Origin of the sequence: Olsenella profusa (genome assembly GCF_016900315.1) — a bacterium.
Classification (GTDB): Bacteria; Actinomycetota; Coriobacteriia; order Coriobacteriales; family Atopobiaceae; genus Thermophilibacter; species Thermophilibacter profusus_A.
This window is the reverse complement of the sequence record NZ_JACSNQ010000002.1, coordinates 55,256-250,817: the sequence shown is the minus strand read 5'-3', so window position 1 is coordinate 250,817 and position 195,562 is coordinate 55,256. Positions and strand designations below refer to the sequence as shown.

Genomic DNA, 195,562 nt, shown 5'->3' with positions numbered 1-195,562 from the left:
TCGGGCATGGTCTACCTCCAGCATGTTTCTTGTCTAGGCAACTCGAATCATACCGGGGCGGGCCGTGCCCTCCTTCCTATCTGGACGCTATGCCGCTGTCAAAGTGCGCAAGAAATTGTACGTTACCCTGCCCCAGAAGGTGGCGATCTTCCCAAACGCCCTTCACGTGGATCTCTACGTGGCCGAGCTCCGGCAGATTGGCGGCCTTGACCCGGTCATGGCGTGGCATGACCCGAAGGGGCTCTTTGACGGGACGTCGCCCAAGCGGGTGGACATGTCAGACGAGGAACTCTGCCGGCACTTCTCGTCTGCGGTGTACTACCTGGTTGAGGCAAGCTCCGCATACGGCCGCGGGAACCACGCGTGGGCGGCAGACGTCATGAGCGCCGCGACGAGCGAGCTTGCCGTGCTCCTACGCTACCCGTATGACAGGCGCTACGCGTTTCTCGCCATGAAGAAGATCAACGAGATAGTCCCAGCCAAGAAGTACCAGCTGCTCGAGAGCATCTATGCCTGCCTGGGGCGCCGCGACAGTCCGGAGGCGGCGCGAATGATACTTGACGCCCTGGACGTCGTTCTCGCCAGCGCCGACGCGAGCCTTGCCGCCAAGCTGGACGCTCGCTTCCTCAGGTGGGCCCAGGCGGGTATGGGAACCGTGCTCTTCGGGGGTGCGGCCCGCTAGGCCCGGCACCGCCCGCACCTAACGCGCAGAACCCGATTAACCTATCCATATCTACAGCTATTTATTCAACAAAACTTCAATTTTGCACGCTAGTGCAGGGCGGGCGCGCATCAGGCGAGAAGAACCTCAACAGCAAGAGGCCCCGGAGGCTTCCTAAGCAAGAGTTCCGCGAAGCGCACTCTTGCGTGGAAGCCTCCGGGGCCTGCTACGGCGTCAGGTTCTTCTCGCCAGGCCTACCCGACGAGCGCCTTGGTGATGCTCGCCGCAGCCGTCTTGCCGGCGCCCATGGCCAGGATGACCGTGGCCGCGCCGGTGACGATGTCGCCGCCGGCCCAGATGCGCGGGTCGGAGGTGCGGCCCTCCTCGTCGGCGATGATGTAGCCCCACTTGTTGAGCTTGATGTCGCCGATCATCTTGGCGAACGGGTTGGCGTTGGTGCCGATGGCGGAGATGGCCACGTCGCAGGGGATCTCCTCGACGGCGCCCTCAATGGGCACCGGGCGGCGACGGCCGGACTCGTCGGGCTCGCCGAGCTTCATCTTCTGGACGCGCACGGCGCAGACGCAGCCGTCCTCGCCCTTGACGAACTCGAGCGGCGCCACGAGCTCGCGCACCTCGACGCCCTCGGCCTTGGCGTGGTGCAGCTCGGCGCGACGGGCGGGCATCTCGGCCTCGGTGCGGCGATAGCAGATGATCGCGTGCTCGGCGCCCAGGCGCTTGGCGGTGCGGACGGCGTCCATGGCCACGTTGCCGCCGCCAAAGACCACGACGCGCTTGCCGTGCTTGGTGGGCGTGTCGTACTCGGGGAACCTGTTCGCCTTCATGAGGTTCACGCGGGTGAGGTACTCGTTGGCGAAGAAGACGTTGGGCAGGTTCTCGCCGGGGACGTTGAGGAACTTGGGCAGGCCGGCGCCCGTGGCGATGTAGATGGCGTCGTAGCCCATCTCGAAGAGCTCGTCGGCATCCGTGATGCGGCCTACGACCGCGTTGTACTCAAACTTGACGCCCAGGTCCATGAGGCCGTCGATCTCGCGCTTCACCACGGCCTTGGGCAGACGGAACTCCGGGATGCCGTAGACGAGCACGCCGCCGCCGGTGAAGAACGCCTCGAAGACGGTGACGTCGAAGCCGTTGCGGGCAAGCTCGCCGGCGCAGGTGATGCCGGAGGGGCCGGAGCCCACCACGGCGACCTTCTTGCCGTTCTTGGGAGCCATCTTGGGCGTGGAGGCCAGCTCGGGCTGGTCGCCGAGGAAGCGCTCCAGCTGGCCGATGGCCACCGGCTCGCCCTTCTTGCCGCGGACGCACTTGCCCTCGCACTGGTTCTCCTGCGGGCATACGCGGCCGCAGATGGCGGGCAGCATCGAGTCCTCGCGGATGACGTCGAGCGCCTCGCCGAACTTCTGCTCGCGGATCTTCTCGATGAACTTGGGGATGTTGATGTTGACCGGGCAGCCCTCGACGCAGAGCGGCTTCTTGCAGTCCATGCAGCGCTCGGCCTCGGCCAGCGCCATCTCCTTGGTGAAGCCCTTGTCAACGGGACGGAAGTCGCACGCGCGCTCGGCGGCCGGCTCCTCGTTGTCCGGCGTGCGCGGGGACTTCATGTCGGGAACAAAGCGACCGTTTACCTGTGGCATGCGCAGTTCGCCTCCTCATAGGCCTTGAGGGCCTGGCCCTCCTCGGTACGATACGCGGCCTGACGCGCGCGCAGGTCGTTCCAGTCGACCTTGGTGGCGTCGAAGTCCGGGCCGTCGACGCAGGCGAACTTCGTCTGCCCGTCGACCTCGACGCGGCAGCAGCCGCACATGCCCGTGCCGTCGACCATGATCGGGTTGAGCGAGGCGATGATCGGCGTGTCGTGCTTCTCGGCGGTGAGGGCGGAGAACTTCATCATCGGCACGGGGCCCACGCAGAAGACGTGGTCGACGGCCTTGTCCTGCAGCAGGCGCTCGAGCGGGGCCGTGACCACGCCCTTCTCGCCGTAGGAGCCGTCGTCGGTGGTGATGTGGATGTGGTCCTCGGGGAGGATGGAGCGGAACTGGTCCTCAAGGAGCAGCAGATCCTTGGTGCGCGCGCCCATGATGGCGTGGACCTCGTGACCGGTGGCCTTGAGCTGGCGCGCGACGGGGAAGGCGATGGCCAGGCCCACGCCGCCGCCGATGACGCACCAGGTCCCGGGGCCCATCTCGGTGGGCTGGCCCAGCGGGCCCGTGACGTCCTGGATGGAATCCCCGGCCTCGTAGGTGGAGAGCATCTCCGTGGTCTTGCCGACCACCATGAAGATGAACTCGACCCAGCCCTCCTCGGCGTTCCAGTCCGCAAAGGTGAACGGCACGCGCTCACCGGTCTCGTTAGCGCGTACCATCAGGAACTGGCCTGCGTGAGCGTGCTTGGCCATCTGGGGCGCCTCGATGCGGAACTTGAACACCTTCTCCGAGAACTGCGTCTTTTCGAGGATCTTGTACATTAACCGCACTCCTCTCCTGCAAGTCTCATTCCTGAGCCGCCGTACCCCTCGCGGCTCAACCAACTCGCAATTGTACCCTAGCGGCCGTACAAGGCCCGCGAGCAGGGGATGGAAGGGCAAGATGCCCGGCGGACGGCATGCGGTGTACGGGCAGCGGGGCGCGCTTCGGGCAAGGCGCCGACAACCCTCTCGACTACGCCCGCGCGCTCTCCGCGAGCACGCGCTCCACGAGGTCTGCCGCGCGCTCCACGGTGAGCTCAAAGTCCGCGAGGAAGTTGCCCTTGAGCTCGCGCAGCACGTAGTCGGCCACCGCCATGCGCCCGGGCGGGCGGCCGATGCCAAACTGCACGCGGGCAAAGTCCCGGCTGCCGAGCTTGTCGGCGATGGAACGCAGACCGTTGTGCGCGTTGAGCCCGCCGCCGAGCTTCACGCGCACCTCGCCGGCCGCCAGGTCGACCTCGTCGTGCACCACGAGGATCTCGGCGGGCCGCACGTGGTGGGCCCGGGCCAGCTTGGAGAGCGGGCCTCCCGACGTGTTCATGTAGCTCATCGGCTTGGCGAGAAGAACCTCTCGCCGCTCCCCGTCCGCACCTGCCACCGTGATGGGGGCGACCTGCGCGCCGGCCTCGGACTTCCAGTAGCGCACGGCGTGGCGCGCCGCGAGCGCGTCGATGACGGCGAAGCCGGCGTTGTGGCGGGTGTGGGCGTACTCGGCGTCCGGGTTGCCGAGTCCGCAGACGATCCTGATGGTGGCGGGCTTGGCCGTGGTTCCGGAGGGCTTTGCGGACATGGGTTCCCCTTCGTGCCGGGTGGGCTGGCTGGTCTGGCGGACGGCGCCCGCGGGCGCCCTGCGACCACGTTACTCTCTTTCCGAGCCGTCGTGTACTTTGGGACGGCGGCGACGGCGCGGGACACCGGGCGCTTACAAAACCGCGGCCGATGCAGTAGCTTGCGCCGGAGGCGCTTACGAAACCGTAGCTGATGCAGCCGGGAGCGCCGTGGGCGCTTACGAAACCGTAGCTGATGCGGCAGGGCGTGCTGGGTGCGCTTACAGAACCGTGGCCGATGCGGTCCCAAGGTTCTTCTCGGCGGTAACGCCCCTCATTCTGTAAGCAGATAGTGGCCTTGGGGGTGCGTCGACCGGCAATACGTAAGCACCTTCCTGCAACGTGGCGAATCGGTCGGCAATATGTAAGTAGGACGGTCGCTCATGCGAGCAACAGGCGGTGTTTTGTAAGCGGGCGAGAGAAGAGCCTAAACAGGCGAGAAGAACCTGTGGAAGCTCCTGACTCCTGCGGTCAGTAACGATGCGCGGGGCCGCCCGAAGACGACCCCGCGCTGCGTGACAATGGGAGCGTAGCCCCGCGGGGCGTGCGGCCCTACATCTCGGCGCCGCCGCCGAAGGTCTCGGAGACGGAGCGGCGCATGTAGACGCTGTTGATGGCCTCGGCAAGCTCGTTGGCAACGGAGACGGTCTTGATCTTGGAGCCGGGCTTGTTGGCGGCTTCGCAGGGGATGATGTCGGTGACCACGCACTCCTCGAGAGGGGCGTCCTGCAGGCGCTGGATGGCCTGGCCGGAGAAGATGCCGTGCGTGGCGGAGACGTAGATGTCCCCGGCGCCCATCTCCTTGAGCTTCTTGACGGAGTTGCAGAGGGTGCCCGCGGTGTCGATCATGTCGTCGTTGACGATGCAGGTCTTGCCCTCGATGTTGCCGATGATGCCCATGACCTCGGCCGCGTTGTGCTTGGGGCGGCTCTTGTGGGCAATCGCGACCTCGCAGCCAAGGTAGTCGGAGAGGCGCTTGGCAACCTTGGCGCGGCCCATGTCCGGCGAGACCACGACGGTGTTGTCCCAGTCGAAGTTCTTGGCCTTGAAGTAGTCGCCGATGAGGTAGAGGGCCGTGAGGTGTGTCACGGGGATGTCAAAGAAGCCCTGGATCTGGCCCTGGTGCAGGTCGATCGTGATGACCTGGTCCACGCCGGCGGCCTCGAGGAGGTTGGCCACCAGGCGGGCGGTGATGGGCTCGCGCGCGGCGGCCTTGCGGTCCTGGCGCGCGTAGCAGTAGTGGGGGAGCACCGCGGTGAACTTGGAGGTGGAGGCGCGCTTGGCCGCGTCGGCCACCACAAGGGTCTCCATCAGCAGGTCGTTCACGCTGGCGCCGGCAAGGGACTGGATGAAGAACACGTCGTCGCCGCGGACGGACTCGTCAAAGCGGGCGTAGATCTCGCCGTTGGCGAACTTCTCGATCTTGAGGCCCTGGAGCTCAAGGTGAAGGATGTCCGCGATCTTCTGGGACAGCGCCGGGTTGCCGGTGCCGGTGTAGAGCTTGATCTCCTTCTTCAGGGGCATGGGCTCGCTTAGGTTCTCGTACATCTAGGCCTCTCTCTTCAGTCGCTCGAGTCGCCGGCTGGCGTACCCCTCTACAATGCGCTGCTCGGCGCGCTCAAGGTAGAGCGCGTCGGCAGGAACGTCCTTGGTGACGCAGGAGCTGGCGCCCACGAGCGCGCCGTCCCCGATGCTGACCGGCGCGACCATCATGGTGTCCGAGCCGACGAAGACGTCGTTGCCGATGGTGGTGCGGTTCTTGTGCACGCCGTCGTAGTTGCAGGTGATGGAGCCGCCGCCGATGTTGACGCCGGAGCCCATCGTGCAGTCGCCGATGTAGGAGAGGTGCGGGACCTTGGAGCCCTCGCCGATGTCGGAGTTCTTGATCTCCACGTGCGTGCCCACGTGGGCGCCGCGCCGGATGCGGGCGCCGCCGCGCAGGTAGCAGCGCGGGCCGCAGGTGACGTCGTCCTCGATGGTGACGTCCACGCCCGCGACCTCCTCCAGGGAGACGTTGCTGCCCACCGTGCAGTCGGTGAGGCGCGTGTTGGGGCCCACCACGCACCCCTCGCCCACGGAGGTGGCGCCCCAGAGCATGGTCATCGGGAGTAGGACGGTGTCGCGCCCCACGGTGACGTCCGGACCCACCCAGGTGGTGGCGGGGTCCAGGATGGTGACGCCGTCGGTCATCAGGCGCTCGTTGATGCGGTCGCGCGCGATGGCGGAGAGCTGCGCGAGCTGCACGCGGCTGTTCACGCCGAGGCCCTCGCGGTAGTCGTCGCAGTGGACGATGGTGGTGGCGTGGCCGTGCGAGCGCAGGATCTCCACCATGTCCGGAAGGTAGTACTCGTGCTGGGCGTTGTTGTTGCCGACCTCGCCGATGTGGGCGGCGAGCAGCGCACCGTCGAACGCGTAGCAGCCGGCGTTGCACTCCAGGATGTCACGGTCCTGTTCGGGCGTGCAGTCCTTCTGCTCGATGATGCGCGCGACGGTGCCATCGTCGGCAAGCTCCACGCGGCCGTAGCCAAACGGGTCAGGTGGCGTCATCGTGAGGATGGCAGCCGCGTGCGTCCGGTCGGCGACGGACTCGGCAAAGGCGCGGACGGTCTTGGGCGAGACGAGCGGCAGGTCGCCGTTGAGGATGACCACCGGGCCCGAGTCGACGCCGGTGGCCTCGAGCGCCACGCGGACGGCGTGGCCGGTCCCCAGGCGCTCGGTCTGCTCCACGCACTCGACGTCCTTCTCATTGGCAAGATGGGCCCGCACCTCGTCCGCACCGCAGCCGACCACCACGACGATCCGCTCGGCTCCGGCCTCGCGCGCGGCGCGCGTGACCCATGAGACGAGCGGTCGGTCGAGCAGCTTGTGCATTACCTTGGGGTGACGGGACTTCATACGCGTTCCCTCGCCGGCGGCGAGGATGATCGCGGTGATGGGCATGGATAAGCCTCCAAGCGACGCGTTTGTCCCTTTACACAGTCATGATAGCGCGAAGGCGGCGGCTGGCAGGGGTAGTAGGATTCGAACCCACATTGATGGCACCAAAAACCACTGTCCTAACCATTGGACGATACCCCTGTGCCGCCAGCGTAGATTGTATCAGGAAACGCGTGCAGGCCCGGCACGGGACGCGGGCGGGCCGTTGGGCCCTCCGCGAAGGCGGGCTGGCGCCCTCCGGCGCGCCGAGGGAGGGCGGGGCGTCCGCGTCCCGTGCGCCACGGGACGCGGACTACACCTCGAGTCCCTCGAAGGCGGTGCAGATGGCGTCAAGCAGCAGCACCGCGAAGGTCTGGGCGTCGCTCATCGTGAAGGCGGCGTTGCCCACCGGCAGCTCGATGCGCGCGGCGCGTGGCGTGGTGGATGAGCTCTGGACGGCGGTGCGCAGGCGCAGGGGCAGCGTGTCGAAGTCGTCCAGGATCACGTTGCCGATGTCAGGCTGGACGTTCTCCGGCATCGGGGAGGTGGACAGCACGATGAGGGCGCGCGTGTCCGGGGAGGCACCCTGCGGGGCGTCCACGAGCTCGAGTGCGCAGTCCTCCACGGTGGCGTGGGCCAGGTTCCAGATGCGGCCGGCCACGTTGCGGGAGATCGGGTCGCTTGCGGTGATGGCGATGCGCGCGTCCTCCAGCACGCTCGCGGCGCGGGCGAAGCCCATGCCGCCCATCGGGTGCGGGCCGTCGGCGGGCTTACCGGCCCAGACGTGGCGCAGGCGCTCGATGGCGTCGAAGGTATCGGGGAAGGCCATGCCGTCGGCCAGCACGCCGATGCTCTCCTGGAAGAGCTTGACCGCGGCCTCGGTGTGCACGCCGAAGGTGCCGTCTGCCGGGCCGCAGGAGAAGCCGAGGATGTTGAGGCGCTCCTGGAGCTGGCGGACGTCGTTGCCGTGGAAGTTGGGGAGGCGCAGGTAGAGGGTGCGGTCGCCGAGCTGGTAGCACTCGTCGACGAGCGCCGCCCACGTGGGGGCGTCGACGGCCTCGCCCAGCGAGAGCCCGTGGTCGAGCCGGAAGCGCGCCACCGCCGTGGCCGTGGAGCGCCCGAAGCGCCTCTCGGCGCGTTCGTCGTCGGCGATCTGGTAGCCGATCGAGCCGAGCCTCTCCTGAATGTCGTCGACGGCCGCTCCCGTCGCTCCCTCGTAAATTGGATCCATCGTGCCTCTCCTCGGTACGTGGGGCGCGGGCGCTAGCCCGCGCGCTCCACGAAGAAGTCTGCCATAGAAACGAGCAGGTCGTGTGCCTCAACTGTGATGTGAGACGCGGCGGCCAGCTCGTCTGCGCGCGCCTTGGCCTCGTCGGCGCGCTCGCGCGCGAGCGTCTGGCAGCGCTCGACGCCGCCGCCCCGCTCGATGAGCTCCACGGCCCGCGCGAGCTCGGCGGGGTCGGTGGTGCCGCTGGCGAGCAGCCCCACGAGCTCCGCGCGGTCCTGCTCGCCCAGGTGCTCGAGCGCCCACACCACGGCGAGCGTGCGCTTGCCCTCGGTGACGTCCGAGCGGAAGTCCTTGCCCTGCGCCTCGGCGTCGCCGACGAGGTTGAGCAGGTCGTCCTGCAGCTGGAAGGCCACGCCGGCCGTGAGGCCGAGCTCCAGGAGCCCGCGCGCGGCCTCCTGGGCGCCACCGCCAGCGAGCGCGCCCACGTAGAGCGGGATCGCGGCGGAGTACCAGGCCGTCTTGCTCGTGACCATGTAGAGGTAGTCCTCGGAGGTGACGTCCCAGCGCCCGTCGCGCACCCAGCCGAGGTCGAGCGCCTGGCCCTCGAGCGTGTGGCGTTCCATCCGCACGAGCTCGGAGAGCACGCGGAGCTTGCGCGCGTCGTCGAGGCGCGCGTCGGCAAGAACCACCTCGAAGACCTGCGTGAGCGCCAGGTCGCCGGCGTTCGTTGCCAGGCCGACGCCCTCCGTGCGGTACAGGCACGGTTCGCCGCGCCTCAGCTCACCCTCGTCGGCGATGTCGTCGTGGATGAGGGCGGCGCTCTGGAAGAGCTCAACGGCCACCGCGCAGGAGAGCGCGTCCTGTGCCTCGCCGCCCACAGCCTCGGCGCCCAGCAGCGCCAGCACGGGGCGCACGCGCTTGCCGCCCGAGGCGGTGAAGCGCGCGAGCGGGCCATAGAGGTAGCGACGCAGGTCCGCCGCGCACCCGCCCTCGGTGAGCGGGGCGTCCGCGGCGTCCGCGAGCGCCTGCTCCACGAGGGGCAGGCGGCGCGTCAGGTAGTCGACGAAGGGCTGGGACATGGTTCTTCTCGCCTTTCCGCGCCTCTAGCCCTCGTAGCCGTTGGGGTTCTTGGACTGCCAGTTCCAGGAGTCGCGGCACATGTCCTCGATGTCGAACTTGGCCTCCCAGCCCATGAGCTCGCGCGCCTTGGTGCAGTCGGCGTAGTTGGCCGTGACGTCGCCGGCGCGGCGCGGCTCGATGACATAGGGGATCTCGTGGCCGCAGGCCTTGGAGAAGGCCTTGATGATCTCCAGCACCGAGGTGCCCTTGCCGGTGCCGAGGTTGAAGACCTCCACGCCGGTGCGGCCGTTCATCCAGGCGAGCGCCGCCGCGTGGCCCGAGGCGAGGTCGCAGACGTGGATGTAGTCGCGCACGCCCGTGCCGTCGGGGGTGTCGTAGTCGTTGCCGAAGACGTGGACGGCGTCGCGCTTGCCGATGGCGGTCTGCGCGACGTAGGGCACGAGGTTGTTGGGGATACCCTTGGGGTCCTCGCCCATGAGGCCCGAGGGGTGCGCGCCGATGGGGTTGAAGTAGCGCAGCAGCACGACGTTCCACTCCGGGTCGGCCGTGTGGAGGTCGGTGAGGATCTGCTCGATCATCCACTTGGTCCAGCCGTAGGGGTTGGTGGCCGGCTTCTTGGGGCTCTCCTCGGTGAGCGGCAGGGAGTCTGGGTCACCGTAGACGGTGGCCGAGCTGGAGAAGATGATAGACTTGCAGCCGTGCTCGCGCATCACGTCCACGAGGGTGAGCGTGTTGCCGATGTTGTTGGAGTAGTACTCGATGGGCTTGGTGACGGACTCGCCCACGGCCTTGAAGCCGGCGAAGTGAATCACGCGGTCCACGTGGTGGGCGTCGAAGATCTTGGTGAGGGCGTCGCGGTCGTTGACATTGGCCTCGTAGAAGGTGAGGTTGGCCGCCGCCGGCTCGCCCACGATGGTCTTGATGCGGTCGCAGACCTTGGGAGAGGCGTTGGAGAGGTCGTCCACGATGACGACCTGGTAGCCCTTCTGAAGGAGCTCGACCACGGTGTGGCTGCCAATGAAGCCGGCGCCGCCGGTGACGAGAACGCAGGTGTCTTGGGGCTCGATCTTCTCGCTCATGAGAGGTCCTTTCGACGGGTGCGCGCGGGTATGCCGTGGCGTGCTGCTTTGAGCTCACATCAGTATACGTCCTGTGGGGGGACGTAGTGACGTGGCCGGCGAGAAGGGCCCCGTAGGCGCGGTGCGCGCGGCATGCCTGCTCTCTGGGACGGGAGGGGGAGGCTGGGGGCTGGCCCCGGCTCCCGTCCCCGGCCCCACTCCCGCTTCCCGTCTCTACCCCCGCGTTCCAAAGTTTTTTCGTCGGGCGAATGGATGGGGGCGGCTGGAACGTATTAGGGGTGAAGGCAAAAGTTCCGAGAAAAGGAGGAGCCATGATTTCGGGAAAGCTCATTGCGTGTGCGGCGGGTGCGGCGTTGGTGGCGTGCCTGGGGACGGCCGGCGTTGCCGGGGCGAGCGGTGTTCAGGGCCAGGGCACGGGTTGGTGCGTTGGTGGGTGCGCTGAGACCACCTGCGCCTATGTGGACGAGAACGCCGACGGCGTCTGCGACAATTGCGGTGCGGTGAACGGGGCGTGCGGCGCGCGTGCCCAGAGCGCGGACGCGGGCAGGGGCGGCTCGGCCGTCTGCTCGCGCTGCGGTCGCGCCGACTGCGACGGCACCTGCGCGGATGGGGAGGGCGGCGCCTGTGGCATCTGCGGTCGCACCGACTGCGACGGCACCTGCGCGGACGGGGACGAGGTCTGCGGCTACTGCGGGAACGCCACCTGCGACGGCACGCACGACCACGCCCGCCTGCGTGCCCACGACGGCACGTGCGTCGGCGGCCAGGCCCATGCCCACGGTCACCATCACAGCGGACGGTAACGGGAACTGGCTGGTGGTATGCGCAGCGACGAGGACATCAGGAGCGCAATGGGGCGCCACGCGGACACCGTGCGGCGCCTCTGCGTGGTCAACCTCAAGAGCTATGCGGACACCGAGGACGTGTTCCAGACCGTCTTTGTGAAGTACGCCCAGCGCGACGAGCCGTTCGAGAGCGCGGAGCACGAGCGTGCCTGGTTCGTCCGCGTGACCATCAACGCGTGCCGCGACCTGCTGCGGAGCCCGTTTCGACGACGCACGGTGCCGCTTGACGAGGTGCTCGAGGTGGTGGATCCGTCAAGCGAGGGCGGCCAGGAGACGCGCGAGGTGCTCGCGGCGGTCCTGGCGCTGCCGCGGAAGTACCGTGACGTGGTCTACCTGCACTACTACGAGGGGTACTCGGCGCCTGAGATCGCACGGCTGCTGGGACGCAACGTCAACACCGTCTACACCAACCTGACGCGCGCGAGGGAGCGCCTGCGGGATGCCCTTGGGGGTGAGCTGGAGTGAACGAGGACAAGATCAGGAGGGCCTTCGACGCCGTCCACGCCGAGGACGCCCTCAAGGAGCGGACGCTTGCCGTGGTCCGGGCGCAGACGGCTGGCGAGAAGAACGCTCGGCTCGTCGCGGCCGGCTCGGCGCGGCCGGCGCGCGTCCTGACGCTTCGGCGGCGCCTGGCGGTGGCCGCGTGCCTGGTGGCGGCGCTGGTGGTTGGCGGCTGGGCATGGTTTACGCCCACGGCGACGATCAGCGTGGACGTGAACCCCTCCGTCGAGCTGGGCATCAACCGGTTTGACCGCGTGGTCTCCGCACGCGGGGTAAACGACGACGGCCGGGCGCTGCTCTCCGAGGTGGACGTCTGGGGCGCCACCTACGACGAGGCGGTGGACCGCCTGCTGGCGAGCGCTGACGTGTCGGCGCTGCTCGCAGACGGCGGACAGGCCGAGGTTACCGTGGTCGACCAGGGCGACTCCGACCAGTGCGAGCGACTGCTCGAGGGGGTCGAGGCCTGCACCTCCGAGCATGAGAACGCGCACTGCCACGGCGTGAGTGAGGACGAGGTCTCCGGGGCCCGCGAGGTCGGGCTCTCCTACGGCAAGTACCGGCTGCTGCTGGAGATTCAGGAGCTCGACCCCAGCGTGACTGCCGACGACGTGCGCGACCTCTCGATGCGCGAGATGGTCGACCTGCTGGAGGGCCTGGGCGGCTCGGACGCGGGCTTGGCGGGGGACGATGCTGGAACCGAGGGCGGCGCCGGGGCTGGCGCGGAGTTCGGCGACGGCCACGACGGTGCGTCTCGGCACGAGGGGCACCACGGCGGCCACAGAGACTGAAGCCGTCGATGGCACGACCCGGGGAGGCTGCGTGGGCACGGACGATGACATGCGCGGGAAGGTGCTTGCAGCGTTGGCGGCGCGCGGGCTTCTCGCCGAGGACGGGGCGACGACCACCTACGGCCAGCCTGCCTGGCGGGACGTGCCGTCAGAGGGCGGCCCGCAGGGGCTCATGGACGCGAACGCCCTGCAGCGACGGCTCGTGGCGTGCGCCCACGCCACGCCCGCGACCGGCCCCGACCAGTGCGCCACCTGGGTGGAGAACGTGCTCGCAAGCGTCGGGACACCGTACGTCTGCGGGAGCGCGCGGGCGATCTACGAGGGGTTCTGTCACGTGACAGACCTGAGCGGGCTGCTCGTTGGGATGGTCGTGGCCGTGGGGCGCCATCCCTTCGATGCGAGCGGCTGGGCGCACGGGCACGTGGGCCTCTACGTGGGGGACGCCTGCGTGATGGACTGCGCGGGCGGCCGCGTGCGCACGGCCCCGCTTGCGGCGTGGCTCTCCGTCTACGGCGTGGCGTCCGAGCCGCGCTGGGGCTGGCTTGGCACCATCTCGCTGGGGTAGGGGCCGGGGCGCGGGTGCGGGTGCGGACGTGCCGGGGCACCGCTTACGAAATCGCGACCAATGCGGCCCCGAGGCGTGTTGGCGCTTACGAAAGCGTGACCGATGCGGTCTCGACGTTCTTCTCGCCTGCAGCGGCCGGCAATCTGTAAGCACTTTCGGCTCCCGGGACGCAACAACTGCGATTTTGTAAGCGGCGCAGCCGTCCGGTGGCGCAACAGCTGTGGTTTCGTAAGCGCCGCCGCATCCCGACGCTGCACCATCCCCCGTTTCGTAAGCATCGGCGAGAAGAACCTCCCGCAGGTTCTTCTCGCCTGCCGTCCGTGCTCGTTGAGCGCATTAGGAATCGCCGCGGTTTTGGTTGTCGGGGACCTAACATGCGCCAGAACCTAACCAAAACCCCCGAAATCCCTCTAAGATGCCGCGAAACCTAACGGGGTAGCTAGGGGCTGTTCGGGGCCGTTATGTGGCCGTGGCAAGGCCGCCACCCGCTCCAGCACGGCCTGTCGGCGTTTCTCGCCGTGGCCCCGTTCGCATGCGGCTAAACTGTTGCGTGGTGTGAATTCTGGCCGGCGGCGGCCGGCCCGCGAGATGGGAGTGAGCCATGGCGGAGGATGCCAAGCAGTACGCGCTGGACAAGCACGAGGAGTGGGGCGGCAAGATCGAGGTGATCAGCCGCGCGCCGATTACCACGCCGGAGGAGCTTGCCGTGGCCTACACGCCGGGCGTCGCCGAGCCGTGCCTCAAGATCCAGGAGAACGTTGAGGACTCCTACAAGTACACGCGTCGCGGCAACCTCGTGGCCGTGGTGACCGACGGCTCCGCGGTGCTGGGCCTCGGCAACATCGGCCCCGAGGCGGGCATGCCGGTCATGGAGGGCAAGTGCGCCCTGTTCAAGACCTTCGCCGACGTCGACGCGTTCCCGCTGTGCGTGCGCTCCAAGGACGTGGACGAGATCGTCCGTACCGTCGAGCTCATCGCCGGCAGCTTCGGCGGCATCAACCTGGAGGACATCTCCGCGCCGCGCTGCTTCGAGATCGAGCGCCGCCTCAAGGAGTCCTGCGACATCCCCGTCTTCCACGACGACCAGCACGGCACGGCCGTGGTGACCTGCGCCGCGCTCATCAACGCGTGCCGCCTCACGGGACGCGAGCTCTCCGACGTGCGCGTGGTCTTCTCCGGCGCCGGCGCCGCGGGCATCTCCATCGCCAAGCTCATGCAGCGCATGGGCGTGAAGGACGTCATCATCTGCGACCGCACGGGCGCCATCTACGAGGGCCGCGAGGGCCTCAACCCCGAGAAGGCCGAGATCGCCACGTGGACCAACCGCGAGGGCGTGAAGGGCAGCCTCGCCGACGCCGTGCGCGGCGCCGACGTCTTCGTGGGCGTGTCGGCCCCGGGCGTGCTCACCCAGGACATGGTCCGCACGATGGCAGCCGACCCGATCGTCTTCGCCTGCGCCAACCCCGTGCCGGAGATCATGCCGGACGAGGCGCTGGCCGCCGGGGCCGCCGTGGCCGCCACGGGCCGCTCCGACTTCCCCAACCAGATCAACAACGTGCTCGCGTTCCCGGGCATCTTCCGCGGCGCCCTCGACGTGCGCGCCTCGGACATCAACGACGACATGATGGAGGCCGCGGCCTACGCGATCGCCGGCCTCGTGGACGACGAGCACCGCGCCGCCGACTACATCATTCCCGGCGCCTTCGACGAGCGCGTGGCGCCCGCCGTCGCCGCCGCCGTGGCCGAGGCCGCCCGCACCTCCGGCGTCGCCCGCCTCTAGTGATTCAAAAGGGGACAGTCCCCTTTTGAATCATCGTGCCGCCCCGACGTTCCTTTGCGAGAAGGACGTCGGGGCGGTCTCGTTTACTCCGTGACCTCGGTGATGGTGTAGAGGTCTGGCCCGTTGGCGTAGAGCCCGTCGGACGCCTCCTGAGCCTCGAGGTATTCCTCGGGCTTGGGCTCGACGTCGCGGTAGTAGCTGAGGACAGCGCCGTTGCGCGCCTGGGAGTCGAGATAGCCCTGATACGTCTCGTCGAAGTCCTCGCTCGGGGAGATGCGATAGCGCTTTGCCTGCTCGCTCCCGTCGGCAAAGGTGACCGTCATCACGAGCGTGGTCTGGGCAAGGATCTCGGCGCTTCTCCGCTCGAGGACAAAGCGAAACCTGTTGAGCGCCTGTTGGCGTGCCACCTCTTCGTCGAGCGAGGTCGCGTCGATCGGCAGTGCGTCCTTGGCGGCGCGCGCCTCGCGAATCTCGTCGTCGGTCGGAAAGCTCGTCCAGACCTGGCGGTTGAAGTTTTCCTCGTCAGCCTGCTGCTCCTCGTAGGAGACGCTGAAGCCCGCGCCCGCCCCTCCGTGGTCGGGGTAGGCCTCGCCCTTGCCCAGCTCGTAGGGCCGGCTGTACAGCGCGTCGAACCACACCGCGTTGCCGGCGAAGCCCTCGTCCGGCTGTCCCTCGGGGCTCACGAACTTCCCCTCGAGTGTGTAGTCGATGCGGTCGATGTTGGCCCCCTCGCAGCGCAGGTCGATGCTGTGGGCGGCGTACCAGCCGGAGCTCTCGCTGCCGCCGAGCGACCCGGCGAGGCTGATGCTGCGCTGGGCCAGGACGGTACTCTCGCCCTGGGAGATGCCGTCGGCGTACGCCTTGAGGACAAACCAGTTGCCCTCCGCCGCCGCGGGGTCGTCTTCTCCGGGGCGCACGATCACGGAGAGGGCGAGAAGTGCGGCGGCGCTGCCCAGGACGGCAAGCCCCGCGCCCACGGCCGCGCGCCGCGTCATGCTCCGCTGCGGCCGTCGCGGCCTGCGCGGGCCGCGGGCGCGCTCGCCCTTCTCGGCCCTGATCTCGTCCAGTACCGACTCGCGCACGTCCTCGGGCAGCGCCACCCTGCGCGCCCGCGTGCGGAACTGCTCAAGCGTGTGCCTGTCCATAGTTCTTCTCCTTTGCAGGGTTTGTTGCGGGGCTCGCGGGGGACTCGAGCGTCTCTCTCATCTGCTTGCGCGCCCGATGCAGGCGCGTGCGCACCGTCGCCGGCGGGCTGCCCACGATGCGGGCAATCTCCTCGGTGGTGTACTCCTCCACGTAGTGGAGCAGCGCCACCACGCGGAGCTTCTCGGGCAGGGCCTGGAGCGCCTGCCAGACCGGGTCCGCGCGCAGCTCCGTGAGGGCCGCGTCCTCGGTGGACGCGCCGGGCGCCGGCAGCTCGCGACCCGCGTCGTCTGCGCTCTCCACCCGCTGGCGCCAGGGCGTCCGGTGGAACTCGTGGCATCGGTTGACGGTCACGCGCAAGAGCCAGGCCTTCAGGTGCTCGTCGCCCGTGAACGCGGTGCCGTCCGTGAGCAGACGGCAGAAGACGTCCTGCGCCACGTCCTGGGCGTCGGCCTCGGAGCGCGTCTGCGCGAGGGCGACGAGATAGACCGAGCTGCCGTGCGCGGCCATCGCGTGCCGCATGAACTTCTCGGTGCGTTGAACTTGCTTGGCGGTCATGCCCCTCACCTCCTCGCCCCTAACATGCGCGAGAGGAGCATATTGTTCCCGTAATGATGAAAAGGGACAGTCCCTTTTCATCATCGGGAGCATGATTCAAAAGGGGACTGTCCCCTTTTGAATCACTCGGCGGACATGAGGGTGCCGGTGAAGACGGGCGTCATCGTGTGCGCGTCGACGATGAGGTAGACGAAGGGCCGGTCCAGGATGACCTCCTTGACCTCGGGCTCCTCCTCAATGGGGGCGGCGGCGCCGTCCATCGTGGTGACCGTTGCCGCCGCAGCGCGCGTGCCCTCCTCGTCGACGTCGATGAACGTCTTGTGCAGCACGCTGCCGATGAACAAGGGGCCTGCGTCGGAGCGGCCCATGCGCGAGAAGTCCGCGGCCTCGGCGTCGAAGGCGTCCGTCATCCCGAGCGCCCGGAGCACGCCTGAGAGCTCGATGTCGTAGCTGCTCGTGAACGTGGGCAGACTCACGAGCACGACGGTGCTTTCCTTCGGCGTGAGCAGCGCGCCCAGGCTCTCCCCGTCGAGGCTCTCCAGCAGCTCCGCCACCGTGACGCCCTCGTTGGGCAGCAGGCCCACGAAGAGGTAGTCGTGGTCCTCGTAGGGTTTGGCAAAGCCGGTGGCGAGGTCGTTCTCGAAATAGGAGCTCTCGGTGGAGTGCATCATGTCCACATCCTGCTCGACGCCGTCCTCGCGGGTGAACGTGTCCGGCGTGACGAGCGCGGAGTCGAAGGGCTCCTCCCACGCGCCCTCGAACGCGAGCGCGTTTGCCAGGAGAAGCTGAGTCTGTTCGGAGAGCCGGCTGAGCATCTCGGGAATCATCTCGTGGGTCTTCTCGCTGATCCAGGCGTTGACATCGGCCACGGTGGAGTCGTCGAAAGGTGCCGAGAAGACCTGCGCGCCGAGCCTGCCGCCGCACGCCTCGAGGAAGGTGTCCTCCACGGACAGGCCGTCGGAGTCGCGCACCCAGACGGAGTTGGCGAGCGAGAGCGGCCCGTCGTATGAGCTCGAGAGCTGCAGATAGGCCTGGAGCGTGTCCGTTAGCTCCTCGACGCTCATCCCGGTGGCGTGCTCCATCTGCGTGAGCGTCTCGCCGTCCGCCCCGTTCTCGGCCATGGCGAGCGCGTAGAGCACCGAGAGCGGGGAGACGAGCGTGTTTTCCGAAGGCGCCTCGGCCGTGCTCCCGCGGAGCAGGTCGAGCGCAAAGTCATAGGTGACCGTTGCGTCGGCCATCTCGACGGAGGCCTCCGAAGCGGGCTTGACGTTGGCGGTGAGGTCGGTCGCCGTGAGCGAGAGCGCCTGGTGGCAGCCAACGAGCCCCAGCGCAAGAAGGCAGGCGAGAAGAACGGGGGCAAGAAGCTGACGCGGGCGTCTCATGGCGCTCCCTCCGCTGCGGGGATACGTGCCCTGAGTATCCCCGCTTCTGAGAGGCGCGAGACGAGGCATTCGGCAAGGGGGGGCGAGTCGGCCAGCGGCGGTGCGTCAGTCCTTCTCCGGGCGGTTCACGATGACGATGCCCAGGCTCACGAGCACGAGCGCCGCCACCGCGACGGCGGGGCTCACGACGTCGGTCTCGCCGAGAAGGACCGCGGAGAGCAGCACGCCGAAGACGGGGTTCATGAAGCCGAAGACCGCCACGCGCGAGACGGGGTTGGCCGCCAACGCGAGCGACCACAGCGAGTAGGCGGCAGCGGAAATAAAGCCTAGGTAGGCGAGAAGCGCGAGCGCCGGGAGCGGGTTGGCCGCATCCGCCGGAGCGACGTGGCCTCCCGCGGCCAGGCCCACGGCGAGCATGATCGCTCCGCCGAGGACGAACTGCCAGCCCGAGAGCAGCACGGGGTCGTGGTCGCGCGAGAAGCGCTTGGCGAGGTTGCTCGAGGTGGCGGCGGCGAGCGTCGACGCGAGCACCATGCCCTCCCCGGCGAGCGTGAAGCTAAAGCCTCCCGACTCGCCCGTCACGTTTACAAGAACCACGCCCGCAAAGCCCACGAGGCATCCGAGCACCTTGCGTCCTGTGAGACGCTCGAAGCGGAAGACCAGCGCGGCCAGGAGCACGCAGAGAAAGGAGTTGCTCGCCTCCAGAATCGAGCTCGTCACTCCGGCGCAGTTGGCGAGGCCCACGTAGAAAAGGACGTACTGCAGCACGGTCTGAAAGAGGGAGAGCGTGCCGATGGCGGGCAGGTCGCGCCGCTCGGGCACGAAGGCGCGCCGCCGGGCCACGCTCATGCCCGCGACGACCATGAGCCCCGCGATGACGAAGCGCGTGCCCGCGAAGGCCAGGATCGACGGCACGTCCGCGGCGTCGACGGCAAACAGCTCGTAGCCGATCTTCACGCACGGAAACGCCGACCCCCACAGAAAGCACGCCGCCAGGCACGCCAGCACCACGCCCGGCAGCGTGGCGATGAAGGGCTTGGATTCGGGATTGCTCACGTGATGACCTCTCGGTTGAAGTTTCTGGACCTGCACGCAGCTGCGCCCGGACTTCTCGGCCGGCGACTTCTGGCGAAGCCAGTGAGCCGGCGAGAAGTCCGGGCGCGGCCAACCTTGCTGTCAGGCTATGCCGTGAAGTACGCCACGCCGCCCTCGATGAGCGGCTGGTACGCGTTGCCCGGCACGTTCTTGTAGAGCCCGGCGCCGGAGCGCTCGGTGTGGCCCATCTTGCCGAGCACGCGGCCGTCCGGGCTGGTGATGCCCTCGATGGCCAGTACGGAGCCGTTGGGGTTGACGTCGAGCGCCATCGACGGCACTCCGTCCTCGCCCACGTACTGGGTTGCCACCTGGCCGGCGGCCACGAGCTGGGCCAGCAGCTCGTCGGAGGCCACGAAGCGGCCCTCGCCGTGCGAGATCGCCACGTTGTGGACGTCGCCCACCGCGCACTTGGAGAGCCACGGGGAGAGCGTGGACGCCACGCGCGTGCGCACCAGACGGCTCTGGTGGCGACCGATGGTGTTGAACGTGAGCGTGGGGCAGGCCTCGTCCATCGGGCGGATGTCACCGTACGGCACGAGGCCCAGCTTCACGAGCGCCTGGAAGCCGTTGCAGATGCCGAGCATGAGGCCGTCGCGCGCCTGCAGGAGGTCGCGCACGGCGTCGGTGACCTCGGGCGCGCGGAAGAAGGCCGTGATGAACTTGGCCGATCCGTCGGGCTCGTCGCCGCCGGAGAAGCCGCCGGGGATCATGACGATCTGGCTCTGGCGGATGCGGCGTGCGAGCTCGGCCGTGCTCTCGGCCACGGCCTCGGGCGTGAGGTTGTTGATCACAAAGACGTCGGCCACGGCGCCGGCGCGCTCGAAGGCGTGCGCGGTGTCGTACTCGCAGTTGGTGCCCGGGAAGACGGGGATGACGACGCGCGGGCGCGCCACGTGGACGGCCGGGGCGGGGCGAGAAGAGCCCGCCGCAGCGGCGTCAAAGGACACCGCCTGGACCTTCTCGCCGTCGGCGCGGTAGGGGAACACGCCCTCGAGTGCGCCCTCCCAGGCCTCCTGGAGCACGGAGAGGTCGATCTTCTCGCCGTCTGCGGAGAGCTCGTAGGCCTCGGTGGTGGTGCCGAAGAGCGAGACGGTCACGCCGGAGGGGACCTCCGGGAGCTCGGCGCCGTCGGCGAGCTCCACGAGGAAGCTGCCGTAGGACGGGCAGAAGAGGGCGTCGGCGCCAAAGGCCGGCGCCACGTCCAGGCCGATGCGGTTGCCGACGCACATCTTGAAGGCCGCCTCGGCCGCCCCGCCGTAGCCCGGCGTGGAGACGGCGAGCGCGGCGCCCTGGCCAACGAGCCCCTCGACCAGCGAGAACGCGGAGAGCAGCGCCGTGGTGTCGGGCGTGAGGCCGTCGTCGGCGTAGTCCGGGACCACCACGAGCACGCGGTGGCCGGCGCCCTTGAACTCGGGCGAGGTCACGCGGCCCACGGTGCCGAGGCCCGTGGCAAACGAGACGAGCGTGGGCGGCACGTCGAGGTCCTCGAAGCTGCCGGACATGGAGTCCTTGCCGCCGATGGAGGCGATCCCCAGGTCCACCTGGGCCATGAGGGCACCGAGCAGGGCGGCGGTGGGCTTGCCCCAGCGGGAGGGCACGTCGCGGAGCTTCTCGAAGTACTCCTGGAAGGTGAGGTAGAGGTCCTTGTGCTCAAAGCCGGCGGCCACCATGCGGCTCACGGACTCGACCACGGAAAGGTAGGCGCCCGTGTACTGGTTGGCGCTCATCAGGTAGGGGTTGAAGCCCCAGGCCATGCCCGAGCACGTGGTGGTCTCGCCGTCCACGGGGAGCTTGGCGACCATGGCCATGCTCGGCGTGAGCTGCGTGCGGCCGCCGAAGGGCATGAGTACCGTGGCGGCGCCGATGGTGGAGTCGAAGCGCTCGGAGAGGCCCTTGTTGGAGGCAACGTTGAGGTCGGTCACCAGGGCGTGCATCTTCTGGGCCAGGGTGTCGCCGGCCCAGGTGTGCTCGAACTCCTGCGGCGCCTCCACGCGCACGGAGGTGGACTTGGGCGCGCCGTTGGAGGAGAGGAACTCGCGGCTCACGTCCACGATGGTCTTCCCGCGCCAGCTCATGCGCAGGCGGGGCTCCTCGGTGACGGTGGCAACGACCGTCGCCTCGAGGTTCTCCTCGTGGGCGTAGCGCAGGAACTCGTCCACGTCCTCCGGGGCCAGGGCCACGGCCATGCGCTCCTGGCTCTCCGAGATGGCGAGCTCGGTGCCGTCGAGGCCCTCGTACTTCTTGGGTACGAGGTCGAGGTTGATGTCCAGGCCGTCGGCCAGCTCGCCGATGGCCACGGAGACGCCGCCGGCGCCGAAGTCGTTGCAGCGCTTGATGAGGCGGCACGCGTCCTCGCGGCGGAAGAGGCGCTGGAGCTTGCGCTCGATGGGGGCGTTGCCCTTCTGGACCTCAGCGCCGTCCTTCTCGAGGGACTCGACGTTGTGGGCCTTGGAGGAGCCGGTGGCGCCGCCGATGCCGTCACGGCCGGTGCGGCCGCCGAGAAGCACGATCACGTCGCCGGGGGCGGGGCACTCGCGGCGCACGTGGCTGGCCGGCGTGGCGCCCACGACGGCGCCAATCTCCATGCGCTTGGCCACATATCCCGGGTGGTAGAGCTCGCTGACCTGGCCGGTTGCCAGGCCGATCTGGTTGCCGTAGCTGGAGTAGCCGGCTGCGGCGGTGGTGACGAGCTTGCGCTGCGGGAGCTTGCCGGCCATGGTCTCGGACACGGGGACCGTGGGGTCGGCCGCACCGGTCACGCGCATGGCCTGGTAGACATAGCTGCGGCCGGAGAGCGGGTCGCGGATGGCGCCGCCGATGCAGGTGGCCGCGCCGCCGAAGGGCTCGATCTCGGTGGGGTGGTTGTGGGTCTCGTTCTTGAAGAGGAACAGCCAGTCCTCATCCTGCCCGTTGACGTCCACCTTGACCTTGACGGTGCAGGCGTTGATCTCCTCGGACTCGTCGAGGTTCCTGAGCTGGCCGGTATGCTTGAGCCACTTGGCGCCGATGGTGCCCATGTCCATGAGGCAGACGGGCTTGTCGTCGCGCCCGAGCTCGTGGCGCATCTGCATGTAGCGGTCGAACGCGGCGGCCACCACCTTGTCGTCGAACTGCAGGTGCTCGAGGGCCGTGCCGAAGGTTGTGTGGCGGCAGTGGTCGGACCAGTAGGTGTCGATCATGCGGATCTCGGTGATGGTGGGGGTGCGACCCTCGCTGGCAAAGTAGCTCTGGCAGAAGGTAATGTCCGCGAGGTCCATGGCCAGGCCGCGCTCGTCGATGAAGGCTTGGAGCTCGTCTGAGGTGAGGTCCAGGAAGCCGTCGAGCACCTCCACGTCGGCGGGCTCGGGGTAGTCCTGGCGCAGCGTCTCGCGCGGCTCGAGCGAGGCCTCGCGCGCCTCGACCGGGTTGATTACGTAGTGCTTGACGGCCGCGACGTCGGCCTCGGAGAGCGCGCCCTCCAGCACGTAGAGCTTCGCGGAGCGTACGATGGGCCGCTCGCCCTGGCTGATGAGCTGGATGCACTCGCTCGCGGAGTCCGCGCGCTGGTCGAACTGCCCGGGCAAAAACTCCACGGCAAAGACCACGGACCCCGGCGCGACCTCCGGCATCTCGGCGGTGGCGACGTCGGACTGCGGCTCGGAGAAGACCGTGGGGACGCAGCGCTCGAACAGCTCGGGCGTGATGCCCTCCACGTCGTAGCGGTTGATGATCCTGAGACCGGTGAGGGCGTCGATGCCGAGGAGCGCCTTGAGCTCCCGCTCGAGGCCGCGGGCCTCGCCGTCAAAGCCAGGTTTCTTCTCCACGTAGATGCGAGAGACCATGCGCTGCTACCTCCTGAGGTGCCTAGGAAGCCGATTAGTATTCACCATTCTACGACAAAACCCCACCGTTCACCGAACAAGCGGCGGGACGTGACGTGGTGGACCGATTCGGCCTTGGCGAGAGGGGCGCGGGCGGCCGGTGGCTTCTCGGGCTACAGCCCTAGGACGGCGAGAAGAACCACGAGCCCCGCCGTCACCACGACAGCCACGGCCTCGCGCCGGCCGAGGTGCGGCTCGTGGAGGTGGGTGCGCCCGGCGCCGCCCTCGTAGCAGCGGGCATCGAGCGCGCGGGAGAGGCCGTCCGCATGGCGCAGGCCGCTCGCGAGCAGGGCCACCACCACGGGGACGATGGCGCGCACGCGGCGGACGGGGCCGCCCTCGTCGAACGCCCCGCCGCGCAGGGACTGGGCGTCGATGATGGCCGAGGCCTCGTCGGCGAGCGTGGGCACGAAGCGCAGCATCAGCGAGAAGACCATCGCGATCTCGTGGCCGGGCAGGCCCAGGCGGGAGAGCGGGGAGAGCATGCGGTCGAAGGCGTCCGCGAGCTGGGTGGGCGTGGTGGTGAGCAGGATGAGCGAGCCCACCACGAGCGCGAGCGCAAAGCGCGTCGCGTAGAGCACCGCCGCCCACGCGCCGCCCGAGGTGACGGTGAGCGGGCCGAGCGTCACGAGCGGAGTGCCGGTCTGCACGAACACGAGGTTGAGGAGCGAGAGGAAGGCGAGAAACACCACGAGCGGGCGCACCGAGGCGAGGACGCGCCCGGCGGGGATGCGCGCGAGCGCCGGCAGCGCTGCGGCCACGAGCGCGCCGGCCACGAGCTGGGCGGGGCTGGTGAGGCAGAAGAGCGTGACGAGCAGGGCGAGCGCACAGCAGAGCTTGACGCGCGCGTCGAGCTCGTGGACGGGGGAGCTCGCCGGGTAGTACTGGCCGATGTCGAGCCGGAGTGCCACTAGGCCTCGCCCCCCTCTATCGCCGCGACGAGCTCGTCGGTGGTGAGGGGCTCGCCGAGGGGTCCGAAGCCGCGGTCCTCGAGGGCGCGGGCCACCCGAAGCGAGCGCGGCACGCCGAGTCCCGCCTCCGCGAGGCGTGCCTCGTTCCCGCGAGAGAACACCTCGCGCGGGCTGCCGGCGGCCATCAGGTGGGACTGGTCGAGCACCACCACGCGGTCGGTGCGGGCGGCGTCCTCCATGGAGTGGGTGACCTGCACGAGCGTGATGCCCCGCTCGTGCAGCCGGGCGAGCACACGGCGCAGCATGGCGCGCCCACGCGGGTCCAGCCCGGCGGTGGGCTCGTCGAGCACGAGCACGCGTGGCTGCATGGCAAGCACGCCGGCGAGCGCGCAGAGGCGCCGCTGCCCGCCGGAGAGCTTGAAGGGGGAGGCGTCGCGCTTGTCGGCAAGGCCCACGAGCTCGAGGGCGGCCGTGACGCGACGGTCCACCTCGGCGGCAGGAAGACGCAGGTTGCGCGGGCCAAAGCCCACGTCCTTCTCGACGGTCTCGGCAAAGAGCTGGCGCTCCGGGTGCTGCATCACGTAGCCGATCTGCGCGCGGGCGGCGCGGTGCCCCCTCCGGGTGGAGGTGTCCTGGCCGGCGAGGAGGATGCGGCCCTCGTCGGGGGTCTCGAGGGTGCAGAGCAGGCGCAGCAGGGTGGACTTGCCCGAGCCGGTCTGGCCGATGATTGCCGTCGAGCTGCCGGGCGTCAGGCTGAGGGAGACGTCGTCGAGCGCGTGGGCGCGCGGGTCATAAGAGAAGCTCACGTGCTCGACGCTGACGAGGGGCGCCTGGGGCGAGCCGTCGGGATGATACGAAGGGACAGTCCCTTCGTATCCTTTGCCTCCGCGCACGGTGGCGCAGAGCTGCTCCACCACGTCCTTCTCGCTGCAGGTGGGGCGCAGGCCAAGGCGGTCGGAGAGCCGCAGGGCAAAGGGCGCCTCGAGGCCGAGGGCCCGGATGGCGTCCTCGTGGGAGAAGACCTCCTCGGGAGTGCCCTCGAGGGCCACGTGGCCGTGGTCCATCACGATGACGCGGTCCGCCTCGAGCGCCTCGTCCATGAAGTGGGTCACGTGCACGAGGGTGGTCCCGGCGGCCGCAAGGCGCCCCATCACGCGCAGGATCGCGGAGCGGCCGCGCACGTCCAGCAGCGAGCCGGGCTCGTCGAGCACGAGCACGGACGGTTCCATGGCAAGCGCGCCGGCGATGGCCACGCGCTGCTTCTGGCCGCCCGAGAGGCGGGTGGGGTCGGCGTGCGCGTAGTCGTCGAGGGCAACGCGGTGCAGCTCACGGCCCACGCGCGCGGCGATCTCCTCACGCGGGAGGCCGAGGTTCTCCGGGCCGAAGGCCACGTCGTCCTCCACGACGCTCGTGACGATCTGGTCGTCGGGGTTCTGGAACACGAGGCCGAGGCCGCGGCGGGCGCGGCGGTAGGCGTCGAGGTCGGGCACGCCGTCGGCGCAGACGCGCTCGCCGACGAGCTCCACGTCGCCTGCGTCCGGGGCGAGCAGGCCGCAGATCACGGAAGCGAGCGTGGACTTGCCCGAGCCGTTGGCGCCGAGCACGCAGACCCGCTCGCCGCGCGCGACCGTCAGCGAGACGTCGTCAAGCGCACGCACGCCGCCCTCATAGACGAGGGTGACGTGCGAGAGCCGGATGGGTTCCGTCGAGCGTGTTGCCGTCAGTGCCACGTGCTTCTCGCCAGCTGGGCTACGCGGAGACGACCTGCGAGACGGGCTTCTGGATGAGGGCCGTGACCACGCAGTTGAGGACGACCTTGATCAGGTTGAACGGCAGCAGGATGGGCACGATCATCGCCACGACGCCCTCGGCGGTGGTGTCGGTGTAGAGGGGGGTCACGACGATGTTGCCGAGGATGCAGGCGACAAGTGAGACCACGGCGCCGACGAGCATGCCGGCGGCGAGCCCGCGCGCCCCGCCCAGGCGCCGCGCGACCAGCACGGCGGGGATGACGAGGGTGAGCCCGGCGAGGACGGCCATGAGGTGGCCGTAGGGGTTGAAGCTGAAGAGGGTCTTGAGCACCCAGGGAAGCACGACCACGATGGCGCCCGTGCTGGGCCCGAAGAGCAGGCCGGCGACAAACGCCACGATGCAGGACGGGTCGTACTCCAGCCAGGGGGCGGGCGGGAAGATGGGGATCTCGACGAAGGTGAGGACGAACGCCAGCGCGCAGAAGAGCGCCGTCGTCGCGATGCGCCGGGTGGACCAGGCGCCGCCTGCGGTGGTGGAGTGGGTATCGTGCGAGACGTGTGAAGAAGCTGCCATGGTGGCCTCCGTTTCTTCCATCCGGACTGTAACCGTTGGTCCCGGAGTCTCACCGGGTCAGCCGCCTTTTTAGCGGGTCGCGGACTTCGGGTCTTGGGCGCGCACGCCCGGGCATCCCGTTACCGCCAGTGGGGAGTTTCACCCCGCCCTGAAACTGACGGGGCCAGTGTAGCACTTGTCGCGGGGACGTGCGGCCGCTCCCTGTGGCCGGTCGTGCCGGGGGTTGGCCAGGGTCATTGGCATGGCAGGCGTGCATGCGGGCGCGCTATACTGTGAAGGCCTGTCGGGCCACAGAAAGGAAAGCATGTCCGATACCGAAAGCGGCCGAGAGCCCCTTGCGTGGCGCCTGCGCTCGATCGTGGGCGAGGAAAACGTGCTCGAGAACGAGCCGATGAGCGCCCACACCACCTTTCGCGTGGGAGGGCCGGCCGACCTCTTTGTGATTCCCGAGGACTTCGATGAGGTGCGGGACGTGCTGCGCGCCTGCGACGAGGCGGGGGTCGAGCGCTTTGTGCTGGGCCGTGGCTCCGACCTGCTGGTTTCCGACGAGGGCTACCGCGGCGTGATCGTGGCGGTGGCCGACGGGCTCACGGGCGTTTCCGTGGACGGCACGGAGATGACGTGCCAGGCGGGCGTCGACCTGCGCGAGGCATCCGAGATGGCCTGCGAGCTGGGGCTCTCCGGCCTTGAGTTTGCCTGTGGCATCCCGGGCTCGGTGGGTGGCGCGTGCTTCATGAACGCGGGCGCCTACGACGGGTGCGTGGCCGACGTGCTCAAGTGCGTGCGCGTGCTGCGCCCGGACGGCTCCTTCGAGACGATTGACGTGGCCGACCTCGACCTGGGCTACCGGCACAGCCGCGTGGCCACCGACGGCCTGGTGGTGCTCTCCGCCACGTTTGCCCTCAAGAAGGGCGACGGCGAGAAGATTCGCGCCAAGATGGACGACCTCACGGCGCGGCGCGAGGAGAAGCAGCCCCTTGAGCTGCCGAGCGCGGGCAGCACGTTCAAGCGGCCGGAGGGCCACTTTGCTGGCAAGCTCATCATGGACGCCGGCCTGCAGGGCTATCAGGTGGGCGGCGCGGCGGTGTCCAAGAAGCACGCCGGGTTCGTGGTGAACGTGGGCGACGCCACGGCCGCCGACGTCCACGCCGTGATCGGGCACGTGCAGGACGAGGTCGAGCGCCAGTTTGGCGTGCGGCTGGAGCCCGAGGTGCGCTTCCTGGGGTAGGGCGCGCTGGGCTGCGGGCCGTCTTGGCGAGGCGCCTCGTGCCGCGTCTACTCCATTCCCGCAAACCCTGTCTGTCGGAGCGCCTCGTAGAGCACCACCGCCGCCGCGTTGGAGAGGTTGAGCGCGCTGATGCGGTAGTCGTCCGGGTTCACGAAGTTGCCGCACACGTCCTGCGCGAGTAGGGCGCGGTGGTCGGCGGGCGTGCCTGCGTGCCAGGCGGAGGCGTTTTCCAGGGAGACGGCGTCGGGGAGCATCGGGATGCGCTCGCAGCAATTGGGCATCGAGGCGAGGAGCTCCTCCGGCAGCCCCACGCTCTCGCAGCCAAAGACGAGGTAGTCGCCCTCTACGTAGCGCGCCTCGGCGTAGGTGCGCCGCGCCTTCTTGGTGAGGAGGTGCAGGCGGGGGTCTGAGCCCCGGGCGCTGAGGCCGTTGCGCGTGAGGAAGTCCTCCCAGTCCCCGTAGACCGTAACGTCAAGGCTTTCCCAGTAGCCGAGCCCGGCACGGTGAAGCGATTTTTCATCCAGGGAGAAGCCGAGCGGCCCCACGAGGTGCAGGCGCGAGCCTGTGACCACGCAGGTTCGGCCGATGTTTCCCGTGTTGGCCGGAATCTCCGGCGTCACAAGTACGATGTTGAACACGAATCTCCCGTCTCGATTTGAAAAAGTCTCATAACTGTGACATGAGTCGTCCTCGATTTGCAATTTAGCCATAAGTGTGACGTGCTGTGCGCGCCCTGCGCGTAGACGGAAGGGAAAGTCGCAGGTAATATAATAAAATCAGAAATCAAAATCCCTTGAGGCGACGCTTTGGGCGCACAGTTATGGCCAAATTGCAAATCGGGAGGTCCGCTTGTCACAGTTATAGCCAAATTGCAAATTGGTCGACGGCGCTGCGGGGGCGCGTAACAGTGTGGGGAGCTGCAGAGGCGTCGTCTGCCATGTGCAGAGCCGCGCGGCAGCCGTTCGGGGCTGTGTGGCCACTTAGCTTGGCCCCCGACCCGAGCCCGCTGCGCCCGGCGACTCGTCCCGCTATAATTGCCTGAGCAAAACCGCCGAAGGACCAAGCCAAAGGGGAGTTTCATGATCAAGGACCTGGTGAAGGACGAGGCAATCCTCTCCACGCCGTGCGAGCCCGCCACCGCCGAGGACGCTGAGGTCGTCACCGACCTCGTGGACACGCTCGCCTCGATTGACGACGCCGTCTGCCTTGCCGCAAACCAGATTGGCGTGACCAAGGCCATCATTGCCTACCAGGATGACAACGACCAGATCCACGTCATGCTCAATCCCAAGATCCTGATGGGCCTGGGTGGCGCCAAGGTCATGGAGAACTGCCTCACGCACGAGGAGGACACACGCGTGACGCGCTTCGCCAAGATCAAGGTGTCCTTCGACGAGCTCGTGGACGGCCAGCTCAAGTCCCGTCGCCGCGACTACATGGGCTGGACGGCCCAGATGATCCAGCACATGGTCGACCACTGCAAGGGCAAGCTGATTTAGATTCAGCGCCCATTCATCAGGCGAGAAGAGCGGGCGGGTCGCGGCGCATCCAGACGCTGCGACCCGCCCGTCTGCGCTAGCCGCGATGCGCGCTCGGGCAGATGTCCTCGAGGACGCAGCCATCGCACTTGGGCCCCCGTGCCGTGCACGTGTCCCGGCCGTGCTTGATCCACTGGTGGTTGACCGGCCCCCAGAGCTCGCGTGGCAGGAGGCGCAGCAGGTCCTGCTCGGTCTTGAGCGGCTCCTTCTCGTGGGTCTTGGGCGAGAGGCCCAGCCGGTGCGCGATGCGGTTGACATGCGTGTCCACGGCGATGCCCTCGACGATGCCAAACCCCACGTTGAGCACAATGTTGGCAGTCTTGCGCCCCACGCCGGGAAGACTCGTGAGCTCCGCCATCGTGTGCGGCACCTCGCCGCCGAACTCGGAGACGATCATCTGCGCGCACTCGACGCAGTGACGCGCCTTGCTTTTGTAGAAGCCAAGGCTGTGGATGAGCTCGGCGACCTCCTCGGGCGTGGCCGCGGCCATGGCCTCAGGCGTGGGGAAGCGCGCAAAGAGTGCCGGCGTCACCTTGTTGACCTGCGCGTCGGTGGTCTGGGCGGAGAGCAGCACGGAGATCGTCAGCCGGAAGGGGTTCTCGTGGTCGAGGAAGCACTCGACCGGCCCGTACTTCTCGTCGAGGCGTCGGCACACCTCGACGGCGCGCTCCACCTTTGCCTGCTTGGTCTCTCTTGGCATGCGTCCCTCCTTGCGACGGGTCAATGATGGCACATCGGTGCGCCTCCTGCCGGGGACCGGCTCCGGCAGCCGTCGGCGCTGCGCCAGGGGTTCTCGGCTGTTTAATCGCTACAAGTGCAGCAAGAGAGTGCGGGCCAAGCTCGAGGTGCGCCGGCGTGGCGAGAAGTAGCCTCTGGGCTGGCAAGGGCTTCTGGGACGGGGCGTCGGTCGCGTGTGGCCGGCGCCCCGTTGCGGCGTTGCGACGCGAAGCTGTCCTTCTGCTTACGGATTGACGGGCGTTGCGTTGTTGCGGCCCGTTTCTGCTTACGAAGTGGGGGCTGCTGCGTTTCCGGGTTGCCCTTCCGCTTACGAAGTGGGGGTCGTTGCATCCTGCGGTGCCTCTCTGCTTACGAAACGAGGGCTGTTGCGCCTCCGGGGTGTCTTTCTGCTTACGAAATGGCGGCTGTCACGCCCCGCGCAGCGCACTTCACCTTCCGGAGTCGCAACGGCCCAGGTTTTCTAAGCCGCCCTCCCGTCCGGAGCTGCAACAACTCCTCTTTTCAAAGCGGGTGCGGCATCGAGCGCGCAACAGCCCGCGTTTTCAAAGCGCGAACGCCCCCTTGGTCCGAAACAGCCCTCAGTTTCTAAGCGGCAGGCGGCGACAGGTGGCGGCAGGCGGTGGCAGACAGCGTTAGGCAACGGCAGCCCCAGCAACGGCTCGGTGATGACCGGGTGAATTGCCCCACAGCCGACATTTTGCCGCGCAAGTTCAATTTTGGTTGTGATAGAGTGTGCAGCATTGAACTTACGAGGGCGAGAAGTTCAATTTCAACGGAAATTGAACTTTAGAAACGGGGACGAGATGGCAGCGGAGACCTTTGCCGAGCGGCTGCGCGCCGCGATGTCAGAGTGTGGCCTCAAGCAGGCCGACCTCATCCACGCCGCTGCCGAGCGTGGCTCCAAACTCGGAAAGAGCCAGGTCAGCCAGTACGTGAGTGGCAAAGTGGAGCCCCGCGCCAACGTGGTGCGCCTCCTGGCCCAGATCCTGGGCGTCTCGGAGGAGTGGCTCGCGCGGGGACGGGGAGAGCGAGCCGCCGCGCGGCCTGAGACCGCGACCCAGCCCGTCACGCCCGCAACCACTCAAGGGAGTTCAACCATGCGCGAGTTCAAGAAGTCCTCCAAGCTCGAGAACGTGCTCTATGACGTCCGTGGCCCCGTCGTGGACGAGGCCGCCCGGATGGAGGCCGAGGGCCAGCGCATCCTCAAGCTCAACATCGGAAACCCCGCCCCCTTCGGCTTCCGCGCGCCCGACGAGGTGGTCCACGACATGCGTCAGCAGCTCACGGAGTGCGAGGGCTACTCGGACTCGCGCGGGCTCTTCTCGGCGCGCAAGGCCATCATGCAGTACGCCCAGCTCAAGCACATTCCCAACGTGGACATGGACGGCATCTACACGGGCAACGGCGTCTCCGAGCTCATCCAGCTCTGCATGCAGGCGCTGCTGGACAACGGCGACGAGATTCTCATCCCCGCGCCCGACTACCCGCTCTGGACCGCGTGCGCCACGCTCGCCGGCGGCACGCCCGTCCACTACCTCTGCGACGAGCAGGCCGACTGGTTCCCCGACCTCCAGGACATGGAGTCCAAGGTGACGGACCGCACCAAGGCAATCGTCATCATCAACCCCAACAACCCCACCGGCGCCGTCTACCCGCGCGAGGTGCTCGAGGGCATCGTGGAGATCGCCCGTCGCCACCAGCTCATGATCTTCTCGGACGAGATCTACGACCGCCTCTGCATGGACGGCGAGAAGCACGTGTCCATCGCGAGCCTGGCCCCGGACCTGTTCTGCGTCACCTTCTCCGGCCTCTCGAAGTCCCACATGGTCGCCGGCTACCGCGTGGGCTGGATGGTCCTCTCCGGCAACAAGCGCTGCGCGCGCGACTTCATGTACGGCATCAACATGCTCTCCAACATGCGCCTGTGCTCCAACGTGCCGGCGCAGTCCATCGTGCAGACGGCGCTCGGCGGCTACCAGAGCGTGGAGCGCTACATCGAGCCGGGCGGGCGCGTCTACGAGCAGCGCAACTACGTCTACGAGGCGCTCAACGCCATCGACGGCATCACGGCGGTCAAGCCCAAGGCGGCGTTCTACATCTTCCCGAAGATCGACGTCAAGAAGTTCAACATCACCGACGACGAGCAGTTCGCCCTTGACCTGCTGCACGAGAAGCACATCCTCGTGACGCGCGGCGGCGGCTTCAACTGGCCGGAGCCTGACCACTTCCGCGTTGTGTACCTGCCCCGCATGGAGGTTCTCCGCGAGTGCATGACCGACCTCGCGGACTTCCTGTCCCACTACCGCCAGCGCTAGGGACGAGGGGGTCGGGCGGGCGGTCCGCGCCCTCGCGTGCCTGCCGCTCGGCGACGGTGCGGATGAGGTCGTAGTAGCCGGTCAGCGCCGCAAACGGCATAAACTGGGCCGCGCGGTCCGGGTGGCGCCTGCCGTCCGGGGCCCCGTGGCCCTCTCGTGCGCCGGCCCTTGCCCCTTTGGCCGGCCCCTGCGCCGTCGCGTCACTCATGGTGTCCTCCCACCTGCTCGTTCCTCTCTCTCCCCGTGGCCGCCGGCCGGTAGCTCAACCCCCTGACCAGCGAGTTCTTTCCAAAGCGACGCTTGACCGCCAGGGTCGCCCGCGCCAGGCTCCGCTCGCTTCCCTCGGCCCTCACGTCGGTGAACAGCGTCAGGTCGGCAAACTCAGCCGGCACGAGGGCGCCGAGGGCGATGTTGATACGCCGAACCGGGCGGTTGGGGTCCACCGTCTCCGAGAAGAGCTCGACGAGCCGGGCGGTGATGACGCTGCGCGAGTCCGTGGTCTCGGGGAGCTTGCGCGAGGCCCCGTCCCCGTCCCGCGCGCGGCCGACCATGCGCGTCCCGTGCTCGCCGACGAAGCGCTCCCCCACAGGCCCCTGGTCCTTCTCGCCCCAAGGGCGCCGTTCGTGTGCGTAGCCCACGAACAGGGAGACGTGGCCGCAGGCCAGCTGCTTGTCGACGAGGTCCAGCACGAGGGCGTCCGCCATCTCGCGCAGTATCACGAGCGCCTCCTCGAACTCGTAGTCGCGCGCGAGCACCTGCCCGCTGCCGATGGAGTGCGCGCGTGGCCGGTAGGCCTGGATCTCGGCGATGGTGCAGGGCTCGATTCCCCACGCGTGGTCGATGAGCAGCTCCGCGTTGATGCCGAACTCCTGATAGAGCCGCTCCTCTGGCAGGAGCGCCACCTCGCCCAGACACGTGGCGCCCATCGCCGCGAGCCTCCGCGCCACGCCCGGCCCGATGCCCCAGATGTCCGTGATGGGCTGGTGCGGCCAGATGACGCACTTGAAGCGCTCCTCGTCCAGCTCCCCGATGTTGTCCGCGGCGTGCTTGGCCGTGACGTCAAGCGCCACCTTGGCGAGGAAGAGGTTGGGCCCGATGCCGGCCGCGGCGCAGATGCCCGTCTCGCGCCGGACGAGCCCGATGAGCCCCACGGCCAGCTCGCGCGGCGTCCCCCCGTAGAGCGCCAGGTAGGGCCCGACGTCTATGAAGCACTCGTCCACCGAGTACACGTGGATGTCCTCTGGCGAGAAGTACCTCAGGTAGAGGGCGTAGATCTGCGCCGAGACCTCCATGTAGCGCCGCATGCGCGGCCGGGCCGCCTCGAAGTCTATGCCGTCCGGGATCTCAAAAAGGCGGCAGCGGTTGCGCACCCCGAGGGCCTTCATGGCAGGCGAGACGGCCAGGCAGATGGTCCGGGGCCCGCGCGAGGTGTCCGCCACGACGAGGCGCCGCTCGAAGGGGTCGTACCCGCGGTCCACGCACTCGACCGAGGCGTAGAAGCACTTGAGGTCTATGCAGAGGTAGGCATGTCCCACGGGTCCTCCTTACAAACACGTGTTCTTCTTGGCACCCATGATGCGCCTGCGGCCGGACACAAATCCGCCTCCTCCCGACAATCACAAATACAGCACATGTGTTCGTATTTTTGTGGTAGGATGGCAGCGAGGACGGGACCATGTATGTGCCTGGGAGACAGGAGGGAGCATGGCGAGCAGTACCTCAATGAGGTCGTCGCTTGACGGACGCGAGCGCACCCTGCGCCTCGGGCGCGTTTCGTCGGTGCTCGCGGCGGTTGCGGCGGCGCTCGCGCTGTTTGGCGGCGTGGGGCTCTGGGGCGTGTTTCTTCCCCTTCTGGGGATGCCGGACGCCGTGGGGAGGGTTGCCGACACCCTCCTGCAGGTCGCGGGCAACGTGCAGAGCGCCCTTCCCTTTGCCATCGAGCGGCTTGACCAGCTCGTTGAGTTTCTCAGACGCCTGAGCGAGGGGGACCTCGCCTGGCTCGTGGCGGCGGTCACCACCGTCCATGCGGTGGTGACGCTGGCGGCGCTCGTCTGTGCGGTCATCGCCTCCTGGCGTCGCATGGCTCCCCTCGCGCTGGCCTCGGGGGTGCTGTCGGCGCTTGACGTGGGGGCCGTGTGGTACGCGTGCTCCGTGGCAAACGTCGAGCTCTATCTGGCGCTCCGCTCGGTTGCCGAGGGAAATCCCTGGGCGGTCGGGCGCGGCGTGGCCGGGCTTCCGGCGGAGCTCGCCCCGAACCTCGGCATGCAGACGGCGCTCGTGCTGGCGGTTCTGGCGATTGCCCTGGCGGCCTGGGCGCTCGTCCGCGCGCGCCGCGCCGGCGCCGCAGATGCCGCCGACGCTGCCGGCACGGCGGATCGGTAGGTCGTCATGAGGGCCTTTATTGCGCTTGAGCTGCCCGAGGCGTTTGCGGACGAGATGGCCGCGCTCGTGCGGAGCCTCTCGGCGGTCTGCGAGGGACGCTTCGTCGCTCCCGGGAACCACCACGTCACGCTGGCGTTTCTCGGCGAGGTGGGGGAGGCGGAGACACGTCTGGCCATGGACGCGCTGGACGCGGCCTGCGCGGGGTCAGGTCCGGTGCGCCTTGCGGCGGAGGGCCTCGGCACCTTTGGGCGCGGGCGTGACGCCACGCTCTGGCTGGGCCTGCGGCGAACGGACGAGCTCGAGGCGCTTGCCGGGCGGCTGCGCGCTGAGCTCGCGTCCCGGGGAGTCGCCTATGACCAGAAGGACTTCCTGCCGCACGTGACGCTTGCGCGACGGGCTCGCCTGCCGCGCGCCGCGCTGGAGGGCCTCGCCTTCCCGCGGCCTGACGAGGCGGCGTGCGTCACCCTCTTCCGCAGCGATCTCAGGCCGGACGGCGCCCGCTACAAGCCGCTCTACACGGTCGAGCTGGGCTGACGGGCTGCTGGACGGGTACTTCTACCCGGTGCACCCCTCGGCGCGCCTCCCGCCCGGCGCATCCTGCCTAGGCGCCTGTGCCCGTGGCCTCGGCGATGCGCGCGAGGAAGAGCTCGCCGTAGCGCTCGGCCTTCTTGGCGCCCACGCCGGAGACGCCGAGCAGCTCCTCCACGGTGCGCGGCCGCTTGGCGCACATCTCCACGAGCGTGGCGTTGTTGAAGATGAAGTACGCCGGGACGCCCTGCTCGCGTGCCAGCTCGCCGCGCAGCTCGGCCAGCTCGTCGTAGAGCGCGCGGCCGAGCTCGTCGAGCTCGGAGACGTCCGTGACGGTCTGGCCCCTGGCCGGTGCCGCCGCACGCGCCGTCCGCGGCGTCCCGCGCGCCACCTTGAGCACGAGCGGCTCGTCCCAGGGTGCCTCCCGCCTGAGGAACGCGCCGGATGCCCCCGTGAGGGCAATCGTGGGGTAGTCCCCCGCCGTCCGCGCGAGCACGCCGCGAAACGCCAGCTCGTCAATCAGCGCCCGGATGCGCCGCGCGGGCACGTCGGCCATGATGCCGTAGGTGGAGAGCGTGTCAAAGCCACGCCGCAGGGTCTTCTCGCCGCGCGACCCGCGCAGCACGTCCACGATCGCAGCAGCACCCGCGCTCTGGTGGCGCTGGGCGATCCTTGCCACGCAGCTCACCACCTTGAGCGCGTCCACGGTGGCGTCCACCTCCTCGAAGTCCGTGAGGCAGTTGGAGCAGTTGCCGCAGTACGCGGGAGCCTCCTCGCCAAAGTAGCGCAGGATGAACGCACGCAGGCAGTCCGTGGTGGTGGCGTAGAAGACCATCTGGCGCAGGCGCTCGGCGTCGTGGGCGGCCAGCTCGTCGCGCTGCTCAGGCGTGAGGTCCTCGCGCGGCTCGGTGCGGGAGAGCAGGAACTCGGCGGTGTGGACGTCGCCGGGGGAGTAGAGCAGCAGGCAGTCGGCGCGGGTGCCGTCACGGCCGGCGCGGCCCGCCTCCTGGTAGTAGTTCTCAAGCGAGAGCGGCAGGTTGTAGTGGATCACGTAGCTCACGTTTGACTTGTCGATGCCCATGCCAAAGGCGTTGGTGGCCACCATCACGCGGCTGCGGTCGTAGAGGAAGTCGTCCTGGTTGCGGTGGCGCTCCTCGGCGGAGAGCCCGGCGTGGTAGCGCGTTGCGGCAAGCCCCTCGTCCCGCAGCAGGTCGCAGACCTCCTCAACGGCGCGCCGGCTCGAGCAGTAGACGATGCCCGAGCGGTCGGCGCGCTCGCGGCAGAAGCCCACGAGCATGCGGTCCTTCTCGGCGTGCCCGTTTGGCCGGGCCACGGCAAAGCTCAGGTTGGGTCGGTCGAAGCTGGCAAGGACCACAAACGGGTCGCGCAGGCCAAGCGAGGCGCGGATGTCCTCGCGCACCGCACGGGTGGCCGTGGCCGTGAGCGCCATGACGGGCGGACGGTTGGGCAGGGCGCCCAGGAAGTCGGTGATGTGCTGGTAGCTGGGGCGGAAGTCGTTGCCCCACTGGGAGATGCAGTGCGCCTCGTCCACGGCGAGCAGGGCCACGCCGCGCGTGGAGAGCACCTGGAGGAAGGCGGGGTCGTCGAGGCGCTCCGGCGCTACGTAGAGAAGGGAGAGCGCTCCGCTCGCGATGCCGCGCAGGACGCTTGCGCGCTCGGACGCGTCGAGGGTCGAGTTGAGGAAGCTCGCCGCCACGCCCGCCTGGCGCAGCGCCCCCACCTGGTCGGCCATGAGCGAGATGAGCGGGGAGACCACGAGCGTGAGCCCGGCGCCGCGCGCCGCCAGCACGAGTGCGGGAACCTGGTAGCAGATGGACTTCCCGGCCGAGGTGGGCATCACGGCCAGCACGTCGCGACCGGCGAGCGCGGCGTCCGCGATCTCGGCCTGGTGCGGCCGGAAGCTCTGGTAGCCAAAGGTGTCTCGCAGGACGTCCAGTGGTGTGGGATCGGTCATCGCGCTCCTCTGCCGTGCCGTGTGCCTTGGTCCCATTATGCGCCGTCCCCACGTGCGGCACGCCTTCGGGAGCTTTGCCCATGCCGCTCGCCGTACCTTACCCAACGCTTACACGTGCCGTCGAGGTCGTCCGTAACCTGAAAAAGTTCTGGTGACCCACGCCGCTACCCCGGTCTTGGAACAGGCCGTTCGCATCCTATCGCCGAGGGGGGACGATGAGACGGGACAGGGACCTGACTGCCCGCGTGAGAAGGGCTAAGGGGGACGCGCGTGCCGCGGACGAGCTGGTGCGCGACTACCTCCCCTTCGTCAAGGCGGAGACTGCCCGCTTCATGGGAAGGCCCCCGCAGGAGGGACGCGACGACGAGCTGGGGATCGCCATGTTTGCCTTTCACGAGGCGGTGCTGTCATATGAGCAGGCGCGCGGTGCCTTCCTGCCCCTCGCGGCCACGACCATCCGCAACCGGCTGATCGACTACCGGCGCCGCGAGCGTCGTCATGCCGCGGTGGCCTCGCTTGACGAGCGGGCGCCCGGGGACTGCGACGAGGAGGGACGGCCGCTCGTGGAGCGCCTGACGTCAGGTCGCGACGAGGTGGCCGAGCGCGAGCACCGGCGCGCGAGCAGGCGCGAGATCGCGGAGTTTGTCGCGCGCCTGGAGGAGCTCGGCCTCACTCTCGCCGAGGTGGCCGAGAACGGCCCGCGCCAGCGCAGGACGCTCGAGGCCTGTCAGGCCGCGCTCTCCTTTGCCCGGGAGCGCCCCGAGCTGCTCGAGGGGCTCGCCCGGACCGGCAGGCTGCCAATCGGAGAGCTCGCGCGCGGGGCGGGCGTGGAGCGCAAGACCCTCGAGCGACACCGCCGCTACCTTGTCGCGCTCCTTTTGGCCTACACAAACGGCTACGAGATCATCCGTGGGCACCTCTGTAGGGTCGCTGGTGCGTCGGGGGGTGGTGCCAGGTGAGCTACCTCATCATGGAGTGCGAGAGGAGCTATGCCGTCGTGCTTGACGAGGAGGGGCGCTTCCTCAAGGTGCCCAACCTCGGCTACGAGGTCGGTCAGACGGTCGAGGACGTGGTGGTCTTCGATGAGGGCGAAGTCCTCCCCTTCGCGGGCGAGACGGCGAGAAGGACGAGGGGCCGCCTCGTTGCCGCCCTTGCCGCCGCGGCGTGCCTGTGCGTGCTGGTCGTGGGCGGGGCAGTCGTGTGGGGGGCGCCGGTCGGAACGGTGCGCCTGCGCATCAATCCCGAGGTGAGCATGGAGGTTAACCGCCTCGACCGCGTGGTCTCCCTTACGGGGGAAAACGATGACGGCGTCGGGCTGGTCGAGGGGCTCGCCTTCTACGGTCGTACGGTCGACGAGGTCGCGGACGACCTCGCCGTGCGCGCGGGAGACGAGGGGTACCTCCTCGAGGGCGGCACGATCGAGGTGAGCGTTGAGTCGGACGACGAGGGCTGGAAGACGGCCACGGAGGACCGCCTGGTGGTCGAGCTCGAGGTGAGCCTCGACTATGCCGTAACCGTGACGGTTCCCGTTGCGCACGTGGAGCCTACGGGAGATGCTTCCGGGGACTCCACGTCCCCTGCGCCCCCTGCGGCGGACGACGTACCCGAGGCCCCGGTGTCAGTCGCCCCTCCTGGGGCTGGCGCGACCGAGACGCCTACGGTGGCACCAGTTGTCGAGGCGCCGCCCGCTCCCCCCGCGCCGGACGACGACGATGACGACGACGGTGGCGGTGACGACGACGATGACGACGCGGGCGCAGATGACGACTCGGATGACTAGCCACCCCCCCCGCGTTCTTCTCGCCCAGAAAAAATGCCCGGCGACCCCGGTTTTGGCGACAGGGGCACGCAACCTCTCACTGCACGGCAAGAAAGGACCCAAGAAGGAGGACACCATGAAGACCACGAGCCTGAGGAACATCCTGACGAGCGCGGCCGTCGGAGCGGCCCTGATTACGACGCTGGGCGCCTGTGGCACCGCCCCGGCCCAGTCCGACCAGGCGGGCGTCTCCGCGGACGAGGGCGCCACGGCCAGGCCGGCCGGCACCCTGCTTCTGAGCGTCAACCCCGAGATCGAGGTTGACTACGACGACAGGGGCCTCGTCACCGAGGTCGAGGGGGCAAACGACGAGGGGCGCGCCGTCGTGAGCGGATATGCGGGCTACGAGGGGCGCGAGTGTCGAGAGGTGGTGTCCGACCTCGTGGGGAGGATCTATGAGGCGGGCCACTTCGAGCAGACCGTCGACGGTCATGACCGTAACGTCGTCGTGAAGCTAGAGCAGGGATCCGACTATCCCGGTGACGACTTCCTCCGCGGCATCGAGGACGGCGTCCGTGCGCGCGTGGGGACCTTCGACCTCGCCTCTGATGCGCTCGCCGTTGCGCCCGAACAGCTTGACGAGCGAGGCTACATTGGCATCGACGCGGCGAAGGACATCGTTCTTGCACAGCTGGGCCTCACGGAGGCCACCTTCAACGACCACGAGTACGAGCTTGACGACGGCGTCTACGAAATGGAGTTCGTGTCGGGAGGCGTTGAGTACGAGTACGAGGTCGACGCGCGAACGGGCAAGGTTCTTGAGGCCGACCTTGAGGGCAACGACGACTGGGACGGTCGTGACGACTGGGATGACTGGCGTGATGACCGTTACGATCGTGACGACGCCGACGACCGCTACGACGACGCCGACGACCGCTACGACGACGTGGACGACCACGACGACGCCGACGACCACGATGACCGCGACGACGACCACGACGACCGCTATGACGACGCCGACGACCGCTACGACGACTAGCTGACCCCGCCCTCATCGCCCGAAGGCGCAGGACGGACCGCCGGCCGCCCTGCGCCGGCCGGCCCCTCCGGGCCCCGTGGCAGATCCCTGCCGCGGGGCCTGCCTACAGCGCCACCCCCAGCGCCACGAGCGCCACGCAGCACGCGAGCACCGCCACGTCGCGCGCGACGATCGGGTAGCGTTTGTAGCTGCTCTCCCTCGTACGCAGGTAGAAGCCGCGCTGCTCGGCGGCAAGCGCGGTGGCGTCCGTCCTCCCCACCGAGCTCACCAGCAGCGGCACGCACAGGGGCAGCATGAGCTGCAGCTTGCGGAAGGGGTTCTTGGTGTCGTACTCCACGCCGCGGGCCGTCTGGGCCTCCATGATCGCGGTCATCTCCTGGCTGAACACCGGGACGAAGCGCAGGGCCGTCGTGAAGGTGAAGGCGTAGCGGTACGGCACGTGGAGCACCTCGACGCAGGCGTTGGCGAGGTCGTTCAGCTTGGTCACGGAGAGCACGAGGATGAGCGGCATCGCCACGCCCAAAAGGCGCAGGCACGCCCGGGATGCGCTCGCCACGCCGCCCGTGGTGAACCACGCAAAGACGGTCGCCCCCTCGCGGGAGAACGCCGTCTGCAGCAGAAACATCACCACGGCGAGCGGCACGAGCAGCTTGAGGAGCGACCCCAGCCGCCTGATGGCCCCGGTGTAGACGCCCAGCGCCAGCGTGAGCGCGATGAGCCCCACGAGCACGGGATAGGTGTCGGCGAGGAAGGTCGCCACGATGATGGCCGCGGCAACCGCGAGCTTGGTCACGGGGTTCAGCCGGTGAAGCAGGGTGTCCCCGGGGACGTAGTCGATCACGCTAACCATGCCTCACCATCTCCTCAACAAGGTCGACGATGCCGGAGACCTGGTCGATCCCGGCGAAGGCGGGGGAAACGTCGCGCGCGAGGGCCTGCGAGAGCTGGACGACCTGCGGGGCCTCCACGCTCGCGCGCGCCATGAGCTCGGGGTTTGAGAAGACCTCGGCGGCCGGCCCGTCCGCGAGCGCGCGTCCGTCGGCCATCACCACGACGCGCTGCGCGAAGTCCGAAACCACCTCCATGTCGTGACAGACCATCACGACGGCGCAGCCCTTCTCGGCCATCTCGCGCACCGTCTCCATGACCGTCATGCACTCGCGGTAGTCGAGCCCGCTCGTGGGCTCGTCGAGAAGGACCACCTCGGGCTCCATCACCACCACGGAGGCGAGCGCCACCATCTGCCGCTGCCCGCGGGACAGCGAGAAGGGCGACTCGGCCGCCGGCAGGCCAAAGCGCTCGATGACCGTCTGCGCGCGGCGGCGCGCCTCGTCGGGCGCGGTGCCCGTGAGCTCGGGGCCAAAGGCGACCTCGTCGAGGACGGTGTCCTTGCAGAGCTGGTGGTCGGGGTTCTGGAAGAGCGTCGCCACGTGCGCGGCAACGCGGCTCACGGGGACCTCGCGCGTGTCGAGGCCGCCCACGTGCACGGAGCCGAAGGCGGGCTTGAGCAGGCCGTTCAGGAGCTTGGTGAGCGTGGTCTTGCCCGCGCCGTTCTGCCCGACCACCCCCACGAGCTCGCCGGGGCGCACCTCGAGGCTGAGGTCGCGCACGCCGTCGCCGCTGCCGGGGTAGCTAAAGCTCACGTTCTCGAAGCGCACCACGGGCTCGGACGCGGCCGTCGCGGCCGGCGCGGGCGCGACGGCGGGGGAGGACGCGCCCTGGCATGAGGCGAGGTGCGGGCGCACGAGCCCCGCGACGAGCTCGTCTGCCTCGGCCACGCTCAGGCAGGGCCGCGTCCCGGGCCTGGTCACGCCGTGCTGGGCGAGGCTGTTTGCCACGCGCGCCACGCGCGGGCTGTCCACGCCCATGCGGCGCAGCTCCTCGCCGTGGGAGAAGACCTCGTGCGGGGTCCCCTCAAGGGCGAGCCTTCCCGACTCCAGGACCACGACGCGGCTGCAGAACTCGGAGAGCAGGGCCACCTTCTGCTCGATCACCACCACGGTGATGCCCTCGTCCTCGTTGAGGCGGCGCAGCGTCTCAAAGACGACCTTCGAGGACGCGGGGTCAAGCGCGGCGGTGGGCTCGTCGAGCACGAGCACGCGCGGCGAGAGCGCCAGGATCGCGGCGATGGCCACCTTCTGCTTCTGGCCGCCGGACAGCGTCGCTATCTCGCGGTCGCGCAGCTCGGAGATCCCCACGGTCTCAAGCGCGCCCGCGAGGCGCCCCTCGATCTTGTCGTGCGGCACGCCGAAGTTCTCAAGGCCAAAGAGCAGCTCGTCCTCCACCACGGAGGCCACCATCTGGGCGTCTATGTCCTGGGCGACGCTGCCCACGGTGCGCGCGATGTCGGTGAGGGTGACGTCGCAGGTGTCCTGCCCGTCCACGTACGTGGCCCCGAAGAGCTGGCCGCGGTAGTGATGGGGTATGGCGCCGGACAGGACGGCGGCGAGCGTGGACTTGCCGGCGCCCGAGGGGCCGGTGACGCCCACGAAGTCCCCCTCCTGGATGGAGAGGGAGACGTGGTCGAGGGCGGGCGTGTCCTCCCCGCCGTAGAGGAAGGAGACGTCGTCGAGGCGTATGACGGGGGCAGTGCTCATGGGGGCCTTTCCTGGGTCTGGGTCGGGGCGGGCCGGCGGGTGCCGACACCGAAAAAGGGGCGCCGCCCGCAGGCGACGCCCCGTTCGAAGGCGCTAGTCCTCGAGCTTGAGCGCCTTGCGGATGGGGAGGTAGAGGGCGCTCACGAGGATGGCGTTGAAGACGCCCGTGGCAACGACCACGGGGAGCATGACGGCGGTGAGGTTCTGGGCGAAGCCCATCGTGGCCATCTTGATGACCATGAAGATGACGCCGGAGACCACCGTGGTGGCGAAGGAGCCCACGGCCGGGACGAAGGCGCGCGCCTTGCCGTGCATGCCCGCCGCGACGATGCCGGCCATGAGCATGGCGGCGATGCCCTCGGCCGCGAAGTCGATGAACGGGGACTTCGTGGTGAGCTGGATGACGGCCGCGGAGATGAGGCCGATGACGAGCGCCTGCCCGACGTTCGGGCGCACGATGAGGATCATGAGGCAGAAGGCGGAGATGATGAACTCGGGCTGGATGACGCCGCCGGTCATGGTGGAGACGGCGTTGCCCACGGTGAAGTTGAGGATGAAGCCGGCGGCAAGCAGCACGGCGAGAAGAACCAGGGACTGGACGTCGAGCTTGCCCCGGTCGACGGTGGCGACGGTGCGGGCGGTGGTACGGGCGGCGGTGGTGTTCTCAGACATGGTGGGTTCCTTTCGGTGAGGCTCTGGCGAGACGTTTTATTTCGTGAAGGCGTGCGGTGCTTCGGTCGGCGCAATGAAAAAGGCCCCCGGTCTTCCGGGAGCCCTTATGCGCAAGAGATATGGCGCGTGAGACTCACCATCGACCGAGCGAGGAGAAGTTGCGCCACCACCAGTTCATGGACGTGCGTACGTTGCGGACGACGGTCTGGGTCATGACGTGCGCTCCTCTCTGCGGTCAGCCGCAAGGCGGCAGCTGGTGTTGGGGACAAGATACGCGTCCGGGACGGCACGCGCAAGCAAGTTTTTCTCGCCGAAACAATTGCGTCCGGCCGGCGGCGTGGCGGAGCGCGGTGGGCGGTGCGCCAGGGCGCGGCGGACGGCTCGGGGGCGAGCCGCGGCTTGTGCTTATCACGTGATGGCGGGGCCGCGCGTTGCGCCGACCCCGTCGCGTTGACCCTATAATGTTAACAAGTCAACAACTGGCGAAAGGGGCCGGTGTGCAGGAGGACACGCGCTTCGAGGACTTCGTGGGACTCATCGAGGCCCTTCACAAGGAGATTCAGCGCATCAAGGCCGCGGAGGCGATGCGCCTTGGCTTCAAGGGCGCCGACGTCATGTGCCTCTACTACCTCACCAAGAACCCCGAGGGCCTCACGGGCTCCGAGCTCGCGCGGCTCGTGGACGTGAGCCGCGCGGCCATGTCGCGCACCATCGCCCGCCTTGAGGCGGACGGCCTCGTGGAGGCCGCGGCCGGCGACGAGGAGACCAGATACCGAGTTCCCGTGCGCCTCACCGAGAAGGGCGTCGAGGTGGTCCGACCGATCAGGGGAATCGTTCAAGATGTGCTTGACGAGATGGGCCGGGTGCTCGACGGCCGGCAGCGTGTGCAGATGTACGAGTCGCTCAACGCGATCCTCAAGCGCCTAAGGGGCCTCGCGCGCGACTAGCGCCGCCGCGGGCGTCCCGGCACGCCCGTCCCGGCACGTCCGTCCCAGCAGCACGTTCTTCTCGCCTTGGCAGAAAGGAAGCATCAGCTATGGCAGTCCGCATCATCACCGACTCGGGCATCGACCTCCCCGGCGAGCTCGATCCGCGCCTCACCGTCGTCCCGCTGGCCATCACCTTTGGCTCCACCACCTACGAGGACGGGGTGGACCTCACCAACGACCGCTTCTACGAGCTGCTCGTTGAGAGCGACGAGCTCCCCAAGACGAGCCAGGCCACGCCCTACGAGTACGCGCAGGTCTTTGACGAGGTGCGCGCCGCCGGCGACGAGGCCGTGGTGGTCACGCTCTCCTCCGCGCTCTCCGGCACCTACCAGAGCGCCGTGACCGCGGCCGCCGACTACGAGGGCGTCCACGTGGTGGACAGCCTCAACGTGACCATCGGCCAGGGCATCCTCGTGCAGTACGCGCTGCGCCTGGCGGACGAGGGGCTGGGCGCCGCGCAGATCGCCGAGCGGGTCGAGGCCGCGCGCGACCGTGTCTGCCTCGTGGCGCTGCTCGACACCCTGGAGTACCTCAAGCGCGGCGGGCGCATCCCCAAGTCCGTGGGCACCATCGGCGAGCTGCTCAACATCAAGCCCGTGGTGGGCGTGCGCGACGGCGAGGTCGTGATGCTGGGCAAGGCGCGCGGCTCCAAGAACGGCCGCAACCTGCTGCACCAGGCGGTCGAGAAGAACGGGATCGACTTTGGCATGCCGATCCTGCTGGGCTACTCGGGCCTCTCCGACAAGCTGCTGCGCAAGTACCTCGAGGACAACCGCTCCATCTGGGAGGGCAAGGTCTCCGAGGACCGGCTGCCCATCACCTCGGTGGGCGCCACGGTGGGCACGCACGTGGGGCCCAACGCCATCGCGCTCGCCTTCTTCCGCAAGTAGCGGGCGGGCCCGGCGGTACGAGACACGCGGGGGCGGAGGCCTTGTCGGGCCTTCGCCCCCTCTTTGTGGCGGCGCCCTCAGACGCGGAGGACCTCGCCCACGATGAGGCTGATGAGCTGGTCGATCGACATCGGCTCGTCCTCCGAGAGCCAGGTGCTCACGGCCGCCACGATCCCGGAGAGGTAGAACTCCAGCAGGATGTGGCGCTCCGCCTCCGTGAGGCCCTCGGCCGGCAGCACGAAGCGCTCCAGCAGCGGGGCCACCACCTCCTTGAACCGGCGCGAGAACGTGGGGTCGCCCTGCTCGCCTATGAGCACGGCGAAGTAGCCGCGGTAGCGCTGCGCGAGCTGCAGGATGATGCCCATGTGCTGGGTGAAGTCGAGCTTCTCGCCGCGCATGAGGCGGTCGTTCACCAGAAGCGAGAGCCCGTTGAGCAGCTCGGACTCAATCTCCTCCAGGACCTCGTAGACGTCGTGGTAGTAGAGGTAGAAGGTCGCGCGGTTGTAGCCGGCGCGGTCCGTGATCTCGCGCACGGAGATCTTCTCGATGGGCCGCGCCGCGTAGAGCTCCCAGAAGGCCGCGCGGAGGTTGGCGCGCGTCTGCTCGGTGACCTGTGGCTGCTTCTTCATGGCTGCTCCTCAGATTTATGTACGTGGCAAGGAGCGCTCGACACTTCGCCCGCGCGTGTCGAGTCGTTCATGACGCGTTGACGTGACCTCAGTATACTTCCGGTTAGAGACTAGACAACACGTTGTCGAGTAATCGGAGTCGTGATGGCCTACATCGAGTTCACGGACGTCGTGCGCACCTACGGCGCGGGCTCTACCAAGATCAACGCCCTGGACGGAGCCAGCTTCGAGGTCGAGAAGGGCGAGCTCGCCGTCATCCTGGGCGCGTCAGGCGCGGGCAAGACCACGGCGCTCAACATCCTGGGCGGGATGGACAGCGCCACCTCGGGCTCCGTCATCGTCGACGGGCGTGACATCTCCCACGCCGGCGAGAACGACCTCGTGCTGTACCGCCGCGCCGACGTGGGCTTTGTCTTCCAGTTCTACAACCTTGTGCCCAACCTCACGGCGCTCGAGAACGTGGAGCTGGCCACCCAGATCTGCCCGGACTCGCTCGACCCGGCCGACACGCTGGCCAAGGTGGGCCTCGCCGAGCGCCTCGACAACTTCCCCGCGCAGCTCTCCGGCGGCGAGCAGCAGCGTGTCTCCATCGCGCGTGCCCTGGCCAAGAACCCCAAGCTCCTGCTCTGCGACGAGCCCACCGGTGCGCTGGACTACCAGACGGGCAAGCAGATCCTCCAGCTCCTGCAGGACATGTGCCGGACCGAGCAGATCACCGTGGTCATCGTGACGCACAACGCGGCGCTCGCCGACATGGCCGACCGCCTCATCCGCTTCAAGAGCGGAAAGGTCACGGACATGACCATCAACCCCGCGCCCAAGCCGATCGCCGAGATCGAGTGGTAGGAGCCTCTGATGGCCCGGCGCACTGACACGGCAGGAAAGGCGGGCCGCGCCCGGCGCGGCGCGGCGAGAAGCGCCTTCTCCCAGGGCGTCCTGCGCACGGTGCGCGGGAGCCTCAAGCGCTTCCTGGCGCTGGCCACGATCACCGCGCTCGGCGTGACGATGCTCGTGGGCCTGCGCGCGGCCTGCGCCGATCTGCGCGCCTCGGCAGACGCCTTCTTTGACGAGCAGAACCTCCTTGACGTGCGGGTGCAGTCCACGCTGGGCCTCAGCGCGGAGGACGTCGACGCGCTGGCGGCGCTGCCGGGCGTGGAGGCCGCCGAGGGCGGCTGGTCCGAGACGGTCTACACCACGGTGGGCTCGGCCTCCGAGAAGGTCGACGTCAAGGCGCTCTCCCCGGACGGCATGAACGCGCCGGTGGTGCTTGAGGGCCACCTGCCCGAGCGCGACGACCAGATAGCGGTGACCAAGCGCTTCCTGGAGGATTCTGGGCTCTACGTGGGCGACACCGTGACATTCCACGGTGCGGACGACGACGCCGAGGACGCTACGGAGGTCTTCGAGCGCAAGGAGTACACGATCATCGCCGTGGTGCTTGACCCCATGGAGATCAACGCGGGCGAGGGCACGATGTCCTTCCGCTCGAGTGGCGGCTCGCAGTACAGCTTCTTCGTGCTGCCTGACTGCGTGGAGGACCCGGACACCTTCACGGTGGCCTACCTCAGCGTCGAGGGCGCGGACACCCCGCTGTGCTACTCGGTCGCGTACGAGGACGTCGTGGACGGGGTCTACCAGAGCGTCGAGGACGCGCGCTCCGAGCGCGAGCGGGCCCGCGGGGAGTCGCTGCGCGCCGACGCCACGGCCGAGGTGGACAAGGCGGAGGACGAGGCGCTCTCCGAGCTCGCCGACGCCCAGGCCCAGATCGACGACGGGCAGGCCGAGCTCGACAGCGGCCGGGCGGAGCTCTCCGAGCAGGAGGACGCGGCCCATCGCGAGCTCGCCGACGCCCAGGCGCAGATCGACGACGGCTACGCCCAGCTTGACGCGGCCCAGGCCGAGCTCGACGCCAGGAGGACCCAGGTGGAGGACGGCCTCGCGCAGATCGCGAGCGGGCTGGGGACCACGGTGGACGGCATCCCGTCGGCGCTCTCCTCCACGCACGACACGCTCGTCTCGTCCCGGGCGAGCCTTGAGACCACGGCGGCGATGATCTCCTCCCTCGCGGGCGGGGAGTGGCCGGCCGACGCCTGGGCGCAGATCAGCTCCGCCGCCACGCAGGCGGAGCGCGAGGCCGCGGCGGCCGTGGTGGACGGCTGGCTCTCCGGCTTCGTCTCCCAGGGCACCTCCGCCATCGACCAGATCATCAACCTTGTGAGCGCGCTTCCCGACGCCGAGCAGACCTGGGAGAGGCTTCCCGAGGAGGTCCGCCAGAAGATCGCGGCCATCATCGAGCAGCTGAGCCCCGAGCTCCAGCAGGCCATACACGAGGCGCTGAGCGTCGATACGGGCGCCGTGGTCTCCCAGCTCACGTCGCTTCGGGACATGCTCGCCCAGATGGGCGGGCTCGGCTCGGGCATGGCGCAGGTGGCGGCCGGGGAGGCGCAGCTCTCGGAGGCGCGGTCCGGCTACCAGACGCTCATCGACGCGCGCTCGCAGATCCAAGCGGGCCAGGACCAGATCGACGCCGGGCGCGCCGAGCTCGACGCCGGTGCCACGGAGCTCTCCGACCAGCGCTCAAGCGCGCTCGCGCAGATCGCCGACGGCTGGGACCAGCTTGAGAGCGGCCAGGCCGAGCTCGACGACGCCCGGGCCACCTACGAGTCCGAGCGCGCAGACGCGCTGGACCAGATCGCCGACGCCCGCGCCGAGGTGGAGGAGATCCCCGACGCCACCTGGTACGTGCAGGACCGCTCGAGCCTTGCGAGCTATGCCAGCGTGGACTCCGACGCCTCCTCCATCGAGGCCATCGGCACCGTGATCCCGGTGGTGTTCTTCGTGGTGGCGGTGCTCATCAGCCTCACCACCATGACGCGCATGGTGGAGGAGGAACGCGGGCTCATCGGCGTCTACAAGGCGCTCGGCTACGGCCGCGGCAAGATCCTCTCCAAGTACGCGCTCTACGCGCTGGCGGCCTGCCTCGCCGGCGGCGTCGTGGGCATCGTGCTCGGCTTTGTGGTGCTGCCGGCCATCATTTTCACGATCTTCTCGACCATGTACGCGCTGCCGGAGTTCCTCTACGGGTTCGACGCGGTGTGGGCGCTCGTCTCGGTGGCGCTCTTTGCCCTGGGCATCGTGGGCGCCTCGCTCGCCACCTGCTGGAAGGAGCTGCGCGAGTCCCCGGCCTCACTCATGCGCCCGAAGGCCCCCAAGGCCGGCTCGCGCATCTTCCTCGAGCACATCGGCCCCGTGTGGCGGCGGCTCGGCTTCCTCAACAAGGTCACGGCGCGCAATCTCTTCCGCTACAAGCGCCGCTTCCTCATGACGGTCTTTGGCATCGCGGGGTGCGTGGCGCTTCTGGTCACGGGCTTCGGCATCCGCGACACGGTGCTCTCCCTCTCCCCGCGCCAGTACGGCGAGCAGGGCGTGGTGGCCTACGACCTCATGGCCGTGACGGACGCCGACGACCTCGACGACGCGGCATCCGAGCTTGCCGCGGACGACGGCGTGGCGGACCTCGTGCGCGTCTACGTTGACAGCGTCACGCTGAGCTTCGGGGGTGACAAGGAGAGCGTGCAGCTCGTGGTGGTGCCGGACGGCGAGAGCCTCGAGGGCTGCGTGAACCTCGTGGACGACGCGGGCGAGAGACTTGCGCTGGGCGGGGACGTCCAGGTGGCCGTTACCAAGAACGCCGAGCAGGTCACGGGCCTTGGTGTGGGCGACGAGCTCTCCCTGCAGGACTCGACGCTCGCCGAGGGGACCACCTCGGCGGACGCCATCGTGCTCAACTACCTTGGCAACACGATCTTCATGACGCAGAGTGCCTACGAGGAGGCCTTTGGGCGCGAGCTCGAGCCCAACGGGCTTCTGGCCCACCTCACGGGCTCGGCGGACGAGCAGATCGAGCTCTCCGAGCGGCTCTCCCAGGACGGGCGCTGGCTCTCGGTGGTCTCCACGCAGAAGCTCGTGAACGACTTCTCCAGTGCGTTCACGCTCATCAACACCGTGGTCTACGTGGTCATCGTGCTGGCGGCGGCGCTCTCGTTCACGGTGGTGTTCACGCTGTCCAACACCAACATCTCGGAGCGCGAGCGCGAGCTCGCCACGATCAAGGTCCTGGGCTTCAGGGCGCCCGAGGTGCACCGCTACATCAACAAGGAGACGCTCATCCTCACGGGGATCGGCGTTGTGGTGGGCCTGCCGGTCGGCTACTTCCTGGCGCGCAGCCTCACGTGGATCCTGCGGATGCCGTCGCTCTACTTCGACGTGGTGGTGGACCCGGTGACGTACGTGATCTCGGCGGTGCTGGCCTTTGCGTTCACCCTGGTCGTGAACCTCATGACCAACCGCTCGCTCAACCGCATCGACATGGTCGGCGCCCTCAAGTCCGCCGAGTGAGAGAGACAGGGGAGACAGGGGGACGGGGGAGGTGTCTCACGTGTTCCAGTGAGACACCTCCCCCGTCCCCCCGTCTCACCCCCGCCTCAGGAGCGCTGGGCGAGAAACGCCTGGGTGCGGGTCTCGTGCGGGTGCTCGAGGACCTGCTCGGCGCTGCCCTGCTCTACGATGACGCCGCCGTCCATGAAGATCACGCGGTCGGCGACCTCGCGCGCGAAGGACATCTCGTGCGTGACCACGACCATCGTCATGTTCTCCGCCGCGAGCTCCTTGATGACGCGCAGCACCTCGGCGGTGAGCTCGGGGTCGAGTGCGCTCGTGGGCTCGTCGAAGTACATGATCTGCGGGTGGAGCGCAAGCGCGCGGGCGATGCTCGCGCGCTGCTGCTGGCCGCCGGAGAGCTGGCAGGGCACCTTGTCCTCGCAGCCCGCAAGCCCCATCTTGGCAAGCAGGGCCCGCGCCTCGCCCTCCACCTCGTTGCGGTCGCGCCTCTGGACGCAGACGGGCGCGTCCATCACGTTGCGCAGCACCGTGAAGTGCGGGAAGAGGTTGTAGTTCTGGAAGACCAGCCCAAAGCGCGAGCGGGCCTCCGCAAGCGTGCGCTTCTCGCCGTAGGAGCCGTCGCGCGCCACGACGAGCTCCCCGTAGGAGAGGTTGCCCGCATCCAGGCGCTCGAGCAGGGTGAGGCAGCGCAGCAGCGTGGACTTGCCGCCGCCCGAGGGGCCGATGACGGCCACGACCTCGCCGGGGCTCACGGCGAGCGAGATGTCACGCAGGACGGTGGCGTCGCCGAAGCTCTTGCGCGCGTGCTCGAGGGAGACGACGGGCCGCAGGTTCTTCTCGCCAGACGCGGCGCGTCCCTGGCCGCTCTCGTGGCTAGTCATGGTAGTAGCTCAGCTTTCTCTCGATGCGCCCGGCGACCGCGTCGACGAGCAGGTTGAAGACCCAGTAGAACGCCGCGGCGATGGCAAACGGCAGCATGGAGACCTGACTCGCCACGAGCTGCTTGGCGACGGTGAACATCTCGATGACGCCGATGGAGAACGCGAGCGAGGTGTCCTTGACCAGGGTGATGACCTCGTTGGTCATGGCGGGCATGATACGCTTGACGACCTGCGGCAGGACGATTCGGCAGAAGGTCTGCGCGCGCGAGTAGCCCAGGACCTCGGCCGCCTCGTGCTGGCCGCGGGGGATGGACTGGATGCCGGAGCGGTAGATTTCGGCGAAGTAGGCGGCGTAGTTGACGATGAAGGCCACGATCGTGGCGTACCACTTGCTGTCGGTGGTGAGGCCGATGCCGAAGACGTAGTACGGCACGAAGTAGATGGCGAACATCTGCAGCATGAGCGGGGTGCCGCGCATGACGGAGATGTAGAAGCGGGCAAGGAGGGCGAGCGGGCGGAAGCGGCTCATGCGCGCAAAGGCCACGAGCATTCCCAGCGGCAGCGACCCCACCAGTGTGAGGGCGAAGATCTGAAGGCTGACGAGAAAGCCCTCGCCAAGCATCCCGACCATGGTGAGTATGTCCACGCGCATTCCTTTCAGGGGTGTGGGTCAAAAGGGGGAACCCTTTTGACCCACAAGGAGGACCGATTGGCCTTTGGCTACTCGAGGCACCAGTTGTCGTAGGAGATGCCCTGGTCGGCGTACTTGCCGCAGAGCTCCTCGACGAAGCCGTCCGCGTCCATGGTGCGCAGCGTCTCGGTGACACGCTCGGCGGTGGCGTCGTCGCCCTTCTTGAAGCCGACGGCGTAGTGCTCAGTGGAAAGCTGCTCGTCGAGCTGCACGTAGGCGTCGGGGTTGGCGGCGAGCTGGTAGGCCGCGATCGAGAGGTCGCAGGCCACAGCGTCGACGGCGCCGGACTCGAGCTGCATGAAGGCGGTGTTGTAGTCGCCGATGGTCTGGGGCGCGCCGCCGGCGAAGGTGGCGGCGAGGTCGGCCTTGTCGCCCTCGAGGACGTCGAGCGCGGCCGAGTCAACCTGCGTGATGACGTTCTTGCCGGCGAGGTCGGCGAGGCTCGTGATGTCGGAGTCCGCCTTCACGACCACGACCTGGGCGTTCAGCATGTAGGGCTCGGAGAAGGTATAGTCGTCCTCGCGGCCCTCCACGGTGAAGCCGTTCCAGATGCAGTTGATTGCGCCGCTGTTGAGCAGCGTGTCCTTGGCGTCCCAGTCGACGGGCTCGAGCTGGACGCCCCAGCCGTTGCGGTTGGCCACCTCGGTGGCGAGGTCGAGGTCAAAGCCGGTGTACTCGCCGTCGTCGCCCACGTAGCCGTAGGGCGGGTAGGCCGAGTCAAAGCCCACGATGAGGGTGCCGGTGTCCACGGCGCCGGTGCCGTCGGGCGTGGCGGTCTCTCCGCCGTTGTCGGAGGTGCTGCCGCCCGAGTTGTTCTCGGTGCCGCCGCAGCCGGCGAGCGCGGTGACGGAGAACGCGGCCGCAGAGAGCGATGCGAGGACGAAGGACCTTCTGCTCATGTCCATGGTTGGGTTCCTTTCCCGAGGTTCTTCTCGCCGGGCGACAGGGGGTGCCGGCGTGCTTTACTTTGCTAAAGCGCACTGAAATATACGCTTTAGCGTGATGGAGTGCAAGGTGGGCGTCGGGCGGTTTTCAGGCTGGAAACAGTGGGGTGGGGCGGGCACGATTCGGGGGCACGCTGCGCAGCGCCGTAGGTTACGTACACTGCGCTGAGCTGCAGGTTACGTACACTATTGCAAAGTTGATGTTCTTATCGCCACCTCGTCTACCTGCGGAAACGTCGGACGGCTTGGCGAGAAGGACGACGAAAAGTGTACGTACCCTCAGCAGGGGTGTACGTACCCCAAACGAGGGTGTACGTACCCTCAGCGGGGGGCGCTGACGTGCATGTGGTATTATGTCGGCTCACGTACGAGGGAGTAGTGGCACGCCTGAGGGCGTGCGGCACGTCAACATGCTGGCCGTGCGGCCTGGCGCGCCTTAATCAACGAGACTCGCGACGAGGACCGAGGGGGTCCCTGTCGCGGGTCTTTTTGTTTGGCGCCGGGCCCGGCGGGGGAGGGCGACATGGGCTTTGTTGAGCTGCTGCTGGTGGCGGTGGGCGTCTCGATGGACGCCTGCGCGGTCTCGATCTGCCGGGGGCTCGGTATGCGCCGGCTCAACCTGCGGACGGCGGCGGTGCTGGCGCTGTTCTTTGGCGGGTTCCAGGCGCTCATGCCGCTCATCGGCTGGGCGCTGGGGAGCCAGTTCATGGGGCTCATCGCGCCGGTGGACCACTGGGTTGCCTTTGTGCTGCTGGCGTTCATCGGCGGCAAGATGCTCTGGGAGGCGCTGCACGACGACGAGGAGGAGTGCGACTGCGCGGACGCAAGCCGGATCGACCTGCGCGAGTTTCTGGTGCTGGCCGTTGCCACCTCGATCGACGCGCTGGCGGTGGGAATCTCGTTTGCCGCGCTCTCCGTGGACATTGTGCCGGCGGTGAGCCTGATCGGCCTCACGACCTTTGCGTTCTCGTTTGCGGGGGTGGCCGTGGGGCACTTCTTCGGCGCGCGCTTCGAGCGCCCGGCAAGCGTGGTCGGCGGCGTGGTGCTGGTGCTGCTTGGGCTGAAGATTCTGCTGGAGCACCTGGGCGTGCTGGCGCTGTAACGTATGTGGCCGACCGCTTGCCGTTCCGTCACGTGGGGCAGCCGGTCTGCGTCTGCCTACAGGCAGGCCTCGGCGATGCGGCGGCGCAGGTCTTCGATGCCTTGGCCCGTTTCCGACGAGGTGACCACGATTTGTTCGCGCTCGATGCCGAGCTGGCGCGCGATGGTGGCCGCCTGCTGGGCCTGCTTGGAGCGGCCGAGCTTGTCGGCCTTGGTGAGCGCCACCACAAAGGGGAGCTCGCTCTGGCGCAGGAACTCCACCATCTCGAGGTCGAGCTTCTGGGCGTCGTGGCGGATATCCACGAGTGCGATAACCAGGTTGAAGCTGCGCTCCTGGGCAAAGTAGCCGGAGATCAGGTCCGCCCAGCGCTGCTTCTCCTTCTGCGAGACCTTGGCAAAGCCGTAGCCGGGCAGGTCGACAAAACGTATGCCGTCGACCTCGAAGAAGTTGATGTTGGCGGTCTTGCCGGGCGTGCTCGAGACCTTGACGAGGTTCTTGCGGTTGAAGAGCTTGTTGAGCAGCGACGACTTGCCCACGTTGGAGCGGCCGGAGACGGCCACCTCGGGCGTGGTGGAGGGCGGGAGCTGGGCCACGGTGCCGTACGAGGCCTCGAAGCGCGCGGTCTGATAGTTGATGGAGGCCATGGGCGTCCTTTCGATGGGTCCGTGCTCTCTGCTGTCTTGCCATTGTACCTGCGTGCTGGGCTGCCTTGAAATAAGCCCACAACTGTGGCCTGTGGGTGTGTGATGCCGTTCGTGGGTCGCGGCAAATGCCCCCTGGATTTGCAATTTCGCAGTAAGTGTGACGTCAGGCCGTCTTGATTTGCAAAAAGGGCATAAGTGTGACGTGTTTTGGCGGGCGAGTCAGTAGTCGGCTCTCCGTCAACTGGGGTTTTGCGGAGCGGGCGCCTTCAATTTGGCCTGCGAGCCTAAAATGGCGTCACACTTACGGGCGAATTGCAAATTTCCGGGGCACCTCGTCACACTTATGGCGAAATTGCAAATGGATGCGGGGACAGGGAACAGGTGTGGAGGCAGGAAATGGGCATGGAGGCAGGATGGCTGAGACGTTTGTGAAGACGGCCGGATACGGCGACAACCTGCCCGGGGAGGCGGCCGCGCTGCGCTGGCTTGCCGAGGCTGAGCCGGCAGGCGGCATTCGCATCGTGCGCGTGCTGAGCGTAACCCAGGGGGAGCTCGTCGAGGAGCGCGTCTCGGAGGGCTCTCCCTCCGTGGCTGCCGCCCGGCGCATCGGCGCCGGGCTGGCCCGCATGCACGCGGCGGGAGCGCCGTGGTACGGCTGCGCGCCGACGGGCTGGACGGGCGACCCGTGGTGCGGGCGCGCCCGGACGCCCTACGTGGCGAGGGAGGACGCCGCGGACAGCTGGGGAGTCTTCTTCGCCGAGCACCGCGTCATGAACTACGTGCGCACACTCGTCGATCGCGGGGACTTTGGCCCCGATGAGCTGCATCTCTTTGAACGTGTTGCGTCGCGCCTGGCGGCAGGGGAGTTTGATGCTCCCCAGCCGGTCCTTGTCCGGGAATCCGGCGCGCCCTGCGCCCGTCTGCACGGCGACCTCTGGGCGGGCAACGTGCTCTGGGACGCCGACCCCGCCGCGCCGACCGGCGGCGTGCTCATCGACCCGATGGCCTACGGAGGCCACGCCGAGACCGACCTCGCCATGCTCGCGCTCTTTGGCTATCCTCACCTTGAGGAGGTCATCCGCGGCTACGATGAGGTCTCGCCGCTCGCGGACGGCTGGCGTGAGCGCGTGGGGCTTCACCAGCTGGCCCCGCTGCTGCTCCACTGTGTGCTCTTTGCGGGCTGGTACCTGCCCGAGGCCGTGTCGATGGCGCGCCGCTACGCGTGACGCGCGCGCCCGGCCCCAGCGCGGCCGGCCTGCACCCCTCGTCCGGCCGCGCCAAGCCCCGCCTACCCAGCCAGCCCGGACACCACCGACGCCAGCGCGATCACCACGCCCACGATCGACTCCCCGCCCAGCACGCCGGAGGCCACGACCACACCCTTCTCCTCGGCGTCGTCCACCTTGCGCGACCGGCAGACGCGGTCGTAGACCCACTTGACGCCCGCGCCGAGCGCGGCGGTGAGCGACATGTAGAACGGCAGATAGACACCTAGGCCAAACATCATGGCAGGCAGCCCGGCGCAGTAGAGCGCCACGCCGCCCACAAGCCCCACCACGAATCCCGGGACGCTCGGGATGCCGGAGACCATCGTGGCCACCACGCTTGCCTGTGCCGAGACGAACATCTGGCCGGGCCCGAAGGCGCCCGTGCCGTAGGCCGCCACGAGCGTGCAGAGCACGGCCACCGCCACCACGGTGCCGAGCAGCGCGCCGATGGCCTGCCCCACCCACATGGCGCGCGGGCTCGTGCCGATGATCGCACCGGTCTTGAAGTCGCTCATCACGTCGCCGGCAAGGCCGCACGCCACGGCCACCACGCCTGCCACGTAGAAGAGCTGCACCTGGCTCGCGTCGGAGAACGCCGCCACGGCCAGCAGCACGATGAGCCCGAAGATCTCCATCGGGTCGATGCCCGTCTGGCCCACCGACTGCGCGCTCATGATGGTGGTAACAAAGGCAAGCAGCACCACGACCACGGCCACCACCGGCCCCAGGCCAAGCCCGATGCACACGAGCAGCGCCGCGGCGGCAACCATGAGCGCAAGCGTCCCGCGCTCAAGGCGGCTCCAGCCGCCGGCCGCCTGGCCGCGCTCGCTATTGCCCTTCGCCTGCCTCCCGCGCAGCACGCGCGCCGCGTGCGGCAGGATGTCCTTGACCACCACGCCCACGCCGGAGCCCATCATGAGCCCCATGCCGAGGCTGGAGACGATGCCCTGCGCCGTGGCCACGTCCCAGAGGCCGGCCGCCGAGCCGCCCACGATGATGCCGAAGTTGCCCACGAGCGCGCCTACAAACCAGACCGCCACGGCAAAGCCGCCCACCAGAAAGCCCACGGAGAGCATCTGCGGGGAGTTGTAGATCGCAAAGCTCACGCCCGGGATCGGCAGCGCGCCGACCAGCGAGGGCATCCAGCCCAGCGCGTCGCGCGCCACGCACCACAGACCCGCCACGCCCATCGAGCCGAAGAGCCGTCGCCCGGTGACGCCGCCCGTCTTGGTTGCCATGAGGGTCTCCGCCGCGGCGGTGCCGATGGGGTACTCCAGGTCGGACTCGTCAACGAAGCGCCGGCGGATCGCCGCGGTGCACACGAGCCCCATGAGCGTGCCGGCAAGCGCCACGGCAAGCATCTCGACCCAGCTGACCTCGTCGGCAAGTCCGAGCATCCAGATGCCGGGGATGGTGAACGCGAGGCCGCCGGCCACCATGGAGCCGGCCGACATCACGATCTGCGTGACGTTGGCCTCGTTGAGGCTGCGACGCCCAAAGGCCCGCAGCAGGAACAGCGCGACGATTGAGGTAAAGATGGTGGGCCACGGCAGCGCGCCCATCTTGAGGGCGGTGTAGACCGAGGATGCCGTGATGATGACGCAGCCGACGCACCCGATGGCGATGCCCACGGGGCTCAGCTGCGCGCGCCACGAGGCGCGCGAGCCGGTGTTGCTCATAGGTTCTCCTTCGTATATCCGCTCCCCCTGGGCGGGGAGTCGGGTTACTGCGGACTGATACAGTATAGGGAAGTGCAGGACGCAGGAGCCCGGGAGGTCGCATGCGGGAGCGTGGCGAGAAGAACGTGCTGGCCGTGGACGTGGGAAACACCGCGACGCGCCTCGGGCTCTTCGTGGCCGGTGAGCTCGCGGGGACCTTCGAGCTCACCACGCCCGAGCGGGTGACCGCGGACGAGGTGCGCCTGCAGCTTACGCAGGCGCTCTCCGCGATGGGGGCGGGCTCGCCGCAGGACGCTGTCCTCGCGTGCGTGGTGCCCTCGCTCGCTGACGTCTGGCGCCGCGCCCTTGCCGTGAGCTGCCCGGGGCGGACCTTCGTGGTGGGCCCGGGCCTCAAGACCGGCGTGCGCATGCGCTACGACGACCCCTCCGAGGTGGGCGCCGATCGGGTGGCGGACGTGGTCGCCGCACGAGCGGACTACGGCGCGCCGGTCGTGGTCGTTGACCTGGGCACCACCACGAACTTCGAGGTCGTGGACGCGGACGGCGCCTTTGCGGGGGGCATCATCGCGCCCGGTGTGGCGCTCGGCGCCCGCGCGCTCGCCGCAGCGGCGGCGCGCCTCCCGATGATCGAGCTCCGCGCGCCCGCCGCCGTCATCGGCCGCAACACGCGCGACGCCATGCGCTCGGGCGTGGTGCTCGGCGAGGTGGCGCGCATCGACGGGCTGCTCGACGCCATAGCCGGCGAGCTTGGCGCGGAGACCCCCGTGGTGCTCACCGGCGACGGGGCGTCCGCGATGGCGGCGCTCATCCGCCACGAGGCGCACGTCGACGACACCCTCACCCTGCGCGGCCTCTGGCTGCTCTGGCAGGCAAACGCGCGGTAGCGCGGCGGGGAGGCGGACATGGCGGCCAAGGTCACGCTCAAGGACATCGCGCGCGAGGTGGGGCTCTCGCCGACGGCGGTCTCGCTCGTGCTCAACGACCGCCCCTGCAAGATCTCCGAGGAGAGCCGCCGCCGCATCAAGGAGGTGGCGCGCCGCAAGCGCTACGTGCCCAACCAGATCGCGCGCAGCCTCGTGACGCAGCGCTCCCAGACCATCGGCCTCGTGGTCCCCAACATCGAGAGCCGCTTCTTCTCGTCCCTCGCCCGGCGCCTGGAGCTCGGCTGCCGCGAGCGCGGATGCGCCCTGCTGATCACCAACTCCGACGACGCCCCCGGAAACGACGCCGAGCTCGTCCGCCTGCTCACCGCGCGCGGCGCGGACGGCCTCTTCGTGGTGGCCTCCGACGAGGCCTCGCCCGCCGACCACGGCCTGGCCGCCACGCTCTCGCAGATTCCCGTGCCCTACGTGATGGTGGACCGCGTGGTGGCGGGGCTCCCGTGCGACAAGGTCTCCTTCAACAACGAGCAGGGCGGCTACCTCGCGTGCCGCCACCTGCTGGAGGCCGGGCACCGCCGCGTGGCCTGCATCGTGAACATCGTCTCCCAGACCGGTCGCGAGCGCCTGTCCGGGTACCTCCGGGCGCTGCGCGAGTTCGGCGTGGAGCCCGACCCTGACCTCGTGCTCACGAGCGCCTACTACATCGAGGACGCCTACGAGGCCTCAAAGGCGCTCTTCTCCACGGACGCCACGGCGGTCTTTGCCAGCAGCGACAACATCGCGCTCGGCCTGCTCAAGCGCCTCTACGCGCGCGGCCTGCGCGTGCCGCGGGACGTCTCGGTGGTGAGCTATGACAACTCGGCCGCCGACGTGCTCTTCGAGCCCACGCTCACCTCCATAGAGCAGAACGTGTCCGAGCTCGCGGACGCGGCCCTCGACCTGCTGTTCCGCCGGCTCGACGAGGAAAGCGCCGGTGAGCTCGGGGCGCCCGAGGAGCGCGTCCTCGAGCCCCGGCTCGTCGCGGGCGAAAGCGTCCGGCAGCTCTCTGCGTGACCCGGCCCGGGGTGCACCCTTCCGCACGGCGAGAAGTACCTCCAGCCCCGGGTTCTTCTCGCCGGGGCGTGTTAGAGAGCCGTAAGAGTATCCGCAAATCGTCCGGAGTCAAGGATTCTCGTGTAAGTAAATCGTTTTACCCCATATACTGCAACCTGTCTGAAACGTAGGGAGCGCCCGGCGAGAAGGGCGCGAAGAAGGGAGTAGGCATGGCACAGCCCACCATTGGCACCCCGTGGCAGAAGCTCGACGGGCCCGTCTCGGAGGAGGAGCTCAAGGGCGTCGACCGCTACTGGCGCGCGGCGAACTACCTCTCCGTCGGCCAGATCTACCTGCGTAGCAACCCGCTCATGCGCGACGGGTTCTCTCGCGAGGACGTCAAGCACCGTCTCGTGGGCCACTGGGGCACCACGCCGGGCATCAACTTCCTCTTCGGCCACGTGAACCGCCTCATCGCCGACCACAACCAGAACACCATCTTCCTGATGGGCCCTGGTCACGGCGGCCCGGCCGGCACCGCGCAGTCCCTGCTCGACGGCACCTACCGTGAGATTCGCCCGGACATCACCGATGACGAGGCCGGCCTCCAGAAGTTCTTCCGCCAGTTCTCCTACCCCGGCGGCATCCCCAGCCACTACGCGCCCGAGACCCCCGGCTCCATCCACGAGGGCGGCGAGCTCGGCTACACCCTCTCCCACGCCTACGGCGCCGTGCTCGACAACCCGAGCCTGCTGGCCGTGGCCGTGGTGGGCGACGGCGAGGCCGAGACCGGCCCGCTTGCCACCTCCTGGCAGACCAACAAGTTCATGGACCCGCTGACCGACGGCATCGTGCTGCCGATCCTGCACCTCAACGGCTACAAGATCGCCAACCCCACGATCCTGGCCCGCATCTCCGACGGCGAGCGCGACGAGTTCTTCCGCGGCATGGGCTACCACCCGTACAACTTTGTCGCCGGCTTTGACGAGGAGGACCACTCCTCCATCCACCGTCGCTTCGCGGCGCTGCTCGAGGCTGTCTTCGACGAGATCTGCGACATCAAGCGTCGCGCCGCTGCCGGCGAGGCCTCCCGCCCGTTCTACCCGATGATCATCTTCCGCACCCCCAAGGGCTGGACCTGCCCGAAGGAGATCGATGGCAAGAAGACCGAGGGCTCCTGGCGTGCCCACCAGGTGCCGCTGGCGTCCGCCCGTGACACCGAGGCCCACTTCCAGGTCCTGAAGGGCTGGCTCGAGTCCTACAAGCCCGAGGAGCTCTTCGACGAGAAGGGCGCCATCCGTCCCGAGGTCAACGACTGGATGCCCAAGGGCGAGCTGCGCATTGGCGCCAACCCCAACGCCAACGGCGGCAAGCTCCGCACCCCGCTCGAGCTGCCCGACACCCGCAAGTACGAGGTGCCGGTGGCCGAGAAGGGCCACGGCTTCGGTGCCACCGAGGCCACCCGCGTGCTGGGCGAGTACACCGCCGAGCTCATCAACAACAACCGCGACAAGTTCCGCATCTTCGGCCCGGACGAGACGGCCTCCAACCGTCTCCAGCCGTCCTACCAGGTGACGGACAAGCAGTGGTTCGGCGGCGGCGTGTACGACGACCCCGCCAACGACGAGCACCTCTCGCCCGTGGGCAACATCATCGAGCAGCTCTCCGAGCACCAGTGCGAGGGCCTGCTCGAGGGCTATATCCTCACCGGCCGCAACGGCCTCTGGAGCTCCTACGAGTCCTTCGTGCACATCGTCGACTCCATGGTCAACCAGCACTGCAAGTGGCTCGAGGCCACCGTGCGCCACATCGACTGGCGCGCCCCGATCTCCGGCCTCAACATGCTGCTCTCCAGCCACGTCTGGCGTCAGGACCACAACGGCTTCTCCCACCAGGACCCGGGCTTCGTTGACGTGCTCCTCAACAAGTGCTTCAACAACGACCACGTGGTGAACATCTACTACCCGGCCGACGCCAACCTGCTGCTGGCCGTGGCCGAGCGTGCCTACACGTCCACCAACTGCGTGAACGCGATCTTTGCCGGCAAGCAGCCCGCACCGACGTGGGTGACCCTCGACGAGGCCCGCGCCGAGCTCGAGGTGGGCGTCGCCGAGTGGAAGTGGGCGTCCAACACCGCCGAGGGCGAGGAGCCGGACATCGTGCTCGCCTGCTGCGGCGACGTGCCGACCGGCGAGGCCATGGCCGCGCTTGACCTGCTCGACAAGCTCGGTGTGAAGGTGCGCCTGGTCAACGTGCTCGACCTCCTCAAGATCCAGAACGCCTCCGAGAACGACGAGGCCATCTCCGACGAGAAGTTCGTGGAGCTGTTCACGGCCGACAAGCCCGTGCTCTTTGCCTTCCACGCGTACCCCGGCACGATTCACCGCCTCATCTGGGACCGTCCGAACCACGACAACTTCAACGTCCACGGCTACAAGGAGCAGGGCTCCACGACCACGCCGTACGACATGGTTCGCCTGAACGACATGGACCGCTGGGCCCTTGCCGCCGACGCCCTGCGCATGCTCGACGCCGAGAAGTGGGCCGACCAGATCGACGAGTGGGAGAAGTTCCGCGTCGAGGCCTTCCAGTTCGCCGTCGACAACGGCTACGACCACCCGGCCTTCACCGACTGGAAGTGGCGTGACGCCTCCGACGCCGGCGAGGACATCTCCGCCACGCAGATGACCGCGGGCGACAACGAGTAAGTAGCGCTCGCCTCATACGCACCTGAAGGGCCGCCCGCCCTTCTCGCCGACTCACTGCGCTGCGCGCAGAAGTCGTCGGCCGAGAAGGGCGGGCGGCCCGCGTCGTATGTGCCGAAGGTCGCGGCAGCGAAGAGGGCCGCCTCTGGCGAGAAGTGCGGGCGATTGGGTGCCCCGGCATCAAACATGCCACCCAATCGCGCGGGCTTTGCGCCGCGGGGCGCCGAGGGAGATGCGCGGGTTTTGCGCTGCGGGGCCGTACGTGCCAGGGTCGTGCGTGCCGGGGTCGTCTACTGCGGCGACCCGCCCCCGCACATCACGTGGTGTGCCGCGTCGAGCGCGTCGATGAGCGGCGTGAGGCCGTCGAGGTTGGCGCTCATGTCCGTCATCACCGCAAAGACGTACGGCCCGCTCTCCGAGAAGACCACGCCCGCGTCGTTGGTGGCCACGAGCTCGCCGTTGTCGGGAAACCACCCTGGCTTGGCCCACACCTCGCACTCGTCGCGCAGGAGCGCCCCCGCCGGCGTGTAGTTGGTGCGCGCGAGGTAGCCGGCCAGCTCGGCGCCGCCCGCCTCGCCAGACGTCCCAAAGCGGTAGATCTCCTGCCAGCACGCGGCCAGCTCGCCTGCGGAGATGTCGGGGTAGTACCAGATGGAGCCGTCGTAGGCCGCCTCCGTCGCGCCGTGCGCGCCCAGCCACGCGCCAAACGCCGGCATCCCGTACGCCCTGATGAGCGCCTCGTAGTCCTCGTTGGACGAGTTCACGAGGCAGCGCTCCATCACGTCCGCCATCCCGCCCGAGCCGCCGCTCGTCTCGCACACCATCGCGCAGTAGAGGGCCTTGATGGAGCTGGCCGGATAGAGCCGCTCGTCGGCATTGTAGGAGATGCTTCGGCCCGTCGTGAGGTCGCGCATCACCACGCCGACCGTGTGGCCCGACCCGACGATTGCAGCTATCTCGGCGTCGACCCGCGCAAACGCCTCCGTGGCGAGAAACCCCTCGGGTGCGGTGACGCTCACGCCGCTCTCGGACGTGGCGGAAACGACGGGCGCGTCGGCCAGGAGCTCCGCCTCGGTGGGCTCCGGCGCGGGCTCCGGTTCCGGCTCGGCCGCCGGCTCTGCTACGGGGTCGGTGATCTTCATCGGCTCTGGCTCCGCAACGTCCGCGTCCCGCGCCCGCCCGTCGGGCGCAACGCCCCGCCACACGGCAAACGCCCCTCCCGCCACCACGGCGAGAAGAACCACCGACACCACAACGACGCGTGCCCTCATGGCAACCTCCCCACGACGGCTCCATTCTGCCACGTGGGAGCGCGCAGTCGCACGGTCTTCTCGCCAGACGCGCTATCCCACGTAGCCGGGGATGGTCGTCTCCTCGCTGAGCTGGGACTCCGTACTGCCCCCACACATGGCCCCGTGCGCCGCGTTGAGACTGTCGAGCAGTGGCAGCAGTCCCGGCAGGTCGCCGTTGAGGTCGGTCATGACGGCGACCACGTACGGCCCGCAGTCGGAGAAGACCACGCCTGCGTCGTTCGTGCTGGTGATGTCGTTGCTGTCCTGGAAGTACCAGCCCGGCCTGCTCCACACCTCGTACTCGTCGCGCAGCAGGCCGCCGAGCACGGAGTAGTTGGTCTGCGAGAGGCTGTCCACCAGCTCCTACGCGCCCGCCTCCCCCGAGGTGCCGAAGCGATAGATCTCCTCCCAGACGGTCTCGAGCTCGGCTGCGGAGATCATGGGGTAGCTGTGGCTGTCGCCGGTCCTCGAGCTCTGCGCCGCGCCGTGCGCGCCGACCTCGTCGAGCCAACTGGCAAACGAGTCGAGTCCAAAGGCAAGGATGAGCGAATCGTAGGCGTCGTTTGAGGAGTTGACCAGGCAGTTCTGCATCGCAGAGGGATACTGGCCCGAACCGCCGTAGGTCTCGCAGACCATCGCGCAGTACGCCGCCTTCGCGCAGCTTGAGGGGTAGCGCGCCACGTCGTCGTTGTACGAGAGGGTATTTCCGGTCTGGACGTCTACGAGGGTGAAGCTCACGCTCAGCCCCTCTGCCTCGAGCGTTGCCACCTCATCCTCAAGCTGCGCGAGCGCGTCCGACGAGAAGAACGAGTTTGGGGCCGTGGCAGCTATGCCCGACTCGGTGCTCTGCGCGACGATCTCGTTGGGGTCTACCTGGACCTCTTCCACGGCAGGCTCGACCGGCGCGGGAGCGGCGAGGTGCGTGAGCGCCACCGCGGCCAGCGCTATCACGAGCGCGCCCGCAAGCAGCAGCGCTGGGAGAGGAGGCAGGCGTCGGGAAGACCTGGGCCGGCGACCGCGAAGGTACATTGCTCTCTGCGGGGCTGGGTGGGTGTGGCGCTGCGTGGGCCGTGAGGCAGGGCGAGAAGGACGCGGGGTCGGCTGCGCATCGCGTGTGCGCGGCGTGGGATGGCGAGACGTCTGGGACACGCGCGCCGGCGCACTCCTGCGCGCCTGGGGCGTGCGGGGCGTGCCGTAGCGGCTGGGGTCGCGTGGTGTGGGCCGGCGCCGGCCGCGCGCACCCGGTTCGTGGTCCTTCTCGTCCATCGGTTCTCCCGTGCAGCTTGCTGAACGCTTGCCTATTATCCAACCACGTAAACAGAGGTTACTAGGTGATTTCACTGTTTAGAAACTGTGACGGGAGACGTCGGATCCGGAGTGCTCTCGGCCCGTTGCCGCTCCGTGAAGAACTTGTGCCGAGCGCATCCGTGTCAGGTTTCTGCACAGGTTGTGCAATACTACGCAGGCTGTGAAGAAACGGGGCAAGATGCCCCGGACACGACGAAAGGCACCGCGCCACATGCAGGAATGCGTGCTCAGCACCGACCGCCGGAGCGTGCGCACCAGACGCGCCCTGCGCCAGGCCCTCGCGGAGGAGATATGCTCCACCGGGGACCTCTCCCGCGTCACCGTCACGGCGGTGACCGAGCGCGCCGGCGTCACCCGGCGCACGTTCTACTCCCACTTCCGTGACATCCCCGACCTCGTGAACCAGATCGAGGAGGAGACGCTCTCCGAGCTGCGCGCCCCGCTCGCGCGCCTGGCGGCGTGCCACCTCGACGACCTGCGCCGCGCGCTCGACCACGGCGACCCGGCCCCGGGCGCCCCCGAGCTGCTCTCGGCGGTCCGCGAGCGCCGCGACTACCTGCGCGCGCTTCTCGGCAACGGGGGAGACCCGGCCTTTGCCGAGCGCATCAAGGCGCTCGCCCACGAGGTCATCGGAATGCGCGCGCTCGACGGGCTCGACCTGCGCGCGCTCGGCCCCTTCTTTGACTACTACCTCACCTTCGCGATCTCCGCCGAAGTGGGCGTGCTGCTGCGCTGGCTCGAGTCGGGCTGCCGCGAGAGCGTGCCCACGATGGCGCGCCTCATGACGGCCCTCATGTTCGTGCGCCCCGGCGACCTCTATGACAACCCCATCGATCTCGACATCCCGAGCTTTGCCCTGGCTGCCATGTGCTCCGAGGAGGAAAACTAGATGACCGACAAGACCGCCGCTTCCATCCAGGCCGAGAAGGACGCCCGCAAGGCCCTGGAGCTCACCCAGGACGGCGCCGAGCTCTCCCCGGCGCACCGCACGGACTTCAGCCACGCGCACCTGCGCCTGGGCATCGACGTGGGGTCCACCACCGTCAAGCTCGCCGTCATCGACGACAACGACAACCTCGTCTACGCCAACTACGAGCGCCACCACACCGACATCCGCGCCACGGCCAAGGAGCTTTTCGCCCGCGCGCGCAAGGTGATCGGCTCCGCCCCGATGCGCGTCTCCATCACCGGCTCGGGCGGCATGCTGCTCGCCAGCTGGCTCGACCTCGAGTTCGTGCAGGAGGTCATCGCCTCCAAGCGCGCCGTGGAGACCCTCATCCCGCAGACCGACTGCGCCATCGAGCTCGGCGGCGAGGACGCCAAGATCATCTACTTCGACAACGGCATCGAGCAGCGCATGAACGGCACCTGCGCCGGCGGCACGGGCGCCTTCATCGACCAGATGGCGAGCCTGCTGCACACCGACGCCGCCGGCCTCAACGAGCTCGCCAAGGGCTCCACGCAGATCCACCCGATCGCCAGCCGCTGTGGCGTCTTTGCCAAGTCCGACGTCCAGCCGCTGCTCAACGAGGGCGCCCGCCCGGAGGACATCGCCGCCTCCATCTTCCAGGCCGTTGCCAACCAGACCGTCTCGGGCCTCGCGTGCGGCCACCCCATCCGCGGCCACGTGGCGTTTCTCGGCGGCCCGCTCCAGTACCTCTCGGAGCTCCGCAAGCGCTTCTACCTCACGCTCAACCTCGACGACGAGCACATCATCGTGCCGGAGAATGCCCACCTCTTTGTGGCCACCGGCGCGGCGCTCGCCGGCGAGTCCGACAAGTACGTCACCTTCGACGAGGTCATCGCCGCGCTCGAGGGCCTGCACGACGTCCAGGGCTCCGAGGTCGAGCGCCTCGACCCGCTCTTCGAGACCGAGGAGGACTACCGGGAGTTCAAGGAGCGCCACGACGCCCAGGTGGTGCCCAAGGGCGAGCTCGCGAGCTACCACGGGCGCGTGTTCATCGGCATCGACGCCGGCTCCACCACGATGAAGGCGGCCGTGGTCGGCGAGGGCGGCGAGCTGCTCTACACCTGGTACGGCAACAACAACGGCGACGTCCTCGGCACCGCCCGCACCATCATGGACGACATCTACGACAAGATGCCCTCCGACTGCGTGATCGGCCACGTGACCACCACCGGCTACGGCGAGCAGATCCTCATCGAGGCCCTGCGCGCCGACTCCGGCGAGATCGAGACCGTCGCCCACCTGCGCGGCGCCAAGGCCTTCGTCCCGGACGTCGAGTTCATCCTGGACATCGGCGGCCAGGACATGAAGTGCCTCCAGGTCAAGGACGGCGTCATCGAGCACATCATGCTCAACGAGGCGTGCTCCTCGGGCTGCGGCTCCTTCATCGAGAGTTTCGCGGTGTCCATGAACATGTCCGTGCAGGAGTTCGCGGCCGCGGCCGTGGGCGCCAAGAGCCCGGTGGACCTGGGCTCGCGCTGCACCGTCTTCATGAACTCCCGCGTCAAGCAGGCGCAGAAGGAGGGCGCCACCATCGGCGACGTGGCGGCGGGCCTGTCCTACTCCGTCATCAAGAACGCCCTCTTCAAGGTCATCAAGCTGCGCGACTTCGACGAGATCGGCAAGTACTGCGTGGTCCAGGGCGGCACCTTCATGTCCGACGCCACCCTGCGCGCCTTCGAGCTGCTCACCGGTCGTGACGTCATCCGCCCGGACATCGCCGGCACGATGGGCGCCTACGGCGCGGCCCTTCTCGCCCGCGACCGCGCCGGCGCCTACGGCACCTCCACGCTGCTCAGCCGCGAGGAGATCGACAACCTCCAGGTCAAGCACACCAATGTCCACTGCGGGCGCTGCTCCAACAACTGCCTGCTCACGATCAACGACTTCGGCGGCGGCCGTCGCTTCATCACGGGCAACCGCTGCGAGAAGGGCGCGGGCGGCTCCAAGGCCAAGAAGAACGACGCCCCCAACCTCTTCGAGTTCAAGAACAAGCTGCTCTTCGACCGCCCGGTGCTGGACCCCAACGAGGCCCCGCGCGGCACGGTGGGCATCCCGCGCGCGCTCAACATGTACGAGAACTACCCGTTCTGGCACGCGTTCTTCACCAAGCTGGGCTTCTCGGTGGTGCTCTCCGACCAGACCTCGGCCAAGACCTACGACGCCGGCATCGAGTCGATGCCGTCCGAGAGCGTGTGCTACCCGGCCAAGCTCTCCCACGGCCACGTCATGAACCTCATCGAGAAGGACCCTGACTTCATCTGGATGCCCTGCATCCGCTGGGAGCGCCAGGAGGACGACGGCGCCACCAACCACTACAACTGCCCGATCGTCATGAGCTACCCGCAGGCCCTGGGCCTGAACGTCGACGAGCTCGGCCAGGGCTCCAAGGTCGAGTACCTCTCGCCGTTCATTCCGTACGACAAGAAGAAGGAGCTCAAGCGCCGCCTCTACGAGATCATCTCCGAGCAGCGCGAGAAGGACGCCGCCGAGGGGCGCGGCCGCGTGCGCGGCGAGCACATCACCCGCAGGGAGATCGACGAGGCGGTCAACGCCGCCTGGGAGGCCGACCTCCAGTTCAAGGACGCCATGCACCGCGCCGGCGACGAGGCCCTGCGCTGGATCGAGGAGCACGATGCCCACGGCATCGTGCTCGCCGGCCGCCCCTACCACAACGACCCCGAGATCAACCACGCCATTCCGTCGCTGGTGCACTCCTTCGGCTTTGCCGTGCTGACCGAGGACTCCGTGGCCTACAAGATGAAGCCGGAGCGCCCGATCCGCGTGATCGACCAGTGGATGTTCCACAGTCGCCTCTACCGCGCGGCGCGCTTCGTGGCCTCCCGCAACGACCTCGACCTCATCCAGCTCTTCTCGTTTGGCTGCGGACTTGACGCCCTGACCACCGACCAGGTGCAGGAGATCCTCGAGGCTTCCGGCAAGATCTACACCGTCCTCAAGATCGACCAGGTCTCCAACCTCGGCGCGGCGCGCATCCGCATCCGCTCGCTCATGGCTGCCCTCTCCGAGCAGCGCGAGGAGCTGCGCCGCGAGGCCAGCCGCGGCGAGATCCGCGAGGTCGAGCCCGTGGGCGTCCACCGGGCCGACGGCTCGCTCGAGCACGCCCGCTCCACGCAGGAGGGCCGCGTGCCCGTCTACCGTGAGGCCGCCAGCGCCGCATTCCCCAAGGTCCGCTACACCGAGGACATGCAGAAGGCCGGCTACACCATCCTCGTGCCACAAATGGCGCCGATCCACTTCGAGCTTCTCGAGGAGCTGCTCAAGAGCGCCGGCTACAACGTGGTGCTGCTGCCCTCCGTGGACCAGGGCGCCGTGGAGGCGGGCCTCAAGTACGTCAACAACGACATCTGCTACCCGTCCATCCTCGTCACCGGCCAGATCATGGAGGCGGTGCTCTCCGGCAAGTACGACCTCTCCCGCCTGGCCGTGATCATTACACAGACGGGCGGCGGCTGCCGTGCCACCAACTACATCGCCCTCATTCGCAAGGCCCTCAAGGACTCCGGCCACCCCGACATCCCGGTGATCTCGCTCACCGCGGCCTCCGGCCTTGACGAGAAGAACCCCGGCTTCAACATCTTCAAGCAGCCGGGCGTGCTCCTCAAGGCGGTGAACGCCCTGCTCTATGGCGACCTCATCATGCAGCTGCTCTACCGCTGCCGCCCCTACGAGGCCGAGCCGGGCGCCGCGGACGCGCTCTACGACCGCATGATGGCCGAGGCCAAGGGCGTCATCGTGGCCGGCGGCACCCGTCGCTTCCACGAGCTCTGCCAGCGCACCATCGACGCCTTCGAGGCGCTGCCCCTGGTGAATGACCGCTCCAAGCCGCGCGTGGGCGTGGTCGGCGAGATTCTCGTGAAGTTCCACCCCACCGCCAACAACCAGGTGGTCAAGGTCATCGAGCAGGAGGGCTGCGAGGCCAACGTGCCCGGGCTCGTGGACTTCTTCCTCTTTGGCATGACCAACGCCATCAACACCAACAAGGAGCTCGGCACCAAGGCCACGAGCCGCGCCTCGCACATGGCGGGCATCAAGCTCATCGAAGGCATGCGCGAGCCCATCAACAAGATGCTTGAGAAGACCACGCGCTTCGAGCCCTATCCGGACATCTTCGAGCTGGCGCACAAGGCCGAGCAGGTGCTGTCCCTGTGCAACACGATGGGCGAGGGCTGGCTGCTCACGGCCGAGATGTGCGACCTTATCGAGACCGGCACGCCCAACATCGTGTGCTGCTCGCCGTTTGCCTGCCTGCCCAACCACGTGGTCGGCAAGTCGGTGATCAAGCGCCTGCGCCAGATGCACCCGGAGAGCAACATCGTGGCCGTTGACTACGACCCCGGCGCCTCCGAGGTCAACCAGCTCAACCGCATCAAGCTCATGATCTCCGTGGCCAAGGAGAACTACCGCAACAACCGCGAGGGCGGCTTCCATCTGGAGAACCCGGACGACCCGGTGACGCACGACGCCGTGGCGCCCTACACCGGCAGCAACCGCTTCGAGGACAGCATCGTGAACGAGCGCGGCGGGCACGGTCACCAGATCCACCTGACCGAGGATCAGCTCGCCCAGATCGAGGCCGCCAAGCGCAAGGCCGGCGTGAAGTAGCGAGGCGAGCGGCTTGGCCGGCCGCGCGGCTAGCGGCTCGGCCACAGGGGCCCGCGCACGGGGACGACCCGGGCGCGGGCCCTTTGCTGTGGGGCTTACTGCTGCAGGTTCTTCTCGCCGGGCGCACCAGCGTCTCGTACCGCGCGCCAGGTGCACCCCCGCCCCGTACCGTGCGCCAAGTGCACTGCCCCATTCGTTAAGTGCACTCACACCCGGGTGCACTTAACGTGTTTGACCGCGATTTCGGTGCACTTGAGGCGTTTATCGCCTCCCGGCCGGTGCACTTGACGAGTGCACTTGCGGAGTGCACCGAAGCATGGCCTGCGTATCGCCTTCCGGTGAGAAGAGCCCAGGAAAGAAGAACCCCGGCGAGAAGAACTTGCCGAGAAGAACTTGCTGCTGCGGATGGGGCGGCGCCGTGCGGGTTCTTCTCGCCGGGTGGGCGCTATTATCTGTCCCGGGAAACTGACCGGTTGTTTGGAGGATCCCGTGACCAGCACGCAGAAACCGCCGATGACGGCCCGTGAGCTGTTGCCGCTGCTTGCCCTTACGCTCTCCGCGTTTTTGCTCAACACGTCCGAGTTCGTGCCCATCGGCCTGCTTACCGACATCGCGGGCTCCTTCGGGCTGAGCGAGTCGGGCGCGGGCGTGCTCATCTCGGCCTACGCGGCGGCGGTCGCGCTGCTCTCGCTCCCGCTCATGCTGGCGGCGAGCCGCGTGCCCCCGAAGGCGCTCATTGTGGGTGTGCTCGGCATCTTCTGCGCGGGGCAGGTCGCCTCCGCGGTGGCGCCCACCTTTGCGCTGCTCGTGGCTGCCCGCCTGGTCGTGGCGGCCTCACACGCCGTCTTCTGGTCCATCGCGTCGCCCTTTGCGGTCCGCGTGGCGTCGCCCGAGCGATCGTCGCTTGCGATGAGCATGATCATCACGGGGACGTCGATCGCGATGATCCTGGGGATGCCGCTGGGGCGGGCGCTGGGCCTTGCGCTCGGCTGGCGCATGACGTTCGTCTGCATTGGCGGGATGGCGCTCGTGGCCCTGGTGGCGCTTGCGGTGTGCTTCCCGCGCCTTGAGGCGGGTGCGCCCTTCACCTTGGACCGCCTGCCCGAGCTAGGGCGCAACCGGGCACTCGTGGGCCTCTACCTGGTCACCATCCTCTTTGCGACGGGCTACTACACGGGCTACAGCTACATCGAGCCGTTCCTGCAGCAGGTCGCCGCGATGCCGAGCGAGCTCGTCACGGCGGTGCTCACGGTGTTCGGCGTGGCGGGGCTCGCCGGGAGCTGGCTCTTCGCGCGCTTCTTTGACGCGCACCGCCGCGGCTTCCTCATGGCGGTCATCGCCGGCATCACGGTGGCCCTTCTGGCCCTGGCGCCGCTCGCGCCCTGGGCGGCGGGCCCGTTTGTCGTCTGCGCGGTCTGGGGCGTCTCGGCGACGGCGTTCAACGTGGCGACGCAGGCCGAGGTCATTCGCGCCACGTCGCAGGAGGCGTCGCCGGTTGCGATGTCGCTCTTTTCCGGGCTGTTCAACATTGGCATCGGCGCGGGGTCCCTTGTGGGCGGCGTGGTCTGCGACACGGCGGGCGTGGGGCTCGTGGGCGTGGCGGGTGGCGCCGTCACGGCTGTGGCGCTGCTCCTGTACGCGGTGGTCGGGGCGGGCCGCGGGAGGCGCGTCGACCGGTAGGGGCGGCTGGGCTGCCGCGGTGGGTGCGGCGGGTGCACTGCCCGCTTCGCCAGGTGCGCTGCCCAATTTGCCAGGTGCACTGCCCGCTTCGCCAGGTGCACTCGTCCCCGGGTGCACTTGACGCGATTACCTGCGATTTCGGTGCACTTGAGGCGAGAATTGCCGGATGGCGGGTGCACTTGAGGGGTACACCCCAGAGGTGCACCCCTCAAGTGCACTCCAGGGGTGCGCCGGCGCTGCGCCCCGGCACGGCTCCGCGCCCCGCCCCGCCCCGCGCCGTTGCTATCATGAGGCGCGGACCATCGACTACGGAGGCGCGCATGACGAGGCTGGTCTTTGTGGATTTGGACGGGACGTTCCTCCTGCCGGATAAGACCGTCTCGGCGGAGAACCTCGCGATTCTGGACGAGGCGGCGGCTCGGGGCGTGCAGGTCGTCCCCTGCACCGGCAGGAACGTCACCGGCGTCCCGCGCGAGCTGGCCGAGCACCCCTGCGTGCGCTACGCGGTCTGCTGCAACGGCGCGCTCGTCTGCGACGTGCGCACCAACGAGGTTCTGCGCGAGGTGGACATGGAGCGCGAGCTCGTGCGCTCCCTCTACGACGACCTGCGCGACCTCGACATCACCTTCGACCTCTTTGCCGACGGCACGGTCTACACGGCCGCGGACCGCTGGCACGTCATTGACCGGATGGCCGTCAGCCCGGCGAGCCGAGAGCAGATCAAGACGGTCCGCACGCGTCGCGAGGAGACGGCGGGGCAGCTCATCGACCTAGTGGGACCCATCTGCCGCGTCAACGTGTTCTACCTGGACGAACCGTCCGCGCAGGTCGTGTGGCGCGCCGTGGACGCGCGGCCCGAGCTTACCCGCGCGAGCTCGCTGCCCTGCAACGTTGAGATCACACGCGCGGAGGCGCACAAGGGCGCCGGCCTGCGCTGGCTCTGCGCGCACCTCGGCGTGGACGTGGCGGACACCGTGGCCTTTGGCGACTCGGACAACGACCTCACGATGCTGGAGGCGGCCGGCGACGGCGTGGCGATGGGCAACGCCAACGAGGCGTGCCGCGCCGTGGCCGACCACACGTGCCCGAGCTGCGCGGAGTCCGGCGTCGCCCGCTACCTGCGCGCGCTCTGGGCGTAAGGCGGCCGCCGGCCAATGCGCTCCCGCGTGACCTGACGCGCGCCGGCGCTGCGCTAGACTAGCAGGCGAGAAGAACGACGACCCCAGGGAGGCACCATGCCCGCATCCGACGTCCTCGAGCGCTTCCTGCGCTACGTGCAGGTGGACTCGCCGTCTGACCCCGACCACCTCGACCAGACCCCCTCGACCGCCTGCCAGCACGACATGGCGCGCCTGCTTGCCGACGAGCTCGCCGAGCTGGGCTGTGCCGACGCCCGCGCGGACGAGCACGCCTACGCCGTCGGCACGCTGCCGGCGAGCCCCGGCTCCGAGGCGGCGCCGGCCCTCGTGCTCTGCGCGCACATCGACTCATCTCCCGACGCGCCCGCCCACGGCGTGAGGCCCCACGTGGTCCACTACGAGGGAGGCCCGCTCGTGGCCGGTGTCGTGGACGGGGAGGTCGTCCAGACCACGGCCGAGCAGGTGCCCGACCTCGAGCTCTTCAAGGGGCAGGACATCGTCTGCTCGGACGGCTCCACACTGCTTTCCGCGGACGACAAGGCGGGCGTCGCCGAGATCATGGCGCTTCTGGCCCGCCTGGCGGCCAACCCCAGCCTGCCGCACCCGCGCATCGTGGCGGCCTTCGTCCCGGACGAGGAGATCGGCCACGGCGCGGCCCTGCTGGACGTGGAGTCCCTCGACGCGTGCGGAGGCTACACCGTGGACGGCGGCGCGCTCGGCGAGCTCAACTACGAGTGCTTCTCCGCCTGCGAGGCCACCGTCACCGTGCACGGCGTGATGGTCCACCCGGGCAGCGCCAAGGACGTGATGGTCAACGCCATCACCGTCGCCTCCGAGTTCCAGCAGATGGTCCCGGCCGCCGAGCGCCCCGAGCACACGGCCGGCCGCGAGGGCTTCTACCACCCCACGGACATCTCCGGCACGGCCTCCGACGTCACGCTCACCTACATCCTGCGTGACTTCGACGCTGCGGACTTCGACCGCCGCGAGCAGACGCTGCGCTCCATCGCCGCCTTCCTGAACGAGCGCTACGGTGAGGGCACCGTCACCGTGGACGTCCGCCAGCAGTACCGCAACATGGCCGAGAAGTTCGGCCCGGCCGACCAGCGCCTCATTGACAACGCGCTCGCCGCGACGCGCGAGGTGGGCCTGGAGCCGGTGGCCGTTCCCGCCCGCGGCGGCACCGACGGCGCCCAGCTCACCTTCCGCGGCCTGCCGTGCCCCAACCTGGCCACCGGCGGCTACAACGCGCACTCCGTCCGCGAGTTCGTGCCGGTTCCGAGCCTGGAGCTCATGGTGGACCTGCTCGAGCGCCTCGTGGCCAAGTTCGCCGCCGCGCCCGCGGAGGCCTAGGCCCGTGGCCGGCGTGCTCCTCGTCATCGTGGCCGTGGTGGTGCCCCTTGCCGCGCTGCTCCACGAGCGCGCGGGCACCGTCCGCATGTCGGAGCGCCACCACAGCCACCACGACACCTACGTGGTGCCTGCGTCGTTCACGCGCTCCATCACCATCGCGATGCTCTTCATGAGTGCGCTCGGCCTGGTGCTGGCGCTGTTCTGCCGGCTCCACGTGCTTCACGCCCAGCCGCTCGCGGTGCTCGGCTTCTGCGACGCCTTCGTGGTGACGTGCTTCGTCATGCAGTGGGCGCTCTGCCGCTACCGCGTCTCCACCTTCCGCGACTGCATGGCCGTCACGCCGTTCCTTGGCCACGAGGTCTGGGTGCGCTACGACCAGATTGACCGCCTCGTCTGGTCCGGCCTGCGCATGGAGTCCGGCTTCCGCACGCTCGACGTCTGGGTGGGCGGCCGCCGCGCGGTGCGCCTGCGCGGCATCGTGGACGTCGAGCAGATCATCATGAGCGTCGACCGCTTTGACCTGCTGCCCCGCACCACGGAATGATACGAAGGGACTGTCCCTTCATATCACTGAAAGGAGCAACACGCCGTGATCAAGCTCGTCCTGTCAGACATGGACAACACCCTCGTCCCCTTTGGCGCGCGCCACGCGAGCCCACGCACCATGGAGGCCATCCATGCCGTGCTCGACGCCGGGGTGCGCTTTGGCCCCGACACCGGCCGCGACTACGTGGAGCTCATGCGCTTCTTCAAGATGGACGAGGCCTGCTTCATGACGGGCATCTTCTCAAACGGCAAGCGCGTGCGCGCCGACGGCCGCTACGTGCAGACCACCCTCATCGACCACGACGTGCTCGTGCGGATCGACCAGGCGCTGCGCCCCGAGAAGGGCATGTTCCTCGTCTGCTACCCGGCCGAGACCAACCTCATGAACCCGGCCTACGGCGTGGGCGTCTCCAGCGCCGAGCTCGCCGTCTTCGAGGCGCGCACGAGCTTCAACGGCGGTACGGTGGACGAGGTCCCGGACATCGACTTCGTGGCAGCCACCATAGCCTGCCCGGGCGGCCCCGAGCGCATGGACCGCTGCCGCCAGGTCATCGCCGAGGCCGTCCCGGAGGTGCGGATCGTCTCGCCGATCCCGGAGTGGTTCGACGTGCTGCCGGTGGGAATGTCCAAGGCGTCCGGCCTCGAGGTGCTCCTTGACGCGCTGGGCGTGGGACTCGACGAGGTGGCCGTCTTCGGCGACGCCGAGAACGACCTCGACATCATGCGCAAGGTCCCGCACTCGGTTGCCGTGGCCAACGCCACCGACGAGGTGCTGCGCGCGGCTCGCCACCACGTGGGCGCCAGTGCCGACGAGGGCGTGGCCGACGCGCTCTTCGAGGTGGCGCGGGCTGCGCGCGCCGGCGAGATGCCGGCGTTCCTGCGGGACTAGGGGAGGCCGCCCTCGATGGCCCGCTTGCTGGCGAGAAGAACCGTGCTGCGCGCGGCGCTTGCCGCCTCGGCGTGCGCCGGGCTCGGCTGCCTGGCCGCCTGCTCGGGCGGCAAGGAGAACGTGCCCGCCGAGCCCGCCCCGACGAATCCCTCCGAGGGGAAGCTCGGCGGCAAGCTCGTGCTCTACACCTCCTGCACGGAGAGCCTGGTCAACGCCGTCGTCCCGGCCTTCATGGAGGAGTCCGGGACGGCCGTCCGCGTGGTGCGCGGCACAACCGGCGAGCTGCTCGCGCGCCTGGGGCAGGAGGCCGCCTCCGGCGAGGTGGTGGCCGACGTCATGTGGGGTGGCGACGCCAGCTGGTACGTTCCCACCTCCGGCGAGAAGAACCCGGGGGAGCCCGGCTCTGACGCCGACGGCAGCCCCTTCCAGGCCTACGTGTCTGCGGACAACGCCTCCATGCGCGAGGGCTGCGGCAACGTCGCGGGCGTGGCGACGCCGGTGACCCGCGAGGTGGCCGTGATCGCGGTGGGGGCGGGCCCCGCGCTGGATGGTGCGGGCGGCACGGCGGCCGCCGGCGATGCCGCGGCGGACTCCGCAGGGAAGGGTGCCGGCACGGACGCGGCGGCCGAGGGCACGGACGCGGCAGCCGAGGACACGGACGCCACCACCGCCGCCGACGCCACCACCACGGGTGCCGCGTCGTCCGAGCCCGTAGCCCCCGTCGCGCCCACGGGCTACGAGGACCTGCTCGACCGTGCGGACGCAACCGCCGCCGTGGCGATCGAGCGCCCCGAGGAGAGCGCTGCAGCGCTCGCGCATCTCGCTGCCCTCCGGGCGGACCTCGGCAAGACGGACCCCGACGCACCGTGGGCCTATGCGGGGGAGCTGCTCGCCATGGCGCAGGTGACCTCCACTGACGAGGTGGGGGACGGCGAGGCCGCCCTGGCCGCCGTGCTTGAGGGGGACGCCGTCTGTGCTCTCACCCTTGAGCAGGCGTGCCTGGCCAGCGCGGCCGAGGGCCTGGGCGTGAGCGTCGTCTACCCGGAGGAGGGCACACTCGTGACATGCGGCTGCACGGCCATCGTGCGCGACTGCGCCCACCTCTCCCAAGCACGGGCGTGGGTCGACTTCGTGACGGGGGAAGCGTGCCAGCGCGCCCTTGCCGAGCAGGCCTTCTCCCGTCCGGTTCGCGAGGGCGTGGAGGACCCGTCGGGGTTGCCCGAGGTCCCCTCGCCGCAGGAGGTGGCGCGCGAGGAGCTGCTGGCCACGTGGGGGAGCGTCGAGGACGGCAGCTGGCAGCCTGAGTCCGAGTCCGACGCTGCGGAGCCCTCCGAGGAGGCCCCTTCGGGGGAGTAAACAAGAGGTTGATACCAGTTAGGACGAGCCGCCGTCCGAGCCCTCCCCAAAAGAGGCCCCGGCGGACGCGGCGCGTTGGGCCTTTCCGCTGTTGCGAGGCGCCGGGGACGTGCGCCGCGAGGTACTTCTCGCCGGGCGGAGGGCGTCGGCCAAGGGTCACGGAACTGTTACCAGTAGGTAGCCCAAAAGTAATACCAGTGAACCACTCTTAGAGTTGTTACTACCAGTTCATCTGTCTGACACAAAGGTTGCTTTTATTTTCTGATATAGAAATAGTCCGTTTACCAGTGCATATCTAGAATGCCGTTCAAGGGTAAAAACCTACCGTTCAGAGTTCTCTTCACAATTTCGCAATATTTGTGACGAGGGCGCGTAACATAGGGACAATGCACCACCCGGCGGAGGGGGCCGGGACTCACGTTTGCGGGGGCTTGGGGACAAGAAGGGCTCGGGGAGCGTCGATGCACACCTTTGAGGTTCGTGATGAGTTCGTCCTTGACGGTAAGCCGTTCAGGATTCTCTCTGGCTCGATCCACTACTTCCGCGTGGATCCCGAGGACTGGCACCACTCCCTCTACAACCTCAAGGCCATGGGCTTCAACACCGTGGAGACCTACGTCCCGTGGAACCTTCACGAGCCGCGCCCGGGCGAGTTTGACTTCTCCGGCAAGCTGAGCCTGGCCCGCTTCCTTGACGAGGCGGCCGAGCTCGGCCTCTGGGCCATCGTGCGGCCGAGCCCGTTCATCTGCGCGGAGTGGGAGTGGGGCGGGTTCCCCGCCTGGCTGCTCAGGGACCGCGAGATGCGCCCGCGCTCGCGCGACCCGCGCTTCCTCGCGCGCGTCGCGTCCTACTACGACGCGCTCATGCCTATCCTGGTGGACCACCAGATTACTCACGGCGGCAACGTCATCATGATGCAGGTGGAGAACGAGTACGGCTCCTACTGCGAGGACAAGGAGTACCTGCGCGCCATCCGCGACCTCATGGTCGAGCGCGGGATTGACGTGCCGCTGTGCACCTCGGACGGCCCCTGGCGCGGCTGCCTGCGCGCCGGCACGCTCATCGATGACGACGTGCTGGTCACCGGCAACTTCGGCAGCCGCGCAAAGGAGAACTTCGCCAACCTCAAGGCATTCCACGAGGAGCACGGCAAGAAGTGGCCGCTCATGTGCATGGAGTTCTGGGACGGCTGGTTCAACCGCTGGGGCGAGAACGTCGTCACGCGTGACGCCCAGGACCTGGCTGACAGCGTGCGTGAGCTGCTGGAGCTTGGCGGGTCCATCAACCTCTACATGTTCCACGGCGGCACCAACTTCGGCTTCATGAACGGCTGTTCCGCCCGACACACGCACGACCTTCACCAGGTCACCTCATACGACTACGATGCCGTCCTTAACGAGGAGGGCAACCCGACCGAGAAGTTCTACAAGCTCCAGGAGGTCGTCCACGACCTCTTCCCGGACGCTTGGCAGGCCGAGCCGCTCGTGAAGCACACAGTTGCTCCGGGCACGGTCGAGCTCAAGGAGCGCGTGGGGCTCTTCAACGTGCTCGATGAACTTTCCGAGCCCGTTAGCTCCCTCTACCCGCAGACCATGGAGGACATGGGCCAGGGCTACGGGTACGTGCTCTACCGCACCCAAGTTGAGCGGGACACCACCGACGAGGAGCGCATCCGCGTGGTGGACGCGCGCGACCGCGCCCAGGTGTTCGTGGAGGGCGAGCTCGTGGCCACCCAGTACCAGGAGCACATCGGCGAGGACATCCGGTACAAGCTTCCCGCCGAGACCAACCGCCTGGACGTCCTCGTGGAGAACATGGGCCGCGTCAACTACGGCCACAAGTTCCTCGCGGATACCCAGCGCAAGGGCATTCGGACCGGGGTCTGTGTTGACCTGCACTTCATTCAGAACTGGAAGCAGTACTGCCTCTCGTTCGAGGACATCTCGTCCATCAACTACACCGCCGGCTGGGCCGAGGGGACGCCGTCCTTCTCGCGCTTCGAGTTCACGCTTGACGAGCCGGCTGACACCTTTATAGACACTACGGGCTTCGGGAAGGGCGTCGCGTTTGTGAACGGGGTCAATGTGGGCAGGTATTGGGAGATCGGGCCGATCTCCACGCTCTACGTCCCGCATGGCCTCACGCAATCCGGCGTGAACGAGCTCGTGATGTTTGAGACGGAGGGGACCGTCGGCGACACCATCTCCCTGATCGCCGAGCCCCTCATCAGGCACCTAGATAAAGAAGGAGTTGAGTAGGCATGATCGTTGGAGCACGCATTGACTTCCGCCTGATTCACGGCCAGGTTGGCAACCTCTGGGCCAACGCCCGCCAGGTGAGCCGCTTCATGGTCGTCGATGACAAGGTTGCCGAGGACGCCACTCAGAAGCAGGTCCTCCGTATGGCCACCCCGGCTACCTGCAAGCTCTCCGTCCTGCCCGTCGAGAAGGCCGCGGCCAACATCCTCGCCGGCAAGTACGACGCCCAGCGCCTGTTCATCGTGGTCAAGAAGCCCGAGGTCTACGTCCAGCTTGCCAAGGCGGGCGTGAAGTTTGACGAGATCATCCTGGGCAACATCACCTCGATGGACATCGCCAAGAGCTACAACCGCAACATTAACTGCGGCCAGGACGACGTTGACGCCCTGAACGAGCTTGCTGCCATGGGCATCCCCATGGTCATCCAGCTCACCCCGCAGAACAGCCCGGAGGTCTTCAGGCCTTAGGCTGCACATCGCAACGCTATGCGGTGAGGGGAGATGCACCGCGGCGACATAGCGTGATCGGTACGTAACGTTCGAGTCGTTAGAAGGAGGAAAGAACCATGATTCAGTGGTGGCAGATTCTTCTGCTTACGCTCTATGCGGGCTTCCAAATCATGGACGAGCTGCACTGGTACTCCAGCGCCGGCTCCGCTGTGTTCTCCGGTTTTATTACGGGCCTCATCATGGGCGACATGGCAACTGGTCTTTTCATCGGCGGCAGCATGCAGCTCACCATCCTTGGTGTTGGCACCTTCGGCGGTGCCTCCCGCATTGACGCCAACTCCGGCACCCTGATCGCCACGGCGTTCGCCGTGAGCTCCGGAATGGATCCTGAGCAGGCGCTCGCCGCCCTTGGCGTGCCTGTGGCAGCCATCCTCGTCTACACCGACATCCTCGGTCGTATGGCCAACACCTTCTGGGGTCACGCCTGCGACGCCGACGTCGAGAAGATGAACTGGGGCTCCTACAACGTTCACTACTGGATGGGTGCGGTCTCCTGGTGCCTGTCCCGTATGATCCCGGTCTTCCTCGCCCTCGCCTTCGGCCAGGGCCTGGTCGACGCTATCACCGCCGCCCTTAACGGCGACCTCGCCTGGCTTGGCGCTGGCCTCACCGTTGCCGGCGGAATGCTTCCCGCGGTCGGCTTTGCCATCCTGCTCCGCTACCTGCCCGTCAAGAAGCACGTTGCCTACCTGATTCTCGGCTTCGTGATCGCCGCCCTCCTGGGCACCGCCTTCACGAGCATCTCCGGCGTTGCCGGCGACCTCGCGACGACCGCGGCCGCCTCTGGCGTCGAGATCCTCGGCGGCGACTACAACGGCCTGTCCATGCTGACGATCGCCCTCATCGGCTTTGCCCTTGCCTACATCTACTACAAGCAGGGCCAGGCCGTCCCCACCGCCGCGATCGCCTCTGGTGCGGAGGGAGATGACGACGATGAGCTCTAAGACCACCGGTTACAAGCTTACCAAGGCGGACTTCCAGCAGATCAACCGCCGCAACCTCGTTGGTTTCCAGGCTGGCTGGAACTATGAGCGCATGCAGCACTCCGGTTACCTCTGGATTATCCTGCCGCAGCTTCGCAAGATCTACGGGGACAACACCGAGGCCCTGAAGACCGCCTGCCGTACCCAGTGCTCGCCGTTCTTCAACACCTCGAACTTCCTCAACACGATCATCACGGGCATCGACCTCGCCCTCGAGGAGAACGATGGTCTCGAGAGCCTCGAGACTGTCGCCTCGCTGAAGACCGGCCTTATGGGCCCGCTCGCCTCCATCGGCGACTCCATCTTCGGCTCGCTGCTCCCGACGATCTTCGGCGCCCTCGCCGCCAACATGGCCATGCAGGGCAACCCCATCGGCATCTTCATCTGGATCGCCGTCAACGTCGTGGTCGACTGGTTCCGCTGCAAGCAGACCTACATCGCCTACGAGCAGGGCATGAAGCTCGTCACTACGATGTCCGACAAGCTCAACGCCATCACGGACGCCGCCACGGTCATGGGCGTCTTCATGGTCGGCGCCCTTGTCTCCACCAACGTGGGCATCGTGATCTCCGCCCCGATCGACCTCGGTGGCGTTAACATCGACCTCCAGCACATCTGCAACATGATCTGCCCCAAGCTCGTCCCGGCAGCGCTTGTTGGCTTCGTGTACTGGCTGCTCGGTAAGAAGGGCATGACCTCGACCAAGGCGATCATCGTCGTCCTGATCCTGGGCATCGTGCTCGGCGGCCTCGGCTGGGTCGCCAAGGGCTAAGCCCGCGCTTCGTGACGCCCGGCCTCGGGCCGGGCGTCACCACAAGCACCTTTGATCGAGCGGGTGCGCATCTCACGGCTCGGGACCACGCGGTTCCCGCCCTATCTCCCGAGATGCGCGCCCGTTCTCCGTAGAAAGGCAAGGTCGTGGAACCTGGCGTTATTGCGTTTCTCGTGCTTATCGTCGTGTACTTCATCGCCTCGGAGGGCTTTCGCCGCTACTACGAGGCAAGGTTCGAGGGCTTCTTCAACACGGGCCACTACGACCAGGCCCTCGAGACCCTGAACGCCATCCCCGCGCGCGTGACGCTGACGACGTATCGTCAGTACTACCTTCGCTTCCTCTGCTATCAGGCAAGCGATGACGAGGAGATGGCCACCCGCATGATCGAGCTGCTGGTCCGCATGCGCAACTCCCCTCGACGTCGTGCCCAGCTCCTGCCCATTGCCTTCAACTACTTCACGCAGATTGGCGACAAGGACCGCGCCAAGGAGCTCCTCGCCCAGCTCAGGGTCCTCAAGGACGCAGACCCGGCCGTCGTAAACGACTGCCAGCTCACCTACGACATCGTCTTCTCCAAGAAGTGCGAGTACATCCCTCAGATGGAGCAGATGCTCGCGAAGGAGAAGAACCCGGCCCTTCAGGGCAAGCTCTGCTTCCTCCTGTGGAAGCAGTATGCCAACAAGGGCGACAAGGGCTACGCAAAGCAGTACAAGCGGCGATTTGAAGAACTGACGAAAACAAACAAATCCCAGCTTACAGCCTAGGTTGCGTCAGTCCCGACAGTACAATGAACATAGACAAGCTGGTAACTACCAGTTGCTAAAAGCTTTCTCGGACCGAGAAAGACGATGAAGGGAGCTTTCGAGATGATCGGTTACATCCTCACGGGCCACGGGCACTTCTCGACCGGCCTCAAGAGCGCGGTCGACATGATTGCGGGACCCCAGGACGCCTTCGAGATCGTTCCCTTTGAGGAGGAGCACGCCGGCGAGTACGGCGACACTCTCCGCGCGGCCGTGGAGGGGATGCGCGCCCAGAGCGAGGGCGTGCTCGTCTTCTGTGACCTCATGGGCGGCACCCCCTTCAACCAGTCCATGATGATCACGGGCGCCGTCGACAACGTGTCCGTGGTGGCTGGCACCAACCTCCCCATGCTTATCGACCTTGTGATGGCCCGCTCGGACAGCTCCACCCTCGACGAGCTGGTTGAGGAGGCCGTGGCCGTGGGCAAGGAGGGCGTCTGCCACATGACACTCGAGGGCGGCGCCTCTGACGACGAGGATGACGACGACGAGATGTAGCGTTCCCGCCGCGCGCGGGGAGGAGCAGGCCGGGCGTTGCGACGCCACGGCGAGAGGGGAGGCGACATGATGAGGCCCGGGGCGCGGCGACAGCCGCTCTACGACCAGCTGGTCGACATTCTGACCGAGAAGATCGAGCAGGAGTACCGTCCCGGGGACCTCATGCCCTCCGAGCGCGAGCTCTCCGAGCGCTACGGGCTCTCGCGCACCACGGTGCGCCTGGCCCTGCAGGAGCTCGAGCGGCTGGGCATGGTGGTGCGCCAGCACGGGCGGGGGACCTTCGTGGCGGACCGCTCCGCCCAGGCGACCAACCTCTCCCAGCAGTACAGCTTCACCGAGCAGATGCGCTCGATGGGGCGCGTGCCCGAGACCACGATCCTGGAGTTCTCGGAGTTTGATGCGGACAAGCAGCTCGCCGAGCGCATGGGCGTGCGCCCGGGGGACCGCCTGTTCAAGCTCAAGCGCCTGCGCGCGGCGGACGGCGTCCCCATGATGGTGGAGAAGACCTACCTGCCGGTTCGCAAGTTCCTCACCCTCAAGCGCCCGCTGCTCGACAGCATGCCGCTCTACGAGATCATCGAGAGCGTCTACCACGAGAAGATCCGTCTGGCCGAGGAGGAGTTCTTCGCCAGCGTGGCGCGCACCGCCGACGCCCACCTGCTCGGGATTGCCGAGGGGGACCCCGTGCTCGACCTCGTCCGCACCACCTACAACACGAGCAACGAGATCATCGAGTACACCCTCTCCGTCGCGCGCGCCGACCAGTTCAAGTACAAGGTCGTCCACCAGCGCCTGCCCTAGCCCCGGGTGAGCCCGGAGGCGGGCGCACATAGACAAGCCTTCACAGAAAGGAAGCCCCATGTTCGAGAAGAGCCAGGAGGAGCTCAAGGCCCTCGGCGCCGACATCACCACGGCCGAGATCGCCCAGCAGCCCGACCTCTGGGAGGACACCTTCCAGATCTACCAGGACAACAAGGACGCCATCGAGGCGTTTCTCGCCGAGGCGCACGCGATGTCCGACAAGCGGGTGAAGGTGGTCTTTGCCGGCGCCGGCACCTCAGACTACGTGGGCGACACCGTGGCCCCCTACCTGCGCCGCGTGGGCGACACCGACGCCTACGACTTCTGCCCGGTAGCCACCACCGATATCGTGTCCGCCCCGCGCGACTTCCTGTGCCCGGACGACCCCACGGTCTTCGTCTCCTTCGCCCGCTCCGGCAACAGCCCGGAGAGCCTCGCGGCGGTCAAGATCGCCCGCAGCTACGTGAAGGACGTCAAGTTCCTCAACATCACCTGCGCCCCCGAGGGCAGGCTCGCCGTGGAGGCCCAGGGGGACGCGGACTCGCTCACGCTGCTCATCCCGCGCGCCAACGACAAGGGCTTTGCCATGACCGGCAGCTACTCCTGCATGGCGCTACTCTCCACCCTCATCTTTGACCCCGCCTCCGACGAGCAGAAGCTCGCCTGGGTGCGCGCCGCGGCCGCCCTCGGCCGTGACGTCATCGCCCGCGAGGACGAGGTCGCCGGCTTCCTGGCAAGCGAGTTCGACCGCGTGACCTACCTCGGCTCGGGTGCCTTCGTGGGCCTGGCGCAGGAGGCGCAGCTCAAGATCCTCGAGCTCGCCCACGGCCTCACCGCCACCTCCTGGGACAGCTGCATGGGGTATCGCCACGGGCCCAAGAGCTTCGTGGACGAGAAGACCCTCGTCTTTGTCTTTGTGAACAACGACGCTTACACCCGCCAGTACGACCTCGACATCCTGAACGAGATCGCCGGCGACGAGATCGCGCTCAAGACCGTCGCCGTGCAGCAGGACGCCGGCACCCTCTTCGAGGGGGAGACGTTCACCCTCACCGGCCAGGAGGCCCTGCCCGAGGCCTATCTCGCGCTGCCGTTTGTGATGGTGGCGCAGGTGGTGTCCCTGCTCAACTCCGTGCGCGTGGGCAACACGCCCGACACGCCGAGCCCCACGGGCACCGTCAACCGCGTCGTCAAGGGCGTGACCATCCACCCGTTCTAGGGCGCCATGAGCCAGCGGGGCCCGTCCCCGTCGGCTCGACGACCCGCTAAGGAGCAGACATGAGAACCTTTGCCATCAAGGCCGACCGGTTCGTGCTGCCGGGGGCCACCATGCAGGGCGGCTACCTCGCCGTCGAGGACGGGAAGTTCGGGACGTGGTCGGCCGAGGCGCCCGAGGGCGTCGAGGTGCGCGACCTCACCGGCTGCGTGGTCGGCCCGGGCCTCGTGGACACGCACATCCACGGCTTCTTCGGCCACGCCACCACCGACCGCACCGCCGAGAGCATCAACGCCTCGAGCGCCGAGCTCGCCCGCCGCGGCACCACGGCCTGGCTGCCCACCACCTTCACCGAGTCCGTCGACCAGCTCGTCGACTCCTGCGCCGCCATCGCGGCCGCCGACGAGGGCCGCGGCGAGGACTTCCTCGGCGCGCGCATCGCGGGCATCTACCTGGAGGGCCCGTTCTTCACCGGCGCCCACGTGGGCGCGCAGAACCCCGCCTACCTCATCGACCCGAGCGTCGAGCTCTTCGACCGCTGGCAGGAGGCCGCGGACGGGCGCATCGTCAAGAGTGCGCTGGCCGCGGAGCGCTACGGCGCCTGCGCCTACTGCGCGGCGCTGGCCGCCCGGGGCGTGGTGACCGCCATCGGCCACTCCGACGCCCACTACGACGAGGCGCTCGCCGCCGTGAACGCCGGCGCCACCTGCTTCGTGCACACCTACAACGGGCAGCGCGGCCTGCACCACCGCGACCCCGGCGTGACGGGCACCGCCATGACCACCAACGGCACCTACGCGGAGGTCATCTGCGACGGCCGTCACGTGGTGCCCGCCGCGATCAAGGCGCTCGTGGACGCCAAGGGCTGGGATCACACGGTGCTCATCACGGACTGCCTGGGCTGCGGCGGCCTGCCTGACGGGGACTACATGTCCGGCGGCCTGCCCGTCGTCCTCAGGGATGGCCTGTGCTACCTCCGCAACGAGGACGGCACCACCGGCTCCATCGCGGGCTCGGTGCTGACGCTCGCCCAGGGCGTCAAGAACATGGTGGACTGGCAGATCGTGACCGCCGAGCAGGCCATTCGCATGGCCTCCGAGGTGGCGGCCCGCTCCGCCCGCGTGGACGACCGTTTCGGCAAGATCCTGCCGGGCCGTGACGCCGACCTCACCGTGTTCAACGCGGACATGACGCTCGCCACGACCTTCGTGGGCGGCGTCGAGGTCCAGTAGGGGCGAGGAGGCCGACAAGAGGGCCGAACCTCATCGGGGCGGGTGCCGCGGCACCCGCCCCCGTCTTCGCTTCAGTGCCAGGGCTGGCGAGAAGAGCCTCGCGCTCGTCCCGGCGCCCTCTAGAGGCGCGTGACGAGCTCGTCTTGCGCCCGGCGCTCGGTGTGGCGCGCGGAGGGGCCGCCCTCCGGGCCGGGCGCGGGGTAGCCGAGCGGGAAGATGGCGATGAGGTCGTAGCCCGCCATCTCCGGGAACGCCTCGGCGAGGGCAGGGGCGTCGAAGTGGCCCACCCACGTGGTGCCGAGCCCCAGGTCGTGTGCCGCAAGCATGACGTGGGTGGCTACGATGCTCGCGTCGACGTCGGCGAAGTTGCGGTTGTCGTACTTGCGCACCCACGCCTCCTCCGGCCTGGCGCCCACCACGACGAACGTCTTGGCGCCAAAGCTGAAGCGCGTGCACGCTGCGAGGCGCTCGGCGGCCTCCGGGCTCTGGACCACCCACGCGTGCCACGGCTGCCTGTCCACGGCGGTCGGGGCGGCGACGGCGGCCTCCAGCAGCACGTCGACCTTGCTGGGCTCGACGGGCTGGTCGGTGAAGGCGCGGCAGGAGTAGCGGCTCTGCGCGAGCTGTAGGAAGTCGGTCATGATGCTCCTTTCACGTGGCCGCGCGGCTCCCGACGGGGGCGCGGCGTCCCCGGCGCGCCCTGCTGCGGCGCCCCTTACTGGTATACCCCGCGCATCGCGGGTGCCTGCCCGTTCATCGCGTTGGAGTTGGCGATGGCGTAGAGGTAGCGGTGCATGGCCTGGCGCATGGCCCTCACCGCGGTGGCGCTCTCCGCGTCCGCCATCTCGCCGGTCGTGGCGATAGAGGTGAAGTTGACGTCCGTGCCCGCGTAGAATGCCTGGTTCTTGTCCGTGTAGTCGTAGAGGGACCAGTCGGAGATCACGTAGCCGTCAAAGCCCCACTCGTCGCGCAGCAGCTCCGTGCAGAGCGCGTGGCAGCCGCCCGCCCACGTGGCGCCCACGTAGTTGTAGGAGCTCATCACCGCCTTGGCGGCGCTCACCTCGCGCTCGGCGCGCTCGCCGGTGGACGCGTCGAGGTAGGGGACGCTCCCGCGCGCGGTCTTGACAACGATTTCGAACGGGCGCGCGTAGATCTCCCGGATGGCCTGCTCGCTGGCCCAGGTGAGCAGGTGCGCGCAGCGGTTGGTGTCCTGGTCGTTGAGGACGAAGTGCTTCATCTGCGCGTAGATTCCGCGCGTGAAGGCGCCCTCCACGGCCGCGGCGGCAAGCGTCCCCGCCAGCAGCGGGTCCTCCGAGTAGTACTCGAAGGTGCGCCCGCCGAAGGGGGAGCGGTGGCAGTTCATGGCCGGGGCGCACCACCCGCTGAGGCCCGCCACGAGCAGCTCGTCGCCGATGGCCTCGCCCATCGAGCGCACCAGGTCCGCGTCCCAGCTCTGCGCCACGAGGTACTCGCTCGGGTAGCCGCAGTGTCCCGCGTCGCTCACGTACACGGCGACGCCGGCCGGGCCGTCCCCCTCGCGGGTCGCGGGCTTGCCCACGGAGGGCACCGAGTCGCTCCCGTAGCTGTGGTTGTTGAGGATGAGGTTCATGACGTTGGGGTGCAGCTGGTCGAGCAGGGGCTCCCAGAGCGGGTCGTCGTAGGGAAGGCCGCGCAGGTCGATGAGGGCGAGCCCGTTGTCCGCCCGCGTCGTGGGCATCTCGTCGTCGGGGTTCACGTGGGCCATCGCGTCGTACTCCTCAAGCACCACGCCCACCGAGGCCGCCGTGCGGTCCTCGGAGCGCTCCGGGAACGTCCCGGCAAAGTCGAAGCGGCTGAGCGGCGTGCAGTGCTGCTCGACGTAGGCTGTCACGTCGTCGAAGCGGTTGGCCACGGGCGCTCCGGTGGCCGAGTCCGTGTCAAAGGTCGTCTCGGCAAGGTCGGTCTGCCACGTCCCCACCGGCGTGTGCGAGTCCGTGCGCAGGCTCACCTCGTAGGTGCCCGCGTCGAGCACCCACGCCCCGCGGTCGCTGTGCCAGCTGGCCAGCTGGCGCGTCGAGAACGAGAGCTCCACGTCCTGCGAGGCGCCGAGCGCGAGCTCCTCGGTCTTGGCAAAGGCCAGCAGCACCACGGCGCTCTTCTCGACGCCCTCCGTGCGCGGGGCCGTGCCGTAGAGCTGCACGACGTCGCGCCCGGCCACGTCTCCGGTGTTGGTCACCCGCACGGTGGCCAGGCCCTTCTCGCCGTCAAGCGACACGCCCAGGAGCTCGCGCGTGAAGCTCGTGTAGGAGAGGCCGAAGCCAAACGGGAACGTCACCGCGGAGTCGTAGTCGAAGCCGGGGTAGGTGCCGGCTGCGGCCTCCGCGGCGGCCGTCTCGTAGTAGCGGTACCCCACGTAGATGCCCTCCTCGTACTCCACGTAGTGCGCGCCGGAGCCGATCGAGGTGTAGTAGTCGGTGACGTCGGGGTAGGTGTGGTTGCCGAAGTTGGCAAAGCTCGGCGTGGCCGCGAGGTCGGCCGCCCAGAGGTCGCAGGTCCGCCCCGAGGGGTTGAGCTCGCCGGTGAGCACGCGCGCTACCGAGCGCAGCCCCACCGTGCCCGGGAAGCCAACCTCAAGCAGCGCGTCCGCCTCGAGCTCCCCGCCCGGCTCCACGAGGGGCCCCACCTCCATCGTGGTGGCCACGTTGAGCAGCACCACCAGCGCGTCGCAGGCCTGCCGCGCCGCCGCCAGCAGCTCGCGCTCCTCCGCGCAGAGCTCCAGCTGGTGCTGGCCCGGCTCGTAGCGCTCGGTCTCCGCGTTGGGCAGGAAGGTCTCGGACACCCCGGACTCAAGGCTGGCGAGAAGGTCCTGGGAGAGGTCGGCCCCCTCGCCGCTGGGGCGGGAGAGCACCACCACGCCGACCGTGCCGGCAAGCGAGGCGCGCACCTCCTCCGGGTAGGTCGACCACGGCACCTCGCCGAGGTAGTGGGAGACGGTCTCCGGCTTGTCGAGCGCGCCCACGGTGGCGCGCGGGTAGTTCGCCGCCACGGAGGAGAGCCAGTCCCACGCCGTTGCGTTCACGGCCAGGCCGGCGTCCTCGCAGGCCTGGCGCAGGCTGACGGCGCGCGAGGTGTCGACGAGCGCCGCGCCGGTGCCGCCGTAGACCACGTCCACCGCGCCGCGCCCCAGCAGGCTCACGGCCGTGCCGGGCGCGAGCGGGAGCGTCCCGTCGTTGGCAAGCAGCACGATGCCGCCGGCCTCCACCTGCTCGGCCACCTGCTCGCCGGCGGCGCGGGCCTCCTCGGCGGAGGCGTAGGCGCCTGGGTAGTAGGTGGTGTCCCAGCCGGTGGTGTCCCCCACGGGCTCGATGCCCGCCAGCGTGCTCGCCGCGCCCTCCGCGGCGTCCGTGCCCGCCCCGGTGTCGCAGCCGACGGTCCCGAGCGCGGCGCCCGCGGCGGCAAGCCCGGCCAGCGCCAATGCGCCGCGCCTGGTGAGCGACTTGTGCATGATGGTCCCTTCCCCGTGGTTCTTCTCGCCAGAGGCTCTTCTTGTCAGAGAATCGTAAGGGATGGGGCCGCCTCGGCACGGGGCGCGGCCTGAGGCGCGCGCGGGGCGGCGCAACCGGCAGCGCGCGCTGCCCAAAGACAGCAGGGAGGCCCGGGCCTTGAGCGCCCGGGCCTCTCGATGCAGGGGAGAGAACGTCCGCGCCGGCCGAGCCGGGGAAAGGAGGGGGAGGGGGCGCAGCCAGGAGGTGGGAGTGCGCTTCCGTTCTCTCTTTCTGACGCAAGCATATCCTGCCGGTCGCGCGCCGCGGTGAGTCTGGCGCAACCGGGCGGTTTTTCGACACGTTCTGCGCGAGGTGCCGTTTGTGCCGGGCGCGGTAGAATGAGGGGCCGACAGACCCAAGGAGAGCCGCATGACACACACGAGCGCCCCGCGCGCCGAGAAGAACGACGAGGTCCGACCCGCGCCGGAGGAGGCGCAGGTCGTCGACGAGGGGCCCAACGCGCCCGGCTCGCTGGGGCGGCTCATCCCCTGGCCCGACGACGAGACCTACCCCAACATAGGCGCCGAGGCCGCGCTCGACCTCTTCCTCGGCTGGGTGGAGTCGCGCGGGATCGAGCTCTGGCCGCACCAGGAGGAGGCGCTGCTGTCCCTGGCCGCCGGCGACCACCTGATCCTGGGCACGCCCACGGGCTCGGGCAAGTCGATGGTGGCCCTGGGCATGTGCTTCATGAGCGTGTGCTGCGACCGCCGCGCCTACTACACCGCCCCCATCAAGGCCCTGGTCAGCGAGAAGTTCTTTGACCTCGTGGAGCTCTTCGGCCGGGAGAACGTGGGCATGATCACGGGCGACGCGGCGATAAACGCGGGCGCGCCGATCATCTGCTGCACGGCGGAGATCCTCGCCAACCAGGCCCTGCGCGAGGGCGACGCCTGCGACGTGGGCTGCGTGGCGATGGACGAGTTCCACTTCTACGCGGACCCGGACCGCGGCTGGGCCTGGCAGGTTCCGCTGCTCACGCTGCCGCACGTGCAGTTCCTGCTGATGAGCGCCACGCTCGGCGACACCTCCGCCATCGCCGCGGCGCTCTCCGAGCACACGGGCGGGCGCACGGTGGACACGATCGCCGACGCCCCGCGGCCGGTGCCGCTCTCCTATGAGTTCGTGGACACGGCGCTGGAGGGGACGGTGGAGCTGGCGCTGCGCGCGGGCGAGGCGCCGCTCTACGTGGTGCACTTCTCGCAGGACGCGGCCCTGGCAAGCGCGCAGAGCCTCGCGAGCTACGGCGTCTCCACCAAGGAGCAGCGCGAGGCCATCAAGGAGGCCATCCGCGGCACGCGCTTCACCACCACCTTCGGCAAGACGCTGCAGCGCCTGCTGGGCTGCGGCGTGGGCGTGCACCACGCGGGCATGCTGCCGCGCTACCGGCTGCTGGTGGAGAAGCTCGCGCAGCAGGGGCTCCTGCCGGTGATCTGCGGCACGGACACGCTGGGGGTGGGCATCAACGTGCCCATCCACACCGTGGTGCTCACGGCGCTCTCCAAGTTCGACGGCCGCCGGATGCGCCACCTCAACGCCCGCGAGTTCCACCAGATCGTGGGCCGCGCGGGGCGCGCCGGCTTCGACACGGAGGGCCACGTCATCGCCGAGGCCACCGAGTACGACATCGAGAACGCCCGCGCGCTCGCCAAGGCCGGCGGCGACCCCAAGAAGGCGCGCAAGATCAAGACGAAGAAGCCGCCCGAGGGCTTCGTGGGCTGGAACAAGCAGACCTTCGAGCGGCTCGTGGCGGCGGTGCCCGAGCCGCTGCGGCCGCGCATGAAGATCACGCACTCGATGGTGCTCGCGGAGGTGGAGCAGGGCGGTGACGCCTGGGCGCGCGTGCACCGGCTCATCGAGGACTCGGCCCAGCCGGCCGAGGAGAAGGCGGCGCTGGCCACGCGCGCGGAGGAGATCTTCGCCACGCTCATGGACGCGGGCGTGGTGACGCGCGAGGAGGGGCCGGACGGCGAGGCCACGTGGTCCACCACGGTGGACCTGCCGGACGACTTCGCGCTCGACCAGCCGCTCTCGCCGTTCCTGCTGGCGGCGCTCGAGCTTCTTGACCCGGCGTCCGAGACCTACGCGCTCGACGTCATCTCCATGGTGGAGGCCACGCTCGAGGACCCGTGGCAGATCCTGCGCGCCCAGCAGCGCGCCGCGCGCGACCGCGCGATGGCCGAGATGAAGGCCGACGGCGTGGAGTACGACGAGCGCATCGAGCGCCTGCAGGAGGTCACGTGGCCCAAGCCGCTCGAGGAGCTGCTGGACGCCGCCTTTGCCGAGTACTGCGAGAAGGTCCCGTGGGCACGCGACTTTTCGCTCTCGCCCAAGTCCGTCCTGCGCGACATGGTGGAGACCGCGAGCGACTTCAAGGAGTACGTGGGCCGCTACAACATCGCGCGCTCGGAGGGGCTGCTGCTGCGCTACCTCTCCGAGGCCTACCGCGCGCTCGACCGCACCGTGCCCGTGGGCAAGCGCGACGAGCGGCTGACCGACATCGTCTCCTGGCTGGGGCTCGTGGTGCGCACGGTGGACTCCTCGCTCGTGGACGAGTGGTCCGCGGCGGGCGAGGGCTCCTCGGAGGGCCTCGACGCCGCGCCTCCCGCCCCCGACGAGGTGGTGCGCGACCGCCGGGCGCTCACGCTGCTCGTGCGCAACGCGCTCTTCGCCCGCGTGCGGCTGGCCGCCTTCGACGACGTGGACGCGCTCGGCAGGCTGGATGCCGAGTGGGGCTGGCGCGCGCCGGTGTGGCGGCGCGCCCTGGACCGCTTCTACGAGGAGCACGAGGAGATCGTGCTGGATGGGGACGCCCGCAGCTCCGCCTACTACACGATCGACGAGTCAGACGAGAAGGGCGCGCACGTCTGGCACGTCCACCAGATCTTCCGCGACTCCGACGACGACCGCGACTTCGGCATCTGGGGCGACGTGGACCTCGATGCCACGCAGGACGAGGGCGCCGTGGTCTTCTCGAGCTACCGCGTGGGGTTCGTGGACGACTAGTGGGGGCGCCGGGCGTCGCCGGACGCGGCGCCGGGCGCGGGGTGCACCCGCACCCTCACGTTCTTCTCGCTACTTCACGCCGTACTGGTCGTAGTACGCGTCGATCGCCGCGCGCAGCTCGGGCGTGATGACGGTCCCGTCGAGCACCTCCACCACGTCGGCCATCGTGACGATGCTCGCCACGGGGAAGCCGTACCGCTCCTGGATCTCCTCCTGGGCGGTCACCTTGCCGCCCTTGCCGACCTCCATGCGGTTCAGCGAGACGATGAGCCCCTTGACCTCCACGTTGGCCGCGCCCGTCACCTTGGGGTAGGTCTCGTCGATGGACTTGCCCGAGGTGGTCACGTCCTCGATCATCACCACGCGGTCGCCGTCGGCCAGCGCCGCGCCCAGAAAGCCGCCCTTGTCCGCGCCGTGGTCCTTGGCCTCCTTGCGGTCCGAGCAGTAGCGAACCTCCTTGCCGTAGAGGTCGTGCAGGGCGATGGCGGTGACCACGGCCAGCGGGATGCCCTTGTACGCGGGCCCGAAGAGCACGTCGAAGTCCAGGCCGAAGTTGTCGTGGATGGCGTGGGCGTAGTACTCGCCGAGGCGCTTGAGCTGGCTTCCGGTGACGTAGGCGCCCGCGTTCATGAAGAACGGGGACTTGCGGCCGCTCTTGAGCGTGAAGTCGCCGAACTTGAGGACGTTGCTCTCCACCATGAAGTTGATGAACTCGCGCTTGTAGGCTTCCATGTGGCTCCTTCCGGGGGCGCTCCCTGTCGTGGCTTGCTGAGACAAGATTCTAGCGGGTCTGTTGCGGTAGAGTTAGACGGGCTAAATCAGGCGAGAAGAACCTCGGAGGGACACCCGTGGAACGCACGCACATCTCACAGCTCTTTGCCGACGCCGACCAGCTCGGCGGCACTACCGTGACCGTGGCAGGCTGGGTCCGCTCGGTCCGTGACATGAAGAACTTCGGCTTCGTCATGCTCAACGACGGCTCCTGCTTTAAGGACCTGCAGGTGGTCATGAAGCGCGACGAGCTCGCCAACTACGACGAGATCGCCGCCACGGGCGTGGGCTCGGCGCTCTCGGTCACGGGCACGCTCATGCTCACGCCGGAGCGCCCGCAGCCCTTTGAGCTGCAGGCGAGCTCCATCTGCGTGGAGGGCGCCTCCGCGCCGGACTACCCCATGCAGAAGAAGCGCCAGACCCGCGAGTTCCTGCGCACCCAGCAGCACCTCCGCAGCCGCACCAACCTCTTCCGCGCGGTCTTCCGCGTGCGCTCCGTGGCCGCCTACGCCATCCACAGCTTCTTCCAGGAGCGCGGCTTCGTCTACGTGAACACGCCGATCATCACCACCTCGGACGCCGAGGGCGCCGGCGAGATGTTCCGCGTGACCACGCTGGACATGGAGAACCCGCCGCGCACCGAGGACGGCCACGTGGACTGGTCCCAGGACTTCTTCGGCCGCCCGGCCAACCTCACCGTCTCAGGCCAGCTCCAGGCGGAGAACTTCGCGCTCTCCTTCGGCGACGTCTACACCTTTGGCCCCACCTTCCGCGCCGAGAACTCCAACACGCGCCGTCACGCGGCCGAGTTCTGGATGGTCGAGCCCGAGATGGCCTTCTGCGACCTCGAGGGTGACATGGACTGCGCCGAGGCCATGCTCAAGTACGTGATCAACTACGTGATGGAGCGCTGCCCGGACGAGATGGAGTTCTTCAACAAGTTCGTCGACAAGGGCCTCGTGGAGCGCCTCACGCACGTGGCCACCTCGGACTTTGCGCGCGTCAGCTACACCGACGCCATCAAGATCCTCCAGGAGGCCCAGGAGGGCGGCCACGTCTTCGAGTACCCGGTTGACTGGGGCTGCGACCTGCAGACCGAGCACGAGCGCTTCCTCACCGAGGAGCACTTCCGCCGCCCGACCTTCGTCACGGACTACCCCGCGGCGATTAAGGCCTTCTACATGCGCATGAACGATGACGGCAAGACCGTGGCGGCGGCGGACTGCCTGGTCCCGGGCATCGGCGAGATCGTGGGCGGCTCGCAGCGCGAGGAGCGCCTCGACGTGCTGGAGCGCCGCATCGCCGAGCTCGGCATGGAGGCGGACCAGTACAAGTACTACCTCGACCTGCGTCGCTACGGCGGCTGCAAGCACGCGGGCTTCGGCCTGGGCTTCGAGCGCCTGGTGATGTACCTCACCGGCGTCGACAACATTCGTGACGTCATCCCGCACCCGCGCACCGTCGGCAACGCCGACTTCTAGCGCCCGGCGAGAAGGACCCGGGGCCGGCCGCGCGTCGGCCCCGGAGCTCAGAGGGGGGACGAGGTGCCACAGTTCACACGTCGCACGTTCTTGTCGGCGGGGCTCGCCGCCCTGTGCCTGACGCTCGCGGGGTGCGTGGGCGACGGTGCGGGGCCGGGCTCTGGCGCGGGAGTCACTCCGGGAGGGTTGCCCCTCGTGAGGGACCGCGACGCCGCTGAGGGGCCCGCTGACGTCACCGTCCTCATGGTGGGCGACGTCCTCGTGCACCCGAGCGTCTGGAAGAGCGGCGAGCGCGCGGACGGCACCCGCAGCTACGACCACCTCTTCGAGCACGTGGCCGATGACGTGGCCGCCGCCGACATCGCGATGCTCGACCAGGAGACGCTGCTCGGCGGTGACGCGCTGGGGCTCTCCGGCTACCCCGTCTTCAACGGGCCCCAGGAGATCGGCGACGCCGAGGCCGCCGCGGGCTTTGACGTGGCGCTCCATGCGAACAACCACGTGCTCGACAAGGGCATGGAGGGCATCGAGGCGGAGCTCGCCTTCTGGCGCGGGAGGCACCCCGAGATGGTGGTGACGGGCATGGCGGACAGCGAGGAGGTCGCGGCGGAGGTGCCCGTGCTCGAGCGCGCGGGGCATCGCGTCGCGATCCTCAACTATGCGACCAACACCAACGGCATTCCACTACCGCAGCCGTGGTCGGTGCGGATGATCGGCGAGGAGCAGGCGGCCTCGGACGTGGCCGCGGCGCGTGCGGCGGGCGCGGAGGCGATCGTCGCCTGCCCCCACTGGGGGACCGAGTACGCCGCGGGCCCCGACGCCGAGCAGCTGCGCTGGGCGCAGGTGCTCGCGGACGCCGGAGCAGACGTCATCATCGGCAACCACCCGCACGTGATGCAGCCGTTCGAGGTGTTCCGTGCATCCGACGGGCGCGGCGTGCCGCTGCTGTGGTCCACGGGCAACTTCGTCTCCGGCCAGGACCGCAAGGAGTCCATGATCGGCAGCATCGCGCGGGCGACCCTGTCCTTCACGGCGGACGGGGCGCGGGTGAGCGAGTTCCGCGTCACGCCGCTCGTGACCAACAAGGCGGGGGAGACGGAGCTCACCACCTACAGGCTCGCAGACTACACCGAGGAGCTCGCGTTGGGCAACGGCATCCGCTCCAGCGCGGGCTGCGCCGACTTCACGCGCCAGTGGTGCGTGGACTTCTGTGCCGGGCGGCTGGGAGAAGCCTTCGACCCGGAGGCCTGCGAGCTCGTCTGGCGCGCGTAGGGCCCCGCGCGGCCCGTCGTGCGGGATTGGGCGGAGGCCGTCTGTCGTGCGCGCCCGCCCTCCACGGCGTTGCGCTACCATCAGGTATCCGACCGTCGAAAGGGAGGGGCCATGGGGTATCACTGCTCGGACTGCGTCTACGCGTCCTTCTCCGTCCATGAGGGGTCCGGCCTCTACCAGGGTGCCTGCAGCCGCGGCTACACGCTCACGAACCCGCACGTCGAGGGGAGCCCGGCCGACCACTTCGCGGAGAGCCCGGACCAGCTCGTGCCCACGGTCGACCCGTTCGGCGCCGAGTACCTGCGCACCTCGAACGTCTGTGAGCGCTTCCTGCGGCCCGCGGACGCCGCCAGGCTCGAGCATCACCGAAGCCGCGTGTAGCGGAGGCTGTCCTCGCCGCCGCGGGCGGCCCCTGGCGCTGCCCGTCAGTCGCGCCACGGCCCCACGTCCTTCTCGCCGTCTGCGCGGCAATATACCCCCCTCTGCCGAACGATACCTCCCCCTTACGCTTTTCAGCTGGTATTCGGCTATGCTGCAGCCATCTCGTACCAGGGAGAAGGGGGAGACGATGAGACTGAGAAAGACCTTTGTGGCGGTCGTCGTCGCGCTTGTGGCGGCGGTCTCGCTCGTGGCGTGCGGCGTGGCGCCCGCGGCGGGCCCGGACCTCACGCAGCTCAAGAACGACTTCGTGGGCAGCTGGGAGCTCAAGTCCGCCGAGTTCACCGACCAGAGCGTCACCGAGGAGGAATACGACGAGATCTCCGGGACGCTCGGCATGCACGTGACGATGGACCTTGACGACTCGGGCGACCTGTTGGTGGACGCCTTCGGCAGCCAGCAGACGGGTAGCTGGGAGATCAAGGACGAGACCACCCTCACCCTCACCCTGGACGGCGAGTCTGTTGACGTGCCCTATGCTGACGGCACTCTGACGCTGGCCTACGACGGCGAGACGATGGTCTTTGAGAAGGCGTCCGACACGCCCGACATGGACCGCGACCCCTCTGAGAACGCCGGCGGAGGCAGTGCCCTCGGTGAGCTCGAGAACCTTGACGACACGCTTGACGAGGAGCTCACCGGCGACGACGCCACCGGGACGGACGACTCCGGCCTGTCCGGCGTCGTGTCAGAGCTCTTCACCGACGAGATGTACCTCTGGGCCGACGGCTACGCGGCCGACGTCACCGTAACCGAGCCGCTTGACGTCACGATTGCCGACGACGAGACGTCCCTCATCAGGGTCACGGGCGTGGGCTCGGACTTCGAGGGCGACACCGGCTACCTCATGACCATCGAGAACCGCTCGTCCGAGGACCTCGTGTTCACCAACGTCTCGACCACCCTCGACGGCGCCGACGTCTACATGGACGCCACGCTCGCTCGCCCCGTGCACGCCGGCGAGACGGTCAACGCGTTCTTCTTCTTCGACCAGGACGCGGCAACCGTCACGGCGTCCTCCTCGTGCGAGTTCACGGTTGCGGCCGTCGACCAGGCCGGCACGCCCGTCGCCTTCTACGACGCCAGCATCTAGCGTTTGTCACCCGTGCTCCAAACGGGCGCGGCGAGCAGCACCTTCGGGCGGAGAAGCGTCTATCATGAGGCACAACGTCACGGCTCCGTCGCGCGATCCCGCGGCGGGGCCCGGCGCTGCGCCTTACGTGTCGGTCGGCCGTGCGCCGGGCCGGCACGCGTCCTGACGAGCACGGCACGAATGGGGGAGCGATGCCCGACATCACGCGTGACCTGATCTTTCCCGAGCCCATCTTCCACGAGAAGATCTGGGGCGGCCGCAGGCTGGCCGACGACTTTGGCTACCAGATCCCGGACGGCCCGATCGGCGAGTGCTGGGCGATAAGCGCCCACCCCAACGGGGACTGCGTCGTTGCGGGCGGCGCCTGGGCGGGCAGGCACCTCTCCGAGCTCTGGGACGAGCACCGCGAGCTCTTCGGCGACGCCGAGGGCGACCGCTTCCCGCTGCTCGTCAAGATCATCGACGCCAAGGAGAACCTCTCCGTACAGGTCCACCCCGACGACGCCTACGCCGCCGAGCACGAGAACGGCAGCCTCGGCAAGCGCGAGTGCTGGTACGTGCTCGCCGCCGACCCCGACACCAAGATCGTGATCGGCCAGCGCGCGCACGACCGCGCCGAGCTGGCGTCCATGATTGAGGAGGGGCGCTGGGACGACCTGCTCAACCTCGTGCCCTGCCGTCCCGGCGACTTCTTCCGCATCGAGCCGGGCTGCGTACACGCCATCCAGGGCGGCACGATGGTCCTGGAGACCCAGCAGTCCTCCGACGTCACCTACCGCGTCTACGACTACGACCGCGTGGGCGACGACGGCAAGCCCCGCGAGCTGCACATCCAGCAGAGCCTCGACGTCGTCGACTACCAGATGGAGGCCCCGGCCTCCGGCGAGGTCACCGCTCCCGAGGTGGACGGCGTGACCGAGCTCATGGAGTGCCCCAACTTCGTGGTTGACCGCGTCCGCGTCTCCGGCGAGAAGAACGTGGCGCAGCCGTGGCCCTTCCTGTGCGTGAGCGTGATCGAGGGCTCGGGTACCGTCTGCGCTGAGACGGCCGACGTCACGCACGAGATCTCGCGCGGGACGCACTTTCTGGCGCCTGCCGGCTGCGGCGAGCTGCGCTTTGCCGGTGACATGACGCTCGTGACGTCGCGGCTTCCGGAGTAAGACGGAGCGGCGCCGGGCACGTGCCCGGCGCCGCTCCTGTCTGGGCTGGTGGTCGCCGGCCCGTGCGGTCGCCAGCCCCTGGTACTTCTCACCGGCGGGCGGGCCCCGTGGGTGCGGGTGGCTGCCCGTGCAGCTGCGGAGGGGTGGCTACGCCTCGATCTTCTCGCCGCAGTGCGGGCAGCGGGTGGCGCCGGGCTTGACCTCCTCGAGGCAGTAGGGGCAGTGCGGGGCCGCGGCCTCCTCTGCCGCCTCCTCGTCGGCCTCCTTCTTGGCGAGGGCGTCCATGCGCTCGCGCATCTTGTTGAGGGCCTTGACCAGGCAGAAGACCACGAAGGCGATGATCAGGAAGTTGATGATGGCGCCGATGAAGGTGCCGAGGTCGACGTATTCCGGCGCGGCCTCGGTGCCGGGCACCATCCACTTGAGGCCGGAGATGACGTCGTTTGCCTGGTCGGCCGCGCCACCGGTGGCGGCGCTCGTCACGGCGGTGACCCAGTGGATGCCCGGCGTGATGAGGTTGTTCACAAGGGAGTTGACGATGGCGGTGAACGCACCGCCGACGATGATGCCCACTGCCATGTCCATCACGTTGCCGCGGGCGATGAACTCCTTGAACTCGTCGACGATCTTCATGTGAGACCCTTTCGTCCTGGATGCACAGCGCTCCCAAGGCTATCAGGCGGCGCCCCCGTGGGCTGGGCGCGGCCCGCGCGTCTCAACCTCCCGGTGAGCCGCGCTCGTCGGGCAGACGCGCCCGTCGGGCCCGCGCCTCAGCGGGAGGCGCTGCCCCAGCCCAGCTCGTCGGTGTCAAGAAGGACCGTGAAGGGCCCGTCGTTCACCAGGCTCACGCGCATGTCCGCGCCAAAGACGCCGCGGCCCACGCGCCCAGGCCCCAGCTCCGCCTCCGCGAGCTCGCAGAACCGGTCGTAGAGCCGCTCGGCGAGCGCCGGCTCGGCCGCGCCGGTGAACGACGGCCGGTTGCCGCGGCGCGCGTCGGCGTAGAGCGTGAACTGGCTCACCACGAGTACGCTGCCGCCGGTGTCCATGAGCGAGCGGTTGGTCTTGCCGGCCTCGTCGGCGCAGATGCGCAGCGCGGCCACCTTGTGCCAGAGCCGCTCGGCGAGTGCCTCGTCGTCTTTCGGCGCCACGCCCAGAAGCACGAGGTAGCCGGCGCCGCAGCTGCCCACCACGGCGCCGTCCACCTCGACCTGGGCCTGCTCGACGCGCTGGATGAGAGCCCTCATGCCACCTCCCATGGTACGAGAGGACTGTCCCCTCGTCTCATTTTGAGCAAGGGGCCTGTCCCCTGACCTGTCTTACAGCCGGTAGAGCGCGGAGTACTTCTCCGTGAGGTAGTCGGTGTAGTACGTGGGCGAGAAGGGCTCGCCGCACGCGTCCTGGATGATCTGCCCGGAGTCCTTCGCACGGCCCCAATGCCAGACGTTGTCGCGCAGCCACGCGCGGATCGGCGCGAGGTCGCCCGCCGCGCAGGCGCCCTCGAAGTCCACGCCGGAGGCGACCATCGCGGCCTTGAGCTGCGCGCCGAAGGCCGAGCCGAGCGCGTAGGTGGGGAAGTAGCCGAACGAGCCGTCTGACCAGTGGGTGTCCTGCAGCGCGCCGTGCGTGTCGTCGGGGACCTCGACGCCCAGGTACGCACGGTACTTCTCGGCCCAGAGGCGCGGCACGTCGGCAGCCTTGGCCTCGCCGGAGAAGAGCAGCTGCTCGATCTCGTAGCGCACGAGGATGTGGAGCGGGTAGGTGAGCTCGTCGGCCTCGGTGCGCACCAGGCCGGGCTCGGCGCAGTTCTCGGCAAGGTAGAGCTGGTGGGGCGTCACGCGGCCGAGCTGGCCGGGGAAGTGGCGTGCCAGCACCTCGAGCAGCGGCGCCGTGAAGGCCTCCGAGCGGCCCACGAGGTTCTCGAAGAAGCGGCTCTGCGCCTCGTGCATGCCCATCGAGGTGCCGCCCGAAAGCGACGTCCCCGCATAGGCGGCGTCGACGTTCTGCTCGTAGAGGGCGTGGCCGCCCTCATGGAGGATGGAGAACACGTTTGAGAGCAAGTTGTCCGCGTAGGCGTGCCCGGTCACGATCACGAAGTCTCGGCTGATGCCGGCCGTGAACGGGTGCTCGGTGCGGCCGACCCACAGCGCGTCCTCGTCGATGCCCTCCAGCTTCACGAGGTCGCGCGCGAGCCGCCACTGGCGCTCCTCGTCAAAGGTGCCGTCCACCACGACGTGGCTCGGCTTGTGACGGCTTGCCATGCAGTCCGCTAGAAGCGGCACCACGCAGTCCTTGACCTGCGAGAAGAACCGGTTGTAGAAGGAGCGGTCGCACCCGTGCTCGAACTCGTCGAGCCAGACGTCGTAGGGATCGCGACTGGCGTCCTTGCAGGAGGCCATGTGACGCATGGCCGCGACGATGCGGTCCACGTAGGGCTCGAAGCTCGCCCAGTCGTTGGCGGCCTTGGCGCGCCGCCAGACGTCGTTTGCCTCCACGGTGAGGCGGCTGAAGGCGGCCTGCTCCTCGGCGGGCACGTCCACCAGCGAGGCGCGGTCGCGCCGCAGCACGCGCACCTGCGCCACGCGCTTCTCGCCCAGAAGCTCGGGCTGCTCCGCAAGGCGCTCCAGGACTGCGCCCGTCTCCGGCGCGCAGAGCGCCTCGACGTACATCTGCTGGAGCTGGGCCACGGCCTCGCCGCGCTGGGCGGTGGCGCGGGGCGGGTCGATCACGGGGCCGAGCGCGCCAACCTCCCCCATGGCGTAGTTCAGCGAGAAGAGCGTGCGCTCGAGGGCGTCGAGCGCCTCCATGTCCGCGCGGGGGTTGGAGAGCGCGGCGTTGATCTGGGCGGGGTTCGTTTCTGCCATGCGTGCCTCCCTGAGGTGTGAGTGTGCGGCGGTCCGGGCCGCCGTGCGAGTACCTGACAGTTTACCCCCGTCCCCCGCCCAGCGGCCGTCTGCGGCATTCTGCGCAAAGGACGTCCATGCCGCACGTCCCGCCGCGTATCATCAGACGGAAGACGTATGAGAGCTGGGCCTCAGCGGCCTGACGAGCAAGGGAGGAACCCCATGGACATGGTTCTTGGCATCGACGTCGGTGGCACGAGCATCAAGGTCGGCCTCTTCACCCCGGAGGGCGAGCTGCTCGAGGAGCGCAAGGTCCCCACGCCGGCGCTCGTGAACCCGACGGCCTACGAGGTGGTCACGGAGGCCATCACAAAGATGCTCGTCGCCCACGGCGCCACGTCGGAGGACGTCATCGCCTGCGGCCTGGACATTCCCGGCCCGGTGGCCGAGGACGGCACGGTCGGGTTCCTTGCCAACATCGAGCTCGACCCCGAGGGGCTCGTGGGCGCGCTGAACGCCGCGCTGCCCAACGCCACCATCGCCTTCGTCAACGACGCCAACGCCGCCGCCCTCGGCGAGATGTGGGCCGGCGTGGCCCAGGGCGTCTCCAGCTACGTGCTCATTGCGCTTGGCACCGGCGTGGGCGCGGGCGTGGTGGTCAACGGTCGGCTGGCGGCGGGCGCGTTCGGCTCCGGCGGCGAGATCGGCCACATGACCGTCAACTACGACGAGACGCTCGTCTGCGGCTGCGGCCGGCGCGGCTGCCTGGAGCAGTACGCCTCTGCCAAGGGCATCGTGCGCCTGTACCTGGAGGCCTGCGAGCGTCGCGGCGTCACGCCCGTGGAGGTCGAGCACGCCACCGACACCCTCTCCGTGTTCCGCGCGCTGGCCTCCGGCGACGAGTGCGCCAAGCTGGCCGTGGACGAGATGTGCGACTACCTGGCCCGCGTGATGGCGCAGGTCTCCTGCGTCGTCGACCCCGCGATGTACCTCATCGGCGGCGGCGTGGCGGGCGCCTTTGCCACCTTCGCCCCCGAGCTGCGCGAGCGCTTCCGCGCCTACGCGCTCAAGACCTGCCGTGACGTGCGCATCGAGGCCGCCGGGCTCGGCAACCAGGCTGCCATGTACGGCTGTGCCTACGAGGCGCTGAGGCTGCGCCAGGAGGCGGGCAACTAGGGCGTCGGGCAGAGGCTGGGCGGGTGGCGCGTCGGGCGTGGCTGCCTCTGGGGCGGCGACGCGTCGGTGCGTTACAAAATCAGGAAACCCTACCCGCTTTTGCCCTCCTTGTCCACCACCATTCCGTCAAACGGTGCTACTATTCCGTTGTTGTGCATGGGCGCGAAATACGGCGCAGGGTCGCCGGGTAAGGAGTCACGATGAGCGAGTTTGTTCCCGTCAGCAACGTTCTTCTCGACCAGTCCGCCTCTTCCGTGGACGAGGTTCTGCGCCTGCTGGCCAAGAAGGCCGTCGAGCTGGGCTTTGCTACCGATGCCGATGCCGTCTACGAGGCCTTCAAGGCTCGTGAGGCCGAGGGCACCACGGGCATGACGGGCGGCTTCGCCATCCCCCACGCCAAGAGCGACGCCATTTCCAAGGCCGGCATGATCGTGGTCAAGTTCACCGAGGGCATCGAGTGGGCCTCTATGGACGACACCCCGATTACCTGCGCCATTGCTATCCTGACCCCGGCCGCTGAGGCGGGCACCACCCACCTGCAGCTGCTCTCCAAGACCGCCGTCATGCTCATGAACGAGGGCTTCCGCTCCAACGTCCAGGGTGCGGCCAGCGCCGAGGAGATCGCCCGTCTCATCAACGAGGGGCTCGAGGAGGAGTAGCCTCGGCGCTTCTGCCTTCTTGGTTTTGACTGGCTGCGGGGCCCGGCGCGTGCCGTCGGGCCCCGTTTTTGTATGCGTGGCGCACGGGGTGCGACGTGCGAGGGTAGGGACGCCCCGTGGCCCTTGCTTGCGAATCGGGGGCTGTTGCAGCGCCGCACTAGCGCCGTGTCGCGCGTTGCTTAGAGATGGGCGGCCGTTGCAGCCTTCGGGCGCATGTCTGCTTACAAATTGAATCCTGTTACAGCCTGCGCATTTCCGCCCCGCCTCTCGAGGCGCCCCGGGGCGCAACAAGCTCGTTTTTCAAAGCGCAGAGGCCCCTTTTGCCTGCAACGATACGCGTTTCTAAAGCGCGAGGGCATGACGCCTCCGCATCAGCCCTCCTTTTCAAAGCACGAATTTGACGCGCGCTGCAACAGCCCAAAATCCCTAAGCGGGCACGCGCCCAAGAGCCGCAACACCCTCTGATTCCTAAGCGAAACCCGCTCCAGGCGCCGCAACAGCCCCAATCCCTAAGCAACCGTGAGCAGACGGTGCGGGCCCCAGTTCAAACGCGAACACACCCCAGACGCGCACGGGCCCGAAGGAGCGCAAGGAACTGCCGAGAAGAACGTCAAGCTCGGACGGCCCAGCGGGACGTACGTAAAGCGGCCCCGCGTGTTTGCACGCGGGGCCGCCCTCCGGTCGGTGCTGTCGGTGGAATCGCTCCAGCCGCAGGTTCTTCTCGCCTGCTAGGCCTTGTGGGAGGAGCCGAGGTTGTCCATGTGGCTGGCCACGATGGCGGTAATCTCCTCCATGCCCGGCTTGGCCGGCTTCTTGGGGTCGAAGGCCTCGGGGTTCTCGGCCATGTAGCCCATGAAGCCGCGCATGAAGGCCTGGCGGAGCTCGGTGGCGTAGTTCACCTTGCAGATGCCGTTGGCGATGGCCTCGGCGACCTGGTCGTCAGGCACGCCCGAGGTGCCGTGGAGCACCAGCGGGATGTCGAGGCGGCTGCGAATCTCCTTGAGGACGCCCTGCTCGATGTGTGGGGTGCCCTTGTAGACGCCGTGCGCGGTACCCACTCCCACGGCCAGGCTCGTGCAGCCGGTGCGCGCGACGAACTCCTCGGCCTCGTCCGGGTCGGTGTAGGGGTTCTCGCCCTCGACGGCCGGGCCGTCGTCCTCCTTGCCGCCGACCTTGCCGAGCTCGGCCTCCACGGGGATACCGAGCGGCGCGGCGACCTTGGTCACGGAGGCGGTCAGCGCGATGTTGTCCTCGAAGGGCACGTGGGAGCCGTCAATCATGACGGAGGTGTAGCCGGCGTGCATGGCCTGGACGCAGCGGTCGAAGCCGTCGCCGTGGTCGAGGTGGATGGCCACCGGCACGCTGGCGGCGTCCGCGGCGACCTTGCACATTGCGGCGAAGTAGTCGAGGTTGGCGTACTTCACGGTGCCGGGCGTGGTCTGCATGATGACGGGGGAGCGGCGCTCCTCGGCCGCCTTGATGACGGCCATGACGAACTCGAGGTTCTCGACGTTGAAGGCGCCGACGGCGTAGTGGCCCGCCTGGGCGTCGAGCAGCATCTCCTTGGTGGTGACGAGCATCCGGTCTCCCTTCGTTGCGGCGGGCGTCCCGCGGGTGCGCCCGGCCCTGGCCTCTGACACCGCCATTGTACGAGGTGCGGCTGGCGTTGAGCGGCGCGCGCCCGGCGACCGGCGCAGGGAAGCGAAAGCAAAGGCAGGCGGTCGGGTCGGGGCGTCGTGGGGCGGGGACTGGGCGCGGCGGCGCGGGAGGCGCTTAGGGATCGGGGGTTGTTGTGGTGCCTGGGGCGGGCTTCGCTTAGGGATAGAGGGTTGTTGCGGCGCGGCGCGGTGGCGCGGGTCGAGGTTCTTCTCGCCAACAGGGCGTTTGCCGGGGACGCGGGGTGGAGAGGGGAGATCTGTGTATCGGGGCCCGTAACAGTCCCGAATTTGTAAGCGTCGCGCGGACGAAGGCGCGCGTTCCGTCTGACTTGCCAAAAGGAAAGCAAAGAACATGTGATATTTTGTCTTAAAGAAAAGGAAAGGAAACACAATTCCGCCATATCTGCCGGCGAGAAAAACGGCCGGCGGCGAGAAGGGGCCGGCGGCAAGGGCACGCCGGCGAGGCACATCAACCGGCGAGAAGGACCGAAGCGACGGGCCAGCCGGCACGCCAGCCGGCGAGAAGGACCACGGAAACGGAGGCGCCATGCCGGACACGTCACCCGAGGAGCGGCGCGCGGCCATCCTCGCCATGCTCGACCGTGCTACGTCCGTGCAGGTCACGCAGCTCGCCGAGGCGTTCGGCGTCAGCCGCGTGACGGTGCGCGCGGACCTCGACGCCCTCGCGCGCGACGGCAAGCTGCGGCGCACCCACGGCGGCGCGATCTCGCTCTCCAAGACGCTCACCGTCTCCGTGCAGGACCGTCGCGTCAACGTGAACGTGGAGGCCAAGCGCTCCATCGCGCGGCTGGCGGCGCCCTTCGTGGAGGACGGCGACTCGGTGCTCGTGGACTCGGGCACCACGGCGCTCGAGCTCGTGCGCGCCATCTCGGGCCGGTCGGGCGTCACCGTGGTCACGGACGACTTCACGATCGCGGACTACGTTGACCGCTCCGCGCCCTCGCTCGACGTCATCATGCTCGGCGGCGGCCTGCGCAAGGGCCACCGCTACACGGCCGGGCCGCTCGCACTGCGCACGCTGGAGATGCTCCACCCCGACAAGGCGTTCGTGACGCCCACCTCCTACGTGCCCGGGCGCGGCCTCATGACCAACAACCAGGACATGGCCGAGCTCAAGCGCGCGTTTCTGTCCTGCGCGGGTCGGACCTTCGTGCTGATGGACCAGAGCAAGGTGGGCGCGCCGGGCCTGCTGTGGTTTGGCACGCTGTCCAGCGCGGAGGCCGTCGTCATGGACGCCGATCCCGGAGGCGTGGTGGCCGCCGACGCCGCCGAGCTGGGGTGTGACGTCATATACTGAGGAAAACCAAACCGTGGGACGGAGGGGCCGCATGGCCGTGAAGCTCATACTCTCAGACATCGACGCCACCATCCTGCCGACCGGCCAGCGCCAGGTCTCCGAGCGCACCCGGGAGGCCTTTCACGCGGCTTTGGCGGCGGGCCTTCACGTGGGCCCGGCGAGTGGCCGCGGCTACGCGTGGATTCCGGGCTTCTTCGGCGGGGACACGGCGTGCTGCTCCACGGCGCTCGCCACCAATGGCATGCAGGTCTACCTGGACGGCGAGAAGGTCCTCGAGAAGACCCTCGACGCGGGCGCGCTCGAGCGGGTGCGCCAGATCGCGGCGGAGACGCCGCACGCGGGCCTGCTGACGTTTCAGGAGGACGGCACGCCGCTTCTGGTCCAGGGCGCCCGCGAAGACCTGCGGCGCACCTTCTCAACCTACGCCGAGACGTGCGTGGAGGCGCCCGGCCTGCCGGACTTTCCGGTGGTCAAGGCCAACGTGTTCGACGGCGCGGGCCCTGCGGAGCACGCGGCGCTCGTGGCGCGCCTGAACGCGGAGGTCCCCGCCTTTGACGTGGACCTGGCGATGCCTACCTACTCCAACATCAACCCACACGGCTGGAACAAGGGCGCGGCGGTCACGTGGCTGCGCGAGCGCCTCGGCCTGGGCCGCGACGAGGTCGTGGTCTTTGGTGACGGCGACAACGACCTGCCGATGTTCGCGGTGGTGGACAACTCCGTCGCCGTGGCGGGCGCCACGCCCGAGGCCGCCGCCGCGGCCCGCTGGCACATCGGCGCCTGCGAGGACGATGCGGTCGCGGACGCGATCGAGGTGCTCGCGGCGGGCGGCTGGCCGTTCACGGAGTAGGTGGCCCCGGCGGGAGGTTCTTCTCGCCGAGCGGGGCGCGGGGACGTCGGTTCCGGTGCAGGTGCCGGAATCCCCGGGTTTGCGTGCTGCGCGGAAATCCGGGGGAGTGTGCGTTGAGAGTGCCGAATACGCCGCCTCTGTGCGTGGCGCCGCACACAGCCCCGCCGATTTCCGCGGCGATAACGCACGCCCCTGCCAAATCCCGCGCAGCGCACAAACCCGCCCCATCCGGCACCCCCGCCACCGGCCGAACCGCGCGGCCCCGCCGACCCCGCGGCCCTTATACTGGGCCCATGAGCGCGCCCACCGACATCGACCGGCCCCGCGTCCTCGTGGTGGAGGACGACCCCGCGCTCTCCGAGGTGGTCTGCACCTTCCTCGGGGACGAGGGCTACGCATGCGCGCCGGCCTTCTCTGGCACCGAGGCCCTGCTTGCGGCGGAACGAGCTGCCGAGAAGAACGAGCCCTATGACCTGGTGATCCTTGACCTGATGCTGCCCGGCGTCCCTGGCGAGGAGCTTCTTGGGCGGCTGCGCGCGGAGGGCGTGGCGGCGCCGGTGATCGTGACCTCGGCCAAGGGGGCGCTCTCGGACCGCGTGGGGGTGCTCCGCCTGGGCGCGAGCGACTACCTGGTCAAGCCGTTCGACCTCGAGGAGCTGCTCGCGCGCGTCGAGGTCCAGCTGCGTGGGCGCGCCGGGTCGCGCGGCGCCACGCTGCGCTTTGGCCGCTGGGAGCTCGACCCCGCGGCGCGCACGTTTTCCGTGGACGGCCGCCCGCTGCGCCTCACGCGCACCGAGTTCGACATCCTGGCGGCCCTTATGCGCGACCCGCGTCGCGTCTTCACCAAGCAGGCGCTCTTCGAGCTGGTGCGCCACGAGGAGGCACTCACCGACGAGCGCACCATCTCCACCCACGTGAGTAACCTGCGCTCAAAGCTGCGCGAAACCGGCACGGACGGCTACATCCAGACCGTCTGGGGCATCGGCTTCAAGCTGGGATGAGACAAAGGGACTGTCCCTTCATCTCATCTTGTCGAAGTCTTGTAGCTTTCTGGAACCTTTCTCAAAGTGCCCCTCGTACGCTGGAGTCAGACGACGAGAGGAGGGGCCATGGGCAGCACGACCTATGCCATCGAGACCACGCGTCTCACCAAGACCTTCTTGCACGGGAGGGTGCGCGCCGTGAGCGACGTGAGCCTGCGCGTGCCCGCCGGTGCCGTCTACGGCCTGGTGGGCAAGAACGGCGCGGGCAAGTCCACGCTGCTCAAGCTCGTCTCCGGGCTCATGAGGGCGGACCACGGCGAGGTCAGCGTGCTCGGCCGGCGGCTCGCGCCCGGTGAGTCTGACCCCCGGCTCGGCGTGCTCGTGGAGGCGCCCGCGGTCTACGGCCGGCTCGACGCCTTCGAGAACCTCATGAACCGCGCGCTCGTGCTCGGCCTGCCCGACCCCAAGGGTGCGTGCCGGGAGGCGCTCGACCTCGTGGGCCTTGACGCGCGCACGGCCGGGGACGGGCGCCCCCGCGCGCTCTGGCCCCGCGGCTCCTACGTCGACGACCTCTCCCGCGGCCAGCGCCAGCGACTCGGCGTGGCCCTGGCCCTGCTCGGCAGCCCGCAGGTCCTGCTGCTTGACGAGCCGCTCAACGGCATCGACCCCACGGGCGCCGCGGCCCTGAGGGACCTGCTCGCCCGGCTCAACCGGGAGCGCGGCGTCACCGTGGTCATAAGCTCGCACGTGCTCGCGCACCTGGAGCGCATCTGCACGCACTACGGCGTCCTGCGCGAGGGCTCCCTCGCATGCGAGCTCACGGCCGACGAGCTCGCGGACGCCTGCGTCACCCACCTCACGCTGCGCGTGGACGCGCCGGAGTGCGCGGTGGCGGCGCTCGCCGAGGAGCTTCCCGGCCTCACGGTGCGTGTGCTGCCGGACGGGGCGCTGCGCGTGAGCGCGCCGGGCGGCGGCGAGCCGGACCGCACGGTGCTCTCCCAGGTTCTTCTCGCCGCAGGCATCGCCGTGACGGAGCTCTCCGTGAGCGCGCCGGACCTGGAGGCCGAGCTCGTGAGCCTCATCGACGGCTCTGGCGAGAAGGACGCGCGCCCTGTCGGCGCGTCCGGCGACGGGAGGGGGTGAGCACCATGAGGGGCCTTGCCAACCAGCTGAGGGCCGCGCTCTACCTGCTCTCCCGTGACGCGTACACGAAGGGGGCCCTGGTCATTCCCGCGCTCCTGACGGCCGGTGGGGTCCTCGTGACGCTCCTGACGCGCCTCTGGGTGCCTGCCGGGACGAGCGCGGACATGGTGGTCGTCGTCACCGGCGCCGCGCCGTCCCTCCCGGTGCTCGACGCGGGCGTCGTCTTTGGGACGGGGTTTGCGATGATGGGGCTCGTCTCGCACGAGCTCGCCGCGGACGGGCGCCGCGCCTCCCTGCTCGGTGCACGCGGCCGCGCCGGTTACGTGGCCTCGCGCGTGATCGCCTCCGGGCTCCTTGCCGTGGTGCTTGGCGTGTGGTCGCTGCTGCTGACGCTTGTTTCGGCGGCGCTCACGGGGCAGGGCACCGGCGCCCTCTCGCCGTCCGAGCTTGCCGGCGCCTTCGTCACGCGCGTGCTCGTGGGCTGGGCGTACGCCGTGCTCTGCGCGCTCCTTGCGCAGCCCGGGCGCAGCGTGGGGATGACGATGCTCGTGGTCTGGCTCGTTACGGGCGGCGTCCTCGGGTACCTGCTGCTGATGGCGATCGCGATAGTGGGCGTCCTCACGCAGCTCTTTGTGATATTCGGCCTTGCCACGAGCCTTGGCCCCTACCTGCTGCACGCCGCGCTTGGCTCCGCGACGTTCGAGGTCGGTCCCTGCGTGGCGCTTCCGCTTGCCTACCTGGCGCTGTTTGCGGCAGCGTGGTACTGCCGCCTCCGGCGCGCGGACGCCTAGCCCGCCCGTGCCGAGACGCGCCGACGCCACGCGCCCGCCCACCAAAACCCGCCCGCCCAGACACTCCCGAAAGGAGCCTCCCATGAGAAACCACCTTCGCTCCGGGTTCTACCTGCTTGCTCGCAACCCCTACGTCTGGGTCTCGGTCGCCCTCATCGTCGCCCGCTGGGCCTGGGGCTTGGTGCGGGTGGCCCAGGGCGAGCTGAGCTTCGGCCTGCAGGACTCGATCCTGCGCGACAAGCTCGTGCTCCTGGTCTACGCATTCTCCGCCGCGGGCATCGCCGCCTTCGACCAGCGCGGACGCGCCCTGCGCTGCGCGTGCGAGGACAGGGGCGGCCGGGCCCGCTACATGGCCTCGCGCTTCGTGCTGGTCGCGGTGCTTGCGCTGGGACTCGTGGCGCTCTCGACGGCGCTTGACCTCGTGGGCGGCGCGCTCGTGCCCGGCGCCTCGCGCATCGTGGCCTCGCCGCAGATGCACGAGCCCGCGCGCCTGCTCGCAGGGGTCCTGACGGTGCTGGTGGGATGCGAGTTCACGTTCTTTGTCGGCACGCTCGTCAAGAGTCCCAGCGCCCTGCTCACCACGGCCCTGTGCGTCCTCGTCTGCCTGGGTGCGATGCTCCTTGCGGTGCTCGTGCCCGGCGCCGCGGGCCTCCTTGACGTCGTCACGCCCACCGCGGGCCTGCTGACGGGCATCGTGTTCCAGCCGCTCGCGGCCCTCATGCCGCTCGACCCGGCGCGGGCTTACCTCGTCCCGATCGTGTGGCTTGCGGCGCTCTTCGCCCTCTCCCGCCTCCTGCTGGCGAGAAGGACGGTGTGACGTGACGGCGCTTCTCGCCCTTGCGCTCGTCTGCGCCCTCGGCGCGCTCGCGTGGCTCGTCGCCCGCGGGCGCGCCCGCACGCGCGACCTGGCCCACCTGACGGAGCTGCTTGACCGCGCGGACGTCGCCCCGGCGGCCCGCTCCCGCCTGGAGTCGGCAGACCCGGCTGTGCGCGCCCTCGCCCGCGCCGTCGACCGCCGCCTCGACACGGAGCGCGAGCACAACCTCGCGCACCATGCCGCCGACGAGCGCTTCCGCGAGCAGCTCGCCGCGCTCAGCCACGACCTCCGCACGCCGCTTGCCGGCGCCCAGGGCTACCTGCAGCTTGCCCGCCGCACGACCGACGCCGCGCGTGCGGGGCACTTCCTCGCGGGCGCGGAGGACCGGCTCGCCACCATGCGCGCGCTCGTGGACGACCTCTTTGCCTACGCCCGTGCGGCCGACCCGTCCTTCTCGCCTAAGCTTGTGGCCTGTGACCTGCAGCTTGTCGTGACCGACGCGCTTGCCGCGCGCTACGGGGAGTTTTCCGAGCGCGGCTGGGAGCCACAGGTGGAGCTGGCCGACGCCGCGCCGGTGCTCGCCGCGCCCGACGCGCTCGACCGCATGGTGGCAAACCTGCTGGACAACGCCCTCGCGCACGGGTCGGGGGCGCCGCGCGTGCGTGTTGAGGGCGGGACGTTGACGGTGACGAACCCCATGACGCCCGAGGCCGCGGACCGGCTTGACCCCGCGCGGCTCACCGACCGCTTCTACCAGGGCGACCCCTCCCGAGGCGGGCAGGGGACGGGGCTCGGGCTTGCCGTGGCGCGCTCGCTGGCGGAGGCGTGTGGCGGCCGGCTGGACGTGGGCGTCACGCGCACCCCGCCGTGCTTCTCGGCCCGCCTCGAGCTGCGCGCGACCCCGTGACGGCCGGGGTACGTCGCCGCAGCCTTCGGGTACGTACACCCCACTCTCGGGTGCGTACACCCCACTCTCGGGTACGTACACTGTTCTGTCTTTGATGTTCTTCTCGTCACCTCATCTAGCTGCGGAAACGTTAAGTCGTCTGGCGAGAAGAACCTGGGAAAGTGTACGTACCCTTGGAGCGGGTGTACGTACCCCAAGGGGGGCGCGCCCCGCCGCGGTGCGCACCGCCGCGCGCCGCGCGTTACGCCACGCGCTCCACGCTCGTCTGCGCGCGCAGCTCCTCGGCCACAGTCATGTCGAAGTGGCCGGTGCTCGCGGTGAGGCAGTTGGCGGAGGCGCAGCTCATCGCGTAGGCAAGCTGGTCCTCCACGTTCATGCCGCGCGCCATGGCCACCGCGAAGGCGCCCACCATCGTGTCGCCGGAGCCCACGGGGTTCACCACCTCGATCTTGGGCGCGCGCCCGCGGAAGACGCCCTCGTCGCAGGCCATGACCGAGCCGTCCCCGCCAAGGGACACCACGACCTTCTCTATGCCGCGGGTCTCGTGGACCTCGCGCGCGGCCGCCACGATCTCGTCGATCGACTCCGGCTTGCGGCCGAGGATCGCGCAGATCTCGTCGGTGTTGGGCTTGATCATCGAGGGGCGCGCCGGCAGGCTCTCCACCAGCAGCGTGCCCGAGGTGTCCAGGATCGCCGGCTTGCCCGCGGCGCGCACGATGCCCACGAGCTCGCGGTAGATGCCCTCGCCTGTGCCGGCCGGCACGCTGCCGTTGAAGGTCACCACGTCCGCGCGCGCCGCCACCTCGGCGATCTTCTCCCGCATGGCGGCCACGTCGCCCTCCGTCACGGGGCGGCCCGGCTCCAGGAACTCGGTGGAGACGCCGCCCGGGTCCAGCACGTTCACGCAGCAGCGCGTCTCGGCCGCCACGTGGACGAAGTCGTGCGCGATGCCGTCTGCGTCCAGCAGCTCGCAGAGGAGCCGGCCGTTGTTGCCGCCCACAAAGCCGGTGGCCACCACGTCCTCCCCGCAGGTGGCCACCGCGCGGGCGGCGTTCATGCCCTTGCCGCCGGCGTTGTCGATGCAGGTGGCGACGCGCATCACGGTGCCGTCGACGAGCGGGCAGGCAAGCTGGTAGGCCTTGTCGATCGAGGCGTTGAGCGTGACGGTGGCGATCATGGGAGGCTCCTTCGCGGTTGGGTGCGGTCGGTCTGGCGACGCTGGCTGAAATCTTACCTGCCGGCCCCGCCCGAGGTTCTTCTCGCCACCGAGCGGACTGGCTTTCGGTTGCTTGCGTTTTTCGGGCCGACGGGCCTGCCCTGCGTATGGCATGCGCCCGTCTGCCTAACGGTTTCGTCACCTTGCGGCCGCGCTCCCCGGGGCCGCTCGCGCGCCCAGTATCATGGTGTTGCGTCCCCGGCGCACCCGGCACGTCCCGGGTGCCTCAGGACGCAGACGGCGAGAAGGACGGTGACGATGCGGCACAGGCTTCCCAGAGGCAGAAGGCGCAGGCGCGGGGTTCTTCTGGCCCTGCTGGTGACCGCGGTGCTCGCCGGGAGCGCGACGCTTGCCGGGGCCGCCGTGCTGCACGTGCGCCGCTTGGACCGCGTCTCGGGCACGGGGGCGGTCGCCCCGCCCGCCGTCGACGCCCGGCACCGCGAGGGGCGCTTTTCCACGAAGATCGAGTACGGGGCGCTCTTCTCGGCTGAGGGGCACCAGGTCTCCTCGATGGTGACCTGGGACGACGCGTGGTTCTTCCAGGACGCCTTCTCCTACAACCACGAGCTCGCCCACACCTGCGCGGTGCTCTCCGCCGTGGCCAACGCCGAGAGCGCCTACTACCAGCAGGGCTCCACCTCGCCCGCCTACGCCGAGCACGCCTTTGCGGCGCTCGGCTTTGACGAGGTGTGCACCGCCTCCTACCGCTACCGCAGCGAGGTCCTCGACGAGGTGCTCTCGGTGGTGGACGGCACCGACGTGGTTGCCTACACGTTGGCCACCAAGCGCGTCACGGACCCGGCCACGGGGGCGCAGAAGCTGCTCACGGTGGTCGTGGTGCGCGGCAGCTACGGCTCGGAGTGGCTCTCCAACATCAAGATCGAGGGCGAGAGCGAGCTCGCGGGCTCTGGCGCCGGCTCCGGGGACGAGCAGGACCATCTTGGCTTCACGCTCGCCGCCAACGAGATCGTGGCGGACCTCGAGCGGCGCGCCGCGGAGGCGGGGTCGGGGCTCGAGCGGACCTACCTCTTCTGCGGGCACAGCCGGGGAGGCGCGGTGGCCAACCTGCTGGCGAGCTACGCCGACGACGTCTCGGACGGCAGCCGTGCCATAGCCACGGCCGCGGACGTGCGCGCCTACACCTTCGCGACGCCCAACTGCACCTCGGCCACCGGCGCGCGCTTGGCGCGCTACGGCAACGTCTTCAACGTGCTCAACCCGTCAGACCTCGTGCCGGAGCTGCCGCTCTCCAGCTGGGGGTATACGCGCTACGGTTGCGACGTGTGGCTGCCGGGGGCGGGGGAGGCCGCCTTCGAGGCGCGGGTGGCCGCGTGCACGGCCTCCTACCAGGCGTCGATGGGCGTCGCGTGCCCGGCCGATCCGGACGACCGCCAGACCGTGGCGCGCTTCGTGGACGCGCTCGGCGCGCGCGTGGGCAGCCTGGACGAGCTCGTCTCGCCGGGCGGGCTTCTGGAGCTGGTCGGGGCGCTCTCGAGCGCGGGCGTGGACCCGGCGCGCCTCCTTGCGAGCCACTACCCCAACACCTACATCGCCTGGCTCGACGCCACCGACGCAGGGGATTTGAGGTTCTCGACGTTCTCGTAGGACCCGCCGCAAGCCTGTGCTACCATGTCGCAACAGGCGATGACGGAGAGGTTCGGGCGTCGCGTTGCCAGCGGACAAGAGATGGGGGTCACCGGCTGAGAGCCCCCTCCAAGGCAGAGGCCCGGAGTTCACTCCACCAGCCGCAACCTGAACGGCGCGAGGTTCTTCTCGTCCCCAGTAGGGAAGCCGTCGGCCCCACGGAACGGGGCGCAAAGAGCGGGCGCGCGGGGGAGACAGCCCACGCGCCAACCGAGGTGGTACCGCGGAGACTTCCGTCCTTGGGCAGCAGAGGCCCGGGGACGGTTTTTGTTTTGGAAAGGGGAACCGCATGTCGATGTCCGACGACCTCAAGTCAATTGAGGCGCAGGTGGCCAAGGGCGTGGCCGCCGCCGAGAGCATGGAGGCCCTCGAGGCCCTGCGCGTGTCCGTGCTTGGCAAGAAGGGCCAGCTCACGGCCATCATGCGCTCGATGGGCAAGCTGAGCCCTGAGGAGCGCCCGGCCATGGGCAAGCTCGCCAACACCGTGCGCGCCAACGTGGAGGCCGCGCTCAAGGCCCGCAAGGAGACGCTCTCCGCTGAGCTCATGGAGCGCAAGATGGCCGCCGACGCCTGCGACGTCACGCTGCCGGGCCGCCGGCTCAGCCCGGGCACCCAGCACCTCATCAGCCAGATCCGCGAGGAGGTCGAGGACATCTTCTGCGGCCTGGGCTACACCGTCGAGGACGGCCCCTACGTGGAGACCACCTGGTACAACTTCACCGCGCTCAACGCGCCGGAGGACCACCCCAGCCGCTCGGCCAAGGACACCTTCTACGTGGTGGACAACGCGCCCGGCTCGCTGCCCCACGCCGCCGAGTCCCACGTCCAGGGCGAGTCGGACGTCCTGCTGCGCACCCAGACCTCGGGCGTGCAGGTGCACGTGATGGAGCGACAGAAGCCGCCCATCTACATGATCTGCCCGGGCACGGTCTTCCGCCCGGACACTGCCGACGCCAACCACCTGCCGCAGTTCACCCAGATCGAGGGCCTGGTGGTGGACGAGGGCATCACCTTCGGCGACTTCAAGGGCACCATGGACTACTTCCTGCGCCAGGTCTTCGGCAAGGACCGCGCCACGCGCTACCGCCCGCACTTCTTCCCGTTCACCGAGCCCTCCTGTGAGGTCGACGTCTCCTGCGGCGTCTGCGGCGGCAAGGGCTGCCGCTTCTGCAAGGGCACCGGCTGGCTCGAGATCCTGGGCGCCGGCATGGTCGACCCCAACGTCTTCGAGTACTGTGGCATCGACCCCGAGAAGTACACCGGCTTTGCCTTCGGCATGGGCATCGAGCGCATCGCGTGCCTGCGCTACGACCTGCCCGACCTGCGCATGCTCATGACCGGCGACATGCGCTTCCTCAGCCAGTTCTAGGGTCTGCCCGCAAGTCTTAGGTTTTCTCGCGCGCAAAGGAGAAGAACATGCGCATCTCATATGAGTGGCTCAAGTCCATGGTGGACGTGCCCGACGACCCGGCCGAGCTCGTCGAGCAGCTCACCCGCACCGGCACCGAGGTCGAGGCCGTGGAGAAGGTCGGCGCCAACCTCGAGCACGTGGTCACGGCGCAGGTGGTGAGCAAGGTGGCCCACCCCAACTCCGACCACATGTGGCTCTGCCAGGTGTCTGTGGGCGACAAGAACGTGGACGAGCAGGGCAACCCCGTGCCGCTGCAGATCGTCTGCGGCGCCCAGAACTTCAACGAGGGCGACCACATCGTCTGCGCCATGATCGGCGCGGAGCTGCCCGGCGGCGTCAAGATCAAGAAGAGCAAGCTGCGCGGCATCGAGTCCTGCGGCATGAACTGCTCCGAGCGCGAGCTCGGCCTGGGCTCGGACCACGACGGCATCATGATCCTGCCGCCGGACGTCCCGGTGGGCATGGACTTCACCGAGTACCTGGGTACCTCCGACACCGTGATCGACTGCGAGATCACGCCCAACCGCCCGGACTGCCTCTCCATGACCGGCTTTGCCACGGAGGTGTCCGCGATCCTCGACGAGGAGACGCACATCGAGCTGCCCCAGCTCACCTCCACGAGCGGCCCCGACGCCTCCGAGCTCGTCGACGTGACGATCGCCGACCCCGAGCTCTGCAGCCGCTACACCGCCCGCGTGGTGCGCGGCGTCAAGATTGGCCCGTCGCCCGAGTGGCTGGCGCGCCGCGTGGCCGCTGCCGGCGGGCGCTCGATCAACAACGTGGTGGACGTCACCAACTACGTGATGTACCTCACGGGCCTGCCGATGCACGCCTTTGACCTGGGCACGCTCTCCGAGCGCGACGGCCGCCGCCACATCGTGGTGCGCGCCGCGCACGAGGGCGAGAAGCTCGTGACGCTTGACGGCCAGGAGCGCGAGCTCACGCCCGACATGGCGGTCATCTCCGACGACGGCGGCGTGGCCGTGGGCCTCGCCGGCGTCATGGGCGGCCTCGACTCCGAGATCACCGAGAAGACCACCGACGTCCTTCTCGAGGTGGCGAACTTCTCGGCCGGCCACATCTCGCGCACGAGCCGCAACCTCGACCTCATGAGCGAGGCCTCCATCCGCTACGAGCGCCAGGTGGACGGCACCGCCTGCGACCAGGTCTCGCAGATCGCGGCGGCCCTCTTCGAGCAGTGCTGCGGCGCCGAGGTCTGCCCGGGCGTCGTGGACGTCTACCCCGGCGAGGCCGACGACGCGCCGACGGTGATCCAGCTGCGCACCGCCCGCGTCCGCTCGCTCGCCGGCGCCCCGATTACCAACTCCTTCATCGCCAGCCGCCTGGAGCGCCTGGGGTGCGAGGTCAGGCGCAACGACGTCGAGCACTACGAGGTGGTCGCGCCGAGCAACCGTCCCGACCTCACGCGCGAGGTCGACCTCATCGAGGAGGTCGTGCGCCTGTGGGGTGAGGGCGACATCGCGCCGACGATCCCGGCCGCCCGCAACCACACCGGCGGCCTCACGCCGGAGCAGCGGCGCGTCCGCAAGGTGGGCGCGACCCTGCGCGCCTGCGGCCTCTCCGAGACCTCCACGTACTGCTTCGCCGCCCCGGACGACCTCTCCCGCCTGGGCATCCCCGAGACCGGCCGCGGCGTGCCGGTGAGGCTGCTGCGCCCGCTCGTGGCCGAGCAGTCCGAGATGCGCCGCGACCTGCTGCCGGGGCTTCTGCGCTCGGTGGCCTACAACCTCGACCACGGCGTCCCCAACGTGGCGCTCTACGAGGTCGGGCGCGTGTTCTTTGGCCACGAGAACAAGAGCCTTCCCGATGAGCCGAGCTACGCCTGCGGCGTGATGTGCGGCAAGCGGGCCGAGGACGCCTGGAACCAGCGCTTTGCCGACTACGACTTCTTTGACGCCAAGGGCGTGGTCGAGGAGCTTCTCGACGCCCTGCGCATCACCAAGGTCCGCTTCAAGGTGGCCGACCCCGAGCAGTACCCGTGGCTGCAGCCCGGCCGCGCCGCCGAGGTCGTGGCCGGCGGCGGTCAGCTCGTGGGCTGGGTGGGCAACGTCCACCCGCGCGGCCTGCGCGCGATGGGCGTGGACGCGCCGGTGGTGGCCTTCGAGCTCTCCCTGGCCGTGCTGCTGCGCCTGGCGCAGGACGAGCTGCCCTACCGCGACGTGCCGACGCTGCCCGGCGTGGACGTGGACCTGGCCATCGTGGTCGACGAGTCGGTGACGTGCGAGCAGCTCATGCAGCGCATCACCTCCGCGGGCGGCAAGCTGCTCTCCGACGTCCGCCTCTTCGACGTCTACCGTGACCCCGTGCGCGTGGGCGAGGGCAAGAAGTCCATGGCCTTCTCGCTGACCTACCGCGCGGCCGACCGCACCCTCACCTCCGAGGAGGTCGAGAAGGCGCACGCCAAGCTCGTGGCCAAGGTCTGCAAGTCCACCGGCGGCGAGGTTCGCTCCTAGCCAGAGGGGACGGCGGCAGCCAGGGACGGAGACGTCCAAGGGGAGAGACCCGTTTTGACTCATTTCGGCCCGGGGGCGCAGGCGCGTCCCCGGGCCGTGTCGTGCTAGCATATCCCCATGCCGAGCTGGAACATACATACCGCGCACGTCGAGCGGCTCCTTCGCGAGGAGGGGGCCGATGCCCTGGGCATCACCGACGTCAACGCGTTTCTGATGGGCAACTTCGTGCCGGACATCTATGTGGGCTACATGGTGCCGGACGCCACCTACCGCATCGACTACAAGCTCACCCACCTGGCCCTGCGCGAGCACATCCCCCTGCCGCGCGCCGACGAGTTCTGGGACTTCTACGTGACGGGCGGCCCGCAGCCCCCGAGCGACCTCACGCTCGGCGCGTGGGCGCACCTGGTGGCCGACCATGTCTACAACAAGCACACCCGCGCCTACCTGGAGCGCATTGGCATGCAGCCGGGCGAGGAGGCGCGCATCGGCAAGCAGTCGGACTTCGCGCTCTTCGGCCGGACGCTGGACATCTCGCTGGTGCCGCACGTCGACGAGGCCCTTCTCGCCCAGTGCGCGGGCTTCCCCCAGTACTCTATTGCCGAGAAGGACGTTCGTTCCGCGGTGGACGTCGCCTGCGGCATCGTGGAGCGCAACCGCACCGAGCACGTGACGGGCAAGCCAGACTATCAGCTGCTCACGGCCGAGTTCTTTGAGATGGCTCGCGCCGAGGCGCACGAGATCATCGTCTCCGGGCTCAGAGGGCGGCTGGGCGGTAGACAGGCATGCCTTGGGCGCTCTCCATCTCCGGGCAGCCTGGCTGGCCATCGGCGGGCCCGTGCCTAGGCTCTTGTCATCAGGTAACCGCGTCCCTCTTGTCCGAAGGGCGTAGGACGACGAGGGAATATCATGAAGACCGTCCAGAAGATGGGAGAGAGGAGACTGGATGAGAGCCGTTGCCTTTGACGTACGTCCCGACGAGCAGGACGAGTTTGCGCGGCAAGCGGAGCGCACGGACGTGGACGAGCTGGTCTGCCGCGCCGAGCCGCTCACCGCGGAGAACGCCTCGGAGGTCGACGGCTTTGACGCGGCCCTCGTCATCGGGATGGTCACCTATGACGAGGCCCTGCTCTCCGTTCTGGCCGCGCACGGGCTCCGCGTGCTGGTCACGCGCACCATCGGGATGGACCACATCGACCTGGACGCCGCCCGGCGCCTGGGCATCTCCGTCTCCAACTCCAGCTACGCCCCTGACAGCGTGGCCGACTTCACGCTGATGCTCATGCTCGTGGCGCTGCGCAAGTACAAGCAGATGGTCTACAGGCAAAACGTCAACGACTTCTCCCTGCCGGGACTCATGGGCCGCACGCTGGGGTCGCTCACGGTGGGCATCGTGGGGACGGGGGCGATTGGGTCGGCCGTGGCGCGGCGCCTTGCGGGCTTTGGCTCCACGATCCTTGCGTATGGCCACCACGAGTCCGATGCGGTGCGCTCGGTGGGGACCTACGTGCCGCTCGAGGAGCTGTACCGCCGCTCCGACGTGATCACCTACCACGTGCCGTCCACGCCCGAGAACGAGAACATGGTCTGCGACGAGACGCTCGCCCAGATGCGCGACGGAGTGGTGCTGGTTAACACGGCCCGCGCGAGCCTCATGGACGTCAACACGCTGATCTCCGGCATCGAGTGCGGAAAGATCGGTGCGCTGGCCATGGACGTCTTTGCCGGCGAGGACGGCATCTACCACAAGGCGCACGGCGTGGACATCATCGCCAACCGTGACATGGCCTACCTGCGGCAGTTCCCCAACACGGTGCTCACGCAGCACGTGGCGTTCTACACTCAGGAGGCCGTCAACGAGATGGTGAGCCACGCGGTCGACGCGGCGGTGCGCCTGGCGTAGCGGGGGGCTGCCTTGGGCACGGCTCTTCACGACGCCAGCCTCAGCCCGGGTGGCCCTCACCCGCAGCGCCCGACCTCCCGCCGACCGCTCGCGCGCAAGCGGAACGGGCGAGCGGCGCGCAGCTAGAATGGGAGGGTCGCAGACGCGCCGAGGAGAGGAGCCCCCATGAGCTGGTACGAGCCGTCCTTTGTCTATCAGGTGTACCCGCTGGGCCTGACCGGTGCCCCGCACGAGAACGACGGCGTGCTCGAGCATCGCATCCTCAAGCTCGTCGACGACGGCTGGATCGACCATGCCGCCAGGCTCGGAGCCACGTGCCTGCTGCTCAACCCGGTCTTCGAGTCCGACGCCCACGGCTACGACACGCGCGACTACACGCGCGTGGACTGTCGCCTCGGCACCAACGAGGACCTGCGCACGGTGGTGGACGCGGCGCATGCGGCGGGCATGAAGGTGCTGCTCGACGGCGTGTTCAACCACGTGGGCCGCGGCTTCTGGGCGCTGGCCGACGTGCGCGAGAAGCGCCAGGCGAGCCCCTACGCCGGCTGGTTCGAGATCGACTGGAACGGCAACAACCAGTACGACGACGGCTTCTCCTACACCTGCTGGGAGGGCGTGCCCTACCTGGTGAAGCTCAACCACTGGAGCGAGGACCTCAACAACTACCTGGCCGACGTCATTCGCGGCTGGGTGCGCGAGTTTGACGTGGACGGCCTGCGACTTGACGTCGCCTACTGCCTTGACCAGGGGTTCCTTCGTTTCCTGCGCAATGTTGCCAACCAGATCGGTGCCGAGCGCGGCGAGAAGTTCCTGCTGCTGGGCGAGACCATGTTCGGCGACTACAACCAGTGGATGGGCGACGACCTCTGCGACTCCGTGACCAACTACGAGGCCTACAAGGGCCTGTGGTCCTCGATGAACTCCGCCAACATGCACGAGATCGCTTACGCGTTGGAGCGTCAGAGCGGCAGCCAGCCCTGGGACCTCTACACCGGTCGTCACCTGCTCGACTTTGTGGACAACCACGACGTGCCGCGCATCGCCACCAAGCTCGACGACGACCGTCAGCTGCGACCGCTCTATGGCCTGCTCTTTGCGATGGCCGGCGTCCCCAGCGTCTACTACGGCTCCGAGTGGGGCATCGAGGGCGAGCAGAACTTCGGGGACTACGAGATCCGTCCCGCGCTCGACGCGCCGGAGTGGAACGACCTCACCGACTGGATCGCCGCGCTCGCCCGCGCCCGCGTCGCCAGCCCGGCCATCGTCTGGGGCGACTACGAGCAGCTTCAGTGCCAGCCGCTCCAGCTGGTGTTCCAGCGCAGCTATGGCGGCGGGGAGCACGGGGATGCCCAGCGCGTGATCGTGGCGATCAACGCGGGCGCCGAGACGACCGTGGCGCACTTCGACGCTCGGTGCGGCCGCGCGGTGGACCTCATCACCGGCGAGGAGCACGACTTTGGCGGCGGCTCCGAGCTTGCGCCCTTCTCGACCCACTACTGGCTCTGCGAGCGATGATACGAAAGGACAGTCCCTTCGTATCATTTGCGATGACCTTCTCGCCAGATGACGAGCTAGGCAGCTGTGCTTAGACTTTGCCGGCTGTTGCAGTCTCGTTGTCGTTTGATGCTTTGAAAGCGGAGGTTGTTGCAGACTGGGCCCGGGAGACCGCTTAGAGAACGTCGGCTGTTGCGCATGTCCAAGCGCAACAGCCGACGTTCTCTAAGCATTTCTCATGATAGAAAGACATTGTCGCAGCTCAGCAACGGCGCGCGTGAACGCATCTGCGTAACAGTCCACGTTTTCAAAGCGTCAAACGCTCACAGAGGCGCAACAGCCTCCCATTTCAAAGCACCCGCCTCCGAAGAGCTGCGCTGATCGTCCATTTGCAAGCATATCGCGCCACGTGCTACGCACCGCGGTTGCGTGCCGTCCGCCTGTCGGTCGTCCCAGCACGTTCCCGACGCCCAAAAGAGCCCCCGGTGCCGCATGGGCACCGGGGGCCAGGCAGATTGACGAGACTAGCGCAAAGCCTACTGGACCTGGGCCACCATGGCCATGTTGGTGGAGGTGGTGTAGTCGCCGAGGCGCGGAGAGGTCTGCGGGTCGCCGGCGGTGATGACCACGATGTCACCGGTGTCCGCGAGGTTGTTCTCCTTGGCGGTGGTCAGCGCGTTGTAGAGCGTCGCGGAGAGCGAGCCCTGCTCGACGGTGCGGTACGCGTAGACGCCCCAGTAGAAGCAGGTGCGACGGATGGTCTCCTCGCTCGGGGACATCGCGAACAGCGGCATCTTCGGGCGGAAGGTGGAGATCAGGCGCGCGGAGCGGCCGGAGTGGGTCGGCGCGAGAATGCACTTGGCGTTCACGCGGTCGGCCATCTCGAGCGCGGCGAAGCCGGTGGCGCCGTTGACGTTGCGGACGCCGCCGCGGTCGTGGTACTCCTTGCGCTCGGGCAGGTACTTCTCGGTCTCCTTGCAGATCTCGGACATGGTCTTCACGGCCTCGATCGGGTACTTGCCGGCAGCGGTCTCACCGGAGAGCATCACGCAGTCGGTGCCGTCGTAGATGGCGTTGGCGACGTCGGTGATCTCGGCACGCGTCGGGCGCGGGTTGCGCTGCATGGAGTCGAGCATCTGGGTGGCCGTGATGACCGGCTTGTAGTGCGCGTTGCACTTCTTGATGATGGTCTTCTGGATGTGCGGGACCTCGGCGGCCGGCACCTCCACGCCCAGGTCGCCACGGGCGACCATGATGCCGTCGGCGGCATGGAGGATCTCGTCGAAGTTCTTGACGCCCAGGGCGCTCTCGATCTTCGGGAAGATCTGCACGTTGGGCGCGCCCATCTCGACGCAGATCTTGCGGATCTCGTTGACGGCCTCGCCGTCGCGGATGAAGGAGGCGGCGATGGCGTCGATGCCCAGCTCGCAGCCAAACATGATGTCGGCGCGGTCCTGGGCGGTGACGGAGGGCAGGCCGATGTTCACGTTGGGGACGTTGACGCCCTTGTGCTCGCCGAGCTCGCCGCCGTTGGTGATCGTGCAGTAGATGTCGGTGCCGTCGACGTGGTCGACCTCAAGGCCGATCAGGCCGTCGTCAATCAGGATGACGGAGCCCTTCTCCACCTCGCTCGGGAGGTTCTTGTAGTCGAGCGAGAAGCGCTCGGGGGTGCCGATGACGTCGTCGTCGGTGGTGACAACGCAGGTCTTGCCCGTCTCCAGCATGACCTTCTGGCCGTCCTTGAGAAGGCCGGTGCGCACCTCGGGGCCCTTGGTGTCAAGCAGGATGGCCACGGGGATGGAGAGCTCCTCGGACAGGGCGCGGACGCGCTCGATGTTCTTGCGGTGGTACTCGTGGCTGCCGTGCGAGAAGTTGAAGCGCGCGACGTTCATGCCGTGAAGGATGAGCTGACGCAGCACCTCCTCGTCCTCGGTGGCGGGACCCATCGTGCAGACGATCTTGGTCTTCTTCTTAGTGAATGCCATCAATACCCTTTCCTCGAATGGCGATGGTCAGCGGCGACGCTAGGTCCTGTCCTAGCAGACGACGCTGCGGTCGACGAAGTCGGTGCCGTTGGCGTAGGCCTGCGCGTTGTCAAGGGTGACGCGGGCGATCTGGCCGAGGGCCTCGTGGGTGAAGAACGCCTGGTGGCTCGTCATGACGACGTTCGGGAACGAGCACAGGCGAGCGGTGACGGAGTCGATGACCTGGCCGGCGCGGTTCTGGTAGACGTTCGGGCCCTCCTCGTCGTAGACGTCGAGGCCGGCGGCGCCGATCTTGCCGGAGAGGATGCCGCGGATGAGCGCCTGGGTGTCAACGAGGCCGCCGCGGCCGGTGTTCACGAAGATCACGCCGTCCTTCATCTTGGCGATGGTCTCGTCGTTGATCATGTGGCGGCTCTCCTCGTTGAGGAAGGCGTGCAGCGAGATCAGGTCGGAGCGACGGTAGAGCTCGTCGTAGTCGACGTACTCGTCAATGACGTGCTCCTCGTCGACGAGCTTCTGGTTGGGGTAGAGGTCGGTGCCGAGGACCGTCATGCCGAAGCCCTTGCAGATGCGGCAGAGCGCGGCGCCGATGCGGCCGGTGCCGATGATGCCGGCGGTCTTGCCGTGCAGGGTCTCGCCGACCAGACCGTCAAGGGAGAAGTCGTTCTCGCGGACGCGGATGTAGCCCTTGCAGATGCGGCGGTTGGCGGCAAGCGCGAGGCCCATGGCGTGCTCGGCGATGGCCTCGGGCGAGTAGGCGGGGACGCGGGTGACCTTCATGCCGAGGTCCTTGGCCACGGCGACGTTCACGGCGTCGAAGCCGGCGCAGCGCATGAGGACGAGCTTCACGCCGAAGCCGGCCAGGATCTCGAGCGTCATGGCGCCGGCGTCGGCGTTGACGAAGGCGCAGACGGCGTCATAGCCGCGCGCGAGGGCGGCGGTCATGGGCGTGAGGTTGGTCTCGGTGAAGTCGATCTTGATGTCTGGGTAGTCGACGAGCTCCTTAGAGAACGAGGCCTTGTCATAGCTGGCGGTTCCGTAAAAAAGGATCTTCATGGAATGCGTCCTTTCCGTGTGCGCATATGCGCTCGAACAACCCTACAGGCCACAAGTTTAGCGCAGGCAAGAGAAAGGTAATGCCTCCGTTTGCCGATTATCGCTTGCTTTTTTCAGCGATTTGATAAAGACGCTCAAAAAACGGCGAGAAGAACCTCCCCCTGAGGCCCCGTGACGAGCCCTCTCGTTCTTCTCGCCGTGCCGTCGGCTTGGTCCGGGCGGGCCCGCGCCCGTCGTGTCGCTTGTCTGCGGCTCGTGGTGAGAAGGGGCATATCGGGTATGATTTGTCTGTTCTGTCAAAGGCCCGGCATGGCAGCCTTGGCGAGCCCTTGCCCCTCCTGGGGAATTATGATCGGGCGTCAACCTGCCGGGCTCAGAAGACCCAGGAGGGAAGAACTTGAAAGAGTACCTAGCGTCCAAGCAGGACGTGCTCGACGAGCTCTCGTCGAGCGAGGAGAGCGGCCTCACCTCTGCCGAGGCGTCCGCGCGCCTCTCTCAGTACGGGCTCAACGAGCTTGACAAGGAGGAGAAGACCCCGCTCTGGAAGCGCTTCTTCGAGCAGATGGCCGACCCGATGGTCATCATGCTCATCGTGGCGGCCGTCGTGTCCGCGGTGACCGGCATGATCCAGGGCGAGCCCGAGTGGGCGGACGTCGTCATCATCATGGCGGTCGTCATCATCAACTCGGTCCTCGGCGTCGTGCAGGAGGCCAAGTCCGAGCAGGCGCTCGAGGCACTGCAGCAGATGAGCGCCGCGCAGTCCAAGGTCATCCGTGACGGCAAGCTGGAGCACCTGCCGTCCGCCGAGCTCGTCCCCGGCGACATCGTCCTTCTCGAGGCCGGGGACTCCGTGCCCGCGGACTGCCGCATCCTGGAGAGCGCGTCCATGAAGATCGAGGAGGCGGCCCTCACCGGCGAGTCCGTGCCCGTGGAGAAGCACGTGGAGCCCATCGCGCTCGCCGCCGGCACCGATGACGTGCCCCTGGGCGACCGCAAGAACATGTGCTACATGGGCTCCACCGTGGTCTACGGCCGCGGCCGCGCCGTGGTGGCCGCCACCGGCATGAAGACCGAGATGGGCAAGATCGCCGGCGCCCTTACCGCCGCCAAGAAGGAGCTCACGCCGCTCCAGATGAAGCTCAACGAGCTTTCCGGCATCCTCACCAAGCTGGTGCTCGCCATCTGCGTGATCATCTTCGCGGTGGACATCGTGCGCCACTTCGGCGAGCTGGGCTCCCACCCCGAGATGATTCTCGACACCTTCATGGTGGCCGTGTCGCTTGCCGTCGCCGCCATTCCCGAGGGCCTCGTGGCCGTGGTCACGATCGTGCTCTCCATGGGCGTGACCAAGATGGCGCGTCGCCAGGCCATCATCCGCAAGATGACGGCGGTCGAGACGCTCGGCTGCACGCAAGTCATCTGCTCGGACAAGACCGGCACGCTCACCCAGAACAAGATGACCGTTGTGAAGCACGTGGCCGCCGCCCCCGAGGAGAAGCTGCTCGCGGGGATGGCCCTGTGCTCCGACGCCAAGTGGGACGCCGAGAAGGGCGCCTCCGAGGGCGAGCCTACCGAGGCCGCGCTGGTCAACGACGCCGCTCAGGCGGGTATGACCGGACTCGACGTGGAGCACCCGCGTGTGGGCGAGGCGCCGTTCGACTCGAGCCGCAAGATGATGTCCGTGGTGGTCGAGGAGGCCGACGGCACCTACGAGCAGTACACCAAGGGTGCACCTGACGTGGTGGTGGGCCTGTGCACGCACGTCTACGAGGACGGCAAGGTCGTTCCGATGACCGAGGCGCGCCGTGCGGAGATCCTCGCGAGCAACAAGTCCATGGCCGACGAGGCCCTGCGCGTGCTTGCCCTGGCCAGTCGCACCTACACGGCGGTACCCGACGACTGCAGCCCCGAGGCGCTCGAGCACGACCTCACCTTCTGCGGTCTCTCCGGCATGATCGACCCGGAGCGTCCGGAGGTGGCCGCCGCCATCAAGGAGGCGCAGGGCGCCGGCGTGCGCACCGTCATGATCACGGGCGACCACATCGACACCGCCTTCGCCATCGCCAAGAACCTCGGCATCGCGACCGACCGCAGCCAGGCTATCACCGGCGCCGAGCTCGACAAGATGTCCGATGAGGAGCTTGACCGCAGCATCGAGAAGTACTGCGTCTACGCGCGCGTCCAGCCCGAGCACAAGACGCGCATCGTCGAGGCGTGGAAGTCCAAGGACAAGATCGTCGCCATGACCGGCGACGGCGTGAACGACGCGCCCTCCATCAAGCGTGCCGACATTGGCATCGGCATGGGCATCACCGGCACCGACGTCACCAAGAACGTCGCCGACATGGTCCTCGCTGACGACAACTTCGCCACCATCATCAGCGCGGTGGAGGAGGGTCGCAGGATCTACGACAACATCCGCAAGGTCATCCAGTTCCTGCTCTCCGCCAACATCGCCGAGGTGCTCTCGGTCTTCGTGGCCACGCTCGTAGGCTTCACGATCTTCCAGCCGGTGCAGCTGCTCTGGATTAACCTCATTACGGACTGCTTCCCGGCGCTGGCACTCGGCATGGAGGACGCCGAGGGCAACGTCATGAAGCGCAAGCCGCGCAACGCCACCGACGGCGTGTTCGCCGGCGGCATGGGCTTTGACATCACGTTCCAGGGCGTGATCATCACCGTGCTCGTGCTCGCCTCGTTCTTCGCGGGCATGGCCTTCCACAACAACGGCGTCATCGACCTCGCCGCGCTGGTCGACGGCCACCCCGACCCTGAGGGCGTCACGATGGCCTTCATCACGCTCTCCATGGTGGAGATTTTCCACTCGTTCAACATGCGCAGCCGCCGCGCGTCGCTCTTCTCCATGAAGAAGCAGAACAAGTGGCTCTGGGGTGCCGCCATCCTGGCCGCCGTGCTCACGGTGATTCCCGTCGAGGTCGACTTCCTCGCCAACGTCTTCGGCTTCATGACGCTCAACCCCGAGGCGCTGGTCACGGCCCTTGTCCTGGCGTTCCTCATTATCCCGATTATGGAGGTCTACAAGGCCATCATGCGCGCCGTGGAGAAGAACAGGGACTAGCTCCAATAGCCCCAACAAGTGAGAGTCTGGCCGGGCCCCGTGCGGACGCGTTCCGTGCGGGGCCCTCGCATGATGCGAAGGGACGGTCCCTTCGTATCGTCGCCGCCGCTCGGCTATACTGGCGGAGTCCAAAAGTCGCAACGGAAAGGGGCCCGTGGCCAAGCGCTCCCCAAAGAGACGGCGCAGCAGCCGGCAGGAGGCGATCACGCTTCCCGCCGTGTCCTCCCTGCGTGACCTGCCCGCCTTCGACGACCTGCGGGCAGACGAGGCGCAGCGTGCGGCCTTCGAGGGGTTTCTCGCCACGTCGGAGAACGCCGCCGAGATGCGGCTGGGCTTCGTGGTGCGGCTTGACCGCGGGTTTCCGTTGGTGGTGACCGCCGGCGACGCGTTTCGCGCCGAGCATGCCGTCTCCTTTGCCAAGCAGGACGCCGAGAAGGACGAGGGGCTGCTGCCAGCCGTGGGGGACTGCGTGGCCGTCCGTCGCGCCCCCGGCCACGACATGGGCGTCATCGAGCGCGTGCTGCCGCGACGCACGGCCTTTGCGCGCTGGCGCGGCCGCAGCCGCGGGGAGCGCCAGGTGCTTGCGGCCAACGTGGACACCATCCTGGTGGTGCAGGCGCTCGGCGCCGGCGACGTGCTGCTTGACCGGGTGGCGCGCTCCCTGGTGCTGGCCAACGACTGCGGAATCGAGCCGGTGGTGGTGCTCACCAAGGCGGACCGCTGCTCGGACGTGGAGCTTGAGCGCGACCTCGGGCGCGTGCGGCGCCTCGTGGGGGACGGCGTCCGCGTGGTGGTGACGTCGTCAGCCGCGGGGGAGGGGATGGACGAGGTGCGCGCCTGCGTGCCGGAGCGGACGTGCGCGATGATCCTCGGCGAGTCGGGCGCGGGCAAGTCCACCCTGCTCAACGCCCTTCTCGGTCACGAGGCGCTCGCCACCGGCGCGGTTCGCGAGCGCGACGACCGCGGGCGGCACACCACCGTGGCGCGCGTGATGGTTGCCCTGCCCGGGGGCGGGACCATCGCCGACGCCCCGGGCCTGAGGAGCCTGCCGCTGGTGGGACACGAGAGGGGCCTGTCCAAGACCTTTCCGGAGATCGCCGAGGCGGCTGCGCAGTGTCGCTTCAGGGACTGCACGCACGAGCACGAGCCGGGCTGCGCGGTGCGCGCCCACCATGACGCCGGTGCCATCTCCGACGAGCGCCTCGCCTGCTACCTGGCCCTGGCGCGGGAGATGCGCGCAAGCGCCCGCTCGCTTGACCCCGATGTGTCACTTTGATAAAAATACAACTAAAATGACAACATGTTGTGAAGAAGAGATGTATGAGAAGATTTGATTATTTCGAATCTTCGAGAATCCTCACAAAGTGATGAGCTGCACTCTTCCACAAGCTTGGAAGGCTTGTGGAAACTATCTGTCAGATTCCTGACCCGCTTTCTCAGAATTACACGTTAATCACTTCTCGCCAAGAGGAAAATGCCCTCACCAAGCCTTTATTGGGAGGCTGGGAGAAGGGGGCGACCGCCATGACACGTCGATTCAGACTCATCCTGTCCGGGTCGTGCGCGGTGCTTGCGGCGCTGTCCTGCCTCCTATACGGCCAGAGCGTGCGAGAGGAGGCAGACCGCGCCCGCGCCGAGGCGCTCGAGCGCTACGGGGGCGAGGTGGTGAGCCTCGTCGTGGCGACGGAGGGCATCGAGGCGGGGGAGACCATCGACCGCAGCAACGTGGCCGAGCGGGACTGGCTGGCCGACCTAGCGCCGTCCGACGCCGTGACGGGCATCGACTCCGTACTGGGGACGAAGGTGAGCGTACCGGTCGCCGCCGGCGTGCCGCTTACCGCGCTCAACTTCCGTGACGTGGAGGACGCGGTGGAGGTGCCCGCGGACCGCGTGGCACTTTCCCTGCCGGTGACGGGCGACCTGGTGCTGCCACCGGGGCTTTCGGCCGGCGCCAAGCTTGCCGCCTACGAGGCCTCGGACGAGAGGGTCCGCCTGCTTGCCGACGACCTGCTGGTTCTTGCTACCCCGCAGACGGGAGAGGGAATCTACGCGAGCGGGTCGCTCACCGTGGCCGTGGCGCCTGAGGAGGTGGCCGCGGTGCTTGCTGCAAGCGGGGAGGGCAGCCTGCGTCTTGCCCTGCCGGGAGACGAGGCTCTCAGCCTGGACGAGACGGCTCCGGCAGCTCCGACGGAGGTCCCGCCGGAGGACGCGGTGGCGCCCGATGGTGACGAGGGCCCTGACGAGGCTGGCGGGCAGGGCGGCTGGACGGAGGGGGACGCGGCCGCCCCCGAGGCTGCCACGTCAGAGGACGTGCCTGCCGCGGATGACGAGGAGGGGCCGGACGAATGAGCAGATGGGTAACGTTTTGTGCCGAGAAGGACCTCGGGGCGGTGAGGTCCGTGGTCGGCTCTCTGGACGCGGTTGGGACGCTCGATGCGGTCACGGGTGCCAACGAGCTGAGGGCCGTTGTCGCAGCGACGCGCCCGGGCGAGGTCGGGGCGGTCGTCGGTTCCGTTGCGGAGGGCGTGTCCGACATCAATCTCGCCGCCGCACTCGTCAATGACGGTAACGCCCGTTGTGTGGTTCTCGTCTGTCGCAAGGCCTCCGGTTCGTTGAGATCGCGCGCGAGGAGGGCCGGAATCGACCTTGTGGTGGACCTGGAGGATGTCGGGAGGGGCGTTGGCAAGCATGCCGAGGAGAGGACGCCGTCTCCGCCCGGCGATGGGGGTCGCTTGGCAGGAGGGGCCTCTCCGGCGTCCCGGGGGCCGGGGCTGACGGAAGGTCCTCTCGTTGGCGCGGCGCAGCCCGCGGCCGTCGGCTCGGACGGGCGGGGCGCCGCCCCGCCCGAACCCGCCTGCGTGGCAGAGGGTGACGACCACGCCCCGGTGCTGGTCCTCTCCTCAGGTCGTGGCGGGACGGGAAAGACGACGCTTGCCGCGTGCCTTGCCGCGACGGCGGCGCGGTGGGGCCTGCGAGTCTGCCTGGTCGACCTCGACCTCTCTTTCGGGAACGCATACGCGGCGTTCGGACTCTCGGGAACGCCTGACCTTGCCCTGCTCGCCCGAGCCAAGCAGGGTGCGGTGCCCGGGCTTCTCGGCAGGCTGTGCGTTGCGGCCGCGCCGGGCGTGAGCCTGTGCGGCCCCTGCGCCAGGCCCGAGACGGCCGAGCTCGCGGCACCTCGTGCGGGGGAGCTCATAGCGTGCGCCTCGCGCGAGACCGATCTCGTGGTGGTGGACACCTCCACCACCTACACGGATGCGGTTGCCCAGGCAGCGCAGGTGGCGGATCGTCTCATTCTCGTGGGGGACGGGCGCTCGGACTCCGTTGCCTCGCTTGCGCGCCTGAGTGGACTTGCCGTGCGACTTGGCGTGGCGCGCACGAGGATCGCCCGGCTGGAAAACCACGTTGACCCGCGGGATCGCGTGAACTTCGCATTGGCGAGGGCGGAGGTGGGGCTTGAGGCGGCACGGGTCTACCGCGTGAGCGAGGGTGGCGGTGAGGTGAGGGACCTTGTCGCCGCGGGACGGGTGCTGGAGCTTGTGGAGCCCGGCTACCCCTTTGCGGATTCAGTGGCCACGACGCTTGCGCAGCTTCTGGCCGAGCTTGGGAGGATTCCGGAGCATGACGAGGCCCAGCGGGCGCTCAAGGATGCGGGTGCGCGTCGACATCGGGGGATTTTTGGGCTGAGACGGGAGGCGAGGTAGTCATGTCGGTGCTCGAGCGGGTGAGGGAGGTCGAGGCCGCACACGGGCCTGCCGTGCGAACGGACGTCGCCGACCCTCGCGCGGCACGCGAGGGGCTCAAGGCTTCGCTCGTGGAGCGTCTTGGGCTCGCGACCATCGCGGGCATGCTCCAGGACGAGGACGTGCCCCAGGCTCGCGCAGAGCTGCGCGTGGTGCTTGAGGCGATTCTCAACACGCGGGGGGACGGTGCTCCGGTGGGCGAGGAGCGGGAGACCCTGCTGCGGCAGGTCACGGACGAAGTCTGTGGCTTGGGTCCCATTCAGCCGCTGCTTGAGGACGACCAGATAACCGAGGTGATGATCAACGGCTGTGGCGCGCTCTTCTACGAGCGCAAGGGCGAGATCCACCCCGCCGACGCGGTCTTTGACTCCCCCGAGCAGATCATGATCGTGATGGACCGCATCCTTGCGCCGCTCGGGCGGCGCCTGGACCGCTCGAGCCCCATCGTGAGCGCGCGCCTGCCCAACGGGGACCGCGTGAACGCGGTGGCGGCGCCCATAGCCATTGACGGGCCTGCGGTGACCATTCGCAAGTTCTCCGACCGCATCCGCACGCTCGGGAAGCTCGTGGAGCTGGGATCGCTTCCGGGATGGTATGCCACGCTGCTCTCCTGGGCCGTGCGTGCGCGTCGCTCCATTGCTGTGGCGGGTGGCACGGGGTCAGGGAAGACCACGCTCCTCAACGCCCTCTCCTGCGAGATTCCCCTCGGCGAGCGCATCGTGACCATCGAGGACTCTGCCGAGCTGCGCTTTGACGCACATCCCGACGTGGTGCGTCTGGAGGCGCGAGACAGCTCCATCGAGGGGTCGGGCGAGGTGACGATTCGCGACCTCGTGAAGAACGCGCTGCGCATGAGGCCGGACCGCATCGTGGTGGGCGAGGTGCGCGGAGGGGAGGCCATAGATATGCTCAACGCCCTGAGCACCGGTCATGACGGATCGCTGACCACGCTCCATGCCGGTAGCGCGGAGGAGGCGGTCATGAGGCTCGTGCTGATGGCGCGCTTTGGGATGGATCTCCCCACCGACCTCATAGAGGGGCAGATAGCCCTGGCCATAGACCTCATCGTGGTGATGCGCCGTCTTGCGGACGGCTCTCGGTTCGTGACGTCGCTGACCGAGGTCTCGCGTGGGCGGGACGGTGGCGTGCTGCTGGAGGAGTGCGTCGACTTTGACGCCGCCACGCGCTCGTGGAGGCTTGTGCGCGAGCCGCGGCTTGTTGCCGCTGCCGTGGAGGCGGGCGTGCTTGGTGCAGGGGAGGTGGACGCATGGCGCTCATGCTGCTCATAGGGGCCGCCGCTTCGGCGGGAGCCTCGGTGTTCGTGCTGGCCGGCATCGGCGTTCCCGGGCCCGCGGCCTCCATGTCTAGCCATGTTGGGAGACTTGTGCGGCGAGTCGTCAGGGGGAGCGTGCTCCTGGGGAGGCTGCGTTCGGTGGCGTGGGTCTCCGGGCACGCGCCCGTTCGGGAGCTTGCCGACGAGCTTGCCCACTCCCTTGCTCCATATGGGATCGCGCTGGACACGCGCCCAGCCGTCGCGGTGCTCCTCTGCTGCCTGGCTGCCATCACGCTTGGTGCGGGGGCGCTCTTCGCCTCGCCGGTTGCGGGCGTTGCCAGCGGGGCCGTTGTCGCGGGGTCTCTCCTCGGACGCGAGCTCGCACGCAGGCAGCGGAGGCGTCGCGAGGTCGCCGACGCGATGCCGGGGATCTACCGCACCCTCTCCGTGGCGCTGGGCTCGGGCCAGACGCTCGCCCAGGCGGTCGACTACGTGGGTTCGCACGAGCGCGGGCCTGCTGCCGGAGTGTTCGCTCGCATGTCCTTGCGCCTGCGCTGCGGCGTCTCGACAGAGGACGCCGTCGGCCTGCTAGCGCGTGAGCTCAAGACGCCGGGCGCGGGGCTTCTTGCCACGGCTCTCGTCATATCCCATCGTACGGGGAGCCCGCTTCGCGAGCTGCTCATGCGGTCGGCCGCCCTCGCCGAGCGCCAGGGCGAGTTCGAGCGGCTGCTGAGCGTCAAGACGGCACAGGTGAGGCTTTCGGTGAGGATCGTGTGCCTGCTGCCCGCAGTCATGATCGCGGTGCTCGCGCTCATATCGCCTGACTTCCAGGAGGGCCTGCTCACGCCGACGGGCCTGGGCTGCGTGGCACTTGCGGCCCTGCTTGACGGCGTGGCCCTACTGATCATTCGGCGCTTTCTGAGAGGGGTGCTCTGATGGATGCCTCGTCCCTCGCGTTGATCGGGGCGTCGTCCCTTGCGGCGGCTGGCACGGCCCTTGCGCTGGGTGGCCGTCCGCTGAGGCTGCGCTACCGAGGCATGTCTTCGCTATCTGGCGTGTACGAGCTCGTGACGCGCCTGCCCGTCGTACGGCGCGCGCGGCGACGGGAGGAGCTTGCGCGGCGGCGCGCGGCCTGTCTCGGTGAGCTGCCGGCGCTTCTCGACGTAGTCACGCTCGGGCTGTCGGCAGGCCTCTCCTTTGACGCGTCGCTGGAGCTCTACTGCGAGCGGTACCAGACCGAGCTCGCCCGCGCCTTTTCAGAGGCGATGCTCAGCTGGCGGATTGGGGTGCGCAGTCGTGAGTCGGCGCTCTGGCAGCTGGCTGACGAGCTGGGCGTCTCGGCGCTCAGACGCTTTGCCTCGGTGGTTGGGGAGGCGCTGGCCTTCGGTACGCCGCTTGCCGCGGCGCTCGAGCGCCAGGCCCGGGTGATCCGCAGCGAGCAGCGCTCTCAGGTGGAGGAGGAGATCGAGCGCGTGCCGGTGAAGATGCTCATTCCCCTCGGGACGCTCATCGTCCCGGCGATGTTTCTGGCGATTCTCGGCCCGCTGCTTGGGTCGGCAATGGTTTTTGGCTAGTGGGAGGCCAGGAGAAAGGAGCAGAGATGAGGGCTGTGGCGAGAAGGGCGGAGGGGCCGTGGACATGGGCGGGGAGGCTACTGTGCGACAGGGCCGGTCAGGGGACGACGGAGTACGCGATTCTCGTGGGCGTGCTCGTCGTCATAGCCATTGTGGCCATCCTGGCGTTTCGGGAGCGTGTCTCTGAGCTGTGGGATGCCATCGCGAACGGGATCAACTCGCTGTGAGGGGCGTGTCGTGAGGCGGCGGCCACTTCCCGTTGCCGCGGTGCTCGCGTGCTCGGTGGGCCTTGCGCTGCTCTTGGCCCTTGCGGTCATCGGTCTGGGGGCGAGTGGCACGGGCCCTCCCGCGGACACGTCGCCGCGTGCCGAGGCATCGCACGAGGAAGACACGGCGCTGACTGTGGGGGAGCTGGTCTCTTCGTCAGGCGTGCGCCGACGGGAGAGCGAGCTTGGCGTGACCGAGGAGGCCGCCCACGTGCTTGAGGAGCGCCGCGCTGCGGGCGACTGCGTGGTCACGTGGTCGGGATATCTGGATCTTGCAGGAAGGACCTGGGGATGCGTGCTGCAGGGAAGCGGTTGGGTCGAGCTCGCCGTCGTACGGGAGGGGCCCGGGGGAGACGGCAGCGAGGTCGTGACGCTTGTCATGGACGAGGAGGACGTCGAGGCGCGGGTTGGAGGCGACTGAGGCTTCGGGCGGTCCCGTTCGGGGCCCGTGGGGAGGTTGGCCAGTCGACCGTCGAGTACCTGCTGGTGCTCGGTGCGTTTCTCGCCGCCGTCCTGGCGCTCGGGGCCCTCTGGCATGCCGCACGTGACGGGGCACTCGTGGGACTGGCCACGCGGGCCGCCTCGCATGGCCTCGGGCAGGGGAGCGTCCCTTTGCTCAAGGATGTTCTGGGGTTCTGAGATGAAGGCGATCGGGGGTAGGCGAGGACAGATGAGCGTTGAGGCGGCAGCCCTTCTGCCTGTTGCCCTCACGCTTGTCGCCCTTCTCGTTCAGCCGGCATGCGTGCTCTACACGAGGTCGGTGATGGACGCGGCCGCGGGCGAGCTCGTAAGGCTTGCCTCCACCTCACGCGGCTCTGACGAAGACCTGCGCGCCTATGCGCTGCGACGTCTTGCGGCAGTGCCGGAGGTATCGGTCTTTCACGTTGGGGGGTCTCAGGCGTGGGACGTGGTCGTGGAGGGTCCGGACGACGCGGGGCACGTCACGGCGACGATCGAGGGGCGCGTACGTCCCCTGCCCCTTCTGGGGTCCGTGGTCTATGCGCTCGGGCGGGCGGACGGACAGGACGTGGTGGTGCGCGCCGAGGCTGCTCTCGACGTGCGAGCGAGCTGGGTTGGAGGGAGCTATGAGGACTGGGTCAGCATCTGGGGCTGAGCGCGGCGGCAGGAGGCGCCGCCTACGCGTCCCCGTGCGTCGTCGTGGGGGCGCGGCCTGCGGGCTGAGCGCCTTCCGGGACGATGAGGGGGGCTTCACCACGGTGGCGGTTGCCATCTCGCTGCTGCTGAGCCTGACGCTTGTGTTTTCCGCGGCGTCCGCGGGATGGGTCGCGGCGCGCTCGTCCGAGGTTCAGCGCGTGGCTGACGCCACGGCTCTGGCGGGGCAGAACGTCGTGGCGTCCTTCTCGACGATCGTCCAGGTTCTCGATGCCTGCCTGCTCAGCATGGGGCTCACGGGCATCGTGACCTACGGCGCGGGGCTCGTGGTCTCGTGCGTGCCAGGGCTTGGCGCGACGGGTGCGGAGCTGTGCGCGACGGGCGGTCGGGTCCTCGAGGCCCGCCGCAGCTTCGCCCGGTCCGCAGCGACCGGCGTGCAGAGGCTCGAGGCGACGCTCCCCCTGATCATGGTGGCGAACTCCGCCTCCTGCGTGGCTGCCAACTCGTCCGAGGGAACGCCGTACACGGGCTGCGCGCTGCCGTTTCCGGCCACGTCGGCGTCGGACTTCTCGGCGTTGACGTCGGAGGTGGACGACGGGGCGCTCTCCGAGGTCTCAGGGGAGCTCCGGGAGGCCTCCGAGGAGGCTCGCCAGGCACGCGAACGTGCCGACGAGGCGCTCGAGCGCGGATGGGAGGCGGACTGCGGCGCCAGGCCCTACTGCCTGCGTGAGCGCGCCGCGTCCCTTGCGGGGCTCTCCGAATCTCAGAATCCGGACTACCCCGCTCCGGACGGTTGGACGTTCGGCGCGCCGCTCTCCCGGGCGCGAGCCTACTATGCCGCGCGTCTTGCTGCGGAACGGCCGCAGGGGGAGGGCGCCGAGGCCCTTACGGACTCCGCTTGCCGAAGGGCCTTCTACGACTACGCGCTTTCCGAGGTGCGGTCTGGTTCCTACAGGGAGCTCCCGGACGGAGCGGTGAGCATCGACCTGCCCCGGCTGCCCAGGAATGCCGACGAGACCCGGGCGACGCGACTCTACACGACGTCGGACTGGCCCTGCACCATCGAGGGCGGCGGTCGTACCCTGCACTGCTCCCTGGAGTGCCCGGGAGCCCTGGGTGCCGTGTCGGGCATGGCCTCCCTCGCCGAGGTGGAGTCCGGAGGCGTCCTCGAATGTCCCGTCTGCCAGATGAGCGTTACCGAGCTGGGTCGCGTGGCGTCCGCCTCGACCTCCATCAGCAACGGGTTCGAGCACCACTGGCGTGATGTCGTGGACGCCGCGGAGGACTACGAGGTGGCCCGATCCGAGCTCGCTGTCGCCGAGGCCCGCACGCGCGAGCTTGCCGAACAGGGGGCGGACTCGTTCGCGGAGGCGCTTGACCAGCTGTCCCTCACGCGCCCCACGCTCTGCCCGCCGGGCGCCTGGGGATGCGTTGCGGTCGTGGCCCGCGCCGAGGGCGAGTCCGTCCCAACGGAGCTGACGGGCTCGTTTCTCTCCTCGGCGGAACTGCCTGCGGGCGCCGCGGCGTCGGCGGCGGTTCTTGCCCCCGACGAGTCCACGGAGGAGAACAACGTGCTCTCGAGCTTCTTTGACGCGCTCGGCACGGGAGACTCCGTGCTCGGAGGCATGGCTGATGGCGTGCTTGAGCTCTGGGGCGACCTGCTCATGGGCTATGGCTCTGCGTATGGCGACGTCTCCGACGTCGCGGGTAGGTTTCTTGACGGTCTGGACGGCGTTCTCGGGGGCAGCGTGGGGTCGTGGCTGCGCGGGCGCCTCAAGGCGATCATGGAGGACGCCGGTCTTGCGCCGGTTGACCTGCGCCTGAGGAAGCCGGTGCTGACCAACACGCAGGACGTGCTGGACAGGGGAGGGTTCGAGCAGGCCTCGGTGGTGCGCGAACTGGTGGCGCTCCTCCCGGACTCCCCCTCTGCACATGACTTTGCCACGGCGGCGGGCCTGCGCCTCGTTGACGAGGTCGGCGATGCCAGGTTTACGGTCGCCGAGCTCCCCCTTCCGGGGACGGGCGTCTCGATTCCGCTGACCGTGGACCTCGCGAGGCTTGGTGAGGCGGCATGAGCGACGTGGCGAGAAGGACGTGCGGACGTCCGGCCCTCGTGCCTTTTCCGCTGGCGTCTCTGGCCCGGGGGTACGGCGGGCAGATGACCGTTGAGCTCGCAGTGCTCACGCCCGTGGTCATCGTGGTGGGGCTCGTGGTGCTCAACCTGATGTGGTTCGTGGACGCGTGCGCCGCCTTCGATCAGGCGGCCCTCGACGCCGTGGTGGCCCACGGCGTGGCGCCGGCCGGGGAGCAGAGCCAGCGGGGGGCGGTGGAGGGGGTGCGCACGGCGCTCTCCGAGGCTCTGGAGCGCGAGGGGTGCGAGGTCGAGGTGCGTGCCGAGCCGGTTGGCGAGGACGCGGGAGAGGCTGCGTTCGTGATCTCGCCGCTGCTCACGCGTTATGTCTGTACGCTCACCTATCGCCCATGGCCCCGCCTGGTCAGAATGCCGGGCGTCACGTACGAGGCCCCGCTCGCCCTGCGACACGAGCGCGCGCTCGTCGTGGACCGTTACCGGCCGGGCGTGGTGGTGTGAGATGCGCTGTCTGGTGAGGCTTGTCTCAGACGAGCACCCCGAGAGCCCCCTTCTGCTGAGGGTGCTCGGCAGCTGGGCGGAGCGCCTGAGGGGGTTGATCGGGACGGGGCCTGACGCCGAGGGGGTGCTGCTCGTGCGTTGTGCGTCCATCCACACGTTTGGGATGCGCTATCCCATCGACGTGGCCTTTGTGGGGGAGCGCGGCGAGGTCCTTAGAGTGTGTCGCTCACTCGGCCCGCGCGGGGGAGCCTCGTGCCATGGGGCTCGATGCGTGATTGAGCGACCCGCGTGCGAGGGAGCGTGGGTGGAGGAGGGGGAGCATCTGTGGGTGGCCTCCGTCACGGCCGAGGCGCTGGGGACGTGAGCCTGGTGGAGAGGCGTTGGCGTCCCCCACGTTCGAGAGGCCGATGACCCCGTGCGTGACGTGGCGTCGGCGGCAGAAGGTCTTGGAAAGGGGAGAAGGACATGAGCGATATCGAAGGGCACGGGGGCTCGTACCAGACGAAGGTCTGCCCTCGGTGCGGGGCGGAGCTCTACGCGGACATGGACGTCTGCTATGGCTGTCTGTATGACTTCTCGCGGGACGCGTCTCGTCGTGCGGTGCCGGAGCTTCCGCTGCCGGCGCAATCGCCGCATGGGGACACCGTCGACCTCTCTGCGGCCGCAGTGGTGGTCCCTCATGCCAGGGAGGTGGGGATGCTCGTGCGCACGTCGTCGGTCGACCTGTGGGTTCCCGTAGGGGAGGAGGGCGTCACCGTAGGCCGATCCCCGGAAAACGACGTGGTGCTTCACTCGCCGGCGGTCTCCCATCGGCATCTGCGCCTCGTCCCCACGCCCGACGGCATGGAGGTCTGCGACCTCGGCTCCACCAATCCGGCGCGGTATCGCGGAAGGGAGGTGCGTGAGCGCGTCGTCGCCACCTACGGGGACTCGCTTGACGTCTGCGGCTGCGTCCTCACCATGACCGGGCCCGCTCCCGCCCGCCCCTGACTCCGACGAGGCCTGCGGGCGGGTGAAGGAAGGGGCTCGGGGGCGGTGCCGCTGTCGCGATGGGGCGCGTCCGCGCCCTCTGCTATGCTTGCAGGCAGCTTTGACGTCCGTGCGTCCGCCGTCCCAGCCTCGGAGGCAGCTCATGAGTGCCAGACCGCCCTTCCGCCGACGTCCTCCGGCGCTTCTCGCAGCGCTGTTCGTTGCCGTCGCAGCCCTACTTGCCGTGCCGTCGCCCGCCCATGCGGACGACTATCAGATATCGGACGTGAGCATTGACGCCACGGTCACCTCGGATGGCACGCTGCAGGTGGTGGAGACGCGAACCTTCGACTTTGACGGCAGCTTCAACGGCGTCTACTGGCGCATTCCCACCGGCCACAACGAGAGCAACGGCCAGGACGTCGAGGTGACGCTGCTCTATGCGGGAGAGGGGGACCCCGACAGCCTCACGCCCTTCGAAGAGTCAGACTCCGGGCTTGACGGCACCTACGAGCTCTCCGGGCAGGGGGGCGACGTCGTACAGGTCAAGCTCTTTGCGCCCCACGAGGACCAGGCAGTCTCGTTCACGATCGCCTACGAGGCCACGGGCATCGTCACGCGCTGGCAGGACACCGGCGAGCTCTACTGGAAGTTCGTCTCGGACGGCTGGGACGTGGAGTCGCAGGACGTGACGTGCGTGCTGCACCTGCCGGTGCCCGCGGGGGAGTTCGTGACCCCGGGGGACAACGTGCGCGCCTGGGGCCACGGCCCGCTTGACTCCGCGGTGTCCTTTGACGGCAACGACGTCCGCTTTGTCGTGCCGGGCGTGGGCACCGACGAGTTCGCGGAGATGCGCGTGACCTTCCCGACGTCCTGGGTGGCCGGCCTGGAGGAGACGCCCGCCCCGCGCCTTGACGCGATCCTCTCCGAGGAGCGGCAGTGGGCCGACGAGGCCAACGCCGCCCGTGCCCGCGCCCGTGTGCTCTACTTCGGGGCCATTGTCGTGGCTGCCGCGTTTGCGGTGGGTGCCGTTGTCTATGCGCTGGTGTGTCGCGCACGCTACCGGCACGACTTCACCCCGCGCTTCTCGGACGCCTACTTCCGCGACGTGCCGACCGCCGACCACCCCGCCGTGCTCGGCGCGCTGGCAAACGGCGGCAGCGTCGAGTCCAAGGAGCTCACGGCCACGCTCATGCGCCTTACCGACGAGGGCTACGTCCGTCTGGACAAGGTGACCTCGCGCCACAAGGGCCTGCTCGGCGAGAAGACCGAGGAGGACTACCGCCTCACCAAGCTGCGCGACGTCCCCGACCCGTCCGACGAGGCGGGACCGGTTGTGCGCACCGGTCTCAAGATCGACCAGGCCGCCCTGCGCCTGCTCTTTGGCAGGGCCGCCGGCAAGAGGGACGAGGAGGGCGCGAGCCTATGCTTCTCGGAGCTCGAGGACTACGCCAAGCGGCACCCGCAGGCCTACTCGGATGCCTACGACGTCTGGAAGGGCGCGGTCGAGGGCGCCTGCCTGGAGCGGTTCGCGGGCTCGGGCGAGCGCGTGCGCGGAAAGCTCCTGATCCAGGTCCTGTGCGGGGCGGACGTGGTCGTGCTCGGCGCGGGTGCGCTCATCCTGGCCATCGCGGAGGCGCCCATCTACGTGATCGTCATCCTGGCCGGGATGCTTCTGGCGGTCTGTGCGCTCCTGGCATGGGTGGCGAGCTCCATGAAGGACCTCAACCGCGAGGCCGTCGAGGTGCGCGCGCAGCTGGACGCGCTTCGACGCTGGCTGCGTGAGTTCACGCGCCTGGAGGAGGCCGTGCCCGAGGACGTGGTGCTGTGGAACCGGCTGCTCGTGATGGCCGTGGTGCTCGGCGTGGCCGACGAGGTGGTCGAGCAGCTCAAGGTGGCGCTGCCGCAGATGCTCGAGGACCCCTGCCTCATGCCCACCTACGGCTGGTTCTACTGGTACGGCATGGGCTCGCGGCGTCCCGTGGACGCCTTCTCCGAGCGTGTGGACTCCGCCCACCACGTCTCCGCGGCGGCGCTCGCCGGGACCTCTGCGAGCTCGGTCGGCGGCGGGGGAGGCGGCTTCTCCGGCGGCGGTGGCGGCGGCTTTGGCGGTGGCGGCGGGGGAGGCGCCTTCTAGCCGCGTTGCCCCGCTGGCTTGCGTCCGCGTGCCGCCCCCGTCATGGGGCTCCACCCATCGCGTCAAAAAAAGTCTTTGACACGGCGGGTGAGTTTGATATAGTAATTCCCGCACCAAATGGCTGGGTAGCTCAGTTGGTAGAGCAGGGGACTGAAAATCCCCGTGTCAGGGGTTCGACTCCCTTCCCCGCCACCAGACTTGAAGGGGCCCGTCCGAGAGGACGGGCCTTTTTGCTTGGAGCTCGTTTGGGGCGCCCAAGAGGGGCCGGGGCGCTCTCGAGCGCGGGCGTGGACCCGGCCCGCCCCCTCTAGTACCGCACCTCGAAGCGCCGCTCCCCGGGGTCCACGGGAATGTCCTCGCGCTCGGCGATCACGTAGCTGATCGGGTGGTGCCGGTACTCCTCGAGCATCTGCGAGAAGTACGCGCCCACGTGGGACGGCTCGCCCTGTATCTCGGCGCTCACCGAGCCGTCAGGGTTGTTGCGCACCCAGCCGGTAAGCCCCAGCCGCTTGGCCACCATCGACGACGTCCAACGAAAGCCCACGCCCTGAACCTGCCCCACGAAGCGCAACTTGAGCCGCTTCGCGTCCTCGGGCGGCGTGCTTGCGCCGTCGTCTGCGTGTTCTTCTCGCCAGCGTTTGAACATGGCACCTCCGATGCCCTCTCGTCTGCGTGCCCGCCCGGGCCGGGCCGTGGCTGCCACAGGGTGCCCGCGCCGTGCGCCCGGGCCCCGCTGTCCAGAAATGATGGTCGCCCCGGCCGTCGCGGACGGCCCCGACCACCGTTGCGTACAATATTACCCGCGCCTTCACGTCCACGCACAAGGAGGAACGATGGGCTGCACAAGAAGAGAGTTTCTCGCGCTCGCGTCCATGGGGACGGTGGCCGGGCTCGCCGGCTGCACGCCGTCGCGCCCGACGCAGCAGGACCCCGCCGACGAGCCCGCCCCGCAGACGGACCCTTCGGTCGACCTCGCGGAGTTCGAGTCCCTGGCGCTGGACAGCTCGGCCTGGCGCTATGACGAGAAGAACGACGTCTACTATCAGCTCGGCCTGACCTACTGCAAGACGCCGGCCACCACCACCTACGAGTCGCTCGCGATCTTCGTGCCGGGCGCCTACTTCACCGCCGAGCAGAACGGCTCCACCTACTCCTGCACGGTCAACGAGAAGGCCGTGGTGGGCGGCTTCACCGCCGCCACCGCGCCGATCCTCATGCCCGTGAACACCGGCACCCTGGCCGCGCAGGCCAGCCCCACCGCCTACAGCTACGACGGCCTCGCGCCCTACATGCAGGCCGGCTGCGTCTATGTCTACGCGGGCTTCCGCGGGCGCTCGGCGGGCTACGACACCGCGTCCGGCACCGGCGAGCTCTTCCCGGGCGGCTCCCCCTGGCCCGTCGTGGACCTCAAGGCGGCCGTGCGCTACCTGCGCTACAACGCCTCGGCCCTCCCGTGCGACACGAGCCGCGTCTTCGTCTTTGGCTTTGCGGCGGGCGGCGGCCTGAGCGCGGTGCTCGGCGCCTCCGGTGACGCCGCGGCCTTCGAGCCCTACCTCTCCCAGATCGGCGCCGTCACGCACGACGCGGAGGGCGAGGCCGTCTCGGACGCCATCGAGGGCAGCGCCTCGTGGTGCCCGGTCACCTCCTTCGACATGGCCGACGCCGCCTACGAGTGGAGCCAGGGTCAGTACGCAGGCGACGGCACGCGCGCCGAGGGCACCTGGACGCGCCAGCTCTCCCAGGATCTCGCGGCCGCCTACGGCGCCTGGGTCAACGAGATGGACCTGCGCGGGGACGATGACTCCCAGCTCACGCTCGACGAGACCGAGGCCGGCGCCTACGCGATGGGCTCCTACGCCAACGCGCTTCTGGCCGGCGTGGACGACGCGGCAACCTACTTCGTGCAGAACACCACCTTCCCGTACACCTACACGCCCCAGCACCTCGAGGATCCGACCTTCCCCGGCGACCCCAACCTCGCCGCCACGCGCGAGGCCGACGCCGCCAGCGCCGCCGCGACGCCGACCCAGGACGCGCCGGCGGACGGCACCGGCGAGACCGCGGTCGGCGAGACCGCGCCGGACGCCGACGCCGATGCCACCGCGGGTGCCGAGGGCGCGGGTGCCGCTGACCCCGACGCCCCCGCCGCCGAGGACGCCGCCAACGCGGCCGCCCCGGCGCTCACGGGCGTGGCCCAGGTCCAGTCCACCATCTACGACTCCCCGCAGAACTACTTCGCGGCGCTCAACGCGGACAACTGGTGGATCAACTACAACCACAGCGCGGGCAGCGTCTCGGTCTCCAGCGTGCGCGACCTCGTGCTCCACGTGCGCCCGGCCACGCTCGCCGTCTCCCCTTACGACCTGCCGGACCGCAGCTCCAAGACCAACCAGCTCTTTGGCATCGGCGAGGAGTCCACTCTGCACTTCGACGCCACGGTGGCGGGGCTCGTGGCCGCCAACCAGGATGCCTACGCGGCGCTCGAGGGCTGGGAGCCCGACTACGAGACCGCCTGGGAGGACGATCTCGAGAAGGTCGACACCCTCGAGACGAGCATGGCCGACCGCGTGGCCATGATGAACCCGCTCTTCTGGCTGAGCGGCCACTACGAGGGCTACGGCCAGGCCAGCGTGGCGCCGCACTGGCGCGTCAACGAGGGGCTCTTCGACACGGACACTTCGCTCTGCACGGCGGCCAACATCGTCTACGCGCTGCGCAAGTACGACGGCGTGACCGACGTCGCCCACACGCCCGTCTGGGGCCAGGGCCACGTGCTCGCCGAGCGCGCGGGCTCGCCCACGGCAAACCTGCTCGCGTGGGTCACGTCCTGCTGCACGGCGGCGGAGTAGGGAGGCGCGCATGAGGGACCTCACCCGGCGCGAGGCGCTCGCGCTGATGGCTCTTCTCGGCACCTCGGGGCTCGGTCTTGCCGGCTGCGACTCAGGCGCCGGCGAGAAGGACCAGGATGCCGCCGACGCCGCGCAGGACGGCCCGGACTCCGCCGAGCCCGACCTCTCCGGCGACCCCTACGCCACCGGCACCCACGACGTCACCATCGAGGTGGAGGGCTACGGCACGATTGAGGCCACGCTCAACGCCAACGTGGCGCCGATCACGGTCTCCAACTTCTGCCACCTGGCGGAGGAGGGCTTCTACGACGGCCTCACCTTCCACCGCGTGGTCCCCGGCTTCATGATCCAGGGCGGCGACCCGGAGGGCGACGGCACGGGCGGCTCGGGCACCACCATCAAGGGCGAGTTCTCCGCCAACGGCGTGGAGAACAACATCCCGCACGTCCGCGGCACCGTCTCCATGGCGCGCGCCCAGGACTATGACTCGGCGAGCTCGCAGTTCTTCATCATGCAGGAGAGCGCGCCCTCGCTGGACGGCCAGTACGCCGCCTTCGGCACGGTGACCTCCGGCATGGAGGTCGTCGACGCCATCTGCGAGCAGGTTCCTGTGGCGGACGAGGCAAGCGGCCTCGTCGACCCCGCTGACCAGCCGGTCATTGCGAGTATCACGGTCGCGGGCTAGGGGGCTGAGGTTCTTCTCGCCAGAGGTAAACTCATAAAAATACTGTGCCGGGTGTAAGGTTTCAATACCCTATCCGTAAACGGCAGAAAATCCTCCTTTTGCGTGCTATACTGGAAAAACGTGAAAGGAGCGTGGCCTATGTACGCCATTGGTGACTATCTCGTCCATCCAGGTCAGGGGGTCTGTCGGGTTGAGGATGTGACGAGCGGCCCCCAGGCGGTCTACCAGCTCCTTCCCGTCGGCAAGCGCCACCCGATCTACATCAGCTTCCCCGTGGCCAACGAGGGGCGCCTGCGCCCCGTGCTCTCCCGTGACGAGGCGGAGCAGATCATCGACCAGTACCCCACCATCGAGATCGAGCAGTTCCACGCGCGCAACAACTCCCTTGAGGAGGAGCACTACAAGAACGAGATCCGCGAGGGGAGCTGCCTGGACTCCGTGCGCATCGTGAAGACCTTCCGCGCGCGCATCGCCGACCTCTCCGCCCGCAACAAGAAGCCACCCGTGGCCTACGAGCGCATCCTCAAGCAGGCCCGCGAGCGCTCCTGCTCCGAGCTCGCCGTGGCCCTGGGCTGCACCCCCGAGGACGTGGCCGTCCTCTTCCAGCAGCGCATGGGCGAGGACAGCGAGAACTAGCGCGACCTTCGCCAAGAAGGGCCCGTGCTCTGGGCGAGAAGAGCTTGCGAGTTGTGTCCCCGTGCTCTTCTCGCCGGCCGGGCGTTACAGCTTTGGCTCGATTGCGTGTGCGCGGCGTGATGGCGGGGAAGGGGCCTGTACAATAGCTCCTCACCCATCAGGTGCGACGTGAGGAGGGGCCTATGGCCACCAACGAGCAGACGACCGAATCCGCCCAGGGCAGCCGCGCCGTCATCACCGTGCTGGGAAGCGACCGCCCGGGCATTGTCGCCGCCGTGGCGGGCGCGCTCAGCGAGCGCGAGGCCAACATCCTGGACATCTCGCAGACCATCCTGCAGGGCATCTTCACGATGACCATGCTCGTGGACCTTGCCAGCGCCGACTTCTCGGAGCTCAAGGACGCCCTGGACGGCCTCTCGGAGAGCCTCGGCGTGCAAATCATGATGCAGCGCGAGGAGGTCTTCAAGTACATGTATCGCCTCTAAGGGGCGTTCGATCGGCCGGGCGCCGGCCGGAGGAGGGAGCCCATGATTCGTATGCCCAAGGGGGGCGGCAGGCCGATCCTGACCCCGCGCGAGACCCCCGCCTTCCAGCACGTTGCGGACGCCTACCCCATGCCGTCGGTGGGGCTGGGGCTTCCCCCCGTCTCGGACGGGCTCTACCACGGCTACGAGGATGTGGACGTGGTCCCGGCCGAGCTCTACGCCAAGTACGACGTCAAGCGCGGCCTGCGCAACGCCGACGGCTCGGGCGTGCTCGTGGGCCTCACCACCATCTCGGACGTCCACGGCTACGTCAAGACCGAGCGCGGCGTGGAGCCGGACGAGGGTCGGCTGGTCTACCGTGGCTACGGCGTGGACCAGCTCATCGACGCCTCCCAGGGCGAGGACCGCTTTGGCTACGAGGAGGTCGCCTACCTGCTGATCTCCGGCAAGCTGCCCACGCGCGCGGAGCTCGACGACTTCCGCGCCCGCATCGACGCACGCAAGCAGCTGCCCGAGGGCTACTTCGGCATCTTCCCGCGTGCCACCTACAGCCACAACATCATGAACGTGCTGCAGCGCGCGACGCTGCTGCTCTACGCCTTCGACCCCACGCCGGACGATACCTCGCCCACGCACGAGGTCGACGTGGCGCTCTCCCTGCTCGGCCGCTGGCCGCGCACAGCGGCCGTGGCCCACGCGGCCCACGCGGCGGAGCAGAAGGAGGAGCGCCTCCTGGTGCCACCGGTGCGCGAGGGCTACTCGATGGCCGAGACCGTGCTCGACGTCCTGCGCTCCGACGAAGGCTTCACGCACGAGGAGGCCATGCTGCTGGACGTCATGCTCGTCCTGCACGCCGAGCACGGCGGCGGCAACAACTCCACGTTCACCACGCGCGTGCTCTCGTCCTCCGGCACGGACGCCTACTCGGCCTACGCGGCGGCCATCGGCTCGCTCAAGGGGCCCAAGCACGGCGGCGCCAACTTCAAGGTCAGCGGCATGATCGACGACGTGGCGGCCCACGTGCGCCGCTGGGACAACGACGACGAGCTTGCCGGCTACCTGGAGAAGATCGTCCGCAAGGAGGCCTTCGACAAGAGCGGCCTCATCTACGGCCTGGGACACGCGGTCTACACGCTCTCCGACCCGCGCGCGCAGATCGTCAAGAAGTACGCCCGGAAGGTGGCCGCCGAGAAGGGCCAGGAGGAGCGGCTCGCCCTGATCGAGGGCATCGAGCGCCTGGGCCCGCAGGTCATGCGCGACGTCAAGGGCGGCTCCAAGCCCATCTGCGCCAACATCGACCTCTACACGGGCTTCGTCTACTCGATGCTCGGCATCTCGCCTGACCTCTACACGGCCATCTTCGCGATGGCGCGCCTGGCCGGCTGGACGGCCCACCGGATGGAGGAGCTCTACGGTGCGGGACGCATCATCCGGCCCGCCTACAACTCCGTGATGCCGCACACCGGCGCGCCCTACGTGCCGATCGCGGAGCGGTAGGGCAGGCCTGGCCGCTTCAGGGCCGTCCCCACTGCCGTGGACGTCTCGTAAAAAAGCGCCCGGCGAGAAGAACTCTCGAAGGTTCTTCTCGCCGGGCGCTGTGATTTGGGCGCATCCGAGTGGCGGGGTGCCTACTCCTGCGGGCTCTCCTCGCCCTCGTCCTCTTCGTCCTCGACGCGCAGGGGGCGGAACACCGCCGTGTCGCCGCCGATGATGCCCTTGACGTCCTCGACGTTGTGCTCCCACTCGTCCTTCATCGTGACGCTGAAGATGTCGTCATCGTCGTCGTTGCCGTCCGCGGCGGTCGCGTTGGCGGCAGCGAGCTGCGGGGCCACTTCCTTGAGCGGCACGCGGACGAGCTTGTGCTGGCGCTTGGTCTTGGAGAACAGGGGCACGTACTCGTAGATGACGCTCGAGTTTTCCAGGCCGTACCAGCGTGCGGGCGAGCCGGCGGCGCCGCGGATGAGGTACTTGAGCTCCATGCAGCGCTGGTCGAAGCCGGAGATGTCGGTCTCCGGGGAGAGCGTCTTGCGGATGAGGCAGAAGCGGAAGTCGCCCACGCTGCTTTGCTCGCGGTAGATCGAGTACTTGTGGTTCTGCGGCGCGATCTGGCGGTTCTCCACGAGGTCCGCCACGATCTGGTAGAGGTAGGTGTTGATGCGCTGGTTCACGCGGAAGCCCAGCCGCAGCTGCACCTTGAAGATGAAGTCCGTGTCAAAGTTGTTGACGATGAACTCGTGGGTGTTGGGCTCGTCAGTCACCTGGACGTTCAGGAAGTAGTACGCCTTGGCGCGCTTGGGGCGCTTGTCCAGGATCGAGTAGAGGATGTCGCGGTCCAGCTTGTCGAAGGACGAGTCGTTGGTCAGGAAGACCAGGTTGTCGGCCAGCAGCGGATAGGACTCGTCGTGGCTGAGGTCGAAGAGCTGGTCCAAGTACTCCTTGACCGGTAGGTAGACCGTCTGGGTGCGCTCGACGGCGGTGCCGCGGCGCCACACGTACATCACCACGAAGATGGCGAAGCTCATGATCACGGTGACGTAGCCGCCGTGGAAGAACTTGGTGAGGCTGGAGAAGAAGAACATGAGCTCGATGGCCCCGAAGAACACGGCGAACGGCGCCGCGAGCGCGCTCTTGTGGCGCACGCGCGAGAGGTAGACCGTGAGCAGGATGGTGGTCATGAGCATGGTGACCGTGATGGCCAGGCCGTAGGCGGCCTCCATGTGCACGGAGGTCTGGAACAGCAGGACCACGCCGATGCAGCCGACCCACATGATGGTGTTGACCAGCGGGATGTAGATCTGGCCCTTGGTCTCGGAGGGGTAGTTGATGCGCATGTGCGGCATGAGGTCCAGGCGCACCGCCTCGGAGACGATGGAGTAGGACCCGGTGATGAGGGCCTGGGAGGCGATGATCGCCGCGAAGGTGGAGAGCAGGACGGCGAAGATGCGCGCCTGCTCGGGCAGCATCTGGAAGAAGGGGTTGAGGTCGGCGATGGCGCCGAGCCCGGCGTCGCCGTGGTTGGAGATGATCCAGGCGCCCTGGCCGAGGTAGTTGAGGATGAGGCAGACCTTCACGAACGGCCAGCTGGCGTAGATGTTCTTCTTGCCCACGTGGCCCATGTCGGAGTAGAGGGCCTCGGCGCCGGTGGTGCAGAGGAAGACGTTGCCGAGCACCATGAGGCCGGCCGCGTTGAGGTTGCCGCTGAAGAGGAACTGCACGCCGCGCACCGGGTTGAGGGCGCGGAAGACCTCGAGGTCGGCGCCGATGTTCATGAGGCCCGCCCCGCCGAGGAACAAAAACCACAAGGTCATGACCGGGCCGAACGCCTTGCCGATGCGCGAGGTGCCCGCCTTCTGCACGAAGAACAGCACGCACAGGATGCAGATGACTATGACCACGACCACGCTCTGGTTGTCCCCGATGACGGCGTGGATGAAGTCGACCGTGCGCAGGCCCTCGATGGCGGTGGTGATGGTGACCGCCGGCGTGAGGATGCCGTCGGCCAGAAGGGCGGCGCCGCCGATCATGGCCGGTATGATGAGCCACTTGCCGCAGCGCTTGACGAGGCTGTAGAGGGCGAAGATGCCGCCCTCGTTGTGGTTGTCCGCCTTCATGGCCACGAGCACGTACTTGACCGTGGTGATGAGGGTGAGGGTCCAGATGATCAGCGAGAGCGCCCCGAGCACCACGTCCTGGGACATGGTGGCAAGGCCGCCGTTTCCGGCGATGATGGCCTTGAGGGTGTACATGGGGCTCGTGCCGATGTCTCCGTACACGACGCCCAGGGTGACGAGGATCATACCCGCGGAAAGGGGGATGCCGGCGCTCTTTGCCCTGCGGGGCTTGCGCGCCAGCGACGTGGCCTGCGGTACCATGACGCTCCAAACTAGACGGCTACAGGTATGGCCTTGCGGCCCGCGCGCCGCCCGGGGGCCGCGCGCGGCCGAGGGTGCAGAACGGGCCCGCCCATCGGCCTGATGCCTCAATGTAACACTTTTGTTCGCGTGTAGAATGTGCGGTAGGTCAGTCGAGGGAAAGGAAGAGACAGGTGGCAGAGGAAGAGAAGGTTTCCGCAGGCAGCCAGAGCGCCCCGACGCAGGCCGGCGCCCCGGCCCAGGGCAACCCGGCGCCCACGGCCCAGACCAAGCCGTTTGCGACCGTGCCTGCCGATCGCGCCAAGGAGGTCCCCGAGCCCGCTTCCGCGCGCCTTACATGGACCGACGGCGAGAAGACCCTCCAGTACGAGGCCCGCGCCGCCCACCTGGACGTGCGCGACGACAACGGCGTGCTGCTCGGCCGGATGTTCTCGCTCTCCTACGTGGTGGTGGACGCCGAGGGCAGGCCGGACCCGGCACGTCCGGTGACCTTTGCCTACAACGGCGGCCCGGGCTCGAGCTCGGTGCCCATCAACTTCGGCGGCATCGGCCCGCGTCGCGTAACCACCGACGGCGTGAGCCACGTGCGCGCCGACGCGCCGGTGGTGGACAACCCGCACACGCTGCTGCCTGACTCCGACGTGGTGTTTCTCGACGCCCTGGGCACCGGCTGGTCCGTGCTCGCCGACGACGCCGACCCCAAGAAGATCTTCAGCACCGACGGTGACGCCGACGCCTTCGCGCGGGCCATCTGCGCGTGGCTCACGGAGAGGGGCCGCTGGTCGAGCCCGCTCTACCTCTACGGCGAGTCCTACGGCACGGTGCGCAACTCCGTGCTGATGCGCCTTCTGGGCGAGCGCGGCGTGCAGCTCACGGGCGTGGTCATGCTCTCGGCGGTGTTCAACATCGCGGGGCTGATCTGCCCCGGCGAGGACTCCTACTACCTGGGGATGCTGCCGGTTTACGCCGCCACGGCCCAATTCTTCGGCAAGGCGGGCGCGGGCGTTGACGAGGACGAGTGGTTCGACCGTGCCATGGCCTTCACCGAGGACGAGCTCGCGCCGGCGCTCCTGCGCGGCGACCGCCTGGGCGAGGAGCGCGAGCGCGCGGTGGCCGAGGGGATGTCCGGCCTCATCGGGCTTCCCGCCGAGCACATCCTGGCGCACCACCTGCGCATCGACCTTCTCGACTTCCGCACGCACCTGCTCGCGGACGGGGGCCGGGTCTGCGGCCGCCTGGACACGCGCTTTGCCGCCGATGCCCCCTCGCCGATGCAGAGCTACGACATGTGGGTGGCCGGCGAGGACGCGGCCGACGACGCGCTCGAGGGCGCGTGGGTGCGGGAGTTCCGCCGCTTCTGCGCCGACGAGCTGGGCTACGAGGGCCCGGCGCGCTACCTCTCCAACAACTACGACAAGGTCAACGCCGGCTGGAACTGGTCGCACGAGGAGCCCGGCCTCGGCGAGGTCCCCGCACCCAACGTGGCGCTCGACATCGCCGTGGCGCTGCGTCGCAACCCCACCTGCAAGCTCGCGATCATCGGCGGGCGCTACGACGCGGCCACCACGTGGTGGAACGTCGTGCGCGACATGAGCTGCCAGTTCCTCTCCGAGCGCCTCAAGGAGCGCGTGAGCTGGTACCGCTACGGGTGCGGCCACATGGCCTACGTGGACGAGCCCACACTCGCCGCCATGGGGCGCGACATGCACGAGTTCTACCAGAAGCGCTAGGGTTTGCGGGCCGCGGCCGGTCCTTGGCGAGAAGGACGGGCGAGGCCCGGGCTGCGGCCGGGGCTGCCCGCCGGCGAGAAGAGCCTGCGCTCGGCTAGAATGACGGAGCTGGTATCGACGGGCGAGAGGTGACCCGATGGAGTTTGTGGCGACGTGCCCCAAGGGCTTCGAGCGACTGCTGGCCGACGAGCTGATCGAGCTGGGGACGCCCCAGGTGCGGCCGCTGGCCGGCCAGGTGGCGTTTGGCGGCGAGCTTACGGACGCGTACCGGGCGTGCCTGTGGTCGCGCCTGGCCTCGCGCGTGCTGCTGGTGCTGGCCCGCGTGGACGCGCACGACGCCGACGCGCTCTATGAGGGCGTCCACGCGCTGCCGTGGGAGGACCACCTCGCGCCCGGGGCGACCTTCGTGGTGGACGCCCACGGCACCAACGCCCAGCTCAGAAACACGCAGTTCCTGGCCCTGCGCACCAAGGACGCCGTGGTGGACCGCGTGTCCGCGGCCCGCGGCGCCCGGCCCCTCGTGGACACGGCCCGCGCGGACGTGACCGTCTCCGTCCGCCTCTCCGGCCAGCGCGCCACGGTCTCCATCGACCTAGCGGGCGAGCCGCTCTTCCGTCGCGGCTACGACTCGCGCACGGACGCGCGCGTGGTCCCGCTGCGCCCGGACTACGCGGCGGCGCTCCTGGCCGCCGGCGGCTGGGGGCGCGTGGCCCGGCGCGGGGACGCCGTGCTCGCGGCGCTCTGGGCGGGGCAGGGCAGCGTCCTCGTGGAGGCCGCCGAGACGGTGCTCGACCACGCGCCGGGGCTGCTCCGCTCCCGCTGGGGGTTTGCCGGCTGGGCCGGGCACGACGCCCCCGCCTGGCAGCGGCTCCTGGACGAGGCCGACGCCCGCTCCGAGGCCGGCTCCGCAACAACCGAGAAGAACCCCTGCTCGCTACTCGTCGCGGACGCCCGTCCCGGGGCGGCCGCCGCGTGCCGCCAGGCGCTCCGGGCCGCGGGCCTTCCCGTGGAGCCACGCCTTGTCTCGGCGGCGGAGGCCGCCGACGGCGCCCGCGCCGCCTCCTCGGCGCTCGTGGCCTGCGACCTCACCTGGGTCCGCGAGGGCGCGCTCGCGAGCGAGGCCGCGGCCCTGGCGGACCTCTCGGGCTGCGCGGGGCTGCGCGTGGCCGCCCTTGCGCGCGACGCCTCCGTCGACGCGGCCCTGCGCGCCGAGCCCGTGCAGGTGAGCGAGGTCATCGTCGGGCGCGACGCGGCGAGCATCCGCGTGTTTGCGGCGCGCGACGAGGTGGAGCCCCCGGCCACGGTCGAGCTTCCCGGCGGCGAGCGCGTGAGCGTGCTCGTGCCGGCCTCTGACCAGTTCGCGCGCCGCCTCGCCAAGGTGGCCAAGCTGCGCGCCAAGTGGGCGCGGCGCGAGGACGTGACCTGCTACCGCGTCTATGATGCCGACCTTCCGGACTACGCCGTGGCGATCGAGCTCTTCGAGGGCTCCGAGACCCCGGGCCGCTGGCTTTCGGTCTCCGAGTACGCCGCCCCGCGCGACGTGGACCCCGAGCTCGCGCACCGCCGCCTGCTCGACGTGCTGGCCATCGCCCCGCGCGTGCTGGGCGTGGCGCCCGCGGACGTGAGCGTGCGCGTGCGGACGCGCTCCCGCGGCGGCTCGCAGTACGCCGACGAGGCGCGTGCGCCCGAGCGGGGCGCGCGCCGCGGGCATGACGGGCGCCGTGGTCCTTCTCGCCGGCGGGAGGAGGGGCGCGTGGAGCTGCCGGCCGGCTCGCACCTCGTGGACGAGGGCGGCCTCACCTTCGAGGTCAACTTCGACACCCGCCACGACTGCGGGATCTTCCTGGACCACCGCGAGACCCGCTCGCGCATCCGGGAGATGATGAAGGAGACGCGCGGCTCCAAGCGCTTCCTCAACCTCTTTGCCTACACGGGCACGGCCACGGTCTACGCGGCCGACGGCGGAGCCAGGCACACCACCACGGTGGACCTCTCGCGGCCCTCGCTGGAGTGGGCGCGTCGCAACATGGCCCGAAACGGCTTCACGGGCCCGGAGCACGAGTACGTGCAGGCTGACGTGCTGGCCTGGGTGAGCGAGCAGCGCCACACCAGGAACCGCTGGGACCTCGTCTTCTGCGACGTGCCGACGTTCTCCAACTCGGCGCGCATGCGCAAGGCCTCCTTCGACGTGCAGCGCGACCACGCCGAGCTCATCATTGGCGTCTCGCGGCTGCTCGTGCGCGGCGGCCGGGCGATTTTCTCGTGCAACCTGCGCAGCTTCAAGCCGGACACGGACAAGCTCGCGCGCGCGGGCGTGGCGCTCGAGGACATCACGGCCGAGACCATCCCCGAGGACTTCTCGCGTAGCCCCAAGATCCACCACGCCTACGTCGTGACCCGCGTCTCGTGACCTGTGGGCCGGCCGTGCGGGCGCGGGCACGGGCGCGCCTGGCGAGAAGAACCGCGCGGCGCCCTGTTGCGCTACCAGCCAGCCGCACTTACAAAATCGAGGCAGATGCTCGGCCGGGCGGCGTGGGCGCTTACAAAAGCGCGGGAGGCGCAGCTGTCAGGTTCTTCTCGCTTACGAAAGCGCGGCTGTTGCGGCGGCATGGTTCTTCTCGCTTACGAAAGCGCGGCTGTTGCGTGCGTGGACGTCCTTCTCGCTTTGAAAACGCGGGTCGTTGCGCGCGGGCCTCGCGCGTCCAGCGCAACGGTCCCGATTTTGTAAGCGCAGAGCGGGCTTTGACCTGCAACGAGCGCGCATTCGTAAGCACGGCCGTGGCCATCCCCGCAATACCCGCGAATCCGTAAGCGGCTATCCGCCCGTTGCCTGCAACAGTCGCGAATCCGTAAGCGGCAGCTCGTCCGCACGCTGCGTCGCCCGTAAAATCGAAAGCGCTCGCCGAGGGGCGCCCGCCGCCCGCCGCCGACCGACGCCCGCCCGTCTACCACTCGCCCTTGCGCAGGCGCGCCGGAAAGTCCCCGAGGACGCACAGGAGCGCTATCTCCACGATCGCCACTATGACGGGCAGCACCGCCATGGCCCATGACCCGAGCCAGCCGAGCGCCACGCCCAGCTGGGCCGCGCTGACCGTGGCGGCCGGGGCCAGGATGGCATGGGGGACAAACCAGAGCACGGCGGCGTCCCTGTCTCGGGCGAGCACGTCGCGCGCCGCCCGTCCGGAGCGGGCCGCGAGGACGCCCAGCGCCGCCGCGGCAACAAGCATGCCGGCCAGGCAGATCACCGGGATGACCCAGAGCTCAAGGCGCTAGCCCCATCGGTCGGGCTCGAGGCTCACGCCCCAGTGCGCGGGCACCGTCTCCGGGACGCTCGGCCACGCCACGGCGAGAAGAACCGTGGGCCCGACGCCGATCACACAGGTCAGAGCCACCCAGACGGTCGTGACAAGCCGCTGAGACCTCTCGCTCATGGCTGCTCCCTCCGCAGGTCCCGTTGCCTGCGCCCATGGTATACCTGCGCCCCACCCCGTGCCGTCACGGTGTCTCGTGCCCCGGTCGCCGCCTGTCGGCATCCGTCCGCGTAGAGTCGGGCCTGCCCGCTGGCGCGCGGGGCTAGAATCATTGAGGACGTGTGTATGTTGGCGCGGCGTGGCCGCTGCGCCCTGATTTGAAGATGGGGGAACACGCACATGGATGCAAGCATCGAGGCCAAGGTCAAGAACTGGCAGGAAAACGTCCGCGAGGACGACCTTGCCGCCGAGCTTGCCGAGCTCGTGAAGCCCGGCAACGAGGACAAGCTCTTTGACGCCTTCTATCGCGACCTCGCCTTCGGCACCGCGGGACTTCGCGGCACGCTCGGCGTGGGCACCAACCGCATGAACGTCTACGTGGTGGCCCAGGCCACCCAGGGCGTGGCGGACTACCTCAACGCCCACTACGACAACCCCACCCTGGCGCTGGCGCGTGACTCCCGCAACAAGGGCGAGGACTTCCAGAAGGTGGCCGCCGGCGTGCTTGCGGCCAACGGCGTCCACGTCTACGTGTACCCGCGCATCGAGCCCGTGCCCACGCTCTCCTTTGCGGTCCGCTACCTGCACACCTCCGCGGGCATCGTGCTGACGGCGTCCCACAACCCCGCCGTCTACAACGGCTACAAGGTCTACAACGACAACGGTGGCCAGATCACCGACGAGGCGGCCGCGGAGATCTCGGCCAACATCGAGGCGGCCGACCCGTTCAACGTCAAGATGATGAGCTTCGAGGAGGGCCTGGAGAAGGGCCTCATCGAGTGGACCCCCGAGGAGGTTCTCGACAGCTTCATCGAGAACATCAAGAAGGTCTCCGTCCCGGGCTTCAAGGCCTCCGACGACTACTCCGTGGTCTACACCCCGCTCAACGGCACCGGCATGGAGTGCGTGACCCGCATCCTCAAGGAGATCGGCGTCGAGAACGTGACCGTGGTCCCCGAGCAGGCCAACCCCGACGGCAACTTCCCCACCTGCACCTACCCCAACCCCGAGTTCCGCGAGGCGCTTGAGCTGGCCCTGAAGCTCGCCGAGGAGGTCAAGCCCAACCTCGTGGTGGCCACCGACCCCGACGCCGACCGCATGGGCACCGCCATCCCGCACGACGGCGACTACGTGCTGCTCACCGGCAACGAGATGGGCGTGCTGCTCATGAACTGGCTCGCCACGATGGCCGCCGACCGCGGCGAGGACGTGAGCCGCAAGGTGGCCGTGTCCACGATCGTCTCCAGCTCCATGCCCGACGCCCTCGCGCGCGACTGGGGCTTCGAGATGCGCCGCGTGCTCACCGGCTTCAAGTACATCGGCGACCAGATCGACCAGCTCAAGGACGAGGGCGAGGAGGACCGCTTCCTCATGGGCTTCGAGGAGTCCTACGGCTACCTGGTGGGCACGCACGCCCGCGACAAGGACGCCATCGTCGCCACGATGCTCTGCGTCGAGATGGCGAGCTACTATGCCGAGCGCGGCATGGACCTCTACGAGGCCATGGACTCCCTCTACCAGAAGTACGGCTACTACCTCAACGGCACGGTCAACGCCGCCTTCCCGGGCGCGGCGGGCGCCGACAGGATGGCCGCGATCATGGACGGCCTGCGCAAGAACCCGCCGACCGAGATCGCCGGCTACAAGGTCGTCGGCATGACCGACTACGCCACGAGCCCCGAGATGCCGCGCGTCTCCGGCCTGCAGAAGGAGCCCGCGCAGACCCTGCCGCACGCCAACGTCATCGAGTTCCGTCTTGAGGACGACAACAAGGTTATCTTCCGCCCGTCCGGCACCGAGCCCAAGGTCAAGGCCTACCTTTTCTCCAAGGGCGCCACGCGCGCGGAGTCCGAGGCCGTCCGCGACAAGCTCAAGGCCGCGAGCGAGCAGATTCTGTCGTAGGCGAGCCAACGGAGGCTGCTGATTGGCGCCCCGCCCCCTGCCGTTCCCGGACTGCCGGGAGGGCGAGGACGGGGCGCCCCTCTGTGCGGGGGTACCGTGCCCCGCGGCCGTCCCGCCGAGGGTACGTACACTCGCTTCTAGGGTACGTACACTGCTGCTGTCCTAGCGTTCTTCTCGCCACCTCGTCTACCTGCGAAAACGCTGAGCATCTTGGCGAGAAGGACGTGGGGGAGTGTACGTACCCTAAGCGAGGCAGGTACGTACCCCTCAGGACGGGCGCCCTGCTGTTGGGCGGGGGCGCCTGCCCGCCGGTCACGCGGCCGCGCGGAAGCTCGCCAAAGAAGAAGCTCGTCAAAGAAGCCGGGGAGCTGCTGCGCTCCCCGGCGGCAGAACCGAGCCGATTTCGCCGAGTGCCGAGTGCCTACTCGCCGCCCCCCGCGTTCCCGGCGGAGATGACGTAGATGGTCGTCGTGAACGTTGAGAGGTTGGCGGGGTCCCAGGCGTGCGAGCTGGCCTCGGGAGAGGTCGGGTCGTGCACCGTGACGGAGCCGTCGTCGTTTTCCCCGGTGACGATCACCCAGTGCGCCTCGTCGGTCAGCGTGCCTGCGGAGACCTCCAAGAGCACGTAGGTGCCGGTGTCGAGCGCCTGCGTGAGGTTGTCGGCGTTGGAGGTGGTCGAGGTGCAGCTCAGGCCGAGCTCGCCAAGGGACTCGTTGGTGAGGTAGTCCCCGGACATGCCGGACCCCTCGCTTGTCTGACCTGCGTCAGTTACGAGCTGTGCGATGTCGGCAGGCGTCCGGTCGCCCTGACCGGTGATCGCCATATAGGCCATCGAGAGCGCGGTGGGCCCGGAGCCCGTGAGCGCAAGCGGGCGTCCCGCGTAGTCGACGCCGCCCCAGCGGCTGTCCCAGCAGTAGAGCTCGGGGACGGTCCCGGCGCTCACGGAGTCCTCGTAGGCCTGGGCGGTCTTGTCCGAGTCTGGGTAGGCCGCTACGAAGTCGATGGCGTCGGGCTGGGCAAGCGCCAGCTCGAGCAGGCCCTGGTCGGCGTACTGGTTTGCGTTGGCGGCAATCTGCGCGAGCTTCTCGCCGCGGTTGAGCTCGGAGGCAAACTCGCGCGTGAGGTCCTCGGGGACGCCGGCGGCGACACGGGCGTCAACAGGGTTGGTCTCGCCGCTGTTCTGGTCCGCCGAGCAGCCGCGCACGCAGCTGGATATGCCCACGATTACCAGGATTAGGAGCACCACGGCGATGGCCGCAAGGATGACCAGGCGCCAGTTGTCTGTGCGTCGCGCCCGTCCGCTCTGGAAGTTGATGTTACGCGCCTTGAGGGGGTAGCCAGGTCCCCGAGAGTCGCGTCCGCCGCCGAGGTTGCGCTGCCTGATGCCCCGCGGCCCGTGGTAGGAACCCTGCGGGGAGATGGGGCGCGAGCCACGCGACGAGCGCTGGCGCCTGGAGCCGTTGCCGCGCCCGCCCGAGCGAAGGCCACCGTCGCGATCGCTGTAGGTCATAGTGTCCTCCGTGCATCACACAATCGATAGAGTCCTTATCGCATAATACGGCAGCGAAGAAGCAGGCTGCCAAGTTCCCAACGGTATAATCGGGGAGCGGTAACCATAAAAACCTGTAAAACCCGGAGGGGCGTGGATGAGGCGCAGAAACAGCCGCCAGGACGCTATCAGGCAGATCGTACGTGAGGGGTCCGTCAAGACGCAGCGCGCCCTCGTCGACGAGCTGCGGGCGCTTGGCTACTCCTGCACGCAGGCCACCGTCTCCCGTGACGTGGCGGACATGGGGCTTACCAAGCTCCCCGACGGCGTGTACGTGCTCGCCGAGGACCAGCACCTCCAGCGGATGCTCGGGGAGTTCGTGGTGGGCGTGGCGCGTGCAGAAAACCTCGTGGTGGTGCGGACGCAGCCTGGGACGGCGTCCGGCGTGGCGGCCGCCATCGACGACGCGGGCCTGCCCCACGTGCTCGGCTCGGTGGCCGGAAACGACACGGTGCTCGTCATCGTGGACGCCTCCGAGGCTGCCGCCACGCTGCAGCGGCTCATTTCCAAGCTGTCCGGTCGTTAGACGGCGCGCCGTCGTCCGGCGAGAGGGGCGACCGATGGGCGAGAAGGACCGTCGCCCGGCGAGGGGGGACGGCGGAGCTGGCCGAAGGCTCGGCGACGTCTGGTGAGGGGCCTGACGGCGGTGGCGTGCCCGTGCCCAGCCTTCTGACGTTCGGGGCCCGCCTCCGGCATGAGGAGGCCCCGGGCCATATGGCCCGGGGCCTCAAGCGGCTTGCGGTTGGTTCTCCGTCCTGCCTTCGCCTGCATCCGCTCGGTGGCGATTGGCGCTCGCAGCCTCTTCTTGGCCGCCTGTCCCGTCAGTCGCCTTCCTCGGGCTCGGTGGGCAGGTGCGGCACCGTGGGCGTGGTGGGCTCCGTGGGCGTCGTCGGCACCGTGGGCGGGGTCGGAGTGGTGGGCGTCGTCGGCTCCGTGGGCGTGGTGGGCGTCTCCTGCGACGTCTCCTCTTCGGTGGTCTCCGAGTCGTCCTGGTCCTCGTCTGAGGTGTCGGTCCAGCCGGAGGAGTTCACGCTCGAGGCCGTGCCCACGAAGGTCCACGAGTCGTTGGGCTTGTAGGTGGCCTCGTGGTCGGAGGTGGGGAACTCGCCGCGCGGCTCGCCCTCCAGGGCCTTGTTCATGTACTCGGTCCAGATGGGCTGGGCGGTGTTGGAGGTGGAGGCGTAGGAGCCCCAGATGAAGACGGCCTCGTTGGAGTCGCGCTTGCCCACCCACACCGTGGTGGTGAGCTGCGGGGTGAAGCCGCAGAACCAGAGGTTGTCGGCCTCGTCGGAGGTGCCGGTCTTGCCGGCCACCGGCTGGTTGGCGGTGAAGTTGGCGGCCACGTAGTTGGTGGTGTAGCCGGCGCGGACGACGCCCTCCAGAACCTCGGTGAGGTCCTCGATGATGGCCGAGTCAACGACCTGCTCGGCATCGTCGGCGTGCTCGTAGACCACGTTGCCGTTGCGGTCCTCGATGCGGGAGATGGCCACGGGGTTGCGGTGGACGCCGCCCGAGGCGATGGTGGAGTAGGCCTCGCACATCTCCAGCGGGGTGACGCCCGAGGCGCCGAGCACGGAGGCGGGCACGGGCTCGATCGGGGAGTCGATGCCCACGAGGGCCGCGGTCTCTACGAGCTTGTCCACGCCGATGGCCTCGATGACCTGGCCGTAGGCGGTGTTGGAGGAGAGCTCGGTGGCGCGGGCCAGCGTGATGATGCCGTACTGGTTGTTGTTGAAGTTCGCGACAGGCCAGGCGGGAGTAATCTGCATGGGCGAGCGGCAGTCAAGGCGCACCGTGGGGCTCATGCCGTCCATCATCGCGGCCAGCAGCGTGAACGTCTTGAAGCTCGAGCCCGCCTGCCTCTGGGCGGTGGCCATGTTGACCTGGCTCTGGCCCGCCTCCAAGTCCGTTCCGTAGTTCTGGCCGCCCACCATGGCCACGATGTAGCCGTTGGAGTTGTCGATGGAGACGAGCGCCGCGCTCACGTCCGGGTCCCCGATGGCCTCGATGCGGCTGGCCGCGGCCTCTTCGGCGATCTGCTGCTTCTGGGGATCGAGCGTGGTGTAGACCCTGAGGCCGCCCTGCTGGATGATGTCCGCGGAGAAGTCCTGGAGCAGCAGGTTGTGGACGTAGTCGGTGAAGAAGGGGTAGGTGCTCGTTGAGTCGGTGAGCTGCCCGGGGTTGAGCGGGATCTCCTCCGCGCAGGTGGCGTCGTACTCCTCCTGCGTGATGGTGCCCGCCGTGAGCATGCGTTGCAGGACCACGTTGCGGCGGCTCTTGCAGCTGTCATAGTTGGCCAAGGGGTCGTAGAGCGTCGGCGAGTTGGGGATGCCCACGAGCGTGGCCGCCTCGTTCAGCGTGAGGTCGCTCGCGTGCTTGTTGAAGTAGGTGATGCTCGCCGCCTCGATGCCGTAGGCCCCGTTGCCGTAGAAGATGGTGTTGAGGTACATGTTGAGGATTTGGTCTTTGGTGTAGGTCTTCTCCATCTGGATGGCGATGTAGGCCTCGCGGACCTTGCGGCGCAGCGTGTTCTCGAACTGCTCGTCGGAGAGGACGGTGTTTCTCACGAGCTGCTGGGTGATCGTGGAGCCGCCCTCGGAGCCGCCCGTCAGCTGGACCATCACGGCGCGCAGGATGCCCTCGAGGTCGACGCCGTTGTGCTGGTAGAAGCGGGCATCCTCGGTGTCGACGGTGCCCTGCTTGACGTAGTCGGAGATCTCGTCAAGGCCCACGGAGCGACGGTTCTGCAGGTAGTAGGCCACGATTTCGTTGCCGTCCGCGTCGTAGACGCGCGTGGGCTCGGCCACGAGGAAGGCGTCGGCCGAGGTGTAGTCCGGCAGGTCCTCGAGCCATGTCGAGACCACCCCGCCCAGAGACAGCGCAAGCGTCACGGCGAGCAGTGCGATGAAGCCGAAGAAGCCGGCGATGCCAAAGCCCACGAAGTGGGTCTTAGAGTGCGTGCGAGCCCTGCGGGTCCTGATCCCCATGTAAGCCCTCCTGTCCAGGGAGCATCCGTCCACAGTCAAACAACATTATAGAGGGAGCGGGCGCGCGGCTGCCTGTGCGGCGTCATCCGCGTGGTGAGTCCGTGGACGGCCGTTGCGAGAAGAGCCTGCGATGAGGGAGGTTCTTCTCGCCGGGAGGGGCAAAAGGAGGTTCTGTCCTGCCTTTTTTGGGTTCCTGCGGTATGCTAAAAAGTCATGCAGCCGCCTTGAGGGCGGCTTGGACACGCGAAGAGACTATGGAGGAGAGATCGGTGCTGCCAGTTGACGAACAGCTCAAGGTGATCACGTCGGGGACTATGCAGATCGTGCCGCTTGACGAGCTCAGGAAGAAGCTCGAGAAGGGCACGCCCCTCAACATCAAGCTGGGCGTCGACCCCACCTCGCCCGACCTGCACCTCGGCCACGCCGTGCCGCTGCGCAAGATGCGCCAGTTCCAGGACCTCGGCCACAACGTGACGCTCATCATCGGCAACGGCACCGCGCTGATCGGCGACCCGTCCGGCCGTGACTCCACCCGCCCGCCGCTCACCGAGGAGCAGGTGGAGGCCAACGCCAAGACCTACGTCGAGCAGGCCATGAAGGTGCTCGACCCGGAGCGCACCACCATCGTCCACAACGGCGACTGGCTGAAGGGGCTCAACCTCGCCGAGATGCTCAAGCTCATGAGCAAGTTCAACGTGGCCCGCATTCTCGAGCGCGAGGACTTCCACAACCGCTACACCGAGGGCAAGTCCATCGCCCTGCACGAGTTCATCTACCCGGTGCTGCAGGCCTACGACTCCGTGGTCGTGAAGGCCGACCTCGAGATGGGCGGCAACGACCAGATCTTCAACCTGCTGGCCGGCCGCGACCTCATGCGCGCGATGGACATGGAGCCGCAGGTGGCCCTCACGATGCCGCTTCTGGTGGGCACCGACGGCCACAAGAAGATGTCCAAGAGCTACGGCAACTACATCGGCCTCACCGACGAGCCGGCCGACATGTTCGGCAAGGTGATGTCGATCACCGACGAGCTGGTGCCGCTCTACTGGCGTCTGTGCTCCACCGCTTCCATCGAGAAGATCGACGCGATCGATGCCGCGTTTGCCGACGGCACCGCCGACCCCTACCAACTCAAGCGCGAGCTGGGCGTCAACATCGTGGACCTCTACCACGGCGCGGGCGCGGGCGAGGCCGCGATGGCCGCCTTCGATGCGCAGTTCAAGCGCTCCGAGGTGCCCGAGGACGTGCCGGAGTTCCCGGCGAGCGTGGTTGAGGTCAACGACGAGGGCAAGGTCTACCTGGGCAAGCTGCTCGTGGAGGTGGGCATCGCCCAGTCCGCGGGCGAGGCGAGGCGCCTCGTCGACGGCGGCGGCGTCAAGATTGATGGCAAGGCCGTGCCGGCCAAGTGCTACAACGTGGACCCGGCGCTGCTCGGAGCGGGCACGGTGCTGCAGTCCGGCAAGCGCCGCTGGGCGCGTCTGGTGTAGGCTCCGTGACAAGAAGGACCACGTTTCTAGAGGCTCACGGCGTGCCGGAGCTGCTGGCGCCCGCCGGCGGCCCCGACCCGTTCAACGCCGCCCTCGCGGCCGGCGCCGACGCCATCTACTGCGGCCTCGGCAACGACTTCAACGCCCGCCGCGGCGCGCGCAACTTCGACGACGAGTCGTTCCAGGCGGCGTGCCGGCGCGCGCACCTGGCGGGCGCGCGCGTCTACGTGACCGTGAACGTGGCCGTGTCCACCGAGGAGATGCCCCGCGTGCTCTCCCTGGTGCGTCGAGCGTGGCTGCTGGGCGCCGACGCCTTCATCATCCAGGACTGGGGGCTGCTCGCGGAGGTGCGCCGAACCTGGTCGCAGATCGAGGTGCACGTCTCCACGCAGGCAAACGTCCACGACGCACGCGGCGTGGCCTGGTGCCGTGACGTCTGGGGCGTGGACCGCGTGACGCTCTCGCGCGAGCTCTCCCTGGAGGAGATCAGGCGGATCTCCCGGGAGGGCGTGGAGCTTGAGTGCTTCGGTCACGGGGCGCTCTGCTTCTGCTACTCAGGCGTGTGCCTCATGAGCTCGATGGCCGGGGGCCGCTCGGCCAACCGCGGCCTCTGCGCGCAGCCGTGCCGCCTGCCCTACGACCTCGTGGACGAGGACGGCCGGGTGATGGAGATCCCGGGCGTGGCCACGCAGGGCATGCCCGAGACGAACCGCGGGGTGGGCGGCACGCGGCTGCTCTGCCCCAAGGACTACTGCACCGTCGACCACCTCGCCGAGATGCGCGACGCCGGCGTGGGCTCCCTCAAGGTGGAGGGCCGCATGAAGGCGCCCGACTACGTGTTCAGCGTGGTGAGCGCCTACCGCGGCGCGCTCGACGCGCTGGCTGCCGGGACGGACGACGCGGCCGCCGACGCCTCGCGCCACCGCAGGCTCAAGCGCGCCTTCAACCGCGATTTTACGGACAGCTACCTCTGGGGCCGCTCCGGCAACGAGATGATGAGCTACGAGCGCTCCAACAACCGCGGCGAGCTCGTGGGCGAGGTCGTCTCCTCGCGGGCGCTCGAGGACATCCTCGTGCGCCGCGGAGGCGGCAACGGCGGTCGCGAGCGGATGCGCCGCCGCTCCCGGGCCGACGTCGACGTGCGGCTCAGCGCCCCGGTGGGCGCGGGCGACCTGCTGGAGATCCGCCCCGTGGATGATCCCACGCAGTTCCTGACCGCGCCGGCCCCCGTCGACGCCGCGGCGGGGGAGACCATCACCTGCCGCACGGCGCGCGAGATGCCGGCCGGCTCGCTCGTGCGCGTGATCCGCTCGCAGCGGGCGCTCGACGAGGCGGCGCGCGTGGCGGACAAGGACGTGGTGCGCCGCCGGGCGGTGGACGTGCGCGTGACGGCGCGTCTGGGGTCCCCGTTTGCGGTGGAGCTGACCTGCGTCGACGGCGCCGCCTCGGCGCGCGCCGAGGGCTTCGTGGTGGAGTCCGCGCGCACGAGGGCGGTGAGCCCCGAAGACCTGGTGGAGCACGTCGGCCGCATGGGCCAGAGCCCCTTTGAGCCCGTGAGCTGGGACGTCCGGCTTGACGAGGGCTGCGGGATGGCCTTCTCTGCGGTGCACAAGGTGCGCGCGGAGGCGTGCCGGCTCCTGGAGGAGGCTCTGCTCGCGGACTACGCGGCGCGCCCCGAGGGCCTGGCGGAGGTGCCGGGCGCGGGCGAGCTGCCCGGGGGCGGCGCGCCTGACGCGGCCGGCGCTGCGTCGATCGGTGCCCCCGCCGCTGTTGTGGACGCCCCCGCAGCCGCCCCCGCCGTCGAGGTGTGCGTGCTCGCCGCCACGCCGGAGGCCGCCGAGGCGGCCCGCGAGGCCGGCGCCACGCGCGTCTACGCCGCCACGGACGACCTCGCGCACGGCTCGTGGCCGGAGGGCACGGTCCCCTGGCTGGACGAGGTCTGCCGCGAGGGCGACCACGCGCGCCTGGACCGATGGGTGCGCCCCGGCGAGCCCTGTGCCGTGGGCAACGTCTCCGAGCTCGCCCTCGCCGCCGCGCGCGGCGCCCGCCCGGAGGTCCGCTCCTGCGTCCCGGTGCACAACACGTCCTGCCTCGCCGCGCTCGAGGACGCCGGCGCCGCGGGCGTCTGGCTCTCCGCCGAGCTCACCCTCGAGGAGGTCTGCGCCCTCGCCCGCGCCGCGCGCGTGCCGGTGGGCCTTGCCGTGCTCGGCCGCGAGCGCGTGATGACGAGCGAGCACTGCGTCCTGCAGGCGCTTGGCCGCTGCGTCAACGACTGCCCCCGCTGCGAGCTGCGCCGCCGCCGGCTCTCCCTGCGCGACATTGACGGCAACCTCCTGCCCGTCCGCACTGACGAGCAGGGCCGCTCCCGCATCTGGGCGGCCCACCCTCTCGACGCGACGCCCCAGACGGGCGAGCTCCTTGCCGCCGGCGTTTCTCGCCTGCTCGTGGACGCGCAGCTCATGAGCGTCTCCGAGACCCGCTTTGCCGTGGACCGCGCCGTGCGCGCCGTGGCGGCCGCCCGCTCGGGGCACCGGCCCGCGCCGCGCATGCGGGGCGCCACCTCCGGCCATCTTTTCATGGGCATCGGATAGCCGGGAGGGTAACATGTCTCTCGAGACAAGACGACCCCGGAAAGGAACTCACATGGCCGTTGATCGCGAACTTCTCGAGGCAACCATAGACGTCATCCGCCAGAGCCTGCAGGCCGACGGCGGCGACGTGGCCCTCATCGACTGCACCGACGACGGCGTGGTCACCCTGGAGATGCAGGGCGCCTGCGCCGGCTGCCCGCTCTCCAGCATGGACATGTCCGAGGGCATCGAGCGCATCCTGCGCGAGCACGTCCCCGGCGTGACGCGCGTCCAGCCCGCCGCGTTCTAGCGCAGGCGAGAAGAACGTGCTCCTGAACGATCTCTACCACGCGCTCGACCCGGTGGCCTTCACGCTGGGCCCCTTCTCCGTGCGCTGGTACGGCATTGCCTACCTGCTGGGGTTCATCTGCGCGGGCGTGGTGATGTGGCGCACCCAGCGGCGCTGGAAGCTCGGGCTTACCGCAGACGACGTCTTCTCCGTCGTAATCGGCGTGGTGTTTGGCATCATCATCGGCGCGCGCCTCTTCTACGTGATCTTCTACGGCGCGGGCTACTACCTCGAGCACCCGCTGGAGATCGTGGCCACCTGGGACGGCGGCATGAGCTTCCACGGGGGGCTCGTGGGCGCCATCGTGGGCGGGTCGCTCGTGTGCCGCCACTACGGCATCTCCATCCCCACGGTCTGCGACCTCGGGGTGATCGGCGCGCCGCTCGGCCTCTTCTTCGGCCGCTGCGCCAACTTCGTGAACGGCGAGCTCTGGGGCAAGGAGACCGACCTGCCCTGGGGCGTCATGTTCGAGACGGGCGGGCCGGTCTTCCGCCACCCCTCCCAGCTCTACGAGGCCGTGCTCGAGGGGCTCCTGATCTTCGCGGTGCTCTACGTGTTGTCGCGCCGCGTGCCCCCGCGCCCGCAGGGCACCTTCATGGGCGCCTTCCTGACGCTCTACGGCGTCTTCCGCTTCCTGGTGGAGTTCGTCCGCGTGCCGGACGCCCAGCTCGGCTACCTCTTCGGGCCCATCACGATGGGCCAGCTCCTGAGCCTGCCGCTCGTAGTGGCGGGCGTGGCTCTGCTCGTGGCGGCGCATCGGATGGCGCGTCCGCAGGTCGGCTACGTGCGGTAGCGCGCGGGAGGCGCGCGGCCCCGCCAGGCTCCGCCTGTCCCGTCCCGGAAGCTGTGGATTTTTAGACAACCTGTCTAAAACGCCGGCCGGGTTGGTAGAGTGACCACTGTTGCATTTCGTGTGGAACGGGGGTCAGCGTGGCAGAGGCGAGAAGGAAGCTCCGGGTTGGCATCGACGTGGGCTCCACCACGGTCAAGGTGGTGGCGCTGGAGCCGGACGGCAGCACCGCCGGCCACGCGGTCTTCTCGCGCTACGTCCGCCACGGCGCCCGCCAGGCCCGGACCGCCGCCGAGGTGCTCGAGGAGCTGGCCGCCACCTTCCCGGGGGCGTCCTTCGACGCCGCGCTCACCGGCTCGGGCGCCACGACGCTCGCCGACGAGCTGGTCCTTCCCTACGTGCAGGAGGTCGTCTCCAACTCCATCGCGGTGCGCGCCCTCTACCCGCAGGCGCGCACGGCCATCGAGCTCGGCGGCCAGGACGCCAAGATCGTCTTCTTCGAGCGCGACCAGCGCAACGGCGAGCTCACCGTCTCCAACATGCGCATGAACGGCTCGTGCGCCGGTGGCACGGGCGCCTTCCTGGACGAGATCGCCTCCCTGCTCAAGGTGGCGCCCGAGGACTTCGACGCGCTCGCCTCCGCCGGCAAGACCGTCTACGACATCTCCGGCCGCTGCGGCGTCTACGCCAAGACGGACATTCAGCCCCTCATCAACCAGGGCGTCTCCAAGGAGGACATCGCGCTCTCCTCGCTGCACGCCATCGCCAAGCAGACCATCGGCGGCTTGGCCCAGGGCCTCGACATCGTGGCGCCGGTCGTCTTTGAGGGCGGCCCGCTGACCTTTGACCCCACGCTCGTGCGCGTGTTCGCCGAGCGCCTGGGGCTCTCCGCCGACGAGACGCTCGTGCCCGACCACGCCGAGACGATCATGGCCCTTGGCGCCGCGCTCGCGGTGGACCAGCTCTTCTCCGACCGGGCCACCGCCCTCGACGTGCCGACGGCCGCCCGCGCCCTGCGCGAGCTGGACGCCCGCCCGCACGTGGCGGACGAGGAGCCGGCCGAGCCGTTCTTCTCGTCCGAGGCGGAGCGCCGCCGCTTCGAGGAGCGTCACGCGGCTCCGGCCGAGCCCGCCCCGCGCGAGCCGGTCGACGGCGTGCTGAAGGTCTACCTGGGCATCGACTCCGGCTCCACCACCACGAAGTTCGCCCTCGTGGACGAGGACGGCACGCTCGTGGACTCCTTCTACGCCTCCAACGAGGGCGAGCCGCTCGACGTGGCCGCCCGTGCCCTGCGCGAGCTCGACCGTCGCCACCGCGCGGCGGGCCACCGCCTGGAGGTGCTCGGCGTGGGCACCACCGGCTACGGCGAGCTCATGTTCGCCAAGGCCTTCGGCGCCGACTACCACGTGGTCGAGACCGTGGCGCACGCCCGCGCGGTGCGCGACCTCGTGCCGGACGCCACCTTCGTGCTGGACATCGGCGGCCAGGACATGAAGGCCATCTGGCTCGACGAGGGCGTCATCACCAACGTGGTGGTCAACGAGGCCTGCTCGTCCGGCTGCGGCTCCTTCCTGGAGACCTTCGCGCGCACCCTCGGCATCCCGGTGGAGGGCATCGCCGAGGCGGCCTTCCGCTCCGACGCGCCGGCGCGGCTCGGCAGCCGCTGCACCGTCTTCATGACGAGCAGCATCGTGACCGAGCAGCGCAACGGCAAGACCCCGGATGACATCATGGCGGGCCTGTGCCGCTCGATCATCGAGAACGTGTTCACCAAGGTGGTCCGCGTGCCGAGCATGGACGCCCTGGGCGACAAGATCGTGGTGCAGGGCGGCACCTTCCTGAACGACGCGGTGCTGCGCGCCTTCGAGCAGCGCGTGGGCCGGCCCGTGACGCGCTCGCCGCACGCCGGGCTCATGGGCGCCATCGGCGTGGCCCAGCTCGTGCGCGAGAAGGCCGCCCAGACCCTGCACGCCACCGGCTGCGTGCAGCCGAGCTCCTTCATCGGCTTCCCGGCGCTCGCGGACTTCTCCTACACTACCGAGGCGGGCCTGCCCTGTCCGTTCTGCCAGAACCACTGCAGCCGCACGCGCATCACGTTCTCGAGCGGCGCCTCCTGGGTGACCGGCAACCGCTGCCCGCGCGGCGAGGTGGTGGGTGACCCCAAGGACCCGGACGTCCGCGCCCGCGAGCGCGCGGTGCGCGAGCGGACGAGCCGCGTGCCGAACCTCTTCGCGGAGCGCGAGCGCCTGCTCTTCCGCTCCTACCCCGTGGAGCCGGTACGCGACCTCGGGCCCGACGCCCCGGTGATCGGCCTACCGCGCGTGCTCGCGCTCTGGGAGTGGGCACCGTTCTGGACCACGCTGCTCAAGGCGGCCGGCTACCGCGTGAAGCTCTCCCGCAAGAGCACCCGCGCCATCTACGAGCGGGGGCTTCCGGCCGTCACCTCGGACACCGTGTGCTTCCCGGCAAAGCTCGTCCACGGCCACCTGCGCGACCTGCACGACCAGGGCGTCGACCGCATCTTCATGCCGTCGGTGACCACGGTGCCCTCTGATAACGCCTCCAAGGAGAGCCAGTCCATGTGCGCGGTGGTCAAGGGCTACCCGCTCGTGGTGGCAAACTCTGACAACCCGAGCGACCGCTGGGGCGTCCCCTTTGACGCGCCGCTCTTCCACTGGTACTCCGACGAGGACCGCGAGCGCCAGCTCGTGGCCTACCTCACCTCCTGGGCGGGCCTCACGCGCGAGCAGGCGCGCTCTGCCGTGCGTCAGGCCACCGCGGCGCAGGAGGCCTTCCGCGAGGAACTGGAGCGCCGTGGCCGCGAGGTCGTCGCCGGCGTCGAGAAGGACGGCGGCTACGCGGTGGTTCTCGCCTCGCGCCCGTACCAGAACGACGAGCTCGTCAACCACGACCTGCCCCGCATGTTCGTGGAGGCCGGCATCCCGGTGCTCACGGCCGACTCCGTGCCGGGCGTGCACGAGGTGGACCTCTCGATGAGCCGGATCGACGTGGTCAACAACTTCCACGAGCGCATGCTCGGCTCGGCCGTGATCGCCTCGCGCGACCCGCGGCTCGAGTACGTGCAGCTCGTGAGCTTCGGCTGCGGGCACGACGCCTACCTCTCCGACGAGATCTCCCGCCTCATGCACGAGATCGGCGACAAGGCGCCACTCGTCCTCAAGCTGGACGAGTCCGACGCCACCGGCCCGCTGGGCATCCGCGTGCGCTCGTTCGTGGAGACGGTGCGCGAGCGCCGCGCCAAGGAGCGCGCCGAGGGCGTGGTGCCCGAGCCGCGCCCGCTCACGGACCCCTACCCCAACAAGTTCGAGCGCGGGGACGAGAAGGTCTACACGGTGCTCGTACCCAACACCTCGCACGCGTTCAGCCGCCTCATGGCCGCCGCCGCGCGCCGCCAGGACGTCCGCGCGGTGCCGCTGGAGATCGGCCGCGAGGAGGCCATCCGCCTGGGCAAGCGCTACGTTCACAACGACATCTGCTTCCCGGCCCAGATCGTAATCGGCGAGGTGCTCGCCGAGCTCGAGCGCGGTACGTACGACCCCTCGAGCACCGCCGTCATGATGGCCAAGTACGTGGGCGACTGCCGCCTCACGCACTACGGCGCGCTGCTGCGCAAGGCCCTCGACGACGCCGGCTACGAGCAGGTGCCCATCATCACCAACGACGGCGAGGACTCCCACGACATGCACCCGGGCTTCCGTCTTGGGCTCTTCTCGTCGGTGGACATCGCCCTCGCGCTGCCGATGATCGACGTCCTCGAGGCGCTGCTGCGCAAGATCCGCCCCTACGAGCTGGAGGCGGGCGCGGCCGACGCGGCCTTCGAGCGGGCGATGGACGCGCTCATCGACGGTCTTGTCGCCCACGGTGCCCGCGGCGCCATACGCGGCTTCAAGCAGGGCCTGGCCGAGATGAGCTCGGTGGCCTACGACCGCAGCCATCCGCGCCCGCGCGTGCTCATCGTGGGCGAGTACCTGCTGAACTTCCACCCCGGCGCCAACCACGAGATTGAGCGCTACCTCGAGGCCAACGGCTTCGAGATCGTGGAGGCGCGCATGACCGACGTCATCCGCAAGTCCTACTCCTACAAGCACGCGCAGTCCGAGGACTACCATGTCTCCATCCCGCTCAAGGATTGCGTCTGGAACGCCACGGTCGACGACGTGTTCTCCGTCACGCTGGCGCTCACGGACAAGATTGCGCGCGACTGCCCGCTCTACGAGCGCCCCGCGAGCATGGACGAGCTTGCCGAGAAGAGCAACCCGATCATCCACCGCACCTTCGACGCGGGCGAGGGCATCCTCATCCCGGCCGAGATCCTGGAGCAGGCGGCCCACGGCGTGCGCAACTTCGTGATTCTGCAGCCGTTCGGCTGCCTGCCCAACCACGTGGTGGGGCGCGGCATCATCAAGCGCGTGAAGGAGCTCTACCCGGATGCGCAGGTGCTCCCGCTTGACTACGACCCGGACGTGAGCCAGGTCAACATCGAGAACCGCCTCCAGATGCTCGTCATGGACGCGCGCGCGGACGTCGCGCCCGAGGAGCCGGCGGAGGCGCCGCGCAGCGTGGTCGAGTCCATCGACCAGTGGGGCCGCGACGCCATCGCGGCCGCCGAGCGCGCGCTTGACGCGGCGGCCGGGCAGACGGTGCGCCAGACGGCGCGGGACTCGCGATGAGGGAGCGCTCGACCGACCGCATGAAGGTCCGCCTGGCCGACGCGCTCTGGGCGTGCCTGGCCCAGACGCCGCTCGGCGACCTCTCGGTGGGGGACGTGATCGACGCCGCCGGCGTGAGCCGCGGCTCGTTCTACTACCACTTCTCCGACCTCGACCACCTGACGGCGTGGGCGGTGCGCGAGGAGCTGCTCGACTCCGACCGCCGGGGCAACTCGTTTCTGGTGCTGGCCGCCTGCGAGCCGGAGCCGAACCTGGAACCGCGGGTGGAGCGGAGCATCGAGCGGATCTGCCTGCTGCTCGACCGCGGCGGGATGAGCGCGGTGTACGGCGTGGCGCTCGACGTCACGCTGGGGCTCTGGGAGCGGGCCCTCTGCCCGGAGGGCGGGTCGCTCCCCGACGAGGTGGTGGCGCAGATCGAGTACTCGGTGGGCGGGACCGTCGGGATGCTCTCGCGCGCCGGCGTCTCGACGGACGCCAAGCGGCGGGTCTCGGTGGCGTTCATCCACGAGCGGCACCTCTGGACCGTGCGGCGCGTCTCCGAGGTGCTCGGCCGCAGCCCGCGCGAGCTCGTCGGCTGCCTGGAGGGCGCCGTCGCGTAGGGGCTACGCCCTGGCGGCGCGGGCCGTGTCCTCGGGCGTGATCGTCATGGACTGGAAGCGGTGGGCCATGTACGCGTCGTCAAAGTTCTGCGCGTAGAACTCCTCGACCGGCGAGCTCGGCTGGATGCCGCTCTCGCGCTCATACCAGCACTCAAGAGACTGCAGCGTCATGACGCCGTTGACGAGCATGAGCGCGGCGCAGACCGTGGTGACGGCGTAGCGCGCCTTCCACGGGATGAGGTTGATGAGCCTGAGCAGCCACGGCAGGCAGAGCTTGATCCACACGAAGCCGAGCGCGCCCCACATGCACATGAACAGCGTGGAGGTGCGGCCGTCGAAGAGCTCGGCCACGGGGTCGGGGAAGAGCCCGAAGATCGTGAACCCGGAGTAGTCCCAGGCAACCGCGCCGAACGCCGTCTGCATGAACCACGAGACCGTGGCCTCGAAGAGGCCGCCGATCACCGCGGCGACCAGAAAGATGACGACGGGGTTGGCCTTGTAGAAGCGGTTGAGCGCGATGGTCATGAGCACCGCCCCGCAGCCGTAGATCGGCGAGAAGGGCCCGAAGAGCATGCCGGCGCGGTCCTGGTAGACGCCCGGGTCCACGACGACCATGTGGTAGACGGTCTCGATGACGAGACCGAGCACGCAGCAGACCACGAAGACCCAGAAGAGGTTGAAGAAGTCGAGCTCGATGAAGCCGCGGTCGCCCTTGGCGCGGCCGAGCGTGCCGGCCTCCGCGGCCTCCTCCGTCTCCATGTCGCGGAGCTTGCGCTGGAGGCGGCGCTCGGCGATCAGGGTGGGGTCGATGGTCGAGGCGATGACGACGAGGATCACGAGCTGCACGAAGCCCGAGACGAGGTTGTCCCCAAAGCCGTGCAGCATGATCTCCACGACCATCTCCACGACCTCGAGCGCGATGAGGCCGTAGGCGAGCTGCGCCACGTGGCGCCGGCGGTTCCTCAGCATGAGCACGCCGAAGGTGGCAAACCCCGCCGCGGCCACAAACAGCAGCACCACCTGGATCACGGAGAGGATCAGCGTCAACGTGACGTTGTGGCTCCCCGAGAGGATGCGCTCCCCGGACGTGGCCAGGGAGAAGGCGAGAAACGCGCCCAGGGCGAGCACGAGCACGCCCGCGACGAGGCAGGCCAGGGCGTATATGCGTCCTATGAGGGGGATCTTCCGGTTCTCGACGTCCTTCTCGGGCATGGATCCTCCTTTGCGGTCGGCGTCCTCCTCCCCATCGTAGCCGAGGGGAGGGGGTCGTGTCGCTGAGGGGTTGTGTCCGGTTTCAGCGTCCAAAAATAAGAGAAAAGACGTCACGTAACGATTTACAAGTGACGTAGCGTTACCTATTATGAGTCAAGAAGGACAGACGCCCTTTGACCCGTCACTGAGAGGAGCCATCGTGAAGAAGGACCTTGGAAGCTTGCTCGCCCTCTACCCCATGCCTGCCACGTCGTGGACGTCTACGAGACCGATAAGTTCGACAACTTCGTGCTGGCCATCGACGCCACGCTGGTGGAGGAGGGCAAGCTCGACGACGCCGGCAAGCCCGACTACGGCAAGATCAGCCCGGTGCTCTTTGAGTTTCCCACCTACTGCTACTACGCCACCGGCGAGAAGATCGGCCGCTGCCTGAGCTTCAAATGATACGAGGGGACAGTCCCTTCGTATCATTTCCCGAGAGGAGCAACATGAGCGAGATCACCTACCCGTCCGTGGCGCTGGGCGCCTGGGCCTGGGGAAGCGACGGCACCTTCGGCGGCGAGCTGGGGGCCGAGCGCCTGCGTGGCGTCTTTGACGCGGCCCGCGAGCGCGGCCTCAACCTGTGGGACACCGCCTGCGCCTACGGCATGGGCACCTCCGAGCACACGCTCGCCGGCTTCCTGGAGGGCCTGCCGCGCGAGAGCTACCTCGTGTCGGACGAGTTCACGCCGCAGTGCGCCGATCCGAACTCGGAGACGCCTGTCGCAGACCTGCTTGAGCAGCAGCTCGAAATCATGGGTCTCGACCGCTTTGACATCTACTGGATCCACAACCCCATCGGCGCGCCGCGCTACGTGGAGGAGCTCGCCCGCTACTTCGAGGGCCGCGAGGACGCACCGGTCATCGGCGTCTCCAACCACAACCTCGCCGAGATCCGCCAGGCGGACGAGATCTGCCGCGCGCACGGCCTGCGTGTGGGCGCCGTCCAGAACCACTACAGCCTGATCAACCGCTCGTCGGAGGACTCCGGCATCTTGGCCTGGTGCCATGAGAACGACGCGACGTTCTTCTCGTACATGGTGCTTGAGCAGGGCGCGCTTACGGGCAAGTACTCCACGGCCAACCCGATGCCCGCCGACTCCGCGCGCGGCGAGACCTACAACCCGATCATGGACAAGCTCGAGGTCCTGAACGCCGAGATCGCCCGCGTGGCGGAGGCGCACGGCGTGAAGCCCGCGCAGGTGCCGGTGGCCTGGGTCGTGGCCAAGCAGACGCTGCCGCTGATCGGCGTCACCAAGCCCGAGCAGGTGAGCGACGCGGCGGAGGCGGCGTCGATCGAGCTTACCGCCGATGAGGTCGCCGACCTCGAGCGCGTGGCCGACTCGCTCGGCCTCGACGTGATTCGCTTCTGGGAGAAGGTCATGGACTAGCCGCGGCGACATGAGACGAAGGGTCTCCCTTCGTCTCGTTTTCGCGCCGTCTGCGGAGAGGGGAGAGAACGATGGGCAAGACACTGGTTGCGTACTTCTCGGCCGAGGGGACCACGGCGCGCGTGGCGCGCGAGGTCGCGGAGGCCACAGGCGCGGACCTCTATGAGATCCGCCCCGCCGAGCCCTACACCACGGCGGACCTTGACTGGCGCAACAAGCGCAGCCGCAGCTCGCAGGAGATGAACGACCCCGCGTGCCGCCCGGAGCTTGCGGAGGGCGCGCCGGACGCCTCGGGCTACGACACGGTCCTTCTCGGTTTCCCGATCTGGTGGTACGTGGAGCCGCGCGTGGTGGACACCTTCGTCGAGGCAGCGAACCTCGCGGGCGTACGTGTGACGCCGTTTGCGACCTCGGGAGGGTCGGGGATCGCCGGCGCCGAGAAAAGCCTTGCCGAGAAGTACCCGGACGTTGCCTGGCAGACGGGCGCGCTGCTCAACGGCCGCGACGTCGCCGCCTGGGCCCGCACCGCCGTCGCATGAGACGAGGGCGGCCCCTGTCCCGCTGAGGAGGAGACCATGCTGACGAGAAGGACCTTCATGACGGCGGCCGCCACGGCTGCCGCGGCCGCGCTCGCGTACTACGAGCCGTGGGGCGACGTCGTGATGTTCTACGACGACTTCTCCGGCAACGCGGACCTCTACGAGCTTGGCGAGGCGGTCGACGGGGCGGAGCTCGTGGCGGGCCTTTCGGGCACGGTCGAGGTGGCCGCCGCATCCTCCGCCGAGCCCGCCGCGGCGCCCGCGACCGTCTACCTCACGCGCGACATCAGCCCGGAGGGCCTCTCGGCCGTCTTTGCCGCTCTCGGCGCGAGGGCGAAGGGCAACGTGGCCGTGAAGCTCTCCACCGGCGAGCCGGGCGGGCACAACTTCCTCTCGCCGGACCTCATTGGCGGGCTCGTGCACGACCTCGACGCCACGATCGTAGAGTGCAACACGGCCTACGGCGGGGCGCGCTCGTCCACGGAGAGCCACCTCCAGGCGGCGGCCGACCACGGCTTCACCGCCATAGCGGACGTGGACATCATGGACGCCGACGGCTCGGCGAGCCTGCCGGTTGCGGGCGGCTCCCACCTCACCGAGGACCTCGTGGGCGCGCACCTGGAGAACTACGACTACGTGGTCTCGCTCGCGCACTTCAAGGGGCACGCGATGGGCGGCTTCGGCGGCGCCATCAAGAACTGCTCGATCGGCATCGCCTCGCGCGAGGGCAAGATGCTCATCCACTCCGCTGGCGCGTCGACCACGAGCTGGGGGAGCCCCGCGCAGGACGACTTCCTCGAGTCCATGGCCGAGGCCGCCAAGGCCGTGAGCGACCACTTCGGCGGCGTCGGCGGGCGCATCTGCTACGTCAACGTGATGAACCGCCTCTCGGTTGACTGCGACTGCGACTCCCACCCGGCCGAGCCCGAGATGGCCGACATCGGCATCCTTGCCTCGCTCGACCCGGTGGCGCTCGACCACGCCTGCGTGGACCTCGTCTACGCGGCGCCGGATGGCCAGGCGCTCGTGGAGCGCATCGAGAGCCGCAACGGCGCGCATACGCTGGAGCACGCCGAGGCTATCGGCCTGGGTTCGCAGACCTACGACCTCGTGGAGCTGTGAGACGAAGGGAGACCCTTCGTCTCATCGAAAGGAGCAGACATGATGACGAGAAGGAACTTCCTGGCAGGTGCCGCCACGGTGGCCATGGCCGCGCTCGCCGGGTGCACAAGCGACGCGCCCGAGCCCGAGACCGACGCCCCCGCACCCGAGGAGCAGGAGGCCGCGCCCGAGACCCCCGCGACGGCAGACGAGCCGGCCACCGACGAGCTGACCGCCGACGCCCCCGCGTCCGGCGCAACCCTCGTCGCGTACTTCTCGGCCACGGGCAACACGGCGGGCGTGGCGCAGGCGATCGCCGAGCGCCTGGGCGCCGACACCTTCGAGCTCGTGCCGACCGACCCCTACACGGACGATGACCTCGACTACAACGTTGCCAAAGCGGGCGTGAACCCGTGCGCGGGCTGCGTGGCCTGCGGCTACGGCGCGCGGCCCTGCGTCCAGCACGACGGCATGGAGCGCGTCCTCGACGCCGTGCTTGCGGCCGACATGCTCGTGCTGGCCACGCCGCTCTACTACTACGGCATGACGGCGCAGCTCAAGACCGTGATCGACCGCTTCTGCTCGGCCAACTCGGACATCTCGGCGCGCCACCTCAAGGCGGCCCTGCTCACGGTTGCCTGGAACGCCGACGACTGGACCTTCGACGCGCTCGTCTCGCACTACGAGACGCTCTGCCGCTACCTCTCCATGAGCGACTGCGGCAAGGTGCTCGGCTACGGCTGCGGCACGCCGGGCATGACGCGCCACACCGACGCCCCGCGCCAGGCCTTCGAGCTCGGCGCGTCACTGTAAAGTGATACGAAGGGACAGTCCCTTCGTCTCATGTCGAGAGGAGCCACGATGGCAATCACGATGAACCTGTACTACACCGGCACGGGCGGGGCGGCGCGCCGCTTTGCGGAGGAGATGGAGTCCACGGGTACGGCCGACCAGATCCGCGCGCGCGAGGGCAACCTCTGCTACCGCTACTTCCACCCGCTCGACGATCCCGAGACCGTGCTGCTCATCGACTCCTGGGCCAACCAGGGGGCTCTCGACGCCCACCACGCCTCCCCGGCCATGGCCACGATCGCCGAGCTGCGCGACAAATACGACCTGCACATGCGCGCCGAGCGCTACGTGAGCGACGACGCCGGCGTGCCCGACCACGACGCGGCGTTCCTGCGCCAGTAGGGCGCCGTTCCGTTTTGCTCCCGTCCCGTCTGGGACGCGTCACGAAAGGAGAGACGCATGGCAGAGATGCGCTACGCGAAGCTGGGGCGCTCCGGGATCGAGGTCTCCCGCGTCTGCCTGGGCGGCATGAGCTTCGGCGAGAAGATCCCCGGCGGCCACCAGTGGACGATCGGCCCGGAGGAGACGCGTGCCGTGATCGGGCGCGCTCTGGAGCTGGGCGTGAACTTCATCGACACGGCCAACTGCTACGCCGCGGGCACAAGCGAGGAGTACATCGGACGTGCCCTGCGCGAGCTGGGCGTCCGCCGCGAGGACGTGGTGCTTGCGAGCAAGGTCTTCTTCAACGAGGGCCGGCTCTCCCGCGCCGCGATCGAGCGCGAGATCGACGGCACGCTGAGTCGGCTGGGCACCGACTACCTGGACCTCTACATCATCCACCGCTTCGACTACGGCACGCCGGCGGAGGAGACCATGGAGGCGCTGGACAGCCTGGTGCGTGCGGGCAAGGTGCGCGCGCTCGGCGCGAGCGAGATGTACGCCTACCAGCTCCACAACATGCAGGTCGTGGCCGAGAAGAACGGTTGGACTCCCTTCAGCTCCGCCCAGATCCACTACAACCTACTCTACCGCGAGGACGAGCGCGAGATGATCCCCGTCTGCCGGCAGTACGACATGGCGCTCACGCCCTACAGCCCGATGGCCTCCGGCCACCTCTGCCACCCGGGCTGGGAGTCGGCGAGCACGCGCGGCACCACTGACGACACGATGCGCCAGAAGTACGACGCGGACCGCGAGCGCGACCTGCCGATCGTGGACCGCGTGGCCGAGGTCGCCAGCCGCCACGGCGTCCCGATGGCGCACGTGGCGCTGGCCTGGCACTGGGCGCGCGGCGTGGAGGCGCCGATCGTGGGCTGCTCGCGCCCGGAGCGCGTGGACGACGCGGTGGCGGCGCTCGACCTCGAGCTCACGGCCGACGAGCTGGACTTCCTCGAGGAGCCCTACATGGCGCACGAGCTCGTGGGCCCGCTCGCCCGCCCCGGCGAGAAGCCCCTCGCGGGCACGAACGACCCCAACAAGAAGTAGCCGACGCAACAGGTGGCCGTGGGCCCGCCGTGCTTTGGGCCCGACGTTCTTCTCGCCAGGGCTAGGCCAGCAGTCCCGAGCGCTCGGGGTGCTTCTCGAACCAGCTCACGGCGTAGGAGCACGTGGGTCGGGCCCGCATCCCGCTTGCCGCGATGACGCTCGTCGCGCGGACGAGCAGCTGGCCGGCCACGCCCTGGCCGCGCAGGGACTCGTCAACGAAGGTGTGGTCGATCTCGGCCACGCCGGGCTCGACCTCGGGGAAGGTCACCTCCGCGACGACCTTCCCGCTCTCGTCCAGGTACCTGACCGCATCCCGCTCGGCAACGCACTCCATGGCGCCCTCCTTTTCCGTCTCTGACGACCTCATTCTACCGGCCTCGAGGGGCTCCCGCCCGCGCCGTTCCCGCATGCCGTCTCCTCCGGCTCACACGAGCCTGGAGACGGCGGCGCTCGCCTCACCGATTGCGTCGACGATGCATTCTCGCTCCTCGGGCCCAGCTCCGTGTGCAAAGCGTGCGTAGGCCTGATAGCCGCCCGCGACGAGGTAGGTGAGCAGGACGTCCGACTTGACGGTGCCGTTGCCCACACTGCCGAGTCGACGTCTCAGCTCCGCCTCGAGGCACTCCGAGAGCCGGTGCTCCTGTCCGCAGGAGAAAAGGGCGTCGACTTCGTCCTGACGGCGCTCGAACGCCCGACAGAGCAGGCGCGCGGTTTCCGCGGGCTGCTCGAGGAGGGTCTCGGGCGCTCCGACCTCGTCCACCACGCGGGAGACGAGGTCGCGCTGGAGCTCGTCCGAGAGGTCGTAGATGCTGTGGTAGTGCAGGTAGAACGTGGCCTTTCCAATCTCGGCGCGCTCGCAGAGCGCCCGCACCGTGACGCGCTCGAGCGGCAGCTCGCGGCGCAGCCCGAGAAAGGCCTCCCGCAGCGCGCGCAGCGTCTTTGTGGTTCTCAGGTCGGCCATAGCAACCTCCTGGTCAATGCGGCGAGTCCGTCCAGTAATGGACGGTCGGGCAAAACTGCGCGTGGGCGCGCCGCCCGTCTCCCCCTACAGTGTATATACGTCCGATAGTAGACGGTTGTCCAGAAACAGGTGGACGAGGACGGATGCCGGCCGAGAAACACAGCGATGGACGAGAAGCACGGCGACGACGGGGAGTGACAACGGCCCAAAGGGGGAGCAGATGAGCAGCTGGGACAACGTGGACCTCGGGGCCTTCTACACGGGGCAGGACTTCGAGGCGTGGCGGTGGATGGGCGCGCGGCCAACGGAGACGGGCACGGACTTTCGCGTCTTCGCCCCGGCGGCGGCCGGGGTGGTCGTGCGCGTGGGGGACGGCGCGGCTACCCACGGCGCCCCGGCAGCCCACGGCGGCCCGGCGCCGCACGCCCCCACCCCCGCCGCCCGCGACATCCCCATGGCCCGCGCCCTCAACGGCTCCTTCTTCGAGGCGCACGTGCCGGGCGTGGGCCCCGGCACGCCCTACGAGTACGTCGTCTACCTGCCCGACGGCTCCTCCCAGGCGCACGCCGACCCCTACGCCCTCGCCTCCGAGCTGCGCCCCGCGCACCGCTCGCTCGTCCACGGCCTCCCGCGCCACGAGTTTGCCGACGACGCCTGGATGGCTGCGCGCTCGGCCGGCCTCGACCGCCCGCTCAACGTCTACGAGCTGCACCTCGGCTCGTGGCGCAAACCCGGCCCCGAGCCGGACGCCTGGTACGCCTACGACGAGCTCGCGGCACCGCTCGCCGAGCACGTGCGCTCCCTGGGCTGCACGCACGTCGAGCTGATGCCCCTCTCCGAGTACCCCTTCGACGGGAGCTGGGGCTACCAGGCCACCGGGTTCTTCTCGCCCACGCGTCGCTACGGCACGCCGGAGCAGCTCGCGTCTCTGGTGGACCAGCTGCACCAGGCGGGGGTCGGGGTGATCGTGGACTTTGTGCCCGCGCACTTCGCCGTGGACGCGTGGGGCCTCGCCACCTTCGACGGCACCGCGCTCTACGAGTACCCCAATGACGCGGTGGGGGTCTCGGAGTGGGGGAGCCACAACTTCATGCACTCGCGCGGCGAGGTGCGCAGCCTCCTGCAGTCGGCGGCCAACCTGTGGCTCTCCGTCTACCACGTGGACGCCCTGCGCATGGACGCCGTCAGCCGCGTCGTCTTTTGGCAGGGGGACGAGCGCCGCGGGGTCAACGGGCTCGGGGTGGACTTCCTGCGCACGATGAACCACGGCCTGCACGAGCGCAACCCCGGTTGCGTGCTCGTGGCGGAGGACTCGAGCCCCTTCCCGGGCGTCACGCGCGCGTGGGAGGAGGGCGGCCTTGGCTTTGACTACAAGTGGGACCTGGGGTGGATGAACGACGTGCTCTCCTACTTCCAGGCGTCGCCCGAGGAGCGGCGGGAGCGCCCCGGCCTCATGACCTTCTCGATGCTCTATCGCACGAACGAGCGCTACCTGCTGCCGCTCAGCCACGACGAGGTGGTCCACGGCAAGGCCACGATCGCGCAGAAGATGCACGGTAACTACGGCGAGAAGTTCCCGCAGGCTCGCGCGCTCTACCTGTGGATGTTCGTGCACCCCGGCAAGAAGCTCGACTTCATGGGCAACGAGCTCGCCCAGCTGCGCGAGTGGGACGAGACGCGCGAGCAGGACTGGGAACTGCTCGCCTACCCCGTGCATGACGCGTTCCTGCGCTTCCGCCGGGAGCTGGGGCGGCTCTACCGCGCGCACCCGGCGCTCTGGGAGCGTGACTTCGAGGAGGGCGGCGCGGAGTGGCTCGACTGCTCCGGGGCCACGCCCTGCTGCTGGGCGCTGCTGCGCCGGGGCGGCGACGAGCTGGTGACCGCGCTGCTCAACCTGGACGACGAGCCGCACGACTATGCGGTGGCGCTGCCGGCGGGGGAGGCCGTCGACGACGCGGAGGTCCTGCTGGACACGGACTGGGAGCGCTTCGGCGGCGCCACGCCCGACGGCGAGAAGAACCTCTCCGTGGCGGCCGGGACGCTGAGGTGCGCCCTCGCGCCGCTCTCGGGGGTGCTCGTGCGGCTTGCGCCCGCCCCACGCCCCGGCTCGCTCCTCTACAATGGTTCGGTTCATTCCGTTCGTTGAGGGGAGTTCCATGCCCAGCCTTGCCGAGGAGATTGCCTCTCGGCGCACGTTCGCCATCATTTCGCACCCGGACGCGGGCAAGACCACGCTTACCGAGAAGCTGCTGCTCTACACCGGCAGCATCCAGACCGCCGGCTCCGTCAAGGGCAAGGCCAGCGCCAAGCACGCCGTCTCCGACTGGATGGACATCGAGAAGCAGCGCGGCATCTCCGTGACCTCGTCGGTACTGCAGTTCACCTACGAGGGCCACTGCGTGAACATCCTTGACACCCCGGGTCACCAGGACTTCTCCGAGGACACCTACCGTACGCTCATGGCCGCCGACTCCGCCGTCATGGTGATCGACGGTGCCAAGGGCGTGGAGGCGCAGACCGTCAAGCTCTTCAAGGTGTGCGCACTGCGCGGGATCCCCATCTTCACCTTCGTCAACAAGCTCGACCACGAGACGCGCGACCCCTTCGACCTCATGGAGGAGATCGAGACCGTGCTCGGCATCGGGACGTACCCGATGAACTGGCCCATCGGCAACGGGCGCACCTTCCGCGGCGTCTTTGACCGCGCGAGCCGCCACGTCCTGGCCTTCGAGGGCGACGGCCGCGCCAACGCCACCAAGAAGGTCGGCGAGATCGAGGCGGAGCTCGGCGACCCGGCGCTCGACGCGCTGATCGGCGAGGAGAACCACCGCGCCCTCATGGACGACATCGAGCTGCTCGACGGTGCCGACCACGAGTTCGACCTCGAGGCCGTGCGCACCGGCAAGCTCTCCCCGGTGTTCTTCGGCTCGGCACTCACCAACTTCGGCGTGGAGCCCTTCCTGCGCGACTTCCTGCGCCTGGCGCCCGCGCCCTCCGCGCACGTCGACGCCGAGACGGGCGAGCCGGTGGACCCTGCGAGCAGGGACTTCTCCGGCTTCGTCTTCAAGATCCAGGCCAACATGGACAAGAACCACCGTGATCGCATCGCGTTTCTGCGCATCTGCTCGGGGCGCTTCGAGCGCGGCATGGACGCCTGGCACGTGCAGGGCAACCGCAAGGTCAAGCTGGCCACGGGCACGGCGATGATGGCCGACGACCGCGCCACGGTGGACGAGGCGTACGCCGGCGACATCGTGGGCCTCTTCGACCCCGGGATCTTCTCGATCGGCGACACGCTCTGCGCGCCGAGCCACCACGTGCGCTACGCGGGCATCCCCACCTTCGCGCCGGAGCACTTCGCGCGCGTCTCCCAGGTGGACACGCTCAAGCGCAAGCAGTTCGTGAAGGGCATGGAGGAGCTCGCCCAGGAGGGCGCCGTGCAGATCTTCCGCGAGCTCGGCGCCGGCATGGAGAGCGTCATCGTGGGCGTGGTGGGCGTGCTGCAGTTCGAGGTGCTCGAGCAGCGCCTCAAGAGCGAGTACCACGTCGAGGTCTACCGCCAGGCGCTGCCCTACACCGAGGTGCGCTGGGTTGAGAACCCCGCCGACGAGCTCGACGTCCGCACGCTCAACCTCACGCGCGAGACGCTGCGTGTGGAGAACATGCGCGGAGAGCGGCTGCTGCTGTTCACGAGCTCGTGGAACCTCCAGTGGGCGCTCGAGCACAATCCCGACCTCAAGCTTTCGGAGTTCGGAAACGTGACGTTCTAGGGGCGCGGCGCGGCCCAAACATGCGGCGTTTTCTAACGCGCATCACACCACCATCTACCTGCAGTGATACAAGAAAGAGCAGGTAGATGGGGTGTTAGAAAACGCGGCACGTCACGGCGTCCCGCGCGTCGCGCCGCCTGGCCGCGTCCCGACGGACGCGGTGCGCTATCCTGAATGCGACCACTGGATGCGACCACGCATAAGAGGGGAGCGCCCATGGCAGTCGATCTCTCTGCGTTCGGCTGGACGCGCGAGCCGGCGAGCTGCACGGTCGGCGAGGACCTCGTCGAGGTGACCACGCGGCCCCACACCGACCTCTGGCAGCGGACGTACTATCACTTCCGCAACGACACCGCGCCGGTCCTGCAGATGGAGACCGACGAGCGATTCTTCTCGTTCACGGTGCGGACGTCCTTTGCCGAGGCGTCGCACCGCTTCGACCAGTGCGGGATCGTGCTCTACCTCGACGCCGAGAACTGGCTCAAGGCGTCGGTGGAGTACGAGGACGGCGTCATCGCGCACCTGGGTAGCGTGGTCACCAACGGCGGGTGGTCGGACTGGGCCACCACCGAGGTGGGCGCCGACGTGCGCGAGATGTGGTACCGCCTCAGCCGCCGTGAGGACGACTACCGCATCGAGTGCTCCCGCGACGGCGAGCACTTCCAGCAGATGCGCATCTGTCACCTGGCCGCGGGTGCCGGGCGCATCCGCTTTGGCATCTACGCGGCAAGCCCCGAGGAGAGCTCGTTCACGGCGCGCTTCGACCACTTTGACCTGGGCCCCTGCGCTTGGGCGGCCCACGACGGCCAGCAGCCGGACGCTGACCTGGCGTAAGGTGCCGCGCGCCAGGCCCGTCCCGGTCCCGAGACCGCCCGACACGGAAGGATGCCCCATGTTCAAGACGAAGAGCCCCGTCCCCTTCATCGTGTGCACGGTGATCGTCATCGTCGTGCTCATCGTGCTGTACCTGACAACCGGGCAAACGAGCGGGGAGTGGCACGGCAGCTGGAGCTTCACGTTCTAGGCAGCGCCTGGCGCAATGCGCCGCGCCCCTTCCATCTGCGCCGGCCACGACACCTTACGCTGCGCTGACGTGCGTCTGGCATCATGGCGGCAGCGAAGGGGGGTGTGAGCCGGGCGTGTCGGCTGCCTGGCTCGGTCGATGTCTCTTTTGGGGGTCGAGTTCCCGCGGGACGTGGTGAACACCGCGTTTGTCGCCGTGTTTCTCGGCGTTCCGCTGGTGATGTTCGTGGTGGCGCAGATTGTCTCGGGGATTCGGACCCGGCGCGCCGCAGCTGCGGAGGAGACGCCCCCAGAGCCGCCCGAGCCGCCCCGGGAGCCCGTCGAGGAGCTCCCCGACGACGTGACGCCCGAGGCGCTCTGCGGCTACTTCTGCGGGTACGGCGGGCCGCGCTGCGTGGCGCTCACCGTCCTCGGGCTCCTGCGGGACGAGCGGCTCTCCCTGGTGCCCACGGCCACGCCCGAGGAGGGCGCCTGGCACTTCGAGCTGCTTGACACGATAGACGCGGAGCGCGAGCCCCTCGCTGCTGCCGTGGTTGGCCTCTGCATGCCCACGGGGGCCGTCGAGCCCACCGCGGGCGCGGCGATTGCCCGCTTTGAGGAGAAGCCGGAGGAGGCGAGCGACCTGGTGAGCGCGCTCGACGCCGGGGCGAAGCACCGGGCGCGCGAGGCGGGGTTTCTGGAGCCAAAGCGCCAGAAGCGCGGTACGGACTCAGCGCTTCCCCTGCTCACGTTGGCGTTCATAGTGGCGGGCATCGCGCTTCGCGGCCTCACGACGCTGCCCGAGCTCACGGGGATCGGGTGCGTGTTCGGTGGGCTCGTGGCGATGCTGGCTGCCGTGGTCACGCTGGCGAGAAGTGACACCACGAGCCGCGGCCTCGACGTGCTCGCCCTTGCCGACGCTCATCGCCGCTGGATCGTGGGGCGCTACCGTGCGGGCGCGGCGCTTCCCGGGGAGCCCGCCAAGGTTGACCGGACGCTGCGCTTTGCCATTGCCTACGGGCTGGACGAGGAGGTCGTCGCCGAGCTTGCGCGTCGCTCGGGCGATACGGGCATCGAGTGGTTCCTCACGCCGCCGTCAGACGGCGTGCCCTCGGCCTTTCGCATGCTCTGTGACGTGTCGCGCGTGGCGCGCTACGAGGCTGCACACGCGAGTGACGACTAGGGGGGCGCCATGCTGGGCATCGTCAGCAACTTCCTGTACTGCGTGGTCCTGCCGTACGTGCTTGCCGTTGCCATGGCGCGCCTCTCGGACCGGGCGCGGTTCGCCCACGTGGACCGGCGCGACTTTGCCGACGGCTACCTGCGCGAGCCGCCGAGCTCGGACGAGCCGGCCCTCCTTGCCCGCGTGGTCGGCGCAGGGGAGGGAAGCATGGTCACCGCGACGCTGCTCTCGCTTGAGCGGAAGGGCGTCGTGAGCGTAGACCGCACGACGGAGCCCCCGGCCCTGCGGCTCGGCGACGACCTTGAGCGCGAGCCCGCCCGCCCGGGCGCCCGGCAGGCCGAGGGACAGGGGCGGGGAGACGTCCTCCTGAGCCTTTCTGTGGGCGTGAGGGAGGGGCGCCTCTCGGCCTACGAGCGGCTGGCGCTGGACATGGTATTCATTGACGGGCGCCTGAGCGCCACCGCCCGCAGCCTCTCCGAGGCGCGCCTTGCGTGCCCGGCCTACGTCAGACGGCTGCGGCATGCGCTTGCGGCCGAGGCTGACCGCGACCTGCACGCGCGCCACCTGGTCGAGGGGGTCTCCCCCTCCCTCCTGTGGCTTGCCGTGATCGTGGTCGTGGCCTACGTCCTCGTGGGGCTCCTTGTGGTCGGCCTTGACGTGGCGCCGATGGTCCTCTTCGGGTTGCCGGGACTTGCCGCCCTGGTCTCGTTCTCGCGCCCGCGCGAGGTCTTCACCGCCGAGGGGAGGACGCTGCTCGTGCGCTGCCGTGCCTTCCAGCGCTATCTTGCGCACTTCACCCACCTGAGCGAGGCGCACCTCACGGACGTGACCCTCTGGGGGGAACTGCTCGTCTACGGCGCCGCCGTCCACACCACGAGCGTCGTCGATAACGAGCTGATGCCGGCGGCGCTGATAAAGGATGCTCCCGTGGCGCCGGCGTGGTACGTGGCCTACGTGCGCGGGGGCTGCGGGAAGCCGTCCGGGTGCCCCGAGCCGCCGCGCGGCTGAGGGCGCGGGCCGGGGCGTACGGCGGGCAGCGTGCGGATGGGCCGCTGCGGCGGCACGTTCTTCTCGCCGTGTGCGACCCCTAGCGCTCCAGCTTGCGCACGACCTCGATCGTGGGGTTCACGGTGGACGCAAACGTGTCGAAGTCGGCATAGGTGCCGACGATGCTGCCGTAGTGGATGGGCACCGCGACGCGCGGGCGCAGGGCGCCCACGAAGACGGCCGCCTGGCGTGGGTCCATCGTGTAGGTGCCGCCGATGGGCACGAGCGCAACGTCGCAGCTCACGGTCTCGTTGTCCGGGTTCTGGTCCGTGTCCCCGGCGCAGTAGTAGCGCGTGGGGTCGCCGTCCAGGGTGAGCACGTAGCCGAGCCAGCCGTTGGTCTGCGGGTGCATGCCCAGGCGCTCGGGCTCCACGTTGTAGGCCGCCACGGCCTCCACGGTGAGCCCCGGCAGCTCGAGTCTCTCGCCGGCGTGCATGAGGTGGGTCGCCGCCGCGCCCAGGCCCGCCACTTCGGCAGCCATGCTGGCGGGCGCCACGAGCACGGTCTGCTCGCTCATGACGCGGGCCGCGTCCTCGGGCGAGAGGTGGTCGTAGTGGGTGTGGGTGATCAGCAGGTAGTCCGCGTCGTGCGCGGCCTCGGCGTCGGTGAGGTGGAAGGGGTCGAGGTAGACGACGGTGCCGCCCGGCCCCTCGATGCGGATGGCGCTCTGGGTGAACACGCGGACGTTGTCGAGGGTCTTCTCGGGCATGGCGCTCTCCTCTCCCGGACGGCGACGGGCCTGCGGCAAGTCACGGCCGCGATACCTCGATTCTAGTCCTCGCGCCGTGTCACCCGGGCGTCGAAGCGGCCCATGAGGGCGCGCTCGAGCCCGATGAAGACGGGGTAGGGCATGAGCTTGGCCAGCACGTAGAACGCGCGCATGTAGAGCGAGGGCACGCAGAGCGCCCGTCCCGCCCGCGCCGCGGCGAGGCCGCGCCGGGCCACGCGCCCCACGTCCTCGAAGCCGGTGAGGCGCGCCATGTCGGCCGCCACGTCGCCGGCGCCCGCGTGGTCGAGAAAGCCGGTGCGCATGAACTTGGGGCAGAGCGCGGTCACGTGGATGCCCACGGGCCCGAGCTCCTCGTTGAGCGCGCGGGAGAAGTCCAGCACGAAGCGCTTTGCCGCCGAGTAGACGGCGAGCTCGGGCTGCGGCACGAAGGCGGCCACGCTCGCCACGTTGAGGACGCGCGAGCCCACCCGCATGTGGGGCAGCGAGCGGTACGTGAGCTCCACGGGCGCCAGCATGAGCAGGCGCACCATGTCCGCCGCCGCGCCGGCCGGCTGGTCCGCGAACGCGCCGAAGGTCCCGAACCCGGCGTTGTTGACGAGAAGGACCACCCGCGTGTCGGGCCGCTCCGCGAGCGCGTCCTCGAGCACGTCGAAGGAGGCCGGGTCCGTGAGGTCGAGCGCGAGCGGGCGCACCGGCGTGGCGCAGGCGTCCGCGAGCTCGGCGAGGGTGCCGGCGCTTCTGGCAACCGCCCAGATCTGGTCGAGCCGGCCGAACGCGCCCGCGTCGAGCTGGCGCACGATCTCCCTGCCGAGTCCCGAGGAGGCCCCGGTCACGATGGCGATGTCGGTCATGTCTCCCCCTTTCTGCGCTGATGGCTCCTGTTATACCGCCCGGGGTTCTTCTCGCCTCGCTTGCTGGGTAAAATGCGCCGATTTCTAACGGGGCTCCTAGCTGCGGATTTGCAGAAAAGCGCAGGTAGACGGCTTGGTTTTGGTGTTTAGAAATGGCTGGTTGTTAGTGGCCGCGCAGCCGCGCGGCCGCCGGGCGCGCGGCCCGCTATCATTCATCCCAAGGAGACGCATCCAAGGAGGCCCCATGGCAACGCCTGACTTCATCCTCGCCCTGCGCAAGAAGATCGGCCACGACCCACTCTGGCTTGTTGGCGTGACGGCCTACGTGGAGGACGGCGCGGGCCGCGTGCTGCTCGGCCGCCGGGCGGACACGGGCGAGTGGGCGCTCGTCTACGGCATCAACGAGCCCGGCGAGGAGCCGGCCGCCACGGTGGTACGCGAGGTTCGGGAGGAGACCGGCGTGGACGTGGTGCCCACCGACCTCGTGCGCGTGAAGGCAGCCCGCGAGCTCACCGTCTACGCAAACGGAGACCAGACTCAGTACCTTGACCTCATGTTCACCTGCCGGCTTGCGGAGGGCGGCTGCTCCGAACCGCGCGTGGCCGACGACGAGAGCCTCGCGGTGGGCTGGTTCTCCCTGGACGAGCTGCCGGAGCCCCTGGCCGCGTCAACGCGGGAGCGTTTTGCCGCGCTGCTCGCGTGGCGCGAGGCGGGGACGTCCCGCGCGCTCTTCTCGCTGGGTTAGGGTGCGCGCCCCGGGGCTGGGGTCCTGAATCCGGGCCGTAGGCCCGCGCCCCGAGACGCACCTGCAGTCGCGCTACCGGACCGTCATGACCGGCACGTCCACGGAGCGAAGCACGCCGAAGCTGACGCTGCCGAGCATGCCGCGCAGCGCGCCGAGGCCGCGCCTGCCCATCACGACCAGGTCGATGTCGTGGCTCTCCACGTAGTCGGCGATGCCCTCCACCGGAGAGCCCGCGATTACCGCGTCCGCCACGATCTTGCACTGGGCGTCGTCGCGCGACTGGTCGACGACCTCCTCGGCATCTGCCACCGCGCGCTTGACCGCCGTGTCCATGATGCGCTCGTAGCTCGAGGGGTCGGCGATCGCGTACGGCGTCTCAAAGCCCTCGCCCAGAAGCGTTGGGTTGGGGAGCGCCGCGGACGGGATGACGGTCACCACGTGCACCTTCGCCTCCGGGTACTGGCCCGCCATGCCCAGCGCGACGTGCAGGGCGCTCTTGGCATGGTCGGACTCGTCATAGGGAACCAGAATGTTCTTGAAGAACATGGCGACCTCCTTCGAACGTCGCGGGCCGATGCGCTTACCTGCGTTATACCCGTGCTCGCGGCGGGGAGCCGTCCGGTCGGTGAACGAGGGCGAGAAGCCCGGGGATGGCATGGGGCCACCGTCGCGACGGGTCTGTGCGAAGGCAGCGGCTTGGCTGGGCGCACGCCCGCCCGTCCGCAACGGGGTACGTACACCCGCCCCCCCGGGTACGTACACCCGCCCACCGGGTACGTACACTATTGCAACGTTGATGTTCTTCTCGCCACCTCAACTACCTGCGGAAACGTCGGACGACCTGGCGAGAAGAACGTTGGGGAGTGTACGTAACCTAAAGGGGAGTGTACGTACCCTCAAAAGGCTACCGTGAGCGCACCTTGAGCGACTGCAGGTACGCCTTCTGCTCCGGCGTGACGCGGCGGCTCTCGCGCGCCTTCTGCAGGGCCTTGTTGTGCGTCCACGCGTCCAGCCGCGGCGGTCGCGCCTCAAAGAGCGGCAGCGTTGCCTCGGCCTGCTTTATCAGCGCAAACGAGAAGTACCACGCCCGCGCCATGTTGACGTAGTACTCCGGGCGGCTGATCGCGGCGACCACCTCAAGCTGCGCGGGCTCGAAGGCGTCGTCCAGGAAGAGCTCCATGAGTTGGGTCACGCCGAAGCGCACCACGTACTCGGTGCGCGGGCCCTCGGCGGCCGCCCATAGGCGGATCTTCCCCAGCACGGCGGGAAGCGCGCTCCGGAAGGCCGGCACGCGGATGAGGTCGCTCGTGGCCCAGTTGTCCACGTACGGCAGGAAGCGGTCGAGCAGCGCGAAGGCCTCGTCTGCCGAGCCCGCAAGCAGCCCTATGAGCTCGCCGTGGAGGTTCATCTCGTCGTAGGTGACGTGCGGCAGCGGGGCCGCCATGAAGGCCCGAGCCTCGTCGGGGCGACGGCGCGCGAGGTCGCGGGCGTAGCGGCGCAGCTCGGGCAGACGTACTCCCAGGACGCGCTCGGGTGCCACGGTTGGTATGAGCTTTGCCTGGAAGTCGCGGTAGGCGGAGTCCGCCAGCGCCGCGAGCTCGTCACGGATCACAGGTCCCCCTCCCTCTGGACGCGTCCCGAATCAAGTGACTCCATTATTCTCCCACATGCTCGCTTTTTGACGCGAGAGCCTTCTCCTGGCGTGCGCCACCGAGGCGCATGTAGGTGGCTCGTGTTCGGGGTGGACCATGAAAAGGCGGCAGTGCCAGGCCAAGGGGTGGTCGCGATGACGTATCCGTACCTGACCATGGCCGACAACGTGGAGGTCGTTCACTCAGAGCTCATTCATGACAATGGTGTTGATAAGGTGTTCGTTCATTTTGAGCGTCCGACGGGAGACGGATTTGATTCGGCGCGTTGTGAGCTTCCCTTGTATATGTGGACTGAGTGGGAGGGGCATTTCATTGCAGAGGGGCACGCGGAGTTCGGGGCCTTCCTGAGCGATAATGCCCGCCTCATCTATCGCTATGCCCCTAATGGGGGAGTGAAGGTTGCTTAGCTTTTTTCATAGGCGGCTATCACGTGTTCATCTGGTCCGATGAGGCGGGAGCTCTTCTTGGTGGACGAGATCAGCTTCTATTGCTGATGCTCTGCCGCAGGGGCCCTCTGGCCGTTTGGCACCCCGTGCGTCATTGCCCGTCGAGCGGCTATAGTTGCCTCAACACAAGACGCAACCACGGGATGGGCGCATGGATGAGAACCGCTTGATAGAGCTGGTTCAGAACGAGGCGGCGCTCCCCTCCACCTACGGGAGGGGGCTTGCGCTGGCGCGCGACGGCGGTGTCATCAGCTGCGAGGCGTCCGTCGGCGCCCTTGGCTCCACGACGTCCATAACGGGGCTGGTCAGAGGGTTGCGCGGTAGCAGCTATCACGTTGAGGTGCAGGTTGACGAGTCCGAGGCGGAGCTGCTGGACTACAGCTGCGAGTGCGTCGCCGCATCCAGCTACGCGGGCATGTGCAAGCACGAGGTGGCTCTCGTCCTCGAGTTTCTTGCGCGCAGGGGGCTGGGGCTCGTTGCCGCCGCCGCACGTCGTCCGCCCGCCAGGACCGCGCCCACGCTCCCTCCCGTGCGTGCCTTGCCCACGAGCCCGGCAATCCGCCATCTCATGGAGGACCTTACCGAGCGTCGGCTGCGTGCCACGGAGGCCTCGACCCCCGGTTGCCGGCGAGAAGGACGTGCCCCCGCTGCTCCGCCTGAGCCCGTCGAGCTTCTTGCCACGCTTCTGCCCGCTCGGGACGCCTACTACGATGACCCTGCCTGGTGCGTGAAGCTGCGCGTCCGTCGCGGGAGCGCCTCGTACGTGGTGAAGAGCATCTCTGCGCTGGTGGAGGCATGCCGGACCGGGGCTACGGTCACTTATGGCAAGGGGCTCTCCTTTGCCCACGTGGGCGCGGCGTTTTCGGAGCGCTCTCGTGCCGTCGTGGCCGTCCTCTCCCGCGTGACGGCCAGCCAGGGGGCGCTCTTTGCCTCGCGATGGAAGTATCAGCAGGTCGGGCGGGGCGCTGACGTCAAGGAGCTGCCCGTCTCGGACGCCGACGTCATCGATCTGCTGGACGCGCTCCAGGGGTCCACGGTCTCCCTTGAGCTCAGTGACGGCCCCTACGGGTCACGAGGGCCGACGCGCCAGCTTGTGGTAGGCAGGGGAGATCCAGAGGTCCGCACCCGTCTGGAGCGTGCCGGCGACGGAGGCTATGACCTGCTCGTTTCCGGGGCGCTCTGCAGCTTTGCCGCGGCTGGTCGCCTATACGTCCTAGACGAGGGGCGGGCCCTGAGCTGCTCCTCGGACTACGCCCTCCGTGCCGCGGGGCTTCTCGGCGCACTCCTTCCCGCAGGTCGGGGCATGCACGTCGCACCTGCGGACGTTTCGGCCTTCTGTCGGGACGTCCTGCCCGTCCTGCGGGCGGCAACGGGCCTCGACGCGCCGGCTGAGCTTGATGAGCTCGTCCCGCCCGAGGCGGCCTTCACGTTTGCTGTGGGCCTTGACGACGGGCGTGTGACCTGCGGCGTCACCGTGGCCTACGGTGCCTGGGAGCACGGGCTCTACGGGCCGGACCGTCTGGAGGACGAACGCGCCCGCTGGTCACCGCGCTTGGCGGACCGTCGCGTCCCAGCGCGCGACCTTGTGTCGGAGTATCGCGTCATGGACGTGGTGGAGGCGTACTTCCCCGGGGGGCGCCTTGAGGCAGGTGAGCTTCCCGGCTTTGACGAGGATGACGACGATCTGCTCTTTGACCTGCTCACGCGTGGTCTCGCGGAGCTTGACGCCCTCGGCGAGGTCCTGCTCTCCGAGCGCCTGCGCCGCATCGAGGTGCGCGACAGCCCCAGCCTCACCGTGCGTGCCACGGTCACGAGCGGCCTTCTGGACGTGGCGCTGGATGCGAGCGGCCTCTGCCCGCAGGACCTGGACGCCTGTCTCTCCGCGTACCGGCGCCGCCAGAAGTTCGTGCGCCTGACCAGTGGAGACATCATGCGGCTGGGGGAGGGCGCGGCCGCCGTCGACGACCTCGCGACGGGTCTGGGCGTCTCCGTGGAGGAGCTCGCCGAGGGTGTGTCCAACCTGCCCGTCTATCGCGTGCCCTTCGTGGATGGCCTGCTCAAGCGAGCGGGCGGCCTGCGCCTCTCGCGCAACGACGCCTTCCGTGCCATCGTGCGTGAGCTGGACACCTTCTCTGACGCGGACGTGGAGGTTCCGCCCACGCTTGCGGGCGTGCTGCGACCCTACCAGCTCGACGGCTTCCGCTGGCTCCAGCTGCTCGACCGTCTTGGCTTTGGCGGCATCCTCGCGGACGACATGGGGCTCGGCAAGACGCTCCAGGTGATAGCCCACCTTCTGGCCTGCAAGCAGGCCGGCGAGAAGAACGTCGGGGGAGCGGCTGTCGGCGAGAAGAACGCCGAGTCGGGTGCTTTGGGCGATGGGGCCGCGAGTCCCGGGGCCCTTCTCGCCACGACGCTCGTGGTGTGTCCGGCATCGCTCGTCTACAACTGGATGTCCGAGCTCGAACGCTTTGCGCCCGAGCTCGACGCCGTGGCCGTCCTCGGCACCAAGCCGGCGCGCGGAAAGGTGATAGCGGCAGCGGCGGACCACGACGTGCTCGTGACCTCGTACGACCTCATGCGCCGTGACGTCGACGCCTACGCTGGCCAGCGCTTCTCTCGCGTGGTCCTTGACGAGGCCCAGTACATCAAGAATCCGCTGACCAAGGTTGCCCGTGCCGCAAGGCTCCTTCCCGCGCGGACGCGGCTGGCGCTTACGGGGACGCCCGTCGAGAATCGCGCGTCCGAGCTCTGGAGCATCTTCGATTTCCTGATGCCGGGCGTGCTCGGGAGTCGGGACGAGTTCGCAAAGACCTACGAGGGTCCCGTGGAGGGCGGCGACGAACGTGCCGCGGAGCGGCTGCGCTGCCTGGTCTCCCCCTTCATCCTGAGGCGCCTCAAGGCCGACGTGCTTGCCGACCTCCCGGAGAAGACGGAGAGCGTGGTCACGGCGCGCATGAGCGGGGAGCAGGAGAGGCTCTACCGGGCGAGCGAGGAGCTCCTGGCGCGTCAGATCGCCCGAGAGCTGCCCGTCGAGTTCAGGAAGAACAAGCTCCAGGTACTTGCCGAGCTCACGAAGCTGCGACAGATCTGCTGCGACCCGTCGCTTGCGTTCGAGGACTACACAGGAGGCAGCGCCAAGCTTGACACCTGTCTGGAGCTCATTGCTGGCGCAGTTGACGGTGGGCATCAGGTGCTGCTGTTCTCGCAGTTCACCACGATGCTTGGCATCATCGCGCAGAGGCTTGACGCGCGGGGGATTGCCCACTTTGAGCTCACCGGCTCCACGACCAAGGAGGAGCGTCGACGGCTGGTGGCGCGCTTTCAGGCGGGGGAGGCGCCCCTGTTTCTCATCTCGCTGCGAGCCGGCGGCGTGGGGCTCAACCTTACGGCCGCCGACGTGGTGATTCATTATGACCCGTGGTGGAACCTCGCCGCGCAGAACCAGGCCACAGACCGCGCCTACCGCATCGGGCAGGAGCGCGCGGTCACGGTCTTCAAGCTCATCTGCGCAAATACCATCGAGGAGCGTATCGTGGCGATGCAGGAGTCCAAGCGCGAACTTGCCGAGCGCCTGATCTCCGGAGAGGGCGTGCGCTCTGCCAGGCTCAGTCGCGACGACGTGCTGGCACTGCTGCAGGGTGCGTAGGGCAGCTGACAGGCGGGGGGCACGCGTCGGATGACGTGTGCCCCCCGATGGTTCTTCTCGCCAATTTGCCCGTCGTCCGACTCCGGAGCTACATGAGCTCCTTGCCCACCTTCCAAGCGCCGCCGACCTCCTCGCCGACCACGCGGTAGGTCATGTGCGAGCTGTCGTAGACGAGTGGCTGCCACTTGCCAAAGTCGACCTTGCCGTCCTCGTCCAAGATGCTCTCGTCCACGAGCACGTTTACGACCTTGCCCACGATGCGGGCGCCGTGCTCGTCACCGTCGACGGAGGTGACCTCGCACTCCATCGTGAGCGGGTACTCCTCGATCACGGGCGCATCCACGTGCTCGGAGCGGGTGAAGGTGAGGCCGCTCTTCTCGGCCTTGTTGACCTTGGTGCCGCTCTCGATGCCAAAGTAGTCCGCGGAGACCACGTTGGCGCGGTTGGCCGGCGCCACGGTGAAGGCGCCCTTCTTGACGATGTTGGCCGTGGTCTTGTGGTCGCCGATGTTGAAGCAGACCTCGTGACGGGTGCACTCGCCGGCCCACGCGGCGTTCATCGCGTTGGGCACGCCGTTCTCGTCGTAGCTCGCGATGATGAACACCGACTGCGGGAACAGCTCGCCCGCGTCTCCCAGGCTCTTCTTCATGAGGGCCCTCCTTTCCGGCGCCGTGCGCCGCTCGATACCGGTTACCCGTAGTATCCGCCTGCGCGATTGGCTCGGCCAGTACTGGCTTTGCG

The 195,562-nt window shown here is 68.7% G+C and carries 162 protein-coding genes, 2 tRNA genes, 2 pseudogenes and 1 riboswitch; of the genes and pseudogenes, 108 read left to right on the top strand and 58 right to left on the bottom strand.

Annotation, left to right across the window (positions count from 1 at the left end):
- Positions 1 to 139: 139 nt before the first annotated feature.
- Positions 140 to 682 (top strand): hypothetical protein, encoded by a 543-nt coding sequence (locus H9X80_RS02280; protein ID WP_204792737.1) that lies wholly within the window; start codon positions 140 to 142, stop codon positions 680 to 682.
- A 233-nt stretch (positions 683 to 915) separates the two neighbouring features.
- On the opposite strand, the gene gltA is transcribed toward H9X80_RS02280, so the two are convergent.
- From gltA to galE, 9 genes are all read right to left on the bottom strand, one after another.
- Positions 916 to 2,316 carry an NADPH-dependent glutamate synthase gene (gene gltA / locus H9X80_RS02275; protein ID WP_204792736.1) on the bottom strand — a complete coding sequence of 467 codons (1,401 nt, stop codon included), beginning with the start codon at positions 2,314 to 2,316 and terminating at the stop codon, positions 916 to 918.
- Positions 2,304 to 3,146, bottom strand: coding sequence for a sulfide/dihydroorotate dehydrogenase-like FAD/NAD-binding protein (locus tag H9X80_RS02270; protein ID WP_204792735.1), 843 nt, complete (start codon positions 3,144 to 3,146; stop codon positions 2,304 to 2,306). Before H9X80_RS02270 ends, gltA begins: the two co-directional genes overlap by 13 nt.
- Positions 3,147 to 3,339: 193 nt before the next feature.
- Complete coding sequence (pth, locus tag H9X80_RS02265; RefSeq protein WP_204792734.1) at positions 3,340 to 3,936, bottom strand: aminoacyl-tRNA hydrolase; 597 nt, start codon at positions 3,934 to 3,936, stop codon at positions 3,340 to 3,342.
- Between the two features lie 589 nt (positions 3,937 to 4,525).
- On the bottom strand, positions 4,526 to 5,521 hold the full coding sequence (locus H9X80_RS02260) for a ribose-phosphate diphosphokinase (RefSeq protein WP_204792733.1): 996 nt from the start codon (positions 5,519 to 5,521) through the stop codon (positions 4,526 to 4,528).
- On the bottom strand, positions 5,522 to 6,913 hold the full coding sequence (gene glmU, locus H9X80_RS02255; protein WP_204792732.1) for a bifunctional UDP-N-acetylglucosamine diphosphorylase/glucosamine-1-phosphate N-acetyltransferase GlmU: 1,392 nt from the start codon (positions 6,911 to 6,913) through the stop codon (positions 5,522 to 5,524).
- Positions 6,914 to 6,976: 63 nt separating this feature from the next.
- Positions 6,977 to 7,051 (bottom strand) — tRNA-Gln (locus H9X80_RS02250).
- A gap of 151 nt (positions 7,052 to 7,202) precedes the next feature.
- Positions 7,203 to 8,120 carry a peptidoglycan-binding domain-containing protein gene (locus H9X80_RS02245; RefSeq protein ID WP_204792731.1) on the bottom strand — a complete coding sequence of 306 codons (918 nt, stop codon included), beginning with the start codon at positions 8,118 to 8,120 and terminating at the stop codon, positions 7,203 to 7,205.
- Positions 8,121 to 8,152: 32 nt separating this feature from the next.
- Positions 8,153 to 9,196: a polyprenyl synthetase family protein gene (locus H9X80_RS02240; protein ID WP_204792730.1), complete on the bottom strand. Its 1,044-nt coding sequence runs from the start codon at positions 9,194 to 9,196 to the stop codon at positions 8,153 to 8,155.
- Positions 9,197 to 9,220: 24 nt separating this feature from the next.
- The gene (gene galE / locus H9X80_RS02235; RefSeq protein WP_204792729.1) at positions 9,221 to 10,276 is read right to left on the bottom strand and encodes a UDP-glucose 4-epimerase GalE; all 1,056 of its coding nucleotides are present in this window, start codon (positions 10,274 to 10,276) and stop codon (positions 9,221 to 9,223) included.
- A 311-nt stretch (positions 10,277 to 10,587) separates the two neighbouring features.
- On the opposite strand from galE, the gene H9X80_RS02230 reads away from it, so the two are divergent.
- The 5 genes from H9X80_RS02230 to H9X80_RS02210 all read left to right on the top strand — a co-directional run bounded on the left by H9X80_RS02230 (position 10,588) and on the right by H9X80_RS02210 (position 14,755).
- Complete coding sequence (locus H9X80_RS02230) at positions 10,588 to 11,079, top strand: hypothetical protein (RefSeq protein WP_204792728.1); 492 nt, start codon at positions 10,588 to 10,590, stop codon at positions 11,077 to 11,079.
- 48 nt (positions 11,080 to 11,127) lie between these two features.
- A complete protein-coding gene (locus H9X80_RS02225; RefSeq protein ID WP_204792727.1) occupies positions 11,128 to 11,586 on the top strand; it encodes an RNA polymerase sigma factor in 459 nt (152 codons plus the stop codon).
- Complete coding sequence (locus H9X80_RS02220) at positions 11,583 to 12,410, top strand: anti-sigma-I factor RsgI family protein (protein ID WP_204792726.1); 828 nt, start codon at positions 11,583 to 11,585, stop codon at positions 12,408 to 12,410. The genes H9X80_RS02225 and H9X80_RS02220 overlap by 4 nt, the downstream gene beginning before the upstream one ends.
- Before the next feature lie 31 nt (positions 12,411 to 12,441).
- A complete protein-coding gene (locus tag H9X80_RS02215) occupies positions 12,442 to 12,975 on the top strand; it encodes a hypothetical protein (RefSeq protein WP_204792725.1) in 534 nt (177 codons plus the stop codon).
- A gap of 601 nt (positions 12,976 to 13,576) precedes the next feature.
- Positions 13,577 to 14,755 (top strand): NAD(P)-dependent malic enzyme, encoded by a 1,179-nt coding sequence (locus H9X80_RS02210; RefSeq protein ID WP_204792724.1) that lies wholly within the window; start codon positions 13,577 to 13,579, stop codon positions 14,753 to 14,755.
- Between the two features lie 83 nt (positions 14,756 to 14,838).
- Here the strand turns inward: H9X80_RS02210 and H9X80_RS02205 are convergent, their stop codons facing one another.
- From H9X80_RS02205 to H9X80_RS02170, 8 genes are all read right to left on the bottom strand, one after another.
- Positions 14,839 to 15,900, bottom strand: coding sequence for a hypothetical protein (locus H9X80_RS02205; protein WP_204792723.1), 1,062 nt, complete (start codon positions 15,898 to 15,900; stop codon positions 14,839 to 14,841).
- Complete coding sequence (locus H9X80_RS02200; RefSeq protein ID WP_204792722.1) at positions 15,881 to 16,456, bottom strand: RNA polymerase sigma factor; 576 nt, start codon at positions 16,454 to 16,456, stop codon at positions 15,881 to 15,883. Before H9X80_RS02200 ends, H9X80_RS02205 begins: the two co-directional genes overlap by 20 nt.
- 122 nt (positions 16,457 to 16,578) lie before the next feature.
- A complete protein-coding gene (locus tag H9X80_RS02195) occupies positions 16,579 to 17,838 on the bottom strand; it encodes a serpin family protein (RefSeq protein ID WP_204792721.1) in 1,260 nt (419 codons plus the stop codon).
- Positions 17,839 to 17,943: 105 nt separating this feature from the next.
- Entirely contained in the window at positions 17,944 to 18,894 is a 951-nt protein-coding gene (locus tag H9X80_RS02190; protein WP_204792720.1) for an EamA family transporter, read from the bottom strand.
- Positions 18,895 to 19,019: 125 nt separating this feature from the next.
- Complete coding sequence (locus H9X80_RS02185) at positions 19,020 to 22,754, bottom strand: phosphoribosylformylglycinamidine synthase (protein WP_204792719.1); 3,735 nt, start codon at positions 22,752 to 22,754, stop codon at positions 19,020 to 19,022.
- A 152-nt stretch (positions 22,755 to 22,906) separates the two neighbouring features.
- Complete coding sequence (locus H9X80_RS02180; protein ID WP_204792718.1) at positions 22,907 to 23,704, bottom strand: CbiQ family ECF transporter T component; 798 nt, start codon at positions 23,702 to 23,704, stop codon at positions 22,907 to 22,909.
- Positions 23,704 to 25,434: an ABC transporter ATP-binding protein gene (locus H9X80_RS02175; protein WP_204792717.1), complete on the bottom strand. Its 1,731-nt coding sequence runs from the start codon at positions 25,432 to 25,434 to the stop codon at positions 23,704 to 23,706. Before H9X80_RS02175 ends, H9X80_RS02180 begins: the two co-directional genes overlap by 1 nt.
- A 19-nt stretch (positions 25,435 to 25,453) precedes the next feature.
- Positions 25,454 to 26,029: an ECF transporter S component gene (locus H9X80_RS02170; protein ID WP_204792716.1), complete on the bottom strand. Its 576-nt coding sequence runs from the start codon at positions 26,027 to 26,029 to the stop codon at positions 25,454 to 25,456.
- 5 nt (positions 26,030 to 26,034) lie between these two features.
- Positions 26,035 to 26,189, bottom strand: a riboswitch (FMN riboswitch).
- A 144-nt stretch (positions 26,190 to 26,333) separates the two neighbouring features.
- On the opposite strand from H9X80_RS02170, the gene murB reads away from it, so the two are divergent.
- Positions 26,334 to 27,257, top strand: a complete 924-nt coding sequence (gene murB / locus H9X80_RS02165; protein ID WP_204792715.1) for a UDP-N-acetylmuramate dehydrogenase — start codon at positions 26,334 to 26,336, stop codon at positions 27,255 to 27,257.
- A 47-nt stretch (positions 27,258 to 27,304) separates the two neighbouring features.
- Here murB and H9X80_RS02160 read toward each other — a convergent pair whose 3' ends face one another.
- On the bottom strand, positions 27,305 to 27,895 hold the full coding sequence (locus H9X80_RS02160) for a TrmH family RNA methyltransferase (RefSeq protein WP_204792714.1): 591 nt from the start codon (positions 27,893 to 27,895) through the stop codon (positions 27,305 to 27,307).
- Between the two features lie 441 nt (positions 27,896 to 28,336).
- Between H9X80_RS02160 and H9X80_RS02155 the strand changes: the two genes are divergently transcribed.
- Positions 28,337 to 28,756, top strand: a complete 420-nt coding sequence (locus H9X80_RS02155; RefSeq protein WP_204792713.1) for a peptide deformylase — start codon at positions 28,337 to 28,339, stop codon at positions 28,754 to 28,756.
- A gap of 76 nt (positions 28,757 to 28,832) precedes the next feature.
- Here the strand turns inward: H9X80_RS02155 and nth are convergent, their stop codons facing one another.
- A complete protein-coding gene (nth, locus tag H9X80_RS02150; protein ID WP_204792712.1) occupies positions 28,833 to 29,495 on the bottom strand; it encodes an endonuclease III in 663 nt (220 codons plus the stop codon).
- 841 nt (positions 29,496 to 30,336) lie between these two features.
- Here nth and H9X80_RS02145 point away from each other — a divergent pair.
- Positions 30,337 to 31,848, top strand: a complete 1,512-nt coding sequence (locus H9X80_RS02145; RefSeq protein ID WP_204792711.1) for an aminotransferase class I/II-fold pyridoxal phosphate-dependent enzyme — start codon at positions 30,337 to 30,339, stop codon at positions 31,846 to 31,848.
- A 200-nt stretch (positions 31,849 to 32,048) separates the two neighbouring features.
- Here H9X80_RS02145 and H9X80_RS02140 read toward each other — a convergent pair whose 3' ends face one another.
- The gene (locus tag H9X80_RS02140; RefSeq protein ID WP_204792710.1) at positions 32,049 to 33,383 is read right to left on the bottom strand and encodes a DNA repair protein; all 1,335 of its coding nucleotides are present in this window, start codon (positions 33,381 to 33,383) and stop codon (positions 32,049 to 32,051) included.
- 169 nt (positions 33,384 to 33,552) lie between these two features.
- Between H9X80_RS02140 and H9X80_RS02135 the strand changes: the two genes are divergently transcribed.
- Together H9X80_RS02135 and thpR are read left to right on the top strand one after the other, a co-directional pair.
- Positions 33,553 to 34,230, top strand: a complete 678-nt coding sequence (locus tag H9X80_RS02135; RefSeq protein WP_204792709.1) for a hypothetical protein — start codon at positions 33,553 to 33,555, stop codon at positions 34,228 to 34,230.
- 6 nt (positions 34,231 to 34,236) lie between these two features.
- Positions 34,237 to 34,764, top strand: a complete 528-nt coding sequence (thpR, locus tag H9X80_RS02130; protein ID WP_204792708.1) for an RNA 2',3'-cyclic phosphodiesterase — start codon at positions 34,237 to 34,239, stop codon at positions 34,762 to 34,764.
- 67 nt (positions 34,765 to 34,831) lie between these two features.
- Here the strand turns inward: thpR and recQ are convergent, their stop codons facing one another.
- Positions 34,832 to 36,733, bottom strand: coding sequence for a DNA helicase RecQ (gene recQ / locus H9X80_RS02125; protein ID WP_204792707.1), 1,902 nt, complete (start codon positions 36,731 to 36,733; stop codon positions 34,832 to 34,834).
- A 215-nt stretch (positions 36,734 to 36,948) separates the two neighbouring features.
- On the opposite strand from recQ, the gene H9X80_RS02120 reads away from it, so the two are divergent.
- The 3 genes from H9X80_RS02120 (at position 36,949) to H9X80_RS02110 (ending at position 39,531) form a co-directional block, all read left to right on the top strand.
- Positions 36,949 to 37,692 (top strand): sigma factor, encoded by a 744-nt coding sequence (locus H9X80_RS02120; protein ID WP_204792706.1) that lies wholly within the window; start codon positions 36,949 to 36,951, stop codon positions 37,690 to 37,692.
- Positions 37,689 to 38,513 (top strand): anti-sigma factor domain-containing protein, encoded by an 825-nt coding sequence (locus tag H9X80_RS02115; RefSeq protein WP_204792705.1) that lies wholly within the window; start codon positions 37,689 to 37,691, stop codon positions 38,511 to 38,513. The genes H9X80_RS02120 and H9X80_RS02115 overlap by 4 nt, the downstream gene beginning before the upstream one ends.
- A gap of 115 nt (positions 38,514 to 38,628) precedes the next feature.
- Entirely contained in the window at positions 38,629 to 39,531 is a 903-nt protein-coding gene (locus H9X80_RS02110) for a PepSY domain-containing protein (protein ID WP_204792704.1), read from the top strand.
- Between the two features lie 103 nt (positions 39,532 to 39,634).
- On the opposite strand, the gene H9X80_RS02105 is transcribed toward H9X80_RS02110, so the two are convergent.
- The 4 genes and pseudogenes from H9X80_RS02105 to H9X80_RS02095 all read right to left on the bottom strand — a co-directional run bounded on the left by H9X80_RS02105 (position 39,635) and on the right by H9X80_RS02095 (position 42,800).
- Positions 39,635 to 40,381: an energy-coupling factor transporter transmembrane component T family protein gene (locus tag H9X80_RS02105; RefSeq protein WP_204792703.1), complete on the bottom strand. Its 747-nt coding sequence runs from the start codon at positions 40,379 to 40,381 to the stop codon at positions 39,635 to 39,637.
- Positions 40,374 to 41,189: pseudogene (locus H9X80_RS09415) on the bottom strand (energy-coupling factor ABC transporter ATP-binding protein); the annotation flags it as partial. The gene H9X80_RS02105 and the pseudogene H9X80_RS09415, both read right to left, overlap by 8 nt.
- Before the next feature lie 219 nt (positions 41,190 to 41,408).
- Positions 41,409 to 42,128: pseudogene (locus H9X80_RS09410) on the bottom strand (energy-coupling factor ABC transporter ATP-binding protein); the annotation flags it as partial.
- Between the two features lie 93 nt (positions 42,129 to 42,221).
- The gene (locus tag H9X80_RS02095) at positions 42,222 to 42,800 is read right to left on the bottom strand and encodes a hypothetical protein (protein ID WP_204792701.1); all 579 of its coding nucleotides are present in this window, start codon (positions 42,798 to 42,800) and stop codon (positions 42,222 to 42,224) included.
- A gap of 497 nt (positions 42,801 to 43,297) precedes the next feature.
- Between H9X80_RS02095 and H9X80_RS02090 the strand changes: the two genes are divergently transcribed.
- Both H9X80_RS02090 and H9X80_RS02085 read left to right on the top strand, forming a co-directional pair.
- Positions 43,298 to 43,747 carry a MarR family transcriptional regulator gene (locus tag H9X80_RS02090; protein WP_204792700.1) on the top strand — a complete coding sequence of 150 codons (450 nt, stop codon included), beginning with the start codon at positions 43,298 to 43,300 and terminating at the stop codon, positions 43,745 to 43,747.
- A gap of 89 nt (positions 43,748 to 43,836) precedes the next feature.
- Complete coding sequence (locus H9X80_RS02085) at positions 43,837 to 44,679, top strand: DegV family protein (RefSeq protein WP_204792699.1); 843 nt, start codon at positions 43,837 to 43,839, stop codon at positions 44,677 to 44,679.
- Between the two features lie 77 nt (positions 44,680 to 44,756).
- Here H9X80_RS02085 and H9X80_RS02080 read toward each other — a convergent pair whose 3' ends face one another.
- Positions 44,757 to 45,308, bottom strand: a complete 552-nt coding sequence (locus H9X80_RS02080) for a TetR/AcrR family transcriptional regulator (RefSeq protein WP_204792698.1) — start codon at positions 45,306 to 45,308, stop codon at positions 44,757 to 44,759.
- Between the two features lie 144 nt (positions 45,309 to 45,452).
- Here H9X80_RS02080 and H9X80_RS02075 point away from each other — a divergent pair, with 144 nt between their 5' ends.
- Together H9X80_RS02075 and H9X80_RS02070 are read left to right on the top strand one after the other, a co-directional pair.
- Complete coding sequence (locus H9X80_RS02075) at positions 45,453 to 46,154, top strand: ABC transporter ATP-binding protein (RefSeq protein WP_204792697.1); 702 nt, start codon at positions 45,453 to 45,455, stop codon at positions 46,152 to 46,154.
- Between the two features lie 9 nt (positions 46,155 to 46,163).
- Positions 46,164 to 49,706, top strand: a complete 3,543-nt coding sequence (locus H9X80_RS02070; protein WP_204792696.1) for an FtsX-like permease family protein — start codon at positions 46,164 to 46,166, stop codon at positions 49,704 to 49,706.
- Between the two features lie 86 nt (positions 49,707 to 49,792).
- Here H9X80_RS02070 and H9X80_RS02065 read toward each other — a convergent pair whose 3' ends face one another.
- The 3 genes from H9X80_RS02065 to H9X80_RS02055 form a co-directional block, all read right to left on the bottom strand.
- The gene (locus H9X80_RS02065) at positions 49,793 to 50,590 is read right to left on the bottom strand and encodes an amino acid ABC transporter ATP-binding protein (RefSeq protein ID WP_204792695.1); all 798 of its coding nucleotides are present in this window, start codon (positions 50,588 to 50,590) and stop codon (positions 49,793 to 49,795) included.
- Positions 50,583 to 51,242: an amino acid ABC transporter permease gene (locus H9X80_RS02060; protein ID WP_239471443.1), complete on the bottom strand. Its 660-nt coding sequence runs from the start codon at positions 51,240 to 51,242 to the stop codon at positions 50,583 to 50,585. Before H9X80_RS02060 ends, H9X80_RS02065 begins: the two co-directional genes overlap by 8 nt.
- A gap of 68 nt (positions 51,243 to 51,310) precedes the next feature.
- Entirely contained in the window at positions 51,311 to 52,186 is an 876-nt protein-coding gene (locus tag H9X80_RS02055; RefSeq protein WP_204792694.1) for a transporter substrate-binding domain-containing protein, read from the bottom strand.
- A 562-nt stretch (positions 52,187 to 52,748) separates the two neighbouring features.
- Between H9X80_RS02055 and H9X80_RS02050 the strand changes: the two genes are divergently transcribed.
- Complete coding sequence (locus H9X80_RS02050) at positions 52,749 to 53,327, top strand: manganese efflux pump MntP family protein (protein WP_204792693.1); 579 nt, start codon at positions 52,749 to 52,751, stop codon at positions 53,325 to 53,327.
- A 56-nt stretch (positions 53,328 to 53,383) separates the two neighbouring features.
- Here H9X80_RS02050 and yihA read toward each other — a convergent pair whose 3' ends face one another.
- Positions 53,384 to 53,971, bottom strand: coding sequence for a ribosome biogenesis GTP-binding protein YihA/YsxC (gene yihA, locus H9X80_RS02045; RefSeq protein WP_204792692.1), 588 nt, complete (start codon positions 53,969 to 53,971; stop codon positions 53,384 to 53,386).
- Positions 53,972 to 54,384: 413 nt separating this feature from the next.
- On the opposite strand from yihA, the gene H9X80_RS02040 reads away from it, so the two are divergent.
- The gene (locus tag H9X80_RS02040; RefSeq protein ID WP_204792691.1) at positions 54,385 to 55,197 is read left to right on the top strand and encodes a fructosamine kinase family protein; all 813 of its coding nucleotides are present in this window, start codon (positions 54,385 to 54,387) and stop codon (positions 55,195 to 55,197) included.
- A 62-nt stretch (positions 55,198 to 55,259) separates the two neighbouring features.
- Here H9X80_RS02040 and H9X80_RS02035 read toward each other — a convergent pair whose 3' ends face one another.
- Complete coding sequence (locus H9X80_RS02035) at positions 55,260 to 56,918, bottom strand: OPT/YSL family transporter (RefSeq protein ID WP_204792690.1); 1,659 nt, start codon at positions 56,916 to 56,918, stop codon at positions 55,260 to 55,262.
- Between the two features lie 101 nt (positions 56,919 to 57,019).
- Here H9X80_RS02035 and H9X80_RS02030 point away from each other — a divergent pair, with 101 nt between their 5' ends.
- From H9X80_RS02030 to H9X80_RS02020, 3 genes are all read left to right on the top strand, one after another.
- Positions 57,020 to 57,802, top strand: coding sequence for a type III pantothenate kinase (locus tag H9X80_RS02030; RefSeq protein ID WP_204792689.1), 783 nt, complete (start codon positions 57,020 to 57,022; stop codon positions 57,800 to 57,802).
- 18 nt (positions 57,803 to 57,820) lie between these two features.
- Positions 57,821 to 58,852 (top strand): LacI family DNA-binding transcriptional regulator, encoded by a 1,032-nt coding sequence (locus H9X80_RS02025; RefSeq protein WP_204792688.1) that lies wholly within the window; start codon positions 57,821 to 57,823, stop codon positions 58,850 to 58,852.
- Between the two features lie 209 nt (positions 58,853 to 59,061).
- Positions 59,062 to 61,539, top strand: coding sequence for a phosphoketolase (locus H9X80_RS02020; protein WP_204792687.1), 2,478 nt, complete (start codon positions 59,062 to 59,064; stop codon positions 61,537 to 61,539).
- Positions 61,540 to 61,826: 287 nt separating this feature from the next.
- Here the strand turns inward: H9X80_RS02020 and H9X80_RS02015 are convergent, their stop codons facing one another.
- From H9X80_RS02015 to H9X80_RS02005, 3 genes are all read right to left on the bottom strand, one after another.
- A complete protein-coding gene (locus tag H9X80_RS02015) occupies positions 61,827 to 62,807 on the bottom strand; it encodes a serine hydrolase (RefSeq protein WP_204792686.1) in 981 nt (326 codons plus the stop codon).
- A gap of 72 nt (positions 62,808 to 62,879) precedes the next feature.
- Complete coding sequence (locus H9X80_RS02010; RefSeq protein WP_204792685.1) at positions 62,880 to 63,185, bottom strand: hypothetical protein; 306 nt, start codon at positions 63,183 to 63,185, stop codon at positions 62,880 to 62,882.
- A gap of 6 nt (positions 63,186 to 63,191) precedes the next feature.
- Entirely contained in the window at positions 63,192 to 63,779 is a 588-nt protein-coding gene (locus H9X80_RS02005; RefSeq protein ID WP_204792684.1) for a hypothetical protein, read from the bottom strand.
- A gap of 580 nt (positions 63,780 to 64,359) precedes the next feature.
- Here H9X80_RS02005 and H9X80_RS02000 point away from each other — a divergent pair.
- The 17 genes from H9X80_RS02000 (at position 64,360) to nagA (ending at position 85,767) form a co-directional block, all read left to right on the top strand.
- On the top strand, positions 64,360 to 65,025 hold the full coding sequence (locus tag H9X80_RS02000; protein ID WP_342590849.1) for a TetR/AcrR family transcriptional regulator: 666 nt from the start codon (positions 64,360 to 64,362) through the stop codon (positions 65,023 to 65,025).
- Positions 65,026 to 69,729, top strand: a complete 4,704-nt coding sequence (locus H9X80_RS01995; protein ID WP_204792683.1) for a 2-hydroxyacyl-CoA dehydratase — start codon at positions 65,026 to 65,028, stop codon at positions 69,727 to 69,729.
- A gap of 489 nt (positions 69,730 to 70,218) precedes the next feature.
- Positions 70,219 to 71,409, top strand: a complete 1,191-nt coding sequence (locus H9X80_RS01990) for an MFS transporter (RefSeq protein ID WP_342590848.1) — start codon at positions 70,219 to 70,221, stop codon at positions 71,407 to 71,409.
- A 320-nt stretch (positions 71,410 to 71,729) separates the two neighbouring features.
- Positions 71,730 to 72,548 carry an HAD family hydrolase gene (locus tag H9X80_RS01985; RefSeq protein ID WP_204792682.1) on the top strand — a complete coding sequence of 273 codons (819 nt, stop codon included), beginning with the start codon at positions 71,730 to 71,732 and terminating at the stop codon, positions 72,546 to 72,548.
- A 96-nt stretch (positions 72,549 to 72,644) separates the two neighbouring features.
- Complete coding sequence (gene pepT, locus H9X80_RS01980; protein WP_204792681.1) at positions 72,645 to 73,901, top strand: peptidase T; 1,257 nt, start codon at positions 72,645 to 72,647, stop codon at positions 73,899 to 73,901.
- A 4-nt stretch (positions 73,902 to 73,905) separates the two neighbouring features.
- Complete coding sequence (locus tag H9X80_RS01975) at positions 73,906 to 74,445, top strand: hypothetical protein (RefSeq protein WP_204792680.1); 540 nt, start codon at positions 73,906 to 73,908, stop codon at positions 74,443 to 74,445.
- Positions 74,446 to 74,490: 45 nt separating this feature from the next.
- Positions 74,491 to 75,336, top strand: coding sequence for an HAD hydrolase family protein (locus tag H9X80_RS01970; RefSeq protein ID WP_204792679.1), 846 nt, complete (start codon positions 74,491 to 74,493; stop codon positions 75,334 to 75,336).
- 15 nt (positions 75,337 to 75,351) lie between these two features.
- The gene (locus H9X80_RS01965) at positions 75,352 to 76,692 is read left to right on the top strand and encodes an extracellular solute-binding protein (protein ID WP_204792678.1); all 1,341 of its coding nucleotides are present in this window, start codon (positions 75,352 to 75,354) and stop codon (positions 76,690 to 76,692) included.
- A 461-nt stretch (positions 76,693 to 77,153) separates the two neighbouring features.
- Positions 77,154 to 78,950: a glycoside hydrolase family 35 protein gene (locus H9X80_RS01960; protein WP_204792677.1), complete on the top strand. Its 1,797-nt coding sequence runs from the start codon at positions 77,154 to 77,156 to the stop codon at positions 78,948 to 78,950.
- A gap of 2 nt (positions 78,951 to 78,952) precedes the next feature.
- The gene (locus H9X80_RS01955) at positions 78,953 to 79,417 is read left to right on the top strand and encodes a PTS sugar transporter subunit IIB (protein ID WP_204792676.1); all 465 of its coding nucleotides are present in this window, start codon (positions 78,953 to 78,955) and stop codon (positions 79,415 to 79,417) included.
- A gap of 98 nt (positions 79,418 to 79,515) precedes the next feature.
- Positions 79,516 to 80,403 (top strand): PTS mannose/fructose/sorbose/N-acetylgalactosamine transporter subunit IIC, encoded by an 888-nt coding sequence (locus H9X80_RS01950; RefSeq protein ID WP_204792675.1) that lies wholly within the window; start codon positions 79,516 to 79,518, stop codon positions 80,401 to 80,403.
- A complete protein-coding gene (locus tag H9X80_RS01945; protein ID WP_204792674.1) occupies positions 80,384 to 81,214 on the top strand; it encodes a PTS system mannose/fructose/sorbose family transporter subunit IID in 831 nt (276 codons plus the stop codon). The genes H9X80_RS01950 and H9X80_RS01945 overlap by 20 nt, the downstream gene beginning before the upstream one ends.
- 146 nt (positions 81,215 to 81,360) lie before the next feature.
- A complete protein-coding gene (locus H9X80_RS01940; RefSeq protein WP_204792673.1) occupies positions 81,361 to 81,981 on the top strand; it encodes a hypothetical protein in 621 nt (206 codons plus the stop codon).
- A 102-nt stretch (positions 81,982 to 82,083) separates the two neighbouring features.
- Positions 82,084 to 82,518: a PTS sugar transporter subunit IIA gene (locus tag H9X80_RS01935; RefSeq protein WP_204792672.1), complete on the top strand. Its 435-nt coding sequence runs from the start codon at positions 82,084 to 82,086 to the stop codon at positions 82,516 to 82,518.
- Between the two features lie 69 nt (positions 82,519 to 82,587).
- A complete protein-coding gene (locus H9X80_RS01930) occupies positions 82,588 to 83,319 on the top strand; it encodes a GntR family transcriptional regulator (protein WP_204792746.1) in 732 nt (243 codons plus the stop codon).
- Between the two features lie 58 nt (positions 83,320 to 83,377).
- Entirely contained in the window at positions 83,378 to 84,538 is a 1,161-nt protein-coding gene (agaS, locus tag H9X80_RS01925) for an SIS domain-containing protein (protein WP_204792671.1), read from the top strand.
- A gap of 59 nt (positions 84,539 to 84,597) precedes the next feature.
- Positions 84,598 to 85,767, top strand: coding sequence for an N-acetylglucosamine-6-phosphate deacetylase (gene nagA / locus H9X80_RS01920; protein WP_204792670.1), 1,170 nt, complete (start codon positions 84,598 to 84,600; stop codon positions 85,765 to 85,767).
- 119 nt (positions 85,768 to 85,886) lie between these two features.
- Here nagA and H9X80_RS01915 read toward each other — a convergent pair whose 3' ends face one another.
- Positions 85,887 to 86,408: a nitroreductase family protein gene (locus H9X80_RS01915; protein ID WP_204792669.1), complete on the bottom strand. Its 522-nt coding sequence runs from the start codon at positions 86,406 to 86,408 to the stop codon at positions 85,887 to 85,889.
- A 74-nt stretch (positions 86,409 to 86,482) separates the two neighbouring features.
- On the bottom strand, positions 86,483 to 89,251 hold the full coding sequence (locus H9X80_RS01910; protein ID WP_204792668.1) for a glycoside hydrolase family 3 C-terminal domain-containing protein: 2,769 nt from the start codon (positions 89,249 to 89,251) through the stop codon (positions 86,483 to 86,485).
- A 409-nt stretch (positions 89,252 to 89,660) separates the two neighbouring features.
- Here H9X80_RS01910 and H9X80_RS01905 point away from each other — a divergent pair, with 409 nt between their 5' ends.
- Positions 89,661 to 92,294 carry a DEAD/DEAH box helicase gene (locus H9X80_RS01905; protein ID WP_204792667.1) on the top strand — a complete coding sequence of 878 codons (2,634 nt, stop codon included), beginning with the start codon at positions 89,661 to 89,663 and terminating at the stop codon, positions 92,292 to 92,294.
- Positions 92,295 to 92,363: 69 nt separating this feature from the next.
- On the opposite strand, the gene pyrE is transcribed toward H9X80_RS01905, so the two are convergent.
- Positions 92,364 to 93,026 carry an orotate phosphoribosyltransferase gene (gene pyrE, locus H9X80_RS01900; RefSeq protein ID WP_204792666.1) on the bottom strand — a complete coding sequence of 221 codons (663 nt, stop codon included), beginning with the start codon at positions 93,024 to 93,026 and terminating at the stop codon, positions 92,364 to 92,366.
- 116 nt (positions 93,027 to 93,142) lie between these two features.
- On the opposite strand from pyrE, the gene asnS reads away from it, so the two are divergent.
- From asnS to manA, 5 genes are all read left to right on the top strand, one after another.
- On the top strand, positions 93,143 to 94,546 hold the full coding sequence (gene asnS, locus H9X80_RS01895; protein WP_204792665.1) for an asparagine--tRNA ligase: 1,404 nt from the start codon (positions 93,143 to 93,145) through the stop codon (positions 94,544 to 94,546).
- A gap of 195 nt (positions 94,547 to 94,741) precedes the next feature.
- Positions 94,742 to 95,818 (top strand): CapA family protein, encoded by a 1,077-nt coding sequence (locus H9X80_RS01890; protein WP_204792664.1) that lies wholly within the window; start codon positions 94,742 to 94,744, stop codon positions 95,816 to 95,818.
- Positions 95,819 to 95,929: 111 nt separating this feature from the next.
- Positions 95,930 to 96,199, top strand: coding sequence for a hypothetical protein (locus H9X80_RS01885; RefSeq protein ID WP_204792663.1), 270 nt, complete (start codon positions 95,930 to 95,932; stop codon positions 96,197 to 96,199).
- Between the two features lie 187 nt (positions 96,200 to 96,386).
- Entirely contained in the window at positions 96,387 to 97,349 is a 963-nt protein-coding gene (locus tag H9X80_RS01880; RefSeq protein ID WP_204792662.1) for a hypothetical protein, read from the top strand.
- Positions 97,350 to 97,540: 191 nt separating this feature from the next.
- Positions 97,541 to 98,509, top strand: a complete 969-nt coding sequence (manA, locus tag H9X80_RS01875) for a mannose-6-phosphate isomerase, class I (protein ID WP_204792661.1) — start codon at positions 97,541 to 97,543, stop codon at positions 98,507 to 98,509.
- Between the two features lie 147 nt (positions 98,510 to 98,656).
- Here the strand turns inward: manA and mscL are convergent, their stop codons facing one another.
- From mscL to H9X80_RS01860, 3 genes are all read right to left on the bottom strand, one after another.
- A complete protein-coding gene (gene mscL, locus H9X80_RS01870) occupies positions 98,657 to 99,142 on the bottom strand; it encodes a large conductance mechanosensitive channel protein MscL (protein WP_204792660.1) in 486 nt (161 codons plus the stop codon).
- A 137-nt stretch (positions 99,143 to 99,279) separates the two neighbouring features.
- Positions 99,280 to 99,753 (bottom strand): D-aminoacyl-tRNA deacylase, encoded by a 474-nt coding sequence (gene dtd / locus H9X80_RS01865; RefSeq protein ID WP_204792659.1) that lies wholly within the window; start codon positions 99,751 to 99,753, stop codon positions 99,280 to 99,282.
- 72 nt (positions 99,754 to 99,825) lie between these two features.
- Complete coding sequence (locus H9X80_RS01860) at positions 99,826 to 101,370, bottom strand: carboxypeptidase M32 (protein ID WP_204792658.1); 1,545 nt, start codon at positions 101,368 to 101,370, stop codon at positions 99,826 to 99,828.
- Positions 101,371 to 101,571: 201 nt separating this feature from the next.
- Here H9X80_RS01860 and H9X80_RS01855 point away from each other — a divergent pair, with 201 nt between their 5' ends.
- Together H9X80_RS01855 and H9X80_RS01850 are read left to right on the top strand one after the other, a co-directional pair.
- Positions 101,572 to 102,525, top strand: coding sequence for an ROK family protein (locus H9X80_RS01855; protein WP_204792657.1), 954 nt, complete (start codon positions 101,572 to 101,574; stop codon positions 102,523 to 102,525).
- Between the two features lie 200 nt (positions 102,526 to 102,725).
- The gene (locus H9X80_RS01850; protein WP_204792656.1) at positions 102,726 to 103,184 is read left to right on the top strand and encodes a PTS sugar transporter subunit IIA; all 459 of its coding nucleotides are present in this window, start codon (positions 102,726 to 102,728) and stop codon (positions 103,182 to 103,184) included.
- 728 nt (positions 103,185 to 103,912) lie between these two features.
- Here H9X80_RS01850 and H9X80_RS01845 read toward each other — a convergent pair.
- Complete coding sequence (locus H9X80_RS01845; protein WP_204792655.1) at positions 103,913 to 104,764, bottom strand: class II fructose-bisphosphate aldolase; 852 nt, start codon at positions 104,762 to 104,764, stop codon at positions 103,913 to 103,915.
- A 625-nt stretch (positions 104,765 to 105,389) separates the two neighbouring features.
- On the opposite strand from H9X80_RS01845, the gene H9X80_RS01840 reads away from it, so the two are divergent.
- From H9X80_RS01840 to H9X80_RS01810, 7 genes are all read left to right on the top strand, one after another.
- Positions 105,390 to 106,160 carry a DeoR/GlpR family DNA-binding transcription regulator gene (locus H9X80_RS01840; protein WP_204792654.1) on the top strand — a complete coding sequence of 257 codons (771 nt, stop codon included), beginning with the start codon at positions 105,390 to 105,392 and terminating at the stop codon, positions 106,158 to 106,160.
- Positions 106,161 to 106,191: 31 nt separating this feature from the next.
- Positions 106,192 to 107,010: an HAD family hydrolase gene (locus tag H9X80_RS01835; protein ID WP_204792653.1), complete on the top strand. Its 819-nt coding sequence runs from the start codon at positions 106,192 to 106,194 to the stop codon at positions 107,008 to 107,010.
- Between the two features lie 293 nt (positions 107,011 to 107,303).
- On the top strand, positions 107,304 to 108,011 hold the full coding sequence (locus H9X80_RS01830; RefSeq protein WP_204792652.1) for a response regulator transcription factor: 708 nt from the start codon (positions 107,304 to 107,306) through the stop codon (positions 108,009 to 108,011).
- 108 nt (positions 108,012 to 108,119) lie between these two features.
- Positions 108,120 to 109,136 (top strand): ABC transporter ATP-binding protein, encoded by a 1,017-nt coding sequence (locus tag H9X80_RS01825; RefSeq protein WP_204792651.1) that lies wholly within the window; start codon positions 108,120 to 108,122, stop codon positions 109,134 to 109,136.
- A gap of 5 nt (positions 109,137 to 109,141) precedes the next feature.
- On the top strand, positions 109,142 to 109,927 hold the full coding sequence (locus H9X80_RS01820) for a hypothetical protein (RefSeq protein WP_204792650.1): 786 nt from the start codon (positions 109,142 to 109,144) through the stop codon (positions 109,925 to 109,927).
- 82 nt (positions 109,928 to 110,009) lie between these two features.
- Complete coding sequence (locus H9X80_RS01815) at positions 110,010 to 110,744, top strand: hypothetical protein (protein WP_204792649.1); 735 nt, start codon at positions 110,010 to 110,012, stop codon at positions 110,742 to 110,744.
- A gap of 1 nt (position 110,745) precedes the next feature.
- A complete protein-coding gene (locus tag H9X80_RS01810) occupies positions 110,746 to 111,651 on the top strand; it encodes an ATP-binding protein (RefSeq protein ID WP_204792648.1) in 906 nt (301 codons plus the stop codon).
- A gap of 241 nt (positions 111,652 to 111,892) precedes the next feature.
- On the opposite strand, the gene H9X80_RS01805 is transcribed toward H9X80_RS01810, so the two are convergent.
- Positions 111,893 to 112,828, bottom strand: a complete 936-nt coding sequence (locus tag H9X80_RS01805) for a 1-phosphofructokinase family hexose kinase (protein WP_204792647.1) — start codon at positions 112,826 to 112,828, stop codon at positions 111,893 to 111,895.
- A 297-nt stretch (positions 112,829 to 113,125) separates the two neighbouring features.
- Between H9X80_RS01805 and H9X80_RS01800 the strand changes: the two genes are divergently transcribed.
- The 6 genes from H9X80_RS01800 (at position 113,126) to H9X80_RS01775 (ending at position 121,814) form a co-directional block, all read left to right on the top strand.
- Complete coding sequence (locus H9X80_RS01800; RefSeq protein WP_204792646.1) at positions 113,126 to 114,472, top strand: lipase family protein; 1,347 nt, start codon at positions 113,126 to 113,128, stop codon at positions 114,470 to 114,472.
- A gap of 328 nt (positions 114,473 to 114,800) precedes the next feature.
- Entirely contained in the window at positions 114,801 to 115,880 is a 1,080-nt protein-coding gene (gene pheS, locus H9X80_RS01795) for a phenylalanine--tRNA ligase subunit alpha (RefSeq protein WP_275100668.1), read from the top strand.
- 47 nt (positions 115,881 to 115,927) lie between these two features.
- Positions 115,928 to 118,396 carry a phenylalanine--tRNA ligase subunit beta gene (pheT, locus tag H9X80_RS01790; protein ID WP_204792645.1) on the top strand — a complete coding sequence of 823 codons (2,469 nt, stop codon included), beginning with the start codon at positions 115,928 to 115,930 and terminating at the stop codon, positions 118,394 to 118,396.
- 117 nt (positions 118,397 to 118,513) lie between these two features.
- Positions 118,514 to 119,242 carry a hypothetical protein gene (locus H9X80_RS01785; protein ID WP_204792644.1) on the top strand — a complete coding sequence of 243 codons (729 nt, stop codon included), beginning with the start codon at positions 118,514 to 118,516 and terminating at the stop codon, positions 119,240 to 119,242.
- A gap of 100 nt (positions 119,243 to 119,342) precedes the next feature.
- Positions 119,343 to 120,299 carry an NAD(P)-dependent oxidoreductase gene (locus H9X80_RS01780; protein WP_204792643.1) on the top strand — a complete coding sequence of 319 codons (957 nt, stop codon included), beginning with the start codon at positions 119,343 to 119,345 and terminating at the stop codon, positions 120,297 to 120,299.
- Between the two features lie 165 nt (positions 120,300 to 120,464).
- Complete coding sequence (locus H9X80_RS01775) at positions 120,465 to 121,814, top strand: alpha-amylase family glycosyl hydrolase (protein ID WP_204792642.1); 1,350 nt, start codon at positions 120,465 to 120,467, stop codon at positions 121,812 to 121,814.
- 515 nt (positions 121,815 to 122,329) lie between these two features.
- Here H9X80_RS01775 and pyk read toward each other — a convergent pair.
- Both pyk and H9X80_RS01765 read right to left on the bottom strand, forming a co-directional pair.
- Complete coding sequence (gene pyk / locus H9X80_RS01770; protein WP_204792641.1) at positions 122,330 to 123,778, bottom strand: pyruvate kinase; 1,449 nt, start codon at positions 123,776 to 123,778, stop codon at positions 122,330 to 122,332.
- 51 nt (positions 123,779 to 123,829) lie between these two features.
- Entirely contained in the window at positions 123,830 to 124,834 is a 1,005-nt protein-coding gene (locus tag H9X80_RS01765; RefSeq protein ID WP_204792640.1) for a 2-hydroxyacid dehydrogenase, read from the bottom strand.
- Between the two features lie 397 nt (positions 124,835 to 125,231).
- Here H9X80_RS01765 and H9X80_RS01760 point away from each other — a divergent pair, with 397 nt between their 5' ends.
- The 16 genes from H9X80_RS01760 to H9X80_RS01685 all read left to right on the top strand — a co-directional run bounded on the left by H9X80_RS01760 (position 125,232) and on the right by H9X80_RS01685 (position 141,773).
- The gene (locus tag H9X80_RS01760; protein WP_204792639.1) at positions 125,232 to 127,913 is read left to right on the top strand and encodes a cation-translocating P-type ATPase; all 2,682 of its coding nucleotides are present in this window, start codon (positions 125,232 to 125,234) and stop codon (positions 127,911 to 127,913) included.
- 154 nt (positions 127,914 to 128,067) lie between these two features.
- The gene (gene rsgA / locus H9X80_RS01755) at positions 128,068 to 129,189 is read left to right on the top strand and encodes a ribosome small subunit-dependent GTPase A (protein WP_204792638.1); all 1,122 of its coding nucleotides are present in this window, start codon (positions 128,068 to 128,070) and stop codon (positions 129,187 to 129,189) included.
- Between the two features lie 248 nt (positions 129,190 to 129,437).
- Positions 129,438 to 130,262, top strand: a complete 825-nt coding sequence (locus tag H9X80_RS01750) for an SAF domain-containing protein (protein WP_204792637.1) — start codon at positions 129,438 to 129,440, stop codon at positions 130,260 to 130,262.
- A gap of 509 nt (positions 130,263 to 130,771) precedes the next feature.
- Complete coding sequence (locus H9X80_RS09330; RefSeq protein WP_204792636.1) at positions 130,772 to 131,617, top strand: P-loop NTPase; 846 nt, start codon at positions 130,772 to 130,774, stop codon at positions 131,615 to 131,617.
- A 2-nt stretch (positions 131,618 to 131,619) separates the two neighbouring features.
- Entirely contained in the window at positions 131,620 to 132,945 is a 1,326-nt protein-coding gene (locus H9X80_RS01740) for a CpaF family protein (RefSeq protein ID WP_204792635.1), read from the top strand.
- Positions 132,924 to 133,865, top strand: coding sequence for a type II secretion system F family protein (locus tag H9X80_RS01735; RefSeq protein ID WP_239471439.1), 942 nt, complete (start codon positions 132,924 to 132,926; stop codon positions 133,863 to 133,865). Before H9X80_RS01740 ends, H9X80_RS01735 begins: the two co-directional genes overlap by 22 nt.
- Complete coding sequence (locus H9X80_RS01730; protein ID WP_204792634.1) at positions 133,865 to 134,503, top strand: type II secretion system F family protein; 639 nt, start codon at positions 133,865 to 133,867, stop codon at positions 134,501 to 134,503. Before H9X80_RS01735 ends, H9X80_RS01730 begins: the two co-directional genes overlap by 1 nt.
- Positions 134,504 to 134,529: 26 nt before the next feature.
- Positions 134,530 to 134,730: a hypothetical protein gene (locus H9X80_RS01725; protein ID WP_204792633.1), complete on the top strand. Its 201-nt coding sequence runs from the start codon at positions 134,530 to 134,532 to the stop codon at positions 134,728 to 134,730.
- Between the two features lie 10 nt (positions 134,731 to 134,740).
- Complete coding sequence (locus H9X80_RS01720) at positions 134,741 to 135,190, top strand: hypothetical protein (RefSeq protein WP_204792632.1); 450 nt, start codon at positions 134,741 to 134,743, stop codon at positions 135,188 to 135,190.
- Positions 135,191 to 135,439: 249 nt separating this feature from the next.
- The gene (locus H9X80_RS01715; RefSeq protein ID WP_239471438.1) at positions 135,440 to 135,883 is read left to right on the top strand and encodes a pilus assembly protein; all 444 of its coding nucleotides are present in this window, start codon (positions 135,440 to 135,442) and stop codon (positions 135,881 to 135,883) included.
- Between the two features lie 34 nt (positions 135,884 to 135,917).
- A complete protein-coding gene (locus H9X80_RS01710) occupies positions 135,918 to 137,957 on the top strand; it encodes a hypothetical protein (protein WP_204792630.1) in 2,040 nt (679 codons plus the stop codon).
- An 83-nt stretch (positions 137,958 to 138,040) separates the two neighbouring features.
- Positions 138,041 to 138,472: a hypothetical protein gene (locus H9X80_RS01705; RefSeq protein WP_204792629.1), complete on the top strand. Its 432-nt coding sequence runs from the start codon at positions 138,041 to 138,043 to the stop codon at positions 138,470 to 138,472.
- A 13-nt stretch (positions 138,473 to 138,485) separates the two neighbouring features.
- Positions 138,486 to 138,836 (top strand): DUF192 domain-containing protein, encoded by a 351-nt coding sequence (locus H9X80_RS01700; RefSeq protein ID WP_204792628.1) that lies wholly within the window; start codon positions 138,486 to 138,488, stop codon positions 138,834 to 138,836.
- Positions 138,837 to 138,937: 101 nt separating this feature from the next.
- Entirely contained in the window at positions 138,938 to 139,462 is a 525-nt protein-coding gene (locus tag H9X80_RS01695) for an FHA domain-containing protein (RefSeq protein WP_204792627.1), read from the top strand.
- Positions 139,463 to 139,604: 142 nt separating this feature from the next.
- Positions 139,605 to 141,578 carry a DUF2207 domain-containing protein gene (locus H9X80_RS01690; RefSeq protein ID WP_204792626.1) on the top strand — a complete coding sequence of 658 codons (1,974 nt, stop codon included), beginning with the start codon at positions 139,605 to 139,607 and terminating at the stop codon, positions 141,576 to 141,578.
- Positions 141,579 to 141,697: 119 nt separating this feature from the next.
- Positions 141,698 to 141,773: transfer RNA gene (locus H9X80_RS01685), tRNA-Phe, on the top strand.
- A 112-nt stretch (positions 141,774 to 141,885) separates the two neighbouring features.
- Here the strand turns inward: H9X80_RS01685 and H9X80_RS01680 are convergent.
- Positions 141,886 to 142,224 (bottom strand): acylphosphatase, encoded by a 339-nt coding sequence (locus H9X80_RS01680; RefSeq protein WP_204792625.1) that lies wholly within the window; start codon positions 142,222 to 142,224, stop codon positions 141,886 to 141,888.
- Between the two features lie 187 nt (positions 142,225 to 142,411).
- Between H9X80_RS01680 and H9X80_RS01675 the strand changes: the two genes are divergently transcribed.
- The 5 genes from H9X80_RS01675 to H9X80_RS01655 all read left to right on the top strand — a co-directional run bounded on the left by H9X80_RS01675 (position 142,412) and on the right by H9X80_RS01655 (position 147,730).
- Positions 142,412 to 144,427: a subtype A tannase gene (locus tag H9X80_RS01675; protein WP_204792624.1), complete on the top strand. Its 2,016-nt coding sequence runs from the start codon at positions 142,412 to 142,414 to the stop codon at positions 144,425 to 144,427.
- Positions 144,428 to 144,437: 10 nt separating this feature from the next.
- Positions 144,438 to 145,112 (top strand): peptidylprolyl isomerase, encoded by a 675-nt coding sequence (locus tag H9X80_RS01670; RefSeq protein WP_204792623.1) that lies wholly within the window; start codon positions 144,438 to 144,440, stop codon positions 145,110 to 145,112.
- A 138-nt stretch (positions 145,113 to 145,250) separates the two neighbouring features.
- Positions 145,251 to 145,748, top strand: coding sequence for a CarD family transcriptional regulator (locus H9X80_RS01665; protein WP_204792622.1), 498 nt, complete (start codon positions 145,251 to 145,253; stop codon positions 145,746 to 145,748).
- A 182-nt stretch (positions 145,749 to 145,930) separates the two neighbouring features.
- A complete protein-coding gene (locus H9X80_RS01660) occupies positions 145,931 to 146,233 on the top strand; it encodes an ACT domain-containing protein (RefSeq protein WP_204792621.1) in 303 nt (100 codons plus the stop codon).
- A gap of 42 nt (positions 146,234 to 146,275) precedes the next feature.
- A complete protein-coding gene (locus H9X80_RS01655; protein ID WP_239471436.1) occupies positions 146,276 to 147,730 on the top strand; it encodes a citrate synthase in 1,455 nt (484 codons plus the stop codon).
- 131 nt (positions 147,731 to 147,861) lie between these two features.
- Here H9X80_RS01655 and H9X80_RS01650 read toward each other — a convergent pair whose 3' ends face one another.
- Complete coding sequence (locus H9X80_RS01650; RefSeq protein WP_204792620.1) at positions 147,862 to 150,105, bottom strand: KUP/HAK/KT family potassium transporter; 2,244 nt, start codon at positions 150,103 to 150,105, stop codon at positions 147,862 to 147,864.
- A 173-nt stretch (positions 150,106 to 150,278) separates the two neighbouring features.
- Here H9X80_RS01650 and H9X80_RS01645 point away from each other — a divergent pair, with 173 nt between their 5' ends.
- Both H9X80_RS01645 and rlmKL read left to right on the top strand, forming a co-directional pair.
- The gene (locus tag H9X80_RS01645) at positions 150,279 to 151,835 is read left to right on the top strand and encodes a S10 family serine carboxypeptidase-like protein (RefSeq protein WP_204792619.1); all 1,557 of its coding nucleotides are present in this window, start codon (positions 150,279 to 150,281) and stop codon (positions 151,833 to 151,835) included.
- 136 nt (positions 151,836 to 151,971) lie between these two features.
- Positions 151,972 to 154,245, top strand: a complete 2,274-nt coding sequence (rlmKL, locus tag H9X80_RS01640) for a bifunctional 23S rRNA (guanine(2069)-N(7))-methyltransferase RlmK/23S rRNA (guanine(2445)-N(2))-methyltransferase RlmL (protein WP_204792618.1) — start codon at positions 151,972 to 151,974, stop codon at positions 154,243 to 154,245.
- A gap of 535 nt (positions 154,246 to 154,780) precedes the next feature.
- Here the strand turns inward: rlmKL and H9X80_RS01635 are convergent.
- Both H9X80_RS01635 and H9X80_RS01630 read right to left on the bottom strand, forming a co-directional pair.
- The gene (locus H9X80_RS01635; protein ID WP_204792617.1) at positions 154,781 to 155,080 is read right to left on the bottom strand and encodes a hypothetical protein; all 300 of its coding nucleotides are present in this window, start codon (positions 155,078 to 155,080) and stop codon (positions 154,781 to 154,783) included.
- A 24-nt stretch (positions 155,081 to 155,104) separates the two neighbouring features.
- Complete coding sequence (locus H9X80_RS01630; RefSeq protein ID WP_204792616.1) at positions 155,105 to 155,266, bottom strand: DUF1648 domain-containing protein; 162 nt, start codon at positions 155,264 to 155,266, stop codon at positions 155,105 to 155,107.
- Between the two features lie 219 nt (positions 155,267 to 155,485).
- Between H9X80_RS01630 and H9X80_RS01625 the strand changes: the two genes are divergently transcribed.
- The gene (locus H9X80_RS01625; protein WP_204792615.1) at positions 155,486 to 157,207 is read left to right on the top strand and encodes a phospho-sugar mutase; all 1,722 of its coding nucleotides are present in this window, start codon (positions 155,486 to 155,488) and stop codon (positions 157,205 to 157,207) included.
- Between the two features lie 421 nt (positions 157,208 to 157,628).
- Here the strand turns inward: H9X80_RS01625 and H9X80_RS01620 are convergent, their stop codons facing one another.
- Positions 157,629 to 158,717 (bottom strand): papain-like cysteine protease family protein, encoded by a 1,089-nt coding sequence (locus H9X80_RS01620; RefSeq protein ID WP_239471435.1) that lies wholly within the window; start codon positions 158,715 to 158,717, stop codon positions 157,629 to 157,631.
- Positions 158,718 to 158,853: 136 nt separating this feature from the next.
- Between H9X80_RS01620 and H9X80_RS01615 the strand changes: the two genes are divergently transcribed.
- A complete protein-coding gene (locus H9X80_RS01615) occupies positions 158,854 to 159,282 on the top strand; it encodes an arginine repressor (RefSeq protein WP_204792614.1) in 429 nt (142 codons plus the stop codon).
- A gap of 295 nt (positions 159,283 to 159,577) precedes the next feature.
- Here H9X80_RS01615 and H9X80_RS01610 read toward each other — a convergent pair whose 3' ends face one another.
- Entirely contained in the window at positions 159,578 to 161,743 is a 2,166-nt protein-coding gene (locus H9X80_RS01610; RefSeq protein ID WP_204792613.1) for a transglycosylase domain-containing protein, read from the bottom strand.
- A 269-nt stretch (positions 161,744 to 162,012) separates the two neighbouring features.
- On the opposite strand from H9X80_RS01610, the gene tyrS reads away from it, so the two are divergent.
- The 6 genes from tyrS to H9X80_RS01580 all read left to right on the top strand — a co-directional run bounded on the left by tyrS (position 162,013) and on the right by H9X80_RS01580 (position 172,229).
- Entirely contained in the window at positions 162,013 to 163,230 is a 1,218-nt protein-coding gene (tyrS, locus tag H9X80_RS01605) for a tyrosine--tRNA ligase (protein WP_204792612.1), read from the top strand.
- Between the two features lie 41 nt (positions 163,231 to 163,271).
- Positions 163,272 to 165,821: a DUF3656 domain-containing U32 family peptidase gene (locus H9X80_RS01600; RefSeq protein WP_204792611.1), complete on the top strand. Its 2,550-nt coding sequence runs from the start codon at positions 163,272 to 163,274 to the stop codon at positions 165,819 to 165,821.
- A gap of 52 nt (positions 165,822 to 165,873) precedes the next feature.
- Complete coding sequence (locus H9X80_RS01595) at positions 165,874 to 166,110, top strand: NifU family protein (protein WP_204792610.1); 237 nt, start codon at positions 165,874 to 165,876, stop codon at positions 166,108 to 166,110.
- Positions 166,111 to 166,126: 16 nt separating this feature from the next.
- Entirely contained in the window at positions 166,127 to 166,942 is an 816-nt protein-coding gene (gene lgt, locus H9X80_RS01590) for a prolipoprotein diacylglyceryl transferase (RefSeq protein ID WP_204792609.1), read from the top strand.
- 137 nt (positions 166,943 to 167,079) lie between these two features.
- Positions 167,080 to 171,630, top strand: a complete 4,551-nt coding sequence (locus H9X80_RS01585) for an acyl-CoA dehydratase activase (protein ID WP_204792608.1) — start codon at positions 167,080 to 167,082, stop codon at positions 171,628 to 171,630.
- Complete coding sequence (locus H9X80_RS01580; protein ID WP_204792607.1) at positions 171,627 to 172,229, top strand: TetR/AcrR family transcriptional regulator; 603 nt, start codon at positions 171,627 to 171,629, stop codon at positions 172,227 to 172,229. Before H9X80_RS01585 ends, H9X80_RS01580 begins: the two co-directional genes overlap by 4 nt.
- Before the next feature lie 3 nt (positions 172,230 to 172,232).
- Here the strand turns inward: H9X80_RS01580 and H9X80_RS01575 are convergent, their stop codons facing one another.
- On the bottom strand, positions 172,233 to 173,441 hold the full coding sequence (locus tag H9X80_RS01575) for a putative ABC transporter permease (protein WP_204792606.1): 1,209 nt from the start codon (positions 173,439 to 173,441) through the stop codon (positions 172,233 to 172,235).
- A 252-nt stretch (positions 173,442 to 173,693) separates the two neighbouring features.
- On the opposite strand from H9X80_RS01575, the gene H9X80_RS01570 reads away from it, so the two are divergent.
- From H9X80_RS01570 to H9X80_RS01540, 7 genes are all read left to right on the top strand, one after another.
- Positions 173,694 to 173,885, top strand: a complete 192-nt coding sequence (locus tag H9X80_RS01570) for a hypothetical protein (RefSeq protein WP_204792605.1) — start codon at positions 173,694 to 173,696, stop codon at positions 173,883 to 173,885.
- A 44-nt stretch (positions 173,886 to 173,929) separates the two neighbouring features.
- Positions 173,930 to 174,871, top strand: coding sequence for an aldo/keto reductase (locus H9X80_RS01565; RefSeq protein ID WP_204792604.1), 942 nt, complete (start codon positions 173,930 to 173,932; stop codon positions 174,869 to 174,871).
- Positions 174,872 to 174,942: 71 nt separating this feature from the next.
- On the top strand, positions 174,943 to 175,410 hold the full coding sequence (locus tag H9X80_RS01560; protein ID WP_204792603.1) for a flavodoxin: 468 nt from the start codon (positions 174,943 to 174,945) through the stop codon (positions 175,408 to 175,410).
- 36 nt (positions 175,411 to 175,446) lie between these two features.
- The gene (locus tag H9X80_RS01555; protein ID WP_239471434.1) at positions 175,447 to 176,532 is read left to right on the top strand and encodes a cyclophilin-like fold protein; all 1,086 of its coding nucleotides are present in this window, start codon (positions 175,447 to 175,449) and stop codon (positions 176,530 to 176,532) included.
- Positions 176,533 to 176,571: 39 nt separating this feature from the next.
- On the top strand, positions 176,572 to 177,324 hold the full coding sequence (locus H9X80_RS01550) for a flavodoxin family protein (protein ID WP_204792740.1): 753 nt from the start codon (positions 176,572 to 176,574) through the stop codon (positions 177,322 to 177,324).
- A 48-nt stretch (positions 177,325 to 177,372) separates the two neighbouring features.
- Entirely contained in the window at positions 177,373 to 177,705 is a 333-nt protein-coding gene (locus H9X80_RS01545) for a putative quinol monooxygenase (protein ID WP_204792602.1), read from the top strand.
- Between the two features lie 57 nt (positions 177,706 to 177,762).
- Entirely contained in the window at positions 177,763 to 178,788 is a 1,026-nt protein-coding gene (locus tag H9X80_RS01540; protein WP_239471433.1) for an aldo/keto reductase, read from the top strand.
- Positions 178,789 to 178,849: 61 nt separating this feature from the next.
- On the opposite strand, the gene H9X80_RS01535 is transcribed toward H9X80_RS01540, so the two are convergent.
- Both H9X80_RS01535 and H9X80_RS01530 read right to left on the bottom strand, forming a co-directional pair.
- On the bottom strand, positions 178,850 to 179,122 hold the full coding sequence (locus H9X80_RS01535) for a GNAT family N-acetyltransferase (RefSeq protein ID WP_204792601.1): 273 nt from the start codon (positions 179,120 to 179,122) through the stop codon (positions 178,850 to 178,852).
- 90 nt (positions 179,123 to 179,212) lie between these two features.
- A complete protein-coding gene (locus H9X80_RS01530; RefSeq protein WP_204792600.1) occupies positions 179,213 to 179,749 on the bottom strand; it encodes a TetR/AcrR family transcriptional regulator in 537 nt (178 codons plus the stop codon).
- Between the two features lie 220 nt (positions 179,750 to 179,969).
- Here H9X80_RS01530 and glgB point away from each other — a divergent pair, with 220 nt between their 5' ends.
- The 6 genes from glgB to H9X80_RS01505 all read left to right on the top strand — a co-directional run bounded on the left by glgB (position 179,970) and on the right by H9X80_RS01505 (position 186,712).
- Complete coding sequence (glgB, locus tag H9X80_RS01525; protein WP_204792599.1) at positions 179,970 to 181,895, top strand: 1,4-alpha-glucan branching enzyme; 1,926 nt, start codon at positions 179,970 to 179,972, stop codon at positions 181,893 to 181,895.
- 10 nt (positions 181,896 to 181,905) lie between these two features.
- Positions 181,906 to 183,519, top strand: coding sequence for a peptide chain release factor 3 (locus tag H9X80_RS01520; protein WP_204792598.1), 1,614 nt, complete (start codon positions 181,906 to 181,908; stop codon positions 183,517 to 183,519).
- Positions 183,520 to 183,735: 216 nt separating this feature from the next.
- On the top strand, positions 183,736 to 184,353 hold the full coding sequence (locus tag H9X80_RS01515; RefSeq protein ID WP_204792597.1) for a DUF1349 domain-containing protein: 618 nt from the start codon (positions 183,736 to 183,738) through the stop codon (positions 184,351 to 184,353).
- Between the two features lie 58 nt (positions 184,354 to 184,411).
- Positions 184,412 to 184,543 carry a hypothetical protein gene (locus H9X80_RS09215; protein WP_275100667.1) on the top strand — a complete coding sequence of 44 codons (132 nt, stop codon included), beginning with the start codon at positions 184,412 to 184,414 and terminating at the stop codon, positions 184,541 to 184,543.
- A gap of 138 nt (positions 184,544 to 184,681) precedes the next feature.
- Positions 184,682 to 185,704 carry a DUF2207 domain-containing protein gene (locus H9X80_RS01510; protein WP_204792596.1) on the top strand — a complete coding sequence of 341 codons (1,023 nt, stop codon included), beginning with the start codon at positions 184,682 to 184,684 and terminating at the stop codon, positions 185,702 to 185,704.
- 9 nt (positions 185,705 to 185,713) lie between these two features.
- Positions 185,714 to 186,712: a DUF2207 family protein gene (locus tag H9X80_RS01505; RefSeq protein WP_204792595.1), complete on the top strand. Its 999-nt coding sequence runs from the start codon at positions 185,714 to 185,716 to the stop codon at positions 186,710 to 186,712.
- Between the two features lie 79 nt (positions 186,713 to 186,791).
- Here H9X80_RS01505 and H9X80_RS01500 read toward each other — a convergent pair whose 3' ends face one another.
- Together H9X80_RS01500 and H9X80_RS01495 are read right to left on the bottom strand one after the other, a co-directional pair.
- Positions 186,792 to 187,460 carry an MBL fold metallo-hydrolase gene (locus H9X80_RS01500; RefSeq protein ID WP_204792594.1) on the bottom strand — a complete coding sequence of 223 codons (669 nt, stop codon included), beginning with the start codon at positions 187,458 to 187,460 and terminating at the stop codon, positions 186,792 to 186,794.
- A 62-nt stretch (positions 187,461 to 187,522) separates the two neighbouring features.
- Positions 187,523 to 188,332, bottom strand: coding sequence for an SDR family NAD(P)-dependent oxidoreductase (locus H9X80_RS01495; protein WP_204792593.1), 810 nt, complete (start codon positions 188,330 to 188,332; stop codon positions 187,523 to 187,525).
- 244 nt (positions 188,333 to 188,576) lie between these two features.
- Between H9X80_RS01495 and H9X80_RS01490 the strand changes: the two genes are divergently transcribed.
- A complete protein-coding gene (locus H9X80_RS01490) occupies positions 188,577 to 189,077 on the top strand; it encodes an NUDIX hydrolase (protein WP_204792592.1) in 501 nt (166 codons plus the stop codon).
- A 72-nt stretch (positions 189,078 to 189,149) separates the two neighbouring features.
- Here H9X80_RS01490 and H9X80_RS01485 read toward each other — a convergent pair whose 3' ends face one another.
- Together H9X80_RS01485 and H9X80_RS01480 are read right to left on the bottom strand one after the other, a co-directional pair.
- Positions 189,150 to 189,623, bottom strand: a complete 474-nt coding sequence (locus tag H9X80_RS01485) for a universal stress protein (RefSeq protein WP_204792591.1) — start codon at positions 189,621 to 189,623, stop codon at positions 189,150 to 189,152.
- Positions 189,624 to 189,981: 358 nt separating this feature from the next.
- A complete protein-coding gene (locus H9X80_RS01480; RefSeq protein WP_204792590.1) occupies positions 189,982 to 190,689 on the bottom strand; it encodes a DNA alkylation repair protein in 708 nt (235 codons plus the stop codon).
- Between the two features lie 120 nt (positions 190,690 to 190,809).
- Between H9X80_RS01480 and H9X80_RS01475 the strand changes: the two genes are divergently transcribed.
- On the top strand, positions 190,810 to 191,136 hold the full coding sequence (locus tag H9X80_RS01475; protein WP_342590847.1) for a hypothetical protein: 327 nt from the start codon (positions 190,810 to 190,812) through the stop codon (positions 191,134 to 191,136).
- Between the two features lie 190 nt (positions 191,137 to 191,326).
- Positions 191,327 to 194,821, top strand: a complete 3,495-nt coding sequence (locus H9X80_RS01470; protein WP_204792589.1) for a DEAD/DEAH box helicase — start codon at positions 191,327 to 191,329, stop codon at positions 194,819 to 194,821.
- 88 nt (positions 194,822 to 194,909) lie between these two features.
- Here the strand turns inward: H9X80_RS01470 and H9X80_RS01465 are convergent, their stop codons facing one another.
- Positions 194,910 to 195,470: a flavin reductase family protein gene (locus H9X80_RS01465; protein WP_204792588.1), complete on the bottom strand. Its 561-nt coding sequence runs from the start codon at positions 195,468 to 195,470 to the stop codon at positions 194,910 to 194,912.
- Between the last annotated feature and the right edge of the window lie 92 nt (positions 195,471 to 195,562).

Excerpts from the sequence above, each read along its gene's own strand:
- H9X80_RS02120 (WP_204792706.1), top strand. The coding sequence starts at position 36,949 with ATGAGACGGGACAGGGACCTGACTGCCCGCGTGAGAAGGGCTAAGGGG.
- H9X80_RS02170 (WP_204792716.1), bottom strand. The coding sequence starts at position 26,029 with ATGGCAGCTTCTTCACACGTCTCGCACGATACCCACTCCACCACCGCA.
- H9X80_RS01495 (WP_204792593.1), bottom strand. The coding sequence starts at position 188,332 with ATGACCGACATCGCCATCGTGACCGGGGCCTCCTCGGGACTCGGCAGG.
- H9X80_RS01965 (WP_204792678.1), top strand. The coding sequence starts at position 75,352 with ATGGCCCGCTTGCTGGCGAGAAGAACCGTGCTGCGCGCGGCGCTTGCC.
- H9X80_RS02260 (WP_204792733.1), bottom strand. The coding sequence starts at position 5,521 with ATGTACGAGAACCTAAGCGAGCCCATGCCCCTGAAGAAGGAGATCAAG.
- H9X80_RS01470 (WP_204792589.1), top strand. The coding sequence starts at position 191,327 with ATGGATGAGAACCGCTTGATAGAGCTGGTTCAGAACGAGGCGGCGCTC.
- pheS (WP_275100668.1), top strand. The coding sequence starts at position 114,801 with ATGTCGATGTCCGACGACCTCAAGTCAATTGAGGCGCAGGTGGCCAAG.
- H9X80_RS01885 (WP_204792663.1), top strand. The coding sequence starts at position 95,930 with ATGGGGTATCACTGCTCGGACTGCGTCTACGCGTCCTTCTCCGTCCAT.
- H9X80_RS01615 (WP_204792614.1), top strand. The coding sequence starts at position 158,854 with ATGAGGCGCAGAAACAGCCGCCAGGACGCTATCAGGCAGATCGTACGT.
- H9X80_RS01610 (WP_204792613.1), bottom strand. The coding sequence starts at position 161,743 with ATGGGGATCAGGACCCGCAGGGCTCGCACGCACTCTAAGACCCACTTC.
- H9X80_RS02070 (WP_204792696.1), top strand. The coding sequence starts at position 46,164 with ATGGCCCGGCGCACTGACACGGCAGGAAAGGCGGGCCGCGCCCGGCGC.
- H9X80_RS02025 (WP_204792688.1), top strand. The coding sequence starts at position 57,821 with ATGGCGGCCAAGGTCACGCTCAAGGACATCGCGCGCGAGGTGGGGCTC.
- H9X80_RS01845 (WP_204792655.1), bottom strand. The coding sequence starts at position 104,764 with ATGCTCGTCACCACCAAGGAGATGCTGCTCGACGCCCAGGCGGGCCAC.
- recQ (WP_204792707.1), bottom strand. The coding sequence starts at position 36,733 with ATGACCGATCCCACACCACTGGACGTCCTGCGAGACACCTTTGGCTAC.
- H9X80_RS01945 (WP_204792674.1), top strand. The coding sequence starts at position 80,384 with ATGACGACGATGAGCTCTAAGACCACCGGTTACAAGCTTACCAAGGCG.
- H9X80_RS01625 (WP_204792615.1), top strand. The coding sequence starts at position 155,486 with ATGGATGCAAGCATCGAGGCCAAGGTCAAGAACTGGCAGGAAAACGTC.
- H9X80_RS01995 (WP_204792683.1), top strand. The coding sequence starts at position 65,026 with ATGACCGACAAGACCGCCGCTTCCATCCAGGCCGAGAAGGACGCCCGC.
- H9X80_RS01825 (WP_204792651.1), top strand. The coding sequence starts at position 108,120 with ATGGGCAGCACGACCTATGCCATCGAGACCACGCGTCTCACCAAGACC.
- H9X80_RS01655 (WP_239471436.1), top strand. The coding sequence starts at position 146,276 with ATGATTCGTATGCCCAAGGGGGGCGGCAGGCCGATCCTGACCCCGCGC.
- H9X80_RS01735 (WP_239471439.1), top strand. The coding sequence starts at position 132,924 with ATGGCGCTCATGCTGCTCATAGGGGCCGCCGCTTCGGCGGGAGCCTCG.
- H9X80_RS01520 (WP_204792598.1), top strand. The coding sequence starts at position 181,906 with ATGCCCAGCCTTGCCGAGGAGATTGCCTCTCGGCGCACGTTCGCCATC.
- glgB (WP_204792599.1), top strand. The coding sequence starts at position 179,970 with ATGAGCAGCTGGGACAACGTGGACCTCGGGGCCTTCTACACGGGGCAG.
- H9X80_RS02020 (WP_204792687.1), top strand. The coding sequence starts at position 59,062 with ATGGCACAGCCCACCATTGGCACCCCGTGGCAGAAGCTCGACGGGCCC.
- pth (WP_204792734.1), bottom strand. The coding sequence starts at position 3,936 with ATGTCCGCAAAGCCCTCCGGAACCACGGCCAAGCCCGCCACCATCAGG.
- H9X80_RS01860 (WP_204792658.1), bottom strand. The coding sequence starts at position 101,370 with ATGGCAGAAACGAACCCCGCCCAGATCAACGCCGCGCTCTCCAACCCC.
- H9X80_RS01695 (WP_204792627.1), top strand. The coding sequence starts at position 138,938 with ATGAGCGATATCGAAGGGCACGGGGGCTCGTACCAGACGAAGGTCTGC.
- H9X80_RS01510 (WP_204792596.1), top strand. The coding sequence starts at position 184,682 with ATGTCTCTTTTGGGGGTCGAGTTCCCGCGGGACGTGGTGAACACCGCG.
- H9X80_RS01665 (WP_204792622.1), top strand. The coding sequence starts at position 145,251 with ATGTACGCCATTGGTGACTATCTCGTCCATCCAGGTCAGGGGGTCTGT.
- H9X80_RS01505 (WP_204792595.1), top strand. The coding sequence starts at position 185,714 with ATGCTGGGCATCGTCAGCAACTTCCTGTACTGCGTGGTCCTGCCGTAC.
- H9X80_RS01950 (WP_204792675.1), top strand. The coding sequence starts at position 79,516 with ATGATTCAGTGGTGGCAGATTCTTCTGCTTACGCTCTATGCGGGCTTC.
- H9X80_RS01915 (WP_204792669.1), bottom strand. The coding sequence starts at position 86,408 with ATGACCGACTTCCTACAGCTCGCGCAGAGCCGCTACTCCTGCCGCGCC.
- H9X80_RS01840 (WP_204792654.1), top strand. The coding sequence starts at position 105,390 with ATGCCGGACACGTCACCCGAGGAGCGGCGCGCGGCCATCCTCGCCATG.
- H9X80_RS09215 (WP_275100667.1), top strand. The coding sequence starts at position 184,412 with ATGTTCAAGACGAAGAGCCCCGTCCCCTTCATCGTGTGCACGGTGATC.
- galE (WP_204792729.1), bottom strand. The coding sequence starts at position 10,276 with ATGAGCGAGAAGATCGAGCCCCAAGACACCTGCGTTCTCGTCACCGGC.
- H9X80_RS01565 (WP_204792604.1), top strand. The coding sequence starts at position 173,930 with ATGAGCGAGATCACCTACCCGTCCGTGGCGCTGGGCGCCTGGGCCTGG.
- pepT (WP_204792681.1), top strand. The coding sequence starts at position 72,645 with ATGCCCGCATCCGACGTCCTCGAGCGCTTCCTGCGCTACGTGCAGGTG.
- H9X80_RS02055 (WP_204792694.1), bottom strand. The coding sequence starts at position 52,186 with ATGGACATGAGCAGAAGGTCCTTCGTCCTCGCATCGCTCTCTGCGGCC.
- H9X80_RS01855 (WP_204792657.1), top strand. The coding sequence starts at position 101,572 with ATGGACATGGTTCTTGGCATCGACGTCGGTGGCACGAGCATCAAGGTC.
- H9X80_RS02105 (WP_204792703.1), bottom strand. The coding sequence starts at position 40,381 with ATGGTTAGCGTGATCGACTACGTCCCCGGGGACACCCTGCTTCACCGG.
- H9X80_RS01765 (WP_204792640.1), bottom strand. The coding sequence starts at position 124,834 with ATGAAGATCCTTTTTTACGGAACCGCCAGCTATGACAAGGCCTCGTTC.
- H9X80_RS01535 (WP_204792601.1), bottom strand. The coding sequence starts at position 179,122 with ATGGAGTGCGTTGCCGAGCGGGATGCGGTCAGGTACCTGGACGAGAGC.
- H9X80_RS01485 (WP_204792591.1), bottom strand. The coding sequence starts at position 189,623 with ATGTTCTTCAAGAACATTCTGGTTCCCTATGACGAGTCCGACCATGCC.
- H9X80_RS01490 (WP_204792592.1), top strand. The coding sequence starts at position 188,577 with ATGGCAACGCCTGACTTCATCCTCGCCCTGCGCAAGAAGATCGGCCAC.
- H9X80_RS01670 (WP_204792623.1), top strand. The coding sequence starts at position 144,438 with ATGAGGGACCTCACCCGGCGCGAGGCGCTCGCGCTGATGGCTCTTCTC.
- H9X80_RS01830 (WP_204792652.1), top strand. The coding sequence starts at position 107,304 with ATGAGCGCGCCCACCGACATCGACCGGCCCCGCGTCCTCGTGGTGGAG.
- H9X80_RS01910 (WP_204792668.1), bottom strand. The coding sequence starts at position 89,251 with ATGCACAAGTCGCTCACCAGGCGCGGCGCATTGGCGCTGGCCGGGCTT.
- H9X80_RS01750 (WP_204792637.1), top strand. The coding sequence starts at position 129,438 with ATGACACGTCGATTCAGACTCATCCTGTCCGGGTCGTGCGCGGTGCTT.
- mscL (WP_204792660.1), bottom strand. The coding sequence starts at position 99,142 with ATGAAGATCGTCGACGAGTTCAAGGAGTTCATCGCCCGCGGCAACGTG.
- pyk (WP_204792641.1), bottom strand. The coding sequence starts at position 123,778 with ATGGCATTCACTAAGAAGAAGACCAAGATCGTCTGCACGATGGGTCCC.
- H9X80_RS01905 (WP_204792667.1), top strand. The coding sequence starts at position 89,661 with ATGACACACACGAGCGCCCCGCGCGCCGAGAAGAACGACGAGGTCCGA.
- H9X80_RS02270 (WP_204792735.1), bottom strand. The coding sequence starts at position 3,146 with ATGTACAAGATCCTCGAAAAGACGCAGTTCTCGGAGAAGGTGTTCAAG.
- H9X80_RS01815 (WP_204792649.1), top strand. The coding sequence starts at position 110,010 with ATGAGAAACCACCTTCGCTCCGGGTTCTACCTGCTTGCTCGCAACCCC.
- pheT (WP_204792645.1), top strand. The coding sequence starts at position 115,928 with ATGCGCATCTCATATGAGTGGCTCAAGTCCATGGTGGACGTGCCCGAC.
- H9X80_RS02080 (WP_204792698.1), bottom strand. The coding sequence starts at position 45,308 with ATGAAGAAGCAGCCACAGGTCACCGAGCAGACGCGCGCCAACCTCCGC.
- glmU (WP_204792732.1), bottom strand. The coding sequence starts at position 6,913 with ATGCCCATCACCGCGATCATCCTCGCCGCCGGCGAGGGAACGCGTATG.
- H9X80_RS01800 (WP_204792646.1), top strand. The coding sequence starts at position 113,126 with ATGCGGCACAGGCTTCCCAGAGGCAGAAGGCGCAGGCGCGGGGTTCTT.
- H9X80_RS01620 (WP_239471435.1), bottom strand. The coding sequence starts at position 158,717 with ATGACCTACAGCGATCGCGACGGTGGCCTTCGCTCGGGCGGGCGCGGC.
- H9X80_RS02065 (WP_204792695.1), bottom strand. The coding sequence starts at position 50,590 with ATGACTAGCCACGAGAGCGGCCAGGGACGCGCCGCGTCTGGCGAGAAG.
- H9X80_RS02085 (WP_204792699.1), top strand. The coding sequence starts at position 43,837 with ATGGCAGTCCGCATCATCACCGACTCGGGCATCGACCTCCCCGGCGAG.
- H9X80_RS01540 (WP_239471433.1), top strand. The coding sequence starts at position 177,763 with ATGGCAGAGATGCGCTACGCGAAGCTGGGGCGCTCCGGGATCGAGGTC.
- H9X80_RS02095 (WP_204792701.1), bottom strand. The coding sequence starts at position 42,800 with ATGTCTGAGAACACCACCGCCGCCCGTACCACCGCCCGCACCGTCGCC.
- H9X80_RS01660 (WP_204792621.1), top strand. The coding sequence starts at position 145,931 with ATGGCCACCAACGAGCAGACGACCGAATCCGCCCAGGGCAGCCGCGCC.
- nth (WP_204792712.1), bottom strand. The coding sequence starts at position 29,495 with ATGCCAAGAGAGACCAAGCAGGCAAAGGTGGAGCGCGCCGTCGAGGTG.
- H9X80_RS01705 (WP_204792629.1), top strand. The coding sequence starts at position 138,041 with ATGACCGTTGAGCTCGCAGTGCTCACGCCCGTGGTCATCGTGGTGGGG.
- H9X80_RS01515 (WP_204792597.1), top strand. The coding sequence starts at position 183,736 with ATGGCAGTCGATCTCTCTGCGTTCGGCTGGACGCGCGAGCCGGCGAGC.
- H9X80_RS02185 (WP_204792719.1), bottom strand. The coding sequence starts at position 22,754 with ATGGTCTCTCGCATCTACGTGGAGAAGAAACCTGGCTTTGACGGCGAG.
- H9X80_RS01500 (WP_204792594.1), bottom strand. The coding sequence starts at position 187,460 with ATGCCCGAGAAGACCCTCGACAACGTCCGCGTGTTCACCCAGAGCGCC.
- rlmKL (WP_204792618.1), top strand. The coding sequence starts at position 151,972 with ATGGAGTTTGTGGCGACGTGCCCCAAGGGCTTCGAGCGACTGCTGGCC.
- murB (WP_204792715.1), top strand. The coding sequence starts at position 26,334 with ATGTCCGATACCGAAAGCGGCCGAGAGCCCCTTGCGTGGCGCCTGCGC.
- H9X80_RS01960 (WP_204792677.1), top strand. The coding sequence starts at position 77,154 with ATGCACACCTTTGAGGTTCGTGATGAGTTCGTCCTTGACGGTAAGCCG.
- H9X80_RS01930 (WP_204792746.1), top strand. The coding sequence starts at position 82,588 with ATGAGGCCCGGGGCGCGGCGACAGCCGCTCTACGACCAGCTGGTCGAC.
- H9X80_RS01730 (WP_204792634.1), top strand. The coding sequence starts at position 133,865 with ATGGATGCCTCGTCCCTCGCGTTGATCGGGGCGTCGTCCCTTGCGGCG.
- H9X80_RS01530 (WP_204792600.1), bottom strand. The coding sequence starts at position 179,749 with ATGGCCGACCTGAGAACCACAAAGACGCTGCGCGCGCTGCGGGAGGCC.
- H9X80_RS02135 (WP_204792709.1), top strand. The coding sequence starts at position 33,553 with ATGGCGAGCAGTACCTCAATGAGGTCGTCGCTTGACGGACGCGAGCGC.
- dtd (WP_204792659.1), bottom strand. The coding sequence starts at position 99,753 with ATGAGGGCTCTCATCCAGCGCGTCGAGCAGGCCCAGGTCGAGGTGGAC.
- H9X80_RS01820 (WP_204792650.1), top strand. The coding sequence starts at position 109,142 with ATGAGGGGCCTTGCCAACCAGCTGAGGGCCGCGCTCTACCTGCTCTCC.
- H9X80_RS02145 (WP_204792711.1), top strand. The coding sequence starts at position 30,337 with ATGGCAGCGGAGACCTTTGCCGAGCGGCTGCGCGCCGCGATGTCAGAG.
- H9X80_RS01955 (WP_204792676.1), top strand. The coding sequence starts at position 78,953 with ATGATCGTTGGAGCACGCATTGACTTCCGCCTGATTCACGGCCAGGTT.
- thpR (WP_204792708.1), top strand. The coding sequence starts at position 34,237 with ATGAGGGCCTTTATTGCGCTTGAGCTGCCCGAGGCGTTTGCGGACGAG.
- H9X80_RS01715 (WP_239471438.1), top strand. The coding sequence starts at position 135,440 with ATGAGCGTTGAGGCGGCAGCCCTTCTGCCTGTTGCCCTCACGCTTGTC.
- H9X80_RS01595 (WP_204792610.1), top strand. The coding sequence starts at position 165,874 with ATGGCCGTTGATCGCGAACTTCTCGAGGCAACCATAGACGTCATCCGC.
- H9X80_RS01985 (WP_204792682.1), top strand. The coding sequence starts at position 71,730 with ATGACGAGGCTGGTCTTTGTGGATTTGGACGGGACGTTCCTCCTGCCG.
- H9X80_RS01650 (WP_204792620.1), bottom strand. The coding sequence starts at position 150,105 with ATGGTACCGCAGGCCACGTCGCTGGCGCGCAAGCCCCGCAGGGCAAAG.
- pyrE (WP_204792666.1), bottom strand. The coding sequence starts at position 93,026 with ATGGAAGCCTACAAGCGCGAGTTCATCAACTTCATGGTGGAGAGCAAC.
- agaS (WP_204792671.1), top strand. The coding sequence starts at position 83,378 with ATGTTCGAGAAGAGCCAGGAGGAGCTCAAGGCCCTCGGCGCCGACATC.
- gltA (WP_204792736.1), bottom strand. The coding sequence starts at position 2,316 with ATGCCACAGGTAAACGGTCGCTTTGTTCCCGACATGAAGTCCCCGCGC.
- H9X80_RS02110 (WP_204792704.1), top strand. The coding sequence starts at position 38,629 with ATGAAGACCACGAGCCTGAGGAACATCCTGACGAGCGCGGCCGTCGGA.
- H9X80_RS02155 (WP_204792713.1), top strand. The coding sequence starts at position 28,337 with ATGATCAAGGACCTGGTGAAGGACGAGGCAATCCTCTCCACGCCGTGC.
- H9X80_RS02035 (WP_204792690.1), bottom strand. The coding sequence starts at position 56,918 with ATGAGCAACACCGGCTCGCGCGCCTCGTGGCGCGCGCAGCTGAGCCCC.
- H9X80_RS01555 (WP_239471434.1), top strand. The coding sequence starts at position 175,447 with ATGCTGACGAGAAGGACCTTCATGACGGCGGCCGCCACGGCTGCCGCG.
- yihA (WP_204792692.1), bottom strand. The coding sequence starts at position 53,971 with ATGGCCTCCATCAACTATCAGACCGCGCGCTTCGAGGCCTCGTACGGC.
- H9X80_RS02230 (WP_204792728.1), top strand. The coding sequence starts at position 10,588 with ATGATTTCGGGAAAGCTCATTGCGTGTGCGGCGGGTGCGGCGTTGGTG.
- H9X80_RS02245 (WP_204792731.1), bottom strand. The coding sequence starts at position 8,120 with ATGGATCCAATTTACGAGGGAGCGACGGGAGCGGCCGTCGACGACATT.
- H9X80_RS02040 (WP_204792691.1), top strand. The coding sequence starts at position 54,385 with ATGGCTGAGACGTTTGTGAAGACGGCCGGATACGGCGACAACCTGCCC.
- H9X80_RS01575 (WP_204792606.1), bottom strand. The coding sequence starts at position 173,441 with ATGCCCGAGAAGGACGTCGAGAACCGGAAGATCCCCCTCATAGGACGC.
- H9X80_RS01630 (WP_204792616.1), bottom strand. The coding sequence starts at position 155,266 with ATGAGCGAGAGGTCTCAGCGGCTTGTCACGACCGTCTGGGTGGCTCTG.
- H9X80_RS02050 (WP_204792693.1), top strand. The coding sequence starts at position 52,749 with ATGGGCTTTGTTGAGCTGCTGCTGGTGGCGGTGGGCGTCTCGATGGAC.
- H9X80_RS01835 (WP_204792653.1), top strand. The coding sequence starts at position 106,192 with ATGGCCGTGAAGCTCATACTCTCAGACATCGACGCCACCATCCTGCCG.
- H9X80_RS01690 (WP_204792626.1), top strand. The coding sequence starts at position 139,605 with ATGAGTGCCAGACCGCCCTTCCGCCGACGTCCTCCGGCGCTTCTCGCA.
- H9X80_RS01680 (WP_204792625.1), bottom strand. The coding sequence starts at position 142,224 with ATGTTCAAACGCTGGCGAGAAGAACACGCAGACGACGGCGCAAGCACG.
- H9X80_RS01880 (WP_204792662.1), top strand. The coding sequence starts at position 96,387 with ATGAGACTGAGAAAGACCTTTGTGGCGGTCGTCGTCGCGCTTGTGGCG.
- H9X80_RS01775 (WP_204792642.1), top strand. The coding sequence starts at position 120,465 with ATGAGCTGGTACGAGCCGTCCTTTGTCTATCAGGTGTACCCGCTGGGC.
- H9X80_RS02195 (WP_204792721.1), bottom strand. The coding sequence starts at position 17,838 with ATGAGACGCCCGCGTCAGCTTCTTGCCCCCGTTCTTCTCGCCTGCCTT.
- H9X80_RS02075 (WP_204792697.1), top strand. The coding sequence starts at position 45,453 with ATGGCCTACATCGAGTTCACGGACGTCGTGCGCACCTACGGCGCGGGC.
- H9X80_RS02060 (WP_239471443.1), bottom strand. The coding sequence starts at position 51,242 with ATGCGCGTGGACATACTCACCATGGTCGGGATGCTTGGCGAGGGCTTT.
- nagA (WP_204792670.1), top strand. The coding sequence starts at position 84,598 with ATGAGAACCTTTGCCATCAAGGCCGACCGGTTCGTGCTGCCGGGGGCC.
- H9X80_RS02200 (WP_204792722.1), bottom strand. The coding sequence starts at position 16,456 with ATGACCGCCAAGCAAGTTCAACGCACCGAGAAGTTCATGCGGCACGCG.
- H9X80_RS01935 (WP_204792672.1), top strand. The coding sequence starts at position 82,084 with ATGATCGGTTACATCCTCACGGGCCACGGGCACTTCTCGACCGGCCTC.
- H9X80_RS02225 (WP_204792727.1), top strand. The coding sequence starts at position 11,128 with ATGGGGCGCCACGCGGACACCGTGCGGCGCCTCTGCGTGGTCAACCTC.
- H9X80_RS01465 (WP_204792588.1), bottom strand. The coding sequence starts at position 195,470 with ATGAAGAAGAGCCTGGGAGACGCGGGCGAGCTGTTCCCGCAGTCGGTG.
- H9X80_RS01785 (WP_204792644.1), top strand. The coding sequence starts at position 118,514 with ATGCCGAGCTGGAACATACATACCGCGCACGTCGAGCGGCTCCTTCGC.
- H9X80_RS01740 (WP_204792635.1), top strand. The coding sequence starts at position 131,620 with ATGTCGGTGCTCGAGCGGGTGAGGGAGGTCGAGGCCGCACACGGGCCT.
- H9X80_RS01545 (WP_204792602.1), top strand. The coding sequence starts at position 177,373 with ATGGCAATCACGATGAACCTGTACTACACCGGCACGGGCGGGGCGGCG.
- H9X80_RS02015 (WP_204792686.1), bottom strand. The coding sequence starts at position 62,807 with ATGAGGGCACGCGTCGTTGTGGTGTCGGTGGTTCTTCTCGCCGTGGTG.
- H9X80_RS01850 (WP_204792656.1), top strand. The coding sequence starts at position 102,726 with ATGAGCGAGTTTGTTCCCGTCAGCAACGTTCTTCTCGACCAGTCCGCC.
- H9X80_RS01560 (WP_204792603.1), top strand. The coding sequence starts at position 174,943 with ATGGGCAAGACACTGGTTGCGTACTTCTCGGCCGAGGGGACCACGGCG.
- H9X80_RS01805 (WP_204792647.1), bottom strand. The coding sequence starts at position 112,828 with ATGATCGCCACCGTCACGCTCAACGCCTCGATCGACAAGGCCTACCAG.
- H9X80_RS01675 (WP_204792624.1), top strand. The coding sequence starts at position 142,412 with ATGGGCTGCACAAGAAGAGAGTTTCTCGCGCTCGCGTCCATGGGGACG.
- H9X80_RS02030 (WP_204792689.1), top strand. The coding sequence starts at position 57,020 with ATGCGGGAGCGTGGCGAGAAGAACGTGCTGGCCGTGGACGTGGGAAAC.
- H9X80_RS01550 (WP_204792740.1), top strand. The coding sequence starts at position 176,572 with ATGATGACGAGAAGGAACTTCCTGGCAGGTGCCGCCACGGTGGCCATG.
- manA (WP_204792661.1), top strand. The coding sequence starts at position 97,541 with ATGCCCGACATCACGCGTGACCTGATCTTTCCCGAGCCCATCTTCCAC.
- H9X80_RS02240 (WP_204792730.1), bottom strand. The coding sequence starts at position 9,196 with ATGTCCCAGCCCTTCGTCGACTACCTGACGCGCCGCCTGCCCCTCGTG.
- H9X80_RS01725 (WP_204792633.1), top strand. The coding sequence starts at position 134,530 with ATGAGGGCTGTGGCGAGAAGGGCGGAGGGGCCGTGGACATGGGCGGGG.
- H9X80_RS02205 (WP_204792723.1), bottom strand. The coding sequence starts at position 15,900 with ATGGACAGGCACACGCTTGAGCAGTTCCGCACGCGGGCGCGCAGGGTG.
- H9X80_RS01580 (WP_204792607.1), top strand. The coding sequence starts at position 171,627 with ATGAGGGAGCGCTCGACCGACCGCATGAAGGTCCGCCTGGCCGACGCG.
- H9X80_RS01780 (WP_204792643.1), top strand. The coding sequence starts at position 119,343 with ATGAGAGCCGTTGCCTTTGACGTACGTCCCGACGAGCAGGACGAGTTT.
- H9X80_RS02210 (WP_204792724.1), top strand. The coding sequence starts at position 13,577 with ATGGCGGAGGATGCCAAGCAGTACGCGCTGGACAAGCACGAGGAGTGG.